Annotated in this window: 197 protein-coding genes, 1 other RNA gene, 2 pseudogenes and 1 other annotated feature (1 of these 201 cut by a window edge); of the genes and pseudogenes, 25 read left to right on the top strand and 175 right to left on the bottom strand. The window is 50.6% G+C overall.

What is annotated here, in order from left to right; all coding sequences use genetic code 11:
- The 8 genes from BJP58_RS29550 to lspA form a co-directional block, all read right to left on the bottom strand.
- Positions 1-1,179 carry the 5' portion of a dihydroorotase gene (locus tag BJP58_RS29550; RefSeq protein WP_194541683.1) on the bottom strand. 123 nt of this gene lie to the left of the window's left edge, so only the first 1,179 of its 1,302 coding nucleotides appear in the window; the start codon lies at positions 1,177-1,179; its stop codon lies beyond the left edge, outside the window.
- A 120-nt stretch (positions 1,180-1,299) separates the two neighbouring features.
- A complete protein-coding gene (locus BJP58_RS29545; RefSeq protein WP_194545108.1) occupies positions 1,300-2,211 on the bottom strand; it encodes an aspartate carbamoyltransferase catalytic subunit in 912 nt (303 codons plus the stop codon).
- Entirely contained in the window at positions 2,211-2,771 is a 561-nt protein-coding gene (gene pyrR / locus BJP58_RS29540; protein WP_113057195.1) for a bifunctional pyr operon transcriptional regulator/uracil phosphoribosyltransferase PyrR, read from the bottom strand. Before pyrR ends, BJP58_RS29545 begins: the two co-directional genes overlap by 1 nt.
- Positions 2,772-3,087: 316 nt before the next feature.
- Complete coding sequence (locus BJP58_RS29535) at positions 3,088-4,341, bottom strand: LL-diaminopimelate aminotransferase (RefSeq protein WP_194541682.1); 1,254 nt, start codon at positions 4,339-4,341, stop codon at positions 3,088-3,090.
- 153 nt (positions 4,342-4,494) lie between these two features.
- Positions 4,495-6,459: a ribosomal protection-like ABC-F family protein gene (gene abc-f / locus BJP58_RS29530; protein ID WP_194541681.1), complete on the bottom strand. Its 1,965-nt coding sequence runs from the start codon at positions 6,457-6,459 to the stop codon at positions 4,495-4,497.
- A gap of 142 nt (positions 6,460-6,601) precedes the next feature.
- On the bottom strand, positions 6,602-6,757 hold the full coding sequence (locus BJP58_RS29525; protein ID WP_194541680.1) for a hypothetical protein: 156 nt from the start codon (positions 6,755-6,757) through the stop codon (positions 6,602-6,604).
- A 154-nt stretch (positions 6,758-6,911) separates the two neighbouring features.
- Complete coding sequence (locus tag BJP58_RS29520; protein WP_194541679.1) at positions 6,912-7,883, bottom strand: RluA family pseudouridine synthase; 972 nt, start codon at positions 7,881-7,883, stop codon at positions 6,912-6,914.
- Entirely contained in the window at positions 7,883-8,383 is a 501-nt protein-coding gene (gene lspA, locus BJP58_RS29515; RefSeq protein ID WP_194541678.1) for a signal peptidase II, read from the bottom strand. The genes BJP58_RS29520 and lspA overlap by 1 nt, the downstream gene beginning before the upstream one ends.
- A 209-nt stretch (positions 8,384-8,592) precedes the next feature.
- Between lspA and BJP58_RS29510 the strand changes: the two genes are divergently transcribed.
- Positions 8,593-9,339: a TraR/DksA C4-type zinc finger protein gene (locus BJP58_RS29510; protein ID WP_194541677.1), complete on the top strand. Its 747-nt coding sequence runs from the start codon at positions 8,593-8,595 to the stop codon at positions 9,337-9,339.
- 73 nt (positions 9,340-9,412) lie between these two features.
- Here the strand turns inward: BJP58_RS29510 and BJP58_RS29505 are convergent, their stop codons facing one another.
- The 38 genes and pseudogenes from BJP58_RS29505 to BJP58_RS29320 form a co-directional block, all read right to left on the bottom strand.
- Entirely contained in the window at positions 9,413-9,760 is a 348-nt protein-coding gene (locus BJP58_RS29505; RefSeq protein WP_071223000.1) for a DUF5665 domain-containing protein, read from the bottom strand.
- Positions 9,761-9,994: 234 nt separating this feature from the next.
- Positions 9,995-13,084 (bottom strand): isoleucine--tRNA ligase, encoded by a 3,090-nt coding sequence (gene ileS, locus BJP58_RS29500; RefSeq protein ID WP_194541676.1) that lies wholly within the window; start codon positions 13,082-13,084, stop codon positions 9,995-9,997.
- A 401-nt stretch (positions 13,085-13,485) separates the two neighbouring features.
- Positions 13,486-13,980 carry a DivIVA domain-containing protein gene (locus BJP58_RS29495; RefSeq protein ID WP_071222998.1) on the bottom strand — a complete coding sequence of 165 codons (495 nt, stop codon included), beginning with the start codon at positions 13,978-13,980 and terminating at the stop codon, positions 13,486-13,488.
- A 172-nt stretch (positions 13,981-14,152) separates the two neighbouring features.
- The gene (locus BJP58_RS29490) at positions 14,153-14,935 is read right to left on the bottom strand and encodes a YlmH family RNA-binding protein (protein WP_194541675.1); all 783 of its coding nucleotides are present in this window, start codon (positions 14,933-14,935) and stop codon (positions 14,153-14,155) included.
- A gap of 14 nt (positions 14,936-14,949) precedes the next feature.
- On the bottom strand, positions 14,950-15,219 hold the full coding sequence (locus BJP58_RS29485) for a YggT family protein (RefSeq protein ID WP_194541674.1): 270 nt from the start codon (positions 15,217-15,219) through the stop codon (positions 14,950-14,952).
- Between the two features lie 8 nt (positions 15,220-15,227).
- Complete coding sequence (locus tag BJP58_RS29480; RefSeq protein ID WP_009589651.1) at positions 15,228-15,674, bottom strand: cell division protein SepF; 447 nt, start codon at positions 15,672-15,674, stop codon at positions 15,228-15,230.
- Between the two features lie 2 nt (positions 15,675-15,676).
- A complete protein-coding gene (locus BJP58_RS29475) occupies positions 15,677-16,366 on the bottom strand; it encodes a YggS family pyridoxal phosphate-dependent enzyme (RefSeq protein ID WP_194541673.1) in 690 nt (229 codons plus the stop codon).
- Between the two features lie 8 nt (positions 16,367-16,374).
- Positions 16,375-17,232 (bottom strand): peptidoglycan editing factor PgeF, encoded by an 858-nt coding sequence (pgeF, locus tag BJP58_RS29470; RefSeq protein WP_194541672.1) that lies wholly within the window; start codon positions 17,230-17,232, stop codon positions 16,375-16,377.
- Positions 17,233-17,301: 69 nt separating this feature from the next.
- Positions 17,302-17,601 (bottom strand): YlmC/YmxH family sporulation protein, encoded by a 300-nt coding sequence (locus tag BJP58_RS29465; protein ID WP_233354800.1) that lies wholly within the window; start codon positions 17,599-17,601, stop codon positions 17,302-17,304.
- 200 nt (positions 17,602-17,801) lie between these two features.
- Positions 17,802-18,584, bottom strand: coding sequence for an RNA polymerase sporulation sigma factor SigG (gene sigG, locus BJP58_RS29460; RefSeq protein ID WP_006209087.1), 783 nt, complete (start codon positions 18,582-18,584; stop codon positions 17,802-17,804).
- Positions 18,585-18,661: 77 nt separating this feature from the next.
- Complete coding sequence (gene sigE / locus BJP58_RS29455) at positions 18,662-19,384, bottom strand: RNA polymerase sporulation sigma factor SigE (RefSeq protein WP_071222992.1); 723 nt, start codon at positions 19,382-19,384, stop codon at positions 18,662-18,664.
- Between the two features lie 170 nt (positions 19,385-19,554).
- Positions 19,555-20,601, bottom strand: a complete 1,047-nt coding sequence (gene spoIIGA, locus BJP58_RS29450; protein WP_233355170.1) for a sigma-E processing peptidase SpoIIGA — start codon at positions 20,599-20,601, stop codon at positions 19,555-19,557.
- Positions 20,602-20,988: 387 nt separating this feature from the next.
- A complete protein-coding gene (gene ftsZ / locus BJP58_RS29445; RefSeq protein WP_194541671.1) occupies positions 20,989-22,119 on the bottom strand; it encodes a cell division protein FtsZ in 1,131 nt (376 codons plus the stop codon).
- Positions 22,120-22,176: 57 nt separating this feature from the next.
- A complete protein-coding gene (gene ftsA, locus BJP58_RS29440; protein ID WP_194541670.1) occupies positions 22,177-23,460 on the bottom strand; it encodes a cell division protein FtsA in 1,284 nt (427 codons plus the stop codon).
- Between the two features lie 215 nt (positions 23,461-23,675).
- Positions 23,676-24,431 carry a cell division protein FtsQ/DivIB gene (locus BJP58_RS29435; RefSeq protein ID WP_194541669.1) on the bottom strand — a complete coding sequence of 252 codons (756 nt, stop codon included), beginning with the start codon at positions 24,429-24,431 and terminating at the stop codon, positions 23,676-23,678.
- A 60-nt stretch (positions 24,432-24,491) separates the two neighbouring features.
- Entirely contained in the window at positions 24,492-25,775 is a 1,284-nt protein-coding gene (murA, locus tag BJP58_RS29430; RefSeq protein WP_071222989.1) for a UDP-N-acetylglucosamine 1-carboxyvinyltransferase, read from the bottom strand.
- A 16-nt stretch (positions 25,776-25,791) separates the two neighbouring features.
- Entirely contained in the window at positions 25,792-26,697 is a 906-nt protein-coding gene (gene murB, locus BJP58_RS29425) for a UDP-N-acetylmuramate dehydrogenase (RefSeq protein ID WP_194541668.1), read from the bottom strand.
- Between the two features lie 158 nt (positions 26,698-26,855).
- Entirely contained in the window at positions 26,856-27,965 is a 1,110-nt protein-coding gene (gene murG / locus BJP58_RS29420) for an undecaprenyldiphospho-muramoylpentapeptide beta-N-acetylglucosaminyltransferase (RefSeq protein ID WP_071222987.1), read from the bottom strand.
- 5 nt (positions 27,966-27,970) lie between these two features.
- The gene (gene spoVE / locus BJP58_RS29415; RefSeq protein ID WP_071222986.1) at positions 27,971-29,068 is read right to left on the bottom strand and encodes a stage V sporulation protein E; all 1,098 of its coding nucleotides are present in this window, start codon (positions 29,066-29,068) and stop codon (positions 27,971-27,973) included.
- Between the two features lie 49 nt (positions 29,069-29,117).
- Positions 29,118-30,551, bottom strand: a complete 1,434-nt coding sequence (gene murD / locus BJP58_RS29410) for a UDP-N-acetylmuramoyl-L-alanine--D-glutamate ligase (protein WP_194541667.1) — start codon at positions 30,549-30,551, stop codon at positions 29,118-29,120.
- Positions 30,552-30,554: 3 nt separating this feature from the next.
- Positions 30,555-31,519 (bottom strand): annotated as a pseudogene (mraY, locus tag BJP58_RS29405) (phospho-N-acetylmuramoyl-pentapeptide-transferase).
- Positions 31,520-31,523: 4 nt separating this feature from the next.
- Complete coding sequence (locus BJP58_RS29400) at positions 31,524-32,942, bottom strand: UDP-N-acetylmuramoyl-tripeptide--D-alanyl-D-alanine ligase (RefSeq protein WP_194541666.1); 1,419 nt, start codon at positions 32,940-32,942, stop codon at positions 31,524-31,526.
- Complete coding sequence (locus BJP58_RS29395) at positions 32,942-34,426, bottom strand: UDP-N-acetylmuramoyl-L-alanyl-D-glutamate--2,6-diaminopimelate ligase (RefSeq protein ID WP_194541665.1); 1,485 nt, start codon at positions 34,424-34,426, stop codon at positions 32,942-32,944. The genes BJP58_RS29400 and BJP58_RS29395 overlap by 1 nt, the downstream gene beginning before the upstream one ends.
- Before the next feature lie 60 nt (positions 34,427-34,486).
- Complete coding sequence (locus tag BJP58_RS29390; protein ID WP_194541664.1) at positions 34,487-36,430, bottom strand: stage V sporulation protein D; 1,944 nt, start codon at positions 36,428-36,430, stop codon at positions 34,487-34,489.
- A gap of 86 nt (positions 36,431-36,516) precedes the next feature.
- Positions 36,517-38,787: a penicillin-binding transpeptidase domain-containing protein gene (locus tag BJP58_RS29385; protein ID WP_194541663.1), complete on the bottom strand. Its 2,271-nt coding sequence runs from the start codon at positions 38,785-38,787 to the stop codon at positions 36,517-36,519.
- Positions 38,788-38,805: 18 nt separating this feature from the next.
- The gene (locus tag BJP58_RS29380) at positions 38,806-39,219 is read right to left on the bottom strand and encodes a cell division protein FtsL (RefSeq protein WP_071222979.1); all 414 of its coding nucleotides are present in this window, start codon (positions 39,217-39,219) and stop codon (positions 38,806-38,808) included.
- Between the two features lie 33 nt (positions 39,220-39,252).
- Positions 39,253-40,206 carry a 16S rRNA (cytosine(1402)-N(4))-methyltransferase RsmH gene (rsmH, locus tag BJP58_RS29375; RefSeq protein WP_194545107.1) on the bottom strand — a complete coding sequence of 318 codons (954 nt, stop codon included), beginning with the start codon at positions 40,204-40,206 and terminating at the stop codon, positions 39,253-39,255.
- Positions 40,207-40,282: 76 nt separating this feature from the next.
- The gene (mraZ, locus tag BJP58_RS29370) at positions 40,283-40,720 is read right to left on the bottom strand and encodes a division/cell wall cluster transcriptional repressor MraZ (protein ID WP_009590832.1); all 438 of its coding nucleotides are present in this window, start codon (positions 40,718-40,720) and stop codon (positions 40,283-40,285) included.
- Between the two features lie 207 nt (positions 40,721-40,927).
- Positions 40,928-42,196 carry an adenosylhomocysteinase gene (locus BJP58_RS29365; protein WP_194541662.1) on the bottom strand — a complete coding sequence of 423 codons (1,269 nt, stop codon included), beginning with the start codon at positions 42,194-42,196 and terminating at the stop codon, positions 40,928-40,930.
- Between the two features lie 40 nt (positions 42,197-42,236).
- On the bottom strand, positions 42,237-43,868 hold the full coding sequence (gene bshC / locus BJP58_RS29360) for a bacillithiol biosynthesis cysteine-adding enzyme BshC (RefSeq protein WP_194541661.1): 1,632 nt from the start codon (positions 43,866-43,868) through the stop codon (positions 42,237-42,239).
- A gap of 188 nt (positions 43,869-44,056) precedes the next feature.
- Positions 44,057-44,995: an ABC transporter ATP-binding protein gene (locus BJP58_RS29355; RefSeq protein ID WP_071222975.1), complete on the bottom strand. Its 939-nt coding sequence runs from the start codon at positions 44,993-44,995 to the stop codon at positions 44,057-44,059.
- Positions 44,992-45,987: an ABC transporter ATP-binding protein gene (locus BJP58_RS29350; protein WP_194541660.1), complete on the bottom strand. Its 996-nt coding sequence runs from the start codon at positions 45,985-45,987 to the stop codon at positions 44,992-44,994. The genes BJP58_RS29355 and BJP58_RS29350 overlap by 4 nt, the downstream gene beginning before the upstream one ends.
- A 13-nt stretch (positions 45,988-46,000) precedes the next feature.
- Positions 46,001-46,951 (bottom strand): ABC transporter permease, encoded by a 951-nt coding sequence (locus tag BJP58_RS29345; RefSeq protein ID WP_071222973.1) that lies wholly within the window; start codon positions 46,949-46,951, stop codon positions 46,001-46,003.
- 2 nt (positions 46,952-46,953) lie between these two features.
- Positions 46,954-47,886: an ABC transporter permease gene (locus BJP58_RS29340; protein ID WP_071222972.1), complete on the bottom strand. Its 933-nt coding sequence runs from the start codon at positions 47,884-47,886 to the stop codon at positions 46,954-46,956.
- A 209-nt stretch (positions 47,887-48,095) separates the two neighbouring features.
- Positions 48,096-49,757, bottom strand: coding sequence for a peptide ABC transporter substrate-binding protein (locus BJP58_RS29335; protein ID WP_194541659.1), 1,662 nt, complete (start codon positions 49,755-49,757; stop codon positions 48,096-48,098).
- Positions 49,758-49,906: 149 nt separating this feature from the next.
- Positions 49,907-50,293 carry a DUF3397 domain-containing protein gene (locus tag BJP58_RS29330; RefSeq protein ID WP_194541658.1) on the bottom strand — a complete coding sequence of 129 codons (387 nt, stop codon included), beginning with the start codon at positions 50,291-50,293 and terminating at the stop codon, positions 49,907-49,909.
- A gap of 12 nt (positions 50,294-50,305) precedes the next feature.
- Positions 50,306-51,262 carry a ketopantoate reductase family protein gene (locus BJP58_RS29325; protein WP_194541657.1) on the bottom strand — a complete coding sequence of 319 codons (957 nt, stop codon included), beginning with the start codon at positions 51,260-51,262 and terminating at the stop codon, positions 50,306-50,308.
- 139 nt (positions 51,263-51,401) lie between these two features.
- Positions 51,402-52,052 carry an RsfA family transcriptional regulator gene (locus BJP58_RS29320; protein WP_071222968.1) on the bottom strand — a complete coding sequence of 217 codons (651 nt, stop codon included), beginning with the start codon at positions 52,050-52,052 and terminating at the stop codon, positions 51,402-51,404.
- Between the two features lie 341 nt (positions 52,053-52,393).
- Here BJP58_RS29320 and BJP58_RS29315 point away from each other — a divergent pair, with 341 nt between their 5' ends.
- Both BJP58_RS29315 and BJP58_RS29310 read left to right on the top strand, forming a co-directional pair.
- Positions 52,394-52,630, top strand: a complete 237-nt coding sequence (locus BJP58_RS29315) for a DUF2626 domain-containing protein (RefSeq protein WP_006209059.1) — start codon at positions 52,394-52,396, stop codon at positions 52,628-52,630.
- A 255-nt stretch (positions 52,631-52,885) separates the two neighbouring features.
- Positions 52,886-53,998 (top strand): coiled-coil domain-containing protein, encoded by a 1,113-nt coding sequence (locus BJP58_RS29310; protein WP_194541656.1) that lies wholly within the window; start codon positions 52,886-52,888, stop codon positions 53,996-53,998.
- A gap of 89 nt (positions 53,999-54,087) precedes the next feature.
- Here the strand turns inward: BJP58_RS29310 and BJP58_RS29305 are convergent, their stop codons facing one another.
- On the bottom strand, positions 54,088-55,341 hold the full coding sequence (locus BJP58_RS29305; protein WP_194541655.1) for an extracellular solute-binding protein: 1,254 nt from the start codon (positions 55,339-55,341) through the stop codon (positions 54,088-54,090).
- 197 nt (positions 55,342-55,538) lie between these two features.
- Positions 55,539-56,870, bottom strand: a complete 1,332-nt coding sequence (locus BJP58_RS29300) for a PhoH family protein (RefSeq protein WP_194541654.1) — start codon at positions 56,868-56,870, stop codon at positions 55,539-55,541.
- Between the two features lie 117 nt (positions 56,871-56,987).
- On the opposite strand from BJP58_RS29300, the gene BJP58_RS29295 reads away from it, so the two are divergent.
- Positions 56,988-57,650, top strand: coding sequence for a YhcN/YlaJ family sporulation lipoprotein (locus BJP58_RS29295; protein WP_194541653.1), 663 nt, complete (start codon positions 56,988-56,990; stop codon positions 57,648-57,650).
- 79 nt (positions 57,651-57,729) lie between these two features.
- On the opposite strand, the gene BJP58_RS29290 is transcribed toward BJP58_RS29295, so the two are convergent.
- The 6 genes from BJP58_RS29290 to BJP58_RS29265 form a co-directional block, all read right to left on the bottom strand.
- Positions 57,730-58,011: a hypothetical protein gene (locus tag BJP58_RS29290; protein ID WP_194541652.1), complete on the bottom strand. Its 282-nt coding sequence runs from the start codon at positions 58,009-58,011 to the stop codon at positions 57,730-57,732.
- 75 nt (positions 58,012-58,086) lie between these two features.
- Positions 58,087-59,193 (bottom strand): LCP family protein, encoded by a 1,107-nt coding sequence (locus BJP58_RS29285; protein ID WP_194541651.1) that lies wholly within the window; start codon positions 59,191-59,193, stop codon positions 58,087-58,089.
- Between the two features lie 167 nt (positions 59,194-59,360).
- A complete protein-coding gene (locus BJP58_RS29280; protein WP_076320612.1) occupies positions 59,361-59,654 on the bottom strand; it encodes a YlaH-like family protein in 294 nt (97 codons plus the stop codon).
- Positions 59,655-59,693: 39 nt separating this feature from the next.
- Positions 59,694-61,535, bottom strand: a complete 1,842-nt coding sequence (typA, locus tag BJP58_RS29275; RefSeq protein WP_071222960.1) for a translational GTPase TypA — start codon at positions 61,533-61,535, stop codon at positions 59,694-59,696.
- A gap of 152 nt (positions 61,536-61,687) precedes the next feature.
- Positions 61,688-62,200 (bottom strand): hypothetical protein, encoded by a 513-nt coding sequence (locus BJP58_RS29270; protein ID WP_071222959.1) that lies wholly within the window; start codon positions 62,198-62,200, stop codon positions 61,688-61,690.
- Positions 62,201-62,445: 245 nt separating this feature from the next.
- A complete protein-coding gene (locus BJP58_RS29265; protein ID WP_194541650.1) occupies positions 62,446-63,105 on the bottom strand; it encodes a TerC family protein in 660 nt (219 codons plus the stop codon).
- Between the two features lie 131 nt (positions 63,106-63,236).
- Here BJP58_RS29265 and BJP58_RS29260 point away from each other — a divergent pair, with 131 nt between their 5' ends.
- Positions 63,237-63,929 carry a TerC family protein gene (locus BJP58_RS29260; RefSeq protein ID WP_071222957.1) on the top strand — a complete coding sequence of 231 codons (693 nt, stop codon included), beginning with the start codon at positions 63,237-63,239 and terminating at the stop codon, positions 63,927-63,929.
- A gap of 133 nt (positions 63,930-64,062) precedes the next feature.
- On the opposite strand, the pseudogene thiI reads toward BJP58_RS29260, so the two are convergent.
- The 6 genes and pseudogenes from thiI to BJP58_RS29230 form a co-directional block, all read right to left on the bottom strand.
- A pseudogene (gene thiI / locus BJP58_RS29255) lies at positions 64,063-65,300 on the bottom strand (tRNA uracil 4-sulfurtransferase ThiI).
- Positions 65,297-66,457 (bottom strand): cysteine desulfurase family protein, encoded by a 1,161-nt coding sequence (locus tag BJP58_RS29250; RefSeq protein ID WP_071222955.1) that lies wholly within the window; start codon positions 66,455-66,457, stop codon positions 65,297-65,299. Before BJP58_RS29250 ends, thiI begins: the two are co-directional and overlap by 4 nt.
- Before the next feature lie 169 nt (positions 66,458-66,626).
- Entirely contained in the window at positions 66,627-67,313 is a 687-nt protein-coding gene (locus tag BJP58_RS29245) for a transglycosylase SLT domain-containing protein (protein ID WP_194541649.1), read from the bottom strand.
- Between the two features lie 147 nt (positions 67,314-67,460).
- Positions 67,461-67,823: a hypothetical protein gene (locus BJP58_RS29240; RefSeq protein ID WP_194541648.1), complete on the bottom strand. Its 363-nt coding sequence runs from the start codon at positions 67,821-67,823 to the stop codon at positions 67,461-67,463.
- A 69-nt stretch (positions 67,824-67,892) separates the two neighbouring features.
- A complete protein-coding gene (locus tag BJP58_RS29235; RefSeq protein WP_006209042.1) occupies positions 67,893-68,117 on the bottom strand; it encodes a DUF1540 domain-containing protein in 225 nt (74 codons plus the stop codon).
- A gap of 136 nt (positions 68,118-68,253) precedes the next feature.
- Positions 68,254-68,760: a YpuI family protein gene (locus BJP58_RS29230; RefSeq protein ID WP_071222952.1), complete on the bottom strand. Its 507-nt coding sequence runs from the start codon at positions 68,758-68,760 to the stop codon at positions 68,254-68,256.
- 253 nt (positions 68,761-69,013) lie between these two features.
- Between BJP58_RS29230 and BJP58_RS29225 the strand changes: the two genes are divergently transcribed.
- Positions 69,014-70,939, top strand: a complete 1,926-nt coding sequence (locus BJP58_RS29225) for a S8 family peptidase (protein WP_194541647.1) — start codon at positions 69,014-69,016, stop codon at positions 70,937-70,939.
- 76 nt (positions 70,940-71,015) lie between these two features.
- Here the strand turns inward: BJP58_RS29225 and BJP58_RS29220 are convergent, their stop codons facing one another.
- The 30 genes from BJP58_RS29220 to BJP58_RS29075 all read right to left on the bottom strand — a co-directional run bounded on the left by BJP58_RS29220 (position 71,016) and on the right by BJP58_RS29075 (position 108,537).
- On the bottom strand, positions 71,016-71,294 hold the full coding sequence (locus tag BJP58_RS29220; protein WP_194541646.1) for a hypothetical protein: 279 nt from the start codon (positions 71,292-71,294) through the stop codon (positions 71,016-71,018).
- A gap of 313 nt (positions 71,295-71,607) precedes the next feature.
- Positions 71,608-72,013, bottom strand: an RNA gene (gene rnpB / locus BJP58_RS29215) — RNase P RNA component class A.
- Between the two features lie 151 nt (positions 72,014-72,164).
- On the bottom strand, positions 72,165-73,280 hold the full coding sequence (locus BJP58_RS29210; protein ID WP_194541645.1) for a Nif3-like dinuclear metal center hexameric protein: 1,116 nt from the start codon (positions 73,278-73,280) through the stop codon (positions 72,165-72,167).
- Positions 73,256-74,014: a tRNA (adenine(22)-N(1))-methyltransferase gene (locus BJP58_RS29205; RefSeq protein ID WP_194541644.1), complete on the bottom strand. Its 759-nt coding sequence runs from the start codon at positions 74,012-74,014 to the stop codon at positions 73,256-73,258. The genes BJP58_RS29210 and BJP58_RS29205 overlap by 25 nt, the downstream gene beginning before the upstream one ends.
- Positions 74,015-74,280: 266 nt before the next feature.
- Positions 74,281-75,411, bottom strand: coding sequence for an RNA polymerase sigma factor RpoD (gene rpoD, locus BJP58_RS29200; protein ID WP_071223068.1), 1,131 nt, complete (start codon positions 75,409-75,411; stop codon positions 74,281-74,283).
- 42 nt (positions 75,412-75,453) lie between these two features.
- Entirely contained in the window at positions 75,454-77,271 is a 1,818-nt protein-coding gene (gene dnaG, locus BJP58_RS29195; RefSeq protein WP_194541643.1) for a DNA primase, read from the bottom strand.
- A gap of 41 nt (positions 77,272-77,312) precedes the next feature.
- Positions 77,313-77,792, bottom strand: a complete 480-nt coding sequence (locus BJP58_RS29190; protein ID WP_194545106.1) for a YaiI/YqxD family protein — start codon at positions 77,790-77,792, stop codon at positions 77,313-77,315.
- Positions 77,793-78,118: 326 nt separating this feature from the next.
- The gene (gene glyS, locus BJP58_RS29185; RefSeq protein ID WP_194541642.1) at positions 78,119-80,194 is read right to left on the bottom strand and encodes a glycine--tRNA ligase subunit beta; all 2,076 of its coding nucleotides are present in this window, start codon (positions 80,192-80,194) and stop codon (positions 78,119-78,121) included.
- Positions 80,187-81,074, bottom strand: coding sequence for a glycine--tRNA ligase subunit alpha (glyQ, locus tag BJP58_RS29180; RefSeq protein ID WP_071223067.1), 888 nt, complete (start codon positions 81,072-81,074; stop codon positions 80,187-80,189). Before glyQ ends, glyS begins: the two co-directional genes overlap by 8 nt.
- Positions 81,075-81,443: 369 nt before the next feature.
- On the bottom strand, positions 81,444-82,199 hold the full coding sequence (gene recO, locus BJP58_RS29175) for a DNA repair protein RecO (RefSeq protein WP_194541641.1): 756 nt from the start codon (positions 82,197-82,199) through the stop codon (positions 81,444-81,446).
- A gap of 36 nt (positions 82,200-82,235) precedes the next feature.
- Positions 82,236-82,376: a YqzL family protein gene (locus tag BJP58_RS29170; RefSeq protein ID WP_074961956.1), complete on the bottom strand. Its 141-nt coding sequence runs from the start codon at positions 82,374-82,376 to the stop codon at positions 82,236-82,238.
- A 138-nt stretch (positions 82,377-82,514) separates the two neighbouring features.
- Complete coding sequence (gene era / locus BJP58_RS29165) at positions 82,515-83,417, bottom strand: GTPase Era (RefSeq protein WP_071222943.1); 903 nt, start codon at positions 83,415-83,417, stop codon at positions 82,515-82,517.
- 74 nt (positions 83,418-83,491) lie between these two features.
- On the bottom strand, positions 83,492-83,899 hold the full coding sequence (gene cdd, locus BJP58_RS29160; RefSeq protein ID WP_071222942.1) for a cytidine deaminase: 408 nt from the start codon (positions 83,897-83,899) through the stop codon (positions 83,492-83,494).
- Positions 83,900-83,918: 19 nt separating this feature from the next.
- Positions 83,919-84,302, bottom strand: a complete 384-nt coding sequence (locus tag BJP58_RS29155; protein ID WP_071222941.1) for a diacylglycerol kinase family protein — start codon at positions 84,300-84,302, stop codon at positions 83,919-83,921.
- Positions 84,302-84,799 (bottom strand): rRNA maturation RNase YbeY, encoded by a 498-nt coding sequence (ybeY, locus tag BJP58_RS29150; RefSeq protein ID WP_194541640.1) that lies wholly within the window; start codon positions 84,797-84,799, stop codon positions 84,302-84,304. The genes BJP58_RS29155 and ybeY overlap by 1 nt, the downstream gene beginning before the upstream one ends.
- A 2-nt stretch (positions 84,800-84,801) precedes the next feature.
- A complete protein-coding gene (locus BJP58_RS29145; RefSeq protein WP_194541639.1) occupies positions 84,802-87,102 on the bottom strand; it encodes an HD family phosphohydrolase in 2,301 nt (766 codons plus the stop codon).
- A gap of 14 nt (positions 87,103-87,116) precedes the next feature.
- Positions 87,117-88,088, bottom strand: a complete 972-nt coding sequence (locus tag BJP58_RS29140) for a PhoH family protein (RefSeq protein WP_113060209.1) — start codon at positions 88,086-88,088, stop codon at positions 87,117-87,119.
- 6 nt (positions 88,089-88,094) lie between these two features.
- The gene (gene yqfD / locus BJP58_RS29135; RefSeq protein WP_194541638.1) at positions 88,095-89,288 is read right to left on the bottom strand and encodes a sporulation protein YqfD; all 1,194 of its coding nucleotides are present in this window, start codon (positions 89,286-89,288) and stop codon (positions 88,095-88,097) included.
- Positions 89,285-89,578, bottom strand: coding sequence for a sporulation protein YqfC (gene yqfC, locus BJP58_RS29130; RefSeq protein WP_071222936.1), 294 nt, complete (start codon positions 89,576-89,578; stop codon positions 89,285-89,287). Before yqfC ends, yqfD begins: the two co-directional genes overlap by 4 nt.
- Positions 89,579-89,772: 194 nt before the next feature.
- Positions 89,773-90,342, bottom strand: coding sequence for a hypothetical protein (locus tag BJP58_RS29125; RefSeq protein ID WP_194541637.1), 570 nt, complete (start codon positions 90,340-90,342; stop codon positions 89,773-89,775).
- Positions 90,343-90,360: 18 nt separating this feature from the next.
- Entirely contained in the window at positions 90,361-91,362 is a 1,002-nt protein-coding gene (gene floA, locus BJP58_RS29120) for a flotillin-like protein FloA (RefSeq protein WP_071222934.1), read from the bottom strand.
- A 94-nt stretch (positions 91,363-91,456) separates the two neighbouring features.
- Complete coding sequence (locus BJP58_RS29115) at positions 91,457-92,818, bottom strand: NfeD family protein (RefSeq protein ID WP_194541636.1); 1,362 nt, start codon at positions 92,816-92,818, stop codon at positions 91,457-91,459.
- A 260-nt stretch (positions 92,819-93,078) separates the two neighbouring features.
- On the bottom strand, positions 93,079-93,519 hold the full coding sequence (locus BJP58_RS29110; protein ID WP_006209020.1) for a GatB/YqeY domain-containing protein: 441 nt from the start codon (positions 93,517-93,519) through the stop codon (positions 93,079-93,081).
- A gap of 16 nt (positions 93,520-93,535) precedes the next feature.
- On the bottom strand, positions 93,536-93,709 hold the full coding sequence (gene rpsU / locus BJP58_RS29105; RefSeq protein ID WP_005547957.1) for a 30S ribosomal protein S21: 174 nt from the start codon (positions 93,707-93,709) through the stop codon (positions 93,536-93,538).
- 184 nt (positions 93,710-93,893) lie between these two features.
- Positions 93,894-94,253 carry a histidine triad nucleotide-binding protein gene (locus BJP58_RS29100; protein ID WP_071222932.1) on the bottom strand — a complete coding sequence of 120 codons (360 nt, stop codon included), beginning with the start codon at positions 94,251-94,253 and terminating at the stop codon, positions 93,894-93,896.
- Between the two features lie 272 nt (positions 94,254-94,525).
- Positions 94,526-97,975: an AAA family ATPase gene (locus BJP58_RS29095; RefSeq protein ID WP_194541635.1), complete on the bottom strand. Its 3,450-nt coding sequence runs from the start codon at positions 97,973-97,975 to the stop codon at positions 94,526-94,528.
- On the bottom strand, positions 97,976-99,154 hold the full coding sequence (locus tag BJP58_RS29090; RefSeq protein ID WP_194541634.1) for an exonuclease SbcCD subunit D: 1,179 nt from the start codon (positions 99,152-99,154) through the stop codon (positions 97,976-97,978).
- 51 nt (positions 99,155-99,205) lie between these two features.
- Positions 99,206-103,321 carry a helicase-exonuclease AddAB subunit AddA gene (gene addA, locus BJP58_RS29085; RefSeq protein ID WP_194545105.1) on the bottom strand — a complete coding sequence of 1,372 codons (4,116 nt, stop codon included), beginning with the start codon at positions 103,319-103,321 and terminating at the stop codon, positions 99,206-99,208.
- Between the two features lie 5 nt (positions 103,322-103,326).
- Positions 103,327-106,857 carry a helicase-exonuclease AddAB subunit AddB gene (addB, locus tag BJP58_RS29080; RefSeq protein ID WP_194541633.1) on the bottom strand — a complete coding sequence of 1,177 codons (3,531 nt, stop codon included), beginning with the start codon at positions 106,855-106,857 and terminating at the stop codon, positions 103,327-103,329.
- A 306-nt stretch (positions 106,858-107,163) separates the two neighbouring features.
- The gene (locus BJP58_RS29075; RefSeq protein ID WP_194541632.1) at positions 107,164-108,537 is read right to left on the bottom strand and encodes a class I SAM-dependent rRNA methyltransferase; all 1,374 of its coding nucleotides are present in this window, start codon (positions 108,535-108,537) and stop codon (positions 107,164-107,166) included.
- Between the two features lie 154 nt (positions 108,538-108,691).
- On the opposite strand from BJP58_RS29075, the gene BJP58_RS29070 reads away from it, so the two are divergent.
- Positions 108,692-109,663: a Na/Pi cotransporter family protein gene (locus BJP58_RS29070; RefSeq protein ID WP_194541631.1), complete on the top strand. Its 972-nt coding sequence runs from the start codon at positions 108,692-108,694 to the stop codon at positions 109,661-109,663.
- Here BJP58_RS29070 and BJP58_RS29065 read toward each other — a convergent pair.
- The 18 genes from BJP58_RS29065 to gpr all read right to left on the bottom strand — a co-directional run bounded on the left by BJP58_RS29065 (position 109,660) and on the right by gpr (position 128,552).
- On the bottom strand, positions 109,660-110,115 hold the full coding sequence (locus tag BJP58_RS29065; protein ID WP_194541630.1) for an NUDIX hydrolase: 456 nt from the start codon (positions 110,113-110,115) through the stop codon (positions 109,660-109,662). The genes BJP58_RS29070 and BJP58_RS29065 overlap by 4 nt on opposite strands.
- A gap of 86 nt (positions 110,116-110,201) precedes the next feature.
- Positions 110,202-111,545, bottom strand: coding sequence for a tRNA (N(6)-L-threonylcarbamoyladenosine(37)-C(2))-methylthiotransferase MtaB (mtaB, locus tag BJP58_RS29060; protein WP_194541629.1), 1,344 nt, complete (start codon positions 111,543-111,545; stop codon positions 110,202-110,204).
- A gap of 2 nt (positions 111,546-111,547) precedes the next feature.
- On the bottom strand, positions 111,548-112,318 hold the full coding sequence (locus BJP58_RS29055) for an RsmE family RNA methyltransferase (RefSeq protein WP_194541628.1): 771 nt from the start codon (positions 112,316-112,318) through the stop codon (positions 111,548-111,550).
- Between the two features lie 72 nt (positions 112,319-112,390).
- Complete coding sequence (locus BJP58_RS29050) at positions 112,391-113,083, bottom strand: site-2 protease family protein (RefSeq protein ID WP_194541627.1); 693 nt, start codon at positions 113,081-113,083, stop codon at positions 112,391-112,393.
- 2 nt (positions 113,084-113,085) lie between these two features.
- Positions 113,086-114,063, bottom strand: a complete 978-nt coding sequence (gene prmA, locus BJP58_RS29045; RefSeq protein WP_194541626.1) for a 50S ribosomal protein L11 methyltransferase — start codon at positions 114,061-114,063, stop codon at positions 113,086-113,088.
- Positions 114,064-114,363: 300 nt separating this feature from the next.
- Positions 114,364-114,564, bottom strand: a complete 201-nt coding sequence (locus BJP58_RS29040) for a YfhD family protein (RefSeq protein ID WP_009590798.1) — start codon at positions 114,562-114,564, stop codon at positions 114,364-114,366.
- Between the two features lie 46 nt (positions 114,565-114,610).
- Positions 114,611-114,982 carry a hypothetical protein gene (locus BJP58_RS29035; RefSeq protein WP_113058333.1) on the bottom strand — a complete coding sequence of 124 codons (372 nt, stop codon included), beginning with the start codon at positions 114,980-114,982 and terminating at the stop codon, positions 114,611-114,613.
- Between the two features lie 231 nt (positions 114,983-115,213).
- Entirely contained in the window at positions 115,214-116,332 is a 1,119-nt protein-coding gene (gene dnaJ, locus BJP58_RS29030) for a molecular chaperone DnaJ (protein ID WP_071222920.1), read from the bottom strand.
- Positions 116,333-116,425: 93 nt separating this feature from the next.
- Complete coding sequence (gene dnaK / locus BJP58_RS29025) at positions 116,426-118,267, bottom strand: molecular chaperone DnaK (RefSeq protein ID WP_194541625.1); 1,842 nt, start codon at positions 118,265-118,267, stop codon at positions 116,426-116,428.
- An 86-nt stretch (positions 118,268-118,353) separates the two neighbouring features.
- On the bottom strand, positions 118,354-118,965 hold the full coding sequence (grpE, locus tag BJP58_RS29020; RefSeq protein WP_194541624.1) for a nucleotide exchange factor GrpE: 612 nt from the start codon (positions 118,963-118,965) through the stop codon (positions 118,354-118,356).
- Between the two features lie 63 nt (positions 118,966-119,028).
- Positions 119,029-120,570: a TCP-1/cpn60 chaperonin family protein gene (locus BJP58_RS29015; protein WP_194541623.1), complete on the bottom strand. Its 1,542-nt coding sequence runs from the start codon at positions 120,568-120,570 to the stop codon at positions 119,029-119,031.
- A gap of 13 nt (positions 120,571-120,583) precedes the next feature.
- Positions 120,584-121,618 carry a heat-inducible transcriptional repressor HrcA gene (gene hrcA / locus BJP58_RS29010; RefSeq protein WP_071222916.1) on the bottom strand — a complete coding sequence of 345 codons (1,035 nt, stop codon included), beginning with the start codon at positions 121,616-121,618 and terminating at the stop codon, positions 120,584-120,586.
- Positions 121,619-121,726: 108 nt separating this feature from the next.
- On the bottom strand, positions 121,727-122,188 hold the full coding sequence (locus BJP58_RS29005) for an N-acetyltransferase (protein ID WP_100535892.1): 462 nt from the start codon (positions 122,186-122,188) through the stop codon (positions 121,727-121,729).
- 76 nt (positions 122,189-122,264) lie between these two features.
- Positions 122,265-123,431, bottom strand: a complete 1,167-nt coding sequence (hemW, locus tag BJP58_RS29000) for a radical SAM family heme chaperone HemW (RefSeq protein ID WP_194541622.1) — start codon at positions 123,429-123,431, stop codon at positions 122,265-122,267.
- A 204-nt stretch (positions 123,432-123,635) separates the two neighbouring features.
- Positions 123,636-125,453 carry a translation elongation factor 4 gene (lepA, locus tag BJP58_RS28995; protein ID WP_194541621.1) on the bottom strand — a complete coding sequence of 606 codons (1,818 nt, stop codon included), beginning with the start codon at positions 125,451-125,453 and terminating at the stop codon, positions 123,636-123,638.
- A gap of 88 nt (positions 125,454-125,541) precedes the next feature.
- Positions 125,542-125,949: a hypothetical protein gene (locus BJP58_RS28990; RefSeq protein WP_233354798.1), complete on the bottom strand. Its 408-nt coding sequence runs from the start codon at positions 125,947-125,949 to the stop codon at positions 125,542-125,544.
- A gap of 62 nt (positions 125,950-126,011) precedes the next feature.
- On the bottom strand, positions 126,012-127,385 hold the full coding sequence (locus BJP58_RS28985; RefSeq protein WP_194541619.1) for a stage II sporulation protein P: 1,374 nt from the start codon (positions 127,383-127,385) through the stop codon (positions 126,012-126,014).
- Between the two features lie 165 nt (positions 127,386-127,550).
- The gene (gene gpr, locus BJP58_RS28980) at positions 127,551-128,552 is read right to left on the bottom strand and encodes a GPR endopeptidase (RefSeq protein ID WP_194541618.1); all 1,002 of its coding nucleotides are present in this window, start codon (positions 128,550-128,552) and stop codon (positions 127,551-127,553) included.
- Between the two features lie 162 nt (positions 128,553-128,714).
- Here gpr and rpsT point away from each other — a divergent pair, with 162 nt between their 5' ends.
- Positions 128,715-128,987: a 30S ribosomal protein S20 gene (gene rpsT, locus BJP58_RS28975; protein ID WP_053489175.1), complete on the top strand. Its 273-nt coding sequence runs from the start codon at positions 128,715-128,717 to the stop codon at positions 128,985-128,987.
- Positions 128,988-129,218: 231 nt separating this feature from the next.
- On the opposite strand, the gene holA is transcribed toward rpsT, so the two are convergent.
- The 6 genes from holA to BJP58_RS28945 all read right to left on the bottom strand — a co-directional run bounded on the left by holA (position 129,219) and on the right by BJP58_RS28945 (position 136,597).
- Positions 129,219-130,238 carry a DNA polymerase III subunit delta gene (holA, locus tag BJP58_RS28970; RefSeq protein WP_194541617.1) on the bottom strand — a complete coding sequence of 340 codons (1,020 nt, stop codon included), beginning with the start codon at positions 130,236-130,238 and terminating at the stop codon, positions 129,219-129,221.
- 296 nt (positions 130,239-130,534) lie between these two features.
- On the bottom strand, positions 130,535-131,800 hold the full coding sequence (locus BJP58_RS28965; protein WP_194541616.1) for a zf-HC2 domain-containing protein: 1,266 nt from the start codon (positions 131,798-131,800) through the stop codon (positions 130,535-130,537).
- On the bottom strand, positions 131,797-132,345 hold the full coding sequence (locus BJP58_RS28960) for an RNA polymerase sigma factor (protein WP_036644490.1): 549 nt from the start codon (positions 132,343-132,345) through the stop codon (positions 131,797-131,799). The genes BJP58_RS28965 and BJP58_RS28960 overlap by 4 nt, the downstream gene beginning before the upstream one ends.
- Before the next feature lie 188 nt (positions 132,346-132,533).
- The gene (locus BJP58_RS28955; RefSeq protein WP_233354797.1) at positions 132,534-135,257 is read right to left on the bottom strand and encodes a ComEC/Rec2 family competence protein; all 2,724 of its coding nucleotides are present in this window, start codon (positions 135,255-135,257) and stop codon (positions 132,534-132,536) included.
- A 116-nt stretch (positions 135,258-135,373) separates the two neighbouring features.
- Positions 135,374-135,892 (bottom strand): deoxycytidylate deaminase, encoded by a 519-nt coding sequence (locus BJP58_RS28950; protein WP_100535884.1) that lies wholly within the window; start codon positions 135,890-135,892, stop codon positions 135,374-135,376.
- Positions 135,893-135,940: 48 nt separating this feature from the next.
- Positions 135,941-136,597, bottom strand: coding sequence for a ComEA family DNA-binding protein (locus tag BJP58_RS28945; RefSeq protein WP_194541615.1), 657 nt, complete (start codon positions 136,595-136,597; stop codon positions 135,941-135,943).
- 172 nt (positions 136,598-136,769) lie between these two features.
- Here BJP58_RS28945 and comER point away from each other — a divergent pair, with 172 nt between their 5' ends.
- On the top strand, positions 136,770-137,612 hold the full coding sequence (gene comER, locus BJP58_RS28940) for a late competence protein ComER (RefSeq protein WP_071222895.1): 843 nt from the start codon (positions 136,770-136,772) through the stop codon (positions 137,610-137,612).
- On the opposite strand, the gene leuS is transcribed toward comER, so the two are convergent.
- The 20 genes from leuS to spoVAC form a co-directional block, all read right to left on the bottom strand.
- Positions 137,593-140,034: a leucine--tRNA ligase gene (leuS, locus tag BJP58_RS28935; protein ID WP_194541614.1), complete on the bottom strand. Its 2,442-nt coding sequence runs from the start codon at positions 140,032-140,034 to the stop codon at positions 137,593-137,595. The two genes, comER and leuS, sit on opposite strands and share 20 nt — an antisense overlap.
- Positions 140,035-140,123: 89 nt before the next feature.
- Positions 140,124-140,376 (bottom strand) — a binding site (T-box leader).
- 40 nt (positions 140,377-140,416) lie between these two features.
- Positions 140,417-141,298, bottom strand: coding sequence for an AraC family transcriptional regulator (locus BJP58_RS28930; RefSeq protein ID WP_194541613.1), 882 nt, complete (start codon positions 141,296-141,298; stop codon positions 140,417-140,419).
- Positions 141,299-141,375: 77 nt separating this feature from the next.
- On the bottom strand, positions 141,376-142,449 hold the full coding sequence (locus tag BJP58_RS28925) for a Gfo/Idh/MocA family protein (protein ID WP_194541612.1): 1,074 nt from the start codon (positions 142,447-142,449) through the stop codon (positions 141,376-141,378).
- Positions 142,450-142,472: 23 nt separating this feature from the next.
- On the bottom strand, positions 142,473-143,642 hold the full coding sequence (locus BJP58_RS28920; protein WP_194541611.1) for a Gfo/Idh/MocA family protein: 1,170 nt from the start codon (positions 143,640-143,642) through the stop codon (positions 142,473-142,475).
- Positions 143,643-143,667: 25 nt separating this feature from the next.
- Positions 143,668-144,534, bottom strand: coding sequence for a sugar phosphate isomerase/epimerase family protein (locus tag BJP58_RS28915; RefSeq protein ID WP_194541610.1), 867 nt, complete (start codon positions 144,532-144,534; stop codon positions 143,668-143,670).
- Positions 144,535-144,857: 323 nt separating this feature from the next.
- Positions 144,858-145,628: a class I SAM-dependent DNA methyltransferase gene (locus BJP58_RS28910; RefSeq protein ID WP_194541609.1), complete on the bottom strand. Its 771-nt coding sequence runs from the start codon at positions 145,626-145,628 to the stop codon at positions 144,858-144,860.
- 42 nt (positions 145,629-145,670) lie between these two features.
- Entirely contained in the window at positions 145,671-146,573 is a 903-nt protein-coding gene (locus BJP58_RS28905; protein ID WP_194541608.1) for a CvfB family protein, read from the bottom strand.
- On the bottom strand, positions 146,570-146,917 hold the full coding sequence (gene rsfS, locus BJP58_RS28900) for a ribosome silencing factor (protein ID WP_071222884.1): 348 nt from the start codon (positions 146,915-146,917) through the stop codon (positions 146,570-146,572). The genes BJP58_RS28905 and rsfS overlap by 4 nt, the downstream gene beginning before the upstream one ends.
- A complete protein-coding gene (yqeK, locus tag BJP58_RS28895; protein WP_194541607.1) occupies positions 146,914-147,492 on the bottom strand; it encodes a bis(5'-nucleosyl)-tetraphosphatase (symmetrical) YqeK in 579 nt (192 codons plus the stop codon). Before yqeK ends, rsfS begins: the two co-directional genes overlap by 4 nt.
- A complete protein-coding gene (locus BJP58_RS28890) occupies positions 147,476-148,066 on the bottom strand; it encodes a nicotinate-nucleotide adenylyltransferase (RefSeq protein WP_071222882.1) in 591 nt (196 codons plus the stop codon). Before BJP58_RS28890 ends, yqeK begins: the two co-directional genes overlap by 17 nt.
- 66 nt (positions 148,067-148,132) lie before the next feature.
- Entirely contained in the window at positions 148,133-148,423 is a 291-nt protein-coding gene (gene yhbY, locus BJP58_RS28885; RefSeq protein ID WP_194541606.1) for a ribosome assembly RNA-binding protein YhbY, read from the bottom strand.
- 432 nt (positions 148,424-148,855) lie between these two features.
- Positions 148,856-149,722: a shikimate dehydrogenase gene (locus tag BJP58_RS28880; protein WP_194541605.1), complete on the bottom strand. Its 867-nt coding sequence runs from the start codon at positions 149,720-149,722 to the stop codon at positions 148,856-148,858.
- A gap of 54 nt (positions 149,723-149,776) precedes the next feature.
- The gene (yqeH, locus tag BJP58_RS28875) at positions 149,777-150,904 is read right to left on the bottom strand and encodes a ribosome biogenesis GTPase YqeH (RefSeq protein WP_194541604.1); all 1,128 of its coding nucleotides are present in this window, start codon (positions 150,902-150,904) and stop codon (positions 149,777-149,779) included.
- Positions 150,901-151,431, bottom strand: coding sequence for a YqeG family HAD IIIA-type phosphatase (locus BJP58_RS28870; protein WP_009592142.1), 531 nt, complete (start codon positions 151,429-151,431; stop codon positions 150,901-150,903). The genes yqeH and BJP58_RS28870 overlap by 4 nt, the downstream gene beginning before the upstream one ends.
- A gap of 237 nt (positions 151,432-151,668) precedes the next feature.
- Positions 151,669-153,906, bottom strand: coding sequence for a DUF4129 domain-containing transglutaminase family protein (locus BJP58_RS28865; RefSeq protein WP_194541603.1), 2,238 nt, complete (start codon positions 153,904-153,906; stop codon positions 151,669-151,671).
- A complete protein-coding gene (locus BJP58_RS28860) occupies positions 153,903-155,150 on the bottom strand; it encodes a DUF58 domain-containing protein (protein WP_194541602.1) in 1,248 nt (415 codons plus the stop codon). Before BJP58_RS28860 ends, BJP58_RS28865 begins: the two co-directional genes overlap by 4 nt.
- Before the next feature lie 2 nt (positions 155,151-155,152).
- On the bottom strand, positions 155,153-156,109 hold the full coding sequence (locus tag BJP58_RS28855) for an AAA family ATPase (RefSeq protein ID WP_194541601.1): 957 nt from the start codon (positions 156,107-156,109) through the stop codon (positions 155,153-155,155).
- Positions 156,110-156,281: 172 nt separating this feature from the next.
- On the bottom strand, positions 156,282-156,632 hold the full coding sequence (spoVAE, locus tag BJP58_RS28850; protein WP_015734153.1) for a stage V sporulation protein AE: 351 nt from the start codon (positions 156,630-156,632) through the stop codon (positions 156,282-156,284).
- A gap of 4 nt (positions 156,633-156,636) precedes the next feature.
- Positions 156,637-157,650: a stage V sporulation protein AD gene (spoVAD, locus tag BJP58_RS28845; protein WP_071222875.1), complete on the bottom strand. Its 1,014-nt coding sequence runs from the start codon at positions 157,648-157,650 to the stop codon at positions 156,637-156,639.
- Between the two features lie 6 nt (positions 157,651-157,656).
- Entirely contained in the window at positions 157,657-158,145 is a 489-nt protein-coding gene (gene spoVAC, locus BJP58_RS28840) for a stage V sporulation protein AC (RefSeq protein ID WP_071222874.1), read from the bottom strand.
- Positions 158,146-158,695: 550 nt separating this feature from the next.
- Between spoVAC and BJP58_RS28835 the strand changes: the two genes are divergently transcribed.
- Positions 158,696-159,769 (top strand): M42 family metallopeptidase, encoded by a 1,074-nt coding sequence (locus tag BJP58_RS28835; protein ID WP_194541600.1) that lies wholly within the window; start codon positions 158,696-158,698, stop codon positions 159,767-159,769.
- Between the two features lie 72 nt (positions 159,770-159,841).
- On the opposite strand, the gene BJP58_RS28830 is transcribed toward BJP58_RS28835, so the two are convergent.
- The 7 genes from BJP58_RS28830 to BJP58_RS28800 form a co-directional block, all read right to left on the bottom strand.
- Positions 159,842-161,245, bottom strand: coding sequence for an MFS transporter (locus BJP58_RS28830; protein ID WP_194541599.1), 1,404 nt, complete (start codon positions 161,243-161,245; stop codon positions 159,842-159,844).
- Between the two features lie 100 nt (positions 161,246-161,345).
- The gene (locus BJP58_RS28825; protein ID WP_194545103.1) at positions 161,346-162,008 is read right to left on the bottom strand and encodes a cysteine hydrolase family protein; all 663 of its coding nucleotides are present in this window, start codon (positions 162,006-162,008) and stop codon (positions 161,346-161,348) included.
- Positions 162,009-162,059: 51 nt separating this feature from the next.
- Positions 162,060-163,103: an ABC transporter substrate-binding protein gene (locus BJP58_RS28820; protein WP_194541598.1), complete on the bottom strand. Its 1,044-nt coding sequence runs from the start codon at positions 163,101-163,103 to the stop codon at positions 162,060-162,062.
- Between the two features lie 44 nt (positions 163,104-163,147).
- A complete protein-coding gene (locus BJP58_RS28815; RefSeq protein ID WP_194541597.1) occupies positions 163,148-164,029 on the bottom strand; it encodes an ABC transporter permease in 882 nt (293 codons plus the stop codon).
- Positions 164,030-164,057: 28 nt separating this feature from the next.
- On the bottom strand, positions 164,058-164,837 hold the full coding sequence (locus BJP58_RS28810) for an ABC transporter ATP-binding protein (RefSeq protein WP_194541596.1): 780 nt from the start codon (positions 164,835-164,837) through the stop codon (positions 164,058-164,060).
- A 151-nt stretch (positions 164,838-164,988) separates the two neighbouring features.
- Positions 164,989-165,363: a Na-translocating system protein MpsC family protein gene (locus tag BJP58_RS28805; RefSeq protein ID WP_194541595.1), complete on the bottom strand. Its 375-nt coding sequence runs from the start codon at positions 165,361-165,363 to the stop codon at positions 164,989-164,991.
- Between the two features lie 279 nt (positions 165,364-165,642).
- Entirely contained in the window at positions 165,643-166,608 is a 966-nt protein-coding gene (locus tag BJP58_RS28800; protein WP_194541594.1) for an acetylxylan esterase, read from the bottom strand.
- Between the two features lie 301 nt (positions 166,609-166,909).
- On the opposite strand from BJP58_RS28800, the gene BJP58_RS28795 reads away from it, so the two are divergent.
- The 3 genes from BJP58_RS28795 to BJP58_RS28785 all read left to right on the top strand — a co-directional run bounded on the left by BJP58_RS28795 (position 166,910) and on the right by BJP58_RS28785 (position 168,653).
- On the top strand, positions 166,910-167,746 hold the full coding sequence (locus tag BJP58_RS28795; protein ID WP_194545102.1) for a sugar phosphate isomerase/epimerase family protein: 837 nt from the start codon (positions 166,910-166,912) through the stop codon (positions 167,744-167,746).
- A gap of 91 nt (positions 167,747-167,837) precedes the next feature.
- Positions 167,838-168,113 carry a hypothetical protein gene (locus BJP58_RS28790; protein WP_194541593.1) on the top strand — a complete coding sequence of 92 codons (276 nt, stop codon included), beginning with the start codon at positions 167,838-167,840 and terminating at the stop codon, positions 168,111-168,113.
- Between the two features lie 336 nt (positions 168,114-168,449).
- Positions 168,450-168,653: a hypothetical protein gene (locus tag BJP58_RS28785; protein WP_233354796.1), complete on the top strand. Its 204-nt coding sequence runs from the start codon at positions 168,450-168,452 to the stop codon at positions 168,651-168,653.
- A 6-nt stretch (positions 168,654-168,659) separates the two neighbouring features.
- On the opposite strand, the gene tatA is transcribed toward BJP58_RS28785, so the two are convergent.
- The 9 genes from tatA to sigK all read right to left on the bottom strand — a co-directional run bounded on the left by tatA (position 168,660) and on the right by sigK (position 180,130).
- Entirely contained in the window at positions 168,660-168,890 is a 231-nt protein-coding gene (gene tatA / locus BJP58_RS28780) for a twin-arginine translocase TatA/TatE family subunit (protein ID WP_194541592.1), read from the bottom strand.
- Between the two features lie 27 nt (positions 168,891-168,917).
- On the bottom strand, positions 168,918-171,032 hold the full coding sequence (locus BJP58_RS28775; protein ID WP_194541591.1) for a glycosyl hydrolase family 28-related protein: 2,115 nt from the start codon (positions 171,030-171,032) through the stop codon (positions 168,918-168,920).
- Between the two features lie 23 nt (positions 171,033-171,055).
- Entirely contained in the window at positions 171,056-171,943 is an 888-nt protein-coding gene (locus BJP58_RS28770) for a dihydrodipicolinate synthase family protein (RefSeq protein ID WP_194541590.1), read from the bottom strand.
- Between the two features lie 13 nt (positions 171,944-171,956).
- Positions 171,957-173,231: a sialidase family protein gene (locus BJP58_RS28765; RefSeq protein ID WP_194541589.1), complete on the bottom strand. Its 1,275-nt coding sequence runs from the start codon at positions 173,229-173,231 to the stop codon at positions 171,957-171,959.
- A 69-nt stretch (positions 173,232-173,300) separates the two neighbouring features.
- Positions 173,301-174,902, bottom strand: coding sequence for an extracellular solute-binding protein (locus tag BJP58_RS28760; protein WP_194541588.1), 1,602 nt, complete (start codon positions 174,900-174,902; stop codon positions 173,301-173,303).
- A 27-nt stretch (positions 174,903-174,929) separates the two neighbouring features.
- Entirely contained in the window at positions 174,930-175,805 is an 876-nt protein-coding gene (locus BJP58_RS28755; protein WP_194541587.1) for a carbohydrate ABC transporter permease, read from the bottom strand.
- 17 nt (positions 175,806-175,822) lie between these two features.
- Positions 175,823-176,728, bottom strand: a complete 906-nt coding sequence (locus BJP58_RS28750) for an ABC transporter permease (RefSeq protein WP_194541586.1) — start codon at positions 176,726-176,728, stop codon at positions 175,823-175,825.
- Between the two features lie 168 nt (positions 176,729-176,896).
- Complete coding sequence (locus tag BJP58_RS28745) at positions 176,897-179,158, bottom strand: helix-turn-helix domain-containing protein (RefSeq protein ID WP_194541585.1); 2,262 nt, start codon at positions 179,156-179,158, stop codon at positions 176,897-176,899.
- A 270-nt stretch (positions 179,159-179,428) separates the two neighbouring features.
- Positions 179,429-180,130, bottom strand: coding sequence for an RNA polymerase sporulation sigma factor SigK (gene sigK, locus BJP58_RS28740; protein WP_006208952.1), 702 nt, complete (start codon positions 180,128-180,130; stop codon positions 179,429-179,431).
- Between the two features lie 535 nt (positions 180,131-180,665).
- Here sigK and BJP58_RS28735 point away from each other — a divergent pair.
- The 5 genes from BJP58_RS28735 to BJP58_RS28715 all read left to right on the top strand — a co-directional run bounded on the left by BJP58_RS28735 (position 180,666) and on the right by BJP58_RS28715 (position 188,576).
- The gene (locus BJP58_RS28735) at positions 180,666-181,997 is read left to right on the top strand and encodes a glycoside hydrolase family 125 protein (protein ID WP_194545101.1); all 1,332 of its coding nucleotides are present in this window, start codon (positions 180,666-180,668) and stop codon (positions 181,995-181,997) included.
- The gene (locus tag BJP58_RS28730) at positions 181,984-182,874 is read left to right on the top strand and encodes a carbohydrate ABC transporter permease (RefSeq protein ID WP_194541584.1); all 891 of its coding nucleotides are present in this window, start codon (positions 181,984-181,986) and stop codon (positions 182,872-182,874) included. The genes BJP58_RS28735 and BJP58_RS28730 overlap by 14 nt, the downstream gene beginning before the upstream one ends.
- 11 nt (positions 182,875-182,885) lie before the next feature.
- Complete coding sequence (locus BJP58_RS28725; protein ID WP_233354795.1) at positions 182,886-183,788, top strand: carbohydrate ABC transporter permease; 903 nt, start codon at positions 182,886-182,888, stop codon at positions 183,786-183,788.
- 99 nt (positions 183,789-183,887) lie between these two features.
- Entirely contained in the window at positions 183,888-185,237 is a 1,350-nt protein-coding gene (locus BJP58_RS28720; protein ID WP_194541583.1) for an ABC transporter substrate-binding protein, read from the top strand.
- An 84-nt stretch (positions 185,238-185,321) separates the two neighbouring features.
- Positions 185,322-188,576: a carbohydrate-binding protein gene (locus tag BJP58_RS28715; protein WP_194541582.1), complete on the top strand. Its 3,255-nt coding sequence runs from the start codon at positions 185,322-185,324 to the stop codon at positions 188,574-188,576.
- Positions 188,577-188,749: 173 nt separating this feature from the next.
- On the opposite strand, the gene BJP58_RS28710 is transcribed toward BJP58_RS28715, so the two are convergent.
- The 3 genes from BJP58_RS28710 to BJP58_RS28700 form a co-directional block, all read right to left on the bottom strand.
- Positions 188,750-189,784 carry a dienelactone hydrolase family protein gene (locus BJP58_RS28710; protein WP_194545099.1) on the bottom strand — a complete coding sequence of 345 codons (1,035 nt, stop codon included), beginning with the start codon at positions 189,782-189,784 and terminating at the stop codon, positions 188,750-188,752.
- A gap of 89 nt (positions 189,785-189,873) precedes the next feature.
- Positions 189,874-190,770, bottom strand: coding sequence for an anti-sigma factor (locus BJP58_RS28705; RefSeq protein WP_194541581.1), 897 nt, complete (start codon positions 190,768-190,770; stop codon positions 189,874-189,876).
- Positions 190,745-191,350, bottom strand: a complete 606-nt coding sequence (locus BJP58_RS28700; protein WP_194541580.1) for an RNA polymerase sigma factor — start codon at positions 191,348-191,350, stop codon at positions 190,745-190,747. The genes BJP58_RS28705 and BJP58_RS28700 overlap by 26 nt, the downstream gene beginning before the upstream one ends.
- Before the next feature lie 229 nt (positions 191,351-191,579).
- On the opposite strand from BJP58_RS28700, the gene BJP58_RS28695 reads away from it, so the two are divergent.
- Genes BJP58_RS28695 through BJP58_RS28685 form a run of 3 tightly spaced genes read left to right on the top strand, consistent with a single transcriptional unit; the run spans position 191,580 to position 194,840 of the window.
- Complete coding sequence (locus BJP58_RS28695; protein ID WP_194541579.1) at positions 191,580-192,743, top strand: COG1470 family protein; 1,164 nt, start codon at positions 191,580-191,582, stop codon at positions 192,741-192,743.
- A gap of 5 nt (positions 192,744-192,748) precedes the next feature.
- The gene (locus tag BJP58_RS28690) at positions 192,749-193,771 is read left to right on the top strand and encodes an ABC transporter ATP-binding protein (protein WP_194545098.1); all 1,023 of its coding nucleotides are present in this window, start codon (positions 192,749-192,751) and stop codon (positions 193,769-193,771) included.
- The gene (locus BJP58_RS28685; protein WP_199341190.1) at positions 193,737-194,840 is read left to right on the top strand and encodes an ABC transporter permease; all 1,104 of its coding nucleotides are present in this window, start codon (positions 193,737-193,739) and stop codon (positions 194,838-194,840) included. The genes BJP58_RS28690 and BJP58_RS28685 overlap by 35 nt, the downstream gene beginning before the upstream one ends.
- 84 nt (positions 194,841-194,924) lie before the next feature.
- Here the strand turns inward: BJP58_RS28685 and BJP58_RS28680 are convergent, their stop codons facing one another.
- The 8 genes from BJP58_RS28680 to BJP58_RS28645 form a co-directional block, all read right to left on the bottom strand.
- Positions 194,925-195,734 (bottom strand): alpha/beta hydrolase, encoded by an 810-nt coding sequence (locus BJP58_RS28680; RefSeq protein WP_194545097.1) that lies wholly within the window; start codon positions 195,732-195,734, stop codon positions 194,925-194,927.
- 77 nt (positions 195,735-195,811) lie between these two features.
- Positions 195,812-196,129 (bottom strand): cupin domain-containing protein, encoded by a 318-nt coding sequence (locus BJP58_RS28675; protein WP_194541578.1) that lies wholly within the window; start codon positions 196,127-196,129, stop codon positions 195,812-195,814.
- A 179-nt stretch (positions 196,130-196,308) separates the two neighbouring features.
- Positions 196,309-197,427, bottom strand: coding sequence for a hypothetical protein (locus tag BJP58_RS28670; protein ID WP_194541577.1), 1,119 nt, complete (start codon positions 197,425-197,427; stop codon positions 196,309-196,311).
- Between the two features lie 15 nt (positions 197,428-197,442).
- Positions 197,443-198,885 carry a family 43 glycosylhydrolase gene (locus BJP58_RS28665; protein ID WP_194545096.1) on the bottom strand — a complete coding sequence of 481 codons (1,443 nt, stop codon included), beginning with the start codon at positions 198,883-198,885 and terminating at the stop codon, positions 197,443-197,445.
- A 19-nt stretch (positions 198,886-198,904) separates the two neighbouring features.
- Positions 198,905-199,783 carry a carbohydrate ABC transporter permease gene (locus BJP58_RS28660; RefSeq protein WP_194541576.1) on the bottom strand — a complete coding sequence of 293 codons (879 nt, stop codon included), beginning with the start codon at positions 199,781-199,783 and terminating at the stop codon, positions 198,905-198,907.
- Positions 199,784-199,803: 20 nt separating this feature from the next.
- Positions 199,804-200,697 carry an ABC transporter permease gene (locus BJP58_RS28655; protein ID WP_233355169.1) on the bottom strand — a complete coding sequence of 298 codons (894 nt, stop codon included), beginning with the start codon at positions 200,695-200,697 and terminating at the stop codon, positions 199,804-199,806.
- Positions 200,698-200,847: 150 nt separating this feature from the next.
- Positions 200,848-202,383, bottom strand: coding sequence for an extracellular solute-binding protein (locus tag BJP58_RS28650; RefSeq protein WP_071222845.1), 1,536 nt, complete (start codon positions 202,381-202,383; stop codon positions 200,848-200,850).
- A 208-nt stretch (positions 202,384-202,591) separates the two neighbouring features.
- Positions 202,592-204,130, bottom strand: coding sequence for an extracellular solute-binding protein (locus BJP58_RS28645; protein ID WP_071222844.1), 1,539 nt, complete (start codon positions 204,128-204,130; stop codon positions 202,592-202,594).
- Between the two features lie 198 nt (positions 204,131-204,328).
- On the opposite strand from BJP58_RS28645, the gene BJP58_RS28640 reads away from it, so the two are divergent.
- Both BJP58_RS28640 and BJP58_RS28635 read left to right on the top strand, forming a co-directional pair.
- Positions 204,329-206,641, top strand: a complete 2,313-nt coding sequence (locus BJP58_RS28640) for a helix-turn-helix domain-containing protein (protein ID WP_194541575.1) — start codon at positions 204,329-204,331, stop codon at positions 206,639-206,641.
- Between the two features lie 149 nt (positions 206,642-206,790).
- The gene (locus BJP58_RS28635; RefSeq protein WP_194541574.1) at positions 206,791-208,365 is read left to right on the top strand and encodes an FAD-dependent oxidoreductase; all 1,575 of its coding nucleotides are present in this window, start codon (positions 206,791-206,793) and stop codon (positions 208,363-208,365) included.
- 94 nt (positions 208,366-208,459) lie between these two features.
- Here the strand turns inward: BJP58_RS28635 and BJP58_RS33785 are convergent, their stop codons facing one another.
- Positions 208,460-209,161: a 4'-phosphopantetheinyl transferase family protein gene (locus tag BJP58_RS33785; RefSeq protein WP_269468907.1), complete on the bottom strand. Its 702-nt coding sequence runs from the start codon at positions 209,159-209,161 to the stop codon at positions 208,460-208,462.
- Between the two features lie 199 nt (positions 209,162-209,360).
- On the opposite strand from BJP58_RS33785, the gene BJP58_RS28625 reads away from it, so the two are divergent.
- A complete protein-coding gene (locus tag BJP58_RS28625; protein ID WP_233355167.1) occupies positions 209,361-210,014 on the top strand; it encodes an aminoglycoside adenylyltransferase domain-containing protein in 654 nt (217 codons plus the stop codon).
- A gap of 977 nt (positions 210,015-210,991) precedes the next feature.
- Here BJP58_RS28625 and BJP58_RS28620 read toward each other — a convergent pair.
- Positions 210,992-211,171 (bottom strand): hypothetical protein, encoded by a 180-nt coding sequence (locus BJP58_RS28620; protein WP_194541573.1) that lies wholly within the window; start codon positions 211,169-211,171, stop codon positions 210,992-210,994.
- Between the two features lie 494 nt (positions 211,172-211,665).
- Between BJP58_RS28620 and BJP58_RS28615 the strand changes: the two genes are divergently transcribed.
- A complete protein-coding gene (locus tag BJP58_RS28615) occupies positions 211,666-212,295 on the top strand; it encodes a hypothetical protein (RefSeq protein ID WP_194541572.1) in 630 nt (209 codons plus the stop codon).
- 317 nt (positions 212,296-212,612) lie between these two features.
- Here BJP58_RS28615 and BJP58_RS28610 read toward each other — a convergent pair whose 3' ends face one another.
- From BJP58_RS28610 to BJP58_RS28555, 12 genes are all read right to left on the bottom strand, one after another.
- The gene (locus BJP58_RS28610) at positions 212,613-212,825 is read right to left on the bottom strand and encodes a hypothetical protein (RefSeq protein WP_194541571.1); all 213 of its coding nucleotides are present in this window, start codon (positions 212,823-212,825) and stop codon (positions 212,613-212,615) included.
- Between the two features lie 836 nt (positions 212,826-213,661).
- On the bottom strand, positions 213,662-214,066 hold the full coding sequence (locus BJP58_RS28605) for a DnaB-like helicase C-terminal domain-containing protein (protein WP_194545094.1): 405 nt from the start codon (positions 214,064-214,066) through the stop codon (positions 213,662-213,664).
- 206 nt (positions 214,067-214,272) lie between these two features.
- Positions 214,273-214,446, bottom strand: coding sequence for a hypothetical protein (locus BJP58_RS28600; protein WP_181469968.1), 174 nt, complete (start codon positions 214,444-214,446; stop codon positions 214,273-214,275).
- A gap of 226 nt (positions 214,447-214,672) precedes the next feature.
- Positions 214,673-214,945 carry a hypothetical protein gene (locus tag BJP58_RS28595; RefSeq protein ID WP_194541570.1) on the bottom strand — a complete coding sequence of 91 codons (273 nt, stop codon included), beginning with the start codon at positions 214,943-214,945 and terminating at the stop codon, positions 214,673-214,675.
- Between the two features lie 446 nt (positions 214,946-215,391).
- Positions 215,392-220,044: an S-layer homology domain-containing protein gene (locus BJP58_RS28590; RefSeq protein WP_194541569.1), complete on the bottom strand. Its 4,653-nt coding sequence runs from the start codon at positions 220,042-220,044 to the stop codon at positions 215,392-215,394.
- A 126-nt stretch (positions 220,045-220,170) separates the two neighbouring features.
- Complete coding sequence (locus BJP58_RS28585; RefSeq protein ID WP_194541568.1) at positions 220,171-221,703, bottom strand: extracellular solute-binding protein; 1,533 nt, start codon at positions 221,701-221,703, stop codon at positions 220,171-220,173.
- 94 nt (positions 221,704-221,797) lie between these two features.
- Positions 221,798-222,715, bottom strand: a complete 918-nt coding sequence (locus BJP58_RS28580; protein WP_194541567.1) for a carbohydrate ABC transporter permease — start codon at positions 222,713-222,715, stop codon at positions 221,798-221,800.
- Between the two features lie 16 nt (positions 222,716-222,731).
- Positions 222,732-223,700: an ABC transporter permease gene (locus BJP58_RS28575; RefSeq protein ID WP_194541566.1), complete on the bottom strand. Its 969-nt coding sequence runs from the start codon at positions 223,698-223,700 to the stop codon at positions 222,732-222,734.
- A gap of 1,209 nt (positions 223,701-224,909) precedes the next feature.
- Positions 224,910-226,520 (bottom strand): response regulator transcription factor, encoded by a 1,611-nt coding sequence (locus BJP58_RS28570; protein WP_194541565.1) that lies wholly within the window; start codon positions 226,518-226,520, stop codon positions 224,910-224,912.
- Between the two features lie 37 nt (positions 226,521-226,557).
- Positions 226,558-228,348, bottom strand: a complete 1,791-nt coding sequence (locus tag BJP58_RS28565) for a sensor histidine kinase (protein ID WP_194541564.1) — start codon at positions 228,346-228,348, stop codon at positions 226,558-226,560.
- 29 nt (positions 228,349-228,377) lie between these two features.
- Positions 228,378-229,934: an extracellular solute-binding protein gene (locus BJP58_RS28560; protein ID WP_194541563.1), complete on the bottom strand. Its 1,557-nt coding sequence runs from the start codon at positions 229,932-229,934 to the stop codon at positions 228,378-228,380.
- 314 nt (positions 229,935-230,248) lie between these two features.
- Complete coding sequence (locus BJP58_RS28555; RefSeq protein WP_194541562.1) at positions 230,249-230,680, bottom strand: zinc ribbon domain-containing protein; 432 nt, start codon at positions 230,678-230,680, stop codon at positions 230,249-230,251.
- Positions 230,681-230,686: the final 6 nt, after the last annotated feature.

The raw sequence follows: 230,686 nt of genomic DNA, 5'->3' as shown, positions 1-230,686 counted from the left end.
CACTTCTTTCTCGGCTTCGAGATCAATCATCGTCAGGTCCGCGGCTTTACCGGCTTCCAGCACGCCGGATTCAAGACCGAATACTCTTGCCGGATCGCTTGTCATCCGCTTCACCAGCAAGCTAAGATCCCATTTTCCTGTGACAACGAACTTGGTATAGAGCAGCGGGAATGCTGTTTCGAATCCCACGATACCGAATGGTGCAAGCTCCATGCCTTTCGCCTTCTCTTCCGCACTGTGCGGCGCATGATCCGTTACGATCATATCGAGCGTTCCATCCAGCAGACCTTCTATACAAGCCTCCACATCACGCGGGGTGCGCAGTGGCGGGTTCATCTTCCAGTTGGCATCCAGGCCGGGAATATCCTCGTCAGAGAGAACCAGATGGTGCGGACATACCTCGGCCGTTACCGAGATGCCAATCGCTTTTGCCTGGCGGATCAAACGTACGGACTGCTCTGTGCTCACATGGCATACATGGTAATGTACGCCGGTGGCTTCTGTCAGCAGTATGTCCCGTCCGACATGGATTGCTTCCGACTCGTTGGGTATACCTTTCAGGCCGTGCTTCTGAGCGAATTTGCCTTCAGTCACGCAAGCCCCTTTGACCAGCGAGTCATCCTCACAATGTGCAATGACCGGCATGCCCAGTGCTTTTGCCTTGTTCATGGCATCTTTCATCATCTGTGCGTTCTGCACACCAACGCCGTCATCCGTAAACCCGATCGCACCTGCTGCCTTCAAGGCCTCAAAATCCGTCAGTTCACGGCCCAGCTCGTTTTTCGTAATGGCAGCGTAAGGCAGCACCTTGGCCAGACCCGCTTTGCTAGCCTTATCCAACACAAGCTTCACGGTTTCCGGCGAATCGGTCACCGGTCTTGTGTTCGGCATGCAGGCGATGGTTGTGAATCCGCCTTTCACTGCCGAGCGGCTGCCGCTCTCGATCGTTTCCTTGTGCTCATAACCCGGCTCTCTCAAGTGCACATGCATATCGATGAATCCCGGTGTGACCAGTTTGCCCTCGGCATCGATGATCTGAACGTTCTCGCCAAGTTCCGGCAAAGCTGCGAGATCACTCGTAACCGACTGAATCAATCCGTCTGCAATGACGATATGTTTATCTTCGAGCTGTCCTTGTTCATTGATCACTTTGGCATTCTTTATCACTTGCATTTGCATCTTGGTCCCCTCCGCAGTAGAAGCACCGTTCGCTTCTTTGTATATTGTATAATAAAAATTCATATTTGTGTATAAATATTAATATTCATTCATCCTGTACACCGTATTTCGCATTTCGAATCAGCCCATCGCCCGTTCCATAACCGCCATGCGAATCGGCACACCGTTTGCCATCTGCTTGAATATCATCGATTTGGGACTTTCCACGACCGCATCGTCGATTTCAACGTTCCGGTTCACCGGTGCCGGGTGCATAATCATCGTATGCCCGGGCAGCTTGGCCGCCCGTTCTTCCGTCAAACCATACTGCTGCCGGTATTCCGCGCTGGATTTGAATACACCTTCGTTATGGCGTTCCAGCTGAACCCTCAGCATCATCACTACATCTGCCTTCAGTGCCTTCTCCATCGAGACATAGGGTGCATACTGGGCTAGCTCTGGTGCCTGCATCGATTCCGGTGCGCAGAATTGCACATGAGCTCCGAACTTCTGCAATGCCCACAGGTCTGATCGTGCAACCCGACTATGCTTGATGTCCCCGATAATGGATACCGTCAATCCTTTAAGCTCTCCGAAGCATTTCTTCATCGTGTACAGATCCAGCAGCGCCTGGGTAGGATGTTCGTTGTTGCCGTCCCCCGCATTGACCAGCGGGATCGAGATCCGCTTGGCCAGCTCCTGCAGTACTCCGGAGGGTTTCAGCCGGATGACGCCCGCATCGATCCCCATGGATTCCAGTGTCCTCACGGTATCGTAGATGGACTCGCCCTTCTCAACGCTGGAGGCTGCCGCTGCAAAGTTCATCACCTCGGCGCCGAGTCTTTTCTCAGCCATTTCAAACGAAAATCTCGTTCTGGTGCTGTTCTCGAAGAACATATTAACCGCAAATTTCGATTTAAGTACCGGCACCACTTTCTCGGACTGTGCTTCCCAATATGACGCCCGACTCAGGATCGATCCAATCTCGTCTCTGCTAATATCCTTCAAACCTAAGAGGCTACGTTCTTTCAATGAAATGGCTGTTGTCATGATTATCGTTCCTCTCTTTGGCTAATGGTCACTTCATCCTTGCCGTCGATTTCGGTTAATGCAACCGTAATTTCCTCATGTTTGGAGGTAGGAACGTTCTTGCCGATATAATCCGGCCGGATCGGCAGTTCGCGATGCCCGCGGTCTGCCAGAACCGCCAGCTGTATCATTCTAGGCCGTCCGCAGTCCATCAGGGCGTCCATCGCAGCCCGAATCGTCCGTCCGGTGTACAGCACGTCATCGAACAAAATAACCTTCTTGTCATGAATGTTCAGATGTTCCAGGCTGAGCTTCGCTCCTGCTCCCCGTTCTGCAGCCGCTTCTTTGCTGTCTCGGTCATCGCGGTAGGAAGTCACATCGATCTCTCCCCATGGAATCGGCGTGCCTTCAATCTCATTCATTCGCTCAGCGATTCTCTGAGCCAGGAACACGCCGCGTGTGCGAATGCCGACCAGGACGCAGTCCTCAATCCCCTTATTCTTTTCCAATATTTCATGGGCAATTCTCGTTAGGGCGCGGCGGATGGCCGTCTCGTCCATAATCACATGCTGTTCGTTGCTCATCCTTAAGTCCTCCTTCTAAACGTTTGATTAGCCCTTTGTAGTTCAGACGATCCGTGAGTTCATTACACACAAAAAAACTCCTTGCCCGGCTGGACAAGGAGTTGATCTCATAGAGATAGTGTGGAAAGCGCAGTTTCTATCCGCAGACAGAGCTATGCCTTCTGTTAATGAACCTCGGTTCACGTTACCTTGCCAGCCTCACGGGACTGATTTAAAGGTGCTATTCGATTGAATTCATTATGACAGACCCTACAGGAGATGTCAACAGTATTCAAGTCGTATGATGTCGCGTACCAAGCGGAGTTATAACATATCACTAAAATTCAAATTCAACATCGCTAAGTCTTCTGCGAATTTCGGAAATGACGCGTTTCTCTTCTTCCTCACCGTCAGCAATAAAGGTAACGGAGAAGCGCACGAAATGTCCCGCATCATCCCAAGGTACGGTGGAGATCAATTTCTCGCGTATCAGATACTGGGAGAAATCCTCGCCGGACTCAAAACGGCGCCCGCCTTTAACGCCTTTTGGAGCTTCAACGTAGAGGAAGAAGGAGCCCTTCGGCTTCTCGGCTGTAAAACCAAGCCCGTTCAACACGTCCACCAGCATATTGTGGCGGCGGGAATACTTCTCAGCGATCTTCTCCGTAATTTGCGGATTGTCCAGACCGTATGCGGCAGCCTTTTGAATGGCGATGAATTGTCCTGAATCGTTGTTGTCCTTCACATCGCCAAACGCTTTAACCACTAGCGGATTACCGGCGATGAAACCAATGCGCCATCCCGTCATGTTGTAAGATTTGGACAGAGAATGAAGCTCCACGCCAACATCCTTCGCGCCGGGGACGGAGAGAAAGCTGAGCGGCTTCAAGCCGTCGTAAGTCAGCGCCGCATAAGGAGCGTCATGGACAACTACAACACCATACTTGCGGGCCCACTCAACGACCTCGGTGAAAAACTCGACCGTTGCGCTGGCACCCGTCGGGTTGTTCGGATAGTTCAGGTAGAGCAGTTTGGCACGACGGGCAATGTCCTCAGGGATCGAGCTGAGATCCGGCAGAAATCCGTTCTCTTTTTTCAGTTCCACATTGTAAACTTCACCGCCCAAATACTTGGTATGCGTACCGAGTACAGGATATCCGGGTACCGTCATGATGGTGATGTCCCCAGGATTAATGAAGCAGGATGGCAGCATCGCCAATGCAGGCTTGGAACCGATGGAATGAAGAACCTCTGTAGCGGCATCAATGCCTTCTACGCCAAATACATTCTTCAAGTAGCGAACGGCTGCTTCCTTGAACTCGGGAATTCCGTTATCCGCATAGCCGCGATTTTCCCGCTTCCCTGCTTCTTCTGCCAGCTTCGCCACGATGCCTGCATCCGCCATCTCATCCGGCTCGCCAACCCCCATATCGATCAGCTCCGTGCCAGGATGCTCCTGCTTCGCCGCTGCCTTGGCTCTTTTGATCTTCTCGAATTTATAAATGGCTGTATCTTTGCCATAATTAGCACCACCGATCCGGTTGGCAAAGTTCTGTTGAATGTACGTTTCCTGATATTTATCCATGCTCATGATTTGTATTCATCTCCTACTCTAGCTTTCATACTCATCCTAAATATGCAGGAAAATCATAACTGGAGCCATGCATTATATATCAAATGATTTGTACTTTTCCGGCTGGTCGGAGCTGGTAAATCATATGGTGTTCATATTCGAATTCGTACTTTAAGTCAGATCCAGCCATTCCGCAAGGAGCTCATCACGACTCGCGGATAACAGCTCTCGGTCGTTCCAGCGCTGCTCGAGCAGCGACAGATCCGTATCCTCGTGTAAATCGCCGCCTTCACTCTCAAGCCAGCCGTCAAGCTGCCGAATGCGGGTCTCAATACGTGCAATTTCCTCCTCCAACCATTTGGCCCTTTCGGCGGAAGAACGATCCGCATTTACGTTCTTGGCAAGCAGAGCAGGGCTATCCTTCGCTTGGGGCTGCGGCTCCGCCTTCTGTTTCGAGATACCCTCTCTCCCTGCTGATAAATCCTTTGCCTGTAGTTCAGCTTCAAGCCGTTCTTTCTTATCCCGGAAATCATCATAATTTCCATGATAGACCGTCAGCTTCCCTTGATTTAAATCCCACACTTTGCGAGACACTTGATTCACGAAATAACGGTCATGGGAAATGGCAAGAATGGTCCCCGTATAACCCTGCAATGCATCCTCCAACGCTTCACGGGAGGCAATATCCAGATGGTTCGTGGGTTCATCCAGAAGCAGCAGGTTCGGCTTCTGATGGATGAGCAGCGCGAGTCTCAATCGTGTCCATTCCCCTCCGGACAGCTGCCCCACCGATCTGAATACGGACGCGCCATAGAACAGATACCTTGCCAATATCCCTCGGGCTTCTCCCTCTTCGACTCCGGCCTTCTCCCGGAAATATTGGAGCACCGTTGCCTTCGGATTGTCCGGTTCCTCCTGCTGAGCCAAGTAACCGACATCGACACGCGAACCCCATTCAAGCGAACCGGAATCGGGTGTCAGCTCGCCCAACAGCACTTTAAAAAGCGTTGTTTTCCCGCTGCCGTTCGAGCCCATCAGCGCGATTTTCTCGCCGAATTCGATTAGACCGGATGCCCCCCTCAGCACCGCCTGATTCCCATAGGAAACCTCAACTTGTTCAAAGTATGCCACGCGGCGGCCGGAACGATCCTGAGGATTCAGGTCAAACTCAGCCTGTCTTCGTTCCAGCACGGGGCGCTTGACCCGCTCCATCCGCTCTAATGCCCGTCTCATGGAGGCCGCGCGCTTGAAAAACTTCTCATTGCCGCCAATCCGGCCGAATTCTTCAAGCTGCTTGATGGATTCCTTCATCTTCTTGATAACTTTCTGCTGCTCTTGATATTCGGCGAACTGCTGCAGCAATCGCTCTTCCTTATCTTTCATGAACGCAGTATAGCCGCCATGAGCAGTGAAAACCTCGCCATCTTCAATCTCTATCGTTTTGGACACCACCCGGTCCAGAAAATATCGGTCGTGAGAGATAATGACGCAAGTTCCCGAATATTCGCGCAAGAATTCCTCCAACCATTCCGTGCGTGCTAAATCCAGATGGTTGGTTGGTTCATCGAGCAGGAGCAAATCCGGCTGTACAATCAGCTGCGATGCCAGCACGACACGTGTCTGTTCTCCACCCGACAACGAACCAAAAGCCGATCCGTACTCACTCTTGGGTATTTGCAGCCCGGTAGCGATTTTATCGATGCTTGCTTCCAGCTCATAGCCGCCCTCTGTTTCAAACCGTTCCTGAAGCGCTGAGTATTTCCGCAGCACTCGATCGAGCAGCTCAGAATCTCCGGCGATGTCCGGGTCACTCATTTTTTCCTCAAGCTCCGTCATTTCCGCTCGGTAATCCTTCAAGTGACGCAACCCCTGTGCCAGTACATCCTGCACCGTCCAGGTATCCATATGGCTCGGGATTTGCTCCAAATATCCGATTTTTGCCCCCTTCTTGATGGCCAGCAGCCCTTCGTTGGGCTGATCCAGACCCGCTAGCAGGCGCATCAGCGTCGACTTTCCGCTGCCGTTCCTTCCGATAAGCGCGACCTTCTCGCCTTCCTGTATTTCAAACGAGATCTGGTCCAGTACCAGATGAGCACCGTGGTATTGCGTCAGTTTCTGTACATTAATCATATTCATTCTAGGTTTCCTCCTGTTTGCTGCAAACAATTCAACTCGTTCGCAAAGCGTATAAATTAAGGAGAAGACCGGACTGCAAACGCAAAAAGGGCCCACAGAGCAAGCTCCGCAGACCCTTAAGAATAGTAAGCCTTAAATAGGCTTAATCCGTGTAGGCAGGCAGGTGACTTCTCGCGATGGTACAAACCGTATCATTAAAATTGGACAGACCTCTCCCGTTGTAGAGAAATGCATGAACAATGCCAGCCATAGCTATAGGCAGCTGGCTAATACGGTTGTTAACCATCACGATATTCATCCTGCTCACCTCCTTCATTAAAGTTATCGTCACTATAACATATCCATGGTTTGGATGGCAAGAGAAATAGCCCCACAAAGTGGAGCCTATGCTTCGATGCTTATTCCAAATGCTTTGCGGGGACCCCAAAACCTATAAATGCAAAAAGGGACCGCTAGCGGCCCCTTAAAATCGTCAACAGTTCTTCCATATCATCCGGCATCGGTGCCGAAAACTCCATGTATTCCCCCGTAGAGGGATGGACAAAACCCAAAATGGCGGCGTGAAGCGCCTGACCGTTTAATTTAATCCCCTTGCTCTTGCCGTATACAGGATCACCTACGAGAGGATGGCCGATATACTTCATATGCACGCGGATTTGATGCGTACGTCCCGTCTCCAGCTTCAGCTCGAGAAGACTGTAATCCCCGAACCGTTCCACTACGGTAAAATGAGTCACCGCATGTTTGCTGTTCCGGTCTGTGACGGTATACAGTTTACGATCCTGCGCGTCGCGGCCGATCGGAGCGTCAATAGTGCCTTGATCATGACTGATGTTGCCGTGCACCAAGGCCAAGTAACGGCGGTTCACGCTGTGATCCTTCAGCTGGGCGGCAAGAGAAGCATGAGCTTTATCATTCTTCGCTGCCATAATCAGACCGGTCGTATCCTTGTCAATCCGATGGACGATGCCGGGGCGAAGCTCCCCATTAATGCCCGATAAGTCGTTGCAGTGAAACATCAACGCATTCACAAGCGTCCCTGACGAATGTCCCGGAGCCGGATGGACCACCATCCCTCGAGGTTTATTCACAACAATGACATCCGCATCTTCATACGCGATCTCAAGCGGGATATCTTCCGGAATAATCTCTACTGCCGATGGCTCAGGAATTTTCAGCAGGATGCGGTCACCCTGACTCACCTTGTAATTGGACTTAACCGGACCTTCATTCACGAAAACATGTCCATCCGTAATCCATAACTGCACCTGGGAGCGCGAGACATCCTCACCGAGGCTCTCCGTTATGTATTTATCGATACGGGTTTTGGCAGATTCGGCATCCACCAACCATTCGAAAGCTTCCGATTCGTGCCCCGTTTCACCTGTCCATTCCGAACCTGTATCCATACCGTCTTGCAACATTATTCATTCCCTTCTGTGCCAGAAACTTCACTTGTTGTCTTTATCTTCTCGCGTCTTCCTTCCAGAAGCGTGTCCAATATGATCAATCCCACACCGATGACGATACAAGAATCGGCAATATTAAAAATCGGGAATGTGTAGCTGCCAAAATTAAATTGCAGGAAATCGACAACCTCCCCCGTCAACAAGCGATCGATGAAGTTTCCGAGTGCCCCGCCAAGCACGAGCGCAAGAGCGGTAGGCAGCAGCTTCCGTCCTTCCTTCGATACCTTCCGCAGATACCAGACAATTCCGCCCACAACGATTAGCGTCACAATAATGAAGAACCATAATTGATCCTGCAGTATGCCGAACGCGGCTCCCCGGTTTCGGCTGGACGTAATCAGGAAGAAGTCCCCAATCACAGGGATCTGTTCATACATCTCAAGGTTCGAAGCAATCAAGTACTTGGTTCCCTGATCGATAAGAAATAAAACAAATGCAATCAAATAATACACCACTTGTTTATGTCACTCCGTTCTTGTCTTCTCCAATCAGACAATCACCTCGCTGATCGGTCCGTAACTCGTCTTATTGTAGCACAGCGGCTCAGAAATCGTCCATTCCTGTCCAATCACGAGAACATTTTCCGTCAGTAAAACCATCTCAATGGGTGCACTCTATACACATGAACCAGAAGGTCAACTTCGGACCATGAAAGGAGCCTGACATGTCGCATCTAACTCAGGAGCAACTCAATAATTTACAACAAAAGCTGATGGATCGAAAGGTTGAGCTTGAACGGCGCATGGTATATAACGACCAGCATGGGCTGGGGGAATCAGAGCGAGATATGACCGGCGAGCTGTCCCATATTGATAACCATCCCGGGGACTTGGCAAGTGAGATGTTTGAACGAGAAAAAGATCTTGCACTCCAGGATAGGGTGGATCAGGAGCTGCAGCGGGTTATTTTTTCACTTGAAGCGATTCATCACGGCCGTTACGGCGTGTGTCTTACCTGCGGCCAGCCAATTCCATACGAACGGTTGGAGGTTCTCCCGGACACACAATATTGTGTAAAGGACACGCCTCGCGAACGAGTCTCCCACGATCGTCCGGTTGAGGAGGAAGTCCTTGCCCCCGCTTTTGGAAAATCCAGTATGGATGAGCACGATTATGCTGCGTTTGATGGCGAGGACGCCTGGCAGATTGTTGAAAGCTGGGGGAACTCCAACTCCCCTGCGCTGGCGGAAGGCAACGAAATTGACAGTTATAACGAGATGGATATCGAGAATGGCGATGATCAAGGCGGATTTGTTGAAGTGTATGAAAATTTCGTTGCAACCAATATCGATGGCTCCGAGGTGTTTATCGTACGAAGCCCGCAATATGTCGATTACCTAAACCGGGGCGAAGGAAGCTACCTGCTTGATCCCCATGGCGATCCTGATGATGATAATGAATCCTTCAGTTAAATAAGCGTTTACGACCGGCAGCGTATTATGAAATCTCAGCGGCTGCCGGGCATTACATATTCATATAGATCACTCACGTCAGCTCAAGCTGACGCTGAACGATCCGGACAATATCTGCAATGTAGTCGCCGATAATAGGCAAATTCAATGCACCAAGTGCCTGAAGGACATAGATAATGGTCGCCGCAAAAAAGGTAAAGCCAATCGCGATTCCCACACCGCGGGCCGACCCGGCCAGCAAATTGGTCCAAATCAACTTCCATGGGCGGTTCAGCAGCTGGGTATACTCCGCGATCCGAGCTTTCTCCAGCTGCTGTGCTATGTCCGTGGTCATGCGGTGTATGGCGCTCAATTGGTCCCGCTCTTCCTCAAGTGATTTTTTTTGTTCAGTTGGCACCCCAGCATCCGGCTTCTCCGCCATTTCTACCGCCCCTTTGCCTAAACTAATCGACTTCAAATTATAGACCCAGAGCAGCTACATTACCTTGTATGCTCGTAATCTGCTTACCATTACATATCAATTCGCTGATTATTATGCATCTATGGGAAGCATCTCATTCGTTTGTGAGAACACCCTTAAGTATTCGATATTTTATAAATACAAAAAAACACTGCCCCTGTAGATAAGGGCAGTGTTTTATAACCAATTTATAACTTAGGCGATGTGGATGCCGATGGTTTTGCCGCCAAGCTCAACCCGCTCCATGTCTTCGCTTTGTCCAAATTGCAAATCGTTCACTAGGACATTCTCGCGCAGCACATCTTCAAATGCGGCGATCGCAACTTGAAGCTCTTCATCCGTATCGAGGGTCAAGTTCACCCGCTTCTCGATCGGCAGGTCCAGCTTCTTCCGCGTATCCTGTACGGCACGCACCACTTCGCGAACCCAGCCTTCCTGCTCGAGCTCCGGCGTGATATCCGTATTAAGCGCAACGGTTAAACCATAACCTGAAGCGGATGCGAAGCCTTCCTTCGCCTTCTTCTCCACCAGCAGCTCTTCAGATGTGATCTGTAATTCTTCACCTTCCGGCGATGTCACGTTCACGCCGCCCGTTTGGACTACCTTGCGAGTCTCGTCACTGCTCATGCCTTTCAGGAACCCTTGCAGGAAGCCGATATTTTTGCCGTATTTCTTGCCTGCAATCTTTAGGTTCATTTTCAGCGTGAAATCAACGAAACCACTGTCGCTGGTCTCCACCTCAATCGCTTTGACGTTGATCTCATCCTTGATGATGTCTTCATATCCCGCAAGGTCAAACTCGCGATCCATGGATACGATGAGCTCAGACAGCGGCTGGCGCGTTTTGATCCCGGTCTCGTTGCGGACATTGCGCGCAAGCTCTACGATCTGTCTAGCCGTCTCCATGTCCTGCTCGAGCGCCTTGTCGATCAACGCCTCGTCGGCTTGCGGGAAGTCGGCCAGATGCACGCTCTCACCGCCGCCCAAGTTGACGAAGATATCTTCGGACAGCATCGGCGTGAATGGTGCCATCAGCTTGGAGAGAGTCAGCAGCACGTGTGTAAGCGTCCCGTATGCGGCCAGCTTATCTTCCCCGAGTCCGCTGCCCCAGAAACGGTCGCGCGAGCGGCGGATATACCAGTTGCTCAGCTCATCCACGTAAGCTTCGATTGCTTTGGCCGCATTCAGGAAATCATTCACGGCCAGTCCCTTGTCAACCACTTGAATCAAGCTGTTCAGTCGGGACAGAATCCAGCGGTCCAGCTTGTGGTTCGATCCCTTGAAGTCATGCTCCTTCGGATCATAGCCATCGATGCCGGCATACAATGTCAGGAACGCATGGGTGTTCACCAGCGTATCGACAACCTTGGATTTGGCTTCGCCGACGATTCCTTTCGAAAAGCGTTTGCTGTTCCATGGTGCACTGTCAGCGAGCAGCGCCCAACGGAACGCATCCGTACCGTACTCTTCGATGATTTCCCAAGGATCGATGACGTTGCCCTTGGATTTGGACATCTTCTGTCCGTTTTCATCAAGAATATGTCCTGTGGCCATAACTGCTTTATAAGGCGCTTTACCCGTGAAGAGGGTCGATACGGCAAGCAAGCTGTAGAACCATCCACGCGTCTGGTCGATCCCTTCGCAGATCATATCGGCAGGATACTGCTGTTCGAATTTCTCCTTGTCCTCGAATGGATAATGGTATTGTGCATACGGCATCGATCCGCTGTCAAACCATACGTCGATGACTTCCGAGGTCCGTTCCATGACGCCGCCTTCACAGTGAGGGCATTTCACTTTCACTTCATCCACATACGGCTTATGCAGCTCCAGATCCTCCGCTACCTCGCCTACGGCGTTAGCCCGAAGCTCCGCAATGCTGTGCGGCGAGAATTGCCCTTCACAAGAATCGCAGACCCATACGTTAAGCGGTGTTCCCCAATAACGGTTCCGGCTAATATTCCAATCGACCAGATCTTCAAGGAACTTGCCGAAGCGGCCTTCGCGCACATGGCCCGGATACCAGGTGACCTCATTGTTGTTCGCGATCAACTGATCCTTAACCGCTGTCGTTTCGATAAACCAGCTCTCCATCGCATAATAGAGCAGCGGGGATTTACAGCGCCAGCAGAATGGATAGCTGTGCTCGTATTTCTCCTTGCTGTACAGAAGTCCTTTTTCAGACAAAGCCTTCACGATGTCCAGATCGCAATCCTTCACGAAGCGTCCGGCAAAATCCGTCACTTCATCGGTATAACGGCCTTGGCCGTTCACGACACTCACGAAGCTGATGCCATTCTCACGGCATACGCGATAGTCGTCTTCACCGTGCGCAGGAGCCATATGCACAATCCCCGTACCGCTTGCATCGGTAACAAAGGAAGCGCCGACGATGAGATTCGTTTTTTCCGCTTTTACATACGGGAACGGAGGATCGTAAGTCTTGCCGACCAGCTCGGAACCTTTCAGCGTGGACAGAACGGTAAAGTCGCCCTTCATGACATCCTCTACCAGATTCTTAGCCACGATATAGATGCCGTCCTCCTGCTCGACGCGGGCGTAATCCATATCCGGATTCACAGCCAGTGCCACGTGGGATGGAAGCGTCCAAGGCGTCGTTGTCCATGCCAGTACATACTCTCCGCTGTCATGCAGCTTAAATTTAGCCGTTGCGCTAAGGTCTTTAACATCCTCATAACCTTGCGCCACCTCGTGGGAGCTGAGCGTGGTCTGACAGCAAGGACAGTATGGGCTCACGCGATGACCGCGGTACAGAAGGCCTTTATCATGAATCGTCGCCAAAATGTTCCATACACTCTCGATATAGTTGTTCTCAAGTGTGATGTACGGATGATCCAGATCGGTCCAATAAGCAATCGCCTCAGTCAGCTCGCGCCACTTGTGCTCATATTCAAATACGCTGGCTTTGCATTTTTTGATAAAAGCTTCAACGCCATAATTCTCGATCTCCTGCTTGCCGGAGATGCCAAGCTGCTTCTCTACGCCAAGCTCAACCGGAAGCCCGTGCGTATCCCAGCCCGCTTTCCGAACGACATGGTAGCCCTTCATCGTCTGATAACGGCCCACAAAATCCTTGATGACGCGGCCAAGCACGTGACCGATGTGCGGTGCGCCGTTAGCGGTCGGCGGACCTTCGTAGAATACATAATTCGGCTTGCCGGCCCGCAGCTCGATTGATTTCTTGAACGTGTTCTCCTCGTTCCATTTGTTCAAGATGCGCAGCTCTCTGGCCCGCGCTTTCTCCTTGACGTCTACTCTGTTCATACAGATCTTCCTTTCACTTCGTAAATGTTCTGTGAAAATAAAAAAAGGCCTCATCCCCCAAGGGACGAGAACCTGTTCTCGCGATACCACCCTAATTTCGCACGGCCGACTTCAAATGGAAGTCTGCCCAAACGACACCTCAATGTCCATGCCTGTTCGTAATAGGCAAGGTCCGATATAACGTTCGGCTGACGGTTCAGCTTACACACGCGGTTAAACGCTTCAGCTTCACTTCTCAGGGATGATCTTCTGCTTGGTCTGAACGCCGGGCTTTCAGCAACTGCCGGCTCTCTGAGGGACAGATCCTTCGCGTACTATTCCCATCAACGAATGGTTGTATGAATCAACAATATGTTATTAGTTATAGACTCTTTCGCGGAAAAAGTCAACCGGATACCCGCCTAGTATACTTCTTTTGGTTCAAGACTCGGTTCCCGGTTCTCGAGCGTCTCCCAGCCTTCTTGTTTCAACAGCTCCAGCTGCGCCTCAACCAGGGAGCGGAAGCGGGTGCGGTAGATGGAAGCCTGCTTCTTCAGTTCTTCAACCTCAAGCGCGATTTTGCGGGATTTACCGAGCGCATCATTAATGATCCGATCCGCATTCTTCTCGGATTCCTTAATGATCAGCTGGGCTTCCTTCTTCGCGTTGTTCTTCAGCTCATCCGCCGCCTCCTGAGCGACAATGATGGTCTTAGACAAGGTTTCCTCAATATTCGAAAAATGATCCAGTCTTTCTTGCATCGCAATAAGCTGGTTGCCCAACTCTTTGTTCTCCCGGATCACACTTTCATAATCCTTAATAATCTGATCCAAAAACTCGTTGACCTCGTCCTCATCATAACCCCGAATTCGACGAGCAAATTCCTTGTTATGTATATCAAGCGGCGTCAATGGCATGGTGTGCACCTCCTAAATATATGGGCCTTACAGGACGGTTCATCCGCTGTGTTAGCCAAACCACCCGTCCGTGAAGACAATAGCGGTCATTTACGATTTATCGGTAAATCCATTGTTATTTTGAATGACACTTTGTACTCATTCGACAAAAAAACGGCAATTCCTTCAAAGGTCAGGCATATTTCCCAACCTTGATACGGTACCGCCCTTTTTTCGTCAGGCTTCCTGTCTCCAAAACTTTAAACCGTCCAAAGCCTTGGATGGAAACGACATCGCCTTCTTTTAAATTCGTTGAGGGGTCCTCTTCCACTTTCCAGTTCACGCGGCATCGGCCAGCCTTGATCGGCACCACGATTTTCGTACGGCTGATTCGATATGCATCGCTGGCGATTCCGTCCAGTCTCATGGAAGATACCGTAATATCCATCGTTTCGAAATTCGTGCGGGCAACTTCAAGCTTGTCCATTGGCAGCAGTTCCGTCATCACATGCACCCGGTGGACCTGGCTGAGATTCAGATGGAGAAACGCGCTGATATCGTCGGCTACGACCGCATGGCAGCCGTCCGCGAGCACATGGATGTCACCAATCTTCGATCTCTTAATGCCAAGACCCAGAATCGAACCCATGTAGTCGCCATGCTCCAGCTCCAGAAACTTCTGATCTCCGGAAGAAATGCTGAGCACCTTCATCTTGAAATCCTCGCCCTCAAGCGCTCGGTAATCTGGAGCGATCCACGCCCGAACGCGTTCTGCATCAGCATGTCCACCATCAAACATGGCATGCACATCCGGATGACGATTCACGAGCGATTCCAGAATGAATCGCTGACGAGGATCCAGAAAATCCGTCAGTTTCGCTTCATGATATTGTCCGGCATTGACAACCCACTCCCAAGCCCGGTCCACAAACTCCCGTTCATCCTTGTGAAAATGATCGTAGATGTCCAGTTTCATCGCTCATTCACCTGCTATAGGAAATATCCGAGAATTGCGTACACACCACGCTGTGCCAGCTGCAGCACGAACAATGCGACAATGGGGGAAATATCGATCATGCCCATGATCGGCGGAATAAACCGGCGAAATGGTGCAAGATAGGGCTCTACAAGCTTGCCAAGCAGCTCGCCGATAAAGCTTTCTCGTACATTAGGAAGCCATGACATTAAGACGTAGACCAAGATCATGTAAAAATAAATTTGGAACAGCGTTCCAACGATACTGTAAATTTCGTAGGTCAAAGCCTAAATCACCTCATTCTGTTATATTCATGCTCGTCTGCTAGAATCTCCGAGATCGAACCTTGGATCTCCACGGTATCCGGCGTGCATAGGAAGATGTTCCCGCCCACCTTCGAGATTCCGCCGCTAAGCGCATACACGGTTCCGCTGAGAAAATCGATAATGCGCAGCGCCTGATCATTCCTCACACGCTGCAGGTTGACCACAACCGTTCGGAATGACCGCAGATGATCTGCAATCTCCTGTGCTTCATCATATGAACGAGGCTCCACTAATACAACCTTCACGTTCTTCTGTGAATGAATGCTTACGATATTGCCGCTTTTTTGGTTCTTCCGATGATCAAACGGCGTTGCCTCCACCGGCTCTTCCTGCGAGGCCAGTACCTCGCGTTCCACAACTTCTTCTTCCTCTTGCAGTCCCAAGAAATTCATAAACCGGTTCATCACGCCCATCGTCAATCCTCCTCTTTCCCTACTAAAGTCGAGCCGAGACGCACCCAGGTCGCCCCTTCCTCTATGGCTACTTCAAAGTCATTGGACATGCCCATGGACAATTCGGTCAATGGCTCCGCCGTAAGCGCCTGCTTGTTCAGCTCATCTCTTAGTTGTCTTAAACCACGAAATACAGGACGCGTCTGCTCCGCCGACGATTCATATGGAGCCATGGTCATGAGTCCGGTCACCTTTACGTGTGAAAGACTGTTGATTTCCTTCAAAAACTCGGCTGCTTTCTCAGGAGGCAAACCATACTTGGATTCCTCGCCCGAGATATTGACCTGCATAAAGGCGGATACCTGCAGATCCAGCGCAGCAGCCCTCTTCTCCAGCTCATGGGCCAGAGACAAGCGGTCAAGCGAATGAATATATTGAAATTTATCAATGACATCCCGAACCTTATTGGTCTGAAGATGGCCGATGAAATGCCATGTGCCGCGGCTTCCAAGAGCGTTCCATTTCGCCTGGGCATCCTGCCAGCGGTTCTCGCCGATATGCTGCAGTCCCTGATCCAGTACCGAAGCTGTCATGTCCAAGGAGACATATTTAGTAACCGCAATGATATTTACATCATTCCGGTTCCTGCCGCTTCTTGCGCAAGCCTCCGTGATTCGCTGTTCCACTCGATCGATACGTTCCTTCAAACTCAAGGGACGACTCACCTCTTTCTCATCCCGATCCAACTTGCCATACGACCCGTTGTCCCCCCATCTTTACGATAAGAGAAGAACAGATCATGATTGCAGCTTGTACACCATGATGTACATTCGATATGTTCCGCCAATATTCCTGCTTTAATCATAATGTGTCTGTTTATTTCTTTCAAGTTCAGCATGTATTTCCCTTGTCCCTTGTCGATATAAAAAGCTGAATTTGTAACTTTCTCGGATGTGTTTCCCTCGATTCCGATATCGCGGACACGATCCATGACCCGATCATCCACCTCGTAACAGCACTCGCTTATGGATGGACCAATCGCAGCGTGAATGTGCTGAGGCAGGCTTCCGTATTCCACAACCATCCTGTCGACCATTTTCTCAGCGATGCTTCCCACGGTCCCCTTCCAGCCAGCGTGTGCCAAACCGACAGCACCCGTAACCGGATCCCAAAAATAAAGCGGCACGCAGTCCGCGTAGAAAGACGTCAATAAAACGCCGGGAACATCGGTTACAAGTCCATCCGTATTTTGAAAAGCCGAGGCTCGGTCCAAACTCCCTCTGCCCCTGTCCTTATCATGAACCACGCCAATCTGAACATCATGGACCTGTTCACCGCAAGTCCAGTCTTCCAGAGAAAAACCCAATGCCGCAGCGGTTCGTTTCCGGTTCTCTACAATGTCACCCGGCTCGTCTCCGACATGAAAGGCCAAATTCAAACTATCATAGGGGGCTCGGCTTACGCCGCCATGCCGGCCTGTGAAGCCGGCCGTGAGTGCGGCGCTTCCTGATCCCCCACTCCATTTTTCAAGCACAAACAGACTCGGTGTCTGCTGATCTTGTCTAACAAACGGTTCCATGCGCATCCCACCTCTATGACCAGTGTAACAGAAAACCCACGCCGGAGACACATTAACCGGATCCTCTGTTTAGAAGGATCGCCGGTCCGGCCGGTCCAGGTATTCCACCGATTCCTGATCATCGGGCGTTCTTCGCAATTCCTCCATTTTGACAAGGACGACATCCGAACCAATCTTGACGATATTCCGCCACGGAATGATCAGGTCGCTCCCGCCGCCGAACAGCCCCATAAATTTACCGTAACTTGGCACCACAATCGCTTCAATCCGGCCCTGCCGCAAGTCCAGCTCCAGATCGCTGATCTGTCCGAGCCGTTTGCCATCAATGATATTAATAACGTCCTTCGTTTGAAAATCGGAAATTTTCATCTTTTTCCCCACCATTTGATTATCAGGTATCATGAGCATCACACCTTAGATGTATTTGAAGGTTAGCCGTCCGTCCATCCATCTTCAATCCATATCCCTCTGTTCAATATATGAGCCGCTTAGGTAAAATAGCTTATCTAAAATTAAAAAAACGATCCCATAAACGGGATCGTCATCTGTTCGATTGATTGCTGGTCTTCTTACGTTTTGACGTGCTTCTGCATCTGCTTGATCGCTGACTTCTCCAGGCGGGACACTTGAGCTTGGGAAATGCCGATTTCATCCGCAACTTCCATCTGGGTCTTGCCTTCATAAAACCGCATGGATAAAATCATTTTCTCGCGTTGTCCGAGCTTGTGCATCGCTTCCCGGAGCGCAATTTCCTCAATCCAGGACACATCTTTGTTCTTATCATCACTGATTTGATCCATCACATAAATCGGATCGCCACCGTCATGATAAATCGGCTCAAACAGCGAAACGGGATCTTGAATAGCATCTAGTGCAAAAACAACGTCTTCCTTGGGCACGTTCAGCGCTTCGGAAATTTCAAAAATCGTCGGTTCTCGCGAGTTCGCATTTGTCAGCTGATCCCTGACCTGAAGTGCTTTGTAAGCAATATCACGCAGTGATCGGGAGACGCGAATCGGGTTATTGTCCCTTAAGTATCGACGTATTTCTCCGATAATCATCGGTACGGCATAAGTGGAAAATTTAACATTTTGCGATAAATCAAAATTGTCGATGGCTTTCATCAATCCGATGCAGCCCACCTGAAACAGATCATCAACAAACTCTCCCCGATTGTTAAACCTTTGGATGACGCTGAGCACCAGTCTCAGGTTGCCGTTCACCAGTTTTTCTCGAGCCGATCGTTCATTGTTCTGCTGCAGATTATGAAACAGTTCCCTCATTTCCACATTCGTCAGAACAGGCAGTTTTGACGTATCCACACCACAAATTTCAACTTTGTTTCGCGTCATGATGACTAACCTCCCAAGGAGAAACATTACTGTACATTATCTCCGAGGGGGGCTATTTTATTCCTTACGATTTCCAGTTACACCATCTTGTTGAATTCTTTGCGGAGCCTCTTTATTATTCTCTTCTCCAATCGGGAAATGTAGGATTGTGAGATTCCAAGCAGATCTGCCACGTCTTTTTGCGTCTTTTCCTCACCGTCCTGAAGTCCAAAACGAAGCTCCATAATCATGCGTTCCCGGTCGCTTAATTTATCCAGCGCTTTTTGCAGCAGCTTCCGGTCGACCTGCTCCTCGATATTACGGTAGATGGTGTCATTCTCAGTACCCAAAACGTCGGACAAGAGCAATTCATTGCCGTCCCAATCGATATTCAGCGGTTCGTCAAAAGAAACCTCGCTGCGGGTTTTGTTATTCCGGCGCAAATACATCAAAATTTCGTTCTCAATACAGCGCGAGGCGTATGTAGCCAGCTTGATTTTTTTCTCCGGGTCAAACGTATTCACCGCCTTAATCAAACCGATGGCACCAATCGATACCAAATCCTCGATGTTAATGCCGGTGTTCTCGAATTTGCGGGCAATGTAAACGACCAGACGCAGGTTACGTTCGATAAGCATGGCACGGGTGGCTGCATCCCCGGTAGGCAGCTTCTTGAGCAAGAACTCCTCTTCCTCTTTCGTAAGCGGCGGCGGGAGCGCCTCGCTTCCTCCGATATAGTAGATTTCCTGACTCTTCAGGCCTAGCAAAAAAAGTACGCGATAATACTGCAGCTGCAATGCTAATCTCCATTTAACGGGCATCTCTTATCCTCCTAAACGTTTTCCCGTAGGGATAACTGGCTTCATAAACGTAATTTCAATTCTTCTAGTCCGGCATGCTCTGGAAATGTCATAAAGGTTTTCAAAGACTTATTCATGAGTCCGCCGTATTAATGGCAAACTCGAACACTATGAAAATGGCTTCATGGTTATCATCCTGCGTTCTTGGCTGCACCTGATTCCGGTCCGGTCCCCCCATTGAGCGATGAAGCGTCCACCTCGGATTTGCAGCTTCCATCGGACACCGGCTTGTTTGAATTGGCATTCATCTTCGGCGTACCTTCTCCTTCCGTTAATGCCGGATGGATAATGGCCCTGTATGCCCTGTCACCTGAGAGCGTCCCGCCATCAAGACCAATTAACACCTTGGATGCCGAATATTCAAATCCTCCCAGTTCGATCCGTACCATGTCGGGCTTTAACGCAAGCATGAAGGCGGCCCCCCGGTTGACTCCGCGATAGGGAACAAGCCGCAGACGGTCTTGCCATTCAAATTCCTCTGCCGCGAGCCCCATGATTAATTTGTCCGGTTCCCCCTCCATCAACTGTTTGCTCCATCCCTGAGGCAGGTGGGCTTCCCACAGTGCTGCTTCCATCACCATAACCGGCGTGCGAGTTAAGGGATCACTCAATTGATTACCTGTATCGAGCAGCCCCGCACAGGATATTTTGGCGCTGCCGATCCATACCGACACCTCTCCCAATAAGGCCTCCCGGTTCTCGGTTTTACGTTTCGTGGTCTGAACGGCTTTAAATGCGAATACAACTACAAAAAAGGTAATGCACGCAAACCAGAATCCTACCTTCAATTCAAACGATAGCCCTCCCGATGTTGTATACCATATCCCGCTAAACAGTTCTCCCGAATTTTGGACCAGGTAATGAACACCGATAATGCCTCCGGCCGCCGCAAAATTCACCATATAAAATGCTCCCAAATTTCGCAGATAACTCTGTAAGCTTGCAAAGCCGAAAGCAATCCATAACATGATCAACGAGAGTCCAAATTTGATGAGAAAAGTAAACAAAAATGAAAGTTGCGGGACAAACATCATGACGACATACAGTGCGCCTACCACAGAGGATAATACAAGTCTCCACCACCTTGGCTTGACCCTGCGCATCCAGGCGGTCAAAGCCAGCAACATGCCGTCAATGACGAGGTTTGCCAAAAATATGAGATCAATATAAACAACCAGGTTGTTCACCTGCCTAGTCGAAGAATCACTTCGGTTATCCTTCTGTTGTTTTCTGGGCAACGGGAGATGTTACTAGTATAAGAAGAATAGAATTCAAAGTCTGTCTAAACCTGTGGGCGGATTACAGACTTTTTTTGTCGATGAAGGGCAGTTTTTAGAGACCTGTACCAGGAGCAGCCTCTTGGCGTTATCGGCGATCTCTATCTTGGCAGGAAAGCTCGGGGAATATCCTTAATTTCCACAGTAATTGCTGATTGGACTTTCATTCGTGAAAGTGTGACAGCATCAGCTGTTGGCTTTGTAAATGAAATAAAAGGAAGATGACGAGGCGTGGATATAAAAATAAGCCTGTCTTCATCATGATGACGAAGCACAGGCTTACCGTTATTAATCATTATTGCGGGAACGATTGCGAAGGAAAGTAGGAATATCAAGCTGATCATTGCTGCTCTGATTGCCAAACGGCTTCAGATTTACATTACTCTTGTCCGTTTCCGGCTGCTGTTGTTGCTGTTGTTCCCCTTGTGGCATTCCAGGACGACGTACCGGCGGGATTTGAGCAGGCTTGCTCTCAAAGCCGGTAGCGATAACCGTTACTTTGATTTCATCCTTCATGCTTTCCTCAATGATCGCACCGAAGATCATGTTCACTTCCGGATCAGAAGCAGATGTTACAATCTCGGCCGCTTCATTCACTTCATACAAGGAAAGATTGGTCCCTCCCGTAATATTCATGATCACACCGCGAGCACCTTCGATAGAGGTTTCAAGCAGCGGGCTCATGATCGCCTTGCGGGCAGCCTCGGAGGCTCGATTCTCACCCGTAGCCAGTCCGATACCCATCAGAGCCGAGCCGCGTTCTGTCATGATCGTTTTCACGTCGGCAAAGTCAAGGTTGATCAGACCCGGCACTTGGATCAGATCAGAAATGCCCTGAACGGCCTGACGCAATACGTTATCAGCTTCTCGGAACGCTTCCAGCATCGGTGTTTTCTTATCCACGATCTCCAGCAAGCGATCATTCGGAATGACGATGAGTGTGTCCACTTTCTCTTTCAATGCTTCAATGCCAAGCTCCGCTTGGGAAGCACGCTTGCGTCCTTCGAACGTAAACGGACGAGTGACAACCCCAACCGTTAATGCTCCGCACTCCTTAGCAATTTCAGCAATGACAGGAGCAGCACCCGTTCCGGTTCCGCCACCCATACCGGCCGTAACGAATACCATATCGGCACCCTTCAGGGTGTTCATGATCAAATCGCGGGATTCTTCCGCAGCCTTCTTGCCTACGTCAGGATTGGCGCCGGCACCAAGTCCGCGAGTGAGCTTGTCCCCGATTTGCAGTTTATGTTCGGATTTGGCAAGGTGGAGTGCCTGAGCATCCGTATTGACCGTAATGAATTCAACACCCTGCACACCATTCTCAATCATTCGGTTAACGGCGTTGCTGCCGCCGCCACCTACTCCGATTACTTTTATTTGAGCTAAGCTCTCCATTTCAAAATCAAATTCCAACATCTAATCCATCTCCCCCTCAATGTGCGTGGATGGCACGTCCACAGTCGAATGAATCCGCTATATAAACTCGCTGAACATCTTTTTCAAGCGTTCAATAAATCCCGGCTTCTGGCTGGTCTCCTGAGTTGCTGCGACAGGACTTTGCTGCTTAGCGCGGTTCACCGGTTTCTTGCTATTTCCGCTGCTGTTGTTGCTTCCTCCTGTATTGCGTACACGTACGTTCCGGATTGCATTATGGAGGATGCCGACTCCGCTGCAGTATCCCGGATCACGAACACCGATGAAATCGGGAACCGCAATCCGTACGGAAGTCGCCAGCTCATTTTGTGCCACCTGCAGCACACCAGGCATGGACATAGTGCCCCCAGTAAGTATATAACCACCAGGAAGCTCGCTGTAACCCAAGCGCTTAATTTCTTGGCGCACCAATTGGAAAATTTCCTGAACGCGAGGTTCTATGATAGCTGCCAGATCTTCCTGAGTGAACTCCTTGTCCACATTGCTTCCAATTCTTGTTACCTTAAACGTTACTTCGTGTGCGGCACTCTCGATCAGCGCGCATCCGTACTTCAGTTTAACCTTCTCTGCTTGATCCGTCAGCGTTCGCAGGCCATAAGCAATGTCATTTGTCACGAAATCTCCACCAACCGGAAGCGTCGAAGTTGCGGCAATGCTGCCTCCCTCGAACACAGCCAACGTGGTTGAGCCCGCCCCAACGTCAACCAGCACCGAACCCATCGTTTTCTCATCCTTGGACAAGGCCAGCTGTCCGGCACCAAGCGGAATCAGCACCAGATCCTTCACTTTCAGACCTGATTTCTCCACACAACGTAACAGGTTATGTATTGCCGTTTTGGCGCCAGTAATAATCGTCGCTTCAACTTCTAGTCTTACGCCGATCATTCCTCGCGGATCAGAGATTCCTTCCAAACCGTCAACTACAAACTGTTTAGCAACCACATCGATAATTTCACGATCCGGAGGAAGCGCCACGACTTCCGCTGCTTTCAGCACGCGGTCGATGTCCTCTTCACCAATTTCGCGATCCTCGTTCGATACTGCCACAACTCCATGGCTGGATTGAAGTCCGATATGATTTCCAGAAATGCCGACATATACTTCGGATATTTGAATACCGACCATACGCTCCGCATGATCAACAGCGCTGCGAATGGATTGTACGGTCTGGTCGATATCTACAATTGCACCTTTGCGAATTCCCTCCGAGTCGGCAGATCCAACTCCAATAATATTAAAGGTTCCATTATTAACTTCCCCAATAATAGCACGAACTTTGGATGTACCGATGTCCAAACTAACAATGATGTCATTGTTGCTCAAGCCCTGGCACCTCCTGTTTTTAGCAAATTAATTTTGATTATAAAGAATACATTTCTACTTATTCAACACTCGTGGGTCTTTCCCTCTTTTTTCAACATTTTTTTTACTGCCAACATTTGCTATAACAGGCCGTAAAAGTCATTCAAAAAAGAAGAGCCGAAACAAGTTGTCAATACTTTCAATTGTACCATTTATTCCAATCCCTGAGTAGGGGGTTATTGCCCTTCTTCCGCGTCTTCTCCAACTTCTTCTACAAACGGTACGTAAGAGTCTGCTTCCAGCATCGTAATCACACCCGGCCGCTCCATTTCGGTAACCTGATTCAGATATTCTACTTTGTCACGGAGCAAGGAAACAGAAGTGATAACTTCGAATTTGGAACGTGTATACATCTTGATCCGATCCGGAAAAGATAGCGTCGGTGACGGCATGATTTCCGAGATATCGGAGGTCAGGCTGCCCGAAATCTCCGCAAGCACTTCGCTAAGCACAGCCTTGTTGGGGTCGCCTGGATCCCAATTGGTCAAAATAGGCTTCTCAACGGCAATACCACTCGCTGTAACCGGAACCGAGTTACCGCTTGCCAGTATGGCTTGAAGTTCCCCGCTGTCGGACAGCTCGTAGGCCACCGTAGGATGTTCCGTTACCACGATGCTGACTTCGCCCGGAAAGCTCTTGACCACTTCAGCCGACTTAATCGTTCCGAGCTTCATCAGCCGTTCCTGCACATCTTTCGGCTCAACGCCAAAGTACTGGTCTCCGATGTGGAGTCCGCTTTGCTTGATAAGCTGCTCATTGGTATTAAACGTATTCCCTGTAAAATGAATCTCGGTAACTTGGCTGACTGACGACCGGAAAAACAGAATCGTCAGCAGGGCTACGAACAGCAGCAAAAGTATCCATATGATTTTTTTGGCTGTTTTCGGTTTAGGCTTGTCCTGCTTCAGGACAGGCATATGTGTCTTGGACATATCCACTCTCTCCATAAAGACCTGTTATCCCCTCCTTGTTCGGAGGGGAAGCCCAGGACCTCAATTGGCTAAATCAAGCGGTTTTGGCACCGGAGATTGACGATAGATCCGGGCGCCTAAACCTTGGAACATGTTTTCAATACGATCATAACCGCGATCAATATGGTGAACTTGCTCCACCACGGTCGTTCCCTGCGCGGCCAAACCGGCAATGACGAGCGCCGCTCCAGCCCGAAGATCGGTTGCCTCCACCGTAGCTCCATAAATTCTCTGAACACCGCGTATAAACGCGTAGTTCAGATCCGTGGAAATGTCCGCCCCCATACGGGAGAGTTCCTCCACATGCTTGAACCGTCCTTCGAATACCGTCTCTTTCATCACGCTAAATCCGTCCGCCAAGGACAGCAGGACCATAACCTGAGATTGCAAATCAGTCGGGAACGAAGGATACGGTGAAGTCACGATACGTTCCACCGCTTTAGGACGGCTCATACAGCTTATGTTTATTATATCATTGCATATACTGGTTTGAACACCGGCGCGCTTTAGCACATGTATAAGGGAAGTTAAATGAGATGGATTGGTCTTTGTAAGCGTTACACTACCGCGGGTGACAGCTGCTGCGATCATGACGGTGCCGGCTACGATCCGGTCCGGTATAATCTCGTACTCGCAAGGCTCCAGACGCTCCACGCCATGGATCGTGATGGTATCCGTTCCTGCGCCGATAATGTTCGCTCCCATCTTGTTCAGGAAATGCTGAAGGTCCTGAATTTCAGGCTCTCTGGCGGCATTGGTGAGCACCGTTGTGCCAAGCGCCGTTGCTGCTGCCATCATGATATTCTCCGTTGCCCCTACGCTGGCAAAATCCAGATGAATATCCGTTCCGACCAGCCGGCTTGCCCTGCAATGGATCTTATCGTTACTCTCCTCGATTTCCGCACCAAGCGCCTGCAATCCCTGAAGATGGAGGTCGATCTTGCGTTCTCCGATCGCGCAGCCCCCTGGCTGATAGATCGTCACTTCACCAAAACGGGCCAGCAGAGGTCCCATCAAAAAGATGGAGGATCGCATCTGCTTCATTAAATCTTCCGGGACATGAAACGAATTGGCAGACGAGGTATCCACGGTAACCGTCTCCAGCTCATGCTTGCATTTGGAGCCAAGACGGCTGAGAATGCTGAGCATCACTTCAATATCCAGCAGGTGCGGGACATTGCTTAATCTTACAGTCCCTTCTGCCAGAAGACTAGCTGCTAGAATAGGTAAAGCTGCATTTTTTGCTCCATGGATACGAATGGTTCCAGATAGGGGCCTTCCACCCTCAATCACCAATTTGTCCAATGTATCACCTCCGAGTTTACCGCTCGCCCAGAACGTACACCTCAGGCACCATGTGAATTCCGTTCTTTTCCGAGATGGTTTCCTTAATACGTTCCATCAAAGCGAGCACGTCCTCTGCTGTCGCTTGACCGGTATTCTCAATGAAATTGGCATGCTGTAAAGAAACTTCTGCGCCCCCGATCCGCAGGCCCTTAAGACCGGCAGCCTCGATCAACCTCGCGGCATGGTCACCGGGCGGGTTGCGAAAAACACTGCCTGCCGTTGCGGATTGGAGCGGCTGTGTACGCCGGCGACGGTCCTTGTAGGAGGACATAACAGCTGAAATTTCTTTGCGGTCTCCTTGACGGAGCCCAAATACCGCTTCAGTCACAATCCCTTTTCGTTCATGCAGAATGGAGTGTCGGTAATCAAACGCCATATCTTTCGCAGCATACGTAACCAATTCCCCTGTCTCCAGTACAATGTCAGCGGACTTGAATATGCGTGACACATCAGACCCATGGGCACCTGCATTCATATAGACGGCCCCTCCGACCGATCCAGGAATGCCTCCGGCAAATTCAAGACCGGATAATCCTTCTTTTCCGGCCAGAACACTGAGCTTGACAAAAGACAGACTGCCGCCTGCAGTTACCGTCTCTCCGTCAAAATGAAGCCCCTCAAATCCCTGGCCCAGCTTGATGACCGCTCCCCGAATGCCTTTATCGGCAACCAACATGTTTGAACCGCGGCCCAATTGTGTCCAAGGTATGTGATGGGCATGGAGAAGGGTGACCAGTTCCCTGAGCTGTTCCTTGTTCTCAGGTATAATCAGGCAATCGGCTGGTCCGCCTATTTTCCACGTCGTATATTTTGCCAGCGGTTCATTCCATAACACTGTTCCGATATTGGCCTCTGATAGTAGCGATTTCCACTGCTGCATTTTAAATAAACCTCCCCTTGACTTTCAAAACCAAAAGGCCATTCCTTCAACTGGATGAAGAGATGGCCGCTGTCAGTAATGCCGGCCTCATGGGTGTGTCACGATTATAGAGTATCTTATGTCAGGCTCCATAGGTGTGTGACAATCGCCCAGCCGATTTAGCGTTTGCCGGTTAACCGGCGGATTTCTTGAACCATGACGGATGCCGAATCCGGTTTGCCGAGCTTTTTCGCAGCCGCGGACATCGCCTCTCTGGAAGTACGACTGGTCATGATCTCCTCAAGCTTTGCGAACAGCGATTCCGCCGTCAAATCCTTTTCAAGAATCATGCTGGACGCACCCGCTTCCTCCAATTGCCTCGCATTTGCCTCCTGATGGTTATTGGTGACGTTAGGTGAAGGGATAAGTACGGATGGAATGCCAAGCGATGTAATCTCCGCCAGGAATGAAGCTCCCGCACGGTTTACAATCAGCGAAGTAGCCGCAAGCACTTCCGGCATATTATGAACGTATGGCACGATATGAAGTTGATTCGGCATGGTACCGAGCTGGGACAGAATGGATTCCCGCGTGTTCTCAAAATAAGTTTCGCCCGTAACAAACACGAAATGTACACCCGGCAGCTTCTGTATGAACGGCGCCATCCCGATCATCGCGTTATTGATCGCCTTGGCACCCCGGCTTCCGCCGACGATCAGTACGACCTGGCTGTCCACCGGAATGCCGAGCGTAGCAAATCCACGTTCACGATTGGCGGATAATACCGTTGTCGCACGTGGATTTCCTGTATATACCGTTCTTTTGGCTTTAGGAAAGGAAGACTCCGATCCCTCAAAGCTGACCGCCACCGTATCCGCATAGCGGCTGAGGAACTGGTTGGTGAGGCCGGGAATCGCATTCTGCTCATGAATCATGGTTGGTATCCCGAGCTTGGCCGCTGCATAAACCACCGGACCGCACACATAACCTCCGGTACCGATCACGACATCGGGTTTAAATTCCTTCAGCAGGGCCTTCGATCGCTTCACGCCTTTGAAAAAACGCATGATCGTCTTCACGTTATCCAGCGACAGCTTGCGCCGGAACCCCGTGATATCGATGCTCTCAAACGGCAGTTTCTCCTGGGGTACCAGCTTGCTTTCGAGACCCCGTTTACCTCCGATATATAAAAACTCCGTTTTCGGATCTTCCTTTTCACATTGTCTTGCAATGGCAACGGCGGGGTAAATATGCCCCCCCGTTCCGCCGCCGGTCAATACGACACGCATACCCTTCACCTCGCATAACGGGAAATATTTAATAGAATGCCCAGCGCCGTCAGCATCAGCGTCAGTGAGCTGCCTCCGTAACTGATGAGCGGCAGCGTAATCCCTGTTACCGGCATTAAACCGATAACGACACCGATATTGATAACGACCTGTATGGCGACCATGCCCACGATCCCAACAGCCAGCAGACTTCCAAAGCCGTCGGATACCGTCATGGCCACTCTCATGCCCCGCCACACCAAGGCAGCGAACAAGAGCAGTACAATCAAACCGCCAATGAATCCAAGCTCTTCGGCCAAGATCGAAAAAATAAAATCAGTCTGCGGCTCAGGTACATAAGCGTACTTCTGACGACTCATGCCAAGCCCGAGCCCGCCGAGTCCGCCCGGCCCTATGGCATAGAGGGATTGAATGATCTGATAGCCTGCGCCAAGCGGATCGGACCATGGATCGAGAAACCCGGTTATCCGCTTCAGCCGGTAGGGGGCTGTCAGAATCAAGCCAATGAAACCGGCAACCCCGCCTAATGCGAGAAAGCCCAGATGCTTCATCTGTGCCCCTGCGGTAAAAACAATCATCATCGCAGCTCCAAGCATAACGGCACCCGTACCCAAATCAGGCTGCAGCATAATCAATCCGAATGCCAGTCCGATTAAACCAAGCGGCGGCAAAAGCCCCCTAGTAAAAGACGTAATATCATAATCTTGCTTACTGAGCCAGCGTGATAGAAACAGAATCATGCCCAGCTTCATAAACTCGGAGGGTTGAATTCCGAACGAGCTGATGCCGAGCCAGCTTCTGGCTCCGCCGCGAACAACGCCGATCCCTGGAATAAGTACGATAATCAGCATAAAAAAGCAGACCAGCAATGCAAGCTTGCTGTATTTCTTCCAAACCCGATAGTCGGTCCTCGATGTGAAGTACATGGCAGCAAGCCCCAAACAGGCAAAAAACAGCTGACGCTTCACAAAATAAAACTTATCGCCATAGTCATGAAATGCGAGGACGGATCCTGCGCTGTATACCATGACGATTCCGATGGCCAGCAGGGCCAAAATACAGATAAGCAGCCACAGATCGGGCGCCTGGCGGTTCTTGTTCATGGAAAGGCCACCTCGTACATCCTTAGTAGGGGCTTATCCACCCCCCTACTTAAAGGTTATGCACCGCCTCTTTAAAAATGCGTCCTCGATCCTCGAAGGAAGGAAACATGTCCCAGCTCGCACATGCGGGAGATAGTAGAACAATATCCCCGCTCTCTGCGAGCCCGGCAGCCTTCTGGACAGCCGAGGTCAAAGTCGCGGCGGCGTCCTTCCCATTATCGACGAGGAAGATGTCCTTTAATCCGGCTTTGGCAGCAGCCTTCGCGATTTTCTCCTTCGTTTCGCCAAGAAGCACGACGGCTTTCACCCGTCCTTGCAAGGAAGGAATCAACTCCTCATAATCCGACCCGCGGTCAAGCCCGCCTGCGATTAATATGATAGGCTCCTTGAACGAAGTCAATGCCATGTGCGTCGCCTTGGAGTTCGTTGCCTTCGAGTTATTGTAATAGGATACGCCCTGAAGCTCGGCAACGTATTCCAGGCGATGCTCAACACCGCGGAAGCTGGATAAAGCTTCTTCCAGCTTATCGGGGGCAACGCCGGCCGCTATGGCGATCGCACAGGCAGCCAATGCATTCCCTACATTAAATCTTCCGGGCAGTCCGATGTTCTCCACACGGATGATCTCATGCGTAAACCCTTCGCCATCTGTATAAATCAGCGTACGCCCCTGATCGTCGTCGTCCGAGTCCGGGGTACCGGCAACATATGGCGGCATTACGTGAACCCCTTCACGAAGGCTCTCACTCATCGAAAAAGGCACAATGCGCGCCTTGATATACGGAACAAGGTTTCTGCACACGGGATCATCCCAATTGAGCACAGCGGTATCATCTGCAGTCTGGTTGGCGAACAGCTTGGCTTTGGATGCAACATAATCATCCATTCCGCCATGGTAATCAAGATGCGTTTCCGCAATGTTGAGAAGGCAGGCAATACGCGGCCTGAACTCCTCTGTTCCTTTTAATTGAAAGCTGCTCAGCTCAACGACCATCCAATTGTTTTCAGTTGCTTCTGCTGCAGCCTCGGATAGTGGCGTGCCGATATTACCGGCTACAATCGGGGAAAGACCCGCGTTTTCCAGCAGCTTGCCTACCCAGGTTGTCGTCGTTGTTTTGCCATTCGAGCCTGTGATGCCGATGATCGGTGCTTCACACAGGTGATAGGCGATTTCAACTTCGGTCACGACAGGAATCTTAAGCTCCAGCGCCTTTTGAACAGGCGGGGCGGAATACGGAATTCCGGGATTTTTGACAAGAAGCGTTACACCGGGATGAATAAGATCATCGGGATGTCCACCGCAAATAACAGAAATACCCAAAGCCTCGAGCTCCGAAGCTTCAGGACACTGTTCTCTTTCCTTTCTGTCGTTCACAATGACGGAGGCTCCGGCTTGATGCAGCACTTTAGCTACCTGTACTCCGCTTTTGGCCAGTCCCAGTACGACGATATGCTTATCCCGATAATCTTCTAGCTGCTTCATATGTTACAACCCCTTGTTGATATAAAGTCCGAGTCCCGCAAGTATCAGTCCCACGGCCCAAAATGTAAAGACGACGCGCCACTCCGACCACCCGGATAATTCATAATGGTGATGGATCGGGCTCATTTTGAATATTCGCTTGCCTCTGGTTTTGAAGGAAACCACCTGAAGCACAACGGATAACATTTCTATGACGAATACCCCGCCAATAATGAGGAACAGCAGCTCGCTCTTGGTTACGATCGCTATGGCGCCAATAGCGCCCCCGATTCCTAAAGACCCTGTATCTCCCATGAACACTTTAGCAGGGTGAGCGTTAAATACCAGAAAACCGAGTACCGCACCGATCATCGCCGCTGCGCAGAATGCCGCCGCAAACGACGTAGACTGGATCGCCACAATGGCATAAGCGCCAAAGGCAATCGCACTGACACCGGACAGAAGACCATCCACTCCATCGGTGAAATTCACCGCGTTGCTGATGGCAAGCATCATGACCACGATGAACGGATAATAGAACCACGGCCCCAATCAAAGGACCAATCCATTCCTGGAACGCTTATCGCCGTGCTATGGCCGTTGGAGATCAACAGCCAGCACATAATGCCGGAAAACAGAAGCTGTCCAAACAGCTTCTGCCTGGCCGTGAGTCCTAATGATCTGCGAAATACGATCTTAATATAGTCGTCAAGAAAGCCGATCAAACCGAAGCCGAGCGTCGCTACGATCATCACATAGAAATCAGTATCGACTGGAGAAAATTTAATATAAGTCAGTGTAAAAGCAAGCAGAATCACAACGCCGCCCATCGTTGGCGTTCCGGCTTTTTTCAAGTGGCTCTGCGGACCGTCGTTCCTAACCTGCTGGCCGAACTTCATCCGCCGCAGCAGCGGAATGAGCAGCGGAGCCGATATCACCGCAAGCACAAACGCTACACCGATTGTCAATAACAGCAATTGAAAGTCCATCAGCTCACCCCCTCACTCCGTTGTTGCCGCCAGGCAGGGCCTTCAAGGCGTCAACCACGTGTTCCAGCCTCATGCCGCGCGAGGCTTTCACCAATACGATATCCTTCTCCGTTACCTGCTCCAGCAAGGCTTCGATCAGTTTTTCTTTATCCGTAAACGGAAGCACTGCTCCTTCAGGAAAGCGGTCTTTCGCTTTCATAGCCGTGTGAAGCGACAATGGGCCGAAGGTGAACACAAGATCCGTGTTGTCCGGAGATAAGTAATCTCCAATCTCGGCATGGAATTCCTCTTCACGCTGACCAAGTTCCAGCATGTCCCCGAGAACGGCAATTCGCCGGTGGTAGCCTTTCATATCACCAAGCACGTCCAATGCCGCCTTGACCGCGGTAGGACTCGAATTATAAGCATCGTTCAGCACGGTGACCCCGAAAGCAGTCTCCACGGCTTCGATCCGCATGCTCGACAGTTTCAGATTGGCAAACCCGCTGCGAATAGCTTCATCGCCGATTCCCAAATGGGCTGCTACAGCCATCGCCGCAAGCGCGTTGACTACGTTATGACGCCCGAGAAGCGGCAAGCTAAAGCCTTCGCCAGCGTGCCGGTTCGAAGTGAAGATGATTCCTCTTGAATGGAACATAAGTCCCGTCGGATAATCGTCATTGGTTTCTTGATTGCCAAACGTAAATGTTCGAAGCCCTTCTGGCTTCACCGTAGTTTCTTCAGCAAGCACCTGGCGGATCAACGGTTCGTCCCCATGGTAGATCAGCAAGCCGCCCGGCTTCATGCCGCTAATAATTTCAAGCTTGGCGCGGGCGATTTCTTCGCGCGAACCGAGCTGAAGCAGATGCGCTTCCCCCACGTTGGTAATCACCGTCATATCCGGATGAGCAATGTTCGAAAGGAGTTCAATCTCGTGACGTCCGCTCATGCCCATCTCAAGCACGATAATATCGGTGTCTTCCTTCATCGCGAGGACGGTTAACGGAAGACCGATATGATTGTTGTAATTGCCTTGCGTCTTGTGAACGTTAAACGTGGTTTCAAGCAGTGCGGACACCATGTCCTTCACGGTGGTTTTTCCGTTGCTGCCGGTTATGCCCACCACCTTGGCGCTGCTCTCGGACAAATAGGCCGCCGCAAGCGTCTGGAGCGCCGTTAACGTATCCTCCACGAGAATGAGCGGCAGGTCGGGAATCGGTTGATGATCTCTCTGCCAGAGCACTGCGCCGGCTCCGCTGGCGAGCACGCTCTCCGCGAACGCATGCCCGTCAAATTTCTCGCCAACAATCGGAACAAACAAATTTCCCGGCTGTATGGTTCGGGAGTCGGTACCGACCCCTTGAATGATAATATTGTCATCTTGGTTACGTGAGAGCGTCCCGCCGCACATGTCGGCGATGCTCTTTAATGATTTATGGATCACTATTGTCTGCCCCTTATCGCGTCTTTGGCTACGATGCGGTCGTCAAAATCTAGTACTTCGCCCGCAATCAGCTGGTAGGTCTCGTGACCTTTCCCCGCAATCAATACTACATCGCCCGGGCTTGCCATTTCAATAGCCTTTTCAATCGCTTTCCGGCGATCAACGATGAGTTTGTAGCTTTCTGTTGACACTTCGTCCTCAATCAAGCCGGCTTCGATATCCTTCAGGATCATATCCGGATCTTCCGTGCGGGGATTATCGGAAGTCACCAATACAACATCGCTATATTTCGCAGCAATTTTACCCATGATCGGCCGTTTGGTCCGATCCCGGTCGCCGCCGCAGCCGAATACCGTAAGCACCCGGCCCTCAGCGAATTCATTAACGGTACGCAGGACATTTTCGAGTCCGTCCGGCGTGTGCGCATAATCCACGATCACGGCGTACGGCTGACCTTCATCCACGACCTCAACGCGGCCGTCAACGCCGGGCACGGACTCCAGGCTGTTCTTGATATCCTCGAGAGGGATTCCCTCAAGAAGCGCGGCAGCGATCGCGGCCATGGCATTATACACGTTGAATTTCCCTACCATTCGAATCGCAATATCCGCACTGCCGCGGAAGGTATCCACATGGAACGAGGTGCCTTGAGCGGTGATTGAGATGTTGCTTGCCCGTATATCCGCATCTTCTCCCAAACCATAGGTAATCACTTCCGCCGCCGTCTGCTTGGCAAAATAAGCCGAAGCCTCATCATCCGCATTCAGGACGGCATATTTGCGTGATGGTTCATCCTTGGCAAAAGCGTTGCCCAGCCGGGAGAAAAATAACCCTTTTGCCCCGCGGTATTCTTCCATCGTATGATGGTAGTCCAGATGATCCTGCGTCAGGTTTGTGAATATAGCCGTTCGGAAGTCCGTTCCCTTTACCCGCCCCTGTTCGAGCGCATGCGAGGATACCTCCATCACGCAGCACTCGGTGCCTGCGTTCGCCATATCGTTCAAGTAACGCTGGAGCTCCAGCGCCTCTGGCGTCGTTCTTGGCATCGGGAAGGACTGACCATCGTATTTCATCTGAATCGTGCCGATCAATCCGGTCTTCAAACCGTAATCATTCATGATCGTCTCGATCAAATACGTTGTCGTAGTCTTGCCGTTCGTTCCGGTTACGCCAATCATCTTCATGCGGGAGCTCGGCTGATTATAAAAGGCGTTCGCCAAACCCGCCATCGCAAAGCGGCTGTCCCTCACGATGACTTGCGGAAGGTCGACCTCAAGCTTTCGCTCAACAACCAATGCCGCAGCGCCTTGGTCAGCGGCCTGGGCAGCAAACTGGTGTCCATCTACCGTATGGCCCGGCAGACAAATGAACAAATCCCCCGCTTTCACTTGTCTTGAGTCTGTTTCAATCCCCGTGATTTCAACTTCTCCGGATCCTTCGATAACAGCAGCCGCCAATACGGATGATAATTGCTTCAATTTCATTGTTATCCCTCTCTCTATATATCTGCATCATCCGCCCTCGCTCCCGAATCGGATGATGCCTTAATGTTCGTGCTTGGTTCCCTCGGGGTCTTCACCCATATAGATCCGAATGGTAGACCCTCGCTCTACCCGACTTCCCGGCTTCGGCGCCTGGGAAATCACTGTGTTGCCGGTCCCGGACTTGGCCAGCATGAAATTCATATTCAGATCCTCATACAGATCCTGAACCGTAGCTCCGACCAGGTTCGGTACAGTCACGGTTGGTGTCTCACCATACTTGTATTCACGGGCAAGCTGGTCTTTACGCGGCGGAACATTCATATAATGCAGCGCATCCTCCAGGATATTCTGCACGATCGGAGCAGCCACGACGCCACCGAATTGAATGCCCTTCGGATTATCTACCGCCGTGTACACCACAATTTCAGGATCATCGGCAGGCGCGAATCCGATGAACGATACGATATGCTCGGTCGATGAGTACCGGCCGTTAATAACCTTCTGGGCGGTTCCCGTCTTCCCTCCGACTCGATAGCCGTCGATGAAGGCAGGGCGCCCGGTCCCCTTAGCAACGACGCTCTCGAGTGCCTCGCGGACTTGCTTGGATGTTTCCTCCGAGATCACTTGTCTGACAAGCTCCGGCTTGATTTCCTCGACCGTCTCTCCCGTTTCTGGATTGACCCACGCCTTGGCCACATGCGGCTTAAACAATTTGCCGCCGTTAATGGCGGCAGACACTGCAGCAACCTGCTGGATCGGCGTAACCGATACCCCTTGCCCAAATGCCGTTGTCGCCAGCTCAACAGGACCGACATTGTCGAGTTTGAACAGGATCCCATTCTCTTCCCCATTCAAATCGATGCCCGTCTTTGCCCCGAAGCCAAAATCGCGGATATACTGAAACAGGCTTTCCTTGCCCAGCTTCTGACCTAACGCGACGAAGCCCGGGTTGCAGGAGTTCTGAACAACCTCCATGAAGGTCTGACTGCCATGGCCGCCTTTTTTCCAGCAGCGCAGTCTCGCTCCACCGACCTCTACCGCCCCACTGTCAAAGAAGTGGTCGTTCTTCAGGTCAACCTTGTCCTCTTCAAGGGCAGCGGCAAGCGTAATAATCTTGAATGTCGATCCTGGTTCATAGGTCATCCAGATCGGCAGGTTGCGGTTGTACGTCTCGGCTGAAAACTCCTGGTAATTGGCAGGAGAATACCCTGGCCTGCTGGCCATTGCCAAAATCTCGCCTGTCTTGGGATTCATGGCGATCGACCAAGCCCCATTCGCCTGATACTTCACCATCGCTTGATCAAGCTCCCGCTCCATTATGGACTGAATCGATTTATCGATCGTCAGCTCCAGATTCAGACCGTCGCGGGGCTCTACGTATTTCTCCGAGGAGCCCGGCATGATTCTTCCGCCCGCATCGGACAGATAGGATATTCCGCCTTCGAAGCCCTTCAGCTTGTCGTCATGCATGGCTTCCAGCCCGGTGAGTCCCTGGCTGTAGGCTCCCGTGAACCCCAAAATATGGGCTGCGAGATCGCCATAGGGATAATACCGTTTGTTATCCTCAGCAACAACGATACCCGGCAGCTTCAAATCACGAATTTCCTGAGCCAGCTCCATCGTAATTTTTCGTCCACCGGGATTTATCCGTTCCAATCTCGAACGTTTCGTAATGATTTTCTTGATATCGGCTTTGTCCATGCTGATCAGCCCGGACAACGTCTCGGCTGTATGGTCCGGATCTTTGATTTGTACAGGAATCGCCCAAATGGTCGGTGTCGTTATATTCGTAACCAATGCGGTTCCGTTACGATCCAAAATTTCACCACGCTGTGCCGCAAACGGAATGTCGCGGCGCCAGAGATCCTCCGCCTTCGCCGACAGCTCCGCGCCTTTCCCAATCTGCACATAAGCCAGTCTGATAATCAGTGCTGAGAACAGCAAGAGCAGCAGCAGCAGGCTCCAGAGCAGCCTTCTCCGCTGCGATACCTTGGATACTTTCACCTAAGCTTCCCTCCCTGTTTGAACCCGAAAGCTCATGATATGCGTTCTTCACATGAGTATTCGGGACAAACCCGGGTTAGAACAAGCTATTCCCCTTCGGTCTTGCCTGTTGCTTCTGTTTCCTCATCGTTGGATTCATCACCACTGGATTCCTCGCTGCCATCGGATGATGTTTCATCAGAGCCGCTGCTTCCCGTGATTAACTCTTGAGCCGATTTCAGCGTTAACTGCACGATTCGCTGGCCATTCTCCTTGGCTTCCAATTGCGAAACAACGTAGCCTTCACCCTGAACATTAACCTTTACTTTCATCAAGGTGAGCACTTCCATGGCGTCCCTAAGCGATTCACCCTCTAAATTCGGGATTTTCATCGTTGGACTATCCTCTGTAAGAAGATAAATCCGTTGTCCTGCACTAATGATCGCATTGGCAGGCGGGTATTGCTCCTTCACCGTATTTCCGTTGCCCAAGGTCTCAAACGCCACGCCATCCTTCAACAGCTTGGCTTTTACGTCACTCAGCTTCAACCCCGTAAAATCCGGTGCTTTCAGGGAATCCTTCAGCGATGTTACTGAATTCGTTTTTTCTTTATCCTGCTTTACATTCGATTTGGGAACGCCCCAATAATTCAATGTCTTGGATACGATCTCTTTAAATATAGGCGCCGCCAACGTACCGCCGCCCTTTTCAACGTTAGGTTCATCGATAATGACCAGCACGGCTATCTTCGGATTCTCGACGGGAGCGTACCCGATGAATGAAACGACTTGTTTCGTACGGTCTTTATATCCGCCGCCGGATTTTATAGCGGTACCGGTTTTGCCCGCAACCCGGTAGCCGTCGATATATGCAAGCCTTCCTGTACCATTTACCTGGTCAGCTACAACTTGCTCAAGGTAAGTCCCTGTCTCTCTTGCGGCCTCAGGAGATATGACCTGGCGCACGACTTTCGGTTCGATTTTCTCAACCTTGCCCGTGTTGGGGTCCTCGATCTGCTTGACCATATGAGGCTGCATGAGCTTGCCTCCGTTGGCAACGGCTGAAATGGCCGCAATCTGTTGAATAGGCGTTACGGATACGGCGTATCCGTAGGTCATGGTTGAAATATCGGAGTCATAAGTCATATTTAAGGTACCGAGAATCTCCCCCGGAAGATCAATTTCCGTTTTCTGCGTAAACCCAAAATCCCGAATATAGTTGGTAAATCGTTCCTTGCCGAGCATTTCGTAACCCAATTTTACAAATGCCACGTTACTCGACCTTTTCACGCCTTCGAGGTAGGTAATAGGGCCCCAGCCTACGCTGTTAATGTCCCGGTGGGTTCTTCCACCCGCTCTTATGGATCCGGATTGATAAATCGCACCCGGGCTAAACAGCTTTTCCTGCACTGCGCTGGCAAGCGTAACAATTTTGAAAGTTGATCCCGGCTCATAGATGGACCGCACGGCATGATTGATAAAATTCTTTTGATTCCATTTCGAATATGTATTGGGATCAAAAGTCGGCATATTGGCCATTCCCAGTATTTCCATCGTGTTCGGATCCGCTGCGATGACCGTCATACTGATTGGTTTATATTGGTTATACGTGTCGCGCATCGCTTCCTCGATATAATACTGGATTGTATCGTCTGTCGTCAGTACTAAATTATTCCCATTTATTGCAGGCTGGTATAAATCGTCTTCACTCGGGAGCTTGACCCCTTTCTTATCACTCTTGTAAGAAGCGAATCCATCGGTTCCCTTCAGCTTGTCGTCATAAAATTGCTCAATGCCCCCGATACCCTTGCCCTGGTGATCGGTATATCCCAAGATATGTGCAGCCACTGTCTTTTGTGGATAAAATCGTTTTGACTCTCGCTGAAAGCCGATGCCCGAATCGGGAACTTTACCGGTTGCCTTTAATTTTTTATTCAAGCTTTCACTAAACGCTTTAACCTCTTCCATCTTCTCCTGGTCAATCTTCCATCCCTCGCTGCGGACTTCGCGGCCCTTGAGGTATTCGCCCTTATCGTCTTTAGCTTTAACCAGTTCACGGAGTTCGTCCTCATCCTTGTCGAGAATCTCATGCAGTCCTTTTACGACCTCATTCTCCATGCCATTAGCCTGAATGACCGCAGGATTCACAATAACTGTAAAGGCAGGCGCATCCATGGCAAGAATATCGCCGTCCCGATCCGTGATCGTTCCTCGCGTGGCTGGAAGATCCTGTTTACGCGACCATTTCGATAAAGCTTGTTCCTTCCAGAAGTCGTTATCGATCACCTGCAGCCAAAACACCCGACCAATCAATAAAGCAAAAAAGAGGGTTATACATCCCCCTATTAGCACGGTACGCAGTTTAATTTTTTTTATCATCGGTCAAAACCTCACACTTCAATCATTTTGTCCCGAGTCCGAATTCTGTGTCTCGGATGACCCCGAGACCGGTGATAGATGGATCGTATTATTGTCATCAATAGGGACATAGCCCAGCTCTTTCGCCTTGTCCAATATTTGCGTCTCCAGTGTTTGCTTCTCAACCTGAAGCTGATTGATATTTCGTTTAGCTTCGAGTGTCTTATTTTCCGTCGACTGGATCTGCCGGTTCAAGTCATAGGAATGAACATGACTCATGCCAATGACGCCCATGACGGCAACCACAAATACCACGGATAACAAATACAACAGCTTTTCTTTTTGCGGAAGCTGGGAACGACGTTTGACGACTTTTGTCTTCTCGAGATAAGCGGACTGCTGCGTTTCCTTCTGTCTCTCCTGTACGGCTAAATTGCCGCGCGTGTAAGCCATGGCTGATTCTCCTTCTTCAGGGATTTTATGTTTCTACAGTTTCTCCGCAATCCGCAGCTTCGCCGAACGCGCCCTTGGATTACTCTCAATCTCCTCCGCAGAGGGGATAAGCGGTTTACGGTTCACCAACTTCAGCTCACCTTGGCCACCTCCGCATACACACATCGGAAAATCTGGAGGGCATGTACACTTGGGAATGTAACTGTTAAAAATCTGTTTGCATATCCGGTCTTCGAGCGAGTGAAACGTGATGACCGACACTCTTCCTCCCGGTGCAAGACATCGCACTGCTTGGTGAAGCGCGTCTTTGAATGCGCCAAGCTCATCATTTACCGCTATACGAAACGCTTGAAAGCTTCGTTTGGCCGGGTGGCCGCCTGTTCTACGAGCTGCGGCCGGAATCCCTTCCTTAATCATCTCGACAAGCTCGCCGGTTGTCTGAATAGGGCTCTGTGCCCTTCTTTCAACAATGACCTTGGCAATCCGCCTTGAAAATTTCTCTTCACCGTATTCATACAATATTCGCGCAATTTCCTGTTCCGGCCATTCGTTTACAATCTTGGCTGCGGTAAGCTCGGCGGATTGATCCATCCGCATATCCAGCGGGGCATCATGATTGTAACTAAACCCTCTCTCCCCTTCATCGAACTGCGGAGAAGATACGCCCAAATCGAACAGTATACCGTCAACTTGCGGCTGCCCGTTCTCGTCAACCTCCACTTCGTTACGGAGCACTTCCTCCAAATCACGAAAATTGGTTTTGACGAGCGTGATCCGGTCCACATACGGCTTCATGACTTCCCGGGCGTTATTCAAAGCCCAATCGTCCTGATCCAATGCGATTAACCGACCATTCGAACTTAGTTGGGAAGCAATCAGCGAGCTGTGCCCTGCTCCCCCGAGCGTACAGTCAACATATATACCGTCTGGTTTGATGCGCAGCCCTTCTGTCGCTTCTTGCTTAAGCACTGTGATGTGATGGAACAAAGCTGCAGCCCTCCATTGTGTCTCATTCATGATTTTAAGTGTAACTTGTCCATTTCAATACGATGTTCCTAGCTGGTTATAAATCAAAATCAAAATCTACCAGCTTCTCAGCAATGTCATTGAATGCTTCCTCCGACTGCTGATAGTAATTCTGCCACTGCTCCTTGCTCCAGATCTCCACTCGGCTCGATACGCCGATGACGACGCATTCCTTCTCGAGCTTGGCGAACTCGCGCAAATTGCCCGGCAAATTTACCCTTCCCTGTTTATCCCATTCACATTCCGTCGCCCCGGAGAAAAAAAACCGGGTGAATGCGCGTGCATCCGACTTCATGAGCGGCAGGGATTTGAGCTTCTGTTCCATGATGGCCCATTCATCTTTGGGGTATACAAAGAGGCAATTGTCCAATCCGCGGGTTACGATAAACGAGGTGCCCAGGAGGTCGCGAAACTTAGCAGGGATAATGATTCTCCCCTTATCGTCGATGCTATGTTGAAACTCCCCCATGAACATCAGGCACTCCACCCCTTAACCCCGATTCCCCACTTTGCACCACTTTCCACCACTTTAGGATAATAGATTCGGCGTCAAGAATCAAATACCTTCTATCGAGCATTTGTTTTTTTGGAACTTTCTCTCAGAACATTCGCACAAAAAACCTCCTTTCATCCCGCATGGGGATGGAAAGGAGGTTTGCAAATGATCTAAAGCTGCTGCTGTTTAGTGCTGAGCCCAGCTGTCCAAGTAAGACTTCTGCTCAGCGCTCAGGCTGTCGATTGTAATACCTAGACTTTCCAGTTTATACAAGGCAACCTGTTCATCCAATTCGTAAGGAACATTTACAACGCGGTTACCGATGTTCTTGTAGTGATCATTCACATGTTTGAGCGACAGTGCCTGGAGCGCAAACGTCATATCCATAATTTCCGCCGGATGTCCGTCACCTGCCGCCAGATTCACCAAACGGCCATCGGCAAGCAAATAAATCTTACGGCCATCTTTCAGGTGATATTCTTCGATATTGCGCCGAACCGTCCGAACCGATTGAGACCGTTCTGACAAATCCGGTTTATTGACTTCCACATCGAAGTGACCGGCATTGGATAAAATGGCACCGTCCTTCATGACATCAAAGTCTTCCCCGCTGATGACATCGCGGTTACCCGTGACGGTTACAAAGAAGTCTCCCAATTTGGCCGCTTCGCGCATTGGCATGACGCGGAAGCCGTCCATATAAGCCTCAACGGCCTTAATCGCATCAATCTCGGTCACAATAACGTTGGCACCAAGACCTTTGGCACGCATAGCCACGCCCTTGCCGCACCAGCCATACCCTACGACAACAACCGTCTTGCCTGCAACCACCAGGTTGGTCGTCCGGTTAATTCCGTCCCAAACCGATTGTCCGGTACCGTAACGGTTATCAAACAAGTATTTGCAGTATGCATCATTCACGGCAACCATCGGAAACTTCAGAGAGCCTTCTTTCTCCAAAGATTTCAGGCGCAGGATGCCTGTCGTTGTCTCTTCCGCTCCGCCCCGAATTCCTTCAAGCAGATCGGTACGCTCGGAGTGCAGGATCGTAACGAGATCCCCGCCATCGTCGATGATCAGATCCGGTCTGGTCTCCAGTGTTGAAATGAGATGCTGCTTGTATTCCTTAGGATCCGGGTTATACTTGGCAAACACCGTGATTCCGTCTTCTACCAATGCGGCACATACATCATCTTGAGTTGACAGCGGATTACTTCCCGTAATCGTCACTTCAGCTCCGCCGGCCTGAATGACTTTCGCCAGATAAGCGGTCTTGGCTTCCAGATGCAAGGAGATAGCGACTTTCAACCCTTTGAATGGCTGTTCTTTCTCGAATTGTTCACGCACCCGGTTCAATACCGGCATATGCGCCTTCACCCAATCAATTTTCAAATGACCTTCCGGTGCCAGTTTCAAGTCGGTAATATTGCTGGTTTGTATGGATGATGAGCTCATTTAACGGCCTCCTATGATCTGATGTTTGAATTCCTGATCGTTATACGTAAACGACCCTGTGAATGCCCGAAGCAGCGTATGGGATTTCCATCAGGCGATCCACCAGATTCAATCCATAACGATTCATGTATTCCAGGATATTGTATACCCTCTCCTGAGGTTTCCCTTCCGGCAACAACGTCTGTTCAATGCGCTTCCACTGTGCCAGTGCGGCCTCATGCTGCTGTTCCAAGGCATTCCGGGATTTACTTAACAGGTAATCCATCTGCTCCAATATTTTATCTTTATTGGTTAGACCTAATTTTAACAGTCCACTTTGCATTTTGCCAAGATCTTCTATTAAAGGCTGATATAATGCTTCAAATTGTTCCCGGGTTTGACTGAATCGTGCTTCCAAATTCAGCTCGTCCTTGCTGGCAAGCCAAGCCTCACGCTTCTCAGACAAGTGAAGCTGGACATCCTCGAAGGACAATCCGTATTTCTCCATCAGCTTATGGACAGTTCCATCTACGATGGAGAATGACATTCTTGGGATGATCAGCGGCATCTGCAAACCCAAGTCGGAGAATGCATAACGCGTAATCGCCCAATAGGAAATCTCGCCTGGACCGAGTATCGTCCCGAGCACGGGCAGCAGTGAATCCTGCATGATTGGACGGGTCAACACATTGTTGCTGAAGCGTTCAGGGTGCTGATGCAAATCCCGAAGCAGTTCATCTTCCGTCAGCGAAACGATGCCTTTCCGGTCTGAGAATACATGTCCTTCTCGGTAAAGCAACAAGCGTCTGCCTTCATGCAAGTAGAACAAGTTAGCCCCATTCTCGGATACATCAGCCTGGACTTCATAACCCTGACCCGCGATATCCCTCGCAGCCTGCTGGTACGAAAGTCCCATTTGTTCGTTGCGGGTAATCAATGATTCGAATATGGGTATTTCCAACGCCCGAAGTCCCGGGTCTGCCGAATCCAGGAGTATCAGCCCATATTTGCCGAACAGATAGCTGATCAGTTTAGCGAATGCCTCGCTGAGCCCGGCCGAACCGTTCAGCGATTCCCTCGCCATCTTCAGCAGATCTGCCTTATATTCGCTGTCTGCCAATTGAGTCTGAAGCTCTGCCAGCATCGAATTCCAATCTTCCTCAGCAACGTCAGTATAACTAACTGACGTCCTGAGTCCCTCCTTGGCATCAAGCTTGATCTTGGAAAGCTGCAGATCCTGATTCAGGAAGTACGTATGATTCACTTCATCCCAATCATGATCCTCCCCGGCGATCCAAAACACAGGCACGACAGGACGTTTCAAGCGCTCTTCCGCCTCGCGGGCCGCTTGAATAACGGTAATTGCTTTATATATGACAAGCAGAGGTCCAGTGAACAAACCGCTTTGTTGTCCACCAACCATCGTAACCGTTCCTGGCCGCTCCAGAAGTTGGAGTGATTTATGTACAGCGGGATGATCATTGTGTTTCTTATTGTACGTCCGAAGACAATCCGCCAACGCTTTACGCTGAATTCGCTTGTCTTCAGAAAGATCCAGCCATTGTACCCGCTCTGCAAAGCTGTGCTCGCCGCGGTAATCTTCACCGTAGAACCCGCTTACCCGGTCGAAATGATGAATATAATCCTGAGCGAGACGCGAAGCGAGGGATAATGGTTCCGGAACGATATTCATGAGGTATGCCTCCTATTCTACGTCGCAACCAAATCTAGATTGTGCTTAAATTTAATTTCTTCTATATTATTTTGCCTTTCTTGATTGTACCGAATGTTGGCATTCTGCGTCAAAGGAAAAGAATAAGCCGCCGGCACGATGCCAGCGGCTATTCTTGAAGCTGCTTCCTCATACTGAGGTCCGTTTATTCAAGCGTAGGCTTTTGCAACCCAGTGTCCTTTGGACACTTCAACCAATTCCGAATCCTTCACGTCCAGTTGAACCGTTCCGTCTTCGCCTTTGGCAGCTGAAATCGGCCCCTGCATATCGTCTTCCAGCTTGAGCCGCTTTTTGTTTGCCTCAATTTCCGGATCCGGAATCGGAATCGCGGACAACAAGGTTTTGGTATATGGATGGATCGGATTTGCATACAGCTCTTCACTGTCTGCCAGCTCCACCATTTTACCCAAATACATAACCGCTACCCGGTCACTGATATGCTTAACCATGGACAGGTCATGCGCAATGAAGAGATAGGTCAGGCCAAGTCGGTCCTGCAAATCTTTAAGCAGGTTAACAACCTGCGCCTGAATCGAAACGTCGAGCGCCGAGATCGGCTCATCACAGATGATAAATTTAGGGTTCACCGCGAGAGCACGGGCAATCCCGATCCGTTGACGCTGACCGCCCGAGAATTCATGAGGGTAGCGCGTCGAGTGGTCACTATTCAAGCCGACCATATCCAGCAGCTCCTCAATCCGCTTCTTGCGTTCGGCGCGGCTGCCGGCCATACCGTGAATATCCAGAGCTTCCCCGATAATATCCGACACTGTGAATCTTGGGTTCAGCGAGGCATACGGATCCTGGAAGATCATCTGCATATCGCGGCGCATCGCCTTCATTTTGCCCGGAGACAGCTTGTAAATATCCGTTCCGTTAAAATTAACGCTGCCGGCCGTAGGCTCATAAAGGCGGAGAATCGTCCGTCCTGCAGTGGATTTACCGCAACCCGACTCTCCCACCATACCAAGCGTTTCGCCTTCACGAATAAAGAAATTCAGATCGTCAACCGCTTTAAGAACCTGGCCTTTGCCCACGTTAAAATACTTCTTCAGGCCTTTTACCTCAATCAAGTGGTTATCCTTCATGAACCTTGGGCCTCCTTCGCCATCGGATGCAGATTCCAGCAGCGCGCCGTGTGCGTGTCGCTGAATTCCGTTGCGCCTGGATCCACCCGTTCACAAATTCGCATAGCTTCGTCACAGCGAGCAGCGAACGGACAGCCTACAGGTGGTTTAATCAGATCCGGCGGTGTTCCGATAATCGGAATGAGCGGTTCGTCTTTCTTCTGATCCAGACGCGGCATGGAACGAAGCAACCCTTTGGTGTAAGGATGCTGCGGATTTTTAAAAATCTCCCATTTCGTTCCCGTTTCCACCACTTCACCTGCATACATGACGATGACACGGTCACACATGCCGGCAACAACGCCGAGGTCATGCGTGATCAGAATGATCGATGTGCCCAAACGTTCCTGCATTTCCTTCATAACGTCCATAATCTGTGCCTGAATGGTCACGTCGAGTGCCGTTGTCGGTTCGTCCGCAATCAGCAGGGTCGGCTTACATGCAAGCGCAATGGCGATCATTGCACGCTGACGCATACCGCCGGAGAACTCATGCGGATACTGATTGAAGCGCTCCTCCGCATTTTTGATGCCCACCAGCTTCAGCATTTCTATAGCGTGTTTTTTGGCTTCGGCGAAAGACATTCCCTGGTGCTTGATCAGCACCTCTGTGATTTGTTTGCCTATTCTAATGGTCGGATTCAGCGATGTCATCGGATCCTGAAAGATCATTCCAATATCCTTGCCGCGAATCGCTTCCATTTGTTTATTCGTTTTTTTGAGAAGGTCTTGTCCTTGGAAAATGACCTCACCCTTTTTTATTTCTGAGGGCGGGGACGGAATCAATCGCATAATGGTCTGGGCGGTAACACTTTTACCGCTTCCGGACTCACCGACGATGGCAACCGTCTCCCCCTTGCCGACTTCAAAATTCATGCCGCGGACTGCCTTTACTTCACCGCCGCGAACACGAAACGATACGTTGAGGTCCTTTACCTGCAAGATCGGTTCCATACCTTCCCACCTCCTATTTTTTCAATTTCGGATCAAGCGCATCACGCAATCCATCACCGAAAATGTTAAATGCTAACATCGTCAAGCTGATAAATAGAGCAGGGAACAACATCCGCCATGGATAGTACATCCATCCGGACAGGGCATCATTAATCATGGAGCCCCATGAAGCAACCGGTGCTTGAACTCCAAGACCCAGGAAGCTCAGGAATGCCTCGGCAAAGATCGCGCTTGGAACCGACAGGGTCAAGGTAACGATAATCGGACCCATCGCATTCGGAATCAAATGCCGGAACAACAGGCGCGCGGTTCCAGCTCCCATCGAACGTGAGGCGAGGACATATTCTCTGCTCTTCAGCTGCATAATCTCGCCCCGCACAATCCAGGACATGTTAATCCACCCGGTGATGGTTAAGGCGAGTATGATCGTTCCTAAACTTGGTTCGAATACAACCAGCAGCAAAATCGTAACGAGCAGATACGGAATGGAATACAAAATTTCTGCAAACTTATTCATGAACTCATCGACACGGCCACCGAAATAACCCATGATGCCGCCATATATTACACCAATCATCAAGTCAATCGCAGCAGCTGCAAGACCAACGGTCAAGGATATCCGAGCTCCCATCCAGGTACGAACAAAAACGTCGCGGCCCAGATCGTCGGTTCCAAACCAATGTTCTGATGAAGGCGGCATATTCGTATTCATCAAATCATTCGTTTCATAATCATAGTTCGAGATCATCGGGCCGATAATGGCCATGATGACAATCAGGATCATAATAACCAAGCCCGTCATAGCAAGCTTGTTCTTGCGCAATCTTTCCCAGGAATCTCTCCAGGAGGACAAACTTTCACGCTGTATTACCTCGGATTGTTTCTCATCAGGACCAATTTTCTGAAAATCTTCAGGCTTTAAGTTTAGTGCCGCAGGATGAGGCATACTTTGTTCTTTCTCCATGTCTACCTCTCCTTTCCGCCGGTCAATTTAATGCGTGGATCCACAAATACATATACGATATCTGTAACGAAACGCGCCAGCATCAGCAAGATGCCGTAGAATATGGTAATTCCCATAATGACTGTATAATCGCGGTTTGTGATACTTTCAACAAACTGTTTGCCAATGCCGCCAATGCCGAAGATCTGTTCAATAACGACCGAACCGGTAATGATGTTCGCTGTCATTGGCCCGACGTACGTTACGACTGGCAAGATGCCGTTACGGATGACGTGACGGAACATAATGGCGAACCAGTTGAGACCCTTGGCCTTCGCCGTCTTGATATAATCCGAATGCAGCACTTCCAGCATGCTGGATCGCGTTAATCGTGCGATAAACGCAATCGGTTGAGCTGACAGGGCCATAACAGGGAGCACGTAGTCGAGTGGTCCTTCAAAGCCCATAACATTGAAAATGCCCGCTTTCTCTGCGAGAACGTATTGCAACAATGACGCAAGCACGAAACTCGGTACTGCGATGCCGAGAACCGAGATGATCATGGCGATGTTGTCAATCAGCTTGCGGTGATACAGAGCTGCAAGCATCCCTAGCAGGACACCCACGATAACGGATACTACGATCGCGATAAGACCCAACCGGAGTGAAGGGCCAAATGTGTCAACAATAATATCCGTGACGGACTGTCCCTGTTTCTTCATAGACAAACCAAAGTCACCTTGAACGATATTGCCCAAGTATTTCGTATATTGCTGAAATACCGGTTTATCTAAATCATACTGCTCCATCAGCCTCGCCAAAATTTCAGGCGATGGCTTTTTCTCTCCCATAAACGGATCGCCCGGTATGGCTTTCATAAGAAAAAAAGTGGCTGAGATCAGTATGAACAACGATACAAGCATATAAAAAAACTTACTCGCCACATACCTCAGCATTTCGCTAGCCTCCTGATCAGTTGTTCTAAACCAAGCCGTCTATATAATTGTATTATTCTAGAACGGAACTGGCATCCCTTAACTTTCACCAACGGACACAAGATTTGGAAACCTTGCGCTCATACAAAAAAATCGGGATATATATGAGGTTTAAATGCCCCACATATATATCCCGAACCGTAACCTTTTATAAATGGTTTTACAAAAGACTACTCAATATATGCACGTGTGAAATCGATATCACCCTTATAATCCAGATGCAGATTCTTCACCCATGGTTTAACCAGGGACACGCTGGAGTAATAGTAGATCGGCATTACAACTTGGTTTTCTTCAACGAGAATTTTCTCAGCTTTGGACATCAGCTCCATGCGTTTAGCGTTATCGCTAGTTGCATAAGCATCCTTCACAAGTTTGTCATATTCTTCGTTTTTGAAGCCCGTATCGTTGTTACCACCGTTGGATGTCCACATATCGATATAAGTCATCGGGTCGTTATAATCTGCTCCCCAACCGGAACGGGCAACTTGATAGTTCAAATCCGTACGGTTCTTCAGGAATACGCCCCACTCTTGGTTTTGTACCTTCACAGTAACACCGAGGTTATTCTTCCACATATCTGCGATAGCAAGCGCAATTTTCTTGTGGTTGTCATCGGAGTTATGGATCAGAGTAACTTCCGGCAATGTGGTATAGCCTTTTTCCTTCATACCTTGCTCGAGCAGTTTCTTAGCTTCTTCAAGATTTTCATCGAAGTAAGTATCCGGCACCTCTTTACGGTACTCGTCGGACTCACCTTTGATACCAGGAGGAACAAAACCGTGTGCAGGAAGTTGTCCACCTTGCGTGATTTTCTCTACGATCGCCTGACGATCAATCGCCATGGCAAATGCTTTCCGGATGTTCACGTTGTCAAATGGTTCTTCTGTTGTGTTAAAGATATAGAAATACGTTGATGAAATCCCTTTGATCATCAGTTCATCGCCCAATTCCTTCTTGATCGCATTGAGCTGATCCGTCGGAATGTTTCCTGTTGGATGTCCTGCATAATCCAATTCATCGTTACGATAGCTTGAAAGTTCAGTTGCCGAGCTGTTCACGATACTCATTTGAACTTTTTCAAGTTTGATTCCATCCTTGTCCCAATATTGGTCGTTCTTCACAAGCTCGATCTTTTGACCTTTGGTCATTTGTGAAACTTTGAACGGACCATTACCGATCAATGTTTCCGGTTTCGTTGCCCAAGAAGCATTACCTTCAACAGAGCTGTGAATCGGGAAGTAGGTTTGGAATGACATCAAGCTGAGGAAGTATGGCGTTGGGTTTGCCAGCGTAACTTCGAGCGTATAGTCATCGGTTGCTTTTACGCCGACTTCATTGGCGTCTTTGATCTCTCCAAGATTGTAAGCTTCAGCGTTTTTGATGTAATAGAGCTGATACGCATATGGTGATGCAGGAGTAAAGTTCGGATCAAGTACGCGTTTCCATGCATACTCAAAATCTTTGGCTGTTACTGAATCGCCGTTACTCCATTTGGCATCTTTGCGAAGGGTGAAGACATATTTCAATCCATCTTCAGAAATATCCCATTTTTCGGCTACGCCAGGCTCTTCAGAGCCATCTGCACCCTTCCGAACCAAACCTTCAAATACAGCACTGATTACCGTATTCGACGTGTTATCCTGAGCCAAGCCCGGATCCAATGTAGGAGGGTCGGAAGCAAGGTTCATACGGAAGACTTGCTCTTTAGGCTTGTCCGCCGTTCCGCCGTTATTAGCGCCTTCGTTCTTGTCAGCTCCACACGCTGCCAAAACCGAGCTGAAAGCAAGAATTAGCGTCATGAGAAGCAGTAATTTCTTTTGTTTCTTCATCTTGCGGTATCCCCCTCATAGATTTTAGGTATATGCTTATCGATTATACAACCAGTGGTCAAAAAAATCCAGAAATCAATAAATTGAAAAATCTGCCTGACCCAGAGATCAAACAGATTTATCATATAATACTAGTTATTAGATTGTACTTACATCATCTTAATTATGTAGGAGAGGAGACCAAAAAATGTAAAAACTATATAACCAAAACTCATGCTGACAAAACCCAGACGCCACACGGCGCGCAGCAGCCTCTTACCGTTAACCTTGCCTTTCCAGCGGTTCTGCGCACTGCCGATCAGCCCCGCTGCAATGAGCAGCATGAGGAGAATGAGATAGAACCCGAATTTGGACTGGAATGTATTATTAAACAAGGCGGAGACGGAAAACAGCATGAAAAATGTGGTTACATCCATGGCCAGCTCCAGCGCTTGCTTTCGATTTTTATTTCTTTGCAAGACAATGAAATACACCAGTAAAAACGGAATGAACGGAAAAAGACTTAATGTGTGAAACAGCCCCTGCAAAAAACCCATGCTAAAGACCCCCTATGTATTCATCCCCTCGATGAGCTGTGTGATCAGCTCGTGTTTTGGCACAGAAATGCCATATTTTTGACCCAAACGGACAATGCTACCGTTAATCCAGGCAACCTCCGTCGTTCTGCCGTCCATTACATCCTTAAGCATGGAAGACGTGTTACCTGAAGTCGATTGGCAGACGGATAGGATCCATTCCCAAAGCCCGCTTCCATAAGGAATTCCAGCCGCTTCATATACGGCGATCCCTTCATTATATAACTGCTCCATAAGCCTGACTCGTTCTGGGGAAGTTAACAGCTCTCCATTAGGAATCCGCCACAATGCTGTCAAAGGATTAATGACCGCGTTGATCAGCAGTTTACGATTAATCATCTCATCCATTTCATTCGACAAAAAAGCTTCAAATCCTGCTCTATTCAGCTGTTTAACAAGCTTAATTTCATGATCATCCTGAGAGAAGGCATCTAATGAGCTCCCGGCAGGTTTCATTTTGCCGATTGTCGTCGTTCCGTGACCGGCGTGCAAAACGGAGACGCTGCTTGTACGCTTGGCCCCTTCCGTCGTAATGGCGGCGTAGAGCGTCCACATCGGCAGCAGGTCCTGAAGCCGCTCCAAATGGCCTGTACCGTTCTGAAAACATAGGAGTCTGCGGTGATCTTGCCCAAATGGAGCCAGCATCTCCGTTGCCATCTCTTCGATCCCTTGCTGCTTCAGCATGAGGAAAAGATAATCCGCATCGGCCCCGCCACCCGACTCGGCAAAGGATGACCATGAGCTGACCGAGAAAGCATGGGCGTCAACGACCTGGTGCCTGCCCGGCTCCTCGATGGTTATGCCGGAAGCCCGAAGCTTGTCCGCCTGCTCCTCGCTTCGACACCATAGCGTGACACGGCAGCCTGAATCCGCAAGTTTTCCCGCATATAACAGCCCCAATGAGCCGGCTCCGATAATATGGATATTCATGATAATCCCCCATTATTGTAATCAACCACAAAGTACTAGTCCTAGTATATATCAGAATAATCTCCTATACGCACAAATAACCCGCCAAGCGCATGAAATGCACTAATGCGGGTTACGGCTGGAGCAAGCTAATCTTTACCTATTCAATTCGTTCTAGGTTACCATTTGCGTCCATTTTAAAGCGTGTCTTAAGTTCCTCGTCTTCTTCATTTAAGAAAGCAAGTCTGCGTGCCCGATCCATAATCTGAATCAGTGCCTTATAATCGTCATTGACCACATGATAGTCCGTTTTCACTTCGCTGACTTCCTTCAATAACCTTTGATTCTCACTGCGGAGTCTTGAAAGCTCTTCCTCTTTTTCACGCAAGTTCTTCTCAAGCAATTTATACTGACGTGAACTTTCCTGAAGCCCGCCCTTCCACTGACGAAGGAAACGGATAACGGCATCGATGGACAGTGTTTCTTCGCTTGCACCATCATTCTTATAGACATCGTGCTCCAGTTCCGGAGCAGCCAAACCGGCAACCTGCGGTCCGCTTACCGAAGGCTGTTTTTTATAATAACTTCTCTTTTGACGCTGAGATTTCGCCAAGCTGATAGCATCCTCATATTTCTTGCGAACGCAGCTGTTCCAACGAAATCCACAAGCCGCCGATGTCCGGCCGATTCTTTCTCCCACTTCCTCAAAGGCAGCCAATTGGGTGCTGCCCTCACGAATATGACGAAGGGTCACCTCCGCCAATATTAGGTCGTCCTCTGCACTCCATGCATCCTGTCTCACTGCTGACATACCATAAAACCCTCCTAACGACATCCTAAAATAACCGTCTTCAATACCGTAAATCGGCTGCTGAATAGGGTATAAAAACTGCTTAATTCATTTCTATGCCTCTCATAGAGTTCATAGAATCTATTTGATACTAAAATGTATTTCCATTTTGATTACAGATCATACTCTTACGAAGGCAAAAGGGAAGATTCGTCCAAATTATTCACGAATTCAACGTCCTGCTTCTGGTTAATAATAAAAAATAAAGGGTTTTCTTGAGTTAGGCGTTTACACGTTTTTCCCATAACGCTATAATGTTCATAGCAGCATTATGTGCGTACATACGAGAGGAGGATATAATCGTGGCACGGATGTTTCGAGTCCTTGGCTTTTTCACCCTGACTATCGGGTTGATGGCCTTTGCCGGAGATCATATTGAAATGGCACTGCTTTTCTTCCTGCAGACTGCATTTTTCGTGATCCTGGGATATTTGAAATTCACGGAGAGAACCTATATTCTTCTCTTCTGGGCTTATATGATCGTGACCTTCACAGGCTTTAGCTATTGGACGGTCTTCATTATGGGCAAACCACTCTAATAGGTAAACCATGCAAGCGATGTTTGTGATCCGCCTGCGCTCAACCTGGACAAACTGGGGCACGCTGGTGGATTTTCCTTGCGATTAGAGAATGAGAGTACTTAAAAGAGCGATCAGGTGCTTTAGCTGCCGGATCGCTTTTTTAATGCCCAAAGGTTGATAATTGAGTCGTATACGTCATATATTGGTTAAAATGAAGGGACAAACAGCGGTTGGATTCCTTTCGACTAACAACCATTCAAGGAGGACTCCCGTTTGAATGTACGAATAAAACAACCTCTCCTCCCGGTCATGCTGTGTATAACCCTGTTGTTCTGCTTCATAGGAGCTCCCGCTTCCGTATATTCCGAGCAGGATGCAAGCCCGGTTATGCCTGATTCGGAAGAGGCGCGCAAACTTCTGGAGGACAGCCTCTCCATTGTGGAGATCGATCATGAAATCGAACGGATAACCAAACGTATCGCCGAATTGCAGCAGCTCCAGAGCGAACTGCAAATTAAAATTCAGGATATGGGCTTGCGAATCGAAGACCGGCGAGATCGGGCGGCTGCCGTCCTTCGGTCATATTACATGGGTGAGCGGGATAACTTATTCTTCATGCTGTTGTCTGCAAAAGACTTAGCCGGTTTTTTCCGGATCATGGACTTTTACGATATGATTATTCAAAATGATCGGGATACACTTGCGGAATATAACCTTCAGTACCGCTCCCTTGCCTCCGCCCAGGCTGAAGCCGCACGCAATGCTTCTCAGCTCGTCGATGTAAAGGACAGCCTTGTCAAGCAGCGTGAACGGGTGGTGGCGCTTGAACAGCAGGTTGACGGAGCACTGACAGCCAGCGGCAACCCGGATGCCATGAAGAAATTGATTGAGGAGTTCACCCTTTATTGGGAGAACGTGGGCCTGTATGAGGTAAAGCGTCACTTCCAGGCTTTAGCCAGCGCCATGGAGAATTTGCCGCAATTTGTTCAGGGAAGCAAGAATATGTTGAAAACAAACGGCAAGGAGTACACCATCGATATCCATGAGGATGATCTCAACGCATTTTTAAGATCTGAAGATGAAATCTTTAACAGCTTTGCTTTCCATTTTGACGATGGAAAAGTAATTGCTTCGGGTGAGAGCGGAAATCTCTCGCTTCTGATTGAAGGAAAATACACCGTGATTAACGAACCGGAGAATGCCATCATGTTCCAAGTCGACAAACTTGTGTTCAATCGGCTGGAATTGCCTGACACCACGCGCAAAGCGCTGCAGGAAGAATTCGACATGAACTTTTATCCCAAGCAGCTGGTGTCTTTCTTAAAAGCAACGCAGGTATCCAGCCAAGATCAAAGATTAGTGGTCAAAATGGAGCTGGATTTATAGAAAAAAGCTGCCCTTCGCTGAACTGCACCTCCAACTGTTAGATATGTCTAACAATGGGGGTGCAGTTCACGCTTGGGCAGCTTTTTCTTTTATGGTTGAGCAGGCGTGTACATTTTCATATATTCTTCTATCGTGATTTCGCCAAGCAGCAGTCGATTGGCTGCTTCGCTATACGTTTGGAAATCTTCCGACTCCCCAAAATCCAAAGCAGCCGGCTCATTCCTGGAGAGCAGCACCTGGGCTGGAACGGCCGCCTTTTGCCAAATGCCCCGATCACTTAGGTTTGTACCCGTGACATACAGCTCCGAAATAACGGGGAGCGTTCCCGCCGCTTTGCTCCATTCACGCTGCATCTCTTTGCCGGTCATATACGTAATCCATTTCATGGCAAGTGTCGATGATTCCGTGTGTGCGGCTACAGCAAAACTTCGGGTTCGGACAACCGGCGTATCCAGACGGGCCTTCCCCATTGCCAATGCAAGCGACATTCCGTTGTCATCTTGATCTGATAAGCTCGAATACGGCCTGATGACCACGGCTGCTTCCGTCTTAGCGGTGGTGGTCAACGCTTGGTCATTAACCTCTGCTTCCATGGCGCCTTGCTCTGATTCTTCCCATCTTCCCTGATTGCGAATCAGCATATGAAGAACCTCTTGATCCGGCTTGGAGGGATCACCTTCGAGCAAATGAACCGCCGCACCGAAAGCGTAAGGATCATTCGAATCAAATAAGAGGATAGGACTTACTTTATGCAGCTCCGAATTTTCCTGCCATGCCTGACGGCTCTGTGGCATTTTAAAAGGTTCGCCGTCCTTCCCCTTGGTCTGCCAGGTCATAATATAGGGGTCTATATCAAACGGCATTCCCCATTGATACCCGTTCCACTGCAGCGGTGGCAGAAGGCCATTCAAGATGTCTTCACCCGGCAGCGTGCTCTGAGAAGCATCAACAGGCAGTAGGCATCCACTCATTGCAAGCGCTTTAATAAAGTGTGAATCCGTTAATACAATATCAGGTCCTTCACCAAGGGACATCTCGAGCAGAAACGACTCTTTGCTTGTTTCACTCGTTTCCAGGGGCAAGATTTCAACCTCAGCACCGGTCTCTTCCATAAAACGCTCATTAAGAGCTTTTAGTTGTCTCAGTTCATCCGGCTTTACCTGAACACCGACCTTGATCGGACCCATATCGGTCTCCGGTACTTCCGGTCTTTGCTGCGGAGGATTAGGCTCATCCCCCGGGGGCTCCCGTCTAGTGTGATGAGTGAAGTCAAAGCTGGGAGATAAACTGGATAAAGACAACAGTAAAATGGCAAATAAGAACCAATATTTCTTCTGCTTCATATCCCATCTTCACTCCTTCAATAGTCGCATGCCCTTATTTTACCAAACTTCTAGTACTCTTGTCCTATCTTTTTTGTTAATTATTCAGTCCAGATTTTACTAGTTACGATGGGAAGGAAAAAAGACTGTCCTATGAATCTGGAACAGTCTTAAACCTACAAGTTATTTTAAGGAATCATTTCTCGGGAAATATAAGGTTATAACAAGTCGGCAGCCAGCTGAGCCAGCTTGGAGCGTTCCCCTTTAGTCAACGTAATATGCCCGCTCAGATTTTCTTGCTTGAATCGTTCAACCACATAGGTCAACCCATTACTCACAGCATCCAGGTAGGGATGATCAATCTGCTCCGGATCTCCCATGAGGATCACCTTACTTCCTTCTCCCGCCCGGGAAACAATCGTTTTGACTTCATGACGGGATAAGTTTTGGGCTTCATCCACAATGATGAACTGGCCTGGTATCGAGCGGCCCCGGATATAAGTCAGTGCTTCCACCTGGATGCTGCCGAGCCCCATCAATATTTTATCGATATCACCCGATTTCTTGGTGTCGAACAAATATTCCAGATTGTCATATATCGGCTGCATCCATGGTCTTAGTTTCTCTTCTTTTTCGCCAGGCAAATAACCGATATCCTTCCCCATCGGAACGACCGGACGCGCAATGAGCAGTTTTTTGTATTTATGCTCATCCTCCACCTTGGATAGGCCTGCTGCCAATGCCAACAAGGTTTTTCCCGTTCCGGCTTTCCCGGTAATGGTGACTAGCGGAATATCGTCGTTTAGAAGAAGCTCAATCGCCATACGCTGTTGGGCGTTGCGGGCGCTGATGCCCCATACAGGTTCGTTGCTTAAATGGAGCGGCTCCAATCTGGTTGCATCCTCATTCACATGAAGGAGAGCTGACTTTCCAGTCCCCATCTCATCCTTCAGAATAACAAATTCATGAGGATAAAGCGGATAAGACAATTGAAGAGGTTTAATCGGCAAATAACGATAGCTGTAGAATTCATCGATCACCGAAGGATGTACCTTTAAGGTAGAGAATCCAGGATACAATTCACTTGGATCGGCTGTACGGTCCGATAAATAATCCTGGGTCGTGAGTCCGAGGACATCCGCTTTAATTCGAACAAGCACATCCTTGCTGACCAGAACGACGGGTCTTCCGTCCTCCTTCGGCTCCTCCTCCAATTTATAATTTAACGCGACAGCCAAAATTCGGTTGTCGTTGGATGCTTCGCTAAATAACTCCTGTACCTTGACGAAGCTGCGATGATTCAGCTCAACCTTCAACGTCCCGCCGTTCTCCAGAAGAACTCCGTCATGAAGATGACCTTGTTCTCTTAGCCCATCGAGCAATCGGGAGACCGTGCGGGCATTTCGGCCAATTTCATCCGCGTTACGCTTCTTCGAATCAATTTCTTCAAGAACCACCGCAGGAATGATGACTTCATGCTCCTCGAATGCATAGATCGACTGAGGATCATGAAGCAATACGTTCGTATCCAGCACAAATATTTTTTTCATCTTATCCCTCCACTGCTTCTTCATCAGGTACACACATAAACCTTTCCGTCCCGGACATAATAAGCGTAGCGACTGGTGTAATTTAGCGAACTCTACTACGAAAGGACAGATCAATCCATGAGAGCTGCTCTATCCATCATGCTAGCGGTGTTGTTGCTCGCAGGCTGCGGGACCGCCAATAACAATGCATCACCCTCTCCTCGTAATCAAACCAATGGAACCACTGCTAACAATGTTCAGAATATGAATGAAAACAGAGGTTATACCACTAATAATGTAGACGGCTGGACTCCGGATAACACGAATACGGGACAGGTTGGCAACGCAAATGATAACAACGGACAAGTTGACGCTACAACCGCAAATCACCTAAAATCACTGGCAGAGAGTGTGCCCGGCGTTAAAAACGCAAACTGTGTTGTAATGGGAAATACGGCTGTTGTTGGACTTAATGTAGATGGAAATTTAGATCGGGCAGAAGTCGGAACCATTAAATACACAGTCGCGGAAGCCCTTCAATCCGATCCGGCAGGTGCCAATGCACTTGTTACGGCTGATTTAGACGTTACAAACCGGATTGCCGATCTTGGCCGGCATATTCAGGAGGGAAATCCGGTTTCAGGACTTGCCAGTGAACTCGCTGACATCGTAGGCCGCATCATTCCTCAGCTGCCTAAAGATGTAACACCTCGTGATCGTAATGCACAAGATAACGGTGCACAAACGGTAAATCCGAATAATCGGGGTAATGCACCAGCCAACCCGAACCGTAATAAATAGGCAAGAAGACAAATCCTGTCATAACCCGAGTTTGTCCGTCACCTGTCTCCAAATTTCATACAAAAAAGCCCAGTGAAGCTCACTGGGCTTTTTTTAAGGTCATAACAACGCCTTTAGCGAGCATTTCTGCTTCGCCAGAGGCGTCGTGACCCGTATCATATTCAGAGTTTTGCAGCCTGTTCGGTGTGGAATTGACACCCATGTCGAATGAACACGCCTGAGAAGACATGGAATCAGAAGGATGACATTTGAAAGGCTCCCATCCCCACATGGAATCTGCTACCACAAATCCATGGGCAGGGTAATCCGTCTGCCGAGTACAGATCAATGGGTGTGTCGTATGCATCATAAGGTAGGACATGCCTTCGGCCTCCTGTACAATGATCTCCATCTGATACATTGTATTATAGCATACAATAAAACTTGCCTTCAATTGTCACGGAGTTGTTGCAGAATCCGCTTCTGTCCCCTGCTCGCCAGCGTTATGCTTGCCGGCAAGCTCGTCTTGCAGCGCTTGTCTGGCTGCATCCAGCTCGCTGCTGCTTATATATACATAAGGGCTCTTCCAATTGCCTGTAACCGGCATGAATTTCACATCATCTTTTCCGATATCATAATAAGTCGCAATCAAATTCCGGATCTGCTCCTGCTCGAAATCGGTGGTCATGTTATCGCTGACCGCATCCAGAGCATTGCCCACCTTCGCAACGCCTCCGAGCGATTTCATCTTATCGAGCAGGGAATGCAATACTTCGCTTTGGCGGGCATTACGCTCAAAATCGCTCGACTCCTTCGTTCTTGGCGAACATCTGTCACTGGATTTACGGTAACGAACATAATCCAGCGCCTTCTTGCCATCCAGCTTCTGAGGACCCACCGTAAGGTTAATGTCGGTCCCGTCTGCAGTATCGCGGTAACACATATTGTATTGAACGTTGACATCTACGCCGCCAAAGGTATCCACCACATCACGGAATCCCTGGAAATCGATAACCGTTACATAGTCGATATTAACGCCAAGATACTTGCTCATCATGACTTTCATTTCTTCTTCAGCCGGAATGCCGCTGCCGGGTTCCTTTTTCTCCGCAGCATTGTAAGCCGCTTTAAACCTTGGGTAATAAGCGTTCAGCTTCGTCGCTTTATATCCATCGAGTTCAATGAGCGTATCCCGCGGCAGAGAAACCAGCGTCGACGTATTGGTTTCCGGATGCATGGTAGCGACCATGACCACATCCGTCAAGTAAGTCCCTGTTTCCGGGCGATGATCCGTTCCCAGGAGAAGCACCGTTATCGGTTTTTCCTTAGCGGATTGCCCTGGAGCTACTGGTTTGTCGATCCCGCTTTTTTCAATGATCTCATTGCCCTTGATGTACAAATATCCGGCATAACCTGCTGCAGCCAGAACTGCAATTAACAAGACGATAAGAATGAGTTTAAAAAATGATTTCCATGCGCTTTTTTTCTTTTTTGGAACTGGCTGTTTCTTGCCCTTCCCCCCACTTTTGGCTCTCGGAGGGAGATTGGTATGAGTAGGATTCATATCATAACACCTGATTTCATTCAAATTAGATGAATGTCCGATAAACGCTTCAACTTACGAAGCATTTACCGGACCTTGGTTAACTTCTCTCTCTTATAAACGAAGGGGATTGACAAAAAGTTGCCGGATTCAAAATACAGGCACTTTTTATAAAAATCTACATCAACTTATGATTTTGGTTCGGTCTGAGCCTTCTTCTTCTGACGATCTTCAACAAAATATCGAATACGCACCATCAGCATCAATGCCACTGCTACTAACAAGCACTGGATAATCGGCAGCTTATCAATCTGAAACACAAGCAGTATCGCCGAACCCAAGGCCATCAAGATATACAGGAGAATCTCCTTCAACAGAGGGAGCTTCTGCTTCACCCGGAATACCTTGTTGTAAACGTAGGTGATCAGCACAAAAATCACGATATAAGAGATGAGTGGGTGCGAGGCAAACCATTCTTGCATGATAGGTTCACTCCTTTTGGACAAGTCGATCTCTATCTATTATAGATTTGCTTGCGCCATTTTACGATGTTTTTCTGCACGTTCGCGCTCACTCTTGTTCAAAATCTTCTTGCGAAGACGAACGGACTTCGGCGTAATCTCGCAATACTCGTCGTCGTTCAAGTATTCAAGGGCCTGCTCCAGTGAGAAAATAACCGGTGTTTTCAATTTAACCGTGTCATCCTTCGTTGCCGAACGAACGTTGGTCAATTGCTTCTCTTTACAAATATTAACGACGATATCGTTATCGCGGGTATGCTCCCCGACGATCATACCTTCATAAATCTCAGTCCCCGGTTCCAGGAACAGGGTACCGCGATCTTCGACCGACATCATGCCATAGAACGTTGAAGATCCGTTCTCCGTGGAAACCAGCACACCTTGGTGACGTCCACCCACTTGACCGCCGATAAGCGGACCGTAGCTGTCGAATGCGTGGTTCATGATGCCATAACCGCGTGTGAGGGTCAGGAAATGGGTGCGGTAACCGATAAGTCCGCGAGCAGGAATCAAGAATTCCAGACGCACTTGGCCATTTCCGTTATTCACCATGTTCACCATTTCTGCCTTGCGTGTTCCAAGGCTTTCCATAACGGAGCCCATGCTTTCTTCTGGTACATCGATCATCAAACGTTCGATCGGCTCCATTTTGACGCCATCAATTTCTCTTACGATAACTTCAGGCTTGGAAACTTGAAGCTCATAACCTTCACGGCGCATATTCTCAATCAAAATACTGAGGTGAAGCTCACCGCGTCCCGATACGATATAAGCATCAGGGCTGTCCGTCTCATCCACTCGCAAACTTACGTCCGTTTCCAGTTCTTTAAAGAGACGGTCACGCAGCTTACGGGATGTTACCCATTTGCCTTCGCGTCCGGCAAAAGGACTGTTGTTAACAAGGAACGTCATTTGCAGGGTTGGTTCATCAATTTTAAGGACAGGCAATGCCTCCGGATGCTGTGGATCTGCAATGGTCTCTCCGATGTTAATGTCTTTGATCCCTGCAATCGCCACGATGTCGCCTGCGCCTGCTTCGGCAACCTCGATCCGCTTCAATCCCTGGAAGCCGAACAGCTTCTCGATACGAGCATTCTTGGTCGAGCCGTCACGAAGCATAACGGTAACCGGTTGGCCTTGCTTAATAACACCGCGGTTCACGCGTCCGACGGCGATACGTCCAAGATATTCATTGTAATCCATCAAGGTAACGAGGAACTGGAGAGGCTCGTCCACTTTCTCTGTAGGGGAAGGGATATGGTCAATAATGGTCTCGTAAAGAGCAAGCATGTTATCATCTTGCTTCTCGGGATCCATACTGGAAGTACCGTTTAAGGCAGATGCATATACAACGGGGAAGTCCAATTGGTCGTCATTCGCACCAAGCTCAATGAACAGATCCAGCACTTCATCGATCACTTCAGCTGGGCGGGCGGCCGGACGGTCAATCTTGTTCACAACGACGATTGGAGTCAAGTTATGTGCAAGAGCTTTACCTAACACAAACTTGGTCTGAGGCATACATCCTTCATAAGCGTCAACAACGAGCAGAACGCCGTCAACCATTTTCATAATACGCTCAACTTCACCACCGAAATCGGCGTGTCCAGGTGTATCCACGATGTTAATCAAGAAATCTTTATACGTAATAGCCGTATTCTTGGCTAGGATGGTAATTCCGCGTTCGCGCTCCAAATCATTGGAATCCATCGCGCGTTCCTGCAGCGTCTCATGCTCCCGGAAAATACCGGACTGCTGCAGCAGTTGGTCTACAAGTGTTGTTTTGCCATGGTCAACGTGAGCAATAATGGCAATGTTGCGAATCTGATCTCTTGATTGCATAAATATATCTCAAATCCCTTCTGTTCGAATGAGCCACAAAGAAAGCGCCGGACGACATGCCGACGCTTCAACATACATCCTATAATATAGGTAAACGAGCGGGAAAATCAAGTCTTTTCAGAAAACTTCCAGCAACTTTTACCTCTTACCAATTACCAGCCTCTGCTCCATTTATTATTGCGCCCGGAACGATTGCGCCCGAAGATCATCCAAACGCCCGCTGCAATCAGGATCAGGGCAATAATGTAGAACGCTCCAGTCTCAAGCCAGGTGAAGAAGAAAATCAAAACAGAAAGCACTGTCAGTCCAAGCGCAACCGGCAGCGCAGCGCCTGGTCGCGGGCTCTCGTACAGATAATATTCATACAAGCCGACAGCCACGCCGAGAATTAACACAGGCCATAATGAAGCCATCAGTCCCCATCCCCCAATAATACATATGAAGAACAGAAGGCCATATACCGTCAGAATACCGCCCGGAATCAGAACCGCGGCAGTGGCACGGCGACCAAAAAACATGATATGCAAAAAAATACCCGGCAGCAGCAGGACGAGCGGCCATAACGTTCTTCCCAAAAATCCAAATACACCAAGCTTGCCGAGCAAAATAACGACTCCAGCAACAACGATGAAAATACCCAGCGCCAAATCTTTTCTGGAGGACATTTGATCACCCTCTCTTCAATATATGTATCACCAAAAATAGCGGTTTCTAAAAAAAGCTGTTACGTTAATTTTAGCCCAAACCGACAAAAAAAACCATATCCCGAGCTTGTTCCACTTGAAATATCCTTTCCCCGTCCCATATACCTGTATTGACCCAACAAAAAATGGACGACTGCACGAGCAATCATCCATTTTTCCTATGCTTTCCTCATATGCCGCCAAAGGGTTGTTAAAATAGACTCCCGTTACAAGGGCCGTCTCACCGTCTGTAATCCGCCTATGAGAACGACGGCACCTGCAATGACAATCGGCAGCAGATTGTGGGCATAAGGCATCCAGTAAGCCAGAAGCAGCCCTACGCGGGAATCCTGTATGAGCATTTCGCCTGCTGTAAAAGCTAGAATACCGGCACCTATGTAAAGCAGCACGGGAAACTTGTGAAGCAGGCTTGCGATCATCCCGCTTCCCCATACAACGATGGGAATGCTTAATAATATTCCGATGACAATCAAGGCGAGATCGCCTTTTGCAAGCCCTGCAATGGCCAAGACATTATCCAGGCTCATCACGAAATCGGCAATCAATATCGTATTGACTGCAGCCCATATCGTTGAAGCTTTGGCCAAGTTTGCATGGTCATGCTCCTTCTGCATCATGAGTTTGACTGCGATCCAGATCAACAATAAGGCGCCGCCAGCCTGTAAAAATGGAATTTTCAGCAGCAAAACCGCCAAAAAAGTCAGAATACACCGTAAGAGAACAGCCCCTGCGGTCCCGATCCAGACCGCCCGTCTGCGGTGTATTTCGGGAAGGTCTTTGCTGGCCATCGCGATGACCAGCGCATTGTCGCCACTGAGTACAAGATTGATCATCAATATCTGTCCCAACAAAAAAATCGTCTCCACTAAAACAACACCCCCCACTTTACACATATGTGGAAATTGTCCAGGCTATGCTTGCACATCGGGAAAAATAGGCCTATAATAAATCCACTTTTGTTTAATGGTGGGACCGTATTCTAAGAGGAGTGACATTCATGGAAACCACAGCCGCTGAATTTTTTCTTGCATTAATCAACATTGTATTTTTGGATCTGATCTTGGCCGGGGACAATGCCATTGTGATCGGTCTTGCAGCACGCAATCTTCCGAAGGAAACCCAGAAAAAAGCAATTATCTACGGCACGGCCGGAGCTGTTATTCTTCGCATCATTGCCACCATCCTCGTTGTCTGGCTGCTTAACATTCCTTGGTTACTGCTTGTGGGAGGCGTGCTCCTGATTGGCATTGCCTACAAGCTGATGACCGACGACAATAATGACCATGGCAATATCAAAGCCGGGAAAAGCCTTGGCGCTGCTATTCGTACGATCATTGTAGCGGATGCCGCTATGGGCCTGGACAATGTCATTGCCGTTGCCGGCGCTGCGAAACACAATATGATCCTTGTAACGCTGGGCCTGCTCATCAGCGTACCTATCGTGGTATGGGGCAGCACGCTGTTTATCAAACTGATCAACCGTTTCCCATGGATTATCTATGTAGGTTCTGCGGTACTTGCGTACACGGCGTCCTCCATGATTACCGAAGAGAAGCATTTTATGGGATATTTCGAAGCGCACCAGATTATTAAATATCTCTTCATTGCTGCCATCATTGTCGGTGTGCTGACTGCAGGACATCTGAAAAAAAGATCTGCCGGACGCCGTCAGTCATCCAGCCAGTCATAATTAAAAGTCCATACGCATACAAAAAAAACAACACCCCAAGGCTTTCTAAGAAGCTTTGGGGTGTTGTTTATGTTTAAACCTGCGCACACTCGTCCGGTTTACTCAACCCTTGTTACCTTCGCTTGATACTCGATTAGAACCAGTCTTCGTTTACGACGGGCTCCGCATGCTTTTCTTCAAGCTCACCGATGTTACTGTCCGGGGTAATAACCACCGTCTCCGTACCTTCAATGGCTGCTTGAATCCGTGCAGGCAGCTCGGGAATGGAAGCCTCCACCTTCTCGATGATCTTCAAATTCGGATTGGTGGTGGGCGATTTAGGCACAAACAGCGTACAGCAATCCTCATACGGCAATATCGATGTCTCGAATGTACCAATGTCCATTGCAGTGTTGATGATATCGTTCTTATCCATCATAACGAGCGGCCGCAGCAGCGGCAGCTCGGTGGCTCTGCCGATCACATTCATGCTGGGCAGCGTCTGACTGGCAACTTGTCCGAGACTGTCACCCGTCACGATCGCCAATGCCCCTTCCCGCTCAGCAAGCGAGGAAGCAATCCGCAGCATCGCTCTGCGCATAAACGTAATGATCAGATTATCCTGGCCGATGCCGACAAACGAAGTCTGTACATCCGTGAAAGGAACGAGGTGCAGCTTGATTTTCCCGGTGTAGCCCGATAACAGCCTTGTTAACTCCATTACCTTTTCCTTCGCAAGTTGGCTGGTGTAGGGAAAACTGTAGAAGTGTACGCACTCAATTTCAAGTCCTCTGCGCATGGCTGACCAGCCCGCTACAGGACTGTCGATCCCCCCGATAGAAGCAGCATGGCCTTCCCATTCGTACCAATCGGATATCCGCCGGCGCCGGGAATCACTTCATAGTACAGATACGTCTCGTTCTCCCGAATTTCCACACGAAGCTCCATATCGGGCTGCTTTACCTTTACTTTAAGCTGTGGATAGGTTCGCAGCAAGGGCGATCCGACTAAATGATTCATCTCTTGCGAGGAATGAGGAAATTGTTTCCACACCCTTCTCGCATTGACTTTGAAGGTCGACGGGTCAGCCAGTTCCTTCTGTCCCACAAAGTCAATCGCGGTTTCGATAATACGGTCAAGCTCGGAAGGACATACACGAACTGGACTGATGGATACAAGGCCAAATACTTTTTTAAGGACATGGATCAAGGCCTCGGGAGATTCTCCGTTAAGCTCGACGTACAAACGGCCGTATTCCTTAACGATTTTCGCTCCAGGAAACGGTTTGAGCACGCTTCGAATATGATTCAAGACCGATCTCTCGAATCGGTTGCGGTTTTTGCCTTTTAGAGTAAATTCGCCAAAGCGAAGCAGCAGTTTATCGTAGGTCATCTCCGGTTACCCTCTCTTTCTATAACGGGACGCAGGTTCCCGCAAACTTTTGCCAAGACTTCGACAAGCCGCGCTGCATCGCCGAGCTGATGCTCTTTGCCGAGACTGATGCGAATTCCGGAGGAAGCAACGTCCATGTCCTTCCCCATCGCTAACAGGACCCGGCTGGGCTCGCTTAATTTAGAGGAGCAAGCGGATTTGGTTGAGACGAGCATGCCCATCTCTTCCAGAGCATGGACCATCACCTCGGGTTTTAGTCCCGGATACGAAAAATGAATGATATGAGGCGCATTTTGTTCGTTGCTGTTTAACACCAATCCCGGGATTTTGCGGATGCCCTGAACCAGAAGTTCTCTTATTTCCGTCATCCTTGCATAAAACTCGGGCTGGCGTTCTCTGGATAATCGCATGGCCTTCGACATCGCTACCGCTCCGGCAACATTCTCCGTTCCTGCCCGGTGTCCATTCTCCTGCGATCCGCCCGATACCAGCGGGAACAATTGCACGCCTTGCTTAATATATAGCACGCCCATTCCTCTCGGACCGTTGAATTTATGGGCAGACAGGCTGTATAAGTCGGCCTGCCACTGGGAGAGTGTCACCGGCAATTTGCCAAATCCCTGTACCCCATCGATATGCAGCAGCGTTCGTGAATTTCGCTCCTTAACGATACGACCCACTTCAGTCAGCGGCTGGACGGCCCCGGTCTCATTATTGACATGCATGATGCTGACGAGCACGGTATCTTTGCGCACAGCTTCCGTCAAGGCAGCCAGATCCACCACGCCGGCGGCATCTACCGGTAGATAAGTCACTTCCCATCCAAGCGTTTCCAATTGCTTGCAGCTTTCATATACGGAAGGATGCTCTGTTCCCGTCGTGATGATGTGCCGGCCACGGCTGCTGTACTGCATTGCAGCCCCTTTAATCGCCATGTTATTGCCTTCAGTTGCCCCGGAAGTGAATACGATCTCCGTCGGCTGAACGTCCAGCGCGGCTGCACATACCTCTCTTGCCTTTTTCAACAGTTTAGCGGCAGCCTCGCCTGAACGATGAAGTGCTGACGGATTCGCATAATGCATTTTCATGACTTCTGCCAACGTGTCCACTACTTCATCATAGGGAGGGGTCGTAGCAGCGTGATCCCAATATATCAAGGTAATTTCCCCTTTCCATCATACGCATCGCACGTTGTAAAACTTATTATTCCAGACCTTTATATTTACACAAAAAGACCAAACGGTAAAGCCGCACTCCATCTTTAGATCGGAAAGCGGCATGTATCGTTTGATCTTCTATCATCTTCCTATTTATCCCCGTGCGGGTTTATAACATGTATTTTGATTGTGCATTCATGACTTTACCGATGTATGCTTGGGTTTCCTCGGGTAATTCATGAGCAACGGACATCAGCTCTTCATCACTGGATACACCCAAATTCGCGATACGGGTTGGACCTGCATTATACGCTGCAAGTACCATAGCCATTTCTCCGCCAAACCGCTGAATCAGATTGGACAGATATTTAGTACCACCTTCGATATTCTGAGCCGGATCAAAAGGGTTGCTTACCCCAAGTCCCCTTGCTGTGCCATCCATCAGCTGCATCAGCCCCTTGGCGCCTGCAGAGGACACCGCGTTTGGATTAAAGGAAGATTCCGCATCGATGACCGCTTTGATCAGCGATACCGGCACGCCATAGCGTTCCCCGGCCGCCGTAATTAAATCCTCAAAGGTCGTTGGCTTTGTTGCTCCTGTGTCATGGACGACCCCCTCCATTGGTAAAGACGAAGCAGATTCATCTACAGCTCCTAGCTGCTGCCATAACAGCCCATCCTTAAAGGTTACGCCAGGCGCAAGCTGTGTAATCGAACGTTCGACCGGCTTGGAGGTGGAATCTTCGGTAAGCAGGCTGCTTAGCACATTGACAAATCCGGTTGCCGACTCGGTGGAATTCGTATTCATCTGTGGTATATCTGTCATTTGCTTCCATGATATCGGATCTATTTGCATCGTTTAACTCACTTTCTGCAGCGAAATTTCAAACTTGTCCTTTATTTTATCATGGAACTGGAACAATCTGCTATACCTATTCGGCAAAAAAATAAGCGAATCAACCGTTCTGGTTGATTCGCCCTATGTTCACCATAATTAAATGAATTATCTACTGAAAGGAATCAAGATAAAATAACTGAGCGTTGCCAATATGCCGAGTCCGATCGACCAGGCGCCTGTCGTTTTGCTGCCTTTGCTGTAGGCGTAATATCCAACAACCGCAGCGATGGGTCCCAGGATTACCGACCACATGAACAAGGAGGCGATGCCTAATACCAAGCCCACATATCCGACGGTACGACCGGTAGAGACGTCTGCCTTATCCTCGTCCACTCTTCGTGCCGAAGCATCCACAGGGGGAGCCACCTCGGCTGCATATTCTTCACGGTGATCTTTGCGCGGGAAGTCTATCCGGTTTCGCTTGCCTTCTACAACCTTCATTTTATGCTTGCGATGTTTTTTATCCATAAACTAGCTTCCTCCATTTCCATCATCCTAAAGTGCCCGGCACCCGGACTTTATCCGGCTTATTTCCCGTCAGCCCTTCGGCTTAAAGGTCAAACAGCAGGTCTCGGAAGACTTGTCAGCAACATCCTGATGGTCGTCTACATAGGGCTCTGCTCCATACTCTTCATTGAGTTTTACATTCGCATGACGGTCAATTTCAATCATGATCATCTCGGCATGACATAAGTTTTGTTCTCCCCAGTAATGGCAATTGCTGACACTGCACTTCACTAATGGTTTGGCTTCGTTGGCCATTTTAGCATCACCTCGTCAACATTTTTTCCTTAGTTTACTGCCGGTATGCACAAGAACGATTGTCAGTTGGTGCCTAAGCGGCGAAACGCAAAAAGAGATGCCAATGGTTGGCATCTCTTGAATGTTCCTTAATATGCTATGCGTGTCTTTTCTCTGATTGCATACGGCGTTCCGTCAAATAGTCGCTTTCGTAGTAAGCAAGATCATCGCGGAGCTCCTCATAAATCTTGGTAATGTTCATAATGACATCACGGGCAGGACGAACCGGCTTTTTCCGGAAACGAATCGCATCCTGTCCGGTATAGGCGTAACGACCATCTTCGGAATAACTTTCATTTTTGGGATAGAAGAAGCTGTTGACACAGCGGTGATACAAATTATACAAAGCCTTCTCGGCAAAATCGATATCAAAATTAGGGCGACGCTGTACAACACCCAGCTTCTCATAGGAAACTTCAGAAAACACAAGCAAATGGCGAACATCCGACAGAAATCCTTTGTAAAAATGAACGGTTTCCTCGTCCTGTTCCGTTACCAATTGAGATAAAGCATGTTCATTCAAAAACGTTTCCATAATCGAAATAGCAGATTTCAACTTTTCTCTGGACTCCGAGCATAAATTCTGAAGATTGTCTGCTGGCATTACGATAGATCCCCCTTAAATGGTCGTGACCCTACAGGTCATATAGCCTGGCGGTCGTTATAATATGTACTATCCTAACACAAATTTTGGGATAACGAAATCCCTATCATGAATACACTTACAAGGTTATTTTTAGTGCTTTTCATTTTGCGCCTTCCCATCCGTTTTACTCATGATATGGAACGCATAAAAAGGATTCACTCTCCCCACGCTAAGACTACTTCAATCATGAATGCGGCGAGGAGGAAAACTTGTGAAATCTCGTACCCTGTGGAGCATCTTAGGTGCAGCGTCAGTTATTGGCGCGCTTCTGATCTTACTGTTCATCCCCGGTTCAAAACAGCCGGCTCCCACGGCTGAACCAACACAGCCTTTAAGGCCCCAGCAGGAGAACAAGGCTAAACACTTTACCATGCAAAGCGATCTCCATGCGACGGATCAACTCAACCGTCTTGATGCTAAAGGTCACCTGCGCAAAATGCTGAACAATAACGCTTTGCGCAGTTCGGGTCAAATAAAAGCCTATACGCAAAAAGAACAAAAGCTGCACAAGCATTTTCAGCAAGTACGGTGGTATAACCTCAAGCAAAACAAAATGACGGATGTACAGGGTCTGCTTCCCAAACTGAACAAAAAAGATAAGAATCTGATCACTCATCATTTCCAAATGGCACAGCAAAAGCTGAAACGGGGAGAATCTTACGATTCACCCAAGTTCAATGTCGCGGGGCAGCCTTATTTTGTTGTTGCCGAGCCGTCCAAGGATGGCAAATATGGCGCCGCCGCTTTGGTTAATCAAGGCGTACTGCATGAAGTAAGCAATCACCAGAAGCGGAATCTTCGCTTAATACCTTACCCGAAGGAAGGTAAATTCAAGGTCGAATCCATTCATGCGGATACCCTCTCCGATATTACCGTCAAAACGGGACACGATAATGAAAAAGCCAGTCACTTTTACGAAAATGAAATTGTGGTGTCCTTTCAAAATGAGCCGTCTAAGCAGCAGCTCCTCAACATCTCTAAGGAGATATCATGTGACACTCCGAGGAAACTTGGCTATGCCTATGTTTTTCGTTCCAAAGATAAGGATTACCATAAACTTCGCTCCTATTTCGAGCAGAAATGGAAAACGAAGTATACCGAGCCTCACTACATTTATTTAACCAATGATCGCCCCCTTCAATCCAGAATAAACTCGGATTTCTTGCCGGATGGAGCGAATGAGCAGGTCAATATCCCGAATGATTTGCTGTTTTCTCAATATCAGTGGAATCTGCCCGTCATTGAAACGAACCGGGGCTGGGATCTGTCCAAAGGCAGTGAAGATGTCATCATCGCCGTAATTGACACTGGTGTGGATCTTCAGCATTCCGATTTGGATGGACAGTTGGTGGAAGGATACAACATCGTCGAGAAGGACAAACAGCCGCTGGATGATGTGGGGCACGGGACGCATGTAGCCGGGATCATCGGTGCCCTGGTCAACAACGGTGAAGGTGTTGCCGGGGTAAGCTGGTATAACAAAATCATGCCGGTCAAAGCACTAGACGGATCCGGCTCAGGAACAACCTATGCCGTCGCAGAAGGCATAATTTGGGCCACGGATCACGGAGCCAAGGTGATCAATATGAGTCTTGGCAACTATGCGGACTCCCAGTTCCTGCACGATGCCGTGAAATATGCTTATGATCGCGACGTTGTTCTTGTTGCTGCCTCAGGCAATGACAACACGGAGCGCCCTGGTTATCCTGCCGCCTATCCGGAAGTGCTGGCTGTCGCCGCAACGGATTCCAATCAGAAGCGGGCAGAATACTCGAACTACGGCGATTATATCGATGTGGTTGCTCCCGGGACCAATATTGCAAGCACGTTTCCAGGGAATCAATATGCGGCTTTATCCGGAACCTCCATGGCCAGCCCTCATGCAGCCGCCATGGCGGGTCTCATTCGTTCCCTTAACCCTGATCTGACCAATCAGGAAGTCATGGACGTCATGATAAACCAAACGGTCGATCTTGGCGATAAAGGAAAAGATAAATATTACGGTCATGGTCAGATTGATATTTTCCAATCCTTGAAAGCAGTTGGAGCACCCGATGTCCCTCTTCAAATGTGGCCGGGTCAAACGCTTCAGAATCTGGAGCAGGAACTTCGCAAATTAAACGGCTCCAACGAATAAAATACACGAAATAAAGCAGCTTCCGCCTCGATCGCGTTAGCTGCTTTATTCCTATCGGAGGCAAGAGCACTTACATTTATTTCTTCCGGCGGGAACGGCTAGTACGTACTGCAGCTTTCTTCGAACGCTTACCGGAGACCGTAACTCCACCATAGCCTGCATTGTCGCTCACGACTTCTTCTTCGCTGTACGTGTATATATGTTTTTCTACAGGTACGCAGTGAATCTTATCCACCACTTTAATCGGATGAATCACGGGTACGATTTGCGGTACATAATGGTCTCTAACGACAACGATCGGCTCGCACACAATCGGTGACACAGGAGGACATGGATTTTCTTTATGACAAGACATGTTTTTGCATCTCCTTTCCGTTGATGATTATAGCTTATTATCCCAAGGGCTATTTGGTATGGACGATTATCCGTACAGGACACATGATCTCCCAATATTTTCGCGAAACCTAAAGAAAAACGTCTATCGACGTACTTTTCTCAGAAGACAGACCGCGGGTTTTTCTTGCGATATCAGGTAGACCCAAGCTTCGAAGTTTATAACTTCTGATATCATGAAAAAACGCGCATTTCCTGTAGACCCCTCACGAGGAGTCCAAAGAAAATACGCGTTTGTACCATAGCGGTATTAGTAAAGCAATATGTTGTTCAGTTGGGAAAGCTTTCCGTAAGCCGGGTTCTGTGCTCTTCGTGGTCATAACGGGAACTACCCTGCCACCATGAGCGACAATCATCTATCTAGGCCGATCATTACTAATCGACTCAAGCGACCAACCCGGACGCGCCTCGGGCTAAGGCTGTCTCCTCGAAAGAGACTGCGTCCCATTAGGTCTTGCTCCAGGTGGGGTTTACCAGGAACGAAGTCACCAGCGTTCCTCGGGGTCTCTTACACCTCGGTTCCATCCTTGCCTGTGCCACCCTAAGGCGGCCATCGGCGGTCCATTTCTGTGGCACTATCCTTCAACTCGCGCTGACTGGACGTTATCCAGCACCCTGCCCTATGGAGCCCGGACTTTCCTCTCGCGGCTTAGAGCCGCCAGCGATTGTCTGTCAAACTTTCCGGACAACATTCATATTATACAGTGATTTGAAGCGGTACACAACCCATTAAACATTAACAATAGTTGATTAATTTCCCAGCTTGGCCGAACCCTATAGGCCAGGCGGTGTCAGAATGAGGCCTCTTTTCCTTGCCTTACATTTCTGTTCCTTACACGAACTGGAATGGCTCCGTATTGATGCGGGAAGCAACAACTCGGGTTTCATACTTATGTTCCTGCAGTTTCTGTTCCATCCACTCGGCGACCTTGACCTTCATAATCTTCTCGGCATTATGACCCGGATCAATGATGGTAAGTCCTGCTGCGAGCGCATCCTGTGCCGTATGATAATCGACATCTCCGGTTACCAGCACATCCGCTCCACGGAACAGTGCCTTCATCATGTAGCGTCCTCCGGATCCCCCGATGACGGCCGCCTTGCGGATGGTGCGGTCGAGCTCTCCTACAACACGAACATGTGGAACCTCCAGCTTTTCTTTGACCACGTCTACCAGCTCAGCCAACGTCATAGGCTCTTTTAGCTTACCAACCCGGCCAAGACCAAGGGATCTCCCTTTAAGGTCCATGGCATACAGATCATACGCAACCTCTTCATAAGGATGCGCCTTCAGCATCGCCTGGATCACTTTGTTGCGGATGGCATGAGGAACAATTGTCTCGATCCGAACCTCATTAGCACGTTCCATCTTGCCTTCCTGACCTAGAAATGGGTTGCTGCCTTCTCGCGGAACATAGGTGCCAAAACCCTCAATGTTAAAGCTGCAGTGGCTGTAATTTCCGATCCAGCCTGCACCGGCGCCGAGCACAGCATCGAGCACCTCTTGATGATGACTCTTCGGCACAAATACCACCAGCTTGGATAACTGTTCATTATGCATGTCATGGATAGGCGACGTATTCTCGATTCCCAAGGCCTCCGCCATCCAATCGTTCATTCCGCCTTCGGTTACATCGAGATTGGTATGACTTATATATACCGCGATATCGTGTTTGATCAGCTTTTCATACACCTTGCCCATCGGTGTATCCGTCTGCAGCTGCTTCAGCGGACGGTATATAATCGCATGATGCGCGATAATCAGATCAGCCCCAATCTCAATGGCTTCATCCACCACTTCATCATTGACATCCAAAGCAATCAGCACGGTGCGAATGTCCTTTTGCAATGTTCCAAGCTGGAGTCCGATCCGGTCATCGGGTTCGGCCACGTGCTTCGGGGCCAATTGCTCCATATATTGAATTACGGTTTGTCCTTTGGCAAGCATGCCAGCACCTCCTGAATAAACTCGATATCCGAACGAATCTCACTCGCCTTGTCGGCTGCCGTGGTGAGATCTGAACGCGAAAGCGATAGAAGAATATACTCCATCTTCTCTATCTCCGATTTCCATTTATCATAGAAAACCGGATTCGGGGACTGCGTGAGCCAAGGTCCCATACGGAAAAGCCAGTCCGTAGATAATCGGAGACCGCCCCCAATCGCTCTATCCTTGTAAACCTGCTCATTCGTCAGGTCTGTTGTATGCGAAGGCTCGGCGACCAGCACTTCGTAAATTTTGCCGTCTTCCTCCAGGATCCATTCCTCAATCAGCACCCAGCCATGGGAGTACAGCCACTTGCGCAAGATATCTTCTCCCACATTCGGCTGCAGGACCAGCCTGCGGACGCCTGTCAGCTTATCGATGCCGCGGTCCAAAATCGCTGCAATCAAGCTGCCACCCATACCGGCAATCGTAATAACGTCGGCCTCACCGGCTGAGAGTACGTTCAAACCGTCTCCTCTTCGCACGCTGATGACCTCAGTCATCCCTGATTCGATGACCTGCTTGACGGCAGCATCATAAGGGCCGGGATTGACCTCACCGGCGATCGCTTGAATGGCTGCTCCGCTCTCTACGGCAGCCACAGGCAGCAGTGCATGGTCGGAACCGATATCAGCAAGTCGGCTGCCGCGTGGAATCTTCTCCAGTATTTTCGTTAATCTTCTTGATAATTTCACGGTCGATACACCTTACCATTCCATATTTTCGTCCAAATCACGATCTATACCTTACCCTAACAGAGACGATACCAAACTGCAAACCGGTAAATCCGGTTGAAAAACGTCGTGCCTGTTCATTTGCAATGGGTCTGGAAAAGAGCTAAAATAAAGACCAATAAAACAAATGCAGGAAGAAATTCCATAACCAAGAAACTCATACATGCCATGCATAAATTCGAAAAAAAGGACCTGCTGCCGTTACTGCAGAAGGTCCGTGGATTAAGCTATTCGAGGAAATCCTTTAACCGTTTGCTGCGGCTCGGGTGACGAAGCTTACGGAGCGCTTTCGCTTCAATCTGTCGAATCCGTTCGCGGGTAACACCGAACACTTTGCCGACCTCTTCCAGTGTTCTGGTGCGGCCATCATCGAGTCCGAAACGAAGACGAAGCACATTCTCCTCGCGCTCTGTCAGCGTATCCAGCACATCTTCGAGCTGTTCCTTCAGAAGCTCGTAAGCTGCTGCGTCAGCAGGAGCGAGTGCTTCCTGATCCTCGATGAAATCTCCGAGGTGGGAATCATCTTCTTCACCGATCGGCGTTTCCAGCGAAACCGGCTCCTGGGCGATTTTCATAATCTCCCGGACTTTCTCAACACTGAGTTCCATCTCGGCAGCAATTTCCTCCGGCGAAGGCTCACGTCCGAGCTCCTGCAGAAGCTGTCTGGATACACGAATCAGTTTGTTGATGGTCTCGACCATATGCACGGGAATTCGGATGGTACGGGCCTGGTCAGCAATAGCGCGCGTGATCGCTTGGCGAATCCACCAAGTCGCATACGTACTGAATTTGAAACCCTTTTTGTAATCGAACTTCTCCACGGCTTTGATCAAGCCCATGTTGCCCTCCTGAATCAAATCCAGGAACAGCATTCCTCGTCCGACGTAACGCTTCGCGATACTTACAACGAGACGCAGGTTGGCTTCAGCCAGACGGCGCTTGGCTTCCTCATCTCCCTGTTCAATCCGGTTGGCAAGTTCAATCTCATCATCTGCTGACAACAGCGGAACCCGGCCAATTTCCTTCAAGTACATCCGTACCGGGTCGTTAATCTTGATCCCAGGAGGCAGCGAAAGATCGTCGTCAAACCCAAAATCCTCATTATCATGGGATTCGGAATCTCCCGCTTGCCGGTGAGTACCCTCTTCATCATTCTCATTAACTACATCGATACCCAGGTCGGCCAGCTGCTCATAGAACTCTTCCATCTGCTCCGTATCCTGATCAAATGGCGATAATTTCTCCATAATATCTTTATAGCTCAATACGGATCTCTTTTTACCCTGTTCAATCAACTGATCCTTGACTTGATCCAGCGTAAATTCCGTTTCTAGTTCAGTATGCTGATCATTCGCCATCATTCGACTCCCTCCTCCCTAGAAACAGCAATGCGCGGGGCCTCATTGTCTTTCTAGGGCGATAATCTCACTTGCAATTTGTGCGGCTCGCAAAAAATCTCCTGAGCGCTCCGCTTTAATCATCTCTTCTTTTTTCTGGTCGATCTCTCTCTGCTGCGGAAATTTCAGCACCTCACGTATGCAATCATCGAGCACTTGAACATTCCACTCGGCTGGTGCTTCCATCATCATGATCGAGCTGACCGTCATTTCCAAACGATCGTCGTGGAGCGATGACATGAAACGGCTGATATCCGGAGATTTACCCTGTGCGTAAAAAGCATATAGATAAGCAGCAATTGCCGCATGATCCTCAATATTAAACGCTTCTCCCAGGCGATCGCCAACGTATCGCGCGGCCTCCGCATCCTGCAGCATCAGCGACAGCAGCCGCCGCTCTGCAGCATGGTAAGCAGGCAGAAGTACCGGGGCGGGCTGGCGCCCTTTTTTATGCCTACCATTATTCCACCTTTTTTCCTTATTATCCCCATCGCCCATCTTTTTTTGCATCGATTGCCGAAGCAGATTGCAATCCTGCTTAAGACTCTCGTAGGAAAGATGAAGCTCGGAGGACAACTCCCTCAAGTAAACTTCTCGTTCAGTCGAGGAATTCAGTACGGCGATAATGGGCAATGCCTCTTTGGCGTACGCAATCTTACCATCTTCTTCTAGCAGTATATGGTTTTTCTTCAGATATATAAGTTTAAATTTTGTTGTTGAAACAGCTGTTTCTACTACATGCCTGAAACGCTCGGCACCGAATTTGCGGATATAATCATCCGGGTCCATTCCTTCGTTCACCAAAGCGATTCGTACTCTGAGACCAACGCCTTCCAGCATTGGAATGACTTTTAACGCAGCAGCCATGCCGGCTTTATCACCGTCATAGACAACAACAACTTCTTCAGCCACCGATTTCATGATTGCCACTTGGTTTTCCGTTAGAGAGGTTCCCATGGTTGCCACACCATTCTGTAGTCCTGCTTCCCATGACGAAATCACATCGCCGTAACCTTCGAATAACAGAACTTGACGCAATTTGCGTATGGATGTTTTGGCCTGGTGCAGGTTGTACAGTGTGCGGCTCTTATTAAATAGAAGTGTCTCCGGGGAATTCAGGTACTTCGGTTGACCGTCCCCCAGTATTCTGCCAGCAAACGCGATGACCTTGCCGCTGCGGTCATGTATCGGAAACATGATGCGTCCGCGAAAACGGTCGAGATAGCCTTCCTGTTCATTTCTTGCGGATAATAAACCGCCCTTTTCCATCTCTTTCAAGTCAAAGGATCGCTTCGTCAGGAATTGTACAAGCGTGTCCCAACGATCAGGAGCATAACCGATTTGGAACTGGTCAATCATTTTGTCGCTCATTCCGCGGGATCGTAAATACTTCATGGCTTCCGTACCATGCTCCGTGTTCTTAAGCAGGAAATGGTACAGCTTGGCGCTAAGCTCATAGGCTTCAAGCAAACGTTCTTTTTCCGGATTACGAGGAATTACGGGAACTCCTTGACCTTCCGGCAACGAGATATCATTCTCTTCTGCCATTGTCTTTACGGCTTCGGGAAAAGAAAATCCTTCGATTTCCATTCTAAATTTAATGGCGTTTCCGCCCTTACCGCAACCATAGCAGTAAAAGATTTGGCGTTCCGGTGTAACCGTAAAGGAAGGAGTCTTCTCTGAGTGAAACGGGCACAAGCCCTTCAGGTATTTCCCCTGTTTGGTAAGATGCACGTATTTGCTGACCGTGTCCACAATATCGCTCTTGGCCAGTACTTCCTCAATGACATCATCCGGAATATTACCTTGTCCGGTACTCATCCAAACCACCTTCATCTCTTTTGGCACGTAAATAGTATTCGCTACGGGTGGACATTCTCCTGCAATTCATGCAAAAGTTTTGTCAGTTTATGTTGAAAAAAACTCCGGTCTTCGTCAAGCAGCTTTTTGGGCCCTTTGCCATACTTTCCTTGCTTCCTCGCCTTAGCCAGATGGTGACGGGAATCCAGCATGAAATCGATATCCGCATTATGGAAAATACGACCACGAAAGGATATCACATGGCATGATTTGGCAAGCGCAAGTGCAGCCAGTCCATAATCCTGCGTTACCACGATATCCCCCCTGGATATGTGGTTAGCGATGTATAGGTCCGCACTTTGATCACTCCGATCCACCTGGACCGTCGTAACCCCTTCTTCTGCCTGCTGCAGATGATCATAGGAAGAAACAAGCAGTACCGGCACACGAAATGTACGAGCTGTCTCTGCGATTTCCTTCTTGACTGGACATGCATCACCGTCAACCACAATCGAAATGGAGTTGCTTTCGTTCATTCGCATCACCGGCTCTTATCGTTAATCTTGGATTCATCTTTACGCTGTATATTATTATATACGTCTTTGGCAGATTAAAATCCTTCTTCTAAGAAAAACGTCTATCGTCGTACTTTCACAGAAGACAGACCGCGTATAGCGGAAGTTTTTCTTGCGAGATAAGGATGGTAAGCCTCTGAAGCTTATACCTTCTTATCTCTTCAAATAAACAATGACCCAGCACTTGCTTGATTCAGGCCGTTCATAGCGAAAGCGCCATCCCGTGCATAACCGCGGGCTGTCGCTTTCACTGAACAATGCATTATACCATTAGTAAAATCATGCTGTCACTACTACCACACCAATTTCGTGAAATCGGCGTATCGCTTCAAATCTCCATCGATACCGGAGAGCAGTGCGAGACGATTGGCCCGAACCGCTTCATCCTCTGCCATGACCATTACGGAGTCGAAGAATCCGGTAATCGGTTCTTTGAGTCCACCCAGCAAGGACAATGAACGTTCGCCGTCAGCAACTTGCAGCGCAGCATGATAATCGTCGCGAATCGCGTTCCAAGCTTCGTACAGCTTGCCTTCTTCCGTTTCCGTAAACAATTCAGGATTGACAGCAGCCTTGCCGGCCTTGGCAGCCAAATTGCTAACCCGGTTGAAGGATTCTACCGTCGTTTTGAAGTCTTGGACATGATCGACAGCATCCATCAGCGCATGACCGCGGGATACAACCGACACCACATGATCAAATCCTGCAGTAATTACGGCATCCACCACATCATAACGCTGATCTTCGGACAGAAGCTTCTTCACGCGAAGTCCGAAGAATTCTTTAAGGTCCTTACGGATTTCGTCCGTCGAGCGTTTCAATACGCGAATGTTCTCGTGAACCTCCAGGGCCACACCGAAGACATCCGATAACGTTACCGGGAGTTTGTGCTCCAGGATAATCTGAACGATGCCCGCCGCCTGACGGCGCAGCGCGTAAGGGTCCTGGGAGCCTGTCGGAATGATGCCGATGGAGAAGCAGCCCACGATCGTGTCGATTTTATCCGCAATGCTCACGATGGATCCGACCGAGGTGGAAGGCACCGCGTCACCGGCGAAGCGAGGCTGGTAATGCTCAAACACCGCTTTGGCCACCTGCTCCTTCTCACCGGCTTTTCTTGCGTAATCCTCACCCATTACACCCTGCAGTTCAGGGAATTCGTAAACCATCTGGGTCACCAGATCGAATTTGCAAATATCGGCCGCACGACTCACGGAATCTGCTTCGTCAGCCGAAATGCTAAGCTTCGCGGACAACTGATCGGAAATCCGGCGGATTCTGCGGACTTTATCGCCGATGGTCCCCAGTTCCTCATGGAACACGATGCTCTCCAGCTTCGATAGGGCGTCTTTGATCTGAAGCTTCTGATCTTCCTCATAGAAGAATTTCGCGTCCGACAAACGGGCTCGCAGCACCTTCTCATTCCCTCTAGCGATAACGTCCAGGGAACGGCTGTCCCCGCTGCGCACCGTGACAAAGAACGGAAGCAATTGTCCTTGCTTATCCAGCACAGGGAAGTACCGTTGATGCTCACGCATGGAAGTAATCAATACTTCCTGCGGAATATGGAGGAATGAGGAGTCGAATGATCCGTACAGCACGGTTGGCGTCTCTACAAGGAATAATACCTCTTCAAGCAAATCGTCCTTGATGGCGATATTCCAATCTTTCTCTTGGGCCAATGCCTGGATCTGCGACACAATCATCTCTTGGCGTTCATTCACGTCCACGATGACATGCTGTTCGCGCAATACGTCGCGATAAGCCGATGCCTCAGGAATAACGGCCTCTCCGCCAAGGAAACGATGTCCACGGGTCACGTTCCCAGCTTTCACGCCCGTAATTTCCAGATCTATGGTCTCACTGCCGAGCAGAGCGACCATCCACTTAATCGGACGAACGAATTTAAATTCGTGCGCGCCCCAGCGCATATTTTTCGGGAAGGTCATCGAAGTCAAAATGCCAAGTAGTCCTTCAGGCAGGATCGACTTCGTATCCACCCCGACGCTGTTTTTCGTCACATAGATATACTCTACCCCGCCGAGCTCCTTAAAGGTAAAACTCTCAGGATCAACGCCCTGGCTTTTTGCAAAACCAAGCGCTGCCTTGCTCCACTGTCCGCTATCATCCAACGCGATCTTGCGGGAAGGCCCCTTCACTTCCTCGCTGACGTCTTCTTGTTTATCCGCAACGTTCTGTACCCATACCGCCAAGCGGCGCGGCGTAGCATATGCCGTTACTTCTCCATGCCCGATTCTGGAAGCATCCAGCCATTTGACCAATTTGTCCTGAAGCTGTTCCATCGCGGCGCGCAGAAATCTCGCCGGGACTTCTTCCAGACCGATTTCAAACAATAAATCCTTAGACATGGTCTGCGCCCCCTTTCTTAATCAGCGGGAAGCCCAGCTTCTCGCGCTCTTCCAAATACGTGGCTGCAACCTGACGAGCCAGGTTTCGCACGCGCATAATGTATCCCGTTCTCTCCGTTACGCTGATCGCGCCTCTGGCATCCAGCAGGTTAAACGTGTGCGAGCATTTTAGTACGTAGTCGTACGCCGGGAATACTAAATTTTGGTTCATCGCTTTATTCGCTTCTTCTTCATACATGTTAAACAGCGTAAACAGCATTTTAACGTCGGACACTTCAAAAGTGTATTTTGAATGCTCGAATTCCGGCTGATGGAATACATCTCCATAGGTGATGCCGTCTACCCATTCCAGATCAAACACATTCTCTTTATCCTGGATATAGGATGCAAGCCGCTCCATACCATAGGTAATCTCTACAGCGACTGGACTTGCGTCGATGCCGCCAACCTGCTGGAAGTACGTAAACTGCGTAATTTCCATACCATCCAGCCAAACTTCCCAGCCAAGGCCCCATGCACCAAGTGTCGGCGCTTCCCAATTGTCCTCAACAAAACGGATGTCATGATCGAGCGGATTGATGCCAAGACGCTTCAAGCTCTCCAAATACAGCTCTTGAATATTGTCCGGTGAAGGTTTCAAAATGACCTGAAATTGGTGATGCTGATACAGACGGTTCGGATTCTCTCCATAACGGCCGTCAGCCGGGCGACGGGAAGGCTCCACATAAGCCACATTCCAGGGCTCGGGTCCGATCGAACGCAAATACGTCATCGGATTCATTGTACCTGCACCCTTTTCCGTGTCGTACGGCTGCACGATGATACAATTCTGTTCCGCCCAAAATTGCTGCAGCGTCAAAATCATCTGCTGGAAATTCATGATTTTTAGCTCCTTTACATTCTTTTTCAAATTCATTCCACCATGCCTATCGATTCTCTGTACAACAAAAAGCTCTCGCCCTACGCCTGTTGTACAGACATAGGGACGAGAGCTGTAGCTTCCCGCGGTTCCACCCTACTTGGCCCTGCTGCGTCGCAGACATAATCTTAGTCTTCAGCGATCAGCAAAGCCCACTTTATCGTTTCATCATGCTCCCGGGTGCCCTGTTCATGAATATCTCCTACCAGGCTTCCACCACCCCCGGCTCGCTTTCACGGATCGACTATTCACTACTTTCCCGTTCAATGCATGTCAGTATTCAAAAAACTAATAAACTGATAAATATAATACCTCATTCTATATCTTACGTCAAATATCATACTTGTCCATTTGATCCAAAAAATTTTGCGATTTCAAACGCAGCCCAAGCTGCATATCCATCAAAGCTCGCATAACCTTTTTGAGCTCGGCCTTCGTTTCGTCCTTCACATCCACATTGCCCAACCGTCTTAAATCCAGCCGTCCAAACAGGCGCAGCAGCTTCAGCGTTCTGGGCGAGATCGCCATTGCCGGCGGATCCAGATGTTTGCAGTAACGGCACAGGACGCCGCCAAGGCGGGGACTCACCAGCATATCCTCGTCTTTTCTGGATTGATTGCATGAAATGCAAACATCCAGCTCCGGCCCGTACCCTGCCGCTTGCAAAATTTTCATCTCATACAGATTGATGATAATTTGGGGATCCTTATCCTCCTGAAGGGCTTCCAGGCAAGCTTTGAGCTGATGAAACCAAAAAGCGCCCGTCTCCTCATCCTGCAGCACCCGATCCAAGAGCTCGCAGGCATAAGAAGCATAGGCGGCTTTGATAAGATCCTCCCTGAGCCCGTGGTGAGATTCCATAATCTCACCGGCGTTCAAATTGCCGAGCCCGGTACCATTCCGGAAGAACACATATTCTCCATAAGTAAACAGCTGCGTCAGAGCAGCATGACGGCTTTTCACCTTCTTGGCTCCTCTGACCAGCACGCCTACCTTGCCCGATTCTTTGGTGCAAAGTGTAATGATTTTGTTCCCTTCACCGTAGTCCATGCTGCGGATGACGATCCCTTCCGCCCGATATAGCATGCGCTTTCCCCCAACCATTCCTGGAACAACCAATGATTACTCGTCTTCTTCATGCGGGGCCGCCTCATCTTCAACGGATGCAGCTGTAAGAACCGACTCACCCTCGGTTTCCTTATACAGCAAATACGCATCGACATCTCCAGTCATCGCAAAATACTTCCACGAAAAATCTCGCATTCGTATTCATCCTCTCTTCGGAAATGGCGTTTCGCATCTACGAAAATTAGGATGTGCGCCTAGAGCAGATTTATGAAATGCAATTGTTGGCAGGCGACTGCCGTGTATGATTTGCCTCGAATTTGCACAGCGGCTCTATTATTCCCCGCGGTGAAATCCGAGATCGCGAAGAACGCGTTCTTGGTTACGCCAATCTTTTTTAACTTTAACCCAGAGCTCCAAGAAAATCTTGGACCCGAGCAGTCTTTGAATGTCCTGACGGGCTTGTCTGCCAACCTCTTTTAACAGAGCACCCTGCTTGCCGATAATGATACCCTTTTGGGAGTCGCGTTCCACAAAAATCACGGCTGAAATATATACGGTTCCGTTCTCCTCCACCCGCATATCCTCAATCGTAACCGCAATGGAGTGAGGAACTTCCTCTCTTGTCATGTGCAAAATTTTCTCGCGAATCAGCTCTGCGCACACGAACTGCTCCGGATGATCCGTCACTTGGTCTTCAGGATAATACTGCGGGCCTGGAGGCAAGTACTTCTGAATTTGTTCAAGAAGCGTGTCGACATTGTTGCCGAGCTTGGCGGAAATCGGGACGATCTCTGCAAAATCATGCAGCTTCCGATACTGCTCAATCAGTGGGAGCAGAGCGGGCGGCTCAATCTTATCGATTTTGTTCATGACCAGGATGATCGGAGTCTTGATCTTCTGCAGCTGCTCGGCGATGTAACGGTCTCCCCCGCCGATGCCCTCGGAAGCGTCTACCAGAAACAACGCGGCTTCAACCTCACCCAGCGTGCTTAAAGCGGTCTGGTTCATGTAATCCCCAAGCTTGGATTGACGTTTATGAATGCCCGGTGTATCCAGAAAAACCACTTGGGATTCGTTGGTCGTATAAACGCCATGAATTTTATTTCTTGTTGTTTGCGGTTTGTCCGACATGATGGCAATCTTTTGACCGATCACCTGGTTCATCAGCGTTGATTTCCCTACATTCGGTCTACCGATAATAGCCACAAACCCGGACTTAAATTGTTTTTTTTGCATACCATTCCTCCGCTACTGTCCTGTATCTACATGTTGTTTCTGAAACCTTGGTTCGATCCTGTTCAATTGCAAACTTACTGTTTGTTTAAATCCCAAGGACCAAACGCGCCCGGCAGCAGTTCACTGACGGTCGTTTCCTTGATGTCACCCTTCATATTCCCCATGATCACCTTCATATCGGGTTTGCACAGCTCCACCAGCACTTGCCGGCATACCCCACACGGCGTGCACGGGCCATCTGTATCGGCAACGATGGCAATCGCCTGGAAGCTCCCTGCTTCATGACCATCGGCAATCGCACGGAACAATGCCGTGCGTTCAGCGCAATTGGTAGGACCGTATGCGGCATTCTCAACATTACACCCAAGATGTACCTCTCCGCGCGAATCGAGCAGAGCCGCCCCTACACCAAATGTTGAATAGGGTATGTAAGCGCGCGTACGTGCTTTAATCGCTTCCTGCATTAACAATCCTGCATCCATATCCAGTTCCTCCTAATGTTCAACTTGTCATTGATTGTATCCATTCCCATACCGGTTCATAGAAGACCAGAATACCAATTACGACGGCAAACACCGCTGCAACTAACGCTGCACCGGCTGCTGTGTCCTTAGCCACCCGAGCTAAAACATGTTCTTCTGGCGAGATCAGATCGATAATGGCCTCTACCGCAGTATTCACCAGCTCCGCGATAAATACGAGGGCAATCGCCAATACCAAAAACAACCAGCTCATTCGGTCCAATTGCAGCAAAGCTGCTGCGATGAATACAATCAAGGCAGCAGCAATGTGGATTTTCATATTGCGTTCCGTTTGTACAGCCGTCAAGATGCCGCGGATCGCGCACCCAAATGCCCTGTATAACGATTGTCTGTGCGGCTTCACTATCTTGTCAATCCTACTTCTGCAAGTACAGCCTCCTGCTTGCCCATCATTTCCGCTTCGCTCGCCTCATCCTGATGATCATATCCGAGCAAATGCAGAAATCCGTGAACAAACAGAAAACCGAGTTCCCGTTCCAAGGAATGACCGTATTCTTCGCTTTGCAGCTTCGCCCGAGGGACCGAGATAATGATATCACCCAGAACATCCGGCACGCTCTCCAGTTCTTCTCCTTCTTCAAGCTCATAAATGATCTCGAGCTCATCGTTCGTAATCTCATTCATCGCAAAGGAGAGGACGTCGGTCGGACGATCGATTCCCCGGTACTCCCGGTTCAATTCATGGATCTGTTTATCATCGACGAAAGTCAGATCAACCTCGCCGTCGGTAACGCCTTCAGCCTCTCCGGCCTTCTGAAGAATCACTTCAAGCAAGGCGATCAAATCCTCGCTAATCTGAAAATCCTCTTGTTCATTATTCCATGCCAGCTGCAGGCTCATTCTTATACGCTCCTTCTCTGTTCCTCACTCGTTGCCGATGTCTCGGAAGCGGTCGGGTTATCACCATTTGGCGCTGTCGGCTTGGGACGCTTCACATCCTCAGGATACTCGATCCGGGAATGGAAAATCCCCATCACCGTTTCCTTTAACGTCTTGGCGATAATGTCCAGTTCCTTCATCGTTAAATCGCAATCATTAAACTGGTGGTCATCCAGGCGGCCTTTGATGATCTTCTCGATCATCGATTCAACCTGTTCCACCGTCGGTTTACGCAATGAACGAACAGCCGCTTCCACGCTGTCGGCTATGCCGACAATCGCGGATTCCTTGGATTGAGCCTTCGGCCCTGGATAACGGAAATCATCTTCGGTGAAATCCAGTTCTATGCTCTGCTCCTCCGCCTGGCGAACCGCTTTATGATAAAAATAGTGTAAAAACGTTGTGCCATGATGCTGCTCTGCGATATCTCGTATCGGTTTAGGCAGCTTGTACTCCTTGAGCATTTCCACGCCATCCCTTGCGTGTGCAACGATAATGGATTTGCTCAGCTTCGGTTCAATGGAGTCATGCGGGTTCTCCATATTGTTCTGATTCTCGATAAAATAGATCGGACGCTTGGTTTTTCCAATATCATGATAGTAGGATCCGACGCGGCACAGCAGTCCGTTGGCGCCAATCGCTTCCGCCGCCGCTTCGGACAAGTTTCCGACCATGACACTGTGATGATAAGTGCCCGGCGTCTCCGTCAACAGTTTGCGGAGCAGCGGATGGTTCGGGTTCGATAATTCCACCAGCTTCAGTGCCGACAAAATACCGAAGGTGACTTCGAAGAACGGCATTAATCCGATGACCAGGATGGCCGTTAGCAATCCGCCCGCAATCGCAAAACCGATCGAATACAGCGTTTCACTCGTGGTCCACGTATCGTTATTGAGCAGCAGCATGATAAACACGATCAATGCGCCAAAGAGAGAAGCCATAATGCCGCCCTTCAGCATCGTCGACCGCTGGCTCGCGCGGTGAATCGAGAAGATCGCCACGCAGGAAGTCACGGCTGCGAATAACCCGAATTTGAAGTCAAACAATTCGCCTTGGACATTCAATATGACGCTTGCCATGATGCTGAAAATGATGACGCTGAAATAGGCAAGCGAGGTTTCCAGCAGCAGGGTAACCAGAATCGCGCCAATCGCAACAGGCGCAAGATATCCAACGTACATCTGGGAATCGCTTTGCAGAAATGCGGTCAAATGCATCGGAATCAGCGTGATCACATACACCAGGACCAGCATTAACAGCTGCGAGTTGTTGTATTTAAATTTGCCAGGTTCCGACTGTCTTATGAAAGTCAGTATGCCCAGCGACAGCAGGACAGACAGGAGAAGAACTCCCAGCTCCGGCCAGTAGTTAATGTCGTCCTTCAGCAGACCATTTTTGCCAAGCAGCTCGTACAGCTCCGGCGTGATAAGCTGACCCTTCGCCACGAGGATATCCCCTTGTTTGATAAATACGGGCGGAGTATTCTCCCGGGCCTCAACCTTTGCATTCTTGGTGGCAACCTCGTCATAGAATTTATTGGCCGTTATCGTTAAACTTGCCAATTCCTGAACGACTTCCCTGGCGGTCCGATCATTCAACGAGCTTGTGTTCACTCGTTCCGCCACGCGGGTACGGGCCGTATCGGCATCCACGATTTCGTTCAGCATCAGCCTGGATACAATCTCGCGAGCTACAGGCTTCATTTGAATAATATCTTCCGAATTCAGCCTCGGTATCTTAATGAACGTTTCCTCGGGGATCCGATAGGTTTGTTCTTCGATGACCCGCTGCATTTCCTGAAGCAGCTCTTTGGAATAAGCTTCATTCGTGCTGTTGGCCGACACGAAGTTTTGCACGAATTCTCGAGCCATCCTCGGAATTTCATTACGATAAATTTCGACCTTTTCGCCAGAGCTGATATCGACGTCCTGATTCAAACGTTCAATGCGGTCAAGGATTTGCGTGACCAGGACGTCATTCCGCAGAGGAACGAGAGGGTAAATCGGCTGGACGTTCTCCGCTGCCGCCTCCTGTGCCTTAAGCGTTGCCTTGCTATCCTCAATCTGCACGGGCGCTACGATGTTCTTTTCGCTTTTCGTATTGACCTGTATGTCATAGCGTTCCGGCAAAAGCTTGGATGCTAGACTGATATAAAAGAGTAAAGCAAGCAGCAAAAACAGAATATAGCGTGTTGCCACGCTATATTTCCATCCGCTGTTTTTACCCCATATGGACTTGTCCGTCGATGGTTCTTTGGAGGCCATTGCGACAATCCCCTTTAATCTTGGTTTTCTGCTGCTTTATCATAAGCGACGATGATTTTTTGTACTAAAGAGTGACGTACAACATCCTGTTCGGCAAAATAGACGAATCCGACTTCCTCAATTCCGCTTAATATCGTTTTAGCTTCGATAAGTCCTGATTTCTTGCCCCGCGGCAGGTCAATCTGGGTCACGTCCCCGGTTATGACCATCTTCGAGCCGAATCCAAGCCGTGTCAGAAACATCTTCATCTGTTCCGGCGTGGTGTTCTGTGCTTCGTCCAAAATAATAAATGAATCATCCAGCGTCCGCCCGCGCATGTAAGCAAGCGGCGCAATTTCAATCAATCCACGCTCCAGCGCCTTGGCCGTTTGATCCGGGCCCATAACATCGTATAAGGCATCGTACAATGGTCTGAGGTAAGGATCAACCTTCTCCTGCAGATCACCCGGCAGGAAGCCCAGGCTCTCTCCAGCCTCTACTGCCGGCCTTGTCAGAATGATCCTTTTGACGGATCCTTCCTTCAGCGCGGCAACAGCCAGAACGACAGCCAAGTAGGTTTTCCCTGTTCCGGCAGGACCGATACCGAATACAACATCCCGCTTTTTGATGGTGGTCACATAGTGCTTCTGACCGATGGTTTTTACACGAATAGGCTTGCCCTTGAAGGTTGTCGTAATTTCGCCCTTGTACAGATCCAGCAATTGATCAGCTCTCAGATCCTTGGCGAGTTCTACAGCATAAAGGATATCACGCTCGGTCAAAATGTAGCCGTTGCGCACAAGCTGGAGCAGCACTTCAAACAGCTGCTGAAGACTCTCCACATTCCGATGTTGCCCACGAATCGTGATGACCGCTTCCCGTGAATCTATCGTCGCAGGAATTTCTTTTTCGATTAATTTCAGAAATGTATCTTGTGGTCCGAATAACGACAGACCTTCTGACGCGCTTTGAAGTAAAATTTGAATGCTGGTCGTTTGCTGTGACAAATAGCCTCATTCTCCTTGATCGTATACTATGGGAAGTTCTTTCGCGATGGTCTCTTCCACCTCAAAAAGCACTTTCATATAAACTTTACCATTCTCTTTCTTATCATGCAAAATTTTTTGGCTTACAAATCTTGAATCGGTCCCATATTTCGCCAAAATATCCCGGCGTGCCCCCTCGATTCCCTCTTTTTTCGCTTCATCCTCGCTTATGGTCCGCTGCACCTCGGTAACCTCCATGATTTTTTCCGTCATCCAGCCCAGCGGAAGCACGCGCGTCCTCCACGTAAGCGGATCATAGAAGGTCAAGGTCTCCTGCTGTGAAAACGGAATATCCCCGTAGCCCCACAGCTGGACGGCCCGATCGCCAAATACGATATACGAACGCTTCTTACCTTCCCCCGTATACACCTTATGGGTCTTCACCAATGGGATTTCGATATCGTATTCATGCCATACAAGGCCTTTTACTTCCCCTTTGGCTACAATTCGTTCCGAATTTTCCTCGTCCCCAAGGACACCGGAAATCAGAATGTCGCCTTTCTTCACCCGGCTGTTAATCCCTACTTTAGGGACCCCCTTCTCGGCGTAAATATGGGTGATCACAGCGTCCTGCGTACTGATTAGATGCCTCGGGCTCTGGAGCGGCGGTTTCTCCGGTACGGCCGCCTCTACGATCTGGATGCGAATGCGCGTCCCGTTGCGTTCCACCCCTACCCATGAAGTTCCCGGGAGGCGGGCGGTCATATTTCCGGACAGCTTGTCCATCGATTGCAGCTTGAATATCCACTGAAACGGATAAATGCCTTCCAACTTGGCCGCATCAAGCACATCTTCCGAAGCGATGGTTTCATTCCCCTCGACTTCCACGTTCCACACCATCGAGGAAAGCGTGAGCAGGATCATAAAAAACGCAACAATGCCGATAACAAACGCTTTGCGTTTCAACAGGCGGCGAGCTTTGAAGGGGTATCCGTAACGCCCCTTGATCCGCGTACGGCAGCCTGTCCGTTTTAACAGTGGACGGAGCCCTTTGAAATCCTTCAGCAGCAGCTTAAGCTCTGCTGAGTAGGCCCCTGTCGGTGTTACATCCCAAACTGGAATCCCCGCCTCCGCCAATGAATTGATGAATGCTTCCACATGCTCACCGCGAACAGCGAGCTTCAAATACCCTCGAAGATGGATCATCGTCGGAATTTTCACGGTTTCTCCCCCGTTCCTATGTATTGAATATGATGAATGGTGCCAATGATGGTCACTTCATGGCTTTGAATAGCCTGAATCGCAAGTCCGGTCCCCGAAATCTCCAAAGACCCCTGCGTTAAAGACAACACAAGTCGTTCCTCGGAAAAATGCCGGACTCCGCGATGATTTTCGATATGCAGCTCTTTATTGCCAATCAGGGTCAACCGCGGCAAATCAAATAACAGGTCCTGTGGCAAATCAAGCATTTCTTGGGTCCATTTCTGCAGCTTGCGGCTGATGCGGGACATATGGAGACTTTCCCCCTTCCTGTACTGTACACCTTATGCCCCAGAAAGCCGTTTTATGAGATCAAAAGTAAAAAGACCGCCCCGTCAAAAAAATCCGACAAGGCGGTCTCCCGCTTCTATGAATCTATGAATTGTATTTTTACGCATATCTTATTCAAGTTATCGGGTCGAATGTCCCTTAAGAATCCGCCAAATTAACGACGAGGATTCATGGGGCGCTTGGCACGCGGAGTTCCCAGAATTTCGGCCCAAACAATGCCGTTTCGAGCTTGCTCTGCAAGAAACGATCCACTGCCCCTGGACTGTTCATGATCTTCATCCCGGCTTTCGACAACCGTTTCTGGCAATGCGATGGTCATCCGGTTCAAATTCGAGTGAATTCGGTTCAAATCCTTCTCCATCATCTCGAGTCTATGATCTATGCTGTCAGGTCGAGACCTCATCTCTTCCTCACGTCTGGCTCGGTCAATCTCTTGATGTTCAAGAGAGTATCCGTTGCCGGTATCCATTTCTTCTTCATCCATCCGCTCGATCCGGGTGCTTTCCTGAACAGGTGCCGGACGGGAGACTTGCGGAGTCGTCTGTACCCGTCTTGCTTCAGGCCGCTGCTGCCCCGGTCTTGCAGGACGGTCCCCTTCGCCGCCGAAGGACGGCATACGGGGATTCTTCCCCTCCTCAGGGTTCTTCCCGCGTCTTCCGAGGGCGGAGATGATGAAGAAGCCTATAACAGCTACAATGTAAAAATTTTCGATTAACCAGCTCACTATAGGCTCACCTCATCGTTACTTGGTTTTGTTGTCTCCGGAATTGTCATTATTCTCACCCATCTTACCGAAGGAACCCCTCATCTGCGTGTCGGCTTCGATATTCTTCAGGTTCATATAATCCATCACGCCCAATTGGCCGCTGCGAAGCGCTTCAGCCATAGCCAGCGGAACTTGGGATTCCGATTCCACAACGCGTGCTCTCATCTCTACGACGCGAGCCTTCATCTCTTGCTCTTGGGCTACCGCCATCGCGCGGCGTTCTTCCGCCTTCGCCTGGGCAATACGCTTATCGGCTTCCGCCTGTTCGGTCTGCAAGTACGCGCCGATGTTTTTGCCTACATCCACGTCCGCGATATCGATGGACAGAATTTCAAATGCTGTTCCCGCGTCGAGTCCCTTGGACAAAACCGTTCTCGAAATCAGATCCGGATTTTCAAGAACATCTTTATGCGAATTACTGGAACCTACCGTCGTTACGATCCCTTCGCCGACACGAGCAATAATCGTCTCTTCGCCAGCACCCCCGACCAAACGGTCAATGTTGGCACGAACGGTAACACGAGCCTTAACCTTCACTTCAATACCGTCTCTAGCAACAGCTGCTACAACCGGTGTCTCGATAACACGCGGGTTAACGCTCATCTGAACAGCCTGCAGAACATCGCGTCCTGCCAGGTCAATCGCAGCAGCTCTTTCGAATTCGAGCGGAATATTCGCACGCTGGGCTGCAATCAAGGCATTAACCACCCGGTCAACGTTACCGCCAGCGAGATAGTGACTCTCGAGTTGGTTAATATTCAGGCCTAGACCTGCTTTTGTCGCCTTGATGAGCGGATTCACGATCCGGCTCGGCGTTACGCGCCGCAGTCGCATGGCCACCAACGTAATAATCCCGATGCGAACGCCGGAAGCGATCGCCGAGATCCAGAGCATTAACGGAAAGAAACTGAAAAACACGCTTAGCACAATGATCGCGACAACCCCGATTAGTAGTACTGGTATCAAAGAACCATCCATATTTACTTCACCCTCCATTTTTAAAATATTTACGCTTCTCACTTGAACGCTTAAACATTAGCCCTTTTAATACTACACAATTCTGTGACGAGGTTCACCCTTTTTCTTCCTCTACGACAATTCTGGTGCCGTCCGTCTTGATGACACGGACCGGACGACCGGAATCGATAAAACCTCCAAGGGTAACTACATCAAGGCGTCGTCCCTCAAGCTCCATCGTTCCAGCCGGTCGCAGCGGCGTGATCGATGTGCCGACCAGACCGATAAGTACATCCCGGTCTTCATTCGGAACATACCCCTGCTCCTTCGATAAGCTGTCACTGAGTATGAACTTCCGCCATATTCCCCGTTCCTTAAATACGAGAGCGACCACGATGATAGCCACCAGAGCACAAGCCGCCCCAATACCTAGGGATAGAGCCACATGAGACGTGCTGTAGGCCGCCATAACAACGCCGGCAATCAAGCTGGCTGATCCTATGATGCCCAGTATCCCGAAGCTTGGCACAAACAGCTCCATCGCCAGCATCACGATACCGATCACAAACAGCAGCCAGTTCTCCCAACCGGCAAATCCTGCGACCTGGTTACCGAAGAAATACAGCACAAATGCGGTCACCCCTAAAATTCCCGGCACACCAAAACCCGGAACTATCACTTCGATAATGACACCTGCAATACCGATGAAGAGCAGGAGCGCCATGACACCGGGATGCGTGAGGAAGGTAGCCAGCTTCTCTGAGAAGGTCTGCTCCATCCGAAATATGTCCTGCGTGGAGTAGTCCATCCACGTGATGACTTCTTCTGTGCTGTTCGCAATCGTATCCGCATAACCCGTCTTCAGCGCTTCATCATGCGTCAACGATATGATCTCCCCGGGTTGCTTTGTCAATCCGATGTCAGGTAGATCAATCTTCATCTTGAGATCAGCCATCCCCTTGGCAATCTCCGGATTTCGACCTGAAGCTTCAGCGGCACTCGCCATGCTTGTTTTCCACCAGGAAACCATCTTGGCATCCTCGATCGGATTCCCCCTGGCATCCACCATATAAGCCGCGCCAATCATGGTGCCTTCCGCCATGGCAATCTTGTCTGCGTTCAGCGCAATGTAACTCCCAGCAGATGCGGCATCACCCGTGATGTAAGCCACAATCGGAATATCGCTGGCCTTCATCAAGGATGCAATTTTACCCGCTTGGTCGACCAGGCCTCCCGGCGTATCAATTTCCAGGATGATCAGTCCGGCCCCCATCTTCTCGGCTTCCTTAAATCCACGCTCCATGAAGCTGGTTAAGCCGCGCTCGATCTGCTGCTTGACCGGAATGACATACACCGATCCGATGTTAGCAGCCACCGCGGATTTCATCGGACCTACATACATACCGATCGATATCAGCATCATAACGACGGCTGCCGTGAATGTCAGGAATTTGCGGATCCATAACGGTCTGCTCATCTGTTCCCCTCCTTTTCGACGTATTAAGCCATCTGTACCCCTATACTTCGACAAAACGGGTTCAGCGACCTGCCTTTTGCATAAGCATATGTATCTATCTGCCCTCATATGGTAGTTACTACGAATCAGAAACGATTTCGTTTCAAAAAGTATGCCCATCCTTAGAAAAAACCATCGCAAAGAGGCGGTTCATGAATACATCCCCCAGATAAAAAGAAAAAACACCCCTTGAGAAAACAAGGGGTGTTTCACTTATGTTGTTACAGAAATTGTTGAACAACTTGATTGACAAGCTTTCCATCTGCACGCCCTTTAACTTTCGGCATGAGAGCGCTCATTACTTTACCCATCTCGGCTTTTGAAGAAGCACCGGTTTCCTGGATGGTCTGCTGTACAATGACTTTAATTTCTTCTTCAGTAAGCTGTTCCGGGAGGTAGGCGCTTAGGAGCTCAATTTCTGCTTTTGCATCGGCGGCAAGATCGTCGCGTCCCGCTTTTTCAAATTCTTGGAGGGCATCTTTGCGCTGTTTGATTTCACGACTAAAAATATCAAGCACTTCGTTGTCATCCAAACTTCGTTTCAAATCTATTTCAAGATTTTTTATCGTCGAACGAACCATTCGAATCGTTGAGAGTTTGAACTTGTCCTTACTCTTCATCGCTTGCTTCATATCTTCGTTCAATCGTTCGCTAAGATTCATGCTAGTTCAGATCCTCCTAAAACTTTCTCTTACGAGCAGCCTCGGACTTTTTCTTGCGCTTTACGCTTGGCTTTTCATAATGCTTGCGTTTCTTCACTTCAGCCAATACGCCATCTTTAGCAATGGAACGCTTGAAGCGACGAAGTGCAGCATCAATTGTCTCGTTTTTGCGAACTTTAGTTTCAGACACCAGTTTTCCCTCCCTCCGACCAGACCGTCCAAGAGCATTAACACGGTTCATCAAACTTCATTATAGGGCAAACGGAAATAAGGTGTCAACCTTAGGCGTCTATTTTACAATAGTCTCAGGAATTGGAACAACCCCGCAGCGACGTTCCGCTGCGAGGCTGATCTATTTCTTCATTGGCCTGATGTTATGTATGCGCGGGCGAAATGCCTGTTAAAGCGCCTAAACGGCGACCGCCCATCAGATGATAGTGCACATGAAACACCGATTGTTCCCCATCAGGTCCGCAGTTGTTAATTAACCGATAACCGCTTTCCGCAATGCCCAGCTTGGCAGCGGCTTCTTTCGCCGCTTTGTGCATCTCGCCAATCAGCAGCAAATCTTCATCCTGAATATCGTTCATGGATGCGATATGCTTCTTGGGAATAATCAGAACATGAACCGGCGCCTCCGGGTTAATGTTTTGAAATACAAGCACCTTATCATTCTCGAGTACTTTCGTGGAAGGAAGCTCCCCTTCTACGATTTTACAAAAAAGACAATCCATCACGGTTACCCCTTTCATACGTTTACATGCTTTTATCATATAAGAAATTAGGCAGTGCGTCCAATGAGATGACATTAAGGCATACACAAAAAAAGAGAAGCACCACTGGAACGCAGCTGTCCAGTAAGGAGGCGCTTCATCACGAGAGCAAGAGAAAAGATTGGAATCTCTCATGATCAAGCGCCTGCCCGGTGCTTCTTAACTATGTCGGCTTATCTGTACTATAACAGCGCCATGTAGCTGTTTCCGTGATGTAGATCACATCAACCGTGCTACATCGATTCGATCGCAAGCTGCGATCCGGCTCCCGCTTGCTCCGCCGGCCGTACGACCAGCTTCCGCGGCAGACGCGCCCGAAGCTCGGGCACATGACTGATGATGCCAACGGTCAGCTTATCGGTATGGAGCCGCTCAAGCGCGGTGATGACCGTTTCCAGCAGCTCCGGATCCAGCGTGCCGAACCCTTCGTCGAGGAAAAAGAACTGCAGCGGATATTGCCCGCGCAGCTGAATCTGTGCCGAGAGTGCCAAAGCCAAGGCCAATGAGGTCAGAAATGTCTCGCCGCCCGATAACGTGGATACCGGACGCCGGACGCCGCCGTTGGCATCGTCCCGAATGACGAAGCCTCCACCGGAATCCACCTCAAGCGAATAGCGCTGCTTGGTTAAATAACGAAGACGCTGGGAAGCCGACTGACTCACCTGCATCAGCTGTTCTTCCGCAATATATTCAACAAATGCGTTTCCACGCAAGCAGGACTGCAATTTGGACAAGCGCTCGCTCTCTCGTTGAAGGTTAAGACGCTGCTCTTCCAATTCCATAAACCGGATGTGACGTTTGTTCAGGTCCTCCAAGTCACGCTCGGCTCGGGCTCTCGCCTGAAGGGCCTCCTCATCGGCTGTACGGGCCGCCTGAAGCTCGGCTGTGCACCGTTGCCACTCCTCTTCATGAAAAGGGCTCGCACCAAGCTTCTGCTCGACGTCGCGAAGCCTCAGCGTCCATTCCCGCTGTCCTTCCCGATGGGCTTTCACTAACTGTGCGCATCGTTCACTTTCTTCCGCACTTAGACAGGCTTCCAGGACGGCAAGCTCCGTAGCGAACGGTGAGGCTGCCAGCTGGTTCTCCCAGGCAAGCTTGGCAGCTTGGTGCTGCTCCTGCGCAGACCTCTCAGCCTGTTCTGCAAGAGCCGCTTCCTTGGCTGCATGCTGAGCCTTTTCTTCTGCCTTCCTGCACTCGCTTCTGGCTTGTTCAGCAGCTTCCTTCAGCAGGGTCATTCTGGACCGGCATTCTCCGAGCAGCTCTTCAGCCGACCGGTCGCCGATCCATGCCCGGAGACGCTCTTCCTTATCCTTCAGTCCATCCGCCTTTCCCTCACGCTGAGCATCCCATTGAATCAGCAGCTTCTCCAGCTCACGAAGCTGCTGCTCCAAGCGAAGGACGGCCTGCTTCTTCTCCTCAATAAATGGAACGCTGCGCTCCAGCCCTTCCTTTATGGACTCGGCTTCCGCATCCTTCTCTTGCATGAGCTGAAAACGGCCGGCTGCCTCCTCCAGAGAAAAATCCGGCTTGACTTCCTGCCAGGAGGTTAAAATGCCTTCAGCTTCAGCTTCCAGTCCTGCCAGCTGATCCCGAAGTTGGTTCCAAGTCATTTGACCATTCTCAAGCGCAGCGCTCTGTTTCATAAGCTCCTGCTGGCATGTGAAGAGGCTCTGCTGTACCTTGGAGGCTTCCGTACGGCATTGCCCGATGGCTGCAGCCTGGGTTGCGGCTGCTTTTATGAGCCATGCCGTGTCTGAAGCCAGCTTTTCTACATCGTACGGTTGATCAGCGGCTGGTATCGTTGACACTGCTGCCTCCATCCATCCTTGTTGCTCCTGCCCGGCTAGTTTGACGGCAAGCAGCTCGTCATCTGCATACGGCTCAATCTGCGAACGCGTTTGGCTTGCCAGCGCCTCCGCTTCGTTAAGCTGCCCCCGCAGGGTTAATCTGGCCTCCTGGATCTGATGAGTGATCTGTGCCAGCTGATTCATGGCCTCATCAAGATGATCTTCAGGGTGCCCTGATGAGGCAGCAGGATGAGGATGATGTTCACTTCCGCAAACCGGACAAGGAGCTCCTTCCCGAAGCTCGGCGGCGAGCGAAAGGGACAGCGCATGAAGCTGCTTGTTGCGAAGCGAGTCGCTCATCGCCTGGTTTACCTGAGCTGCCGCGGCCGCCATCCGGTCGGCAAACGACGAGGCTTCGGCTGCATCACGCTGCAAGCTGTCAGCTTGCACGGAGAGCTGTATGTAGTGCCGCTGCAATTCTTGCTCCTGCTTCTGCAGGGCAATAAGGCTTGCTTCTTGCTCCTTCAGCTTGCTCTCCTGCGATTTTAACTCGAGCTCAGCCTTTTGCTTCCGTCTGCCGGCCGACTCAAGGGCTTGGACCTTCTGCATCGCCATATGAAGCGCTTGACGCTCACCAGAGCGGATCTCAAGCCCTTTCAGCTTGGTCTGCAGCTCCTCCTGCCGCTTTTGCCCCCGTTCGAGCAGTACCTGCTCCTTCTGCAGTTGGGCAGTTACTCCATCAAGCTCTTTGCGTGCGTCCACTCGCTGTGCATCCAGCCTAATCAGTTCTTCGCGTAATCCATCACGTTCCCGCTGCAATAAAACAGCCTGCTCCAGCTGCTGCTCCCGAAGCACCAGCTTCGGCTCCTCGGCCCGAAGAGCTGCCTGGGCAGCTTCATCCGCCTTGACGGCTTGCTCGGCCGCGTTCTGAGCGGATGCGGCTTGCGCGGTGAGTCCTTCGGCAATCTGCCTCCGATGATCCCAGACCTTGCCGGATTCGCGCCAAGCTTCCAGCGCAGGAAGAACTGCGGCTGCCGCCCCTGTCAGCTCAAGCCGTCGTTCCAACTGCTTCATCTCTTCCTCATGAAGGGCAAGTTCATCCAGCTTCCCTTGGAGCCGCCGTTTTTCCATATCCAACTCACGGATTTTCCCCATAGCTTCATGGGCTTCGATGGCGGCCTGGAGAAGATTCCGGGATGACGCCGCGTGTTTCTTGGCTTCTTCCAGCACCGTAGTCGCTTCCGCCAGAGCTTCTTTGCCTGCACTGCCCAGCCCTTGCTGTTCAGCTTCGACGGATTTCAGCGAACCCTCTGTATCCTTCACGCGGCGGCTGAGCTTGATCGCAAGCTGGTCTCCGTACCGTTCCAAATGAAACAGCCGCTGAAGCATCTGCCGACGCTCACTCCCCTTCAGGGAGAGGAATTCAGCAAACTTACCTTGAGGAAGAACGACCGCACGGGTGAAATCATCCATTTTAAGTCCGATTTTCTCTTCTACGCAGCGGGTGACTTCGGCCAGTTTATCCGCCATCACCTGGTCCCCATCGGGGGTAACTTGGATAAACCGACTCACTGTATTGCTGATGGAGAGCTCATTGACCCGTTTGAATCGGCGCTCTACCCGGTATCGCTCCAGTCCGGCAGCGGAGGACAACTCAAACGTAAAAGAGACGGACAAGCTGTCCTCCGAATGGTTCATGATGCCCTGGGTTCCGTTAACCGCACGCTCCACCTTTCCGTACATGGCTAAAGTAATAGCATCCAGCAGTGTGGATTTCCCGCTTCCCGTCGGTCCGAAAATACCGAAGAGTCCGGTTTCGCACAACGTCTCAAAATCAATCTCCTGCGGTTCTCGATAACTCTGCAGTCCGGATAATTTCAACAAGATCGGTTTCATCTACGACTTCACCTCCGTCCCGTCAGGCTCCTCTTCCTCTACAAGCTCCAGAAACAAATCGACCAGATGATCCTCGGGCTCCGCCCCGCCGGTTTGCCGCTGGTAGAACTTTCGGAACAGGTCCGGCAGCGGCAGCCGGGAGCGCTCGCTCTCCAGCTCCAGCGCCTCCATCTCCGGGTAAACCGGACGAATGTGAACAATGCCGTCCCTGCTCTTTCGAAGTCGCTGAATGTCGGCAAGCCCCATGGCCTCCGTTAGGGATACCTCCAGATCTATGAATGCTTCAGGATCACGCCCCTCATCCAGCCACCGATACACTTCTTCCAGGCCGCCTTTGGCCTTCCAGCGAACAAGCGGGCGGCCGCTGCTAATAAACAGCTCCTCGATCACGGGGGCTCCTCCTGGCGATACGTCAACCAGGGTCACCGATTTGGCCTGTCCCGCTTCCGAGAAGCTATAGGCCAGCGGTGAACCGCTGTAGCGGATGATCCCCTCCCCTTTTACTGCCTGAGAACGATGCAGGTGGCCAAGGGCCGTGTAGGATGCACCTACAGAAAGTGCCAACGGGTCAACCGTGTACGCTCCACCGACCTGAATCGGTCGCTCGGAATCGCTCTCGACGCCGCCAAGCACATAGATATGGCTCATGGCCAGATTGACCGTCTGCGGAGAAAAATCCCTCGCCATCTTCCTCATCAGTTGTCCGACTCTCTCGCTATAGGCACGCCGGAGCTGATCCTCATCTCCATCGATCGAAAGCAGCTCATTGAGCCTGGCCTCCGACGGATAAGGGAGTGCCGCAATCTTGGCTGTTTCCCCGGTACGTGCCGCTGCAACCGTAACCGCATCGGCAACAGGTGTCCCGATCAGCGTTATGCCTCTGGTTGCAACAAGCGGCGTGACCGATGCAACCCGTTCCGGTTGATCGTGGTTGCCTGCAATGACCACCATGGGGCGCCCCCCCTCCGTAAGCCTGGCGGCCGCATCGTAGAACAACTGCTCTGCTGCCGCAGGCGGATTTACGGAATCATAGACGTCCCCCGCCATGAGGATCAGATCCGCCTGCTCTTCATCTGCCAGCTTAACCAGCTCATCCAGAAAGCGCTCCTGCTCGGCAAGCCTGCTCCGGCCTTCGAGCGTGCGTCCCAGATGCCAGTCTCCGGTATGCAAAATACGCATCGCTAATCTCCTCTCCCGCTTCAAACTTCTATATCAAATCAATAGAATTGACTATAGTTGAACGGCATGTCCCCCATCAAAAAAGTACAGCCATTTTTCATGAATGGGCTCGCCTAAAATATCCTCCAAGGCCTTCGCATATAGATCCAGCTGAAAGCGATACTGCTCGGCCAAGGCCGTAACGCCCCCGCGATGCTCCAGCACCCGGTCTGTTTTATAATCCAACAGCACAAGCCTTCCGTTATGCCTGAACAGGCAGTCCACAACCCCTTGGATCAGGACGGTTTCGTCCTGAAGGAGCTGCACATCCGGGGCTGCTTGGCCCGCTTGGTCCGAGATTTGGTCCATGAAAGCGAGCCCTTGATAAGCTTCAGCTGCCGGGAGTGCATATGAAAACGGCATCTCGCGCCAGACATCCTCTGCATTCAGCAGCTGCTTCCCTACCTCGCAATCAAAAAGGCCGCTGATCTCCTGAGCTTCCACCGCGGTTGCCTGCTCACCGGTTATGATTTCTTTTTCTACAAGATAGCGGATCGTGTCTTCGATCTCCGGCGTCGGTTCCGCAGCTCCCTCCAGTCGTTGAAGAGGCACATGCTGCATGATCGTATGATACACGGTTCCCCGTTCCGCGGGTGTCAGCTTCGTTGACTCCATAAATTTCGGCCGCCGCAAGTTCAGTGTGAAGGAAGCGTCTCCCCCGATATTTTCCTTGCTCTGACGTTGTACAGCCTGCTCCTGAAGCAGATCCAGGGAGGGGCTGTCCTGTAAGGCAAGCAGCTTCTTCATCTCCGTTACGGACGTTTTGGCGGAGATTTGACTGACCGTTTCATATCGATAACTCCAAGACAAACGCTCATAGATGCCTGCACGTTGACCGTCTCCACCCTTATCTTCCGCTTCGACGATACCAGTCACCGGAACAATCGGGTCGAGCTTGCGCAGGGCACTCAGCTTATTCATCCGATCGTCGCTATCCGCCCGCGTGTCTTCCTCAATGCCGGTCATGCCCTGCGCCAAGGATTCCGGCGTCTCGATCGAAAATATCCATTGCGATCGATCTTCCCCCAACACGCGTGAGCTTGTCTCCCCGGATAAACCCGCTTTTTCGCGGAGCACACCCGCGGATGGATGGCGAATCACGGCCGGGCCGATCCAATCCAAGTAACTCCGGCCCCGGGCAAGGACGTAATCCGGCAGAAGAAGCTCCGGGTTAAAGTCGGCTTGTGCCCACACAGTTACCTTTTTCGGCAAATCCTTCACCGTGCCGACCAGGATCATTTTCTCTTTAGGCCGGGTAAGGGCAACGTAAAGCACACGCATCTCCTCAGCCAGCAGCTCCAGCTGTGACCTGCGCCGGATCGCCAGATTAGGCAGCGTCGGATAGCTAACGCGCATGCCTTCATCCACAAACTTCGGTCCAAAGCCTAGCTCCTTATGCATCAGGAAAGGGGAATTCAAATCCTGCTGGTTGAAATTTTTGGATAATCCCGCTACAAAAACGACCGGGAACTCCAGCCCCTTACTCTTGTGGATGGTCATCAGGCGCACCGCGTTGCCCTGACTTTCCGTACCGCCGGCCGTGCCGAGATCCCCGCCTCGCTCCCGTAGCCGGGAGATAAAGGTCAGGAAGCGGAAGAGCCCTCTGGAGGCTGTATCCTGTTCATACTGCACGGCCCGGTCATACAAAGCAGTCAGATTGCCCTGACGCTGCTTGCCACCGGGCAGACCGCCGACCCAATCCAAATAGCCCGTTTCACTGTAAATTCGCCAGATCAGATCGCTCAAACTTCCTTGGCGGGCTTCCTGCCGCCAGCGCTGAAGCCAATCCATAAACAATCCGAGCTTTGAGCCAAGCTCCGGGGATATCTCGATATTCTGACCTTCCGCTGATGGCGGAGCATCCGAAAGAAGGCTGCCAACCACAAGCTCATGACCTGCTGCCGCTTCGGCCAAGCCTTCCAGTTCTACGCCTGGGGTCCATTTGCCATCCACTAAGCCCACAGGGCGCGCCGAATCCATGACCGACGGGACGCTGCTTAACGCGACTGCCGCTTGAAGCGCATCGTAATAAGTCCCTTTGGCACACAGGCGCACCTGTGCCATCTCTTCCTCGGATAATCCGAGGATGGGCGAGCGCAATACGGAAGCCAGGGGAATATCCTGCCGAGGATTATCAATCACCTGCAGCAGCGATAAGATGATCTCCACTTCCGTCGCCTGAAAATATCCTTTGTTCTGCTCGCCAAACGCCGGAATTCCTTCCTGACGCAGCTCCTCTATAATTAACGGTGCCCATACCATGGCTGAGCGCAGCAAAATAACCATGTCCCCGTACCCCGCGGGCCGCATCGATTTCAGTCCCTTATCGTACACCATGAGCGGCTTCCCGCTTTCGCCTGTCATCTCACGGATTCTGCGGGCAATGGCGCGAGCCTCCAACTGGGCGGTTTCCATTTCAAGCGCCTCAACCTCAAGATGAGCCCCGTCTTCCTCGGAAGCCGAGTCTTCGGACTGCTCCTCCCCCCCTTTTCCAAGGCGGTCAATCAGTAGCAATTCAGGGATGTAAGGGTTCGTCCCATCCTGAATCTCCTGCTCCGGAAAGGAAGCGCCGCATACAAGCTCAGCCCGGGCATCATAGGCAATCTCGGCTACGGATTCATTCATGATCTGCCGGAACAGCAAATTGACGGCATCCACCACTTCCATCCGGCTGCGGAAATTACGGGCCAAATCAATCCGAATGCCGGCTTGAGCCGTGCTCGCGTCGGAAGAGAACGTCTTATATTTATCGAGAAACAGTCCCGGCTCCGCCAAGCGGAACCGATAAATACTCTGCTTCACGTCTCCGACCATAAACCGGTTGCCCGGCATTTCCCGGGAGATCAATCGTACAATGTCTTCCTGTACGCTATTCGTATCCTGATATTCGTCGAGCAGCACTTCATCAAACTGCTCGCGATATTCCATCGCCGCATCGGAAGGCATCATATGGCCCGGCACGGAATCGGGGTGGCGAAGAATATGGAGGCAATAATGCTCAAGGTCGTTAAAGTCGACCATGCCTTTGGCTGCCTTGGCCTCCCGGTATCGCTCGCCAAAAGCGATAACCGTCTCGGCCAGCTCCATCATCAGCGGCGCTGCCGTGTGAAGTTCCTGTAAAAACTCCGATGCCGGACGGCCAAACAATGCACTTTTCAGCTCGTTAACAATTTTCTTCACGTTATCGCGCAATTCCTTAACCTGTTCCTGGAGCTCCGGCAGCACCTCATCCTTCCGAACGGATTTGAGCTTGCCGAAAGACGCCTCGCGGAAAATGCCGTACAACGATTCCCACGGCGAAATATCGATGGCCTCGAGCAGGGAGACGACGAGGCGCAAGTCGTCATCCAGATTGTCCACATACGGCGCAGGACCTCCCGGCTGCATCGCGATTGCTCTGGCTTGTTGCAGCAAGCCAGCTGCTCCATTCAAGGCCAACCGCGCATCCGCCAATATGCTTTGAACCCATGGCGTTTGCCCAAGAGCCTCCGTATCTTGCACCTGGAAGCCGGCAGCCGTTTCCCTAAGCCAATGTGCCGGCCAAGAATGGCTGCGGGAGAAATCGTAGAGACGCTGCACGAGTCGGTACAGCGCGTCATCTGTTCGCTCGCCGCTAAACCAGTCCGCCAATCTTACAAAACGGCTCTCCGAATCGTCCTCGGCCTCGCCGTATTTCTCTTCGAACAGCTCCTCCAGCAAATCCTGCCGCATTAAATCCGCCTCATGTTCATTCAGAATGCGGAATCCCGGATCCAGAGGTATTAACTGATAATATCGCCGAATGACTTCCATGCAAAAGGAATGCAGCGTTGTAATCGACGCCCTGCCAAGCAAAGCGAGCTGGCGCCGAATATGCTCGTTGTCCGGATCCCGGTCCAGCTCACGGTCAAGCGCTTCCCGGATCCGTCCCCGCATTTCGGCAGCCGCTGCCTTGGTAAACGTAGCCACAAGAAGCCGGTCAACGCTGAACCCCGCGGAATCGTCGAGGATTTTGCGAATGATCCGTTCAACCAGCACGGCGGTCTTCCCTGAACCAGCCGCAGCTGCAACCAACATGTCATCGCCCGAGAGCGCGATGGCTTTCCACTGGTCGTCACTCCACATGCTGCCCTCAGGTTTTGCTATCATCTCTCTCACCGGCTCTCTCCTCCCTTCGGATGTCCAAGCATCTCCCAAACCTGATCTTTACCCGGTTTACCCAGCAGCTGATATTCGCTGCCCTCAATTGCGTCGTCGAACTGGCATACAGGCCGGAAGGAACAGTACGTGCAGGCCGTCTCCTGCTGAATCCGGTACGGCACAATCGCGACATCGCCTCCCGTAATTCTGGAGCCGATATTCAGCATGTTCTCCCGCACGGCGGACAACAAGGTCTTCCACTGGTCAGGCGTTGCCACGGCCGCGCTGCTGTAGAAGCTGCCGTCCGTTTTGACGGCGACGGGCAGAATGGTCGAATGTCCTTTTTCAAGGAACGAGTCCATGAGGGAGACCGCTTCGCGGTCTGCCAGCAGCAGGCCCTTCATTTTGTATCGTTTGAGCAGCTCTTCTGCCGCCTGCTCCGGCGTCATGCCGTTTGCGGATTGCAGGATTGGATCATGAACGTGGAAATACAAGGTTCCCGCAGGCAAGGCCTGCTCGCCGAGCCAGTCCTCCGCAAACGTCAGCAGCACGTCCAGATAGGTCAGCATCTGCAAGGATAACCCGTAATAGACCTCATGCAACCGCAGATCCTTCTGGCTGGATTTATAATCAATGACCCGAAGCATGATCCCATGCTCTCCGCGTGCCATGTCAACCCGGTCAATGCGCCCGACAATCTCCATCTTGACCCCGTTCGGCAATTCAAACGTCAGCGGCGGCAGCGGCTTCCCGGGACCGAAATCGAGCTCGAGACCGATCGGCTCAAATTTGCCGCGCCTTGCTTGTTCGCCCAAAATTACGGACGCTCTGCCCACGATGTTTTTCAGCTTGCGCGATATATATCCATATCGCTTGGAGCTCAATAGAATTTCACCCTGCAGCATGGGAGCTAGCCGATCGACCGTTGCTTCCGCCTCGCGCAGGCATTCCTCCGCGGTCAGGTCTCCCCAGCTTCGATGCTGTGATTGAAACTTCACGGCCATGCTGCTTAAGGCAGCATGAAACAGCTGACCGATGTCAGGAGCTTGAAGACGGTACAACTGCCGTTCTCTCAGCTTCAAACCATGGGAGGCAAAATGGGAAAACGGACACGCAACAAAGCGTTCCATCCGGGATACGCTTGTCCGCAGCTTCGTTCCGTACAACTGCCTGCTGGTTTCCTGCTTAAGCGGCCGGGCTTCATTCCGGTAGGACAAGGACGAAAGCATCGAAGAAAGACGTGGCCTTAATTCCGGCTGCTCCGCATACCAGTTGTACACATGCCACCAAAAGTCCGGAATCTCCTCTCCATTCCTCCAGTCACGAAGCCGACCCGTTAAATAAGCAAGCGTCTTATCCGGACGGGCGGCATAATGCTCCTGCTCACTGGCTGATTGCCCGGCATGCGGCCTTGGAAACAATGGGACCTCTTCCATCTGAAACATCAGCTTCAAATGGCGGATGACCTCGGATGGCAGCAATGTCTTGCCTTCATCGTCCGCCGCAGGATAGCTGACCCACAGCTGATTACTAGCCGAAGTCAGAGCATTATAAATCAGGAACCGTTCATCCAGCAGTCTGCGGGATATGCTTGGAGCAAGCTCCAAGCCGCGGTCTTCGAGCTGAACACGCTCCGGTTCTGTCAGGATCCCATCGTCCTGGAACTGGGCTGGGAGAACACCATCATTAATGCCGAGCAGAAAAGCATATTTCACCCCGCCCGTCCGTGTCCGATCCATGCTGCCGATCAGCACTTGATCCAGAGAAGGTGGCACCAGAGCCATTTTCATCTCCGTAAGTCCCGTACCCAGCACGCCCGTGAACAATTCGGTGCTGAGCTTCTCCGTACCCATCATCTCCACAATCTGATCGAGCAGGTCAAGCACTGCCCCCCATACCTGGCGATGCTCCCTGGCTTCCTCAGGACGCCCGGCATCCAGGGCAGCGCGGCTTAACAGCTCGAGCTTCTCAGGAACAGCGGCTTCCTCCAGAAGCCGGTAGACTGCCGTGCTCTGATCCATCGCATTCGTTGCCTTCTTCATCCGCTTCTCAAACGCATGCAGCGGCTCCGTAATCACCTTTCTGGCATACTCAATCGCCTGCATCCCATGCGGATTTCGCACCTCACTCTCTCCGTCTTCTAATGAGAGACTTGGAATTCCCTTCCAAGGGCGTCCATCCGTCCAGCGTGTGCCCTGGATTCCGGAAGCCAGCACATGGTTTTCCAGACGGTCCATGTCCTCACGGGTAAGCGATCCGTCCAGCGGCAGCAGCAGATCCGTCTTCACACAGCGGAATACGTCCTCATAACGCCAGCGGCGTCCGATGATATCCAGCGCAGAGCGAATAAATTCGACCAGCGGATGATGGAGCTCGCTTCGCTTCTGATCCAGAAAATAAGGAACGCCGTGTTCCCTGAACAAAGGACCTATCAGATGCTCATATTCTCCCATATTCCGGACAAACACGGCCATTTCCCGGTATCTTGCCCCTTCTTCTCGAGCGAGACGCACCATTTCGCGTACAGCCCCTTCAATTTCAGCCCGGCGGTGACTGGCAGCATGCAGAAGAAGACCTGCCCTGCTGCCGTCCGGATGGCTCACTGTAACTCCGTCACGGGCAGCTTCCGTCCAACGTTTCTTCCGATCATAACCGCGCTCGAGATGAGCAAGCAGAGGGGACTCTTGAAACCGCGGAAGAACATCGGGTTGCAGAATACGATGCTCCATATCCAACCCCATCTCATCGGCAATGCCTTCAAGCTTTATGTACGTCACCGCGGTAGGATGAAAGAGATCCAGCTCATGCGGAACATTCCCGTTCGTATAAGGCTTGTCCAGTGTCAACGCAATCGTTACGCGGTTGGCATGCGTCATAATTTCCCGGAGCACCCGGTACTCCTGCGGCGTAAAGCCATGGAAGCCATCGATCCAAATGTCCGCGCGCTTGATATACTCTGATTGGGTCACGCCCTCTGCCAATGAGGCCAGCGTATCTTCCTCATCCATGTAGAACCTTGAAATCTCAAGCTCAAAATCGCGAAAAACCGTTACGATGTCCTCCAGCTTGCGCCGAAGCATCGGAGAATTCCCAGAGCCTGACAGCATCTGTCCCAGCTGCTCCTCCACGCAGGCAGCATCAATGCAATAGCGCTTCATTTCTGTATACAGCTCGCTCAGCTTACCGACAAATCCATGCTGCTCTCCCGAAGCACCGAACAATTGAAGCTCTTCTTTGCGCCTCCGCAAAATTTTGTACAGCAGCATGCGCTTGCCTTCTTCGCTGATCGCCACCTTCGCGGCCCCGCCGGTTTCTTGCATGACACGGTAAGCCAGTCGACGGAAACTGAGCACTTGCGCGCGCATCATCCCGCGAATGCCTCCCGCATTAACGAGTGCATGCTCCGCTTCATAGGACCCTTGCTCGGGAACGATCAGTATCATCGGATTCCCCTTGGGATCTTGCTCCAATCGCTCGATCATCTCTTGGCGGATCGACGTGCTCTTGCCGCTGCCCGACCTGCCAATAACAAATTGAATGCTCATGCTATGCCTCCTTTACATCGTCTCCGAAAAGGACTCCTTCACCCTTCAAAACAGCTGCGTTTCCGGTGAAATCATGCCCTTGAATCTATTAGTCAAATGCATCAAAATTCATATAAAATCCCTGTCTTGGTTCGTTCTCTATCAAAAAAGATGCTGATTACTAGTATAGCATAAGTATCGTTTGATGGAACATACGTTTGGATTTCATTCCCATTCCAAATTATTGCGGGCATACAAAAAAAGGACCCTGCCATTGTGGTTCACCCACCATGGCAAGATCCTTCGCTTCTACCGTGCTGCTGCACTTTAAAGTTTCGATTTGCTGCGCACTTCAAACACGGCAAATTTCAAATAATGCCCCTCGTCGACCCCGAGAATTTGCGGATGATCCTTGCCAGCCGCACGCCATTCCACGAGTCTCAGAATTTTTCCGGCGTCTTTTGCCGCATCCTGAATGGTCTCCAGGAACAAATCCGGCCGCATATGGTACGAGCAGCTTGCCGTAACCAAATAACCGCCCTCATTCACCAGTTTCATGCCATGAAGATTGATGTCCTTATATCCGCGGCAAGCCCCTTTAACGGCAGACCTGGTTTTGGCAAAAGCCGGCGGGTCCAGAATAACCACATCCCAGGAACGTCCGCCTCCTGCGGTCAGCGGTTTGGAGGTATCCACTTTCTGATCCCCTTGCGCACGCAACTCGCGTTCCTCCAGCCCTTTTACCTGATTGCGCAAATATTGGAAGGCATCGTCCACTACAAACTCCACGCGATCCTGGAATCCGTTCAATTCCACATTCTCTTTGGCGCTTTCAATGGCATGCTCCGATATGTCAAGGCAGGTCACTTTCTTGGCGCCATAAAGGCAGGCATGCAGCGTGAAACTTCCCGTATGCGAAAAGCATTCCAGCACCGTGGCTCCATCCCAATAAGGAAAAGTAACTTCCTTTCCGCTTTTGTTCACCGGTAAGGTCTTCTTCTCACCGTCTCGTTCCACCGTCTGGAGCGTGATCCCGCTGCGGCTTCCCCAACCATTCATTAACGGTTTAATGGATGCCCGGTTCTCGCGCTGATCAAAGAAATATCCCGTCTTCTGGCCTTCTTCGATATCCACCTTGATCTTTAGGCCGTTCTCCGTCACCGTGACGTGGCGAGGACATTCCCCGTATAGAATACCCGTGCGCTGCTCCAGCCCTTCCAGTTCGCGGATGGACACGTCGCTTCGTTCATAGATTCCTTTCGGCTGGACCACCTCGACAAGCGCGTTCACGATGTCCTCACGGCAGCGATCCATCCCCAGCGTCAGCAGCTGCATGACCAGTACGTCATCAAAACGGTCCACAATCAGCCCCGGCAGAAAATCCGCCTCGCCATATACCAGCCGGTAGGCGTTCTCATCTCCGATAAACCGTTCCCGGTGTTTCAGGCATTCCTGAAACCTGGCGGCGAAAAAAGCCTTGTCCATCGTCTCAACGGGCTCGTACGAAACGGTGCGTACGGTGATTTGCGATTGCGGGTTGTAATAACCGGAGGCGAGAAAGCGGCCTTGATGGTTTAGTACCGATACAATATCCCCCGGCTTGGGTTCACCTTCAACAGAGGCAATCTCGCTTTTATAAACCCAGGGATGCCCCTGCTCCAGTCTCTTTTTTCGACTGCGCTCCAAAATTACCGATGGCACTGTATTTCACTCCTTAAGTTATCCCTGGCCATTTCCATAGGCATGCATGTCCGCCAAGGGTCATATACGTAATTAAGAAAAAAAGTTTATCGCCGGACTTTCACAGCAGCGGATGCTTCATATCCCCGCTTTATTTCACAAAAAGGAGAACATCATGCTATCCTCACTCTGGTTTCCCATCTGTTATGGTCTTGTCCTGTTCCTGTTCGGCATGAAGGTCATGGAGGTTGCCCTTCAACGCTGGGCCGGTCCGCTGCTGCATAAGTGGCTCCATAAAGCGACATCTACGCCCCTTAAGGGCATGATCGCCAGCACGGCGGTTACGGCGCTGCTGCAAAGCAGTACCGCCGTAACCGTGCTGGCAATCGGTTTTGCCAATGCCGGATTGTTAAGCCTCGCCGGTACCCTGGGCGTTATTCTCGGCACGAACATCGGCACAACGGTAACCACCGAGCTCATCAGCCTCCAGATTGGACAAGCCGCCATGCCGCTGCTTGTCCTCTCGCTAATGCTATGGGTCGGGGCCGTACTCATCAGCGAGCGCGCGCCTTCGAGCTACGACAAGTTAAAAAACAACTTGATCCGCAGCCAGTTTTTATGCCTTGCTGTCGCCGGATTCTCGCTGGTGCTGCTTGCTATACAATTCATGCAATCCATCGGCCCGACCCTTCAAAGCCTCGGTGTGTTCCAATGGTTCCTGGACCAGGCTTCGCGGAGCGTCCTCTGGGGCATTGCAGCCGGAACGATATTGACTGCTCTGATGCACAGCAGTGCCGCTGTCATCGCTATGGCTATGGGGCTTGCAGCCAGTGGCGCCCTGCCTCCGGAGATCGGCGTTGCCATCGTTCTTGGCTCCAATGTCGGCACCTGCGCCACAGCGCTTATAGCAGCCATCGGCAGTACCCGAGCAGGGCGATTCGTGGCATGGTCCCATATGGGGCTGAATATCGGCGGAGTCCTGCTCTTTACCCCGTTCATATCGGGCTTAACTGCCGTATCCGGATGGTTAGCAGCGGATCCGGCCGGGCAAATCGCCCATGCGCAAACCTTGTTTAATATCGTATGCTCGCTTATCGCGCTCCCACTATGCTATCTGCCCTTCTGGAACAAGCGGGCACAGACCTAAAATTTCATATCTTCATCCGCAGGAACGCTAACCTCGAGCAGCGTTAGCGCTTTACGCAGGATGATATCATTATTATTATATCCGTTGCTGCGCTGCTTCCTCCATGCGGCCAAAGGCTCGAACCAGTCCACCCCGTTGATTTCCTCGATTTGGGGTTTTAAGCTGCCTTTTTCTGCCTTAACCAGATAGTAATGAACTTCCTTGTCCACCTGGCCGAACTCGGGATGATGGTATTTATATGCAATAATGTCCACTGGAGAGGTGATGGATCCGACTATACCTGTCTCCTCGCAAATCTCTCGAAGTGCCGTTTGCTCGACGGTTTCACCGGCTTCCATCTTGCCTTTGGGAAGCGAGGTTTTTCCATAACGGTCCAAAATAAGCTGGATCTGAAGCGCCCCTTCATGATGACGGTATACCACGCCGCCTGCGGAAATCTGTGTATATGTCATGTCCTATTCCTCCTTCATGTACAACAAGGATTCCACTTCCGGTAGCCAGGAAATGAAATCCTTGTCTGGTATGGCCGCTATTGGAATTACTGGGCAGCTGCCTTTAGTCCATGATCCATGACGCTGAGGAGTTCACCCTCGCATTCATTCACACCGGCTTTGGTTACTTTTACGCGGCACAGTTTGCCTTCGAGATCAGGCGATCCGTTGAATACAAGCTGCAGGTAATTATCGCTGTACCCCTGCATCTTTCCGCCGTTAGGAGCTCCCTTGTATTCGCGCTCCGGTATCACTTCCAGAATCTGACCCACAAAACGTTCAGCATAAGCAAGCTGCAACTGCTCTGACAAGTCAATCAAATCATGCACACGTGCATTCTTCACTTCCTCGTCCACCTGATCCTCCATCCGTGCCGCCGGCGTGCCGGTACGCTTCGAATACGGGAATACATGCATCTCGGAGAACTGAATTGCCTTCATCAGATCATAACCGTTACGGAACATCTCGTCGGTTTCGCCAGGGAAGCCAACGATAACGTCCGTCGTAATACCTACATCGGGCATCGCTTGACGAATCAAGCCCATCTTGTTATAGAACTCTTCGGTTGTATATTTACGGCGCATCCGTTTCAGTACCGTATCATCCCCCGCTTGCAGCGGAATATGAAGGTGGCGGCACATTTTACTGGAGCGGTTCAGCACATCCAGCATCTTCTCATCGATCTGGCTTGCTTCGATGGAGCTGATGCGGATCCGTTCCAAACCGTCTACCCGGTCAAGATCCCACAGCAAATCGGACAATCTGTAATCTTCAAGATCATCTCCGTACCCGCCTGTGTGAATACCGGTCAGCACGATTTCCTTATAACCCGCTCCAACCAACTGATGCGCCTGTTTGATGATGCTCTTCGGATCACGGCTGCGTGACAAACCGCGGGACCAAGGGATAATGCAGAACGTACAGAAGTTGTTGCATCCGTCCTGGATTTTCAGAAATGCACGAGTGCGTTCTGCGAAATCCGGAACGTCCATTTCCTCAAATACCCGGGTCTTCATAATATTGCGAACAGCATTAATCGGCTGACGCGTCTTTTCAATATCATGGATGAAATCCATGATTTTATCGCGATCCTGGTTCCCGATCACAAGATCCACACCCGGTATATCCAGAATTTCTGCAGGCGAGGTCTGGGCGTAGCAGCCCGTTACAGCCACGATGGCCTCGGGATTGCGGCGAACCGCGCGTCTGATCATCTGACGGCTCTTCTTATCCCCTGTATTGGTAACGTGGCAGGTGTTAATCAAATAAACATCTGCGGTTTGTTCGAAGTCCACCTGGTCGTAGCCTTCATTTTTGAAGTATTGCCAGATGGCCTCGGTATCGTAAAAATTGACTTTGCAACCCAACGTATAAAACGCTACGGATGGCATGTTCAAACGCCCCCCATTTCTCCAGATTCATATAGTGCGCAGGCAAGCGCCGTCATGCCGGCAGTCTCGCAGCGAAGGATCCGTCTTCCAAGTCCAACGGATACGGCTCCTGCATCTTCGGCTGCTCGGCATTCCTCTTCCGTAAAGCCGCCCTCGGGTCCAACGACCAGCAGCAAGCTCGCCTTCTCGGCCGAATTCGACAGCGCCTGCTCTACAAAAGGCTTCAGCACGTCCCTCAGCTGGGAGCCATGCTCTTTTTCATAACAAAAATATACGGCATCATAGCCGGAAAACGCTGCAAGCAGATTTTTCCAAGGCAGAGGCTGTTCAACAGACGGTATCCGGTTACGATGCGCCTGTTCAGCCGCCTCTTTCGCAATCTTGCGCCAGCGCTCCAGCCGCTTTCCTTCCTTCTTGGCATCGTACTGAACAATCGTTCTGTCCGATAAAAAGGGCACAAAGGACACCGCGCCGATCTCGGTACACTTTTGGATGACGGTCTCCATCTTATCGCCTTTCGGCAAGCTTTGAGCGATGCTCACTTGCAGACGCGGTTCCTGGGTCATCTCCATGGGTTCAATTACAATTGCAATGACACTGGCCGCCTCGATGCTTTCAATCTCCACCATGGCTTCGCGGGATGCCCCATCGCTTACAATCAATTTATCACCAAGCCTGCCTCGCATGACCTTGGTAATATGACGGGCGTCATCGCCCGTAATCTCAACACGGTCTCCCTCGAATTGTTCGGGAGTGACAAAATATCGCTGCATCTTTAACCTCACCTAACTCCAAAATCGCCAAACCCCATCATACAACTTTTCGTGCTAACTGACCAGAGTAAATCAGAGCCGGTAACCGCCGGTCATCATAATGAACATGTCCAAAAATTTGGAAGACAGCGCATGTGCCGCATCATACAGGGGCTTGATCGTATAATCCTGGAACACGGGCAACAATATGATCAACAGGAAGAAAAGGATCGACCATTGCTCAAACTTCTGAATCCTCGCACTGAGACGCGGAGGCAACGCATTCTCAAGAACCCTGTAGCCGTCCAGCGGAGGCAATGGAACAAGATTGAACAGACATAGAAAGAAGTTGAGCAATATAAATATATTAAAGAACAAATGCACCGCTTGATCCGTCTTGGTAATTCCCTCTGGAGGAATAATCCCGGTTTGGTACAGAACAGCATAAATGAGCGCACCAAGTATACCTAACATAAGATTACTCAGCGGACCCACCGCCGCCACAATGATGCTCATTCGGCGCGGGTTGCTGAAGTTCTCGCGATTGATCGGTACCGGCCTTGCCCAGCCGAAACCTGCAATCAGCAAGAGAATAATCCCCAGAAAATCAAAATGTACCGCCGGATTCAGTGTAACCCTTCCCAGCAGCTTGGCCGTTGGGTCTCCGAATTTATTCGCAAAATAGGCATGCGAGAATTCATGCACGGTAAAGGCAATAATTAAAGCAATCAGATAAAAAGGAAGTTGTTCCAGCGGATAAAATAACAGTTGGTCCAAAAACTCCATAATCAGTTTTTCCTCGCCACGAACGCAACCCAATCATCCTCGCGGCAGATGTCGGCAATTTCGAAACCGGAGGCAATCAGCGCCTTTTCTACGATCTCTTCTTTGTTCTTGTAAATGCCCGAGGCGATATAAGCGCCTCCCGGCCGAAGAGCCTGGTATACATCGTCTACAAACAACAGGATGACCTCAGCCAAAATGTTAGCCACTACAACTTGTACCGGAAGCGTCACGCCCAGATCGGATGAATCGGATTGATTGGTGATTACAGAGAGCAGATCGCTTTCCTTGACCGTAATCCGATCTTCCAAACCGTTAAGACGGGTATTCTCCATTGCGCTGGATACAGCAACCGGGTCCAGATCGAGAGCCAGTATCCGTGACGCTCCCAAATGCGCGGCGCCGATGGAAAGTATGCCAGAGCCTGTCCCGACATCTATGACTTCCTCTCCACCCTTGATCACCATCTCGAGTGTGCGCAAGCATAACGAAGTCGTCGGATGCGTTCCAGTGCCGAAGGCCATGCCCGGGTCCAGCTCAATAATCGATTCTTGATCGGATTCCGGCGTGTACTCTTCCCATGTCGGCTTGATTGTCAATCGCTCGGATACACGGATCGGTTTGAAATACTGCTTCCAGGCCGTTGCCCATTCATTCTCATCGACGGTCTTCATCTCGTACCTGACTTCACCTGTATCAATCCCAAATTCCTTCAGTTCATTCACGCGCGGCGTTATCTCATCACGGATCGCTTCCAGGGTCACCGTCTCATCAAAGTACCCTTTGATTACGGCTTGCCCTTCAGGAATATCGTTAAACGGAACGATCTCATCAAACCACTGTCCAAGGGATGTGTCCCGCTTCTTGTTTGTCGTACCGGATTCTTCGATCGAAACGCCTCCGGCTCCCGCCTCATGCAGGAAATTCGTAATCATCTCCACGGCTTCCTCCGTGGTATGTATCGTTAATTCATGCCATAACATGTGCTACTGTTCCTCCTCATTCATACATAGTTATTATTGTACTATATTGAGGACCCCGGATACAAAGTTTGTACTAAAATACCATGAGGACTTTACTTACAAATCGGTCAAATGCGGAATACGTCTATCAGCGTACTTTCACAGAAGACAGACCTCATATGGCGGAAGTTTTACTTGCGGAATAAGGATGGCTATCCTCCGAAGTTTATACTTTCTTATCTCTTCAACAAAAAAGCCCTGCTTACCACCTCCGTAACAAGAAAGGTAAGAGGGCTCTTCCAAACGCTGAAGCCATAACGACTAATCTACATTTTTACTGGTTTCATCGAGAATTTTCTTCAATTGGCGTTCATCCGCCGCCTCGCTTCTGCGCAGCGCTTCCACATCATCGTGATCGGCTTCCATGGCCGAAAATTCAACATCCTCCGCCTTAGCGGATTGAAGGGCAATCATTTTCTCGGTTTTGCTCGAGATTTTCCCTTTTTTTACGCGTCTCATCATGAATACCGTTCTCCTTTCCAAAATAAAGATCAGAGCCGTCCTTACCTTAAATCATGCCGCCGGATTCTTCGATTAGCCGCATGGCTTGCGGAAATACGCCTTCGTCCAATACAACCGTCAGCAAAATATCCCGGCCTTCGGTTCCGTCCTCCCCGCCGCTGCTCATCCCGCTGGCGGACGGATCCGCTGCCCCGAGAATTCCGGCTCCCGGCCCCGAAATATCCGCATTTAAGGTCAGCGTTGTTAAGCTTGCAATGTTGCCTGTCAACGGATTCATCGGATTGTTGAGCTCCCCGCCGGGATCGGCGCTAAACCGGTCGATGGACATATCGGCAACGCGCAGCGACTGCAATTTGCGGGCAGCATGCTGGGCTTCTTCCGGGCTTTTAAAATACGCCAAAATATTTTTCTCTGCCACTTCATTTCACCTGCATTTCCTAATTCAAGATTGCAACTTCCTAGATGGAACTTCCCTAGGTTGCTTCATCGTCAAGTGTTTTATTCTTGAGGAATCGGCTGTTTAAGCTGGCAGACCACCTAAAGCTCCCTTCCGTCCCCAGAAACAAAAAAACAGCAGGCCGAAGGTTGATCACCTTAAGCCTGCTGCTGTTCTTTAAGCTATGAGGGGGGGTAACCCCATAAGTTTGTATTAGTCACCGCGGAATGCTTTTTTAACACGGTCAAAGAAAGACTGTTCCTGCTCATGGGTCTGTTCGCCATCAAGGGAAGCAAACTGACGAAGCAGCTCTTTCTGATCATCACTCAGCTTGCTTGGCGTAACGACCACAACCTTGACGTGCTGGTCACCCTGTCCCATGCCGCGAAGCCGAGGCACCCCTTTGCCTTTCAAGCGGAAGAAGGTTCCCGTCTGCGTACCGGCCGGAATCTTCAGCTTCACTCTCTCCGTCAGCGTCGGGATCTCAATCTCGTCGCCAAGCGCAGCCTGAGCAAAGGTAAGCGGCACTTCGCAATAAATGTCGTCCCCTTCGCGTTCGAAGAAGTCATGCGGCTTCACGCGGATGACGATATACAAGTCACCGGCCGGACCGCCGCGGAAGCCGCCTTCGCCTTCACCTGTCATGCGAAGCTGAGCTCCGTCGTCCACACCAGCAGGCACGCGAACATGAATCTTGCGCTGCTTCTTCACTTTGCCGTTGCCGTTACAAGTCGAGCAGCGGTCTTTGATGATTTTCCCTGTTCCGTTACAGTTCGAGCAAGCGCGACGGTTTACCATACGTCCAAACGGCGTATTTTGCACGACTTCTTGCTGCCCGCTGCCGTTACACACCGAACATGTATGCGGCTGCGTGCCCGGCTTCGCACCGGAGCCGTGACATGTATCGCATGTCTCCGTTCTCGGAATGGTGATATCCGTTTCCTTACCGAATACCGCTTCCTTAAATTCAACCGTCATCGTATATTGCAGATCGTTCCCCCGCTGAGGCGCATTCGGATCACGGCGACCATTACCGCCAAAGAACATATCGAATATATCTCCAAAACCGCCGAAATCACCGGAGAAACCGCCTCCGCCCATACCTTGGTTCGGATCGATATGACCATACTGGTCATACTGCGCACGCTTCTGACCATCGCTCAATACATCGTAAGCCTCTTTCACTTCCTTGAATTTGGCTTCCGCGTCAGCCGCTTTGTTCACGTCCGGATGATATTGGCGAGCCATTTTGCGGTACGCCTTCTTGATTTCATCGTCCGATGCATCCTTGCCGACACCGAGCACCTCATAATAATCACGCTTATCAGCCACGGTTTCACCCCAATCTCTTTATTACTCTTTTACATAAGGAAAGCCAAAGTGCGAAGATGCGCAGCTTTGACCTTCCCATACAATCTATTCAGATTAACCTTTGTTTTTATCTTCGTCAACAACCTCGTAATCTGCATCTACGACATTGTCTTTCTTAGGAGCGCCGGCGTCAGCACCTTCAGCACCTTGCTGTTCCTGTTGTGCTGCTTGCTCATACAGCTTTACGGACAGCTGCTGTACGATTTGGGTCAACTCCTCTACCGAAGCGTTAATCTCTTCGAGGTTATCGGATTCAAGGGCCTTCTTCACTTTGTCTTTCGCTTCGTTCGCTTTTTCCACTTCGGAAGCGTCGACTTTGTCGCCTAGATCCTTGAGTGTTTTCTCGGTCGTGTATACGAGTTGGTCCGCATTGTTGCGAGCTTCTACCAGCTCTTTGCGTTTACGGTCTTCTTCAGCATGAAGCTCAGCGTCCTTCATCATTTGCTCAACTTCAGCATCGCTCAAGCCGCTGGAGGACGTGATCGTGATCTTCTGGCTCTTGCCAGTACCTTTATCCGTCGCCGATACGTTTACGATACCGTTCGCATCGATGTCAAAGGTAACTTCGATTTGCGGCACGCCGCGCGGTGCTGGAGGAATGTCTCCAAGCATGAAGCGTCCCAGCGTTTTGTTGCCGGCAGCCATTTCGCGTTCACCTTGCAGCACGTGAATTTCAACGCTCGGCTGATTATCGGCATACGTGGAGAATACTTGGGATTTGCTTGTTGGAATCGTCGTGTTGCGGTCGATCATTTTGGTGAATACGCCGCCTGCGGTTTCGATACCGAGGGACAACGGAGTTACGTCGAGCAACACAACGTCTTTAACGTCACCTGTCAATACGCCGGCTTGAACGGCTGCTCCAAGCGCAACCACTTCGTCAGGGTTTACGCCTTTGTGAGGCTCTTTTCCTGTCAATTTCTTAATCGCTTCCTGTACGGCAGGAATACGAGTGGAACCGCCGACAAGGACGATTTTGTGAATATCGTTAGCGGTCAAACCTGCATCGCTAAGCGCTTGACGAGTCGGGCCAAGCGTACGCTCTACCAGGGAAGCAGACAATTCTTCGAATTTAGCACGAGTCAGGTTAATCTCAAGATGCTGAGGCACGCCGTCAGCAACGGTGATGAACGGCAGCGAAATCGTGGTTGTCAGTACGCCGGACAATTCTTTTTTCGCTTTTTCCGCAGCGTCTTTCAGACGTTGAACAGCTGCTTTGTCTTTGCTGAGATCGATGCCTTGCTCTTTCTTGAATTCGGCTACCAGGTAGTCAATGATCACTTGGTCAAAGTCGTCGCCGCCAAGCTGGTTGTCCCCGCTGGTTGCTTTTACTTCGAAGAAGCCATCGCCCAGTTCTAGAATGGAAACGTCGAATGTACCGCCGCCAAGGTCATATACCAGGATGGTTTGGTCTTCGGATTTCTCCATGCCGTAAGCCAATGCAGCAGCGGTCGGCTCGTTGACGATACGCAGCACTTCAAGACCCGCGATTTTACCGGCATCCTTGGTCGCTTGACGCTGGCTGTCATTAAAGTATGCAGGAACCGTAATAACCGCCTGGGTTACTGGTTGGCCCAGATAAGCTTCCGCATCGGATTTCAGCTTCTGCAGAATGATAGCAGAGATTTCTTGCGGCGTGTAGTCTTTGCCGTCGATGGATTCTTTGTGATTTGTACCCATATGACGCTTAATAGAGATAATGGTACGATCCGGGTTGGTGATCGCTTGACGTTTCGCTGTATCCCCAACGATACGCTCGCCGTCTTTCTTAAATCCGACAACGGATGGAGTCGTACGAGCACCCTCCGGATTCGGAATAACTACTGCTTCCCCACCCTCCATTACGGCTACGCAGGAGTTGGTTGTTCCTAAGTCGATACCAATAACTTTGCTCATGTAAAAATTTCCTCCTTATTCATTCACACGAATCCTCGCATGATCTTCATCAATTTTTTATATGATAAACGACTATCGAAAGTCGCTTACATGCTCACTTTAACCATCGCAGGTCTTAACACTTTATCTTTAAGCTTATACCCCTTCTGCACTTCCTCAACCACGATGCCTTCCTCGTATTCATCGCTTTCCACCTGCATGATCGCTTGGTGATACTCCGGATTGAACGGCTCGCCTACACTCTTCATCGCGGTCAAGCCTTCGGTAGCAAGGACCGATTCCAACTGGCGGAAGATCATGCTGACTCCCTTGGAGAAGGATTCAAACTCCGGGTTCTCCTCGGATGCCTGAAGGGCACGCTCAAAATTGTCGATGACGGGCAGAAGCTCCGTAATCAGTTTGGAAGATGCATATTTGCCCAGATCTTCTTTCTCCTTCTGGGTGCGACGACGGAAGTTGTCAAAATCCGCTTGAACTCGCAGGGTACGCTGCTGGTGCTCCAGCACCTCAGCCTGAAGCTTCTCAAGCTCTGCTGAACCTGCTTCATCCGCCGATTCCGTTACAGGAATCTCCTGTTCGGGATTTACGGCTTCCTCTGCAGACCCGCTCTCACCCGTATTTGGCGTGTTCTCCAAAGTTTCTTCCATCATTTCTTCTGTAACTGTATCTTGAACGGCATCCTTATGCTCTTTATTCAAGACGCCTTCACCTCCTTCATAGTCTAAAACAGTCTATCCGTGATTTGTTCTATACCTTAAGCGTTATTCGCCTATTTCTTTCATCTTGATGACGTGATGAATCCGCAGCACGGCTGCTGCGACTTCACCGGCTGCCCGCAAGCCGTGAAGTTTAACCGGTGCCGGATCCAGCACGCCCAGCTCCTCATAATCGACAACCCGGCCGCTGTCGCAATCAATACCCATGCAATCAGAGTCTGCACGGATTTGCGCAGCGCGCACTTCTTCCATCTTCTCGAGCGGGTTGTAACCGGCATTGAGAAGTATCTGCGACATCGGCTTGCGCAAAGCCGCCGAAACGGCTTCCATGCCGAAGGCTTCCATGCCTTTCTGAGCCTCCCGGATCCGTTCCAACTCGTAGGACACCGCGAGTTCGCTTGTCCCGCCGCCCGGAAGCACCCCTCCGGAAACGGCAGCCTGCAGTGCCGAGGCCGCATCCCCAGCGATTCTGGCCGCTTCGCCTACGACCTCGGAAGTGCTTGCCCCAACAATGACCGTCACGATACGGTCCTTGTCTTGGCTGCCGCAGGACAGCCGGATTTTCTCGATGCCTTCATCATAAGCGACACGCGGGGTATCACCCAGAAGGACCGCAAGCTCCTTCGAGTCTTTATGTAACGCCTTGCGGCGTATGGGAGTAGCTCCCGTCATGTCGCTTACCCGGCGAAGATCCGCACGGGAGACGCGCGGTACAACCATCATGCCGTGATCCAGGCAAAACTGCTCCGCATCCGGGTGGATGCCTTTTTCAAGCAGGATGAGTTTTACGGACAGCTCGGACAATCTCTCCAAATCTGAAGCGAACACTTTTCGGAGATCCATATATTGCGCAAATCCGGCTTCGGTTGTGAGCGCCTCTTCATCGATCTCATCCGGCTCCAGGGAATCAAACAGCACCAACACTTTTGCATCGTCATAGGACCTGGACTCGCGGGCGAAGATCGGTCGCTGCCGGAGCAGAACCCCCTCAAACACTTCATTCTCGGCATTCTCCAGGGCAATTATACTGTCCGCGAGCGAGTAGGAAGGATCCTGAAGACGGGTGATTCCGGCTTTCCTCGCAGCTTGCATAATCAGCTCCACGATGTCCTTCCGTTCACGCCCCGCAACGTACACCGTCCGTTCCAGCAGCGGATCATCCAATCCGTCGATCAGCCGAACCCGCTTTGTTAACAGCTCCATCGACTTCTCGATTCCTTGACGCAGCCCCTCCACCACCTTGGATGCAGGCACCCCGCGGGTGATGCGGGAAACCCCTTCCTGCACAAGTGCGCCTGCAAGCACGGTAGCCGTTGTGGTTCCGTCGCCGATTTTCTCCTGCTGCGCTCTTGCCACCTGAATGAGAAGGCGGGCAGCCGGGTGGGTGACATCCATTTTATCCAGAATCGTTACCCCGTCATTGGTAATGACCACTTCGCCGCGGGGACCTACCAGCATCACGTCGAGCCCCTTCGGTCCAAGCGTGCCTTCTACAGCGGACGTGACGGCCCGGACGGCATTACTGTTGTTTAATAGCGTAGAATAACGTTCATCTCCGTCCACTTGGCTATGTTGTCCTTGGCTCATCTGTCTCACTCCTTTATTTGTACCAGTGTGACAGCAGCTTCGTCAGATCATGGGATAACACATTCAAGATGCCGATCACCCGTGCATATTCCATTCTTGTAGGACCGAGAATACCAATCGAACCGAGCGCTTTTCCATCTATCGAATAAGTCGCAGTAATCAAACTGCAATTGGAAATCGCTTCATGCGTATTTTCCGTACCGATCTTCACTTGGACACCATGCTCACCGGGAGCAGGAGCCATGAGTTTCAACAGTGCGGGTGTCTGTTCCAGAAGCTCGAAAATCTCCCTTACCTTATCCACATCCTTGAACTCCGGCTGATTCAGCATGTGGGTCGTGCCGCTAAGATATACGCCGCGATGGTCCGGTTCATTGTTAAGGGCGATATCCAGCATACTCATGAGGTCTTCATAATGTGAAATATGCCGCTGCATTTCCTCGCCAATCTCCGTATACAAACGGGTCTTGAGTTTATATAGAGGCACGTTGACCAGCTTCTTGTTCAGAAGATTGACCACTTGCTCCAGATCGGAAACGGACACACCCTGCGGAATCGAAACAATCTTGTTCTCGACTTGCCCTGTGCTGGTTACGATGATGGCTACCGCTTGATCCTCATGGAGAGGAAGAAGCTGGAAATGACGCAAAGACGTATGAAAAACTTCCGGTCCCAGCAGGATGGAAGTGTAATTAGTCATTTGAGACAGAATGCCAGCTGTATGCTGTATCATCTGCTCCATCACGTTCAGCTTTTCTGCAAAAAAGGATTTCATCATATGCAGTTCCGCAGGGTTCAAGGAAAACGACGACGTGAGATGATCAACATAATAACGATATCCTTTATGTGACGGAATTCGTCCAGCTGATGTATGAGGCTGCTCCAGAAATCCGAGTTCCTCCAGATCAGCCATCTCGTTACGAATGGTTGCCGGACTGTATCCGACATCCCCGCGTTTGGAAATGCTTCTTGAACCAACCGGCTCGGCAGAACGGATATAGTCATCCACAATGGCATTCAAAATCATGCGTTGACGATCTGTTAATATGTCGCTCCCCTCCTTGCTGACTGCTTAATTTCACTTTCGTTAGCACTCATCGCCATCGAGTGCTAACCGATATAACAAAAATACCAAACCGACCTGAGGATTGTCAAGTCAGTTCAGTACTTTAAGAACAGCTATTTCGTCACAAGCGTGCTGCTTCTTGCAGTGAATGCAGTCGGTCCACACTTTCTCCGGGAAAATCTCCTTTTCCACAACGGCAAAGCCGTTTTTGATGAAAAAGGATACCTCGTACGTCAAGGCCATCACTTTCGGGAGCTCGCGCCGTTTCGCTTCTTCGAGAAGGGAATCCACCAGCATGGAGCCGATTCCTTGCCCTTTATAACCATCGGAGATGCCGAGTGAACGAATCTCTACCAGATCATTTCCCAGCTGGCACAAGGAACCGCAGCCGATCACGTTCCCTTCGGATTCGGCCACAACGAATTCCCCGATCTGTTTCTCCAGCACTTTTTTGGACCGGGGCAGCATAATGCCCTTTTCCGCATAACCCTGAATCATCTGATACAGCGGCTCGACATCTTCTAACTTCGCCTTTCTGCATACCGCCGACATTGTTGTCCGTCTCCCCTTTACACGCTCCGTCATGTTATGAATAAATATACAACAGAGCGCATATAAGTTCAATAGATTAATTTGTTGACAAGCTGCCTATAAATTCGGCAAACACATCGTTGCCGAACAGAATGCCTTTACTGCTCAGTTTATATCCATCATCCGTGGAATCGAGTAGTCCCGCACCTACCATTTTATTCAGCGGGCCGGCGAATACCTCTTCCATAGAAATCCCGAATTGCTGCCGGAACCGGCTGCGCGAAACGCCATCCAGGACTCGGAGCCCAACCATGAGGAAATCCTCCATCGCTTCTTCTCTTGATACCTCAAAACTCTCCAATCGCGGAAGTCCTTGATTCGCTGCTTCATTATATGGGTTGACGCCTTTAATGTTTACATGGCGCTGACGACCAATGTATCCGTGCGCTCCCGCGCCCAAGCCATAATAATCCTCGTTGCGCCAATACGTCATATTATGCCGGCTCTCAAAGCCGGGTTTGGCAAAATTACTGATCTCATACTGTTTATATCCGGCAGCCTGCATCCGCTCCATTAATAGAAGATACATATTCAGCTCGTCCTCCTCATCCGGAAGCGGCAGCTGGTTTCGCTGGTACATCGTATGGAACAGCGTGTTTTCTTCAACCTTCAGGCTGTAGATTGAATAATGCGGGAGTCCAAGCTCCAGCGCCTTATCCACGCTTTCCGCAAGCATGTCCAAGGTTTGGTTCGGGAGCCCGAACATCAAATCGATGGACATGTTATCAAAGCCTGCTCTTCTGGCGTTCTCGAGACTTCGATACACATCATCCGTATCATGAATCCGACCGATGCCGGTCAGCAAGCTGTTCTGGAAGGCCTGCACCCCGAAGCTGATGCGGTTCACGCCGCCCTCGCGCATGACGGACAGCTTCTCCAAATCCGTAGTGCCGGGATTGGCTTCCATCGAAAATTCAATGTCATCGGACCATTCCGGAAAATGGCGCTTCACGCTCTGCAAGAAGTATTCCATTTCATCCGGCTTCAGCACCGTTGGAGTCCCGCCGCCTACAAATATGCTTTTGATTCGTCCAGGCGGGTTAGCCTGAACGGTCAGCTCCATTTCCTTATCCAGCGCGCGCAGATAATCCATTACCGGCTGATCTTTCAACACGTAGGAATTGAAGTCGCAGTAAAAACATTTATTGGTGCAAAACGGAATGTGGATGTACACCGCTTCCGTCCGTTGATCGTTTGCCGTCATTCTTTTCTTGCCCCCTCATGTACACCTCTGGCATGACTTACTTTAAGTAACTTCTCGAAGGTTCCTTCTCTACTATAACGCTATGCTTCTTGGAATGAAAGAAAGGAAAGCCGAGAATCGGCTTTCCCATCATTTACTTCATAAGACTATATACGCAGGACAGCCTACCCTGTTAACTCTTGGGCTGGCATTCCTATGCAAAATTTACTTGTCGTCGATTTTCAGTACCGCCATGAAGGCTTCCTGCGGCACTTCAACGCTGCCAACTTGCTTCATCCGTTTCTTACCTTCCTTCTGCTTCTCAAGGAGTTTCCGTTTACGGGAGATGTCACCGCCGTAACACTTGGCAAGGACGTTTTTGCGCATCGCTTTAACCGTTTCACGGGCAACAACCTTGGTACCGACAGAAGCTTGAATCGGCACTTCGAACATTTGACGAGGAATCAGCTCACGCAGCTTCTCGCAAATCGCACGTCCGCGGTGATAAGCACGGTCCTTGTGCACGATAAAGGACAAGGCATCCACCTGCTCGGCATTGAGCAAAATGTCCATTTTGACCAGATTGGATCGACGGTACCCGGACAACTCGTAATCGAATGAAGCATATCCTTTGGTGCTCGATTTCAACTGGTCGAAGAAATCATACACGATTTCCGACAGCGGAATTTCATAGGTAATGGTAACGCGCGTTGTGTCCAGGTATTCCATGTTTACGAATTCGCCGCGTTTATTCTGGCAGAGTTCCATGATCGCTCCGACATAATCGTTCGGAACGATAATGCCTGCTTTAACATAAGGCTCTTCGACATAATCGACCTTGCCCACCTCAGGATAATGAGACGGGTTATCGATCTGGATCTGCTCTCCGTTCGTCAGCGTAATGCGGTAAATAACGCTCGGCGCAGTCGTAATCAGCGGTATGTTAAACTCTCGTTCAATCCGCTCCTGGATGACATCCATGTGCAGCAGGCCAAGGAATCCGCAACGGAAACCGAATCCGAGCGCGCTGGATGTCTCCGGCTCAAAGCTGAGCGATGCATCATTAAGCTGCAGCTTCTCGAGCGCCTCGCGCAGATCATTGTAGTCTGACGTTTCGATTGGATACAGTCCGCAGAATACCATCGGGTTGATTTTGCGGTAACCCGGAAGCGGCTGGGCCGTCGGACGCTTGGCATCCGTTACCGTATCACCGACCTGCGTATCGCCAACGCTCTTGATACCAGCCACGATGAAACCGACATCGCCGACGTTAAGCTCGTCCACGATGGACATGCGCGGCTTAAACGCCCCCACCTCAATGACCTCGAAGGTTTTGCCGGTAGCCATCATTTTGATCTTGGAGCCGGCTTTAATGCTTCCGTCAATAACGCGCACATATACGATAACGCCTTTGTAAGGATCATAATGGGAGTCGAAAATCAGCGCTTTCAGCGGTTCTTCCGAATCGCCGGTTGGCGCAGGAACTTTCTGAACCACCTGCTCCAGAATTTCCTTGATTCCGATGCCGGCCTTGGCAGAAGCTAATACGGCATCGCTGGCATCCAGACCGATGACATCCTCAACTTCCTGTTTCACCCGCTCAGGATCGGCGCTTGGCAAGTCTATCTTGTTAATGACAGGCAGAATTTCAAGATTGTTATCCAGTGCCAGATATACGTTGGCCAATGTCTGCGCTTCAATTCCCTGTGCAGCATCAACTACGAGCAGCGCGCCTTCACAAGCGGCCAGGCTTCGGGATACCTCATACGTAAAGTCGACGTGCCCTGGAGTATCAATCAGATTCAATATATACTCCTCGCCGTCATCGGATTTGTAATTCAGGCGAACCGCCTGCAGCTTGATGGTAATCCCGCGTTCTCTCTCCAGATCCATCTGATCCAGTACCTGCTCTTGCATTTCACGCGAAGTTAATGCGCCCGTAAATTCCAATATACGGTCAGCAAGCGTCGATTTCCCATGGTCTATATGTGCAATGATACAGAAATTACGAATTTTTTGTTGTCTTGCTTGTACGTCTGTCATGCCTAACCCCCAACAACCACCAGATGTTTGAATCAACTTATTATACCAGTTGAGGGGATGCACAGCAATGCTGAGAATAAAGGTGAATTTATTCCGTGATCGATCCGAACATCGATACGACCCAGCGTATGCTTTTGTCAGACAACTGCTGAAGCAGACCTGCCGTCTTATCGGCCAGCACATCGGCAGGCGGTTGCGAACGCTCGGGAAGCAGGATGTCGCTAGGCGTCGGCTCATATTCGGGCAAGGTCTTACGAGCATCTTCTTCTAGAACAGCGGACTCTGATACGGGAGGGGTCTTGCGTGTCCCTCCCCATCCATTCCCTTGAGCAGCCCCGCCTTGCGGATCCTGAGCATGGTTTTGCTGCACAGTTTGCACGGCTCCGGTACCGTCTGCCGGTACTGGTGCTTTTGCCCCGCCAAGCTGCATGCCGACCAATATGCCGATGCCTGTCCATATGATAAGAGCCACCAACCGTTTTCCCATTCTTGACATCACTGAGTCCCTCCCCGATTTACCCGTTCACACTTGGCGCACTTGCACTTACCGCCGAGCTGTTAGCCTGCTTTGGCTGCTTGATCCTCTGTTCCTTTTTTGCTTCCGCCCTTGGTTCCCGCGGAAACGGACTGCTTCTTCGTTTGATCGTTGTCTTTTTTCACGCTGGCTTTCTCCGCCTCTTGCTCCTGCCAGTACACATCTGCAATGATGTCCGCCAACGCTTCAGCTGTCCGCTGCAATTCTTCCTTCGTATTATCGATGCCGCCGATTTCGATCAGAATACTGTTTGGCGACAGGGATTGATTATATTCCCCGTTCCCTTGATCCGCTGATTTGCCCCACACGCCTCGAGACACCCCAGGATAGGATTTTTCCAGCTTGGCATTGATTTTGCTTGCAAACGCCTCGTTCTGTCTCCAGTTCTCGTTCGCATGACCGATGATGAAGTAAACCTTGGCGTAGTTAACGCCGTTTACGGTTGCCGTCGTTTTGTTATACCGCTGCGAATCCCGATGGATATCGATCAGGTAATGAATGCCGTCGTTCTGGGACATGGCCTCCATGACCATCTGGCGCGAGTATTTATAAGAAAAGTTATAATTGTATCCTTCAATGGTAGATTGATAGTCACTTTTATCATGCAGGGTCCCAATTCCGTTGGCCTCAAGTCTTTTACTCAGAAAGCTGCCCACCAGCATGACGTTCTTGCTTGGGGATACAGCCCCCGGATTATCGGATGGATGCGTTAGCAGCGGGTTATATGCTTCCTGTGGGTGCGAATGATAGATGAGTACGGCTTTCTTTCCATTCGTAGACTTTCCATCCTTGGAGGTGCTTCCAGGGTCATTCTTACTGCCAGGCTCGTCTTCCGTGCCCTGATCCGGGACATCCTCGCCGTTATCTTCATTGCCGATACCCCGACCGCCTTGCGGCGGCTCTTCCCCGGCATCAGCAGGGTCGCCTTCCGCCTGCTCCTCGGCTGGATCCGGCCGGTAATCCGCCGGTGCTTCCCCATCCTCGTTCCCGGAGCCATGTGACAGCTGCACCGGTTGATTTGCCTTCATGCCGGGCAATTCGCCCGCAAGCAGGCTTTTCGGGTCCCTCGGGTTCACGCTCGTAAGCAGTTCAAAGACGAAGGTCGACATTTTCTCGCCGGAGAAGCTTGAGGTCTCTTTGGAAGCCGTCATATGCGGCATCTCCATGCCGATCATATCGATGAAAAAATGGCTGGATAACGAAGCGGCCAATCCTTTCATGGACGACACGGGCGAGGAATTCATCCGCTGTTCCGCCATCCCTCCGAGCCCTAGCAAAATAAAAAATATAAGAGAGCCAAGCATCAATATAATGAGCGTTCGACCCATGCTCAGACCTTCCATGACCTTCCGTTTTAGTCTGGCAATATTCCAGATGCGAAACTTGCGATTGTTCATAACGATGTCCTCCTCGGTTCGCCGGGACCTATCCGGCCATCATTCCGCCGTTCCCGCGACTTTCGTAATCTCTTATATTTCAAATCTATGAACCGGGGAGAATCGATAGAACTAGATCCATGAAAAATATAAAAGCTCCGATAGATTCGGAGCTTTTATACCGGGTTAGTGCGTGTACGCACCTACATTGCCGGGATCCACAGCCTCATGCAGCGCTGCGTTCAGGCCGGTTGCGACGATATTGGCGATGTCCTCTATAAATTCGTCAATCTCCTTAGGCGTTACGATAAGGTCATGGCCCAGCGGCTCCAGCACCTCCTTCACCAGCGCGAGGCGCTCACCTTCGGGTATATCATGGAGCATACCCATAATTTTGCCCGTCTCCGGCGCACCTTCGCCAAAATGGGACTTCATGAGCTCAATTGCGTTATTAACGATGGTGGAAGCATAGCAGACGGTTGGAACACCGATGGCAATGCAGGGAACTCCAAGAATCTCCTGCGTCAATCCCTTGCGTTTATTGCCGACACCAGAGCCGGGGTGGATCCCGATATCCGCAATCTGGATGGTCGTATTCACACGCTCCAGCGAACGCGAAGCCAGAGCATCAATGGCGATGATCAGGTCAGGACGGATTTGTTCCACGATCCCTTGAACCGTTTCGCTGGATTCAATCCCTGTCAGACCGAGCACACCAGGCGCTACGGCACTAACCTGACGATAACCTGGCGCTACCCGATCCGGCATAAGCTCGAAATACTGACGGGTGACCATCACGTTCTCCACCACAAGCGGTCCCAGCGAATCCGGCGTCACATTCCAGTTGCCAAGCCCGACAATGAGCACGCTTGCCTTGGGTCCGATCCCGATCCGGGACATGAATGCCTCGAACTCACGGGCGAAGACAACGGACACCTGATCTTGAAGCTCCGTATCCCCCTTGCGAAGATCGGGCACCTCCAACGTGACGTAATGGCCCTTCACTCTGCCGATTTGCGTAGAGGCTGCTTCGTTCTCCACGTCCAGCCTTGTAATCTTGATTCCGTCCTCCTGCACCACATCCTCCATCACACCAGGAATGGGCGCATTGCCTTTTCCTCCCGCCAGTTCTCTTGATTCCACCGCCAGGTCCGTTCGGACCGAATATTTTTGCAGATCCAGATCCATCTAAATTCACACTCCTCCTCATATTGCTAGTAGTGTGCGAGAGTAAAGGAGAGATTATGCAGAAGTCCGAATGAGTATTGCTTTTTGTCCACCCCCATGCTAAAATATTTTAAGTTGTGAATCATTTCGCTCTATTGAAATGCCTTACAGGAGGTGAATGTAATGCCAAACATCAAATCCGCGATTAAACGTGTAAAGACAAGTGACAAACGCCACGCGCTTAACATTTCTCAAAAATCCGCGCTTCGCACAGCTGTTAAAACTGCTGACGTAGCGTTGAACGGTACAGAAATCGAAGCTGCTAAAGTTGCTTTCCAAGCTGCTTCCAAGAAGCTTGATAAAGCCGTTACGAAGGGCCTGATCCATAAGAACGCAGCTGCCCGCAAAAAGTCCCGTCTGGCGAAAAGACTGAACGCTCTTACGTCCCAAGCGTAAGTAACGTTTGTTGAATACGACATGGAAAAAGCCCTGAACAGTTCACGCTGCTCAGGGCTTTTTGTGGTACATTTCGACGTGCTCTTCTCGGTAGACAGACCGCTTTATAGCGGACGTTTCTTGCTGGATCAGGAAGGCGAGCTTCTGTTGTCCATGCTTTCGGATTTCTAAAGAAAAAGAGCGTATGACTGCTCCTGCAGCCGTACGCTCTTAACTTGTTGCGGATGGTCTTTACGCCCCAAGCCGCAGCAAAAACAATTCAATGCCCAGCACCTTATCCACGGCCCCGGTCTTCATCTGGTAATCCAGATTCGCCAGATGGTTCAGTATGCCTTCAAGGCGAGCTGTCTCAAACTTTCGGGCTTGCTCGCCCGCAATCTTCACCGCATAGGGATGCAATCCGATCTGGGAAGCAATTTGCTGCTGTGAGTAGCTCTGGGTGGATAAAGTCTTCACCTGCAGAATAATCCGGAACTGTCTGGTAATCAGCGCAGCAATCTTGATCGGCTCTTCGCGCTGCTTCAGCAGTTCGTAATAAATTCCGAGCGCCTTGTCCAATCGAAGATTCGCAATATCCTCTACAAGCGCAAATACATTCTGTTCCGTACTGCGCGCCACCAGCATTTCCACGGTTGCGACATCAATCACACCGCCAGCGCCAGCATATAAGCACAGCTTTTCGATCTCACCTGATAATGCCTGAAGGCTGGTTCCCGCATTTCGCACGATCGCTTCCGCCGCACCTTCCCGCAACGTGCAGTCGCTTTTCTTTACCTGCTTGTCCACCCAGCGAAGCAAATCCTCCCCGCCCAAAGGCATGAAGGACAAAGCAACCCCCGATTTCTTGACTGCCTTGACTACCTTCTTCCGTTCATCCAGCTTTTCTTGTCCAACCATAAAGACAATCACACTATAATCAGCAGGATTGGTCAAATAGTCCAGCAAAGCCTCTGGACGATGATCCACTTTCCCGTTATCTTTTGCTGCGGTAAAAAAAGCCGTATCCCTGACCATGATCAGTTTTTTTTGAACCATAAAAGGAACCGTCTCCGCTTCTTCAATAACGGTTTGAATCGGAACTTCCCCTAAATCCATATGAACGAGGGCAAAATCACGGTCTTCTTTCGGGATTAGCTGGGCTTCCAGAAATTCGGCGAATTCCTTCATTTGAAATTTCTCGCTGCCATACAACAAATAGACGGCAGACACCTCTCCCTGCTTAACCGCCTTGGCCGCCGCTTTGGCATCCATCGGCGTCCCCCCTTTCTACTCTGTACACTATACCAAAAAAGTGTGCTTGAATGCGAGACGACAAGATAAAAATGCAATCGTCCGCACGAAAACAAAGAGACCTCGGCTTTGGCAGCGGCAAGGTCCCTTCGTCCCAACACATCTATATAAACGCCGGCAAGTATGCTCTAGAAACACCTCGCCGCCGGTCATACGACGGTAGTTGGTATCATGCTCTCTCTAATATATAGTGTATTCATATCTCCCGGCATTGGTGCACCGATTGTATATATCTCTGAACATTTCTCTGAACATCTCTATGATTTAGGCTGCTTCTGTCCCGTAGATGCCGGTGGCTGGGACTTCTCAATGGAATAGACGGATTCAACCAATTCGTTATCGGTCTGCACCTTATACTTGAACGTTAAGCCATCCTCGGACCATTGACCGGATACCCAGCTTCCGCCGAGCGGAATTGTCTCAACCGTTTCAACCGCATCAGGCGAAGTTTGGCTTCCCGATGGCAGACGATAGATAATCAGATGATCGGCCTCGAGCGAGGCTCGGTAGAGACCGTCCGGGGACGACCACTGTTCCGGCACCATCGCCAGTCCTTGGTACGATCCGGATGACCTGTCGGATGATTCGGCGCTTTCCATGACCGCATCACCGGCAGGATCGCTAATTGGAGGCAGCATCTCAGACGTGGTATCCGGTTCCGTAGGTGACGTCTGGACATCCATGGTTTCAGAACCCTGCTCAGGTTCATTCGCCGGAGGGTCAGACGGACTTCCGGTATCGGTTTTTGGCACCTCATTGTTGCTCGTCGCAGGTTGGTCTGGCGCTTGGGGTTCCCCAACATCTTTCATCTGAACCGGTTTATCGGGTGCTGTAACATCTTTATTGGTGCCATCAGCCGCATCCGATGGCTCCTGTGTTGCCTTCGTATCATTCGAGGCAGGGTCGGAATTGGCTTCCGGTGACGATTCCGATGGCGAACTCCGCAGACTTGCGGATGAATCGTTCCCATCATTCGATTCGCCACCCGTCTCCGTGCCGCCTTCGGCGGCAAACGGCTGAGCCATTTCCTGATTCTGCGTGGCAGCCGATTCGTCATTCGCCCCGGCACTGGTCGTGCTAGCCTCTTCGTATGGAAGCTCCGCATCGGATAACATCTTCGGTTCATTATTAAAAATCGCTACGCCGAGAATAAGTACAGCCGCGGCGGCCCCGATAGCAGTTCTACCGCCAATCGTGCTCCACCAGCTGCCCGCACGTCGCGGACGCCGCATTTCCGGCATCATTTCGGCTGGCTCCTGGCTTTTCAGTGCTGGAGGTACGACAAGGTTCTGGCGATCACGGTCAATGGCATCCAGTCTAGGCATGATAGCGTCTACCAGACTGACAGGCGGGGTTACGGCCGGAAGATCCTCAAGCTCTCTGTTCAATGATTTCAATATATTAAAGGTCTCCGCACACATGGGGCACACGGCAATATGCTGATACATTTGGGCCGTCTCCTCCGAAGTGAGATCCCGGTCCAAATACCGGTGCATACGTTCCACCACCTCTTGGCAATTCATCCTGATACACCACCTTTCTGATGCTCTTGGAGCATATTCTGCAGCTGCTGCCTGGCCCTGAACAAATAGGATTTTACCGTATTGAGCGGGAGGTTCAGACAATCAGCAATTTCGTTGTAGGATAGATCCTGCAAATACCTTAAGACAATGACCGTACGATGATGGTCCGGCAGTTGATTAATGGCTTCCTGAATATCCTGAGCCAGATATCCCGACATCACTTCCCGTTCTACATCGAGATTATCCCGAAACACCAGATCATGTTCATCGATGGAAACCGTCGGCTTTGTCCTGCGGAATTTATCAATGCATATGTTGGTGACAATCCGTTGGACCCAAGTTTTGAACTGAGCCTTCTCCTCGTAGGAGTTAATCTTCGTATATACACGTATAAGTGCTTCCTGGGCTGCATCCATAGCATCCTGTTCATTGTTTAAAATGTAATAAGCAGTTCGGTAAACATGTTGCTCAATTTCTCGCAATAGGGTGATTAGAGCGTCGCGATCGCCCGATTGAGCGGCTCTTATGAGTCCCTGCTCCACCACAGTGGATCCCCCTCTCCCTGCATACATACAGACGGATAAAATTAAAAAAATGTTGCAGTATGTAACCTATTATTTTTTTAGGAAACTTCATCTAACTATACCAAATATAAAGATTATAGTCACCGCTGCATTTTTCCTATTAAAGATCATACTACGAATCGATGTCCCAAGGACAGCGGGCTGTTTATTCAAGGAAGCTTCGTACGCGTGTCAATATGTCCATCCTTGATCCTCATCTGTATTTCACCGTGAAGATTGGTCTGATAGATGAGATTCGTGGAACGTTCCAACCGTCCTACCACATCCGGATGAGGGTGGCCGTACATATTGTTGACACCAGCGGAAATAACCGCTGCCTTCGGCTTCCATGCATTCAGCCATAGCGCGGATGTCGAGGTTTTGCTGCCGTGATGGGCAACCTTCATGACATCGATGCGGTCACCGGCAGCAGCAAGCGGTGAAATGATATCATCTTGTGAAGAACGTTCCTCTAGATACAACAATATTTTATGTTCGGCAGCTTGGTCTGTGTCACCCGTAAACAGGATCCGGCTGCCGTTCATTTGAAGGACAAATACTAGTGAAGCATGATTCTGCTCCTTAATCAACGGTAATGGTTTTATGGTTTCTCCACTTTCTGGGAAAATAGGCGCTAGAAATTGGATTTCCGTATGGCTGTCAAGCTTCCATACTTCCCGATCCACTCCAGCCTCGTATATGGGAATGCGCTGCTGTACTGCGGTTAACATCAGCTTCCGGAAGGAAGCGGAGTCGGTCAAGGTCCCGTTGAACACAACTGATTTTACCGGGATTTCCTGCAAAACAGCTTGAAGACCGCCTATATGATCCTGGTCTCCATGGGACATGATGACAGCCTCAAGCTGGTGCACGCCCCTTTTTTTCAACAGCGGAACCACCACCTTCGCTCCCACCTCATACGGGGCCTTCCTTTCCTTCCAAGCATCCTTTTCCTTACGAAAATTCACCGTTCCACCACCGTCAATGAGAATATGCTTGCCCTCAGGTGTTGTTACCAGGATCGAATCCCCTTGTCCTACATCCAGAAATTGCACGAGTCCCGCTCCGTGCATCGATGGAGATTGATAGCCGCCGTACAGCAAAAAAACCAAAGCTGCGGACAGCAGGACGATCGCGGCTCTCGCTGCATAGCGTTCAATATAATCACTGGCGCGAAAAAAACCTCTCCATCGCAACGCACCGGCCCATTGATCCACGAGCGGAAACATGCCGGTTGCCCCAGACAAATCTCTTTTACTATCCAAGGATACGCGTCCTTCCAATGGAACGGTATCGTCCGATCCGATCCGCTCTCCTTCGCCATTTTCGGATCTCATCTTCAGAATGGAGAGCAGCGAATACAGCACAACAAAATAACATAAGATCCAGGCTAACGACGGGGACGGCCACAACGTCATCAAAGCGGATGAACCATTCATCCATTCAACGACACGGAACGTCATTTGGTTTAACCATTCGGTCACAGCTGCCAACCAGCCAGCTCCGCGCATCCATATCCACCCCATCAGCAAAGATACCATTCCTAACGGAAGAACGACAAGGCTAATCACCGGAACCAGGATCAAATTGGCGAAGACGGATATCAGCGACACCTGGTTAAAATAATAAATGGTTAGGGGAAAGGAGATCAGCTGCGCTACGACCGTAATTCCGACGGTTCCCGCAAGCCAGCGGGGCAAGAATGACAGCAGCGGCATCAGCTTCGGTACGAAGATCATCAAGCCTGCCGTTACGATGAATGACAGCTGAAAGCTGACGTTCACGAGAAAATACGGGTTCCACAGCAGCATGACGAGCGCGGCAACACTAAGAATATGCAGTCCATCCTTCAAAAGTCGCCGCCGTGCGGCATACAAACCGATCATCCCCATGATGCCGGCACGGATAATAGAAGGACTTGCCCCAGTAAGCAGGACATAAACGGGAATCAGCCACATAACCACAGTCAGCGAGGTCTCCCTCGTCATTCGAAGGGTTGTGCATACGAATAAGAGGCATCCCACAACCACTGCCACATGCATGCCTGATATCGCAAGAATGTGAGTCAATCCCAAACGCGAGAACTCCATAAACGTATCGGGATCCAAATCATCCTGATTGCCAATCACAAGTCCCTTCATATACCCTGCATGGATTCCGCCATACAATTGATCCAGCTTGCCCCCGAGCTTATGCCGAACGGCATCCGTCCATCTTAGAATATGACTTACATTCCAGCTGTCAGGCGAGGTGACCTTCGCTAGGTCAGAGCCCTTCACTTTGATCATCCAATGAATCTTCTGGGTTCGCAAATATTGAGCATAATTAAATCCGTCAAAATTGCGAGCTTCTCCAGGTTTTTGCAGCTCCCCGGTCAGCTCTATGCGGTCCCCGCGCTGCCATCGCTGAACTATCTCCAGCTCCTTTTTGTCCATTAGTTTCACTTGAACCCTGACGATATCATCCGTCTTCAGCAAGGTGCCGTTATCCGGATTCGCTTGTTTTTGGGACTCTGGAGGCTTTGTTAGCTTGAGATCAGCTTGATGTAGGGCAACATTGAAATCCGCGCGGTCGCCATCCACTTCTATTGGGGTTGTGATTACACCAAAGGCAGTAACAGGAACAGCGTCCGTCGATGTCTCCCCTGAGAGGACCGGCTCAAAATCACTTACATTGGCCGCGTCATGCCATTCCCAGTAAGTACCCGACATGCACAAGGAGAACAGCATGCAGAGCGTAAAAAGCCGCCCTGCCCCAGCCCAATGACATACAGCAAACAGGATGAGAATCAGCTCGGCTGCAATCATGGCCAGCCTCCATCCGTCGTACAGGCATGCAGCACCGCTGCCGATTACCCACATCACGGTAAACACAAGTAATGGCCTTCGCTTCATGATTCCAACAAATCCCTTCATCATTAAATAAAAAAGGACCCTTGCCTGCATATCGCAGTCAAAGGTCCTTCCTCTGTGACTTTCTATTCATTTTGTTCCGTAACCTTATACATGAATCATTCCGCTACCGTCATCAAGGTTTCGCGCGGCGGCTCATACGCTTCAAGCTGCCGGAACAAAATCCCCTTCTGTTCCATCATGCGGGACACCTTGCCCGAATCCTTCGGATAAGGACGGTGGAACACAACCTCGACAATGCCGCTGTTGGCAAGCATATTCGCACAGGTCCAGCAGGGCTCATCCGTCACGTACACCGTGCTGCCTTCCCGATCGATCCGGTCCGTGAATAACAGCAGATTCTGCTCGGCATGAATCGTCCGGATGCAGCGCTGTTTCTTCACCATGCTCTCCTTGCCGTCCTGCACGACCAGTTCATAATCCTCGGCGATCATACAGCCCGCTTCCGAGCAATCAGGCACCCCCATCGGCGCGCCGTTATAAGCCGTCCCGAGCAGCTTCTTCCCCTGCACCAGCACCGCCCCGACATGACGTCGCGGGCATTGGGAGCGGGTTGAAACCATAAAGGCAATATCCATGAAATAAGTATCCCAATCTTTACGTTGATCTGCACTCATCATCTGTCACCTGTTCCTTATCAATATCGCCTTTATTGTAGCACATAGCTAAAGTCCAACGTAAGGCTTCATCTTCTCCAGCATTTTGGGCCCGATGCCCTTTACGTTCATCAAGTCGGCCTGACTTTTAAATGGACCGAACTGATTCCGATAATCGATAATGGCCTTGGCCTTCGCTTCGCCAATGCCAGGCAGCTCCATAAGCGTTGCAGCATCCGCCGTGTTGACATTAATCAATCTGGATGGATCCGTAGCTGCTGGTGACTGCGCTGCACCGTTAACAGGAGTTTGTTGCTGTAAATGCTGAGTGACACCTTCAACCTGAGGCGGTACAAGGGGCGAAGAAGGTTGACCAGAAGCCGAAGACGATGCCGTATGGTCTGCTATACCGCTCCCTGCCGCTCCTTGGTCTTGGTCTGGCATGGAGTCCTTCACATTACTGGCAGGCTCGATCTGCCCCGCCTGCGTGCTCTTTGCAGCAGTCTTCGAATCCGTTCCGGCTCCAGACGGTTCCACATCCTTCTGCCGGGAATCAGCCCCGGACGTCTTCACACCCGCATTCTCTTCGGCCGCAAGCACCTGCTCCAGCTGATCGTTCAGCGGCTGCCAGCCCTCGATCCCCTGATCAACACCGCCGGCAAACAAGATGAACCCGCAGCCCGCAATCGTTGCGGCAAGACTCCAACCTAAAGATATCCTTTTCATCGATTGACCTCTCCTTAACATTAAAGTTCATTTTGTACAAACTCAGGAATATTCTTCGGTTTCCCCACCGAAATCGCATGAAAAACCGTCATGAATCGGCATCTTCCCCGCATACATTAAACGTAAGGACGGTACATTTCTGCCGTAAAGCGCGAAAGGAGGGAACATACACATGAAGGTCGGTTTTATCGGTACGGGCAGCATGGGTAGTCTGTTGATCGATGCCTTCATTCAATCGGGCGCACTCCTGCCTGAGCAGATTCGGGTCAGCAACCGAAGTCCTGAAAAGCCGATGCAGCTGGCAAAACGTCATCCCGGTCTGACGGTATGCAGCTGTAACACGGAGACGGCTTCTCAGAGCGACCTGCTATTCCTATGTATAAAGCCGCTTGAATTCAAATCTGTCATCAGCGAAATCAAAGATCGGCTTGAAGTCCGGCAAATCGCCATATCCATCACGAGTCCGGTCCAACTGATCCATCTGGAATCATCGCTGCCCTGCAAGGTGGCGAAAATCATACCGAGCATCACCAACCTAACCGGAGGCGGAGCATCGTTATGCATGTACGGTTCCCGAATAAAAGAAGAAGACAGGCAGCTTATAGAAAGCCTCCTGTCTTATATCAGCAGGCCGCTCGAGATACTGGAATCGCACACGCGAATCACTTCCGATTTCTCCAGCTGCGGACCTGCTTTTTTAAGTTTATTCATGGAAAAATGGATCGACGCTGCCGTTGAAATGACCGGAATCGACCGCAGAACCCTTAATGCATTAGCCGGAGAAATGCTGCTTGGCACCGGCAAGCTGTTAACGGAGGAGGGCTTCTCCCCCGAACAGCTGCAAGAGCGGGTTGCGGTTCCCGGAGGCATCACGGCTCAGGCTTTGGCACTGCTGGATTCTAACCTGAACGGATTGTTCTACCAATTGATCCAAACCACACACGACAAGTATGAGGAGGATTTGGCAAAACTGGATGCTGCCTTCGGTTTTACGATTAACCGGCCACGATATTGACCAGTTTGCCCGGTACGGCAATGACTTTGCGAATACTCTTTCCTTCCAGCGCCTGCTTGACATTCGGAAGGGAGAGGCTATGTTGTTGCATGGCTTCTTGGTCCATGTCTTTCGAGATTTTGGCACGTTCTACGATTTTGCCGTTAACTTGAACGACAATCTCCACTTCGGCCTCTACAGTCCAAGCCTCGTCATACTCCGGCCATGGCACGTAGGTTACGCTCTCCGTGTAGCCTAAACGGCTCCACAGCTCTTCAGCCAGGTGAGGGGCCAGCGGGGAAAGCAGCTGCACGAAGTTCTCCATCGCTTTGCGCGGAAGCTCTTCCGTCTTGTATCCCTCGTTGATGAATACCATCAGCTGGCTGATCGCTGTGTTAAAGCGCATATGTTCAAAGTCTTCGGTCACTTTCTTAATCGTTTTGTGCAGTGTACGTCTGAAATCATCCGTACCCTCGCCTTCCACGATTTTAGGGTTCAATTGACCGTCGTCCCCGATAAACAGGCGCCATACGCGGGAGAGGAAACGAAACGTTCCTTCAACGCCGTTGGTGTTCCATGGCTTGGTTGCTTCCAGCGGCCCCATGAACATCTCGTACACACGCAGCGTGTCGGCTCCGTATTCGTTAACAATATCATCCGGATTGATGACATTGCCGCGGGATTTACTCATTTTTTCATTATTGTTGCCCAGGATCATACCCTGATTGACCAGCTTCTGGAAAGGCTCCTTCGTATCGACAACGCCCAGGTCATACAATACTTTGTGCCAGAAGCGAGCATACAGCAAATGAAGCACCGCATGCTCCACACCACCGATGTACAGGTCAACCGGCAGCCATTCCTTCTGCTTCTCCTTGGAGCACAATTCATCATTATTGCGTGGATCGATATAACGCAGGTAATACCAGCAGCTGCCTGCCCATTGCGGCATCGTATTCGTCTCGCGGCGGGCTTTCATGCCGGTTTCGGGATCTACCGTTTCCACCCACTCCGTAACGTTAGCCAGCGGTGATTCGCCGGTACCGGATGGTTTAATCTGATCCACATCCGGCAGCAGCAATGGAAGCTGATCCTCAGGCACGGTCTTCATCGTTCCGTCTTCCAGATGCAGAATCGGAATCGGCTCACCCCAGTAGCGTTGACGGCTGAACAGCCAGTCGCGCAGACGGTAAGTTACCTTCTTCTTGCCCTTGCCCTCTTGCTCCAGCCATTCATTCATCGCCTGGATAGCCTCTTCATTGTCCAACCCGTTCAGGAAGCCGGAATTCACATGCGCGCCACTGCCGCTGTATGCTTCCTCCTCGACATTTCCACCCTGAACGACTTCAATAATCGGAAGACCGAATTGCTTCGCAAACTCCCAGTCACGGCTGTCATGACCCGGAACCGCCATAATGGCACCCGTTCCATAGCCGGCAAGCACATAATCCGCGATCCAGATCGGCACTTTAGCGCCGTTTACCGGATTAATGGCGTATGCACCCGTGAATACACCGGTTTTATCCTTGGCCAGATCCGTCCGCTCCAGGTCGCTTTTACGTGCTGCTTGATCTTGATAAGCCTTGACGGCTTCACGCTGATCGGCTGACGTAATCTTATCTACGAGGTCATGCTCCGGCGCCAGAACGCAGTAGGTTGCCCCGAACAGCGTATCCGGACGGGTCGTGAACACCTCCAGATGACCATCGTAACCTTCGATGTCAAAACGAACCTCAGCGCCTGTGGATTTGCCGATCCAGTTGCGCTGCATATCCTTCAGGCTTTCGCTCCAGTCCAGTTCATCCAGATCTTCAAGGAGACGATCCGCGTATTCGGTAATGCGCAGAATCCATTGGCGCATCGGTTTACGTACGACCGGATGGCCCCCGCGTTCGCTCTTGCCGTCGATGACCTCTTCGTTCGCAAGCACGGTACCGAGCGCTTCGCACCAGTTCACCGGCACTTCAGCCACATAGGCAAGGCCGCGCTTATAAAGCTGGATAAAGATCCACTGGGTCCATTTATAATATTCCGGATCGGTTGTGCTGATCTCGCGGTCCCAGTCATACGAGAAGCCCAGAGATTTGATCTGGCGGCGGAACGTATCGATATTCTGCACGGTAAACTCGCGAGGATGTTTGCCTGTGTCCATGGCATACTGCTCCGCTGGCAGACCGAAGGCGTCCCATCCCATCGGATGAAGCACGTTGTATCCGCGCATCCGCTTGTAACGGGACACGATGTCAGTCGCCGTGTACCCCTCCGGATGCCCTACGTGCAGGCCTGCTCCTGATGGATACGGAAACATATCCAGTGCATAAAATTTCGGTTTGGATGATGAATCTTCCGTTTTAAAGGTTTTGTTCTCATCCCAGTATTGCTGCCACTTCGGTTCGATGGCCTGCGGCTGATAGCCGTGGCCGGTTGGTTGATTGTCCGTCATACTCCATTGCTCCTCCTTCACAGTCAAGAGGCAAGGCCTGTGCCGTTGCCCAAAAAAACAAAAAAACCTCATCATCCATAGCGCTGATCGCTAGGGACGAGAGGTTTGATTCCCGTGGTACCACCCTAGTTAGCCAAAGGCATGCTTTGCCTTTCACTCCCTTTGCATCCTTATCGCGGATGAGACGACGATGCTTCAGCGGCCGAATCTGCCGAAATACAGCGGCCGGGTTAACACCATTGCTCCGAGGCGAGTTCATTCCTATCGTCAACCGGTTTTCACCAGACACCGGCTCTCTGCATGATCGAAAGTGGAACGATTGATCCTCATCATCGCGTTCATATTACCGTTTTAATGTGGCTATTATACCCAAAAAGTCCGATCAAGTCAACGAAAGCTCTTCCCCGCTTCTGCGATAATATTCCGGCGTCGTCCCGACCATGGCTTTGAACATCCGGCTGAAATGAGCCAAATGCTTGAAACCTGCCGCCTGGCTGATCTCCGTGATGCTGAGATGCGGATGGAGCCTGAGCAAAATTTTAGCTTGGTTAATCCGCCGGTGATACAAATATTTAAACACCGTCGTTCCGGTAACCTCCTTAAATAAGGAGGATAAATAGTGTTTCGTAATATGCATATCGCGGGCAATTTGCTCCAGCGTCAGATCCTGCATATAATGTTCCTCGACGAACGATACGACATGCTGGACATGCCGCTCTTTCTCGGAGATGGAGTCCTGATCCTGCACAGCGTCCTGGCACCAGTCCGCGATGACGTACATCATCTCCTGAATACGCAAGGTCATCCGTTCCTGGCGAAAACCGGCCGTGGATGCCGAGAGGCGATGTATATCGGCCAACATGCCTTCGAATTCGTCCCGATTGGTCCCTGTCAGTGTCATGCGATGATTTCGCAGCGATTCGAAGGGATCCAGCAATATCGATTTGGCCGTCTCCGAAAGCCCTTTGCAGATCCAGGCCGGATCGAAATGCAGAATGCTTCTGACGTATCTGGAATCGGGCTCAACATTCGGACAATGGAGCGTAAGCCCGTTCATTAGGAGCAGATCCCCCGGTTTCAGGGTGAAAACGGAATCGCCGATCAAATAAGTGCAGCGTCCTTCATGGAAATAATAAATTTCATAAAAAGCATGCGAGTGAAACTGCCCTCCCGACAGCGGCTGTTCATTGTAATAGGTCAGATCAAACGGCGCTTGCAGCTGCATGCGGTCAAAACCTGGCATCATATCGACAGATGAGGTCATCTAGAGAATCGCCCCTTTAGCGATTTTGGAGTTATATAACCCACAACGTAACGGGGTTTTCTCTATTATAAATGATTTTATGGAATGCGCACGGCCTCATTTTGGGCGATGACGCACAATTCTCCGGCTTTGAAGGCATGCTCCTGGGACATGGCATGCTCCGTGCGTTCCAGACAATCCAGGATAAGCTCCCCGAAGAATGGATAGCCCACCTTGCCTTGAAGCTCCATATGAAATTCTCCCTCGCCATTAACCAGGTACAGATGATCACCCTGCGGATGCCTGGCGATATCGATGTATTTGCGAAGCTCGATGTATCCTTCCGTCCCCAGAATAAAGGTTCTTCCGTCGCCCCAGGTGCCAAGGCCCCCGGGTGTCAGCCAGTCGACTCGGAAATAATTAGTGGCCCCGTTGTCTCCTACAAGCGTTGCATCTCCGAAATCCTCCAGCTCCGGGTAATCCGGATTCGCATAATTCCCTATCTTGCTGCTGAGCACCTTGGCATCACGGCAGCCCGCAAAAAACAAAAATTGTTCAATCTGGTGGGAGCCGATGTCACACAGAATCCCCCCGTACTGTTGATGACGGAAAAACCAGTCCGGACGGGAGGATGCGTTTAAACGGTGCGGCCCTGTTCCCATCACTTGCACCACTCGCCCGATCGCCCCGTCCTGGATCAGCTTCCCGGCATGGACGGCACTCTCCACATGCAGCCGTTCACTGTAATAGACCATGTACTTCTTGCCTGTCTCCTCGGCTTTCGCGCGAGCAGCGTTCACCTGCTCCAGCGTCGTGAAAGGCGTCTTATCCGTAAAGTAATCCTTGCCATGCGACATGACCTTCATGCCAAGCTCGCATCGTTCCGAAGGAATGGCGGCAGCCGCTACCAGACGCACTTCCGCATCCTGAAGCACCTGTGACTCGGACGAGGCAACGGTTACACTTGGATAAGCCTTGCAAAAAGCCGCAACCTTCGCGGGATCTGGGTCATACACCCACTTTAGCGTCGCCCCTGCCTCGATCAATCCGTTACACATACCGTATATATGTCCATGCTCCAGCGACATAGCGGCAAAAACAAACTCTCCGGGCTTGCATACCGGCTGGGCCTTGCCCACCGGCGCATACAGCATTCCATTACTGCGGTCCATACCACGTGCCTCCTGATTGTGATTTAGTAGGTTCCAAACGTCTTGCTCATATCCACCGGCCCGATCTCCTTGACCGTTTTCTGAGCGGAAGATTGTGTGATCCGTTCCTGCAGCATTTCGTGATACAGGTCCTCGTTAAGAGGGAGATCAACCCAATTATCGGTCCAGGTGGACAGATGCATGGCATTCGACAGCGTCAATCCGTGGATTCCCTCTTCACCGGGGGCAATCAATGGCGTTCCATGCAAAATAGCATCCGCAAAGTTCTGGATAATGCCGCTATGCTGCGGATTATCCCCCGAGATCGGCACCTCGCATTTCCAGCATTCCGGTTCGCCGAATCCCCCGGTATACTGCCGATTGAATTCCGGCTCCGGCACTCGGAGGCGCCAGAAGGTAAGCTTGCCGTCCTCGATGACGATTTTTCCGCGGTCCCCCGTCACTTCATATCGGTTGGTTCCGGGCGCTTCACCCGTTGTCGTAATGAAGACGGCCGTAGCCCCATTCTCGTATTCCGCATAAGCCGTCACATCGTCTTCAACTTCGATGTTCCGGTACTTGCCGAAAGCGCAAAAAGCACGAATTCTCTTTGGCATCATGCCGGTCGTCCACTGCCAGAGGTCCAGTTGATGCGGGGACTGGTTAATCAGGACCCCACCGCCTTCTCCCGCCCAGGTAGCCCGCCATCCGCCTGAATCATAATAGCTCTGGGACCGGTACCAATTCGTTATGATCCAGTTCATCCGCCGGATCTCCCCGAGTTCACCTTCTCCTATGAGCTCTTTCAGCTTCTTGTAGAGCGGATTACAGCGCTGGTTGTACATTATCGAGAACACCTTGCCGCTGGCTTCTGCCGCGCGGTTCATTTCTCGCACTTGCTTCGTGTAAACGCCTGCCGGCTTCTCGATCAGGACATGGAGTCCATGATTCAGGCACTCAATCGCCACTTGAGGATGGGCATAATGAGGCGTCGCAATGATCACGGCATCGATCTCCCCCGAGGAGATCATAGCCTTCGTATCACTCCATATTTTCACGTCCGAGGGCAGCGTTGCCCTTGCTTCTTCCTGTTTGGCCGGATTCAGATCGCATATAGCGCTAAGCCGCGCTCCCTTGATCCGCCCGGACGCCAGCGACCTGGCATGCGAAAACCCCATCCCCAGTCCAATAACCCCTACTCTTACCTGTTCCATGTCTATAGCCTCCTTCAAAAGTGACCTACGCGTTTTGTTTCTGCTCTGACCACAGCTTCATCTGCTCGGCAAAACGAAGAAGCATTTCCCTAGACTCAAACGTTCCGCTAAAATCTTCGATTCCGTAGTAACCTTCGTAACCAACCGATTGCAGATCCTGTATGACCTGCTTCCATGGCACGGCCCCCTGGTCAAGTGGAACCCATTCCCCGGACCACGCCGCAGAGGTACCATCCTCGGCAGCCGTTTTGCGATAACCCCCGTTTTTCACATGGACATGAGCCAGGTACGGACCCAGAAGCTCCAAGCCCATCCGGTAGTTCTCGTAACCTTCATGGACCATGTTGCCCGGATCATACAGCACGCCGATATGCTGCGGATTAAAGTGGGATACAAGCCGGTGCGTCAGTCCGGCGCTCGGGGCGATCGTAAGATGGTGCGTTTCCACCACGGCTTTGACCCCGTAAGCCGCAGCGAGATCCTGCACCTCATGGAGATAACGAACCGCCTGGTCGTACAGCTCATTATAATTGCGCTTCCGGTCATATCCCGGGATACCCGCGCGAATAAATGAAGCTCCGATCAGTTTGGCTGCTTGCATGACCTTCTCCGTCGCTTCCACGTCGCCGCATGTCAAATAAGGAACGACCGCAAGACTGCGCCTGCCATGCTTGTCGGCCGCTTGCTGAAACTCGAGCCAATCCTCCTGCGTGCCGTTCGGATCCATGGAGCAGCGGTTATGCCGCCAGAACGAGGGCTTCTCCCCTGCAGCTTCTTCCGGAATCTCCTTAAAGCGCCATTCGATTCCTTCAATACCGGCATCCGCCGCGGCTTTTGCCAATTCCTCAGGCTGTAAGTCAGGAGTTGCGACTGTGAATACGGACAGTTTCATGCTCATTCATCCTTTCTCGTCCCAATAGATTAGTTTATGCATCATTTGACCATCGTTGAACTCAAATACGGTCATACAGAGCGTACCGGATGCCTGGAATCCTCCCTTGAGATAGCGCTCTCATTTCTGTTCATCTTATCTATTCCTCATCGTAGCACAGTCCCCGAAGCAAACCCATATCCCTTCTAACGAACCTTAACCACAGTCAAATAAACCAGAAAAGAAGTGTCTTTGAATATAATGAATCCATGCTCGACGATAAAAAAGCACTTTCTCTCGTCGCTACCGACAAAAGAAAGTGCTTCTCGTAAAAGGATATTCGTTTATTTTACGGCAACGTAGAACAGCCGGGATGCATCCTGACCCGCTTCCACCCACTCAAAATCGGCATAACATTTCACATCCCGGAATCCGGCCTTAACCAGCTCGACCTTCATCCATTCGGGGTCATATCCCCGCTGCACATGCGTTTCCTCAAAGCGGCGGTAGACCGTGGGATCCTGGTCATCCCGTGCAAAGATGGAAAGATGATGCTCGATCTCCATCCGGCGTTCATCCATGTCGCATGTCCAAATGTAGGACACTTCCCTTTCGTCCAGCACAAATGGCTGATCTGCGTCATATCGTAAGAGCGTGTTCGGGTGATGCACATCAAACAGGAACGTGCCGCCTTCCTTGAGGCCGTTGTAGGTCCTTGTAAAAGCGGAACGGATGTCCTTTTCCTCCAGCAGGTAGTTCACACAATCACAAAATGAAATGACGGAATCCACCTGCTCGGGCAGCTCCCACGAACGCATGTCCTGTTGGACCCAGCGGACGCTGCCTTCCCGGAACAATCGATGCCCCTGGGGTGTACCCTCCAGCTTGCGTCTGGCAACCGAGAGCATATCTGCCGACAGATCGATTCCCGTTACCTCGAAACCGGAGTTTACGAGCGGAATGGTGATGCTGCCTGTCCCGCATCCGAGCTCAACGACGCTTTTTGGCATTCCGTGCTTATCCCAGGCCATTCTCGCAAAGCGAATCCAGTCCGGGTACGGCATGTCTTCCATGAGTTGATCATATACGTAAGCAAACTTGCGGTAAGACAACATGATGACACCACTTTCCTTAGAAGCTTCCCCTACCTTGCCGGGTTATTCGTTTGAACCGGAGTTCTCCTCTTTATTGACCATATACGTCCAGCTGTCCTTTTGGGTAACCAAACCGTCCTTCATCAGCTTGCCAAGCGCGCGTTTAAAGGCGGATTTGCTAATGCCGAACCGCTGCTTGATGATGTCGGGGGGCGTTTCATCCGAATACGGCATCGCATGGCCCGGTCGCTCCTTCAGAAAAGCGAGCAGTCGGTCTGCATCATCCGTCCGGCCAATCTCTTTTTGCGGTACCATCGACAGGTTAGCCCTGCCATCTTCCCGGATATGGCTTACCCGAACCTTCACCTCTTCGCCAAGCCGCAGCATACGCGTCCGTTCGGAGGAGTGGATCATGCCAATGGCGCCGAAACCGATCACACCGCCATCGATAATAACAAACGTGCCCATCTGGAGCGGTTTGTACACCAGGGCAGTGAACCACTGGCCCTTCCACGATTCAGGCGCATGAAACGCAAGCGGAGCAAGCTCTTGTTCTCCGGCGAGTTTCGCGCGGAGCCGTCCTTGCTTATCATGCTCCATGATGACAAATACATGATCTCCCACTTGCGGATGAAGCTCCCGCATCTCCGGCAATTCCCGGATCGGAAGCAGAAGCTGCCTGCCAAGCCCCATCTCGAGGAAACATCCCAAGCGCGGATGAACATCCGCCACCTCAAGCTTAGCGGTTTCACCTAACGTAAGGTAAGGTTTCTTCATCGTTGCGGCCAGGCGGTCTTCCGTATCGAAGAATATAAAGACCTCGACCGTATCCCCCGGCTCGATTTTACCCGTGAGCTCCGAATAGTGAAGAAGCACATCCCGATCTCCGCCATCCAGGAAATAACCGTAAGGGGACACTTCTCTGGAAACGACGAGTTTCGTTAATGTGCCGGCAATCAGACTCATACGTTCTCCACCACTTTAGCATCGGACCACAATCGCTCGATGTTGTAATATTCCCGCTCATCGCGATGGAAGATATGAACGATCACGTCTCCGAGGTCCATCAGCACCCAGCGGGCTGCATCCATTCCCTCCAGTCCGCGCAAAGCTACTCCCGCATCATGAGCCTGTTTACGGATTTCAGTTGCGATCGCCTGCACCTGAGTATCCGAGTTACCGTGGCAAATGACAAAATAGTCTGCGATCAGGGAAATTCCTCTAAGATCCAGGACCACGATATCCATCGCTTTTTTATCTTCAGCGGCAGTCACTGCCACATTTAACAATTCATTCGGTTTCAACGTCATGAATTCGCCTCCAATTGCTTAATTAGATCGTTGCGGGCTAGTACCGTCAACGGAAAAATGATTTGTCTGCGCGAAAGCAGATGTCCAATCGTCGAATCAAAACCGGCTGCAAGCGCCTCTTCAAGGCTATGGTTGGCCAGTTCGCGAATATTATTCACGCCGGGGAAATCCCGTCCCGGTTCCATATAATCCGCAAGGCAGACCACCTTATCAAGCAGTGTCATGCCGACGCGCCCCGACGTATGGTAACGGATGGCGTTAAGCACATCGGTATCCGTTACGCCATATTCGTGCTCTGCTACGAACGCGCCTACCTCAGCATGCCAAAGCTGCTTGTCGTAACGGAGCAGCTCTTCGGATAGCGCATGCTCCACCATCATTTGTTGAAGCTTTTGCACGGGCCAATATTTGGCCACGTCATGCAGGATGGCGGCTAATTCTGCCTTGACCGGGTCGGCTCCGAACCGATTGGCAAGGATGACCGCGGTTTCCATTACGCCTTTTGTATGCTCCCAGCGCTTGGCCGGCATCTGTGAGGATACCGCTTGAATGAGTTCATCACGGCTGTACTCCATAAATACCGCTCCTAACAATATAATCGTATACACGGTCCGGCACCATATAACGGATGGACAAGCCTGATGCGGCTCTGCTCCGAATCATGGTGGACGATATTTCAATCAGCGGCATCTCCGCTGTCACTACCACCTTTTGCAGGAAATCAGGCAGATCATCCACCGATAGCTTGGTTCCGGGACGGTTAAGCCCAATAAAAGTGAGCATTTCCGCCAGCTCCCCGATCCGATTCCACTTGGGAAGATACGCTACCATATCCGCCCCGATAATGAACGAGAAGTCATGCTCGGGATACGTGTCCCTCAGCTCTCTGACCGTGTCTACCGTATAGGATACGCCGCCGCGTTTCACTTCCCAATCCAATGTACGAAAAGATGGATGGTCGGCTACAGCCTCAGCGGTCATCTCCAGCCTCATCAGGCCGGTTACGCCGGCATCTTCCTTGTGCGGGGGAATGTGGCTGGGCATAAACCATACCTCTTCCAGACCGTAAGCGTCCCGAGCTGATTCGGCTGCGAGCATATGCCCGATATGAATGGGATCGAAGGTTCCGCCCATTATCCCTATCTTCATCCGGGTTCACCTCCCCTAATAAGAGAGTCATTCTATATTCATTAAGCTAATTCCATCAAGGCTCCCTTACGGCAGCTCGATGGTTTTGTGGTCTTTTGATTCTTTATAAAGCACGATCGTCTTGCCGATAACCTGTACCAGCTCGGCCCCGGCACCTTCAGCAAGCTCCTCGGCGATTTCGCGGGGATCTTCGAAACAGTTGTTGAGCACGGATATTTTCATGAGCTCCCGCTTCTCAATGGCCTCGGAAATATGCCGGATCAGATGCTCATTGCTTCCTCCCTTGCCTACCTGGAACAGCGGATCCAGATGATGCGCAAGCGAACGTAAATGTCGTTTTTGCTTTCCTGTTAACATGCTTGGTCATTACTCCTTAAATATTCAATTATTATAGTGCGTGTTCAAAAAGGTCGATTTTCAGCACCGAAGCTTATGCTTCCGATGTGCGTTTTTTCAAAACGCTTCAGTTGGATGAAGCTAGGGACGTCAGGAGCGGAGCGTACGTAGTTTGTACGTGAGCACCGGAAGGCCCGGCTGAATTCAAGATTCGATGCCGAGTGGCTTCTTGATTCACTTCGTGTTAGATATAGGATTTATAAGTTATCAACGGAGTTGATGAAATTCTATATCGCAAGAAAACCTACTTCTGAATCGCGGTCGCTCAGCCTTGAATTTGCCTCGATTGGTTTTCTTATCAAAATCGGACTTTTTGAACAACCTCTTAAAGCCTGCAGCTTGTCGAAAGCTATATTGTAGCTTCTGCATAAGCATTAATCAATAAACACAAGATTAAACCTCGGATTGGAAGCTGGTCAGAACCGCATCCTTCATCGCCTGTACGGGCGCCCTCAGACCTGTCCAATACTCAAATGCATACGCCCCCTGGTTGATGAACATCCCGAGACCGCCATGCACCGTGCATTGCCGCAGCTCGCTTTGCCGCAACAGCTCGGTCTTCAACGGATTATAGATCAGATCGCTGACAACGATCCCTTCCGGTATATACTCCGCTGGAACAGGAAGTTCGGAAACCCGGGGAAACATGCCCACCGAGGTTGTGTTGATCAAGACATCGGCATCTGACAATGCCTCTGTGGCATGATCCTCACCGTATCCCCTCAAGTCAGCAAGCGAGCTCCACTCCTCGGCCAATGCCAGCGCTTTGTCGGATGTCCGATTCACAATGGAAATCTTCTCAGGCTCTTCCCCGGTAAGGGCGTAGATGATTCCCCTGGCCGCTCCGCCGGCGCCGTAAACAACGATGCGTTTCCCTTTAAGGTTCGGACAGGCTTCATCCTTTAATGAACGAACATATCCGATGCCATCCGTATTATAACCCGTCAATTTGCCATTGTCGTTGACGATGGTATTCACGGCACCGATGCGCCGCGCCCCTTCATCGACGACATCCAGATACTCCATAACCTCCACCTTGTGCGGGATCGTTACATTCACTCCGCGGAATCCCAGGGCTTTGACAGCCTGGATAGCGTCACGAAGCCCCTCCGGACGTATATGAAGGGGCACATAGGCCCCTGACAATCCCAGGGCGGTAATCGCCGCATCATGCATGGCCGGTGATTTGGAGTGACCGATAGGGTCCCCCATTACGCCAAGGAGCAAATAATCACGCTCGATCGTTGGATTCACTTTCATTTCTCCCCTATCTCTCCCATGATAAAGCGGGCTTTACCAAAACGATTTTATCTCTTATATCAAAGATGGACGCGACAGAACTTTGATTCCTTTAGGTACATGAACCGCCACAAGCGCGCCCTGTTCACCATTGATCTTGATCCAGCCGAGCCCCGAGATAAACACGTCTTGGCGGGTTCCCTTAGGAATACGGATTTCATGTCTTGTCCATTCCGGCAGTTCTTCAAGCCGTTCCTTGGTCGGCGGTGAAAGAAGCTCTCCGGCATGTTCGGCAAATAACGAATCCGCCCGCTCCAGCTTGGTCCGATGAATCCCTAATCTGCCGCTGATAAAGCAAGTAAAGGATTGGTGCTCGCCTTGCAGAAAATCAAAGCGGCCAAAACCTCCGAAGAACAGAGTCTGCCCTTCGTTCAACTGGTATACCATCGGCTTCAGCGGATTCTCCGGCATGACCGTCCCCAGATCCTCACGGCTCACAAGCTCGCTGTAGCGCCATGGGTATACGATGCCCGGCGTATCTATAATATACCGGCCGTCATCCAGCGGAATATTGACCATATCCAGCGTCGTTCCAGGATAACGGGAAACGGTCAGCTCCTGATCCAAATCGCTGTAGTCGCGGATCAGACGATTGATCAAGCTGGATTTACCCACATTCGTGGCGCCAACCACGTAGACGTCCCGGTCTCCTCGATAATGCGCAACCGTCTCCAGCAGCCGCTCAAAGCCTTGATTCTTCTTCGCGCTGCAGAGCACGATGTCTTCCGTTCTCAGTCCATGCTCCTTGCACTGCTTCTGTACCCAATTGAGTACCTTGTTCCAATTGGTGACCTTCGGCAGAAGATCGGTCTTGTTAACGGCCAGAATAACCGGATTGTTGCCGACAAACCGCTGCAGCCCCGAAATCAGGCTCCCTTCAAAATCAAAGAGGTCCACGATATGAATGACAAGCGCATTCTTGCCGCCAATCTGTCCCAGCAGCCGTAAAAATTCATCCTGGTCTACGGCAACCGAGGAGGCTTCATTATAATTCTTGATCCGGAAACAGCGCTGGCAAATAACCGGGTCGCGGTCCCAGGCCTTCTCCGGCAAATAGCCCGGCTTGTCCTGTACTTCACTCTGAAGCGGTATGCCGCAGCCGCTGCACTTCTTGATGTCTTCTCCGCCAGTAGGCAACGTCATGATTTCGGTTCCTCCTCCATCCATAATCCTTTCTTGCGCAAACGGGTCAATGCGATCCGCTCCACCCGGCGATTGACCAGGCGCGTAAACCATCCCTCATCGTTGATGGCGATAGGCATAACCAGCACCGTATACAGGCCCAGCCGATTCCCGCCATAAACGTCGGTCAGCATCTGGTCGCCGACCACAACCGTTTTCTCCGGCGTGAGCTCCATCATTTTCATCGCTTTGCGGAACGGGGTATTACTTGGTTTACGGGCTTCATGCACATACTGGATATCCAGCGGCGTCGCAAATTTAGACACGCGTTCAAGCTGGTTATTCGAGACGATGATGAGCTGGAAACCGATCTCCTTTACCCTTTTGAACCAAACGACCAGTTCCGGTGTCGCAAGCGGCGCCTTGGCCCCTACAAGGGTATTGTCCAAATCCGTAATGATTCCGCGATACCCCTGCTCATATAATTCCTCAAGGTTAATATCAAAAACCGTATTCACACGGAGCTTTGGGATTAACATTTCAAACAAGTTCGTCACCTCAATTTCATACGAAAAACTATACCATATTCCGGTTCCTTAGTAAAAATAATCACGAGCCTTTTTCTTCCCGTATACCGCGTCGCTGCCTTTACCGGCAAAAGACCACCCGGCGGCTGTTTGGAAGCGGACCGGGCGGTCTTGAAATCATCGATATCAGAACGTTTCATACCGAGTTATCCTGATACACGCAAGAACAACCACCATCACGCGGTCTGTCTTCTTGGATTAGGTAGATAGACGTTTCTCGGATACAATGCGAACCTTCTTAATAGACTTCTTCAGCTTCAGGGCATCCTGTTGGACGGAGCGCCATTGCTCTTCCTTCACTTCAGCCGGGCTGTACCTGGCAGCTTCAAATTGCTGCAGCAGCGGTCTCAGCTCCGCTCCCAGCTCAGGGTGTGCACTTACCCAGCGGCCTACCGATTCACGAAGGGTTTCATGTTCCTGCCTTACCAAGCCTCTGCGCTGTACGGAACGTATCCATCGTTCGGTTTCGGCAATGACTTTATCCGCGGCCGTCAGCGGCTTGCCTGCCCGAATACGCGCTCCGGCAAAACGCAGGCTGATGCGCATTCGCCATACGATGTACAGAATCCATAATACGATAACAACCACCGCGGCCGTTACAACAACTTTAACCCAGCCGGGCTGCTCATGATCGGAGGTAGCGGCTGGCGCAGCCTTGTCCTCTGCCTCTTCTTCTTCAACTTCTTCCTCAATGACAGGCTCAGCGTCTGTGTCAGCCGTCAGAATCGGCATGCTAAAGCCCGGTGTTGCTTCAATCGGTACCCAGCCGTATTCGCCGAAGTACACTTCAACCCAGGAATGAGCGTCGGCATTCGTAACGGTATAGTTTCCGGGCTCAATCGAGGTTTGACCCTCGAGAGGAACGTACTCCGATGCCGTCATTCTTCCCGGCGCGTAACCTTTGACCCAGCGTGCAGGAATATCCAGCGACCGTGTCATCATCACCAGGGAGGTCGAGAAATAATCGCAATACCCTTCCTGGATTTCAAACAGAAACGCATCCACAAAATCATCGCTCTTCTTGCGTGTAAGATCCGGCGTATTGGTATAGGTGAAATTGCTCGTTAAATATTGTTGCAAGAGCATGACCTTCTCATACGGCGTATCTCCGCCCGCGGCAATTTCTTCGGCCAGATCGGACACCCGGTCAGGGAAGTTTCTCGGCATCTGGATATACGCATCGTCAATCGAGCCGGAATAAAGTTCATCATAAGTTCTGGTGCTCAGCTCATCGATGGGAATCACCGGCACTTCCGACGTTAAGGTATAACTCTTCGGGTAGTCCGCATTACGAGCGTCGTCCAGATGCATCTCCGCGCCTTCGGTCACCCAGCTAAGCCGATCCGAATCGATATCCTCATCCAGGCTCTCCAGCTGACGAACGGAGTAGGCGCCGAACAATACCGGATACACCGTATCACTCAGCATCGTTACCGATTGCTCCAATGTTTTGGTAGGTACGGATCCGCTGGCTTCCCCCGGCAATTCCTCCCCGATGTCCACGCCCGTGCCGGAACGCCGGCTGCTGGCTCCGTCCGCCCAACCCGTTCCCGAGTATACGGCTCTGGTTTCCCCTCGCCAATAGCTGCGTTCATCCGAGGTAATCGACATCACCGGTGAATAGTCAAAGTTAAAACCGCCGCCAAGGTCGTTGTCCTCCCGTCCATATCCGGACATGCTTTCAGACGGTGACTCGATAAGGGTTCCGGTACCGGTTGTACTGCCGCCGGATAACGGCACCCCGTTCCACTCCCGCCACGCCGTGTAAGGATCGGTTAACGTGGGCTTCACGTGCGGCATATTCACACCGGCTACAATGATCAAAGAGAAGATGACCAGGATGTTGGCAACAATCTTGAACGGATACTTCGATAAATTGACCCATCCCTGCGGAAAGCGTCTGCGGAACCGGTTAAAATGGCTGGATACGAGCCAGCCCATACCCGCTCCGACAACCCAAGCGATTTCATCCCACAGCACGATTTTCGTAAAGGAATCCAGCACGGCAAAACCGATGACGTTGATCCCGACTACAAAAAGCACGCGCCCCTTGGTTTTGGCCCACCGCGCAAGGAACAGAAAAGCGGTCCAAGCGGCGATAGCAAACCACAAATACGGAAAAAGATACATGAGTTCCTCGGTCAGATCGCCTTCAGCGCCAAGGACAGGAACCGGATTACCGTGAGTTTTCAGCAAACTGTATACACAATACAAGATCAAAATAAACTGGATAAGCACCCGGTAACCTTGCTTGATCGGAAGCAGCGCTTCGGTAACCGCCGTAATGGTTAATGCTGCAATAACGATGGCTGTCGTTTCCGAGAGCCATATCGTCTCGGTAAAGGATACCCACTGCATCCCGATGATCCAGATCCATAGCATCGTTAAAGTACTGAAGAAGGTAGTAGATAGTTTGTCCAGCCACAACTTCATCATGCACCACCTCCCAGCGCAGCCGGCAGCTCGTCAAGGGAAGAAACCGAATAGCTGGAAATCCCCCGGGATTGCAGAAGCGAAATGGAATCATCGCGTTTTTTCGTTTCATTGGAATTGGTTATTTGCAAGAAACATGGGTTCATTCCCCGGGTTTCAACCCAGCGCATGATCTCTGAAGCGTCCTTGCCGCTCATCGGGCTGATCAGCAGGAACAGGGCCCCTTTTGGAAAATGGCGATAGGATTTCTCCAGGGAAGCAATCAATTTGGTTTTACGGTCATAATCCACGTCAACCAAATGCTGAATCATGCGCATCCGCTCTCCAGCGTGATCGGCGGGAGCGAACATCTGAGCTTCTCGGGTAGCCGTGAACAAGCCTGTACCCGCATGCTCCTTGGCACCATATTCGATCAGCGACGCAGCTGCCGATACGGCCAGCTCGAACTGCTGGGCATGAGCATATCCGTCCGCGGAACAGTCCAGCACAATCATCGTTCTGGGAAAGGATTCATGCTCAAATTCCTTCGACTTCCACGAGCCGGTCTTCGCCGTTGCATTCCAGTGTATCCGGGAGATCCGATCGCCGTACACATAATCGCGGACTCCGTTGATCTGTGTGGTTTCCCGTCTGGAAGCCGAAATTGTGGTATGTGTACCGCCCAATCTCGAATTCCGTATGTTTCGCTGCCATTTGGGAATATATATGGTTCTCGGCAGAACGCGGAAATCGGTCTGAACCTCAATGCGTCCCTTGTGCTCCATTAATCCGAATATATCCTCGCTAATGCATTCTGTCTTTGAGAAAGCGTACCGCCCTCGTTCAAGCGGAGGGGTCTGAAATACAAGCTTGCCCGCACCGCGAAGGTTCGGAATGACGCTATCTTCAAAAGACCAGGAGTCGCCGTTATGCCTTTGCAATACTTCACGAACGATCATATAGGGCATCGGCAGCAAACCAGGAACATGGACCTCCAGCTTCACGCGGACCTGTTCACCGGCATGAAGCTGTTCACCCCCATGCTCCGCTCCTCCCAGCACCCTTCGCTGGGCTTTCACACGATTGACTCCGCCAAAGCCAGCACCGATCAAATAGATCGTCAGAAGGCTGACCATGGAGAATAGCATGAGCGAGGTTTTGCCCCCCTGAAATAATACGTACAAAAGACATAGGCACCATACCGCCAATACCGCTGCGAGTCTAGACGGCTGCATGCCATTCAAAAATAACGATACCGCGCGGCGCATGCCTATCTCCCCATCTGAACAGGCACTTTGACCTGACGCAGTATAAACTCAAGCACCGATTCGGGACTCGCATTGTCGAGCCTGGCTTCCGGACGCAGCATGATCCGGTGCGAAAGCACGTATGGTGCCAGCGTCTTCACATCATCTGGCAGAACGTAATCCCTCTCTTGCAAGAAGGCATAGGCTTTAACGGCATTCATGAATGACAGCGTTGCACGGGGACTTGCGCCCAGCATAACGGAAGGGTGCTCGCGCGTCGACCGGGTAATATTCAGCAAGTAATCGGCGACCGGGTCACCGATGAATACCTCGCGAATCTCGCCTTGAATAGCCGAAATGGTATCCATATGTGTCACCGGCTGAATCTTATCCGCCAGTTGTCCGTCGCGTGAACGGTACATCAGCTGCTTCTCCGTAGCAGCATCAGGGTAACCCAGGCTCAGCTTCAGCATAAACCGGTCCAGCTGCGCTTCAGGGAGCATATAGGTGCCTTCAAAATCGATCGGGTTCTGGGTCGCGCATAGCATGAAGGGATGCGGAAGTTCGTGAGTAGCCCCATCCACCGTTACGCTGCGCTCCTCCATGACCTCAAGCAGGGCCGATTGCGTCTTGGTTGTCGCCCGGTTGATTTCATCCGCCAGCAATATGTTGGTCATGACCGGACCAGGTCGGAAGTAAAACATTTCATCTCGAGGATGGAACACGGACACGCCCGTTATATCGCTGGGGAGAATATCCGGGTTACACTGAATGCGGCGATAGTCTCCCTGCATGGATTTCGCTAATGCTTTGATCAGTTGGGTCTTTCCTGTGCCAGGCACATCCTCGATCAGTACATGTCCGCCAGCGAGCAGCGCCGTAAGGAGTAATTGGATCTCAAATTCTTTGCCTAACAGGCACGACTCCAGATTGGTTCGCACCGAGGTAATGATTTTCATGGATTCTTGGCTTACGGGCATGTATGACTAACCTCCTGTAAGGGAATAAATACTTATTTTAGTACTATTGTACATGATCGAGGTCCCGGAGTACATTCGATGAGATATTTTGGGTATTCACCTTTTTATCGCCGCTCTAAACAGAAAAAGACCCGGCATCATGCCAGGGTCTTTTTCTTCTTGATGATGATGGTTATCCCTTCGGACGAACAAACAGAGCGGCCAGGAAGGAGAAAATGATCGCTGAGGATATCCCTGCACTGGTGACTTCGAATATCCCCGTCACGACCCCGATCCAGCCGTCCCTCCCCAGTTCCGTCAATGCGCCATGCACAAGCGAATTACCAAAGCTGGTGATCGGCACGGAGGCTCCCGCTCCCGCGAATTTGACAAGCGGCTCATATAATCCGAACCCGTCGGCGATGGCTCCGGCGACTACTAACGTACTCATCGTATGTGCCGGCGTTAGTTTAATAACGTCCATCATAATTTGCCCAATGACGCAAATCAGACCGCCAATAATAAATGCCCATAGAAACTGCATTGTGTTATCCTCCCATCTCTAAGGCTACAGCGTGAGCGATGCACGGTATGCTCTCACCCTGCTGGTAAGAAAGAGGCGACAGCAAAGCCCCGGTAGCAACGACCAGCACCTTTTTCAATTCGCCTTTTCGCATCCGTTTTAAAATATGGCCATAAGTAACAACAGCCGAGCAGCCACAGCCGCTGCCCCCTGCATTGACGTATTTTTGTGTCTCCAGGTCGTAAATCATTAACCCGCAGTCTGCAAACACCGTACCGTCCATGATGACATCGTTTTGTTGCAAAAGATCCTTCGCGATTGGAAGCCCCACGGAGGCCAGGTCACCGGTCACGATCAGATCATAATCCTTCGCTTGCCGGCCTGTGTCTTTGAAGTGCTTTGTTATCGTATCGGCTGCCGCCGGAGCCATCGCCGCACCCATATTGAACGGATCCTTGATGCCCAGATCCACCACCTTGCCGATGGTGGCATACGTGACAGCAGGGCCGTCTCCCTTGTCCGAAATGACGGAGCAGCCTGCTCCCGTTATTGTATATTGCGCATACGGCGGCTTCTGCGATCCGTACTCCGTCGGATAACGAAACTGCTTCTCAACCGTACAGTTGTGGCTTGCCGTACCGGCCATGACATACTTGGCCCCTCCTGAATCCACGAGCATGGAGGCCACCGCGAGGCTCTCCATGGATGTAGAGCAAGCACCGAATACGCCGATGTAAGGCACACCCAACTGTCTTGCAGCAAACGAACTGCTGATGATCTGGTTCATCAAGTCCCCGCCTACAAAAAACTGCAGCTCGTCTTCCTTGATGCCCGCCTTCTCAACCGCTTTTCTCGAGGCATCCTCCAGCAGTTTCCGTTCCGCCTTTTCCCATGTTTTTTCGTTAATCTCAATATTGTCGTAGATATAGTCGAAATCATCGGCGAGTGGCCCTTCGCCTTCCTCAGGTCCCACAATCGTCCCCGTGCCGATAATGACGGGTTTGTTCTCGAACTGCCAGGTTTGGCCGATCACCTTCATCTCTCGTTACCTCCCCTCAATGCCAAAAATAGCGTAAATGATACCGATAATAAACGCAGCCACGGTACCAAATACAATGACAGATCCCGCCAGCTTAAACATGCTGGCCCCGACCCCAAGAACCAAACCCTCCGCGCGGTGCTCGAGCGCAGCGGAGCACATGGAATTCGCAAACCCCGTGACCGGCACGGCGCTGCCTGCTCCCGCCCATTGCGCGATTTTGTCATACACGCCGAAGGAGGTCAGAATGACGGAGAGTATAATCAGCACGGCAACTGTCGGGTTGCTCGCTTCGGTGGTGCTCATATCGAATACGGTCATAAAAAACTGCTGAATGCATTGGCCGATCACACAGATGAGACCTCCAATCAAAAAAGCGCGCAGACAATTTTTAAGTACGGCGCGAGGAGGTTCATGCTTTTTGGCAATCGCCTGATATTCTGCCGAGCTCATTGTGGTGATATCAGACTTAGGCTTTTGGTTAGAGCCTGACATTTCAATACACCTCCGCTTTTATTTAAGTATGGAATCCTTTAAAAACGCTAAAGAGCCATTATGGATATCACTCGATATCATTATGCTTTGAATGAACTCCCTTTATGTTTGGAAAATCATCCTTCTCAATTGGCAACCACAGCTTGTCCTAACATAAAAGTCGCCCCGCACGAAAATCAGCCTCCAGGAATCCCTGAAAGCTGAAGTAAGACTCGCCTGCCATTGTTGCTGGAGCCGGTCATTATATAAGAATGTATTTCAGCAAAATGACGAGGAGGATGAACAGGACCATAATGAGCAGAAGTTCTCTGACTTCGGCATGATAGACGTTTATCCCATGGTGCTTCATACTCTGCCCCTTCCCTCGGACGACAAAAATTCCACTTCGTTTCTATATCGTATTCCTATCCCGGGTGCAGGGTGCTTGTTTCATTTATTTTAAAATGACGTGCTCCTATGCGGCACGGGTTTTGTAGACTTTTCAGATGTATAGGGGCATACTAGAAAAGAAAACACTCTTACATACCTTTTCTAAAGGAGCGATTTCGTAATGAATGAATCAACACTGGAATTATTTCGTACTTTGACTGAATTCCCGGCTGCACCGGGCTTTGAGAGGGAGCTTCGTTCCTGGTTGAAGAATGCCCTTTCGCCATATACAGATGAGTTCGTGCAGGATCGGCTGGGTAGTCTGTTCGCCGTTCTTCGCGGTAACGATGAAGGTCCAAAAGTCATGGTGGCCGGTCACATGGATGAAGTCGGGTTCATGGTAACCGGCATAACCGAAGCGGGGATGGTCCGTTTCCAGCCGCTTGGCGGTTGGTGGAGCCAAGCCGTGCTTGCTCAGCGCCTGCAAATCATCACCGACAACGGTCCTGTCGTCGGAGTTGTAGGCTCCATCCCGACGCACCTGCTGGATGAAGCGCAGCGCAGCAAGCCGGTCGACATCAAGACCATGTATATCGATATCGGCGCCGATAACAAGGCGGAAGCAGAGTCGTTCGGCATTCGTCCCGGATTGCAAGTGGTTCCGATCTGTGAATTCACGCCGCTCGCTAATCCGAAAAAAATCATGGCCAAAGCGTGGGATAACCGTTATGGCGTTGGCCTCGCGATCGAGCTTGTACAGGCGCTCCATGGCGAGAAGCTGCCTAACACCGTTTACGCCGGCGCAACCGTCCAAGAAGAGCTCGGACTGCGCGGAGCACGTACTTCAGCCAATCTGATTCAGCCGGATATTTTCTTCGGACTGGATGCCAGCGCGGCGAACGACATGATGGGTGACAAGAGCCAGTTCGGCCAATTGGGTCAAGGCGCACTGCTTCGCATCTTCGATCCGACCATGCTGACTCACCGCGGCATGGTGGAGTACGTTCAAGATACGGCGGAGACCAACAAAATCAAATACCAATACTTCGTCTCGCCGGGCGGCACGGACGCAGGCCAAGTGCATCTTAGCGGCATCGGCGTTCCGTCCACCATCATCGGCATATGCTCCCGCTATATTCATACATCTTCGTCCATCATCCACACGGACGACTACGAAGCTGCTAAAGAACTTCTGATCAAGCTCGTGAAAGGTTTGGATCGTACGACACTTCAGACGATTCTGGACCGCGCGTAAGCTAAATGAAAAAAGGGTATCCTGCAGGTCTGGAATAGACCTCGGGATACCCTTTTTCTCTTTTCCCTTCCTCTAAGAAGATAGCGTCTCCTTATGCCTGCCAAAGCGAAACGATATGAGCATCGTTACATAAACGATGACAACCAGCGCCGTATTCAGTACGAATATCATCCGAAATCCGGTAAGCCCCCCTGCCCCTTGGGCTGGAAGCGCCAGCATGGCACCTCCCGCCGCCGTACCAAACATCATCCCCAGATTTCGCGACAGTGCCAAAATGCTGCTGATCAGGCCGAGGTCCGTTTTGGATGTCCTGCCCATCACCAGAGAATTGTTCGGCGGCGTAATGATGCCCATGGAACCGCCGAGCAGGACGATAAGCACAATCAGAAAGAAGATCGGATATACCGGCGATACAAAACCGAGCACGGTTAACGCTGCTGTCATGAGCAGCAGCCCGGCTGACAATAACGGGAATGTCCCCAGCTTGTCCGACAGGCTCCCGCTCAGAGGCGAGAATATGATCAGCGACAACGGATATCCCATCATGATCAGCCCTGCCGTAGCGGGTTCAACGCCAAGCTCGCTCAACAAAAACACGGGCAGCACAAGCTGAGCCGAGAAAGCCGCCATGTAGGTAATGATGGTGATGATGATTCCCACGCTAACGCCTGCATCCCGAAACAGGTCCAGCTTCATAAACGGGAGTTTCCCTTCCCCTGCTCGTTTCCACCGCGACGAAAGACACCACCCGATGAATGCGACAGCTCCCGCACCGAACACGATGAACAGCACCGAAACCTGCCATGAACCCCAGCCCCACTGAGCCCCCAAATTCACGGCCGTAACCAGTCCGGTTAGCGATATCGCAAAAAAGGCAGCCCCCGGCACATCCAATCGGCTTACGACTTTTTCAGGTTCGTCCTTCGGAATGAAGCGCTGGGCGAACAACCATGCAATCAAAGATATGGCCGTCAGCAGCCAGAAATTGCTCCGCCACGAAAACCACTGAATCAGTATTCCCCCAAGGCTCGGTCCGACCATCGAGCCTGCGGCAACAAACGTGCTGATGAGCCCAAGCGCTTTGCCGCGCTGCTCCTTAGGAAATACGGAGACGATCAGCGCCATATTGGTGGCCTGATACATGGCCGCTCCTACGCCTTGCAAAATTCGAGAAGATATCAGTCCGTTTAATGAAGGTGACAAGGCGCAGCAGAGCGCCCCTGCCATAAACACAAAATAGCCGATATTGTGTATTTTCCGCCGGCCCAGCATATCCCCCAGCTTTCCCATGACAGGAAGCAATATGGAGATGACAAGCAAATAAGCGGTGACGATCCACTGGGCCGTAGGGATGGTGGAGTCGAACGTTCTGGCGATATCAACAAGCGCAATGTTGAACATGCCAGCCGACAGATTGGACAGAAATGCCCCTAAACAAATGGTATATTGGACGATCATCCTTGATCTGTTATTCATGCAGGACTCACCAGCTTTATTCATTAATTTCTGTGCCGCTCATAGAAAAAGCTCCCGCATGCGGAGAGCTTCCCAATGAGTTGAACCACGTTCTGACAAACTAGCCAACGGCAGGCTGAGCGGTCGATATCGATCGCAGCGGCTCCTCAGGCATTTGATCCATCCAAATATCGATAAGCTCCGCCACTTCACTAACTTTCCCGAAATAGCCTTCAATATTCTCAAGCGTCATGTCATGCGCCGCTGGAGAATACGATGCGCAAGCGTCCGCTGCAAGCACAATATGATAATCCAGCATAAAACCGTCCCTTGCCGTCGATTCCACGCACACATTGGTGCTGACTCCCGTCATGATCAGGGTCTCGATCTTCAGCGTCTTTAATACCGAATCCAGCCTAGTATTTACAAAAGCGCTGTATCGGTGTTTATTGACAATGATATCATCCTCCTTCGGCGATACCTCGTAAAATTCCGCGCCCCAGCTCCCTCTCCGGCATACGTTCGCCGATCGGCCCGAGGACCTGGTGGTCCAAGCGTCGGAATCCGTCGCTTTCTCATGAAGCGTCTGAATGAAAATGATGGGCACCTTCAGCTCCCTGGCCCTCTGAAGCAGCTTATGGAGCTGCGGCATCATCTCCGCTACCCCACTAACATCGCAGCCCGCTTGAGACAGCGCCCCCTCGGGATGACAATAATCATTTTGCACATCGACCACCATAACCGCCGTTTTGCTGCCAAGCATCAGCTGATTTAAAGATTTCATCATGACTCTCTCCCTTCCAGGTCGTGTATTTGTACATCATGCACCTTCCGATCACTTCTTGGAATTGTTTACAAACTGCATATCCACCAGCGCATCATAGGTATAGTCCCCTTTAAATATCCCCGTCTCGATCATGACATCCATATCGTGCTTCAACGCCTCTTCCGAAATCATCCCGTCCAAGCTCCAGAGATTGTCGGCATAGGCCCGGTCCAAGGCAGCTTGGATCGCATCATCGGACAACGTCGGGAATTCGGCTATCAGATTCTTCTTGGCTAGTTCCTTATCCGTTTGCACGACTGCAAGCGCTTCGATCATGGCATCCGTGAAACTTTGAACGGCTTCCGGGTCCTTCTCGATGGTTGACTTCTTCACGCTGAGAACCGAGTACGAGAAATCCCCCAGATCATGAAACTTGTAAAACGGCTCTTCCCATACATTCTTTGATATCCCGTCGCTAATCTGCGGCTCGGCTCCGTTCGCAATGTCAGCCGCGCCCTGTTGGACCATCGTCACCACCGTGGAGCCATCTGCCGGTTCGAGCAGCTGCACATCCTTCTCCGGATCGAGTCCGAGCTGAATCAGGAGATAGCGGGTTAGAAGGTTGGGCGTACCGCCGTGGCGACCGGCGTTAATCTTTTTCCCTTGTAAAAATGCCTTCAGGTCTTCGGGGGAATTGCTCGCAGGTGCGGTGCCTTTCTTGGCCATTAAATACACGTTCGCCCGGTTGACGACATTCACGACCGAAATGATCGGATCGGAATTATTGTTGTTAGCCAAGGCATTGGACTCCGTCCCGCCGATCACGCCCCAGGCATCCCCGCTGACCACGGCGGTTACGTGCGCTCCTCCGGCCGCTTGGATGACCTCAACGTCGAGCCCTCTTTTCTCAAAGAAGCCTTCCCGCTGCGCGACGTACAGCGGCAGATAGCCCGTGGAGTGAAGCGGCTCGGCGATCACGATTTTCTTCAGCTTCCCGTCACCGGAAGCGGACGCGGTGCTGTTATCGTTTTTTTCATTGCCGCAGGCTCCAAGCAGACCGGTGACCATGAGCAGTGCGAACAGCAGTGAACGTTTCTTCATTTTTTGGTTCATATGAATTCCCCTTTTAATAGAAATAATGAGTTCGGTTATTCTGTCTATTGTTTGGTCAATCCCTTGGATAACCACTTCTCCAGCACCACCACGCCCCAGTACATCACCATGGACAGCAGCGACAGGACGACGACACCTACCCACACGAGGTTGATATCCAGTATCGTTCCTGCATACATAATCATCCGGCCGACGCCCTGGCTTGAAGCGATGAACTCGCCCACGATGGCACCTGCCAGCGCAAGGGCAATATTAATCCGCAAGCTGCTGATGATCCAGGGCATAGACCATGGTACGACAACCTTGGTAAAAACCTGATACCGCTTGGCGCCCAGGGAATACATCAGCTTCTCCATATCCGGATCGACACTCTTCACGCCGCTGTATGCGGAAAGCGCCGAAACGACAACCGTCATAGAGAAAGCCAGCGCCACCTTGGAAAAAAATCCGATTCCCAGCAGAATGACGAGTACAGGTGCCAGTGCGAGCTTGGGCATCGCATTTAAAATGATCAGATACGGCTCGCTGATGCCGGCATACGATCTTGACCACCAGAACGACAGTCCGAGCAGTGCGCCGAGAAAGGTTCCGAACACAAAACCGAGAATCGTCGAGCCGGATGTATACGTAATGTCCCGGAGAAGGGTTCCTTCGGTCATCTGGGTCCAGGTCGTGCGAAGAATCGCGCTGGGGCTGCTCCAATAGTAGGAATCCAGCAGGCCGATCCGGGTGAACACCTCCCATACCAGAAAAACAAGAACAGCCACAGCGGCCCGCCCCCAAACGATTCGCCGGCTTCTGCGGCGCTCCAGCGCCTCTTCATCCAAGATGTACGGCACAACCTCCGGCCTTTTGGACGATCCCGCTGCAGGCTCCGCAGACGTCACGGCATGTACGATAAAAGCCTCTTTGCGTGCAGTTTCCATTCCAGTTCCCTCCTCATTTTTTTATTCCCTAAGAGATTTGTTCTTCATCTTGTCCAGCTGACAGTAAATCCATGAGATGATGCTTCAGCTCCATGAAGGCCGGAGACGTCATGTCTTCCGTTTTCCGGGGACGCTCCATCGTTACGGTAATTTTGGACTTGATCCGCCCGGGTCTGGACGAGAATACATAGATGTCATCTGATAAATAAATCGCTTCGTCAATGTCGTGGGTGACAAACAGCACCGTCTTGCCAAAATCCTCCCAGATCTGCAGCAGCCAGTTCTGCATGGTCAGCCGAGTCTGGGCATCCAATGCGCCGAAGGGCTCGTCCAGCAAAATGATGTCCCTGTCGTAGAGCAGCGTCCGCAGCAGCGCGGCACGCTGTTTCATCCCTCCTGAAAGCTCCTTCGGATAATGCTTGTCAAAGCCCTTCAGACCGTATTTATCCATCAGGGGCAGCGCCCTCTCCACGGCTTCCTTGTAGGGTACGCCCCGAACCTCCATACCCAGAATGATGTTGTCGAGGATAGTGCGCCAAGGCAGAAGCATGTCCTTTTGCAGCATATAGCCCACATAACCGGTTGTCCCGACGATATCCTTTCCGTCAGCCGTCACTTTGCCCGTGGAGGGCGGCATCAAACCGGCGATAATGTTAAACAAAGTTGACTTGCCGCAGCCGCTGGGACCGATAATGCTGACAAAACGCCCCTCCTCAATCGCCAGACTCGTCTCCCGCATGGCCGGGATCTCTTCCCCGTTTCGGCGAAACCATTTGCTGACACCCGAAATTTCAATTTTGTGAGTCATGGCCCTTCCTCCCTCTCCTTTGAGTTTCATATTTTTTTCAGAAACAACAGACATTTATTTTCAAAAGCGGATGTAACAAAAAATCGCCAGTCCAGCCCCAAGCCGCACACATGTATGTGCCTTGGTACTAAACTGACGATCGGCCCGCTCTCTACAAGAGTTCCGGCATGTCGTTCAGATATGCTTCGACCTCCTTCTCCAAGATTACGATGGTACCGGAAAACTCGGTCTCTGCATCATAGTCTTTAAGAATGGAGATGATTTTAAATTGAAACTGCTGTTCCAGGGAAGCTTTAATCTCCTGCTTGAACACCTGGAATAAAAGGTGGTCCAACTGCCGGGTAGAGAGGGGGTAATTCTCATCCAGCAGTTTGAGGACGGGGACTCTACTATTTCTCGATACAATGATGATTTTGTTGCCAACGAAATCGACTTTTTGCTGCTTTACACCCACGTTAAATATTTTCTTATTTATCGCGTTGTAAACCCTCAAAAGATCCTGTTTGAGTTCGCCTGCTGTCATCATGGTTCAACATCCCTTTGTGTAAATTAATATTACATTGACCGGGGTAGGTATAGGGTGTTTATCGAGTTTTTTCTGTCCTTGGGTATAATTATAGGTGAATTTGGGTAATTGTCAATACACCTACGTTAAAAAAGATAACAAATATTTGATTCGTGTTATTTTATATAACATTTATATACCATAGACTTAAATGTGATTCGTTTGCTTCTGTCCACTGACGCTATATATAGAGCAGTCCTGAGCAATCGTCATGCGCTGCCCCCTTCCTGTCTCCATGTTCTATCTCCCGTTAAAAATCCGTTCCAGGAACAAGACGCCCTCCCTCTTCTGGTACTCATTGACTTCATGGCCAGAGAACGGATAGTCTCTTATTTCTTTTGCCGCTTTCATTCGGTTGTATGCGGCATATATGGTTTCGGGCATGCAGACCGTATCCTTCCAACCGACGGATACCATGACCGGCACCTGGATTCGCGGCGCCAGATTCAGCATGTCGAAATACGAGAGATGCTCCAGGATTTGATTCAATTGCTCCGGGTAGCGCTTTATGTATTGGGCGATTTCGTTCAGCGAGCTAGCCGAATGCAGAATCCCGTAGTCCATCCTGCACATGTTGGGAATGTCCGCCACAATGGCCGCGACCTTCGGATTCAGAGCCCCTGCAAGCAGTGCCAGTCCGCCGCCCTGGCTGCCGCCAACCACGGCAATTTTTTTCGGATCCACTCCAGGCTGCTCCGATGCCGCATCCACTGCCCTCACAGCATCCATTACAACTGCCATGTAATAGGAGCGACGAATATCCATAAGCCCCTGCGTCACCCAGCCCTTAACCACGCCGCTGTCCAATGGAAGCAGATTCCCCGTCTCGCCGCCCTGCCCCCTTACGTCCACGGCAAACACCGCATAACCGAGCATCAGCCAATGGGCATATCGTTCCGGAAATCCACGGTCTCCGGTATAACCCGGGAAGGTTACGATACACCCTCGAGGCTTCTCGTCCGCAGAAGGATTAGCGGGAGTTATATACCAAGCATGGATGGGCGTATCATCATAACCATGATAAGTAACCTTAGATACTTCCATGTAAGGATATGGCGTCGTTTCCGGTTGACTAACCATGTGGAGCGGCTTATTGCCATACGACTTCAATACTTCCTCCCAAAACCGATTCAAAACCTGCTCGTCGATCGTGGGCTCCGGATACAAGTTACCAAGCTCGTTCTTACGCTGATCAATGGTATTCATTCTGAGTTTAAATCTCCTTTTCGCGAGTAAAGTGGAAGTTCATATGACATGGTTATTTCGGCAAAACATATGTAATCCCCTTCGAAGCGGTAGGAATTCATGCCGGTTTATTTAAAACCCTTCTCAACAATAACGAATCGGCAGTGGCTCCAATCGCTATCTTTCTCAAAAAATATTAAAAGTGATCATAGATTTATAAAGTGGAACATATCATAATAGAAACTATGAAACCAATGGGTTGATATAAACGAAGACCCGCCTCTAGCAACACGACATCTAATAGCGAATGGAGACGATGAATATGCTGCAAGGTTTAACAAGCGCAGGACTCGGAAAACTTGAAAGCGATTTACAGTTTATCGAACTCGCGGCCAAATACGATTTCCAATGCATCGATATCGATGCCAAAGGTCTTGTAGACCGCCTTGGCGTGGAGGCGGCAGCCGATATGTTGAAATCCCGGCAACTGGAGATCGGGGCCATCGGCCTTCCCGTAGAATGGAGAGGAACGGACGAGCAGTTCCTAAGCGGCCTCGAGAAACTCCCAGCAGCTGCGGCAGCCGCCAAGGCTCTCGGCTGCACACGGTGCTGTACATACATTCTTCCTTCCACCGATGCACCCGCTGCTCATTTCATGGCGCTGGCCACCACCAGACTGCGGGCATGTGCCAACATTTTGGGGGCATACGGAATTCGATTGGCCTTGGAGTTCGTAGGACCGCATCATCTGCGCACCCAATGGAAGAACCCGTTCATCTGGACGGTACAAGAAACTTTGGATTGGATTGATGCCATCGGGGAGCCGAATGTCGGGCTGCTTTATGATGCATATCACTGGTACACCAATGAGATGACGGTCGCGGATATCCGGCAGCTGCGCGCTGAACAAATCGTTCATGTCCATATTAACGATGCCAAGAACATACCCGTGGGAGATGTGCTTGATAACGACCGGCTTTATCCCGGTGAAGGCGTAATAAATCTGCCTGGGTTCCTTCAGGCTCTGAATTATATCGGCTATGCAGGCCCGGTGACACAAGAAATATTGACGCCTTCCACGCCGACCGGGACCCCTGAAGAATTGGTTGCTAAATCACGGCGAGCCTTCGATAGCGTATTCGGTGCTGCAGGACTGTAGTAGAGGATCCAGGCCACATAACGGAATGATTCCACCTGTACAGGGAAACACTGAAATGGTAGGTTAAGTACCTTTTCGGGAGGTTTCAGGTATGAACGGATTTGAGAAAGAGGAACGGGATAAATTTACGGATCTATCTACCGTGGAGTCCCAGCGAAACGATTTAACCGCGGAGGAATTCCCGGAGGGACCTTACGGATCCAGCCTGCGGACCGAAACGCTTGGTAAAAGCAGTCCGTGGAGAGCGGATCAAAGACCACCGAACTCCTTCGATTACGAAAACAGAGGTCTCCACAAAGAGATGAAGCGAGATTATCCTTCGGAAGACCAGATCTTACAAACCGAGTTGGACGAGGATAAAGCCTGACCCGCTCTTGTCGCTAAATCCCCCTCTTTGTCCTTTTAATAGGACAAGGAGGGGGATTTTTTGCCAAAAACAGCCGCTGCAAAAACGCATACCACCTCTTCAGCATACATAAAATGGCATGAGAAAACCTGATTCGACGTGCCTTGATTGAAGAGGTTCCGCCATGACGGCGGGTTTACTTCAGCATCAGGTTTCCACTCAACATATCGTTCACTCTTGGCCGTATGCCTAATTACCAATAAGGGAGGCGAGGTGGACACCTTGTAGGAGGGGATCTGAATACCTAGCCTGAAGCGTAAAGATGACTTTGTCGTTTATGTGGTAACATTGTCCAATATGAAACGCTACATCTCGATTGAATTCATTGGGGGGACATGCGGTTACATCATCGGTCAAAGGGGACTGCATTCCGACATCTTCGGTATGCTCGGCAGTATGGCGGCACCCATGGCTATCCGGGCCGTGCTCCAATGGCAGGCACCTAAACCGAAGCGAGCCTCTTCCCGGAAGAGGCTCGCACTTTTGTTCCTTCTACATTAACACGCTTTACAAGTTCTGCTGCAGCTTGCCATCTCCCCCTACGGCATCAGCGGCTGCCTTTGGATCAGCATCGGAACCAGCCGTCTCTTCTTCCAGCATTTCTTTGCTGCCTCTCCGGAACTCCTTGATCGTTGTTCCGAACGCCCTTGCCAACCGGGGCAGCTTGGACGGGCCGAACAACAACAGACCGATCAGTATCAATACAGCTAAACCTGTAAAACCGATATTCAACGGCATGAATCCAGTCTCCTTTAGCCTCTTTTTTCACACTAGCCCATAGGCCTGTTCATAGAATTTGCCCCTGACGGAAATGACAAGGCTTGCCGATCCGCCGCTTTCCTCGGGAAGCGCGGTAAGTAAACTCGCGGCTGGCCCGTCCCCACTCCGAAGCTCCAGTTTGAGGACATTGGAATAGTTTTTCATCCGGTAAGGAACATTCTGAGACGTGTAGGCGGCTGGCCGAATCCAAAGCGCGGTATCCGAGGTCCTGTTCAAGGCTACTGCGGCTTCCGCCTCCTGATAATCCGGGTGATTGTCGATGGCAGCAGCCGTAAACAAGGCATATTTGCTCTGGAATGCTTTCTCCCCCAAGAACATCCCTTTGGAGAAATCGTCGCTTCCCGTTCCGCCGGGAAGCGGAAGGGGCGTCCAGGACCGGTAATCCCATGAAGCCTCCTGAACAGCGTAGCGGAAGAGCGCCTCTACATCGAAGGAGCGTGCCGTCGAAGGCTGCATCGCTCCCGCCTTTGTCAGCCGATGTTCGATGGCTCCGTTATTATTTCGGAGCTCCACTTGAAAATGGTATTCCCTTAGATGGATATGCCCGAGCCTCCGCATTCCCGGAACGATCCATGCACCCTGGCAGTGCTCCATTTCCTGAAACTCCGTTTTTGAGCGATTGTATGGAAACTCACAGTTAATGAGCCGGGGGAGAACCGTGTATTGGCTTGCCCTTACCGGTCCGCTTTCCGCCCGGCAATTAATGAAAGTCGGCCTGATGACCCGATCCAGCACGATGGAGGCACTTTCCCTTGTCTGGATGGAGCAGTTCACGAATCTCGGATGGTTGATCCGGTAAGGAACACCACTTCCGATGAAGCCGTCAATTTTAATCGGTGTGCTGTCCGGTTCGATTCGACTCTCCCAGCCTGGGGCGAACCCGTTGGAATGATGATCCGTACCGGAAAAAAAGGAGTCTGACACAAGCAAATGCGATAATCCGAACTGTCCCTCGGTCCGGGCATCGTCAACGGGAGGGGTAAAGCCTGCGACATCCGGCGGATTGCCTTCGTCACCGCCCAGAACGGCGAGCCCGATTTTACCCTGAAACAAGCAATCTTTAATGGTGGCATATTCAATGGAGCCGTATTCCGCGGTTGTAGATAACCGCCCCGATGCATCCAGAAACACCCCCGCTTTCTGCCAGTAGCCGACAACAGAGACGCGATCCAGCTTCACATGAGTAGCATTATCAATCCACAGCCCAACATCGAACATGGCATGTTCATCCGTAAGCTGGGTCGTAATGTTCCCTAGTGCGTCGCGAATCTTGAAGTCGGACAGGATCTTAAGGTCGGACAGCTGGGTACCGTCAGCATCGGCATCCAGCTTCACCGCGCAGGTGAAATCCCGAAAATCGTCCCTGTTACTGGAATACGTCCGGGAACCGTTTCCCGTAAACATAAGGACGGTGCCGTTCTCCATATCCAGGATGCTATCCGGGACCTCATTGCGCCTTTGCCCAAAAGCATACCACGAGGAAGCACCGCTTCCGCGGACAAACGTATTACGGGGGATGATCAGCGTATCGGTCAATCGAAAAACCCCCGGCGGGAAAAACAAACTCTTTCCTCTGGCTGCTCCCAGAGCCGAACGAACCGCTTCCGTATCGTCGGACATTCCGTCGCCTACTGCACCAAACCATGCAGCGTTAACGCTCCCGTCATGCAGTCGCTTAAAGCGGGCTCCGGCAACGGATGCAACAATCGTTCCGGTATTATCGGGAGAAGTGTTATCTGCAGGATCATATATGAAATGCCCCTCCTGTCCCGGGTCCGTAACGAAATAAATCAAATCCTCTCTCGGCTCCTCCATACCCCGGAGTTCAGCCAAGGTAACGGCAATGATATAACTCATGTTCATTAACAATGGTGGTTTGTTTTTGTCATCGTCTCCATAAACGGCATCGGTTACAGCCGGAGCGCCTTGACCAAAAGCCGTTCTCGCCAATGGACCTTTCAGAAAATGCTCAGCTGCCAATGCCGCCCCCGCAAATCCGAGGGCGGACAGCATACTGCGCCTGCTCATTGGACGGTCCATCAGCGGCTGCTGCGTACGTTCACCTTGGACGTCATCACTTTCATGTCGAATGCTCATCATCGATCCCCCCATCATTCATCTTCTTAAACCTTGACGGTTTGCAGCCAAACCTCCATCGCCTTTTTAGCCTCGAGTGTGGTAACGCCGCTGGATCTCACCGTCGATCCCATGGGCACGCCTTGAAGAGCGGCCAGCATTTTCGCCGAGGAGGGGTAACCGAATCGGAGCAGCGCGTCGAGATATACAAGCTCCCTGTGAAGCTTCTCCGCATGGGCCGATCCTAGCGAAGCCGTCCTCCAGAAGTCTAAAACAGAGCCTGCTCCGGCAGCCGAAACGATGGCCATGATACCCTTAGCTCCTTGACGAATGGCTTCCAGCATGAACGGGGTGTTCGCCTGGTAAACAATCGTACCTTGAGCCACCTCGATCTTACCCATTATGCCTTCCATCGTACAGGTTGTGTCCTTGATCCCGATCACGCTGCCAGTATCCGTTAACCTGGAATAGACCCAGGGTTCTATTGCATAGGGCTCCACCAAGGGCCACTCATAGAGTATGACCGGACATTCCGCTATATCGGCCAGCCCCGCGAAGTGATCCGCGAGCTTGCCTTGGTCGACCCCCATGCCGGCCGGGGGGACAAGAACGACGCCCGCAAGCCCCGTATCCATCACTTGCTTCAGCTCTTCCTGCTGCAGCTTCGGAGCCTCAAGATTGCCCGTAGCCACAACCGGGGTGTTCCCCGCCAGCTTCACAGCCCTTCGCATCAGCTCCAACCGTTCCGTTAATGTCAGCCATTTCATTTCGCTGCTGCCGCATACGGCAAACAAGCCTTGGGGCCGGAAGGACAGCTGCCACTCCACGTAGCGTTCATAAGCCTCCCAATCGATGCTTCCGTCCTCGTGAAACGGGGTTAGCAGTAGGGAGAAGACACCCTCGAACTTCTTGGTTAACTCCGCTTTTTTGGTCAAAGCCCATATCCTCCTATCCATATACGAGAGATCGAAAATTCCGAATGTTGTGGAACGTAATCAAGTTCCCATTATGCGCATCCTTGGCTCTGGCATCGCCCGATCGGCTGGCAATGAGCAGATCTTCCCCGTCGATGGCCATGCTGGCATAATGCCGCGACTGCTTCGGCGAGGCTCCGATCGACACGATAGCCGCAAAACACCAGTCGATGCAATTCGTTGAGTAATGGAGCTGAAGACGGTGCCGCTCGTTGTTCGGCAGATCGAAGCGCTCCGCCGGCAGGCGCTCCTTGCGCGTCATGCTGTCTGTGGACTGCGAGCTGAGCAGCCAATACAACCTGCTCACCTCGTCAAATAACAGATGAAACTTCATTTGCCCTCCGGGGCACGGGACAAACACTGCTCGTTTGCCGGAAGGCGTCGTCTCCAGCATCGTTGTCATTGTGCCGTCGTCGTTCTCCACTACTTTGGCGATGGCGGCAAAACCGGTACCTCCCGTATGAGCTCTCGCCCACAGATGAAACGTCCTGCCCTCGGGATCATACCAGTAATGGTCAGGATCGGTGAATTGAACGACGTTCGTTTCCAGCCAGCCGACGGGCGGGCAATTCAACTGACCCTTGAGGTAATCCGAATTTTCGGTGAAAAAGGGGACGCCAAAATAATCGAGACGATCCGACGGAAAGGCATCGACGGCTGTTAAGCGGGAAGCGTAAGTCCAGCTGACCGGCTCCAGCAGGTCTGCGTCTTCCCGTGCCCGCATGAGGACCGGCTGGATTTCACTAACCGGCCACACCGTCATGTCATGCTGCCGAATATCCTCCATAACCAGGTATACATTCCCCTTGGCATAATGGACATTGCAAGGAGCCTGGTGCCAATCCCCTTCATCGGTCAGCTGGACCGGCTCGGACCAGGTAAGCCCCCCGTTATCGGATCGGATGATCATCAGATTGACGCAGTGCCCTAGAATGTAAAGTGCTCCTCCGGCCAGAAAGGGGCGTGCATGCATAAAGGGGAAGTCATGCGTATGCTGCCAAGTACGCCCTTTGTCGTCCGACACAAACACTTTCCCTTGCGTAATAAACCCTTTGCGTGAACCTTTCGGCCCCGGAAGATCGGGGACTCCCTTTCCTCCGAGATCCATTGTTAATACGAGTCGTCCGCCTGGCAGATTAATAATAGCAGGCGAGTAACAATAAACGGACTGTGGATCCGGCGACTCGAATACGGTGACATAATCATCGGCACACGGCCTAATCCTGTGCGCGGTTTCTTCCATGTTCAAGCGGTTACCCTCCCGATTCGGTTGTTATATGGGGCAGTAGCTTAACGCACGCTGCCGCCCCCTTTGATGTCAACTACGGATATAACGGTCATATGCCTGCTGTTTGATTTCGATCATTTCATCCAATCCCATTCGCTTTAAATCTTCTACGTATTTGTCCCATTCAGCTTCAATGCCGCCTTCCACGATCCATTTAGCTTCCATTTTGCGGACATACGTCATGATGTCGGTTGCCAGTACGCCAAGACGTTTGTTCTCTTCCGCCGTCATATACAAATTAGGGTACGTCCGATCCTCCGGAACGATATAAGGCTTATAAATTTCATAAAATCCGTTGCGCAGCTTATCGCTTTCGCTCTTCTCCAGCTTTTGCAGCCATTCGCTTGAGACCAGAAGCGGGAAGGCCGTCGAAGGCGTCGTGCTGCCGATCCAAGTGGAGATATCCATTCCGTCCTGAGGCGGCACGATTTCAATCTTGCCGTCCGACTTCTCCTTCAGATGGGTACCAAAGGGACCGTATTTAAACTGCATCGCCGATTTCGGATCGTTCAATGTGTCCACCAAACGCATCGTCGCTTCGGGGTACGGGTTGTTCTTCGTAATCGAGAAGAAGTTGAGAATGATCCGGTTGTCCTGCCTTCTCCACAGTTGGTGACCCTCCGGTCCTTTCAGCGGAGGCATCGCCACGTATTCATGAACTCTGTCCCCCAGCTCATACGTTCCGTTAAAAGAGGCGATCAAACCGACCTTTGGCGTTTCGTCCTTCGTCTTGGATAGCATCTGTTTGGCATCCTGGGTAAAGGATTCCTGATCCAACAGCCCTTCCTCGTATAAGCGGTTCAGGAACGCGATTGCCATCTTGTACTCCGGAATGGCCGGCTCGAACACCACCTTTTTATCCTTGACGGAGAAGCCGGTAAGCGCATCGGCAAGCCCAAACGCCCCAAACAGCTCATAGTACCCATTCGTCGTCGTGTTGTGACGGAAGGTTGACGGGATTTCATCCGCTTCGCCGTTCCCGTTCGGATCTTGCTCTTTGAACGCCTTTAGCACTGCAATCAATTCATCCGGCGTTGTCGGCACTTCAAGGCCGAGTTTATCCAGCCACGTTTTATTCAACAGAAATGTGTTCCGATATTGAAAATGGGCCTGATCTTCAAACCACGGGATGGAATATATGTGTCCGTCCGGCGCCGTAGCCATCCGCCGTACTTGCGGATTCTCATCCAAAATTTTCTTGATGTTCGGCGCGTATTTGTCGATCAAATCCTCCAAGGGAATCAGAACGCCCTCCGTTCCGTAATCCACCACATCCTGTGTCGTCAGCCCGTTGAAAAATGCGTCCGGGAATTCTCCGCTGGCCAGAATTAAATTTTTCTTCTCGGTCCAGCTCTCAGACGGGATCTGTTCCCACTCGACATCGATATTCGTTTTTTCCTCCAGGTCCTGCACCAGCACCATTTCGTTATAATCCTTGTGATAATGCTGTTTGACAACCGGAATCCGGATGCGGATCTCTTCATTTACGACCGGAAGTCCCGTTTCGTTGAAATTCGCTTCGGTGCTTGGCGCCTGTGCACCTTCCTTTGCTTCATTTCCGCTGCTGCAGCCCGCCAGAAGAAGAGCCGCCGCCACCGCGTATGCCGTAGACCTCGCCATCCATCGTTTCAAGATAACCACCCTTTCGTGATCTTTGGATTAGCCTTTCAAAGAACCAATCATGACACCTTTCACAAAATACTTCTGAACCATCGGATACAGGATGAGCACAGGAATGCTGGCTACGATGATGACCCCGTATTTGATGGATTCCGACAAGCTGTTGCTGGCACCGAGATCCAGGTTCATTAGTTCCTGCACCTCGTTCTGGATGAGTATGTTCCGCAGGACCAGCTGAAGCGGGTACTGAGCTTCATTCCTTAAATAGATCAGCGCGCTGAAGAACGAATTCCAATGGCTTACCCCGTAAAACAGGACTAGAACGGCCAGAATGGATTTTGATAATGGAAGCGCCACTTGCAGAAAAAACTTGAAATCCGAGCAGCCGTCCATGGCTGCCGCCTCCCGGAGTTCATCCGGAATGTTGTGTTGGAAGAAGGTACGGGTAATAATCAGATTCCAGACACTGACGGCCCCTGGTAATATCAAAGCCCACATGGAATTCATCAAGCCCAAAGATTTAACCAGCAGGTAGGTCGGAATAAGCCCTCCGCTGAAAAACATGGTGAACGTAATGAGAAACATGAACAGATTCCGGCCGTACATGTCTTTGCGGGACAGGGGGTAAGCCCCCGTAACGGTTATGGCTACATTGACCGCAGTCCCGACCGTCATGTAAACGAGCGTATTTTTGTATCCGACCCATATCGTCTGGTTCTCCATTATCCTCTGATACCCCTCAAGGGTAAAATCGACAGGAAACAGCCATACCTTGCCCCCGCTTACGCTAATCGGATCACTTACAGATGCGATGATAATAAAATACAATGGATATAGGATCACAATGAGCAGCAGCGTAAGAAACGCATAGTTGAATAAATCGAACACTCTATCCGCCCTTGATCTGGAATGCATGTCGGAGCTCCTCCTTTCTACCAAAGACTCGTTTCGGTCTGTTTTTTGGCGATCCGGTTGACGGTGACGAGCAGGATAAAATTCACGATGGAATCGAACAAGCCTACCGCCGCCGAGAAGCTGTATTGGGTACCCAGCAGCCCTGTCTTATACACATAGGTCGATATCACTTCCGACGAGTCCAGATTCAAGGAGTTCTGCATCAAAAAGGTCTTCTCGAAACCGACCGTCATGATCGAACCCAGCTGCAGGATGAGTACAATGATGATTGTCGGCAGGATCGAGGGGATGTCGATGTAGCGTATTCGCTGCAGTTTAGTCGCCCCATCGATGATGGCGGCTTCATGAAGCCCCGGATCCACCCCTGCCAATGCAGCCAAATAGATGATCGCCCCCCAGCCTGCCCCCTGCCATACGCCAGAAAGAACATGCAGTGTCTTGAACCATTCCGGCGAGCCGAGAAAAAAGACAGGATCCCCTCCCAAACCAACGATAAGATGATTGATCAATCCGCTGCCCGGGGACAGAAAAATCGTCAGCATCCCCACAATGACAACCGTCGATACAAAGTGAGGCGCATAGGTTACGGTCTGGACAAACCGTTTAAAACGGCGACTGGACAGTTGGTTGAGCAGAAGCGCAAGCAGGATTGGTATCGGAAATCCTAGAGCCAACCCGTATAAACTCAAGCCCAGTGTATTTTTGATTAAAGTCCAGAACTGGAAGGAATTAAAAAAACGCTCGAAGTGTTCCAAACCGACCCAAGGACTTCCGATAATTCCCCTTGTCGCCAAAAAGTCTTTAAACGCGATCTGCACGCCGTACATCGGTATATATTGAAAAATCACGAAGTACGCAAGCGTAGGTAAAAACAATAGGTACAGCTGGTAATGCACTCTGATTTTTCGCAGAAACAGCTTCATCCGTCGTATCACCCCCTCTCTGTACACAACATAAAGGGAACGGCGGGAGGTGTAAATTTACCGTTTATGTACAGGATAAACGGGATGTGACAACGGAGTTGACGGCTTCTGCCGCCGATTGACGAACGGCATTGATCAAATATGACCTGCATATGCAAACGTTTACAATTATTTATGCTTCATAGTACGGTAATCGCCTGGCGTCATGCCTTCCTGCTCCTTGAATTTTCTAATAAATCCGGAGACGCTTCCGTATCCAATTTGGTCTACCAGTTCCTGCAGATTCCCTTCCCCATGCGTTAACAGCTCCTTCGCCTTTTCCATGCGCAGCCGGTTCACATAATGAGAGATGGTGAAGCCTGTCTGTTCCTTGAAATAGCGGCTCAAATACGAGGCGGACATCCCCAGCTCATCCGCCAGAGTTTGCACCGAGAATTGCGTAGATCCAAAATTATCCCCGATATACTGCTTCATTTTCTCCACTGGTTCCCTATTTCCGCTCTCCTTTCGTTCGCTTATAATTCGGCGGATATCCGCGGAGATGTCCTTTACCAATTCGATCAGGTCATCCACGGTTTCAAATTCCGTCAGTTTCACCACATCCGGATACCTCTCAGCCAGCGCCTCTTCATCAAGTTCCATGTCCTCCAGAATAGCCAGGATCACGTTGATCAGATCAAAACAAATGCACTTGACCATAAATAACGGAAGCTGCTCTTTACGAATCCGATCGATCAGTTGACGAAGAAACGCATCAATGCCGCTGGTGTCGCTTTGGTAGATGAACTGCTTCAGGCGGTTCCATTGGCTCTTCGAATAACCGTTCCGGTTCGTCTCGGCTTCAGAAACGGCTTCGCGGAAAAAAATCAGGCTTCCCTTCCCCTTAATCAGTCTGTAATTTAGCGCTCCGCAGGCTTCGATATAAGATTTGCCCAGCTCCTCCAGCTTTACGTAAGAGTTACCGACCCCGATGGTAACGTCCATGCCGAGTGAACGGCTAAGGGTCTCATGGGTAATCTTCAGCAGCATCTCCATCGTTTCAACAGCTTCGTCTGTTCCCATTACCAATACGAGCTGCTCGGCTTCGAGCCCCTCGATACCGAAAACCTCCGTTCCCTGAGGGAGAGCTTCACACCATCCGTCCGGCAGTCCTGCAACCGACAGGTGTCCGTGATTTTTCGGAAAAAGAAGCACCATGACGGTATAAAACACGCTCTCTAATCGGAGCCCTGCCAGCTCTCCTTTTCCGCGCAGATCATCTTTGCTTTTGTATTCGCCTTTAAGCAGGTTCAGGATCAGATAATACTTGAGCGCTGGACGGCTTCTTTCAATTTTCCGGTTCAATTCATCGTTGTTCTCCGACATCACATCCAGCGCTGATCGAATCGATTCAATCTCGCCAAGCCTACTCCCCGGGGGAATGTTCACTTTACTGTCGGCAAGCCGCTTCAGCATCCGGATCGGCTTATAGTTCATATGGGTGGCAAAGAAAATAAGAATGCTTCCGACCAGCACAAGCAGCAGCAACCCGTAAAATGTCCTGCTTTTGGCCTGCTCCACCTTTAGCATGACCGTATCCTTGTCCACCAGCGCGATATAGGTCCAGCCGAACTTGGCGGATTCATCCTGAAACACGAAATATTCACGCTCTTCAAAATTCAGCGTGCCTTGACCCTCGCTGTTTGCTTGCAAACGTTCCAGCAGGATTTCGGCTTTGCCGGGATCCATGCTCTGGGAAGAGGTGATCAGATCCCCCTTCTCGTCCAAAATGAGCGTGTTGCTCCATGCATCCTCAAACTTCTTTTTAATTAATTCCTTAAACCGGTTTTCATTGATCAAGTATATAACCGTACCAAACGAATCGGATGGATTCGGGCCGATCGGCATCACGTAGGTAATATAGCGTTCACGGCCACCAACCGCTGTTCGTACATCTTCGGATTTCCGTACATGGGGAACGACTGCTTCGTTAATGTCCCGATAGAATTGCTCCGGCTCCCAGTTTTCGAATGTATAGATTTTGTCCGTGAATTCGGCTGCGTCGTAAGTGCTGTATGGGGAATATACTTTATGATGTCCATGGAAATATAACAGGAAATTGGAGATGAAGGTGTTGGCGCTGACATAATTTCGCAGCTGGGAGATGGTGTCAAGTTCGGTAAACGGATTTTTCGTCACCTGGTAAGGGGTTAGGCGGGTGTTGCCCGAGATATGGAAGGCGATGTTGTGAAGCTCGGTCATCTTGACGTCCACATTCTCCTTCACCTGGGAGAGCAGATTTAAATTGCCCCGGGTTACTTCGTCTTCCAGCAGCTGAATGAAATACTGGTATACAAAAAAACCGACCATCATGACCGGAAGCAGCAATATGACCACATACGTAACGACGTATTTGTACAACAGTTTGGAATTAAACCGACTTAAGCCCATTTGCATTCCCCCTTTATCATCTGTAGGATTTATTTTCATTGTAAGTAAATTATCGCATATGTAAATGCTCCGGCGCTGTCCATAAAACGGCGATAATGATTGGGGCAGGTTTGAAATGATGCTCACCGCGGAAGAAAACCGCTTGTCCATAACGCCTCAACAAGATGCACCTATCCTCTGCACAACTCGTGAAGAGCCAAGCTTTAGATAGATGCAACGAGCCATCATGGCTTAACCGTTCTTGAAAATATTTCAACACGCCGCTTCTTCCTACCGTTTCTGCTTGTAAAACTCATGATACAGCTTCATCAATGCCCGCTTCTCAATCCGTGACACATAGCTGCGCGATATGCCGAGTTCCTTGGCGATCTCCCGCTGCGTCCGTTCTTCTCCACCCGCTTCCAGCCCAAAACGACCAATAACGACTTCCTTCTCCCGGTCGTCCAATATATCGAGGTTCCGATAGATCTTACTCTTCTCAATCTTTAACTGCACGGCGTCCACGATATCATCCGCTTCTGTCCCGAGGATATCGATCAGTGTAATCTCGTTCCCCTCTTTGTCCGTTCCGATCGGATCATGGAGGGATACGTCCTTGCGGGTTTTCTTGAGTGAACGCAAATGCATCAGTATTTCATTTTCTATGCAACGGGCAGCAAATGTCGCCAGCTTCGTGCCTTTATTCGGCCTGAAGCTTTCAATCGCCTTGATGAGTCCTATCGTCCCGATGGAAATCAAATCTTCCAAATCCTCGCCGGTGTTATCAAACTTTTTGACGATGTGTGCGACCAGCCGAAGATTATGCTCAATCAGTTTATTCCGCGACTGAGGATCGCCTTCGGCCATTCGCTGCAGATGTTTAGCTTCCTCTTCCTCGGTCAGAGGCTGGGGAAACGCGTTGTTTTTCACGTACGAAACGAGCAGGGTCAACTCTTTTATGAACAAAGCAATTGCGGTAAACAATCCAGGCACTTTGGGACACCTCCTGCGAAGTTACAATGCAACCGGCCCTTATCGCGCTCGGTCTCTCGGTCTTCTCATTGTATGTAGGCAACGGCCCAGAAGTGCCTGTACGCGGGAAAGTGATTCGCAAAAACGTTTGCCGATTCCTCAACCAAGCAGCGAACAACAGCGACAAAGAGTCACCCCCTTCAATACATACTAATATATCATGTTATGTATCAGGCCATAACGACCCATGAATTGCTTTTGCCGCCACGGGATGTTTCTAATTTAAATTCATGCTTTTATCTCAAATCAATCATTCAATATCCGGCATGTCCACATCAAAACGAGGAAAGTTGACTTCTGGCAAATATACAATTAAGAACCGGCAGCATGACCGGCAAGATATTCATTGCATCCATATAATATAACAGCCATAATTTTAATTAAAATAATATATTGACATTAAATTGGTATGTAATTATATTGAATGTAAGCGTTTTATATAACGACCTACAAAATGATTAACAACCCTGAAGAATGGAAGGGAGCAGAGCTTACCATGTATACGTTGGACTATTTTTCTGTATTACATGATTTGAACCGCACGATCATCGAAGGTACCTCAGCTTATCCGAAGCTCGGACATATGTTTAGAAACATGCTGGACAATACCCTAAGTTCAACCATTCAACAACAGCCCGATGGTACCACCTTTGTCATTACCGGCGATATTCCGGCCATGTGGCTGAGGGATTCGGCTGCGCAAATCCGCCCCTTCCTCGTTCCGGCGGGCCAAGACGAGAAGCTGGCCGATTTGATCGAGGGGCTTGTACGCAGGCAAACAGAATTCATCCTGCTTGATCCATACGCCAATGCATTCAATGATTCGCCTTCCGGTCAAGGCCACCAGCACGACCGCACCGCCATGAATCCATGGCTATGGGAGCGCAAATATGAGATCGATTCGTTATGCTATCCCCTCCAGCTTGCTTACCTGTTATGGAAAGAAACCGGCAGGACCTCGCATCTGGATCAAACGTTCCATGCAGCCGCCAGGGTCATTCTGGACATCTGGCGAACCGAGCAGCATCATGAATCGAAATCGCCGTATTACTTCGAACGCTTCGATTGTCCTCCAAGCGACACGCTGCCTCGCGGCGGAAAAGGGGCTGAGGTGGCTTACACGGGAATGACCTGGTCCGGATTCCGCCCAAGCGACGACGCCTGCGCCTACGGATACCTCATACCGTCCAATATGTTCGCCGTCGTTGTGCTTGGTTATCTGGCGGAGATTTGCCGTGAAGTCCTGCGCGATTCCGAATTGGAAGCGGAGGCGGAGAAACTAGCCGATGAGATCCGTCATGGCATTGCGTCATACGGCGTGGTTGATCACCCCGAATATGGAAAAATTTATGCCTATGAAACGGACGGGATGGGAAACCATCTGCTGATGGATGATGCCAACGTTCCCAGCCTTTTGTCCATTCCGTATTTGGGCTATACAAGCGCTGATGACCCGGTCTATCAAAATACCCGCAGGTTCGTGCTGAGCCGCGCCAATCCGTACTATTATCAGGGCACTGCCGCTGCGGGCGTTGGAAGCCCCCATACGCCTGATCGTTATATCTGGCCGATTGCGCTGGCGATTCAAGGCTTGACGACTACCGATCGGGAAGAGAAATTTCGGCTGCTTCGGCTGATGGCGGATACCGATGCAGGCACCGGCATGATGCATGAAGGATTTCTGGTCGACGACCCTGCACGTTATACCCGCCCATGGTTTTCCTGGGCTAACATGATGTTTTGCGAGCTGATCATGGATTACTGCGGCATTCGAGTCAAAGCGAATGATATTGGAGGAGGTCATCGAGATCACCATGGGAACCAATAGGAAGCTTCGCGGCTGGGTCATCGGATATCTGTTCATTTTACCGTCCATTATCGGCTTCAGCGTTTTTGTCGCCTATCCCCTGTTGTCGTCCATGTATTACGCTTTGACAGAATGGAGCGGGTACGATTCCCCACGTTTTGTCGGCTTTGAGAACTTTAGATACCTCTTCACCGAGGATCCTGCTTTTTGGCCTTCGATCCGGGCAACGTTTTACTTCGTGATCCTAAGTGTTCCTTTATCGCTAATCCTAGGTTTGTTATTGGCCATGATGCTGAACAAAAACTTGACCGGCATCAAATGGTTCCGCACGATCTTTTATCTTCCCGTCGTCGTTCCCTCCATCGCCACGCTCACGTTGTGGCAATTTATTTATGAGCCGCAATACGGTCTGGCGAATTCGCTGCTAAGAGAGTTCGGACTGCCGCCGGGCACTTGGTTGACCAGCGAAACGACAGCGCTTCCATCCATCGTGTTAATCGGTTTATGGCAGGTCGGATCCAGTGTCATCATTTTTCTGAGCGGTCTGCAGTCGGTTCCCCAGGAAATGTATGAAGCGGCGGAAGTCGACGGCGCCTCCAGGTGGCGGATGTCGCTAAACATTACGCTGCCCATGATCACCCCGATCCTGTTCCTGCAGCTTATACTCGGCATCATCGGCGCATTCCAGGCGTTTAACCAGGTTCAGGTGCTGACCGGAGGCGGCCCGAACTTTTCCACCTCCCTGCTGAATTACAAAATCTATACCGACGCCTTCAATGGAAGAATGTTTGGTTATGCCATCGCGGAGGTGTGGGTACTGTTTGTCATCATCATGATTTTTACCGTGATTTCTTATCGGTACTCCAACCGGTTCGTTTATTACGAAAGCAATAAATAAGGGGGTAAGAAATGATGCAAGCGGAAGTACGGCCCAAACAACGAGGAAATTTGAATACAGCGGACATACGCGTAAAGCGAAGAGTACGGTTGAACTGGATAGACGCCATTCGTTTTATCTTATTGGCGATCGGCGCCATTGCGATGCTGTTCCCCCTCTTCTGGATGGTTACCATTGCGCTGAAGAGCAACAATGACGTGTTCAAAATTCCGCCCGAATGGTTTCCGCGGGAATTTCATTGGTCCAATTTTGTAACCGGAACAAAAGAAATCAACTTTTGGCAAACGTTTGGCAACTCCCTGTTTATCGCGATTACCTGCACAATCGGACAGATTATAAGCTCGGTACTGGTGGGCTACGGGCTCGCACGGCTCAAGTTCCCAGGACGTAAACTGTGGTTCTCGCTATTTGTAGGGAGCCTTATGCTTCCCGGATTTGTAGGCATGATCCCTATGTTTAACCTGTACACCAGCATTGGATGGTACGATTCCTGGCTGCCGATTATCGTGCCCGCCTTTTTTGGAAACGCCACGTTCTCGTTCCTGTTTGTCCAGTATATCAAAACGATCTCCGTTTCATTTGACGAGGCTGCCAAAATCGACGGAGCATCGGACCTTTATGTGCTGCTCAAGGTATTGGTGCCGATGTCCATGCCGGTCATCATGACCATGGTGATCTTTGCATTCCAAGGGGCATGGAATCAATATTTGGAACCTCTGCTCTATATTATCGATCCAAGCAAGTGGACGTTGTCGCTGGCGATGGCCACCTATACGGGCACCTATGCGACAGCCTGGAATCTGTTCATGGCCGCGGATTTAATTTATATCCTGCCGATGCTGCTGCTCTTCTTCTTTGGCCAGAAGTTTTTTATGCAGGGGCTCGGCTCCATGAATTCCGCGGGTTTAAAGTAAAGCTTCCGACCATTTGGGAGGTGATGCCGACCGGGATTGACTGAAGTAAAAAACAGGTGATGTTCAGTTCATTAAATTTACCATTGGGGAGGTCTTTCAATGAGACAGGGTGTTAGAAAGTGGGCCAGTGGAATCATCGCTTTACTGTTATTTTCAAGTCTGCTAGCCGCTTGCGGCGGCAACAGCGGCGGAAGCTCAAGTCCGGCGAGCCCCGGAAACACGCCATCCGGGGAAGATAACACCGGGTCCAAGAAACCCGTCGAAGTCACGATGATTACCTGGGAGTCGGCGGCCATGAACGAAAAAATCATGGCATCCATGAAAAAATTCGAAGAGGAAAACCCCGACATCAAAGTGAAACTCATCCCTACTCCATTGGACAATTACGGTGTCAAGATTAACGGAATGATCACGGCGAAGAAAGCGCCTGACATCTTCATGACCGGTAACGACATGCTGCTCGATAATGCCGGCAAAGGACTTCTCTATGACTGGACGGAGCTTGCAGCACAGGACAAAGCGTTCATGGAAGGCTTTTACGACGGCGTGGTAGACAGCTGGTACTATGAAGGCAAACTGGTCGGATTGCCAGGCCTCTTGAACACCTACGGCATTTTTTACAATAAAAAATCATTCCAGGATGCAGGCCTTCCGGAACCGAAAATCGGCTGGACCTACGATGAATTCTTCACGGCGATGGAGAAACTTTCGAGCAATCAGGGCGGTGTGCAGCAATTCGGTTATTACGCCCCCCTTGACCCTTTCCACGTCTCTCTCTATTCGGTTTCCGCCGGCGGTGCTCCCTTCGCTGATGCCATCATCAATCCAACGAAGGTGGAAATCAGCGACCCGTTCAGGGAAGGCGTCGAGAAATATAAGTCAGCCATTGCAAATGGCCATATGAATCCCCCGACCTTTGACTTAACCAATGCCATGAGTTCATTCAAACAAGGTAAAGTCCCGATGACCCTGCAGGGGCAGTGGGTAGCCGATGACTTGATCCGCACGGCTCCGAAAGAATTGGAATGGGGCTACGCTCCCATGCCGGTCGTAAACAGCCAGACCGAGATTTATGACGCCGTAGGCTGGTCCAGTCCGGCAACGCTCAAAAATCCGGAAGCGGTCTGGAAAGTGCTCAAGTACCTGGATTCCAAAATGTACGAGGAAGTCCTCCCTTCAACGCCGGTGGCTCCTGCAGCCTATCAAGCCTCTTCCGCTGCTTATTACGAAGCGCTGAAAACGGCCGGACATCCTGAAGTGGGCGAAGGCCTTGATCATATCCTGAAATCCCAGAATACGCAGCCGGTTCGTTTCCTGTCGACATGGGCAGGCAAAGCGTACCCGTTCATCGAAGCATCATGGAAAAACATTCTGATGGGCAAAGCCCCGATCACCGAACTGGATGTGATGGCCGAAAAAATCAATAAAGTGATTACGACCGGCAAGTAGGTAGTAACCGGGATCGCTAAACTCATGAAGCCGATCATGAATGGAATGGATCGGCTTCGATTTGAAAATAAAGGAGGAACATTCATGTCACTCAGATCAGGTCAACTATTCAAATTTCTGGCGGTGCCTCTGGCTATCGCGCTCATGCTCGGCTCCATGCCCGGCATCGGATCGTCCAAGGCCTACGCCTATACCGCATCGGATGGGGATACAGCGATGAGAGCATTTAACGATACATTCTGGGATCCAAACGCCAAGATGTTCTGGAAGGACTCCAAACGCGAAAAGCATCAGGACTTCTGGGTGGAAGCAGAGCTGTGGGAATTGGTCATGGATGCGTATCAGCATACATCCGATCCCGCCTTGAAAGCCGAGCTTAAAACGCAGATCGACGATGTTTATGACGGCACCGTTGCGAAGTACGGACAAGATTGGACGAATAATCCGTTCAATGACGATATTATGTGGTGGGCGATGGGAAGCGCCAGAGCCTATCAAATCACCGGGAACCCAAGATATTTGGAGGCCGCGAGAGATCATTTTGATTTTGTGTACGATACGCAGTGGGATGAAGAGTTCGCAAGCGGCGGCATTTGGTGGCTGAACAGCGAGCATAATACCAAAAATGCATGCATTAATTTCCCGGCGGCGCAAGCTGCACTTTATCTTTATGATATTACGAAAGATGAACATTATCTGAACGCGGCAACCAAAATATTCAGATGGGGCAAAACGATGCTGACGGACGGAAACGGAAAAGTGTTCGACCGGATCGAAATCGAGCATGGCGCGGTTCCGGATGCTACCCACTACAATCAGGGTACATACATCGGGTCGGCCGTCGGATTATATAAAGCGACCGGAAATGCCGTTTACCTCGATGACGCGGTCAAGGCCGCTAAATTCACCAAAAACCATCTGGTGGATTCAAACGGGGTGTTGAATTACGAAGGACCTAACGGAGATCTGAAAGGCGGCAAAACGATCCTGATGCGAAATCTGGCCCATCTGCAAAAGACGCTGGATGAAACCGGCCAATACCCGGAATTCAGCGCTGAATTCGACGAATGGCTTGCATTCAATGTCGAGATGGCCTGGAGCCACCGCAATTCGGATCATATCGTGGATGGGAACTGGGCGGGACAACTGCTGTCCGGAACCTATGAATCCTGGTCCTCAGCCGCTGCCGTTCAAGCTTTAAACGTGATCAAGCCAATGGAAGCGGAGCTTCGTTACGCCGTTAAAAACCCCTTCGAGAAAATCGAAGCGGAACGCTACAATATCGGGACCGGATTCGTTCTGGAAGGTGCGTTCGAAGGCTCGCTGCAATTAGGCGGAATCCAGCATGGCTCATATGCCGCTTACAAAAATGTGGATTTCGGATCAGAAGGCGCGATCGGCTTCATTGCCAGAGCGTCCAGCGGAACGGGCGGAGGTAACATCGAGATCCGGCTTGATTCCAAGGACGGCCCCAAAGTCGGGACGTTGAACGTAGAGGGAACGGGCGACTGGAATCGTTATATCGATGCCGTCACCCTCCTTAAGGATGACCAAGGAGCGCCAAGCACCATTACTGGCGTCCATGATCTGTATCTTGTCTTCACCAAGACGAATGACGATTATCTATTCAATTTAAACTGGATTCAATTTACGACCACGGATCCGACGGAAACTGACGCCTATGCCAAACTGAAGGCCGGAAATTATGACAGCAGCGAAGGACTTAGCAAGCATGCCGAATTCGGGTATTTGGACGGAATCCATCACAATGCCTATGCCTCTTATGAAGGAATTGATTTTGGATCCGGCGCGGCTGGTATCACTGTTCATGTGGCGAGCGGCAATCAAGGCGGAACGATCGAGGTTAAATTGGACAGTCTGGATGGACCTACCGCAGGTGTCGTTCAGATTCCAGCGCTGGGAAGCTGGGATAACTGGGTCGATATCATGGCGAATATCGATGACAGCTTGGCTGTAGGCGTTCATGACGTATACCTGGTTTTCAAGGGAGCAAACGGCAGCGACTATCCTCTCAATCTGGAGTGGTTCACCTTTACCACCATGAAAGGAAAAGCAAGGGATGCTTCCGGCAAGCTGGAAGCTGAAAACTATACGAACGGGGTAGGCTTCGGCAGAGAAACCGGCGGCGGGGAAACTTACCTGGCCGGAATGTTTGGTCCGAATAACCCTTATGCCATGTACAACTATATCGATTTTGGCAGCGAAAGCCCTACGCAATTCCATGTCAACGCAGCCAGCGCCACGGCTGGCGGGACGGTCGAGGTCAGACTGGACAGTCTGGGCGGTCCGGTCATTGCAACAGCCACCGTCTCAGGGACCGGAGGTTGGCAGAATTTCAAAGTTTTCTCGACGGATGTTACTGCCCCTGTAACGGGAAAACATATTGTATTCCTGTCTTTTAAAGGCGGAGACTGGTTATATAATTTTGATAAATTCACATTTGGCGATCCGGCCGTATTTACAGAGACTCCACCTCCTCCTATACCAGAAGAGGACCATATTGCTCCCGGGGAGGTAGAGAATGTTCAGGCGAAGCGCGGCGAGGGCAGCATCACGCTGACTTGGGATGGTCCCTATGATATCGATGCTCAAAAAGTGCAAATTACGCTGCGGAGCGATGGACAGCAGGTCGGCGACGTCATCGAGGTGAATCGGGGAATTCAAACAGCGGTGATACAGGGAATCGAGGCGGGCAAGGATTACTCGCTCTTCATCCGATCCGTTGATCGGTCCGGGAATGTTTCGCAGGGAGTCACCATCGAGGTTACCGATTCTCCTTCCTTCTCTCTGACCGCCCATGGAAAGAGCTTGGAAGATGGCGATGCTTTGGAGGATTATATGGTCCTCAGCTTCAAAATCATGGACACTTCCGCCATTCGATTTGCCGAAATAACCATCAACGGCAAAGCCTATACGCTGGATCCATTGACCAAGAATGCCATCGACATCGATCTGGCAGGGAATTTGGGCGACATAACGGCAACCGTTACGACTGAAGATCGGTCCGGTAACAAGCTTCAGAAAACAATCCAGTTCCAAGTCATCACGAGCGTGCATTCCATGAAGCAATTAATCGCCCGATTCGCGGATTCAGGGGATGTACGCGGAGCGATCATTCCTCAGCTGACCAACGCACTTAACCAGGTACAGCATCATCTGGATAAGGGAAGACGGGATCAGGCCGTCAAGCATATGCTGAATTTCACCAAGCACCTGAATAAGGAGGCGATGGGGCGTAACGTCAGTGATCAAGCCAAGACAGCATTGAATACCGATGCTGAGTTCCTGCTCCAAGATTGGCTGGCTGGCTTGAAGTAAACAAAATACGCTAAAGCCGCAACCATGCTAACATATAAAAAAAGTGACTCCTGATGATTTGGGAGTCACTTTTTTCTTTATTTTAGCTGCACCCATAATATCTTGCGGTCCATACGCGCAAGGCCTGTCACACGTAGTACTGATAAGCAGGGGCTAGGTAGGATAGACAGCCTTCACAAGTCCGGGCTGCTTAGCCGTTCAAACAACCAGTCGTACGAATACCGGCCGCTAATTTCGTGTGCTCCGGGGAACAGATCGGTTCGCAGCCTCTCCTCCGCACCGGTGCGCCGATATATTTCCCTGAGCTCATGAGCTGCTGCTTCAAAGCCGGCAGCAGGAAATATCCGATCATGGGTTCCAGACTCCAGAAACAATGGCCTGGGACAGATCAGTCCCAACCATTCCGGAAGCTCGGCGTGGTTCAGGATGCCGGGGATGTAATTGCATACACAGTGCTGCATCGCCATAATGCTGTCCTTAAAAGTATTAGGGTACCCGGCAAGCACGGCAGCCCGTATTCGTTCATCCAGCGCCGCGCTCAAAAACGAGATTAGCCCGCCTCCCGAAAAACCCATGATGCCGATTTGGTCAGCCTGAACCTCAGGACGCTCGGCCACATACTCCAATGCCTTTAGCGTCTCGGCTACGCGGAGACCGGCGAGTGTCTTGCCATGCATCATGAGCCCGGTGGACAGCCGGTGGCAGGAGTTCGGGGCATCCGGATTCCGCGCGAGATCCGCATCAAGGCGCCGCTCACCGAAACCGGCAACATCCGGAGCGATCACCACCATGCCTCGTCGTACCAACTGGACAGCAAAATGCCGATGTATACCAGATGTATCGGGATCGCTTGATCCGTCCTGCCTCAGCCCGACAATTTCCCTGCTTCCATAGCCATGACCATGAACGGCGACGGCTGCCGGCATCGGCTTCATCTGATCCCCTTCCGGAATTAATACATATGCCGCAAAGGACACGCCCGGTATGGCGGATAGCTCTACCCTCTCCCGAATATATCCGTCACACCGCTCCTGCTCAAGCAGTACAGGTTTGTGCCCTTCATTGGCTTCGAATTCGCCGATCAATTGCCGAAGCGTCTGCTTCAAATGCCCCTTGCGCTCTTCAGCACTCATGGAAACCTGCCTGTCTTTCGTTCGTCCCATTGCTTCGTTATACATGGATTCCAGCAAAGCATCCGCGCGCCACATCCCGTATTCACCGCCTTCCATTTACTCCCTGTTTTTAGACAAGGTGTTCCGCTGGATCGGATCACGCATTTCACCTGTATATCTGGGTATCAAGGCCCCATATTCACCAGGACGGCTTCGGGCCCTGTCGGTCTCCGGCTTCCCCCTTTGGGCTCCATGCTGACGACAATCCGCTTCGCTTTCTCTGCTCCGTAACCGTAATAATAGCTCTTTCCCTGCGGGCCCTGTACTAGCATAAAACCCGCGCTCGACAGCCGATCCTCATCCTGAAGCCACACCTGATAGTCTTTCTCCTCCAAGGAATGCAGGCCATTGACAACGATCAGCATTTCTCCCGAGCCGCGTTTCAACCATACTGAGCCGCTGCCGTAGAAAGGTTCAATCGGCTGTATGACATACCGCTCGGTATCCTCGCTTTGCATATCGGCAATGCGCTGGCTCACCGCATGTTCGAAGGCCGCATGAGTCTGCCCCTCGTTTCCCTTCATGATGAATAAACCCGCAATCAACAGAATGAGCAGCGCTCCCGACAACGCCTGCAGGACAACGTGCTTTTTGATTCGGAGTCGGCCTTGGATTGACCGTATATAAGCCGCACGCATGAGCCTGCTGCGCACCCGGCTTTGAGGCATAGGATCATCAGAGAATTTATTCTTATTCGTTGACTCACCAAAGGCCATTCCCGCGCCTGCCGGCTGTGTCGATCTGACGAGTGGTTCTCCATGATCACAGCCTCGATCCAGCTGTGACTCATGTTCATCGACAGGATAAGAAGGCATGACGAGATCTACAGCCCCCATTAGCTTCGCCCATTCCGCCGCTGTGCCGGAACATATCTCACATTCTTTAAGATGTCGCTCGATATTCATGCTCTCCGCGTACGGCAATCGCTTCATAACGTAATCAACAAGCTTTTCCTCGGGGTATAACGAGCAGTCAACGTTGTCTTGAGCGAGAAACTCATGGTCTTGCCTTGAATGTTTCATGCTGCGAGCTCCCCCCTTCCTTCCCGCTCATCGCATCCAGCCGCCGCCTGACATTGTGGATGCCGTACCGGATTAAAGATTTGACGGTTCCGACAGGCCGGTTTAACAATTCCGCCATTTCCCGGTGGGAGCGCTGCTCGACATAACTCCCGTAAACCGCCATCCTCTGAAGGGGCGGAATCCCCTGAAGCGCCTCCTTTACCTGCTCCAGCTCCACCCGGCGCAAGGCGGCCAACTCTACCGATTCCTGACCTTCGCTCCATACCGTTTCCGGCAGAGCCTCTTCCATCCATTCGGCTTCAGCCATACGCTGCCGTTTGCGCAGCCGATCCATCGCCCTGCACCGTGTTCTCACGGCCAGCCAAGCCTCAACGCTGCCACGTGCGGGATCATACTGATCCGCCTTATGCAGCACTTCCATGAAGATATCCTGGCATAGTTCCTCCGCCTCGGCCGGATCCTTGGTCATCTGCAAAGCCAGCCGGTAAACCAGGCGGGCATGGGTATCATAGAAGCGCCGGAACGCTGTGGCCGAACCTTCTGCAATCTCCTCCAGCCACATCGCAGAATGATCGTTCATCCCCGAACTCCTCCTTACCTGTTCTCCTCTCACACATCATGATGGCCTGCCTGCGCACGGCCATTTTCGATCAATATTTTAGCAAACGCTCCTTGTCTTTTGAATAAATTGGGTCACTTTTCAGCTTCCTTTAATGAATTTTTTAGGTAATTTTAATCTTTCCGATAAATCCAAACCCGGTGCTTCCAACGTACTCATTATGAATCAATAAATTAGGAGGGGTAGTGTCATGAAATTGCTTAGAAAGAGAGCCAAGCAGCTGAACCTGCTGCTCTTGTTCATCCTGGGTACTTACTTGTTAAGTGGAGGAAATACCGCGTTCGCCGCCGGGGAAATCACCTTGTACACGCCTTACACCTCGATTTCCGTTCCACCGGGGGAAGTCATCAATTATCCCCTTGAAGTCAAAAACAATACGAGCGGCGTCATTACGGTCCCGCTCCAAATCAACAGCCTGCCGAGCGGCTGGAGCACCAAGCTTAACGGCGGAGGCTGGCAGCTGAAAGAAGTGTCCGTGAAGCCGGGCGAATCGGAATCGGTGTCCTTGGAGGTTACCGTACCGCTTAAAGTAGATAAAGGCTCCTATCGGTTTCAAGTAACGGCGGGATCCATGGCCAGTCTGCCTTTAACCGTGGATATCACGGAAAAAGGAACCTATCAAACAGAGCTCACAACCGATCAAGCCAATCTGGAGGGGCATGCCGATTCCACGTTTACCTACACGGTGAATCTGCAAAACCGAACCGCCAATAAACAAAACTATGCCCTTCAGGCCGATGCTCAGGCCGGTTGGGACGTTACATTCACCTCAGGCGGCAAGCAGGTATCCTCCGTCGAAATCGAAGCGGGTGCAAGCCAATCTATCACCGTCGATATCAAACCGCCTGCCGAAGTGACGGAAGGCTCCTTCTCCATTCCGATCCGTGCCTCCAATTCATCGACATCCTCCGAGCTTGCGCTGGAGGCCGTCATTACGGGATCTTATGGGCTGGAGCTTACAACACCAAGCGGTTTGCTCAGTACAAACGTCAATGCGGGCGGCAGCAAAACCATTGAGCTGCTGGTCAAGAATACGGGGACCGCATCTCTCTCGGATATTAATCTTAGCTCCGATACGCCGGTGGACTGGGAAGTAAGCTTCAACCCGAAAACGATCGAAAATCTGCCCGCAGGCAAATCCACAACGGTTGAGGCCAAACTGACTTCAAGCGACAAAGCCATTGCGGGTGATTATGTCACCAGCCTGAAGGCCGCCGCGGCTGAAGCAAGTTCCGACGCCCAATTCCGCGTTGCCGTCAAAGGCTCCATGCTGTGGGGCTGGATCGGCGTGCTTGTCATTGTTGCTATTCTGGGAGGCATCTATGTTCTCATTCGTAAATACGGAAGGAGATAACCATGATGGATACGGTCATTGACATTCACGAATTAACGAAGAGCTACAACGAAACGAAGGCGGTAGACCGTTTATCCCTCCAAATTAAACGCGGCGAGATCTTCGGTCTGCTCGGCCCGAACGGTGCGGGCAAGTCCACCACGATCCTGATGCTGCTCGGACTCAGCGAACCGGATTCAGGAACGATTAACGTGCTCGGCATCAATCCGACAAGAGAACCGATCCCGGTCAAGCGGCGGGTCGGATACCTGCCTGATGACGTCGGCTTTCACGAGGACCGAACTGGATTGGAGAACCTGATGCTAACGGCCCGGCTGAATCGAATCCCCGATTCCCAAGCCCGGGAAAGGGCACTGGAGCTGTTGGAGCAAGTCGGGCTCACGCAGGCAGCCCATAAGAAGACAGGAGCCTATTCCCGCGGGATGCGGCAGCGGCTCGGACTCGCGGACGTCTTGATGAAATCCCCGGAGATTATCATCCTCGATGAACCGACCTTGGGCATCGATCCAACAGGAATGGAGGAGCTGCTGCGTTTGATCCGGAAGCTAAGCCGTGAGCAGGGCCTTACCGTACTGCTATCGTCCCACCAACTGCACCAGGTTCAGCAGATTTGCGACCGCGTCGGCCTGTTCGTGCGGGGACGGCTTCTCGCCGAAGGGGATGTCGAGGGGCTGTCCCGGACCCTGTTCGCCGATGATCCGATTATGATCACGGTGGAGCTGGATGAGCTGCGGCCCGAATTGCGTGATGAGATCAGCGCTATCGAAGGGGTTCACCTGATCGAGGTTCCGGCTGTCGAAAGCGATCCGGCTGAACATGCGGACACCCGGATCAGAGACCTTCCAGCTAAGATTCTGATCCGGGCCGATAAGGATTGCAGCCCTGAAATTGCCCGAACGGTTGTGAATGCAGGTGTCCAGCTATTCTCGCTGAACCGCCAGCAGTACGGTTTGGATGAAATCTACCACCGTTATTTTGCAGGAGGTGATGAGCATGGCAGAGCGAAGAGCGCCGAGCGTACAGGATAAGCTGGCTGACATTGGCCGCCGGCTGCAGTCCTACTCTGAAAACTTCAAAAAAACATTTTCCAAGCGAACCAACACGCCCGGTCAATCAGCGACAGGAGAATTAGTCAAATCGACCACGCCTTCTGCTTTCGGCGTGCTGGTCCGCAAAGAGATCGCGGACCATATCCGGAGCTGGCGCTTCATATTACTGCTGGGCATCATTGCCTTAACCTGCGTGGCTTCGCTTTATACGGCTATGAACAGCATCCGGGAAGCTCTCGGCTCGGAGAACGGGGTCGATGATTTTGTCATCCTGAAGCTGTTCACCCTCTCGGACGGAACCCTTCCGACCTTCATCGGATTTGTCGGTTTCTTAGGTCCATTGCTCGGAATCGGCATGGGCTTTGATGCCATCAACAGTGAACGGAACAAAGGGACGCTTAGCCGAATCATGGCCCAGCCGATTCACCGCGACGACCTGCTCAATGCGAAGTTCGCCGCTTCCCTGATCGTGATTAGCATCATGTTTATCACGCTCGGGCTGCTGACCATGGCGCTGGGCACCCTGATTATCGGCATACCGCCAACCTTCGAGGAATTTTTGAGAACCATCAGCTTTCTGGTCGTGACCATTTTTTACGTTGGCTTCTGGCTGAATCTGTCCATTATGTTCTCCGTAAGATTCCGCCAGCCGGCGACTTCCGCCCTGTCAAGCATTGCGGTCTGGCTGTTCTTCAGCTTCTTTTTTGATATGATCCTGCAATTGCTGGCACGGGGATTGGCTCCGGACTCTGCCTCAGCCACGGCCCATGATGTCATGAGCTATCAGAATCTGATGCTCTGGCTTGGCCGGCTGTCGCCATATACCCTGTTTAATGAGGCAACGAGCACTCTGCTGATGCCGTCCATCCGCAATCTCGGACCACTCACGCAGGAGCAGGTGTACGGTGCCATCGCTAGTCCGCTGCCGTTTGGTCAAAGCCTGCTGCTCGTCTGGCCGCAAATTACCGGACTGACCGCAGCCACGCTGATCTGCTTCGCCATCTCTTACGTCCTGTTCCTCCGACAGGAGATTAGAGGCCGGTCCTGATTTTTAGGTTATGCGAACAAGCTCATCTGAATTTTTCAGATGAGCTTGTTTTTTGCATGAGTTCTCAAGTTATGCTGCTCAGTCCTACCTTCCCTGCACGACCGCTTGCGACAGGAATCCGATCTTCTGCAGCCAGCCCGCGCACAGGCCCGTCCATTGCGAAACACTGGCATCTTCTTCCGCAAGACCAAGACCATGCCGGCCCTCCGGAAAAACATGAAGCTCAAACGGGATGCGCTGCTCGCTTAGCGCTTTGGCATACATGAGGCTGTTCTCAACGGGAACCGCGCCGTCGTCAGCGGTATGCCATAGAAAGGAAGGAGGGGTCTCCGGTTTCACCGCAAGCTCAAGCGACAACGCATTTCTCAACTCTTCCGGCGGGTTCTCTCCCAACAGCCTAGACATGGAGCCCTCATGGTAATAATCCTTAAAAGAAATGACCGGGTAACACAGGATGGAAGCGTTCGGGCGGGAGCTCTGCCGGTCCACAGCATCCACGGCCTCCGGGTTTCCTTCGTCGAAATGAGTGCTGGCGCTCGCCGCGAGATGTCCGCCTGCCGAGAACCCAAGGATTCCGATACGATCCGGATCGATGTTCCACTCCTTGGCGTGATGCCTTACAAGCCGGACTGCACGCTGGGCATCGCCCAGCGGATAGGGATGGCGATAAGGGGCCACACGGTAATGAACGACAAAGGCAGATAGCCCAATTGAATTCAGCCACATGGCAATCGGATCACCCTCATGATCCGCGCGCCGCTCGTACCCGCCCCCCGGAAGCACAAGCACGGCTCCGTGAGGGGTTTCATTTTGTAATAGATAAGGTGTCATGTAGGGTGTGAACTTCTCTTCCACCGATTCTTGTCCTGGAATATTCTGTTCCCAAAGATTCATCATATCCATTCCTTTCTGTCTTCATATCCAGTCGTCTATTCATTCATTTCTTCAACATTTCTTTTAGCTTTAGGCACTCAGAGACCAAGCAAATCCAGTCTCAGCGGCGTAAACGTATCCAAAAGAGCGGAAGGTTCCAGAGCTTTTACCCCATGCTCCGCCCCGCCGGGAATGACGATGGTATCACCCTGCCGCACCAGGGTCGTCTCACCGTTGATATAAAATTCGATGGCACCCTTCAGGCAGTAGCTCATCTGCTCATGGGGATGACTATGCCATGCACCTTCCGCCCCTTCTTCAAAATGCACCTCCATCATCATCAGCCCCGTTCCGGGTTGAAACACCTTCCTTGTCACCCCGGGCTCCGCTTGTTCCCAAACGCCGATTTCCGCCATGATCCTCCTCCTCTGCTAATCCAAGTACCGAATTTACGTGTTCATCGATTCATTAAATAAAAAAACCTTTATACTTCTTCGCCGAGGTGGCTATGTATTCCTATTATCCAAGTCATAAAAATTCAGAGCGTCATCCCGGCTGACTGATCCAATACCATCTAGAGGTCCTGGCTCATAGATCATCTGCCCGTACCTGCTCGTAGAGATGAGAACACAGAATCCGCAATATCCAGCTTTCGTCCCTGCAGCCCCCCGAGCTCATGCAGCGAATAGCGGATAAGAATCGCCTGTGTTCCCGCATTCATGTCCCCTTCAACCTCACCCTTGCCCAATGGAACCGCCTCCGGCATGTCAGGATAATACTCACCTTGCTTCACTTGGGCCACATTCGGTGCCGGCGGGGAATGATCGATTTCCCTGGAAAAGCCGCCGTCCGCCCGCTTGAGCCGCGCCATATTCCGCAAAGTGATTTCCGCGATCTCCAGAACGTCCTCTTCCGGAATCCGCAGCTTCATCGAGGTCAGAAGGCTGATCGGGTTCCGAATGTAACACATATCGACGGCATTCTCGCTCCGCAAAGCGTGCTGCAGGGATCGGTATATTTCCGGCGTCCGTGGCAGAGGAACCTGAAACCGGTTATAGAACGTCAACAGCTTGAAGGTTCCCGATATTCGCACATAAGGAGTGCCTTCACCCCACAACCCGGTTTCGGGGTCTTGTATACTTGCAAAATAAGATAGGGCTTCAGATAAGAACGACTCCCGATCCCCCGGCGTCATCTGATATAAATAGGGGGCTGAGTTACACAGCCGGTCGCAGCCGCGCCAGCTGTTCGCAAGACTGATGGAACGCAGCCACTCCGCATAAGCCTTAGGAGAACGGCAGTATGCCGGAGCCCTATTCCGATTGCCCGGCAGCGGATGCAACGGGGATGCGCCCAATGTTCGGAGTGCTCCTACGCTGTAGCCAAGTGCACGGCCCACCATCACATCGTCTTTTCTCATCTTGGGATCAGCATCATAGAAATACCCCGTCCCAGGGTCTTGCTTGGACTGGAAAAAACGCACAAGATCCGCCTTGATGCCATCGGTCAGCCTTTGCCGAAGTCCGCAGCGCTCGATAATGCCCAATGCTTGTGCCGTCGATTCGATGTCCGGCGTGAACGCATCGGAATCCCTGGAACTGCGGGCGTAATAAAAACCGCCGGAAGCAGCGTCATATTGTCCTTCGAGCCATTCGAAGAAACCTTCAAACAGCCTATCGCCCCCCTCCAGAATGTTCTCTAATCCCTTTGTCATGGCCTATCCCTTCTTTCAGCTGCTGATGGCGTTATATGAAAAATCCCGAAAAATCACCGTGCCTTTGCCGACGGCATCCAGTCCGATGCGGAGGCTCTGAAACCCGCCAAACGTGTTGTGATGGAATCCTGAAACATCCGCCACTTTGTCATACCGGATCCATTCCACCCCATCGAAGCTGTAATAGAATGAAACGATATGCGCATCGTTAACCAACCGCAAAAAAGCCCTGCGAGTATGGTTCTGCATCGTGCCGTAGCCCTTGAATGACCGGAAATGCCGCACTCCATGCTCGTTGACTCCCATACCAAGATATGCCGCATCGTTATAATAGAGGAGCAGGCGGCCTTCTGCCGGACCCTCCACGATGATCTCAACCTCTGCTGAATAACGCTTATGGCCCGCCATATAGAGCAGCGGAGAAGCTTTTGCCTCCTCGGAGGCGGCCTCGGCTACCAATTCATGATTCCCCGGACGGAACCGTGCAGAAGGCTCCACGCCTTCGCACTGCCAGTGCAAACCCAGCTCAGGACCGTCAAAGGAATCCCTGAATGAGGCTCCCTGATTCCCAGCATTGGTTTCTCCTTCATCATGCGGCCGATCATCGTACTGGTCAATAAGTCTCTCACGGCCTCCCGCAGCACGAAACCATCCATCGGAAGTCCATTCGATCGGTTCAAGCAAGGTCTGTCTGCCCAGTGAATGGAACCCATTGGCATAAGCATGGTAGACCATCCACCACTGGCCATCCGGCAAGTCTATCAACGAGGCGTGTCCTTTGGACCACCAGCGTTCATCCCTGGATTCCGTATGGATAATCGGGTTGTACGGAGAGTGTTCCCAGGGCCCCCATGGCGTTCTGGATCTTGACGATACGGCCATATGGCTTGTAGGCGGACCGGCCGTCCCTCCGACGGCTGCCGTCAGATAGTAATAACCATCGTGAACGGTAATTTTCGGTCCCTCCAGGCTGTATGCCTCCACGACCCAATCGTCCGGATACCGCCAGCCGTTATACACATGTCTGACTTCACCCGCGACCGCGAGTCCGTCCGCCGTAAGCTCTACAAAATCACCGCCTGACATATGCAAATAACGCTTCCCGTCCGGTCCTGCCGTATGCCCCGGATCAATTCCCTTGATCCCCAGATTGATCGGTTTGCTCCACGGTCCCGCCGGGCTCGACGCGGTAACGACCCAGTTCGTCCGCCCAGCCGGATAATAAATATAATACACCCCGTTATGCACTACGAAATCCGGCGCCCACACATTTCCCTCGTAGTGGGGCAGCGCAGCCCCAACTCGGCTCCAATTGAGCAAATCGCGCGAATGCCAGATGACGAGCCCGGGCGTCAGCTTGTAGGAGGAATGCGTCATGTAATAATCCTCGCCGACCCGGATGATCGACGGGTCCGCATAATTGCCGGCAATGATCGGCGCATATCGTTTCTTTTCCAACACCAACCTTCGCTCCTCTCTATCCCTTGATGGAACCCAGCAGCGCACCCTTCGCAAAATGCTTCTGCAGGAACGGATACACGCACAGAATCGGAAGCGTAGCAATAACGATGACCGCCATCTTCACCGTTTGCTCCGGCGGTCGGACAAATTCGTCCATGCCGGAGGTGTCCGCCGCCAAACCGCTGGCCAGGATGACGATCTGCCGCAGGATGACCTGCACCGGCCATTTGGCCGCATCATTCAGGTACAGAATCGCCGACATATACGTGTTCCAGTAAGTAACCGCATAAAAGAGCGATATGGTCGCAATGGCAGGCATCGACAGCGGAATCACGATTCGAAACAGGATGCCCCAATCGCCGGCCCCGTCGATCTTCGCGGATTCCTCCAGTCCCTCAGGCAGGTTCTGAAAGAAGTTTCGCATGATGATAAGATTGAAGGCATTGATCGCCGTCGGGACAATCAGGGCCGCATACGTATCGATCAGCCCCATCTCCTTCACCACGAGAAACGTTGGGATCATTCCGCCGCTGAACAGCATCGTGAACAAGACCATGAACATGATGAAATTTCGGCCATCCAGATCCTTGCGCGACAGCCCGTAGGCCATCAAGCAGGTTAACAGCATGCTGAACAAGGTGCCTAAGAAGGTGACGCCAACGGAAACGCCAAGCGAGCGAAATACCGTATTGGTTGAAAACACATATTTGTAAGCATCAAGGGACCAAACGGTCGGAAACAGGACAAACTGCTTCTGCGCCAGCTCCGTCACTGTTGTGAAGGATCCGGCGATGACATGAAGGAAAGGCAGGATGGTAACCAGGCCAATGATCAACAGCAGCGTATAATTCACGATATCGAAGATTCGGCTCGATATCGTTTTATCTTGTACCATAGCGGTCCACCTTTCTGTAGTTAATAGATGCCTTCTTCTCCGGCTTTTTTGGCCAGCCAATTGGCCAGCATTACCAGAATGAGACCGATCAGCGATTTAAAGAACCCGACCGCCGTACTGAAGCTGAACTGACCTTGCTTAAGACCTGCGGTATAAACATACGTATCGAATATCTCCGCCACATCCCGGTTCATCGAGTTTAAGAGGAGATAGATATGTTCGAACCCAAGTTCCAGCACGTCGCCGATTTTCAAAATCAACAAAACGACGATCACGCTTCGAATCGAAGGAAGCGTAATATGCCACATTTGCCGAAAGCGGCTGGCCCCGTCAATCCGTGACGCTTCGTATAGGCCGGGATCAATCGCCGCCATGGCAGCCAAATAGATGATTGTTCCCCAGCCTGCCTCCCGCCAGATAATCTGCAGGACATACATCGGCCGGAACCATTCGCTGCTCATCAGAAAATTGATTTTTTCGAATCCGGCCATAACCAGCAATTCATTAATGATGCCGCGATCCATCGATAACATGACAAACGAAATGGATACGATGATAACCCAAGACATGAAGTGGGGAATGTACACCAGCGTCTGGATAAATCGTTTAAACACTTCGCGCCGAACCTCGTTGAGCATTAAGGCAAGAATGATCGGCACCGGAAAATAGAATGCCAGGTTCAAGAAAAACAGCAGCAGCGTGTTGCCCAAAATCGTGAAAAACATCGGCTCGGTAAACAGCCGTTCAAAATGCTTGAGCCCCACCCAGGGGCTTCCCGTAACGCCGAGATAAGCCTGATAATCCTGGAAGGCTATGATCAATCCCGACATCGGGATATATTTAAAGATCAGGAAGTATAAAAATCCCGGAAGAATCATGAGGTAGATCGCCCGGTTTTTTATTATTCTTCTCATTCGACCGGTCTCCGGTATTTTACGGGCGCTCTTGCTCAACCCGGTCTTCACTGCGGTTTCGCTCATGATCTCAGACTTCCTTTCTGTCCCGAAGCCTGCCGGAGACTGCAGCATTGCAGTCTCCGGCCGTTCGGGATGCTGGCTTGTTCATTATTTGGAAGATTCGTAGGAAACGTTGAACTCATCGATGATTTGCTGACCGCCGCTCTTAAGCCAGTTATCCACCACAGCCTGGAATCCGGCCTCATCGATATCACCAAGCATAAATCGATACGTGCCGTCTTTAATCATCTCCTGCAGCTGTACGCCCTTTTCGTTAAATGTCTTGGAATCCAGTGAAGCCGAAGGATCCTCTATGAGGTATTCATTATTCTCCATAATCATTTCCTCGGATTTCGCTTTGACCGGGAGCATATGCTTCGCCTCATAAAATCCTTCAATCGTTAACGGTCCACCGACCTGCATGGCTTGATAAGGCTTCACTTCGCGATCAGTCAGCTTCGTGTCTTCCGAAGGGATCACCTTGCCTTCCTCCAGCTTGTGATGCTGTCCTTCAACCCCCCAATAGATGAGGTTGCCAAGTTCCGTACTCATCAACTGATCCATGAAGGCAAGCACATCCTTTAGCTCTTCTTCCGATTTGATCGCTGTTTTCGGAAAGAGAATCACCGAGCCATAGCCGGGAACCGACCAGATTCCGAAGCCATTCGGGCCACCTTCGATTTTATTCTGAACATCGAGCTCCGCATCCGGATTCACTTCGACGACCTTGGGATGAAGGCTGGATACGTCCCCCATCGCTCCGATATAAACGCCCGACTTTCCGGTAATGAACAGATTTTGTTGATCGGTTTTGCTGGTAACCGGGAAATCCTGATTGATCAGACCTTCCTGGTGAAGTTTCTTGAAGAATTTCATCGTCTCCATATATTCGGAGAACATAAATTCGGGAGCCAGCTTACCGTCCTTCTCGCCCCAGTTATTCGGCGTGCCGAGCCACGAGCTTATCGTTTTGAATGCGCCATAAATCAGGTCATTTCGATCCGTCAGCGGGATGGTGTCATCTTTGCCGTTGCCGTCAGGATCCTTCTCCTTGAACTGCTTCAGCATATTATAGAATTCGTCCACATTGGTCGGGGCGCTGAGCCCAAGCTTGTCGGCCCAATCCTTGCGGTAAATGATGCCCTGGCGTGACAAAGGCACTTCACGGTAAAGCGCATAGATTTTGCCGTCCACCGCCGTGTTCTTTAACACTTCAGGTTTCAGCTTGCTGAGGTTCGGATACTGATCCAGCAATGGCCCGATTTCCCAAAATTGCCCGTTACGGATCGCATCACGCATATTCACAAGCGAAGCGGCATTCTTCAGGTACGTCACCTGCGGCAGCGTTCCGGTTGCAAAGGAGGCATTGACCTTTTCATCATAAGTGCCGTCCGGCACCCACTGAATGTCGAGCTTGGTGCCCGTTTTCTCTTCCAGCAGCTTCTCAATCATGTCGGAGGGAACTTCAGGGGTATGGAGGTTGGCCATAATCGAGATGGATACCGGTTCGTTCTTGTTCTCGCCTTGGGCCGAACTTCCGTTTGAGCTGCCGGTTGCTGCAGGGGCGGAGTTGCCGCCACAGCCAGCCAACACGGATAAAGCGGTTACAATTGCCAGGATGGTACTGGCTTTCTTCTTCTTCATCTTCTGACCTCCGTTTTAAATTTGAATAGGGACTGACAAGAAACAGCTTAGTTGAGGGAAGCCCGGTACGTATATAATCCTGAGATTGGATATGGAGAGTTCGGTCACGCCCGACATTTAATGCTGCGGAATCAAATCTAATGATTATGTTGTCAATGAGATCGCTCACGCATTGCAAAACAAAAATACCGCCGGGGACATTAATCCCCTAGCGGTATTTATCATGTAAATAGGGTCCGACCGTGCTTCGGTAGGAAGCATTATATTCCTCGATAATCTGCCTGCCCCCCTCTTCCAGCCAACGGTCGATCTCGGCCTCGAAACCCTGCTCATCGATCATTCCTAACATAAATTGATAGGTGGCATCCCGTATGCGTTCATTCAACCTGACGCCAATTTCGTTATACATTGGAGACTCCAGCGGTGCGGTGGGATCGTAAATGAGGAAACTCTCATTATCGTAAATCAGCCGCTCGGCTTTATCCTTAACCTGATTCGTGTTAACCGGCTGCAGCATGCCCGGTATGGTGCTGAATCCTCCGGCCATCAAAGCCTGATAGGGCTTTACATCCTTTTCCCTTAATTCAAAGGCATCCACCGCCATCGCTTTGCCATTCTGAACGGTATAATGGATCCCTTCGATTCCCCAATACATCAGGTTTGCAAGTTCAGGACTCATCAGCGCGTCATAGAAGGAGAGTACGCTCTTCAACTCCTCTTCCGTAGCAATCGCGGACTTCGGAAACAGAATCACCGTCCCGTACCCCTGCGAAGCCCATATCCCGTACCCTTCCGGCCCGAGAACCCGATTGTGAACGTCCAGCACTGCCTTGGGATCATTCGCCAGCAGCCTTGACTCCAGGGACAGGACATCTCCCATCGCGCCGATATAAACCCCGGCTTTTCCCGTTACGAATAGCTCCAGCTGGTCGGTCTTGCTGGTAATCGGGAAGTCTTCATTGATCAGTCCTTCGTTATGAAGCTTCTTGAAGAACTTCATCGTTTCCATATATTTCGGAAAGACGAATTCCGGCTGCAATGAATCGTTATACCATCCCCAATTGTTCGGTGTTCCATAATAGGAGCTGATTGTCTTGAAAGCCCCGTAGATTAAATCGTTGCGATCCGTCAAACCGATGGTGTCATCGATACCGTTATTGTCCGGATCGTTATATGTAAACCCTTTCAACATTTCATATAAATCATCAAGCGTTTCCGGTGCCGATAGCCCCAGGCGATCTGCCCAGTCCTTACGGTAAATGATGCCTGAACGGGCTAAGGCTCGCTCCTGGTACAGGCTGTAGAGTTTACCGTCGATGGCCGTATTCTTCAAAACCTCGGGCTTCAATCTCTGCAAATTCGGATAGTCCTTAAGATACGGGCCGATTTCCCAGAATAGCCCGCTCCGAATCTCATCCCTGAAATAGGATAAGGATGCGGCATTCTTCAGATACAGCGCTTGCGGCAAAGTCCCTGTTGCAAGCGAAGCAAACACCTTCTCATCGTAACTCCCGTCGGGTACCCACTGAATGTTAAGCTGCACGCCCGTTTTTTCCTCGATCCATTTCTCGATCCGATCGGAGGGAACCTCGGTGGTGTGCAGGTTGGCCATAATTGAAATGCTGGTTTTGCGATCAGAAGACGTACTTCCGCCATCCGCTCCCGATGATCGTGCCATGCTGATGCACGCGGCCGACACCATCAGGATAGCAAGCGTAAGAATGACATAGTTTGACAGACGGGTCATCAATCCGTTCTACCTCCGTTCCCCCATGTTTCTTGCGGATCCCGTGTGTTTGGGATGATCCTAACATATGTACATCTTTTTTCATGACAAACCGTGATGATCAAATACAGTGATTATTCTTTTTGAAATGATTATTGAATGTAACCCGGGTTGCCCATACAATGATTATACACTTTGTTAAACAGGAAGGTGTACCTATTGCATCCAAAAAGTAGCTTTTATTCTAAAATGGTCCTGTACGGCTGTTTCATCAGCATCATTCCTCTCGTGGCCCTCGGCTTCTTCTCGTTCATGAAATCATCCACCTCCGTCCAAAATCACGTCAACAGCAGCAATATCCAGATTATGAATCAAACGAACAGCAATCTCGAACAGGTGCTGCGGACTGTGGATTATACACTGAATTACGTCATTAATTCCAATATTCTGCAAAGCGCGTTGTATCGGCCCCTGTCCTATTATGACTTCCAATTGTATAACAAACTGAGAGAAGAGATGAGTCTGCTGCAATCTCCGGAGACCAAGGTTACAGACGTCATCCTTGCGAACACGACAACCAACTGGCTGATCAATAACCGGGGCATGTACAAATTTAATGAATACGCTTCCAAGGATGCGCTGTTGACACTCATGGAGCTTCAAGGGAACTCCAATTGGGTGATGCTCGAGACGGAATCTCTCGGGTCCAGCGATACGCTCAGTTATGCCTGCCCCTACACGATTGCGCTGGTGAAGAAAATGCCGCTCTCCTCCTCCAGCGCCCGGGGTGTCGCACTCGCCACCATTCCCAGCTGCAGTCTTGCGGCTATGATGGATACCCCTTCCGAAACCCGGGAGGTGATGGTTCTGGACCATAATTACCGGATCGTTGTACATCCCGAGCAAGGAAAGCTCGGGCAATATCTGACCGATACCGGGTATGCGGAGACGGAGCTGGACCATTTTGACAGTAAATCGGGGCAGTTCGAGACGAAGATTGACAACAAGCCGGTGTCCGTAACGTTCGTCCGGTCCGATTTTAACGGCTGGTTGTATGCCTCCTTTACCGAAATGTCCGCCATTACCAAGGAGTCCCGCTCCATCGGCTGGTTTACGCTGTATATCTGCATGCTGATGATCGGTTTCAGCATTCTGCTGGTATGGCTTGGAACGCGGAAGATGTACACGCCAATCCGGCACATTTTTGAAAATATCGTGGAGCGTCTGCCAGAAATCCAAGCCAACAAAAAGAGCGAGCTGCAAATCATCGATGAGCATATCCGGGATATGTTCAATTCAAACACGAAGCTCCGCAGCGAGCTTCGGCAGACGAGCCAGCAGGTGCGCACCTTTTTCCTCCAAAAGCTGTTTTTGGGCAAGAGTAGTCCGCCCGAAGTCATGGAGCAGATCGAGCTGTTTGGCTTCAAGGAGCAAATATCCGCTTGGGAGCATCTGGCGGTATTCACCCTCCAGATCGACATGCTGGACGAAACCCGCTATGAGCGCAAGGATAGTGACCTGCTGCTGTTTGCCATCAACAATATTATCGAGGAGATGATCCCCTCCTCCCATCGCCTCCCCTCTGTCATTATCGATCTCACGCAGGTTACGCTCATCGGACGAGGCGGCATCACGCTGGAAGAATTCAATGACTATATCTACACATTATCGGAGGAGATCCAGAAGACGACGCGCAGTGTTCTCGATCTGGAGGTCAGCATCGGCATCAGTCTGCCTTACGAGAACCTATCCAAAACGGCACGCGCGTACCAGGAAGGGCTCGAAGCCCTTAAACACCGCATCAAGCTGGGAACCGGTGTCATTATCCCTTATTTCAGCCTGAACTCGGGCAAGCACACCCGGGTCTATTTCTACCCGATGCAGGTGGAGAACGAGCTGATTGATGCCATCAAGCTGGCTGATGAAGATCGAGCAGTGGAGCTTCTAAAGCAGTGGCTGCTCGAAGTGTTTCGGAAGGATCGGACCCCGCATGATTATCAAATCTCGCTCATCCGGCTGTTAAATGATTTGATGATCGTAATGCAGGAGAACGGGATCATGCTCGAGCAGCTCGACATCCGGGACAGCTCTCTCGTGGAGGAGCTTCTTCGGCTCTACACCAATCACGATATCGAAAGCTGGTTTAAATCACGCATCATCCGGCCGATGGTTAGTGTATTCCGGGATCGCCAGGACTCTCAATACCAGAATCTTTCCGAGCAGATGATCGAGATTATCCGCAATGAGTTTGATCGCAATATTACACTCGAGGAATGTGCTTCCCGCCTCCATTACAACAATTTTTATCTTAGCAGCGTGTTCAAAAAAGAAACCAATATGTCCTTCAGCGAATACCTGTCCCAGTACCGCTTCAAAATGTCCAAGAAATGGCTTGTCGAAACCGACATGCCCATTAAGGATATTGCGGAGAAGCTAAGTTACAACAATTCGCAGAACTTTATCCGCTCCTTCCGCAAGCTGGAGGGGATGACGCCCGGACAATATCGCAGCAAATACAAAACCGGACAATAAGCCTTAAAAAACGGCATCAGATTACCAAAAAAGGTCACCTGTGTCCCGTACTTTTCCTGCAGGAGAGAATCTACAATTAGAATAGTCACTTGTTTGTGGTGCTATCTTGTGGATCATTTATGAAACTATCCCAAAAGGAGAATCTGTCAATGATACGAGAAATGCAGGCCGATATCGTCATTCTCGGCGGCGGGACAGGGGGAACTGCCGCTGCGCTTGCCGCCGCTAAATCAGGAAAGACGGTCATCATGACCGAGGAGACCACTTGGATCGGGGGACAGCTAACCAGCCAGGCGGTTCCGCCCGACGAGCATCCGTGGATTGAATCCTTTGGTTGCACGCGCAGCTACCGGCAGTTCCGCGAAGGCGTCCGCCAGTACTATCGCGATTACTTCCCCATGACTCCCAAGGCAAGATCCAATGTGCAATTAAACCCCGGCAGCGGCATCGTGAGCCGGCTGTGCCATGAGCCGCGCACGGCCCTCGCCGTCCTGCAACAAATGCTGGCCCCGTACATTCACAGCGGTCGGCTTAAGATCCTCTATCAATATGCGCCAGAGTCTGCCGACGTTTCAGGGGATCGCGTGAACAACGTAACCGTTCGTCATCTTGAGACGCAGGATCAAATTACGCTTCACGCTCCGTTCTTCGTGGATGCCACCGAGCTCGGCGATTTGCTTCCGCTGGCGGGCATCGAATATGTTACCGGCGCCGAGTCCAAATCCCAAACAGGGGAACCGCATGCCGTTGACGGCGATCCGCTACCGCAGGACATGCAGGGCTTTACGTATTGTTTTGCCGTGGATTATCTGGAGGGGGAGGACCACACGATCGAGAAGCCTGCCCTTTACGATTTTTGGCGGGAATATAAACCCGATTTCTGGCCGGATAAGCTGTTAAGCCTGACCGCCGTCAAGCCGTCCACAAATGAGCCGGTCGAGTATGAGATCTTTCCGGGACACGGTAAGTTTCCGCTCTATCAATACCGGCAAATCCTGGACCCGAAACATTTCGCGGAAGGTACGTTCGAAAGCTCGGTATCGCTTGTGAACTGGCCGCAAAACGACTACTGGCTGGGCTCCATTATCGATGTTCCGAAGGAAGAGGTCGACCATCATATCTATCAAGCCAAACAGCTTAGCTTGTCCCTGCTGTATTGGCTGCAGACCGAGGTGCCGCGGCCGGATGGCGGGAAGGGTTATCCCGGACTTCGCCTGCGTCCCGATGTGGTCGGAACGGAAGACGGGATGGCCATGTATCCTTACATCCGTGAGGCGAGAAGAATTCAGGCCGAGTTCACGGTCCTGGAGCAGCATGTGGCAACCGAATCGCGGCCGGACGGCGCTTCGGAAACGTTCCCTGATTCCGTCGGTATCGGCTGTTACCGGATCGATCTGCATCCGAGCACGGGCGAGCGCCCATACATTGATATCTCGTCCCTGCCGTTCCAAATCCCGCTGGGCAGCTTAATTCCGAAACGGATGAAGAATGTGCTGGCTGCCAGCAAAAACATCGGGGTCACCCACATTACCAATGGCTGCTACCGGCTGCATCCCGTAGAATGGAACATCGGCGAGGCCGCCGGATATTGTCTCAGCTACTGCCTGGACCATGATATTCTGCCGACGGAAGTCCGGAACGACGAAGAAAGACTCGCCAGCTTCCAGCAAAAGCTCGTCAGTGAAGGCATCGAGCTGGCATGGCCGGCACTGCGCCCTGTCTGATCCACCTCTATTATAGAACGCCAAGAAACCAGCTCAAGGGCACCGTCCTTGGGCTGGTTTTTCCCGGTCCCGTTCATAACTTATATCTCGTAACTCATAACTCCTCAGCGGTTACGAATTGGACATCCTCAGGGAAATGACGGCTAATGCCGCACACCGACAGCTTGTAACCTTCTTCCACCGCATACTGTTTAAAATAGTAGGTCTCTCCGTCCTCGCCAAGCACAGGTGCCCACCCGCTTCCTTGCAGCTCCAATGCAAAAGAATCCAACGGCAAATGCAGGCCTTTGCCAACGGCCTTGATATAGCTTTCCTTTAACGTCCATAGATCAAAGAAGCGCGAAAGCCGGACGGAAGGATCACAGTCTAACAGCGCGTTAAACTCGGTTATATGAAAATAGCGTTTGGCGATATCCATATCGATCGCCTCCATTTTCTCCACGTCAATCCCGACCGGCGTGCTGCTAACGGCGCATACAATCCAATGCCCGGAATGGGAGATGTTAAAATGCAGGTTGTCATGCTCCTTTAAGAACGGCTTGCCATATGCGTTTCTTATGATTTCCATATGCATCGGATCAAGTCCCAGCTTATCCCGAAGGATTCGATGGACCATGGCATCACCAAGTACTGATCGCTGATAATCGCTCGCTCTTCTGAGTTTGGATACATAATCCTGTCGATCGGGCGATAACGTCTTGAACAAGGCACGGAACATCTCATCGTGAATTTGGTCCGAATTCTTGATTGCATATACTTCAATATGACTTGGTTGGTCAGCATGAAAAATGTTCATAACTCCGTCCTTTCAATATAAAACATAGTCACGTGTTCACTTCGATATGTACGTTCAGATCCCCTGCTTGCTTTATTAGACTCCCTCTCCCCAATTCCAACTATAAACGGACGAACGGATCAATAGATTGACAAAGGAAAGAATTCCCGAACATAATGGATAAATATCTTACAGGGTGAAAGGTGGGGGGCGAGTGGACATGCAATGGGTTTTGGATCAAGCGGTCGACTTGTTTAAGGAGGAGCTCGGCGACAATCTGGTCGGCATTTACTTACATGGCTCGTTAGCTATGGGCTGCTTCAACCCGGACACAAGCGATATCGATCTGCTGCTCGTGGTAGCGGACAAGCTTACCCGGGATCATATGAGACGGCTGGCCAAAAAAATCATAACGTTCCACGATGGAATGCTCAATCGACAGGGGTTGGAGCTGAGCCTAGTCCTCGAATCCAGTCTGCAGGAGCTCGTCTATCCGCCTCCATTCGAGTTCCACTATTCCGCCTTTCATCGCGAGAAATACCTGACCGAAGACGATTACCTATGCGGCGGATTCCAAGACGCCGACCTGGCCGCCCATTACACCGTGATTTTTCATCGGGGCATTGCCCTATACGGCAAACCCGTTCAAGAGATCTTTACCCACGTTGACCGGCAGCATTACATACAAGCCATTCTCCATGACGTGGAGGGTGCGGTACAAGACATCACTGACTCTCCTATGTACTACACGCTAAACCTGTGCCGAGTGCTGTACTATCTGAAGGAAGGCGTGGTTTCCTCCAAACAAAAAGGCGGTGAATGGGGGCTGCGCACGCTTCCTACCAAGTATCATCGGATTATAGAACGTGCCTAGCATCAGTATAGTGGCGGAGCTCAGAAATCTGCGGATTCCGAACCGGATGAACTCATCGCGTTTGCCGGCGATATGCTGGAGCAAATCCGAAGGGAAATGGAATAGGGGGTGCAGAGATCCCGGGTCTATCGCAATCTACACTGCTCGGCATTTATTGTCTCCAGCTCCAGACATATATCTGGAGCGACATGGCTTGTGGTCATAACTTTTCGCTCCGCCAGTCTACAATAAGAGTTATGACACTGTTTAGCCAGCCTGATGCTTCATTCGTAGTGGCTCCATTTCCTCCAGTGATGCGGCAGTTAGGGCACCCGGATGATAATGTCTTCAACTTCCTTTTGATATTCATTTGTCGGACACAGTAATGACACGGTTTTCCTCCTTTCACGCTTGCCCCGGGAAGAACACTCCACCCCGACGCTTCACGATGGTATGAACAAATAACGATGACCGTCCATTTTGTGATCGTTCTCTTTGACCGGCTTATCTTCGCCGCAAGCAACTGCCTTCTCATCCCAAACATAGGAGCTAAACTCCCGGAATGTCTCTTTACAGCAGTCATTGTTTTGATGAGTCCTTCAACTAATGCTGAAGCTACGTGACGGATCCCATTCACAACCTCATTTGCCGCCTTAATGACACGCAGGATACCACGCTTCTTGATGGCCGCAATAAAAGAAGCCGCCGAAGGGGCGATAATGATTCCCTTAACCGGTAGCTGAGCGACATGGCGACCATCTTGCCGTCATGGACTTAAATTGCCCCTCGTTGTTCCAATGTTTATCAATAGCGAATGATATTGAGCCACTTCCTGATGCTTTATCTTCATACCAATTGATAAACGCGTTTACTTCACTCATTGAAAGATCAAATTTTATAGCCTCGTCATGCAATGTAGTTTCAAGCAGTGCGCGATTGTTATCTGGCTCTGTCAGAGGTTCGGTAGGCTCTGTGGATGGTTCAGTTTGTTCAGTGATCTAACTCATCATTTCTAATTCGTCAATGCTTACATATATACCACCGTTGTTAGCCGTCACATTAATACGATATTTTTTGTATTGAGTGGTATAAACAAAAACATACTCTCTTTTCTCACCAGAAACCCAATTACTTTCATTTTCCCAAGTATCAAGAATGCCCCATGCTTGATTGGTCATTCCAACCTTCAAAGGTCCAATTCTTCGGTGTTAGATCTATGTTTTCTGCTAATCGGGGAGTTATATTTTTAATTGCACACTTAGAAATAACTTGTGGAGAATCGACGCAACGGTCAAATACCGCCTTCATGCAGCCGTGCGTGTCATTCTCGTCTTTTTCTATGCTTACATCCCATCACAGAAATTCGTAGCGGTGTTTTAGTAGAGTCATACTTATTTATATTGTGTTCATTTTCCATTCAATTCCAATAACTTTTCAAAAATACGATGCCTTATTAACTGATAACCTTTCTTAATTTACTTCATAAAAAATAACATAAAGTAAAAAGATATATTTTACTTTTTTATAATATTTTTTAATATTTTAACATTTAATTGCTTTAATTCAAATATATTCATGGTAATGATTTCAAATTATTAGTATCATTTGGGTGGTTATTTTGAATTGCTGCGCAGCTTTCAAATAATAAATCTATATTTCGGAGGTCTACTAAATGAAGTCTAAAATCACACTAGTTCTAACTCTCTGTTTTACATTCTTGTTCTCTGGAGTGGCATCTAATAATGTCACATACGCCGATGTCGTTAATGATAATTCTGAAAATTATATCTTGGTCGATAAAGATGGAAAACCAGCTATTTATAATAAAACAGATGATACCTTCATCGTCGAAGCATTCAATCTTGATGGATCTGAGGTTAGCCTAGAGGAATACAGAAATTTATTGAACGATTCACTCGATTATTCTAAAAAAAATATTCTTGCGGGATCATCACCATTTCAAGATCAATCTGTTACCCCATTGTCTTATATTAATATGGACTTTTATACAGAATCCAATAATTATAATTCCTTAGGAACTCCATTAAAGATGACTCCAGATATTGACTGTAAATACAGCGCTACTCACTGTACAATAAATAAGGCAGATGGTAAAACAACTACTGAATCCTATAGTAGTAACGTAACAGGTGGAGACAAGAATTATATTAAGATGGGTGCTTCTTTTACTTGGTCTACATCTGCTACCGTTACCTATTCATATGGTTGGAGCATTCCAAAAGGGGAAATAGGATATCTTCAATTCACTCCTAGATATAAAGTATCTTATCTTAATAACTAAGGAGGTCAGTTATAATTGAGAGATATCTCAAATATCTTTTTATCAGGTATATTCATCGTTGTTATTGGCTTATTTGAAAAAATACTACTTTACCTAAAACTAGATACTAATACTAACGAATTAAAATATTTAATTTTGAGCACTCCAAATTTTATCTGGAATATAAGTAATATCACCATAGGAATAGGAATATTGCTAATTATAATTTCTTTCATGATTTATTTTAAAAACCGAAAAAAATAAGCAAAGCCGTTTTTTCTCTGAAGAGGCTTTCACTTTATAACTACAAAATTCTAAAGTTTTTTATTCAATAGAATTTAAAATATGTAGTCACATTCAAAAAAGCCGACAGCCTTCCTTTCATCATCACCTTGGATCAAGTCGAATGCCCTCCGGAGCTGATGTGTATAAAACTGATATCTCTGATATACCCAACGCTGCTTTTCAATCAGAATCGTAGCGTTGGCCGTCTTATCAGCATTCAGATCTTCCTGATCGTTGCGGCGAGCAGCTTCACCATCGATGGCCAATTGTTTTAAATTTTCTTCGATTATTTCAAAATCCTGCTAAGGGCATCGTCATCTCTTTATATTTTCCGAGCAGGAGTTTTGTGCACCTCTTCATTTGCTTTTGGAAAGAGCTCTCCTTGTCCCCATGCCATCGCCATTACCCTCAATCCCCTTTACGATATAATTATAGAGAGGAATATATTACCGATTAACCCCCGCCCGACCAAGGATATGGGGGTCATTTCATTTATTAAATGCATGAGATTTCCTTCCCATACCATCCAACGTTTGTATATAGGCAAGATCTAATCCTCTTTTGATCCTTCCCCAACCCAGTAGCGAATTTTTTGAGCTGGGTAGGTGCTACTTCGACTTAATTCTGCTTTCGTCATGCAGTCCGATACGGGGATTGCACAACCTATTGCATACTATCGTCCTACAAACGAACCAGTCGACCCATGAGAGAATCCTTCGATGGCCACTTTATCGGGTAGCATGATTAACTGGAGTGTCCTTACAATTACATCGTTGATCCATGCAGCATCTAACGCACCGTCCGCTTGTATCTCGATCCTCATAAATACGTTACCGTTCGGGTCCAATATAGCTAGCCCCGTTTTCGTTGAGTGGTCAACTCATACGTATCGATTCATATCCCCACCGTCTTTAACTCTTCGGTGGCATACCGGTAAGCTGCAGCAGTTGCTTCGTTATCGACGAACTCTACCTTCATTTAAAGGTCTCCGATTACCCTTTTGATTTCGTTTCGTACTTCCATGTTTGCTCGGCCCTCCTTTTTCTTGTGGACTTCGACCAGCCACGGAGCACGAAAACCTCTAACTATCTGTCAGCCGTCGTTATCGTAGATGATTTGCAAAGTCGCCACTTTGAAAAAACGGGGCAATCATGACCAGTGCGAGCCCCTGCTGCTTTTTCAGTCTACGAAATTTGGAGCAGATATCATGACTGCTGATCCCAGAAGAGTTATCCAAGAAGATATTGGTTTCTCCTTGAACTCCTACCGCTTCAGCCATCTTGATCCAATCAGAGCCGTGCATATCACCATTGTTGATTGTATTGGCGATAATTTGCCCTTCGGAGCTCACCAACCGTCTTGCGAACTGACCTTCTGATATCTCTAGACTGGACAACGCCACTGCTTCGTCAGTAGATTTGGCAACTTTCTGAGTAACGTTCAATGCGAAGGCTGTCTTCCCCTCGAATGGTCGCGCAGCTACGATGATCAGATCACTCCGTTGCAGTCCTTACGTGATGCCATCAAGGTCAGGGAAACCAGACTGCAGGCCGTTGATGATCCCATTTTTGACGTTGTAGGATTTGTTTTCAAAGTCTTCGACAAATCGCATCTACACGTCTTTGATTGGCTAAAAATCCTGCTCAGGAGCTGCCCGATCCGCATGCTTGATTAATTTTCAGAAAAAGAAAAAGACCACCCTGTGGCAGCCTTTTAACCACTACTCACAAATTGGATTATCCCAATAAGTGTCAAAAGCAGAAAAATAACAAGTATAATGATTACGCCTGTTCGAAGCGCTTTGAATCCCCTTGATCTCTTCTCCAACTGCTGCTCCACTGCATTCAATCGATCTTTAAGCTCTTGAATTTCATTCTCTTGTCCCATTTCAGCCTCCTTTAACCGATGTTCAAGCTATGTATCTGCTCTATAAATATGGACAGGTACCTGACCAAGGATGGTTACATATGCGGATTCAGGAACACCAACCTGACCGCTCATCATACTGTACCTTATAACCCCCATTATGATATAACTGTCTGTAGGGATATATTACCATATAACGCCACCCCGACCAAGGATACGGGGTATTGTATTTATCAATTGCTAACTATTATGCATAATGCTTTTTCCTCCCTTGGAAGGACGCCACCAATTGCAATTGAATCAGCACTTGTTCAAGGAGCTCTAACGGGTCATTTGAGTCCTCCACCTGCTCACAAATTTCGATGGCTTCTTCTACTGCTTTACTGAGTTCATCTGCACGTTTTTTCTCTTCATCTGCTTGCTGGAGCCAGTATTTTAAAACCTCCGGCGAAATAAAACTCTGGCCTTTGTCATCTAGCCTATTGCAGTACTCCATATCCTCATGCCAATCTCTACTCATTCCGCTACCTCCTGAACTTCTAATTCCATTTCACTCACGCTTTCTTCTGCTGGGAACTCCGCATTCCAAAATTCACACTTGGCTTGTACATATACTACCTCTTATTCACTGGAACTTCCATTTAATCCCTGCGTATTTATCTTTAAGAATTTGATTCGATACGAGTCCAACAAATCCACTTGAAATGAGGTTCATCATATGAAAAAGATTTACTGGCCCGGAAGAACAAAATTGGAGCGAATGGAGATAACCACTACTCTCATATTTGATGTTATTCTCTACATTCCACGATGGATCATGAAGCTGTTATGAGGATTTCCCCTACACCAGGGCGACCAGTGCGACTTCTTCAAAAAAGGTAGCACTTCAAGTTCACTGCTATGTTACTTCAAAAGCCTTACGTACAACAAAGACCCGTTCGTTATTATCGAACGGGTCTTCTGCGTTTAACGGTTAATGAATTCAGCCATTTGCAGCATTCGAGTTAATACGACCGCTCCCTCAGCCCGGGTAGAATGGGCTTCCGGAACGAACCGGTCAGAAGAACGTCCTTCCATCAACCCGGATTTGACGATGGCCGACACGGCCTCTTCGGACCAGGACGCAATGCGTTCGCGATCCTTGAACCCTTCCAAAATGGTGTCCGTATTTCCTGTCTCCAGATCCGTACCGGCAAGCTTCAGTGCACGGAGCAGCAAGACACTCATCTGCTCACGGGTGATCTCCTCGTTCGGACGGAACGTACCATTGCTGAAGCCTTCGATCAGCCCATGCTCCACTGCCGTAGCGACTGCGGCTGCATACCAATCGTTTGCCTTCACATCCTGGAAGCTCGCATGATCTCCCTGATCCTTCAATCCGAGCGCACGGACGAGCATCGCCGTGAACTGCGCTCTCGTGATCGCCTCGTTTGGACCAAAACGCGTATCGCTTAATCCCTCGATCAATTGTTTCGAGGCCAACAGCGTAATGTCCTCGCGGGCCCAATGGCTGCTTAAATCCTCAAACGTCTTCGCATGGGAAACTACGGAATAGGCCCCGCTCTCCCTCCACTTAAACTCCGCTTCGGATTTGCCTTTCGACGTGCGAATGAGCGCCGGTACGAAGACCAGCTTGCCGGATGCCGGATCCATCCGCAGCACCGTCGTTTGGGATGGGCTGACGACACTGGATAGAACCTTGGTAAACTTAGCGTAAGGTCCCTTAAGCGCCGGCAACGCAGATAAGGTATCCCCCTGTTTCCAAGCCAAGTTTATGGAAAGTGACGCATCCAGCTTGGAGGCTCCTGCCTCCAACGCTGCCTTTACCCGATCCTCTTCTTCTTTTGAAGCTAAACCAACGCGAATTTGCAGACTTTCCGCCGTACCCCGTTGTTGCAATGTTTCCGTCAGCGAATGCAGCGGAATTTCCAATCGGCCTTGGGAGGATTCCAACACGATGGAGCCCCCCGGCAGGTCCTTCACGGCAGCACTCACCCCCTGAACAGGCAAGTGAAGAACGACGGAATCCGAAGCGTCGGTCACCGAATACGTAAGCACGCGTGAAGACGCCGGCAGCTTGCTGAGCCGTTCCACGTCGCTGAGCATGCCCTTCTCGCTCGCATCCGCTACGATGACCGTCCCGCCGGGTGTTGTCTCTTTCTTGATGCTCAACCGCTCTGGCTCTGACGGTTTAGGAGGTGGTGTTGTCGATCCTCCACCGGGTGAACCGGATCCTCCGCCCGGAGTACCCGGATCGGATCCGCCGTCTCCTGTAGTAGTCCGGATGACCTCAAACGTCTTGCTGTTGGTTTTGAATTCGTCAACGAACACGTCTACGGTAATCGAATTGACGCCTGTTTGCAGAGGCACATTAGCTGTAAATTCACCTTTCGCCGACAGAGTCGCATCGGCGCCGTTCACCTTGACAGTTGCATTACCGGGCCCGAGAACTTCCACAAGCCCTTTCAACGCAAGCTGACTGTCGCGCGTCTCTTTGCTTTCGTCATCCATCAGCCCGCTTAATACGGCCGAACGAACCTGGTCACCCGTATTGTAAGCATTGGCCACGAGCTGACGAAGCGTTCTTGTGCCTGACGGATCCAGGGTGGAAATGACAAAACCTCCCTGCGGTATAACACTGTTATTCTCTTCCGGCGCTCCCCAGCTCCAGTTGATCGCTTGGTTCCGGTTGACCACGCGGGTCACATGGCCCGTGTGGTCAACCACCACTTCAACCCCGAAGCGGTTCGTGCCCGTGGAGTATCCGAAGGCTTCCGTCATCACGTTGACGTTGCCCTCGATTCGGTTGATATTATAGAAATTGCCTTCCAGGAACGAATCCGGACTTCCCGGCAAGCTCATGCCGAGCTGGTAATCCTTCACCCACTCCTTATCTTGGAGAGCAGCCGCCGCGATCGGCCAGTTGACCTGGGATGCATCAAACAGCATCAGTCCGTTCGTGGACTTCAGCCCCGCCTGGAACACTTCGCGCTGCACGGCCGGTGCCTGCACATTGTTCATGGCAATGCCTGCATACAGCGGAATTTCACCGTTCGTTACGATATTGCCGAGCGTTATATATTTCTGGATTTCCTGGCTGGTGGTTTGATAAGCCCCGATCATCAGAAAATCCAAATACTCGATATACCCGGTTTGATAGTATTCCGGCGTATACACCGATTCGTCCGGCATGCCGAGCGCGGGATTGAACCGGAAGTTCTTGCTGCCCCAGTTCACGCCGTTCAAATAATACGTTTCATACCAGGATCCAACATAAGAGGATACCTCGATCTTTCTGCCTGTTGAAACTTCATAGGAATCCACCAGATCCTTCACTTCGCCGAAGAAGCTCTGAATCGTCCCCGAGCGGAATTCCCACCAGTCCTGAATCAGCGGACCGTATACCCGAACATTGTTTTCATAGTAAAAGATATCGTTTGGCCATTGATTAAGCTGCTTGCCTCGGGCCTGCAAAAACTGCTCGAACTTCACGCGGGTCTCGTCGCTAAAGTCGGCCCCCTCGTTGTCATATCGGCTCCGGTCATGGACAACGCCGTCCACATCATAGTTCTTAATGATTTCTTCGAATGTTCGAAGCTGATAATTGCGAACCTCGTCATTGGACGGGTTGACGAAGGCTACCAGGCCCTGCTTTTTGCTCTCGCGCAGTCGCTTGATCTCGCCGTTGTTCTCCGCGAAATATACACGTTCCTCCCAATCGAGGTGATCGTTCAGAACCGCATACTCGTTATGGGCGATCGATCCTTCGGCAAACACGTTGATCGCCGCATGAATCTCTAATCCCAGTGCATGACCATGATCAATAAACTCCTGCAGGAGGTCCAAATCCGGGCTTGCGCCTGCTTTTTCAGGTGCCTTGATCTCGCTGACATAAGGTCTGCCCGTCAAATCGTTCTTTTTATAAGAGACATAACCTTCAACGCCCTTCACATCAAATGCCACCGAGGTAACGCCCGTTTCCTTGGCTTTTTGCAAGAATGCCAAAACATCCTCGCTCGTTTTAAACTTTCTGACATTGGAAGCCTGATCCACCCAGAGAATGACTTCTTTTTCCGGGGAGAAATCAGGTCTTGCAAACACCGCAAGATGACGCACATCCTGCTCAATGTCATTTTTCATTACTTTGACTTCGATATAATTGGTGCCGTTTGTTAACGTGTAGTTATGCGTGAAGGTACCATCCGCTTCAAAAGGAACCTCGATACCGTTCACAAGAAGTTTGATCGCGGTAATGTCGTCCATGTTGTCGATGCGCCCCGTGATGGCGGTGCTGCCTTCCGTTACGGTGTACATCATCTGGTTATCCAGCGTGAGCCGTGCAATAAGACCATTGCCGCTCATGATATCGCGTACCTGAACCACTTCCCCGTTCTTCCGCAGCTTGATCATATCCCCGACCTTAAAATTCTCGGCCAAATAGCGCTTGATGTTATTACCTGCGTAGCTGTTATCCTGTGCCATCAGCACATAACCGCCTTCGGGAATTTCAAGCTCGGTCGGCCCTGTCCATACAGGCGGCTTCCCGTTGATCGAAGGATTGATCACCCGTAATACGCGGTTGTTGGCATCCACCTGCACGGCGACATTGGTCTGAGGAATCGTGATGGAATTGCCGTAATCTCTTGTAAAAATCGCCACGATGTTTGGCACGCCCGTGACATCCTTGTCGACATAGTCCAGCTTCTTCCGCGGACCTTCAATGTCGATCGTAATATCCTTCGGTGCCGCTTCGACTTCAATATAATCCTGGTTCTCGATCGGTTCGTACACGATATTCAGTGTTTGGACTGCCAGTTCGCCATCTCCCTTAAACAGTTTCACCTCAGCCTTGTTCGGGCCCGGCTCCAAATAAACATTCGTGCGAAACATGCCTTCCGCCGTAATCGCAGTTTCATCGCCATTAACCGTTACGCTTAAATCCTGATCCGCGGCATAATTCGCCACAAAACCCGCTATCTCAATGACCGGAATATCCACAGTCGTATCAGTTTGCGTAATCAGATGCAGCTCGGGTGGCAGCGGATCCGGCCCTGGACCCGGCCCCGGCTGCTCCGGCAGGAAATCAGCCGCTGTCACTTCTTCGCCCGCCCGCATCAGCTTTACCGTATCTCCCGTTTTGTTATGATTGAAGAGAGGTTTCTGAAAAACGGATTGATCCCACGCATGGGTGCCGCCAGCCACTACAACGTAACCACCGGCCGGAATTGGAAGCAATGTTCCCGGATCCCAAGAAGTCGGAGGATCGCCGTTCGGTCCAACCACATTCTGGACAATGCCGCTCGCATCCACAGAGACCGCGACATGAAGCGTAGGCACCCATACCTCATCTTTATATACGGAACCCGTGACCGCTACGCCGCTGGTATACAGCGCCAAATAATCATTTTTCCCTTCCACCGTATCGCCAGCCACGTTGATATCCGTGAACTCCAGACTCTCTCCGCCTTGGGAGACCAGGGTAACCGGTTCGGGAGCCGCGCTTTGAACCGGAGGAATTTCGTTATCCGCGAACGCGGAAGACCCAACCGGAACAATGAGAGAAACGATCAGTGACAGACTGAGAAACAGCGCGATTCGCCTGCGAAATAAACGATACATCAAATGATTACCACCTTTCTCCTATTCAGAATGAACGATCACGTGAATATGAAATTCAACGGTCACCCCCTTTACGAATTTTGAAAAAGCAGCCGCCAGCGCAGACTGCTTTTTCAAATGAATCATTTACTTCGTGGATTGAAACCATTCATTGGCTGCGGTCACCATATCGGCTCCACCTTCTGCTCTCCACTGAGCCAGGAATTGATCGTAAGCATCAATCGGCTTCGCTCCGGAAATGAATTGCAGCACATTGTCATCGAGCAGGGTCGTCAATTTCAGCAGGTTTTTGGATACAGCTTCAATTGGCGGTGCCGTTGACATCGGATCTACAACGATGATGCCTTCGGCATTTTTCTGGAAAGCTTCGAAATGCGCTTGCAGAATCGGATCCTTACGAACTCGTGCCTGCCAGTAGATTGGGTACTTCTCTTCGTCTACCCCTGTCAAGAAGCTGCTCGCATTATTCAATTCATCATTGAAGATCGGCAGAATCGGATAGTACTTTCCGTCCTTCACTTCATGATGGACGCCTTCTTTACCCAGCGCGATGCCTTTGAATGTCTCCGGCTCCAACTTCGCGTTCAGGAATTCCATGGCGGCTTCCTTGTTCTTCGAGGATTTCAGAATGGCTACATACCAAGTGGTGTTCGCTTTGGCTCCGACCACCGCTTTGCCGTCCTTGCCTTTCAGATAAGGAATAATGGACGTTTTGGCTTCCGGGAAGTTTTTCTCCAGCGCAGCAATCGTTGTTCCCGCATTCCACCAAGCCAGCTTATACATGGCCGCATTGCCGCCCGAGAATTTCTCGATGGACTTCTGTGCGGTATTGATCGGCGTTTCGGTGTCCAGTAGGCCTTCTTTATACAGTTTGTTCATAAAGGTAATGTATTCTTTCATCTCCGGCTGCTCGGCACGATGCAACAGCTTGCCATCGACCTCTTTCCAATCCGTCAAAATGCCGAATGTCGTGGCAATGTCTCCGTACAGGGAATCCTTGCTCATGGTGAGCGGAATTACCTTTTTCTTCTCTTTGATCGTTTTGAGCACATTGTAAAGCTCATCGGCAGTCGTAGGCATGGACAGTCCCAATTCGTCCATCCAATCCTGTCTTACCACAAGTTCCTCCCCGATGCTTACGCCAGCTCCGGTCTCGGGAATGCCGTAAATCTTCCCGTCGATGGTGGCACTGCCGAAGGATTCCTGCTTAATGGATTGCTTAATATAGTTGCCGTGGGATTCCAACAGCTCATCAAGCGGCTCGAGCGCTCCCGCAGAGGCCAGATTGTAGAACTGCGCTGCATTCAATTTCACAAAATCATAGTTATCTTTGCTGGATACGAGCAGGTTCAGCTTCTCATCCGCGTTCTCGGCCGGCAGCAGTTCGTATTCCACATTAAATCCGGTTCTTTCCTGGATGTACTTGGCCACATATTCAGTCTTCGGATCAAACAATCCATATTGCATGATCATGCGCAGACCCGGTTTTTCGGCCGTAGTCCCACCGTTCCCCTCGTCTTTTGGCGTGGTTGCCGGTGTATCCGTCGGCTGAGCGGCCGGCGTGTCCGTTGTGCCGCCTCCCCCGCCGCCGCATCCGGACAGCGCCAGCGTGAATCCGAGAATCCCGGCCAGTACCGCGGATTTTTTAATCTTGATCATGGATAACCCTCCTTGTGATTGAGAAATTCAATGAATTCTGCCATCTGACAATACGAAGCGCATCACCACCTTTATGAAGTAAGCTCTGATGAATCTAGCCTTTAACCGAACCTACCAGCACGCCTTTAACAAAATACTTTTGCAGGAATGGATACACCAGCAAAATCGGGATCGTTGCCAGCAGGATCGAGGAAGCTTGTATGGACTGAGGTGTTGCATTAATCGCGGCGTCGACATTATCCTTCAGGAAGTCCCCGCTGGACGAAACCAGCAGCTCCTTCAGGTACAGCTGCATCGGCTTGATCGCCGGATCGGTAATGTAGATCATCGCCGCAAAATAGTCATTCCAGAAAGCAACCGCAAAGAACAATCCGATCGTTGCCATAACGGGAAGCGAGAGCGGTACAATGACCGAGACCAGGATGCGGATATTCCCCGCGCCATCCAGCTTTGCGGACTCCTCCAGCTCATCCGGAAGCCCCTCGAAATAGTTTTTAATGATGAGCATGTTGTACACGTTCACCATCGCCGGCAGGAATAACACCGGGAAGGAGTTCACCAGATTCAAATTTTGCATGAGCAGGTACGTCGGAATCAGTCCGCCGCTGAAGAGCATCGTAAATACGAAGATCAACAGCAGCCCTTTCCGTCCCCGCAGCCGGTATTTGGACAACGGATAAGCTGTCAGGGTGGTCAAAAACAAGCTGCAAGCTGTTCCGATGATCGTCAGAAAAATGGATACCTTGAGCGAATTCAAGAACATGGAATCCTGCAGCACGTACTTGTACGTTTCGAATTGAACCCCGACCGGGAGCAGCCCAACCTGACCCGATATGACGGCTCCCTCGCTGCTCAAGGATTTCGCGATCAGGTTCATGAAAGGCAGCAGGGTCGTTAAGCCCATCATGATGAAGAACGTATAATTGAATACCGAGAAGCATTTCTCCGAAAACGACGTTTGGATGACACCTCGGGTGGTGTTTGTTCCTTCCAAAGCTTTTTTGTGATCCATTTGCGCCACCCTTTCTTTACCAGATCCCGCGCTGTAAGTATTTTCTGCTCATGGCATTGCCCATGATGACCAATGTGAAGGATATAACGGCTTCGAACAAGCCAACCGCGGTCGAGAAGCTGTAATCCTGGTTCCCGAGACCCTGCCGGTATACATAGGTTCCAATGACATCCGATACCTGGTACACCACCGGATTGTACATGACGAGAATCTGTTCCGTTCCCGCTTCCAGCACGTTTCCGAGCCGCAGGATAAACATCAGGACAATAATCGGGGCAATCCCCGGGAGCGTAATGTGCCACAGCTGCTTCCATCGTCCGGCCCCGTCGATCTTCGCGGCTTCATACAGCATCGGGTCGATCATTGTAAACGCTGCCAAGTATACGATGGTGCTCCAGCCCGTTTCCTTCCAGCCTGCCGAGGTGATCAGCACGCCTCGGAACACGCTGTTATCCAGGAAAAACGCAATCTGCTCCATCCCTAGGGATACCAAAACTTTATTGACGATTCCTCCGTTCGTTGAGAGGATATCGATAAACAATCCGCCGACGATGACCCAGGACAAGAAATGCGGAAGATAGATGACGGTTTGCACCGTGCGCTTAAATACCATATTCCTCAGCTCATTGAGCATCAGGGCGATAATGATGGGGAGCGGGAACAAGATCACGATTTTCAGGAAGCTGATGATGATCGTATTTTTGAATACCTGAGCAAAGTCCGGCGACGTGAACAGCTTCTCGAAATGCTTCCATCCCACCCACGGGCTGTCGGCAAATCCGGTGAATATGTTGAAATCCTTAAATGCAATCGTTATGCCGTACATCGGCGTGTACTTGAACAGCAAAATGAACAAGATGCCCGGTACGAGCAGCAAATAAAGATCCCACTCTTTCCAAATGTCCGACCCTAAACGGCCCCAGTACCCTCGTTTTTTCTTCATCTCTCTATACGGTGCCGGCGATGGTTCTATCGTGGGTTTCATCGACTCGTCTCCCCCTTTCTATTGATTCAATCTCCTTGGTTACTACAAATTGTAATTCCCGGCGCAGGGACTGAGTAGGCGAGGATCATTACTATTTATGGTAATATGATGTTGTGTTGGGGCATGGACGTCAGTAATTGTGCCATGAGGCTGCGGTGGGTGTTTCATGGGGTGTTAAGTTGTGATGATCGGCTAAGCGTTGCCAACCGAAATTCACAACCGAGATTCAAACCATTTGCTTTCAAAACACTAGGACCATTTGAACCCCTAGCCCCCATTTGAATCTTCATCGAAAAAAGAAGATTTGTTCATCACTCCGCATGCGGATTGTTCTTCCGATCCCTGTTACCCCCAGATTTCTTCTGAATGAATAAAACCATGTTGAAATCCGGGAATAAAGGGGACCGCTGCCGCTTCTCCAGAACAATTCCGCCTGCTCCGTTGAAGCTTGCTCAAGAATGAAGTTGGCATTTCGAAGCACACGGCTTTGCCGTGCTTCATCGCCAAGCAAGGCCCATGCTGCTCCGCTCCGAGCTTGGCCTACCTAGCCTCAACCATGTTGCGCGGGTGATTACTTCCGCCCAGCCGATGGTTAAGGCTGGGAGTAAAAGCAAACAAGCCGTTCGGGATGTATGCCCCGAACGGCTCGTTTGCTTTGTTTATGTAAACTGCGCATGCTCTGCTGCGCTGCGTTTCCCCCTCCTCCAAAACCAAGGGGGGAGGCTTTTTGGGTGGACCCTCGCGGACTAGCGGAGAGGGCGTATCGATTCCGGAAAAGCGTTAGCGGTCGGCTGAAAGTTTTCCACCGGAAAACTCGCATCGAAAGCATAGGCTGGAGCCGAAAATCTTCCGCTGTAATCATAATTCCAGGAAATTCGACGACAACAGCGATTGGAGGAACGATACGACCGCGGAGCGGACTCTCACACCTCTACTTCCCCCAACCAAGGGGAGTGGCTTTGGGAGTGGTTTGAACCCACGCGACCCAGCGGAGAGAGCGTATCGGTTTCCGAAAAAGCGTAGCGGTCGGCTGAAAATTTCCACCGGAAAACTCGCATCGAATGCATAGGCTGGAGCCGAAATTCTTCAGCTGCAATCATAATTCCAGGAATTTCGGCGACAACAGCGATTGGAGGAACGATACGACCGTGGAGCGACAAAGAGCGAAGGAGTTTTACGCCCCTACACCTCCCAGCCGATCCCCATCAATTACCCCTTAAACTCCCCCGGATTCACCCCCCAATACTTCCGAAACACCTTGGTGAAATAACTGACATCGCGGTACCCGACCAGCCGGGCGGCATCGTACACCTTAAGTCCTTCCTGCAGCAGCGACTTGGCACGCTCCATTTTGCGTTCCAGCACATAGGTCGAGAAGACAACCCCCATTTCCTGCTTGAACAGCCGGCTAAGATAGGAAGAATTGACATAAAGCCGGTCCGCCACCGTATGCAGCGTAATTTCCTGATCCATTTCCTCTTCAAGCAGGTTCAGAATATCTTTCACCACCTGATTGCTCGTCGTTTTCCGCTGCTCGCTCATAAAGGAGACGATATGCTTCACCGTGCGCTCCAAGAGCGACCAGGTTTGCATTTTGGTGCTCAGCAGCTTGACGTTATGAAAATATTCGATATCCTCGCCGACGACTTTTTTTACCGTCCAGCCCTGTTTCTGGATCATCCGGGTAAAGAAGCTGTTCATGTACAGAACCGCCTCATGAAATTCGTCCGAGGATTCGGATCTGGAGAAGGCTTCTTCCCATAACCCCTTCAGCGCCTCCAGCGCTTTCGTCTCGTCGGCCGTTTCCAGCGCGATCTCCAGCGTCTTCTCCAGATTCTGCTGCACGATCACGCCCTGGATATCCCGCTGGAGCTGCTCCCGGTAAGGAATCGCAAGGTCGTGTCCATACACGACGCGCTCCTGAAGCGCCCGGCAGGCCTGCGCATACAAGAGACTCATCTCCTCGATCGTCCCGATGGATGCACAGATGCCTGCGCTTGCCGTTAACTTCAGCACTTCCCTCGTCTGAGAGAGCAGCTTGGATACATCCGCATTCAGCCGCAGCATAGCCTCCTTGGCGTCTTGGTTTTCCTCCACGATCCACACCATCAGCAGCATACTGCCGGAATCCGACGTGATCCAGAGAGAGGGATGGGACAACAGCTCCTTGGCCAGGCACTGCATCGTAAACTGCAGCAGCTCGACATCCCCCCGTTGAAACCGGGTCTCACACTCCGGCAGCGGGTCAAGGTCCACCACAGCTACCGCAATACGGTCGTCCTCCTTCAACGGAATATATAATTCCTTGCTCTTATTAAGAACATCCGGTTTTGTATATTTACCGCTGACCCATTGAATAAAAAAGAGATTTTGCAAGTGCGGAAGATTGTCCTTCCATTTCTGTTCCAACGCCGCCTTGCGCTGCCACTGCTCCAAATCCTCCCGTAGCTGCTGCCTCGCTTCAAGGACCGCTTCGAGAATATCCTCCTCGCCGGCGGGCTTCAATAAATATTTGGACACCCCGTATTCCAGCGCCAGCTGCGCAAACTCGAAGTTGTCATGTCCGCTCAGAATGATCATTTTCGTCAATCGGCTGATATCCTGCCGGCTTCGAAGCTCGCCAAGGAGCGTCAATCCATCCATTTCAGGCATCTGCACATCGATCAGCATTATATCCGGTTTCTTCCGACTTACAAGCTCAAGGGCTTCGACACCGTTGGACGCCATACCCACCACTTCAATTCCATGCTTGTCCCACGGGATATTGTAAGCCAGTGCATTACGCAGCCGGGGTTCGTCTTCCACAATCATGAGATTCATTCAGGTCCTCCCTTTCGAGCGATCTATATATGAGTACCTACTTCAGGTTAACTTCCTTGCAGCGATCCAGTGGAATGGAGATCGTGACAGTTGTGCCTTCGCCTGAGACACTGTGAACCGTGAGTTGAGCTTCCTTGCCATAATACAGCTTCATTCGGCTCAGCACGTTCCGAAGACCGAACAGATCCTTCACATGCTCTTCATCCTGAGAAGACGCCGGCACGCTTCGCGAACTCATCATCTCCAGCTCATGCTGGATATAACGCAGTCGTTCTTCCTTAATCCCCGGCCCGTTATCCTGTACGCTAATAACCACGGTCTGCCCCTTTTCGATCCTGCTGGATATGACCAGGCTCCCTCCGGAGGATTTACCCTCCATGCCATGAATGATGGCATTTTCCACCAAAGGCTGGAGCAGGAGCTTGAGGAGCGGAACATCCTTACTCTCTTTCGAAATGTGATAATCCACGGTGAAATTGTCCATGAAACGAAGCTGCTGAATTCGTAAATAGTAGTGCAGATGGGTGATGCTCTCCTCAATCGTGAACACCTGCCTGCCCTTATTTAGGCTCAGCCGAAAAAACTTCGACAGATTCATCACCATCTCGCTGATCTCATCCGCATCGTAGTTTTTGGCCGTCCAGTAAATCGAATCGAGGGTATTGTATAGAAAATGCGGGTTGATCTGGGATTGCAGAAACTTCAGCTCGGTAGTCGTTAATCGCAGCTGCTGCTCATAATGATCCTCGATCAGATGCTTCTGTACGACGGCCATCTTGTTAAACGACTGAATGAGAAAGCCGAACTCGTCCTTCCGCTTGGTATCGACATGAATATTCAGCTCCCCGCTGCTGAGCCGCTTCATCCCACGCGACAACTTCAACACAGGGGAGGCAATTCCGCTGTAAACCACCCATGAAATAATGATGGCCAGCAGGATGCTCAGCCCGATGATCGCAACCGTGAACAGGCGCAGCTGATCAGTCTCTTTGTACAGCTCGCTTTTCGGCTGAACCAGCGCGAGGCGCCATGCGGAGTAATCCGAGTCAATCGCTACGGTCATATCCTTGTCGGAAATGTTATCCTCATGCATTCTGCCTGTCTCCACCACCACTTGTCCCTTTTCGTTCAACAGGGCGATACGGCTGTTCTCGGAGGGAAGCAGCGTCTTGATGATATTTAACAGCTTGCTCTTGTTAAAGGACACCACCAGCAGATTCGACTGCCGCTCGCTGTTGTACAGGTCCATCGCACGAATCAAGGAGACGCTGTCCGTATTCGTCATCTGGCCAAAAGTGATACCCTCCGCCACTGGGGATTCCGACATCACGTAGGAAATCCCCGTTCCGTTCCTCCGGGCGGCTTCGACAAGCCATTCCCGCTGCGTCTCACCCGTCAGCTCTTTGACGCCATAATGAGTAGAGATTAACCTGCTGGACGCCGGATGATACACCGAAATTTGGGATACAAACCGGTTCACCGAAACGGAATTCAATAACTGATCCAATATATCCGAGAAATCCACGATCGAATGAGGGGAGAAGTTGGTGCTGTTTTTGTTCAACAGCTCATTCATTCCAGGATCGCTTGCAATCAGGGTGGATATCTCCTCCACGTTTTGCAGCGCCAGATCAAAATGATTCATCGCTGACGAAAGCGCCATCTCCGTCCGCTCGACCGCCTGTTCATACAGAATATCCCGGGACCGTTCCACCGCAAACAGGCTGATGATGACCAGCGGCAGCAGGATCAGCAGAAAATAACCGGTTAAGCGGGTTTGAATATTTTGCGAAAACCGATCCCGTACCCAGCGAATCAACGCCATCATTCGAGTCCCCCCTCCTTTGGCGGCCGACATCATTGTTTGGAGTACCATTCATTCACTTCCTTCGTGATTTCATCTCCTCCTTCTTCCTTCCACCTCTTCACATAGTCATCGAAGGCATCCAGCGGTTCCAGCCCCATAATGATCTTCGTAAACACGTCCTCCAGATTTTTAAGCTTATTGCTGTACTTCGTCATGGCAGGTGTGGGAACACCATAGAATGCATTCGGGGTTATATGCGAATGAATCATCTGCAAGTTGTTGTATAGGTTGAAATCGCCTAGTGAGTCAAGCCGCTCCTTAAACAGCATTTGGTCCGGCACATCAACAAGCGACTGATAAATTCCACGGTACAAATGCTTGTCGTGAAGCGCAAAATCCGTCACGATCGCCCCGTCCTCCCAACGCCAGATTTCGTTCTCGAAGCCGAGCTTCAGCGTCTTATAGTCACTGGCAATAAAGTCCAGAAACTTAATCACTTCGGCTGCTTTCACCGATTCGGCGGGAATGACATTGTAGCCGCGGATAATATCCTTGCCCTCTACCCCTTTGAGTCCGTCCGGTCCCGTGGGATACGGTAGCGGAATCCACTTTGCCTCCGGATCCTTGCTCATATTGGCCGCAATCGGTCCCCGCGTGTCGTACCAAGCTGCGGAGAAGAGGCCCACCGTGCCATTTTCTATTTTTTCGAACAGATTATTTTGCAGGTTAAGAGGAAATTCCCGATCAAGCAGATTCTCCTGATACAGCTTGGCAAAAAACGCGAGGGTCTCCTTTGTTTCAGGCAGAATACTTCCGTTCACCAACTGCCCATCCCGTTCAAACCACGTATTCCGCTGCGTGCCGAAGGCGCCGAAGAACGGGGAAGACCTGCCCAACTTCGATGTCAGGGTAAGGCCGATCGTATCCTGCACGCCGTTGCCGTCCGGATCATCGAGCGTGAAGGCACGGATGACTTCGTAATATTCCTCCAGTGTTTCAGGCGGTTCCAGGCCAAGCCGATCAAGCCAATCCTTTCGGACATACATTAGCTCTGCCCCGGTCACCTCATTCAAGCTTGGCACCGCATAGATTTTACCGCCATATCGAACCCGATCCCAGACCTCCGGCGGAATTTTCTCTTTTAGATGGGGACCATGCTTGTCGATTAACTCATCCAGCGGCATAAATGCCTTTTGTTTGACATAATTGTCGAACCACACCGGTTCATACGTATGAAGCATATCCGGCAAGTTGCCGGAGGACATAATGACATCCAGCTTCTCGTTGTATACCTCAGGCGGCGGAAGATTAACTCCGATTTCAAGTCCCGTGCGCTCTTCAATGTAATTCAGATACGGATTGTCATTCTCGTCCATGCCGGCAGGAAACGTCATCCCGAGACTGGAAATAACGATGCTGATGGATGCGCTCTTCGGTTGATTCTCCGGCGGATGTTCTCCCTCAGAGTCCGTCTTGTTACACCCGGCAGCAAGGAGCATCAGAAATACACAGACGGGAAGCAATAGAACGTTACCTTTAAGCAGCCTTGACACCCTTCGATTCCCATGTTGAAATAACTCATCATTACAGGCCTTGTTCATCGGCATATGTCCTCACTCCCTCAGCTAGTAAGCTAATATTACTATATAACGATTTTATGGTGAGTTAGCTCACCTTTATAATCATTCTGTAATGTTTTGCAGCTTCCTTCACCCCGGACAAAAAGAAAAGAGCCGTCCCCGGTCTTCCCAAACCAGGGTGCGGCTCTATCTATAACAAAAACATTCATCCTGACATCAAGGACCATGACGTCCCTTTTTACAGCTCGTGTTATTGTTTGGCACAACACACATGCAAGAATAAGCTCCCGCTCCAAGTGATCGGCCCGCCCAAAATAATGAGGACAGTTAGACCCATAATATTATTTCGGTTCCTCTTGTTCGCTGCCGTCTTCCAGAAGCGGAATTTCTTTACGCTGCTCTTCCGATTGCACTTGGATCACTTCGAACGTACGGCCACAGTGGGCACAAAACTTAGCGTTCATAGCGGAGCTGTTCCCACAGCCTCTGCATACCTTCTCATCCGTAAGATTGGCGATTTGAAGCAGATTTTGTTCGATTTCAAAATTCAATTGATGAATCTTGGCCACGTAGCTCTGAATACTCTCCTGATCAGGCGTCCATTTCCCAGCTTCGGTTGCAGCAAATACAACCTTGCCGATTTCCAGAAGCTGTTCATCGATGTCGCTTTTTTTACCGTTGTTTTGCAGCTTTAACCGATTGATCTCCACCAACGTTTTGGCTTTGTTTCCGGCGTCGGACACACCGGCCTTAAATTTATCAAAAAAACTCAAGTATGC

The sequence above is a fragment of the Paenibacillus sp. JZ16 genome, from assembly GCF_015326965.1.
Lineage (GTDB): Bacteria > Bacillota > Bacilli > Paenibacillales > Paenibacillaceae > Paenibacillus_AQ.
The sequence above is the reverse complement of the archived record's forward strand: the minus strand, read 5'-3'. Positions and strand labels throughout refer to the sequence as shown.

Bases quoted from the DNA above. Each gene is read 5' to 3' on its own strand.
- pyrR (WP_113057195.1), bottom strand. From the start codon at position 2,771: ATGAGCAACGAACAGCATGTGATTATGGACGAGACGGCCATCCGCCGC.
- BJP58_RS29535 (WP_194541682.1), bottom strand. From the start codon at position 4,341: ATGAGCATGGATAAATATCAGGAAACGTACATTCAACAGAACTTTGCC.
- abc-f (WP_194541681.1), bottom strand. From the start codon at position 6,459: ATGAATATGATTAATGTACAGAAACTGACGCAATACCACGGTGCTCAT.
- BJP58_RS29525 (WP_194541680.1), bottom strand. From the start codon at position 6,757: ATGAATATCGTGATGGTTAACAACCGTATTAGCCAGCTGCCTATAGCT.
- BJP58_RS29520 (WP_194541679.1), bottom strand. From the start codon at position 7,883: ATGTTGCAAGACGGTATGGATACAGGTTCGGAATGGACAGGTGAAACG.
- BJP58_RS29510 (WP_194541677.1), top strand. From the start codon at position 8,593: ATGTCGCATCTAACTCAGGAGCAACTCAATAATTTACAACAAAAGCTG.
- BJP58_RS29505 (WP_071223000.1), bottom strand. From the start codon at position 9,760: ATGGCGGAGAAGCCGGATGCTGGGGTGCCAACTGAACAAAAAAAATCA.
- ileS (WP_194541676.1), bottom strand. From the start codon at position 13,084: ATGAACAGAGTAGACGTCAAGGAGAAAGCGCGGGCCAGAGAGCTGCGC.
- BJP58_RS29495 (WP_071222998.1), bottom strand. From the start codon at position 13,980: ATGCCATTGACGCCGCTTGATATACATAACAAGGAATTTGCTCGTCGA.
- BJP58_RS29490 (WP_194541675.1), bottom strand. From the start codon at position 14,935: ATGAAACTGGACATCTACGATCATTTTCACAAGGATGAACGGGAGTTT.
- BJP58_RS29480 (WP_009589651.1), bottom strand. From the start codon at position 15,674: ATGGGCGTGATGAACCGGTTTATGAATTTCTTGGGACTGCAAGAGGAA.
- pgeF (WP_194541672.1), bottom strand. From the start codon at position 17,232: ATGGAACCGTTTGTTAGACAAGATCAGCAGACACCGAGTCTGTTTGTG.
- BJP58_RS29465 (WP_233354800.1), bottom strand. From the start codon at position 17,601: ATGAAAATTTCCGATTTTCAAACGAAGGACGTTATTAATATCATTGAT.
- sigG (WP_006209087.1), bottom strand. From the start codon at position 18,584: ATGACGCGAAACAAAGTTGAAATTTGTGGTGTGGATACGTCAAAACTG.
- sigE (WP_071222992.1), bottom strand. From the start codon at position 19,384: ATGCCCGTTAAATGGAGATTAGCATTGCAGCTGCAGTATTATCGCGTA.
- ftsZ (WP_194541671.1), bottom strand. From the start codon at position 22,119: ATGTTGGAATTTGATTTTGAAATGGAGAGCTTAGCTCAAATAAAAGTA.
- BJP58_RS29435 (WP_194541669.1), bottom strand. From the start codon at position 24,431: ATGTCCAAGACACATATGCCTGTCCTGAAGCAGGACAAGCCTAAACCG.
- murB (WP_194541668.1), bottom strand. From the start codon at position 26,697: ATGCAGCAGTGGAAATCGCTACTATCAGAGGCCAATATCGGAACAGTG.
- murG (WP_071222987.1), bottom strand. From the start codon at position 27,965: ATGCGTGTCGTATTGACCGGCGGCGGAACGGGGGGGCATATTTACCCC.
- spoVE (WP_071222986.1), bottom strand. From the start codon at position 29,068: ATGAACAAGAACCGCCAGGCGCCCGATCTGTGGCTGCTTATCTGTATT.
- murD (WP_194541667.1), bottom strand. From the start codon at position 30,551: ATGAAGCAGCTAGAAGATTATCGGGATAAGCATATCGTCGTACTGGGA.
- BJP58_RS29395 (WP_194541665.1), bottom strand. From the start codon at position 34,426: ATGAAATTGAAGCAATTATCATCCGTATTGGCGGCTGCTGTTATCGAA.
- BJP58_RS29385 (WP_194541663.1), bottom strand. From the start codon at position 38,787: ATGATAAAAAAAATTAAACTGCGTACCGTGCTAATAGGGGGATGTATA.
- BJP58_RS29380 (WP_071222979.1), bottom strand. From the start codon at position 39,219: ATGGCTTACACGCGCGGCAATTTAGCCGTACAGGAGAGACAGAAGGAA.
- mraZ (WP_009590832.1), bottom strand. From the start codon at position 40,720: ATGTTCATGGGGGAGTTTCAACATAGCATCGACGATAAGGGGAGAATC.
- BJP58_RS29365 (WP_194541662.1), bottom strand. From the start codon at position 42,196: ATGAGCTCATCATCCATACAAACCAGCAATATTACCGACTTGAAACTG.
- bshC (WP_194541661.1), bottom strand. From the start codon at position 43,868: ATGAATATCGTTCCGGAACCATTATCCCTCGCTTCGCGTCTCGCTCAG.
- BJP58_RS29355 (WP_071222975.1), bottom strand. From the start codon at position 44,995: ATGAAGGATAACCACTTGATTGAGGTAAAAGGCCTGAAGAAGTATTTT.
- BJP58_RS29350 (WP_194541660.1), bottom strand. From the start codon at position 45,987: ATGGAACCGATCTTGCAGGTAAAGGACCTCAACGTATCGTTTCGTGTT.
- BJP58_RS29345 (WP_071222973.1), bottom strand. From the start codon at position 46,951: ATGGAGAAAGAACAAAGTATGCCTCATCCTGCGGCACTAAACTTAAAG.
- BJP58_RS29340 (WP_071222972.1), bottom strand. From the start codon at position 47,886: ATGCTGAGGTATGTGGCGAGTAAGTTTTTTTATATGCTTGTATCGTTG.
- BJP58_RS29335 (WP_194541659.1), bottom strand. From the start codon at position 49,757: ATGAAGAAACAAAAGAAATTACTGCTTCTCATGACGCTAATTCTTGCT.
- BJP58_RS29330 (WP_194541658.1), bottom strand. From the start codon at position 50,293: ATGGGTTTTTTGCAGGGGCTGTTTCACACATTAAGTCTTTTTCCGTTC.
- BJP58_RS29325 (WP_194541657.1), bottom strand. From the start codon at position 51,262: ATGAATATCCATATTATCGGAGCCGGCTCATTGGGGCTGTTATATGCG.
- BJP58_RS29320 (WP_071222968.1), bottom strand. From the start codon at position 52,052: ATGTCAGCAGTGAGACAGGATGCATGGAGTGCAGAGGACGACCTAATA.
- BJP58_RS29305 (WP_194541655.1), bottom strand. From the start codon at position 55,341: ATGAAGCAGAAGAAATATTGGTTCTTATTTGCCATTTTACTGTTGTCT.
- BJP58_RS29300 (WP_194541654.1), bottom strand. From the start codon at position 56,870: ATGAAAAAAATATTTGTGCTGGATACGAACGTATTGCTTCATGATCCT.
- BJP58_RS29295 (WP_194541653.1), top strand. From the start codon at position 56,988: ATGAGAGCTGCTCTATCCATCATGCTAGCGGTGTTGTTGCTCGCAGGC.
- BJP58_RS29290 (WP_194541652.1), bottom strand. From the start codon at position 58,011: ATGTCCTACCTTATGATGCATACGACACACCCATTGATCTGTACTCGG.
- BJP58_RS29285 (WP_194541651.1), bottom strand. From the start codon at position 59,193: ATGAATCCTACTCATACCAATCTCCCTCCGAGAGCCAAAAGTGGGGGG.
- BJP58_RS29280 (WP_076320612.1), bottom strand. From the start codon at position 59,654: ATGCAAGAATGGTTTGCCTCGCACCCACTCATCTCTTATATCGTGATT.
- typA (WP_071222960.1), bottom strand. From the start codon at position 61,535: ATGCAATCAAGAGATCAGATTCGCAACATTGCCATTATTGCTCACGTT.
- BJP58_RS29270 (WP_071222959.1), bottom strand. From the start codon at position 62,200: ATGTCCTCCAGAAAAGATTTGGCGCTGGGTATTTTCATCGTTGTTGCT.
- BJP58_RS29260 (WP_071222957.1), top strand. From the start codon at position 63,237: ATGGAAACCACAGCCGCTGAATTTTTTCTTGCATTAATCAACATTGTA.
- BJP58_RS29245 (WP_194541649.1), bottom strand. From the start codon at position 67,313: ATGCAAATAGATCCGATATCATGGAAGCAAATGACAGATATACCACAG.
- BJP58_RS29240 (WP_194541648.1), bottom strand. From the start codon at position 67,823: ATGGATAAAAAACATCGCAAGCATAAAATGAAGGTTGTAGAAGGCAAG.
- BJP58_RS29235 (WP_006209042.1), bottom strand. From the start codon at position 68,117: ATGGCCAACGAAGCCAAACCATTAGTGAAGTGCAGTGTCAGCAATTGC.
- BJP58_RS29230 (WP_071222952.1), bottom strand. From the start codon at position 68,760: ATGCCAGCAGACAATCTTCAGAATTTATGCTCGGAGTCCAGAGAAAAG.
- BJP58_RS29220 (WP_194541646.1), bottom strand. From the start codon at position 71,294: ATGTCTTGTCATAAAGAAAATCCATGTCCTCCTGTGTCACCGATTGTG.
- BJP58_RS29210 (WP_194541645.1), bottom strand. From the start codon at position 73,280: ATGCTTGCCAAAGGACAAACCGTAATTCAATATATGGAGCAATTGGCC.
- rpoD (WP_071223068.1), bottom strand. From the start codon at position 75,411: ATGGCGAATGATCAGCATACTGAACTAGAAACGGAATTTACGCTGGAT.
- dnaG (WP_194541643.1), bottom strand. From the start codon at position 77,271: ATGAGTACCGGACAAGGTAATATTCCGGATGATGTCATTGAGGAAGTA.
- BJP58_RS29190 (WP_194545106.1), bottom strand. From the start codon at position 77,792: ATGCGAATGAACGAAAGCAACTCCATTTCGATTGTGGTTGACGGTGAT.
- glyS (WP_194541642.1), bottom strand. From the start codon at position 80,194: ATGTCTAAGGATTTATTGTTTGAAATCGGTCTGGAAGAAGTCCCGGCG.
- glyQ (WP_071223067.1), bottom strand. From the start codon at position 81,074: ATGAATTTCCAGCAGATGATTTTGACGCTGCAGCAATTTTGGGCGGAA.
- recO (WP_194541641.1), bottom strand. From the start codon at position 82,199: ATGCTATATCGGGCGGAAGGGATCGTCATCCGCAGCATGGACTACGGT.
- BJP58_RS29170 (WP_074961956.1), bottom strand. From the start codon at position 82,376: ATGCGAGATTTTTCGTGGAAGTATTTTGCGATGACTGGAGATGTCGAT.
- era (WP_071222943.1), bottom strand. From the start codon at position 83,417: ATGCAAAAAAAACAATTTAAGTCCGGGTTTGTGGCTATTATCGGTAGA.
- cdd (WP_071222942.1), bottom strand. From the start codon at position 83,899: ATGGATGCAGGATTGTTAATGCAGGAAGCGATTAAAGCACGTACGCGC.
- ybeY (WP_194541640.1), bottom strand. From the start codon at position 84,799: ATGAGCCTGCAGCTGGCATGGAATAATGAACAAGAGGATTTTCAGATT.
- BJP58_RS29145 (WP_194541639.1), bottom strand. From the start codon at position 87,102: ATGGCCTCCAAAGAACCATCGACGGACAAGTCCATATGGGGTAAAAAC.
- yqfC (WP_071222936.1), bottom strand. From the start codon at position 89,578: ATGTCCCGCATCAGCCGCAAGCTGCAGAAATGGACCCAAGAAATGCTT.
- floA (WP_071222934.1), bottom strand. From the start codon at position 91,362: ATGGATGGTTCTTTGATACCAGTACTACTAATCGGGGTTGTCGCGATC.
- BJP58_RS29115 (WP_194541636.1), bottom strand. From the start codon at position 92,818: ATGAGCAGACCGTTATGGATCCGCAAATTCCTGACATTCACGGCAGCC.
- BJP58_RS29110 (WP_006209020.1), bottom strand. From the start codon at position 93,519: ATGAATCTTAGCGAACGATTGAACGAAGATATGAAGCAAGCGATGAAG.
- BJP58_RS29100 (WP_071222932.1), bottom strand. From the start codon at position 94,253: ATGGATTGTCTTTTTTGTAAAATCGTAGAAGGGGAGCTTCCTTCCACG.
- BJP58_RS29095 (WP_194541635.1), bottom strand. From the start codon at position 97,975: ATGAAACCGATCTTGTTGAAATTATCCGGACTGCAGAGTTATCGAGAA.
- BJP58_RS29090 (WP_194541634.1), bottom strand. From the start codon at position 99,154: ATGCGTATTTTGCATACCGGAGACTGGCATCTGGGACGCACGCTCGAA.
- addA (WP_194545105.1), bottom strand. From the start codon at position 103,321: ATGATAGCAAAACCTGAGGGCAGCATGTGGAGTGACGACCAGTGGAAA.
- addB (WP_194541633.1), bottom strand. From the start codon at position 106,857: ATGAGCATTCAATTTGTTATTGGCAGGTCGGGCAGCGGCAAGAGCACG.
- BJP58_RS29070 (WP_194541631.1), top strand. From the start codon at position 108,692: ATGCTATCCTCACTCTGGTTTCCCATCTGTTATGGTCTTGTCCTGTTC.
- BJP58_RS29065 (WP_194541630.1), bottom strand. From the start codon at position 110,115: ATGACATATACACAGATTTCCGCAGGCGGCGTGGTATACCGTCATCAT.
- mtaB (WP_194541629.1), bottom strand. From the start codon at position 111,545: ATGCCATCCGTAGCGTTTTATACGTTGGGTTGCAAAGTCAATTTTTAC.
- BJP58_RS29055 (WP_194541628.1), bottom strand. From the start codon at position 112,318: ATGCAGCGATATTTTGTCACTCCCGAACAATTCGAGGGAGACCGTGTT.
- BJP58_RS29050 (WP_194541627.1), bottom strand. From the start codon at position 113,083: ATGGAGTTTTTGGACCAACTGTTATTTTATCCGCTGGAACAACTTCCT.
- prmA (WP_194541626.1), bottom strand. From the start codon at position 114,063: ATGTTATGGCATGAATTAACGATACATACCACGGAGGAAGCCGTGGAG.
- BJP58_RS29040 (WP_009590798.1), bottom strand. From the start codon at position 114,564: ATGATGAGACGCGTAAAAAAAGGGAAAATCTCGAGCAAAACCGAGAAA.
- dnaK (WP_194541625.1), bottom strand. From the start codon at position 118,267: ATGAGCAAAGTTATTGGTATCGACTTAGGAACAACCAACTCCTGCGTA.
- BJP58_RS29015 (WP_194541623.1), bottom strand. From the start codon at position 120,570: ATGAGCCAAGGACAACATAGCCAAGTGGACGGAGATGAACGTTATTCT.
- BJP58_RS29005 (WP_100535892.1), bottom strand. From the start codon at position 122,188: ATGTCGGCGGTATGCAGAAAGGCGAAGTTAGAAGATGTCGAGCCGCTG.
- hemW (WP_194541622.1), bottom strand. From the start codon at position 123,431: ATGACGGCAAACGATCAACGGACGGAAGCGGTGTACATCCACATTCCG.
- lepA (WP_194541621.1), bottom strand. From the start codon at position 125,453: ATGACAGACGTACAAGCAAGACAACAAAAAATTCGTAATTTCTGTATC.
- BJP58_RS28990 (WP_233354798.1), bottom strand. From the start codon at position 125,949: ATGTCAAGAATGGGAAAACGGTTGGTGGCTCTTATCATATGGACAGGC.
- BJP58_RS28985 (WP_194541619.1), bottom strand. From the start codon at position 127,385: ATGAACAATCGCAAGTTTCGCATCTGGAATATTGCCAGACTAAAACGG.
- gpr (WP_194541618.1), bottom strand. From the start codon at position 128,552: ATGGATCTGGATCTGCAAAAATATTCGGTCCGAACGGACCTGGCGGTG.
- rpsT (WP_053489175.1), top strand. From the start codon at position 128,715: ATGCCAAACATCAAATCCGCGATTAAACGTGTAAAGACAAGTGACAAA.
- holA (WP_194541617.1), bottom strand. From the start codon at position 130,238: ATGGATGCCAAAGCGGCGGCCAAGGCGGTTAAGCAGGGAGAGGTGTCT.
- BJP58_RS28965 (WP_194541616.1), bottom strand. From the start codon at position 131,800: ATGAATTGCCAAGAGGTGGTGGAACGTATGCACCGGTATTTGGACCGG.
- BJP58_RS28955 (WP_233354797.1), bottom strand. From the start codon at position 135,257: ATGAAGCGAAGGCCATTACTTGTGTTTACCGTGATGTGGGTAATCGGC.
- BJP58_RS28950 (WP_100535884.1), bottom strand. From the start codon at position 135,892: ATGAGTGCAGATCAACGTAAAGATTGGGATACTTATTTCATGGATATT.
- BJP58_RS28945 (WP_194541615.1), bottom strand. From the start codon at position 136,597: ATGAAAAGGATATCTTTAGGTTGGAGTCTTGCCGCAACGATTGCGGGC.
- comER (WP_071222895.1), top strand. From the start codon at position 136,770: ATGAAGGTCGGTTTTATCGGTACGGGCAGCATGGGTAGTCTGTTGATC.
- leuS (WP_194541614.1), bottom strand. From the start codon at position 140,034: ATGACGGACAATCAACCAACCGGCCACGGCTATCAGCCGCAGGCCATC.
- BJP58_RS28930 (WP_194541613.1), bottom strand. From the start codon at position 141,298: ATGACCTCATCTGTCGATATGATGCCAGGTTTTGACCGCATGCAGCTG.
- BJP58_RS28925 (WP_194541612.1), bottom strand. From the start codon at position 142,449: ATGGACCGCAGTAATGGAATGCTGTATGCGCCGGTGGGCAAGGCCCAG.
- BJP58_RS28920 (WP_194541611.1), bottom strand. From the start codon at position 143,642: ATGGAACAGGTAAGAGTAGGGGTTATTGGACTGGGGATGGGGTTTTCG.
- BJP58_RS28915 (WP_194541610.1), bottom strand. From the start codon at position 144,534: ATGAAACTGTCCGTATTCACAGTCGCAACTCCTGACTTACAGCCTGAG.
- BJP58_RS28910 (WP_194541609.1), bottom strand. From the start codon at position 145,628: ATGTTGTCTTACCGCAAGTTTGCTTACGTATATGATCAACTCATGGAA.
- BJP58_RS28905 (WP_194541608.1), bottom strand. From the start codon at position 146,573: ATGAGTCTGATTGCCGGCACATTAACGAAACTCGTCGTTTCCAGAGAA.
- rsfS (WP_071222884.1), bottom strand. From the start codon at position 146,917: ATGACGTTGAAACCGAATGAATTGTTAAATGTGGCAGTGACTGCCGCT.
- yqeK (WP_194541607.1), bottom strand. From the start codon at position 147,492: ATGGAGTACAGCCGTGATGAACTCATTCAAGCGGTATCCTCACAGATG.
- BJP58_RS28890 (WP_071222882.1), bottom strand. From the start codon at position 148,066: ATGAAGATAGGGATAATGGGCGGAACCTTCGATCCCATTCATATCGGG.
- yhbY (WP_194541606.1), bottom strand. From the start codon at position 148,423: ATGTTAACAGGAAAGCAAAAACGACATTTACGTTCGCTTGCGCATCAT.
- BJP58_RS28880 (WP_194541605.1), bottom strand. From the start codon at position 149,722: ATGAAAGTGAATCCAACGATCGAGCGTGATTATTTGCTCCTTGGCGTA.
- yqeH (WP_194541604.1), bottom strand. From the start codon at position 150,904: ATGACGTTGCCTACTGGCGGAGAAGACATCAAGAAGTGCAGCGGCTGC.
- BJP58_RS28865 (WP_194541603.1), bottom strand. From the start codon at position 153,906: ATGATGAAGTTGTGGCTGGACAAACTATCTACTACCTTCTTCAGTACT.
- BJP58_RS28860 (WP_194541602.1), bottom strand. From the start codon at position 155,150: ATGCGCCGCGCGGTATCGTTATTTTTGAATGGCATGCAGCCGTCTAGA.
- BJP58_RS28855 (WP_194541601.1), bottom strand. From the start codon at position 156,109: ATGCCCGTAAGCCAAGAATCCATGAAAATCATTACCTCGGTGCGAACC.
- spoVAE (WP_015734153.1), bottom strand. From the start codon at position 156,632: ATGCAGTTTCTATGGGCATTTATTATTGGCGGTCTGATTTGCGTCATT.
- spoVAD (WP_071222875.1), bottom strand. From the start codon at position 157,650: ATGAAGGTGATCGGCCAAACCTGGCAGTTCGAGAACAAACCCGTCATT.
- spoVAC (WP_071222874.1), bottom strand. From the start codon at position 158,145: ATGTCAGGCTCTAACCAAAAGCCTAAGTCTGATATCACCACAATGAGC.
- BJP58_RS28835 (WP_194541600.1), top strand. From the start codon at position 158,696: ATGAATGAATCAACACTGGAATTATTTCGTACTTTGACTGAATTCCCG.
- BJP58_RS28830 (WP_194541599.1), bottom strand. From the start codon at position 161,245: ATGAATAACAGATCAAGGATGATCGTCCAATATACCATTTGTTTAGGG.
- BJP58_RS28825 (WP_194545103.1), bottom strand. From the start codon at position 162,008: ATGAAATCTTTAAATCAGCTGATGCTTGGCAGCAAAACGGCGGTTATG.
- BJP58_RS28820 (WP_194541598.1), bottom strand. From the start codon at position 163,103: ATGAACCAAAAAATGAAGAAACGTTCACTGCTGTTCGCACTGCTCATG.
- BJP58_RS28815 (WP_194541597.1), bottom strand. From the start codon at position 164,029: ATGGAAACTGCACGCAAAGAGGCTTTTATCGTACATGCCGTGACGTCT.
- BJP58_RS28810 (WP_194541596.1), bottom strand. From the start codon at position 164,837: ATGACTCACAAAATTGAAATTTCGGGTGTCAGCAAATGGTTTCGCCGA.
- BJP58_RS28805 (WP_194541595.1), bottom strand. From the start codon at position 165,363: ATGATGACAGCAGGCGAACTCAAACAGGATCTTTTGAGGGTTTACAAC.
- BJP58_RS28800 (WP_194541594.1), bottom strand. From the start codon at position 166,608: ATGAATACCATTGATCAGCGTAAGAACGAGCTTGGTAACTTGTATCCG.
- BJP58_RS28795 (WP_194545102.1), top strand. From the start codon at position 166,910: ATGCTGCAAGGTTTAACAAGCGCAGGACTCGGAAAACTTGAAAGCGAT.
- BJP58_RS28790 (WP_194541593.1), top strand. From the start codon at position 167,838: ATGAACGGATTTGAGAAAGAGGAACGGGATAAATTTACGGATCTATCT.
- BJP58_RS28785 (WP_233354796.1), top strand. From the start codon at position 168,450: ATGAAACGCTACATCTCGATTGAATTCATTGGGGGGACATGCGGTTAC.
- tatA (WP_194541592.1), bottom strand. From the start codon at position 168,890: ATGCCGTTGAATATCGGTTTTACAGGTTTAGCTGTATTGATACTGATC.
- BJP58_RS28775 (WP_194541591.1), bottom strand. From the start codon at position 171,032: ATGATGAGCATTCGACATGAAAGTGATGACGTCCAAGGTGAACGTACG.
- BJP58_RS28755 (WP_194541587.1), bottom strand. From the start codon at position 175,805: ATGCATTCCAGATCAAGGGCGGATAGAGTGTTCGATTTATTCAACTAT.
- BJP58_RS28750 (WP_194541586.1), bottom strand. From the start codon at position 176,728: ATGAAGCTGTTTCTGCGAAAAATCAGAGTGCATTACCAGCTGTACCTA.
- BJP58_RS28745 (WP_194541585.1), bottom strand. From the start codon at position 179,158: ATGGGCTTAAGTCGGTTTAATTCCAAACTGTTGTACAAATACGTCGTT.
- BJP58_RS28735 (WP_194545101.1), top strand. From the start codon at position 180,666: ATGTATACGTTGGACTATTTTTCTGTATTACATGATTTGAACCGCACG.
- BJP58_RS28730 (WP_194541584.1), top strand. From the start codon at position 181,984: ATGGGAACCAATAGGAAGCTTCGCGGCTGGGTCATCGGATATCTGTTC.
- BJP58_RS28725 (WP_233354795.1), top strand. From the start codon at position 182,886: ATGATGCAAGCGGAAGTACGGCCCAAACAACGAGGAAATTTGAATACA.
- BJP58_RS28720 (WP_194541583.1), top strand. From the start codon at position 183,888: ATGAGACAGGGTGTTAGAAAGTGGGCCAGTGGAATCATCGCTTTACTG.
- BJP58_RS28715 (WP_194541582.1), top strand. From the start codon at position 185,322: ATGTCACTCAGATCAGGTCAACTATTCAAATTTCTGGCGGTGCCTCTG.
- BJP58_RS28710 (WP_194545099.1), bottom strand. From the start codon at position 189,784: ATGTGGCGCGCGGATGCTTTGCTGGAATCCATGTATAACGAAGCAATG.
- BJP58_RS28705 (WP_194541581.1), bottom strand. From the start codon at position 190,770: ATGAAACATTCAAGGCAAGACCATGAGTTTCTCGCTCAAGACAACGTT.
- BJP58_RS28700 (WP_194541580.1), bottom strand. From the start codon at position 191,350: ATGAACGATCATTCTGCGATGTGGCTGGAGGAGATTGCAGAAGGTTCG.
- BJP58_RS28695 (WP_194541579.1), top strand. From the start codon at position 191,580: ATGAAATTGCTTAGAAAGAGAGCCAAGCAGCTGAACCTGCTGCTCTTG.
- BJP58_RS28690 (WP_194545098.1), top strand. From the start codon at position 192,749: ATGGATACGGTCATTGACATTCACGAATTAACGAAGAGCTACAACGAA.
- BJP58_RS28685 (WP_199341190.1), top strand. From the start codon at position 193,737: ATGGCAGAGCGAAGAGCGCCGAGCGTACAGGATAAGCTGGCTGACATT.
- BJP58_RS28680 (WP_194545097.1), bottom strand. From the start codon at position 195,734: ATGAATCTTTGGGAACAGAATATTCCAGGACAAGAATCGGTGGAAGAG.
- BJP58_RS28675 (WP_194541578.1), bottom strand. From the start codon at position 196,129: ATGGCGGAAATCGGCGTTTGGGAACAAGCGGAGCCCGGGGTGACAAGG.
- BJP58_RS28670 (WP_194541577.1), bottom strand. From the start codon at position 197,427: ATGACAAAGGGATTAGAGAACATTCTGGAGGGGGGCGATAGGCTGTTT.
- BJP58_RS28660 (WP_194541576.1), bottom strand. From the start codon at position 199,783: ATGGTACAAGATAAAACGATATCGAGCCGAATCTTCGATATCGTGAAT.
- BJP58_RS28655 (WP_233355169.1), bottom strand. From the start codon at position 200,697: ATGAGAAGAATAATAAAAAACCGGGCGATCTACCTCATGATTCTTCCG.
- BJP58_RS28650 (WP_071222845.1), bottom strand. From the start codon at position 202,383: ATGAAGAAGAAGAAAGCCAGTACCATCCTGGCAATTGTAACCGCTTTA.
- BJP58_RS28645 (WP_071222844.1), bottom strand. From the start codon at position 204,130: ATGACCCGTCTGTCAAACTATGTCATTCTTACGCTTGCTATCCTGATG.
- BJP58_RS28635 (WP_194541574.1), top strand. From the start codon at position 206,791: ATGATACGAGAAATGCAGGCCGATATCGTCATTCTCGGCGGCGGGACA.
- BJP58_RS33785 (WP_269468907.1), bottom strand. From the start codon at position 209,161: ATGAACATTTTTCATGCTGACCAACCAAGTCATATTGAAGTATATGCA.
- BJP58_RS28625 (WP_233355167.1), top strand. From the start codon at position 209,361: ATGCAATGGGTTTTGGATCAAGCGGTCGACTTGTTTAAGGAGGAGCTC.
- BJP58_RS28620 (WP_194541573.1), bottom strand. From the start codon at position 211,171: ATGACCAATCAAGCATGGGGCATTCTTGATACTTGGGAAAATGAAAGT.
- BJP58_RS28615 (WP_194541572.1), top strand. From the start codon at position 211,666: ATGAAGTCTAAAATCACACTAGTTCTAACTCTCTGTTTTACATTCTTG.
- BJP58_RS28600 (WP_181469968.1), bottom strand. From the start codon at position 214,446: ATGGGACAAGAGAATGAAATTCAAGAGCTTAAAGATCGATTGAATGCA.
- BJP58_RS28595 (WP_194541570.1), bottom strand. From the start codon at position 214,945: ATGAGTAGAGATTGGCATGAGGATATGGAGTACTGCAATAGGCTAGAT.
- BJP58_RS28590 (WP_194541569.1), bottom strand. From the start codon at position 220,044: ATGTATCGTTTATTTCGCAGGCGAATCGCGCTGTTTCTCAGTCTGTCA.
- BJP58_RS28585 (WP_194541568.1), bottom strand. From the start codon at position 221,703: ATGATCAAGATTAAAAAATCCGCGGTACTGGCCGGGATTCTCGGATTC.
- BJP58_RS28580 (WP_194541567.1), bottom strand. From the start codon at position 222,715: ATGGATCACAAAAAAGCTTTGGAAGGAACAAACACCACCCGAGGTGTC.
- BJP58_RS28575 (WP_194541566.1), bottom strand. From the start codon at position 223,700: ATGAAACCCACGATAGAACCATCGCCGGCACCGTATAGAGAGATGAAG.
- BJP58_RS28570 (WP_194541565.1), bottom strand. From the start codon at position 226,520: ATGAATCTCATGATTGTGGAAGACGAACCCCGGCTGCGTAATGCACTG.
- BJP58_RS28565 (WP_194541564.1), bottom strand. From the start codon at position 228,348: ATGATGGCGTTGATTCGCTGGGTACGGGATCGGTTTTCGCAAAATATT.
- BJP58_RS28560 (WP_194541563.1), bottom strand. From the start codon at position 229,934: ATGCCGATGAACAAGGCCTGTAATGATGAGTTATTTCAACATGGGAAT.